The sequence below is a fragment of the Chthoniobacter flavus Ellin428 genome, assembly GCF_000173075.1.
GTDB lineage: Bacteria > Verrucomicrobiota > Verrucomicrobiia > Chthoniobacterales > Chthoniobacteraceae > Chthoniobacter > Chthoniobacter flavus.
Window position 1 is genome coordinate 114,721 of sequence record NZ_ABVL01000002.1, and the last position, 228,340, is coordinate 343,060.

Sequence of the window (228,340 nt, forward strand, 5' to 3'; positions counted from 1 at the left end):
AGCTCACGTCGGTGCCGCTGGAGTTGAAGGCCAGCGTCTCGAATGTCGAGGGCGACAGCGAGCCGGGCAACAATACGATGAACCTGCGCGTGCGAGCGCTCACGCAGAAGCGGCGCATCTTGATTCTCGATGGACGTCCGCGCTGGGAGACACGTTACCTGCGCAATATGTTCGACCGCGACGAGCAGTGGCAGGTGAATAGCGTGATCGCGGGCACCACTGCCGGCGATCCTGGCTTTCCTCGCGGGGAAAAGGACGGGCAATTTCCGAATGATCCCGCGGTCCTGCAGCCCTACGACCTGATCGTTTTTGGCGAAGTGCCGCGGGCGCTTTTCAAGGACGAGGAGCTGAAATGGATTCGCGATTTCGTCGCGAATCGCGGGGGCGCGCTGGTCTTCATCGATGGACCGCGCGGGCGGCTGAAAGAATACGCGGGCACCGCACTGGCGCCGCTGTTTCCCGTGGAGTGGAAGAATGCTCCAGCGCGCGAGCCGGGCATGAAGCTTTCGCTCAGCGAGCGGGCCGCGACGATGGCGCCATTCTCGCTGGCGCCGGAGAAATCGCAGAACGCTGAAGTATGGGCAAACCTGCATCCGCCGCACTGGCTGTCGAACGCCACGGCGCTGCCCGGCGCAGAGACGCTGGTCGAGGCGAGTGTCAGCGGCAAGAAAGTGCCGGCAGTAGTGATGCGATCTTTCGGCGCGGGCAAGGTGTTGTATCAGGCCTTCGATGACTCCTGGCGCTGGCGCTATGATGTCGCCGACGAGTATCACGTCCGCTATTGGAACCAGATTGCCAATTACATGGCAGAATTGCCGTTCGCGGTGCGCGACAAACTCATCTCGCTGGATGCCGGCGCGTTGGTCTATCGGCCCGGCGATTCGGCCGATCTGCGGGTGCGCTTGCGGGACGGGCAGGGGCGGCCGGTGACAAATGCCGCCGTGGATGCCGTGCTCTACCGCGATGGCCGGCGTGTGGCGACGATTCGGCTTTCGCCCGAGGACAATGCCGGCGGCCTCTTGCGCGGACGCACCGCGGCGCTGGAGCCGGGCAGTTACGAGGTGGCGGTGGAGTCTCCGGCCATCGCCGAGCGCGATTCCAAAGCGCGGACGAGCTTCAAGGTCGAGCCGTTGGAGACCGGTGAATTGACCCAGCTGAACCTCAACGAAGAGCTGCTGCGGCAGATGTCGGCGTTGACCGGTGGCGAGTATTTGCGCGAGGAAAACATCGACCGGCTCGTGGACCTGCTGGCCCCGATGAGCCAGGGGCGGGTCGTCGAGAGCGACACCGTGCTCTGGCAGAGCTACTGGTGGTTCGTGCCCATCGTCCTACTGCTCACCGTGGAATGGATCATCCGCAAACGCGTGGGGATGCTGTGATGGCGCAGGCTCCTGAAATCGACAAATCCGTCGAACTGGGTAGGCTTCGGCTTCCCATGGATTTGGCCGACAAATTAACAGGGCTAATAGTGGAGAACATTCGCTCCGCGCTTGCGACGTGCCCAGCCAACTTCGGCCCGACAAAGAATTCCGTTGGAGAAGAGTTAAACCATTGGGAACATCTACCGTTCCTCTTGCGCCATGCCTGAACTACTGACCCCCGCCAGTACCAAGATTGACCCGCTCATTCTGCGGAAGCTGCAGGCCTTTGCCGACCGGCGCCGCAAACTCATCGTGCGCCGCGGCATCTATGCCGCCGTCGCCACGCTGCTCGTAGCCATGATGGTGGTGGCGGCGATCGATTACATTTTCGTCCTGCCGGATGCCTTGCGCTGGACGTTCAGCGGCGCCGCGTACCTGGCCATCATCATCGTCGAATGGCGCTCCTGCTGGCGGCTGCTTTTGAAAGCACCGGGGTCGCGGCAACTGGCCCGTCTTGTCGAGCACGCGGAACCGAAACTGCGCGAAGATCTGCTCTCCGCGGTGGAGCTCGGCGACGAGGGGCCGAACCAGGTTTTTGATTCCGAACAATTCCGCGCGCTGGTCCAGAGCGATGTGGCGGCCCGCGTGGAGAAGCTGGACATGGAGGAATTGCTCCCGGCCAAACTCCTGCGGCGCTATTCGATGATCGCCGCCGGCATCGGTGTGGCCTGTCTCGTGGCGTTTACCCTCACCGGCTTCCAGTTCGGCACGTTGATGATGCGCGCGTTGCTGCCCATGGCTAATTTCGCCCGGGTCTCGAAGGTGAAGGTCAAGATCGTCGAGCCCTTCCCGGCGGAGATGCGCGTCGCTCAGGGCGATACCTTGCCGCTGATCATCGAGCTTTCCGGCCAATCGATGAACAAGGCGACGCTGGAGACTTTTACCCCGAGCGGCGGCCGCGAAGTCGTGCCGATGACGCCGCTGGCCCGCGATCGCTTTTCCGCCACGATCCAGGTCGGCCGCGAAAATGTCTATTACCGCGTGCGGGCCGGCGATGCGCTGACTAAAAAGTATCTGCTCGAAGCGGTGGCCCGCCCGGCCGTGGTCGATTTCCAAAAGGCCTACACCTATCCCTCATACTCGAAGCTCGAGCCGAAGACGGTGACCGAGGAGAACGGCGACCTGTCTGCATTGGAGGGCTCGCAAGTCCTGCTCCGCCTGCACACCAACCAAAAGGTGAAGGACGCGGAATTGCGGATCGAACAGGGGAAGAAGAACACCGTCGTGCCGCTGGTCACGCAGGGCGATGCGCTGGTGGCGAAATTGCCGATCGATGCCTCGGGCATTTATCGCGTGCACCTCGTGGGCGCGGACAGTGGGTTCGAAAACAAATTCAGCCCCGAATACGAATTGCGCGCCGAGCCGGATCTCGTGCCGCAGGTCACGCTGGACCTGCCGAAGCAGGACCTCATCCTGCCCTCGAACGAAATCGTGGACGTGCAGGGTTCGGCCTCGGACGACTTCGCTCTGGCGAAGGTGTCGCAGATGGTCAAGATCAACGACGGCAACTGGAAGGAAACGGTGCTTTCCAAGGAACCGGGTGCGAAGACCCAGGTGGAGCGCCGCTGGGATTTATTCGACCAGGGCGTGAAACCCGGCGACCTGGTGACGACGAAGCTGGTCGCTGTCGACTTGAAGGGCAACCGCGCCGAATCGCGTCCGCTGCAGGTCACGATCACCGCCGCCGGTTTTGAAACCAAGCGGTTGCAGGCGCTGAACGCCTACAAGCAATTGCTCGAGGTGATCAAGGCTGCGGAAACAGCGTCGGCCGCGCTGGTCAAGCAGACCAATGATGCCCGGCAGCAGTTCGACCGCCTGGGCGAGGGTGATCCGCAGCGCAAGCAAGTGCTCATGCCGGTCTCGGCAAGCATCACCGATCTCCTGCAAAAAAATTCGGACGTGATGAAGCAACTGGCGACGGTCTTGCGCGACGCGACGCCGGGTCATGAAAGCGGCGACCTGGCCTTCATCGGGCGCGCTCTCTCGCGGGAGCAGACTTATGGCGTCGAAAAGGCGCGAGGCCTGGTGGAGGTGCTTTCGGCCAACCCTGCGTTGCCCACGGCGCACGATCTTCTTGGCGAAGCGCTGAACAGTATTGGCCGAACGGAGCAGATCCTGCGTCAGGCGACGGATAGTTGCCGGACGACGCTCAACGCGGAGGAGATCGATGTGCTCAACGAAAACCTTCAGGTGGTGGACGTCGAGCAGCAGCGTCTGCTGACGCTCGCGCACCAGAGCGGCACCAGCGCCGAAAAATGGGCGCCGGTGGCCAATCGATTGCGCGTGGTGCTGGCGGAATTACGCGGACTCGAGGAACTGTCGGGCGGCGCCGCGGATCATGGCATTCGGGCGGTGGCTGATCGGATGCGCAATATCCAGAAGCTGATCAATAAGCGGCGCACCGCGCTGGAGACGGCGCTCGGCGGCCCGCTGGGCGCGGAATTGCTGGGGCCAACGATGGAGCTCTCGCAGGCCGTCACGGACGTGAGCCATCAGGCGCTGGACATGGCGCGCGACATGCGCGGGCAGACGATGGCGATGCTGCGCGTGATGACCCGCGAAGTGGAGGCGACGCACAGCAGCTTCGAGCAACTGCGTGCGGAGAACGAACGATTGGTGCGCAACGATAAGCTGCCGGTAGAGGTCGCCAACGTGCTGCTCGATGGACGTTGGGCGGCGCATCTCGATGCCTGGAAGCTGCGTGGCGACATCGAGGAATGGCGGCCGGATGCGGACAGCTATTTTGTCAATGACATGCGGCTCACGACGCGGGTGCTCCAGGCGTTGCGCGATCGCGTGGCCGGGGAACGTTCGGAAAAGTGGGCGAAGGATTTGCACGATATCGAACTGAATTTCCGCGTGTTGGAATGCGGGCACTTGCTCACCGAACTCGTCGGGCAAGTGGAGCATCTGTCGACCGAGGAGCGCTGGGAGATTTACAATGCGAAGTCGCGGACAACGAGCCCGCATGATTGGGCGTGGCTCAGCGAGCGTCTGCGGACGACGCCGGAGGAAGTTGGCCGGGCGCTGGATTTTCCCGAACGCCGCCCCCTCGGGCAGGCGGTGCAGAAGATCCTGTGGGATGCCCAGAACCAGGAGTTCACGCATCAGCTCCAGCGGGAGATGGACGATCGCTTCAACATCAGCCGCATGCCGGTGACGGCGAAAGACCAGGCGGATCAATTGGCGGACTATTTGCGCCAGGCGCTCGATCTTCTCCGCGAGCCGATGGAGCAGTCGCGCGAGAGCCTCTCGAAGCTCACGCCGTCGCTGGCCCAGACGATGAAGCAACTCGCGAAGAAGACGGAAGAACTGCGGGACAAAACGTCGAACCAGGCGCAACAGGTGAGCGAGAAGCTGACGGATGAAGCGAAGGCCGATGCCCGCCAGGCGCTGGCCGATCAGCAGCGGTTGAATCAGCAGGTGGAGTCCCTCAAGGATGCGTTGCGCGCAGATGCGAACCAGCAGGACATTTTGAGCAAGGAAGGCCGCGAGCGGGCGCGCGATGCGGACGACGCCGTGGCCATGCTGCGCGAACCGCCACAGCGGGCGCAGGAAGATCTCGAACTGGCCGCGAAGAGCGACAAATCGCAGACGCAGGAACAGGCACTCAATCAAGCGGTCGAGCAGCAGCAGAAGTTGACGCAGGCGCTGCAGCAGATGTCGGAGCATTACGCCGCGCTGGACGCGGGCAAGCCGGAGGACACCCGGCAGGCCATGCGCGCCACCGAGCAGGCCAATGGTGTCAAGGATCAGCTCGACCAGGATTACGCCAAGGCCGAGCAGATGGCGAAGCTGGCGCAATCCACGCCGGAGGAAATGCTCAAGCAACTCGAGAAGGCCTTGCCACAGAATCCGCAGATGCAGAAGGAACTGAGCGGGATTTCGCAGAATGCGTTGAAGGGTGCGGCCGAGCAGCTCAAGCAGGCCAGCGCGCAGGAAAATAACGTCGCGCAGAGCGTGCAGAAGATGGCCAAGGACGAACAGGCCCAGGCGGAAGCCGCGGCGCTGGTGGCGAAGCAGAATGCGGCGCAAGCACAAGCGCAGGCTCAGGCCAATCCTGCGAACGCGCAGAGCAATCCGCCAAACAACGCGAACCCGGCGAATGCCCAGCAACCGAACGGGCAGCAGCAACAGGCCAACGCGCAATCGCCGCAGAATGGACAGCAGGGGAATCCGCAGCAACAGGCGCAGCAGCCGGGGCAAGCCAATCCACAGAATCAGCAGCCGAATCAAAATAATGCCGCGCTGGCGCAGGACGCGAAGGAGCAGACGCCGATTGGCAAAACGGCGGAGCAGGCGGCGGACGATGTGATGCGTGCTGGGCGCCACGAGATGCGACTGGAGAACAAAGTGGCCGGTGAGCAATTGGATCGGCTCGGAAAACAGATCGAAGCCAACGCCCAGCAGCAGGTGCCGAATGCCCAGCAGTCGTTGCAGAAGGCGCAGCAGGCCATGCAGGCTCAACCGGCGGTGAACGACGCCAATACCGGATTGCAGAAGTCGCTGCAGAAACTCAACGCGATGGCTAATCCCGCGCAGGCGGAAGCGGACGCCGCGGCCGAGGGCCAGCCCAATAAACCGGCTGCCGCACAGCAGGCCGATGCCGCTGGACAGCAAGCGCAGGCCGCTCAGATGCCGAATCAGGCGGCGCAGGCCGCGCCGCAAAGTGGCCAGCAGCAGGCGAATGCCCAGCAGGGGAATACCCCACAGGCCACGGGAAAACAGGCCCACATGGACCAGGCCAGCGGACAGGAGGCCATGCAGTCACAAACGGCGCAGACGGGGGCAAAGGGGCAACCGAAGGGTCCACAGGGGTCGGCCGCCGAAGCGCAGAATAGTCAGGCCGCTCAGAATGGCCAGACCCAGCAAGCTCCGCAGGAAGCCGAGCCCAACGCCATGACCGCGGCAACTCCGGCTTCACCGCAGGAACAAGTCTGGATGGCCCGCACCCTCGACGCGCTCGATGCCGCGCTGCATGCGCATGCCGGTGACGAGGAGCAGGAGGGCAAAAACGGTGGCCAGCAGCAGCAGGCCGGGCAAAACAATCAGGGCGCACAACAGGCGGCGAATCAGCAAGCACAGCAGCAACGTTCGCAAAACGCACAGCAAGCTTCCGCCGCCGGCGGGAAGCCTTCGCAGCAATCGAGCGCCGCGGCAAAAGCTCAGGCCGCGATGGCCCAGGCGGCCGCGAGTGCCGCGAAATCGGCGCGTTCGGAAACTGGATCGCCAAATCAATCCGGCGAGCCGCAGCAGGGTAGTTTGCAGGCCATGTCCAAAGGGGGGGCGCAAGCACAAGGCGCCAATGGCCCACACGGGACTTTGGGTGATGCGAAGCTCAAGGCGGGTGACTGGGGCAAGCTGCCGAAGCAGATGGCCGAGCAATTGACCCAGGGACAGCAGGAAGGCATCGCCGGTGAATATCGCAACCAGGTCGAAACCTACTATCGTGTGATCGCGGAGAAATCGAAGAAGCCTTAATGGAACTGCGAAATCACTTAGGAAGGATGAACTGGAAGACCATCGCCAGTCGGGTCGTAGCCACCGTGTTGGTTGGCCTTGTGCTGGTCCTATCGGTGACATCGGCGCAGGCCGAAGACAAAGTCGATGAGGCGATGGCCAGGGCGACGCAGTATCTCATGTCCGTGCAGGACCCCACGACGGGCGGCATTCACAACAAGATGCGACACGAGACAGCGATGACCTCGCTGGCCATCCTGGCCATGGCGGCCTGTGGGCATCAACCGGCCGATCCCACGCCGGAGGGACAAGCGATGCGCAAGGCGCTGGCCTTTGTGTTGCGGCCGGAAGCGCAGGAGCAGGACGGCTATTTCGGCCAGAACGACGGCTCGCGCATGTATGGGCACGGCATCACGACGCTGATGCTTTCGGAGATGCTCGGCATGGGCGGAGATGCGGCGCAGGACGAGGTGATCCGCAATAAATGCCGCCTGGCGATCGATCTCATTTTGCGGTCACAGAAGGTCTCGAAGAACGACAGCAACCGCGGTGGCTGGCGCTACTCGCCGGATTCGGGCGATTCGGATATGTCGGTGACGGTGTGGCAGACGATGGCGCTTCGTGCGGCGAAGAACGCCGGACTCGATGTACCGAGGGAGGCGATCGACAATGCGGTGAGTTACATCCGCCGGTTGTATCAGCCGGACAGCGAGGCTCGCGGTGTTTCCAAAATGGGCGGCTTCGGTTACCAGACCAAGGGCCGGGAAATTTCGACGACGGCCGAGGGTCTGCTGGCCATGCAGGTCTGCGGACAATACGATTCCGACGAAGTGAAAGGCGCCTCGGATCGGTTGCTCAAGGACGGTATCCGGCAGGGCGAACGCTGGTTTTTCTACACGACCTATTACTACGCGCAGGGGATGTATCAGCGCGGTGGCAAGCACGCGGATGAAGCCAAGCGGACGGTCGCGGACTTGCTGTTGCCGCTGCAGTCGCGCGAGGGTTGGTGGGAAGGCATCAACGGTGAAGAACGGCAGGGCGGAAAGGTCTATGCCACCGCAATGGCCGTACTGAGCCTCTCGGTGAAGAACCACTTCCTCCCGATCTATCAGCGGTAGGCGGCGTCGATTCCTGGAGTGCGTTTCCAAATTGGGGACTGAAGGGAAGCGCTCCGTCGCTCTTTGGTTGGAACGTCTTCCCCGGCACCGCCGGAGCGGCGCCCTCCGGTTCCGCTGCGAAAACGAGATCCTGGCTCAGCGCTTCTTTTGCAGCGGACGTCCTTCGTCGGCGTCGATGTAATCGAAGAAGGTCTGGACATCGTCGCGCTTCTCCAGACCGCTTTCGCGTTTGCGCATGAGCAGGCGTTCGGAAGACTCGTCGTTCCAACCGCGCTTGCGCATGAAGTCGTTCCAGATGTCAATTTCCTCCGCGCTCGGTTGATGGCCCTGCACAAATGCCCACTCGAGGATATCCTCATCCGTGCCGCCCTGCTTCACGCGTTCGACGAGAGCGGGATACTCGATCCAGAGAAAGCTCACGGTGCGGCCGTCGAAGCCGCCACCGAGGTTGGCGTGATAGTCCTGGGGCAATTTGCCGGCGGCATGCAGACGGATTTTGTCGAGCATGCGGGGGATGTAATAGATACCGCCGGTTTGAACATAAGGGCTGCGCAGATCGGGCACGTTCATGAGCGGGAAAGTAAAGGGTGGCTTTTCACCGGACAAGTCAGATGCCGCCCTGATTAAAAAGGAGACTCGACGAAACCCCGTATTTTCCCTTTCTCTAGCTTGCATATCCGCCACGAGGCGGGCATCCCTATCTCCACAACGCTGTAATCCTCCGGCATTCCCAGATGAAGACGATCCTTCTGATCGATGATGATGAGATTTGCCGCAAGCCGGCAGCGGAAGCACTGCGGCGATCGGACTGGCAGGTGATCGAAGCGGCGGACGGCGACGAGGGCGTGGAGCTCGCGGTCAAGCATCGGCCGGATGTGATCCTGTGCGATTTGCTGATGCCGAAGAGTAACGGTTACCACGTATGTCGCACGGTGCGGGAGAATCCCGAGCTCAAGGACACGCGCATCATCGTGATCAGTGGACGCGATTTTGCGTCGGATCGGCAGAGCGCGGCGGAAGCGGGAGCGGACGATTTTCTGGTCAAGCCGATCGAACTTGGGCAGTTGCACGAGGCATTGCAGCGGACGACTTCGATTCGCGGCGAAACCAAGGCGGCGCCGACGCCATCGACGGTGCCCAGCGCGAAGCCAACGTCCGATCAAAAGACCGTAGTGAAATTCTGGGGCGTGCGCGGCTCGATCCCGACGCCGGGACAGACGACGGTTTTCTTTGGTGGCAATACCTCCTGCGTGGAGGTTCGCGCGGATGGGGAGATCATCATTCTCGACGCGGGGTCAGGCATTCGGCCGCTGGGCGAGGCGTTGGCTGCCGAGTTCAATGGCAAGCCGATCGAGATCACGCTGCTCATCACGCACACCCACTGGGATCACATCCAGGGCTTCCCGTTTTTCCTGCCGGCCTACGACGCGCGCAACCGCGTGCACATCCTCGGTTACGAGGGGGCCCGCGATGGCCTGGCGGCGACGCTCGCCGGGCAGATGGAGAGCCCGTATTTCCCGATCGCGCTCAAACAGATGCCGGGGAATATCGTGATCGAGGACTGCGGGAGATGACGTTCACATCGGCAAGGTACGCGTGGAAGCGTGCTTCTCGAATCACCCGGGGGTGTGCGTCGGTTACAAGCTCTACACTTCCAGCGGAACGATCGTCTATCTGCCGGACAACGAGTCCTTCAACGAGAACACGAAGAAGGTGCACGGCGGAGCGTTGCCGCGGAATATCGAGGAGAACATCGCCGGGTTCATCCGCGAGGTGGACATGCTGATCCTCGATTCCCAATACAGCGTCGACGAATACAAGACGCACGTCGGCTGGGGGCATGGCTGCGTCGACGACGTTGTTCCGGCTCGCGCTCGACAACGGCGTGAAGCGGCTCTTTCTCTTCCACCACGACCCGGCGCACGACGATCGTTCCATCTCGAACATGCTCATGCATGCGCGCGAGGTCGCGCAGAAAGATGGCTCCAATCTGCGAGTGGATGCCGCCCGCGAAGGCGAGCAATTAGTGCTCGGTCCGCGGGCGATTAACGGGATGTGACCGATGGACGGAGAGACGCGCGCCTGCGCGCTTCCCAAAATTACCCTCCGCCCGGCCAAAGATGGGGAACATGCAGGAGCGTGTCCCTCCGTCGTCGCCGCCGCGCTCCGTCTAGTTCTTCTTCTTCTTGCTCGTCGTCACGTGGCACTGCGCGTCACCGGCGGAACACGTTGAGGCACTGCTCTTGGAAGCGCTGCAGCAGTCGGCTTTCTTCGGCGAATGAGCGCAGGCGGGGACGAGCATGGCTACGGCGGCGATGGCGAGAAGGCGGGGGAGAATTTGCATGGCAGGGAGAAAAGATGGAGCGATGGAATCGGTCGAGTGAAATCGATTCCGCCTATGACGCTGGGATCTGGTTCAGTGTGTAATAGGCGTCGGGATGCAGGATCGATTCGCCGCCGGCGGATTTCACGCCGGGCAGGTGAATCTCGTGCACGTGGCCTTCCATGAGGCCATCGATGACGAGCCGGGCGCTCATGCCGTCGGGCGACACGGTCACGCTTTTGATCGTTGGTGTAGTCTCGTCGACCTTCGGGCTGCCGTAGCTGGACTGGAAGATCGTGGTGTAAGTCTTGATCGTGTACGACGCGGGGTTGCCGGCGGTTTGCGGGTCGAGCGGCTTGGTGAAGGTGAATTCGAAGCCATCGGGCTTGGCGCGCATCTCGTGAATTTCGAAAGGCACCTTGCCGGTCCACACGAGCCGCTGGAGGGCGTAGGGATGTCCACCGCGGGCGCCCCAGCCACGATCGGTGCCGTAGACGAAGAGCGAGCCGTCGTCGCCCCATTCGACGCTGAGATTGCCGGAATCGAATCCCTGGCGGAAGGGGAAGCAGGCCCCCTGATAGCGATCGTTCACCTTCTCGAGAAAAACGCGCATGACCGTGCTGTGCGACTGGTCGCAGACGAAGAGTTGCTTTTGAAACGGCCCGAATTTTCCGCCGGTGGTGTCGGGGATGAAGCCGCTCGCCGATTGCCCCATCTCGGGATAGGGGAACATAATCGCTGGCGGCATGTATTCGGGAATCCGTTTCGCTTCCTTGTAAATGCGGCTGCCGCTCTCGGGTTCCTGCGGCTTCCTGAGGCCCGCCTTGGCGATGGCGTCCTTGGTCGCCGGATCGTCGAACCATTTCAGCCCCGCCGGATGCCCCATGAAGTAGCCGGGCCGCAATTCCTTGAGCCCGTCGGCGCCATTCCACGGCCCTTGGTTATCGGTGAAAAACATCACGCCATCCGCATTCGTGCCGATGCCGCCCGGCGAGCGAATACCGCTGCACGTGGGCACCCAGGAACCGTCCGGCTTGAGGCGGAAACACCAGCCGCGATACGGGCTGTTACTGTTGAAGGAACCGGTCAGGCAGAGCACGATCCACAGATCGCCGTTCTTGTCGAACTTCGAGCCGAAGGCGTACTCGTGATAGTCGCCGTTGATGCCCCAGGGATCGCCGACAGTCTCGAAGAGATCGGCGCGGCCGTCGCCGTCGAGATCCTTCATCCGCGTCTCTTCGGCGCGCTGGGTGGCGTAGATCCAACTGTCCTTTGTGGTGAGACCGAGCACCTCGTGCAATCCGCTGGCAAACTGCGTGAACTTCAAGTGCGTGGGCGGATCCTCGAGGGCGTTGTCGATGAAGTAGATGTCGCCCTGCCGCGTGGAGGCAGCGAGGCGGCCATTGCCCATCCACTGCAGCGCGCCGGCCTCGAGGGCAACGCCCTCGGGAATCGGCAGGGTGACGATGCGATAGTACTGCTTCTCCGCTTCCTTGAGCTCGGGGCTGGCCGTGTCATCGGCAAAAACAGCGGCGCTCCAAAAGAGGGCGGCGAGAGAGAGAATAGTGGTGAATTTCATGGTGTGAAGAAGGGCGAAATTACCAGGTCATTTCCTCGACGAATTTCGCTTCGCCACCTTGGAACGTGAGCGGCACGAGCAACTCGCTCTCGTTGTCGCTGTCGCGAATGATCGGCTTCGAGCCCGGGAATTTCAGCTTCAACGTTTCATCCACGGCAAATGTGCCGTCGGTTTCCTTGATCTTTTTACCAACCGCAGCGCGGAAGAAGAGGTGCTCGACCGGTTTCTCCGCATGCACCGTCACGGTGCGGTGGAAGCCGGCGTCGGGATCACCCGATACGGCGACCGGATAGTCTTCGATGCTCAGATCATTCCACGAATAGCGGAAGGTGGGCCGACGTTTGGCATCCAGCAAATAGCCGCGGAACTGCCAGCCTGCGGCCTGGCCGGTATCCTTCGGCCAGACGGCGCTCTCGCTATTCAGGATCGCGAAGGGTGGTCCGGGCGGTTCGTGAACGACGTTGGTGCCCAGCGGTTTTTCGAAGCCTTGTCCGCGACCGGTGCGATGGCGTGCCGCGTCAATGAACGCTCCCTGCCAGATCATCGCGAGGCGCATGTCATTTGCATCGAAAGCGAGATTGGCCTTTTCCGGATAGCCGACGCCGATTGCCCGCGAGCCACCGCCTTCGATGAAGTTGCGATAGATGATCGCTTCCTTGTCGGCGACGAGTTCCATCTTGCCCTGCACCAGCCCCGTCGGCAGGTCGGTGAAATTCTTGCGCGCGAGGTAAGCCCAGATGGCAGAGATCTGTTTCTCCGAGTCGCCGCCGAGGACGTCCTTGTTGGTCGCCACGCCATTGGGCCAAAAGGCCGGCATACGCGTGCCGGGGCGGAGTGATTGCGGATCGAGCAGGTAGCGGCGGAACCAATCGAACTTCAAGCGCTGTCCCGCCGTGGCGAGATCGAGCGCGGGCACGCCGAGCGATTTGTGGCCGTCGAACATATGGCACGCGATGCAGGTGAGCCCGCCGACGCCGATGAGTTTGCGGCCATATTTGTTCGCTTCATTGGCCACACCAGAGGCGGCCACATCCGGGTCCGGCGTCGCATCGGCCCGCGAGTCAGCCTTGCTGAAAAGGTCCGGGAGTTGGCCAACATTGGCGGCGCCAAATTGCGGCATGCGCGTGGCCATGTACGGACGCACCGCGCCACCTTCGGTGAGCACGGCCTTGATCCATTCCGGACGCAACTTGGCCCCGACGCCGTTCAGTTGTGGCGGCATTTTACCTTCGTCGCCCAGATCGACTTCGCCGACGTTGGCGAAATACTCGCGGTGCAAACCTTCCGGCCCGCCGCGGTGGTCGCGATTGTGGCAGGCGAAGCAATTCATCACGGTCATCGTCCGAATGATTTGTTGCTCGGGCGTGAGCTCCGCGGTGAGCGCGGCTTGCGCACCGAGTTGGCCGAGAATGACGACACGCTGGCGGTCGCTGATTTCGAAGCGCGGCAGGCCCGGCTTCACTTTCGGGCTCAGGCATCCCGCTGGCTGGCGGCCGTTGAGTCGGGCCAGCGGCCGGGCCACGGGTGCGGTCGCTGTGATCGGCCATTTGCTCGGGAGATCACCGTGGCAGCGGGCGCATTGCAGGGAGATGTAGTAGTTCGCGCCGGCGGCGGCCTTGGTGTCATCGACGGTAAATTCGAGGTTGCCGACCGGAAGCATGGCCTTGCCCTCATGCGAAAGGACTTTGCTCGGGATTTCGGTTTTGTTAATGCCCGGACCTTTCCACGAAACCTTCAGCGCCGTCTGCCCGCCGCCATCGAAATAAATGACGCGAACGGAGTGGCTGCCCGCGGTGAGCTTGATCTTTCCATTGCGCTCCTGGTCCGGATGAATGCCGCCGTTCTCAACAACTTGCTTGTCGTCGATGAAGAGACGCGAGCCGTCGTCGGACTTCGTATAGAATTGATATTCTCCGTCGGTCGGGATGGCGATGACGCCACGGAAACGAATCGCGAAGTCGTTCTTCCGCTGGGCGACCGCCAGGGTGAACGTGTCGACGTTCCCCGTGGTTTTGGGAGTCAGGCGATCAAACTCGGGCAGCTCGGGTAATTGCTCCTCGTAATACTCGTAACTCAGGCCGGACAAATGCGCTTCCTCGCCCTCGGGAGCTTGCGAGCGCAGAAGATACATGGCCACAGCGCGCGCCTCCGTGGGGTTGAGCTTTAACGAAGGCATGCGGCCACCGGGCCGGGACTTCAGCGGATCGCGGAGAAAGTCGGCCAGCTCGGCGACGGTGAATTTCTTCGCGAGGTCACCGAGCGGAATCGAGGTCCTGGCCATCCCGGGAAATTCGTTCTTGGGATCGGCTTTGCTCGGAGGAAGTTCCTGCGGGGCGTGGCACTGCACACAACCAACCGTGTGGTAGAGCGTGCGTCCCACGTTGATGGCCGCCGCGCTCTGGCCGATCGGCGTCGCTTTTTGTGCACCGCGCAGCGATACGAGGTAGTGAGTGAGCGCCTCGGCCATTTCGGCGCGTTTCGGTTCTTCCATCGCGGCCAGCATGTCCGGCATCAGCGTGCCGGGCGTCTCCGCCTGTGGGTTGAGCAGGAAAGCATGCAGCCACTGCGGCGTCACCTTTACGCCATGCGCAGCATCCAACCGCGGCGAGGGGCGCGAGGCCAGGCGTTGCTTGACCGGCCCGGCATCGTGACAGGCCGCGCAGTTCATCTCGCTGATCAGATATTCACCCGGATCGACGCCGGCGCGGGAGACGCCAGCCAGGCCGAGGAAAAGAGCGACGGAAGCCCCGGACAGCAAATGAGCGACAGGGCGGCGACGGAAGAAGAGATTGGGAAACATCAGGGAAGGAGCAGCGCCGTGAATAACCTCCTCAACACCGTGTTGCTAGAGGATTTTGCCCAGCGAGAACTGCTTGCTCTCGATACCCCCGGCTTCGATTCCCGTCATCTAGCGAGAATTCACTACACCGTCTCGCGTACGTGCGGGAAATGGACTTTCCGGCAATCCGGACAAATGCCGTGGCTGAATTTCGCCTCGCTACGGCTCTGGATGAATTCCTCGAGTTGATGCCAGTCGCCGCCTTCGTCGCGAATGTCTTTGCAATAGGCGCAGGTCGGAAGAATCCCGCGCAGGGTCTTCACCTCGTTCAGCGCCTTCTGGAGTTGTTCGATGAGGCTTTCCTTTTCGCGCTCCACTTTCTTGCGGCGCTCGATTTCCTGCTGGGCGAGGCTCAGCTCCAGGCGCACTTCGCCCACTTCCTTGAGAATCGCGAGCACGGGACGATGCTCGATAACCATGCCGAATTTTTTGTTCTGACGGTCGAGGTAGAGATAGAGGAATGGGTAGGCGAAAACCGAGATGATCAACCGGCTGACCAACGTGCCGGTCAAAATGTGCAGATAGTCGGGAGTGCCGAAGAAAGCGCCGGTGGAAAAGAGCAGCACGTCCAGCCACATGACCCCCAACAACGTGAAGAAGGAACGCAGCCACAAGGGCAGATTGATCCGCGGCTTGCCGAGGAATTCCCACGCGATGGCGAGGAAGATCAGATCCGCGATCGTGGTAATGACCGAAGCGCTGTTGATGCGCAGGCTGGGAATGGGGACGTGGCCCATCGGCGGAGAATCCGACAGCTTGATCTGCATATGCAGGATCAAGGCAATGATCGGCACGATGATGGAGACGCCGGCGATCGTGGAAATGGCGATGCGGGTAGCCCGGGGACCGTCGAAGACGTAGACCACAAAGACCCCCAAGAGCAACGCGGTGTAAAAGACCGTGGAGCCGACCATCAGTTCCACATGAGGAAGAAATACCTTCACGCCGGCATCGGTCACCCAGGACATGACTGCGGTGAGGCTGCCGATTAGCGCATAGAAATGGGCCAACCCGCACCGACTCCGCAGGGAGTGAGCCCAGAGCACGAGGAAATAGACCCCGATCGCTTCGCCGATGAGGATGAAAAGTTCGCCTTTCATCGAGCGTTAAGCAGGGACCGCAGGCGATTCGTGTGATGGGGTTGGAGATGGAAGAGGCTGGAAAACAAAGGAGGGATGGGCAGAGGTGAAGGGCAGGGGAAAGCCGATTATTTTAGCTTGGTTAAGCAGCAAGCCCGCCCGGCAAAAGGATTTTCGTCGAAATACGCAAAAAACTTGCGTAAAATCATGCGGATGTGTAATGCGTGTTAATACGAATAGTCGCCAGACGTGATTGTGAAGCGGATGCGGTGCAATGATGCTCAAAATGGAGCTGATCTACGCAAAATTGAGAAAATGGGATCATTTTGGGAAAATCGGCGATCTTTGGCTGGACCGCGGAGAGTATGGCACCGTTGAAAGAAGCAGGTAGTGGTTTCAATGAGGTAGGGGAACTATGTATTTTTCGCCTGAAAATTAGGAATGAGTTTCCTTCGGCGAAACCGGAGCTAAGTGTTTGAAAAGACCACGGTCTTTGAAGTAAATTTCTCTCTGTCCAATTCGCACCCATGGAAACTACGAAAGTATTGATCGCCGATGACCATCAAGTGATGCGCAGGGGCGTTCGTGCGGTAGTGGAGTTGCTCGAAGGATGGGAAGTCTGCGGTGAAGCGTCGACCGGGCGGGAAGCAGTGGAGATGGTCGAAAAGTTGCAGCCTCAGATCGTGGTCATGGACGTGACCATGCCCGAGCTGAACGGCCTCGAAGCGACGCGGCAGATTAAGAAGATCGCCCCAGCCACGGAAATTCTCATGTTCACCGGGTTGGAGACGGAAGAGCTCATCCGCCAGGTCTTCGAAGCCGGTGCGCGCAGTTACATTCTCAAGACCGACGGGCGCGAGCAACTGGAAGCCGCTCTCACCGCACTGGCCGCGCATAAACCGTATTTCACCACCCAGGTTGGGGAGATTCTTTTTGCCAAATTCCTGCATGGGAAACCCAAGGACGAAGAGCAGACCGTTGATGGAAGGCTGACCGACCGGGAACGCGAAATCGTGCAATTGCTCGCCGAGGGCGCGAGCAACAAGGAGGTGGCGGACTCACTGGGAATCAGTGTGAAGACGGTGGAAACGCACCGCGCGGCGATCATGAAGAAGTTGAAATTCAAGTCCTTCAGCGATCTCGTACGCTACGCGATCCGCAATCACATCATTTCCGCCTAAAAGACTTTCGCACGTCGCGAAAGCCTCGTCGGGGAATTCACGTAGAGCTGATACGTAGTTTCCCTTTTAAAGGGTGCACGCTGCCTGCTTGTGAATAACGGCATGGCTACAAGCAAAATCCTCGTTGTTGATGATGATCCGAAACTCTCGCGCCTGGTCGCGACGATCCTGAACCGAGTGGGGGGGTATGACGTCCTGGAAGAGAACCGCCCTTTTGCCGCGCTGGCGACCGCCCGCCAATTCCGCCCCGACCTGATCCTGCTGGACGTCGATATGCCCGGCAAGGATGGCGGCGCGATTTCGCGAGAACTGGGCGATGACGCCCTCCTGTCGCGAGTTCCCGTCATTTTCGTGACCTCGCTCATTTCCAAGAGCGAAGCCGGCGTGCACCACGGTGTGCGCTATCTGGCCAAGCCCGTCGATCCGCACCTTCTCCTGGATACGGTGCGCAGCCTCTGCCCGCGCTTTAAACCGGAACCGCAACTCGCCTAAGAGATTGTGGCTATAACCGAGGAATCTCTTCGCCAGGGGCGCATTCTTCTCGTGGACGATGAGGTTCGCAGCCTCTGTCTGCTGGAAAGCGTGCTGGATCGCCTGCGATTCAAGCATCTGCGCAAGTTGACGGACCCGACACGGATTCTCGAGGAGTTCGAGGCGTTCCAGCCCGACCTGATCATTACCGACATTGAGATGCCGGAGATGGACGGCATTCAGCTCGTCGAGCAGATCCGCAACTATCTGCCACGGGAAGCCTGCCTGCCCATCCTCGTGCTCACGGGAGCGCAGGATCCGCAGATCAAACGCCGCGCGCTCATCGCCGGGGCGACCGATATCCTCTTCAAGCCTTTCGATAGTTCCGAGATGCAGATGCGCGTGCGCAGCTTGTTGCAAACGCGCATGCAGTATCTCGAGATCGAAGCGCAGAATCGCGTGCTCGAGCAGAAAGTGACCGAGCGCACCGTCGAGTTGCAAAAGGCGCTCACGGAGTTGCAGACCAACCAGCGCCAGATGGTCCAGCAGGAACGCTTTCGCGCCTTCGGTGAAATGGCCGGCGGCGTCTGCCACGACTTCAACAACGCCCTCATGGCGATCATCGGTTACACCGAACTCCTGCTCCAGAATGCGGAACTGATCGATGATCGCGAACTACTTCGGGAATATCTCAAGACGATGAACATCGCCGGCCGCGACGCCTCTCACGTGGTTTCCCGGTTGCGCGATTTCTATCGTCCGCGTGAGGAAAACGATGTCTTCACCGCCGTGGACGTGAACGATCTCATCGAGGAGATCGTCCCGTTGACCAAACCGAAATGGCACGGTCAAGCGCTCGAGAGCGGTCGGACCATTCGCGTGGATTTGGAACTGCAAAAACTGCCGCCCGTCCTGGGCAACAGCTCGGAATTGCGCGAGACCTTGATGAATCTCGTGTTCAACGCCGTGGACGCGATGCCCAAGGGTGGAACCATCACGCTGCGCACTGTTCCGCTGGAAGACGCGATCCGCATCGAAGTGGCGGATACCGGCACCGGCATGACTGAGGAAGTGCGCCAGCGCTGTCTCGAGCCGTTCTTTTCCACAAAGGGCGACGATGGCACCGGGTTGGGCCTGGCCATGTCCTTCGGTATCGTCCGCCGTCACGAAGGCACCATGGATATTGAGACTGTGCTCGGGGAGGGGACGACATTTGTCATTACCCTGCCGTGCAATCATGCGCCGATCGTGGAGGAAGAAGAAGCCTGCCATGCCCTCGATCGCACGCTCCGCGTGCTCGTCGTGGACGATGAACCAAACACGCGCGAAGTGGTCTCGGGTTATCTCCGCGGAGATGGCCACCGGGTCATGACCGCCTCCAATGGCAACGACGCGGTGCGGCATTTCATGAGCGAAGATTTCGATATCGTCATCACAGATCACGGCATGCCTGGCATGAATGGACTGCAACTCGCCGAGATCGTGCACCGCATCAATCCCGCCAAGTCAGTAATCCTGTTGACTGGCTTTGCCTTCGGTCCTGAACAGCAACCCACGACCATCGATTGCGTGCTCAAGAAACCGTTGATCCGCGAGGAACTCCGTGCCGCTTTACGCAACGTCATGGAAGACCGGCACACTTCCGACCTCACGCTCCTTCCCGTCGCGTAACGGGACTCGAGAGCATTTTGAGAAAAAACGTCGCCTAAACTCTAATTTCCCGGTCGCAGAAGATCGCGTAATGCAACCAGCAGCGAGGATGCGGTGTAAGGCTTGGGCAGGAAGAGTTTCACGCCGGCGCCGGCTGCTTCCGCTTCGGCGCCCTTGGTCGCGAGGCCGCTGGCGGCGATGATCTTGATATTCGGATCCAGCCGCGAAAGGGCGCGGATGGTCGCGACGCCGTCCATCACGGGCATCATCATGTCGGTGATGACCGCGGCGATCTCGTTCATGTGCTGGGCGTACTTGGCTACGCCCTCCGCACCATCCACCGCGATGACCACCCGGTAGCCAAAGGCTTCCAACGTCTGGCTGGTGATGGAGCGGACCGAGGCCTCGTCGTCGATGACGAGAATGCACTCGCCCTGGCCGCGGGGAAAAACGTCACCACCTTCGCTGTGATTCGCTTCCACGTCGTCGAGTTCCGCGGGGAGATGCACGCGGAATTTGGTGCCCTTCCCGGGGTGGCTCTCCACCGTCACAAATCCATTGTGGCTGCGCACGATGGCAAGGGTGGTGGAAAGACCCAGCCCGGTGCCTTTACCGACTTCCTTGGTGGTGAAAAACGGCTCGAAGATTTTCTCGATCACGTCGGGCGTCATGCCAGTGCCGCTGTCGGCGACTTCCAGCACCACATGCGGACCTGGCCGCGCTTCGGGATGCATCGCGGCGAAGTGGTCATCGATGCGTTGATTGCAAGCATTCAGCGTGAGGCGGCCGCCTTGTGGCATGGCGTCGCGCGCATTGACGCAAAGATTGAGCAGGACCTGGTGGAGTTGCGTGGGATCGCCAAGCAAACTCCAGGTGTCCTCCGCGGTGGTGATATCGACCGAGATGAATTTCGGGAAGGTATCGCGGGCAATGCGCTGGACCTCCTTGAGCAGTTGCACCGGGCGAACCAGCGTGCGCTGCCCTTCGAGACCGCGGGCAAACGACAGCACCTGCTTCACCATATCCGCGCCGCGCCGCGCACTCACCGACACGGTTTCCAGCAACTCCAGGTCCTGCGGATCGGTCATCTTCAATCGGAAGAGATCCACGGCCATGATGATCGGCCCAAGGACGTTGTTGAGGTCGTGGGCGATGCCGCCGGCAAGGGTGCCGATGCTTTCCATGCGCTGCGCCCGGAGGAACTGCGACTCGAGCTTCTTCTTCGCCGTGATGTCGGTGTTGATCGAGAGGACGGATTTCGGATCGCCGAACTCGTCACGCACCAAGGTCCACCGCCCCTCGATCAGCACTTCCTTGTCGTCCCGGTTTTGCTGTTTGAGGTCTCCAGTCCAGGAACCAGTGCGCAACAGTTCGACCATGGCTTCGTCGAACGGCTCCGGCGTCGAATAGAGAATGTCCTGCACCCGGCGCCCGGTCACCTCGGCAGGAGTCCAGCCGAAGACGCGGCGGGCGCTCTTGTTCCAGTATTTGATCCGGCCCGCGAGGTCGTGGACGATGATCGCGTCCTGGGCGTGATCGAGCAGGGCGGCTTGCTCCTCGATCTTGCCTTGGGCGCGCTTCTGCTCGCGGAGGTCGGTGCAGACGATACTCGTGGTGATGATTCTGCCCGCACCGTCGAGAGCCGCGTTCACCCGCACGAAAAGCTGGATCGGCTTGTTGGACTTGCTCGCGAGATAGGCGTCGCCGGCCCAGGATCCCGATTGGGCGACGCTGGAAAAGATTTCATCGACGACTTGCTGATGCACGAAGAGCGCTCGCGGGCCACCCTCCACGGCATTCAATTCCTCCGGGGTGTAGCCGAGCAATTCCTCGAAGGCGCGGTTGTGATAAACCGAGATGCTGGCGTCATCCAGGATGGCGATTGCATCGGTGGAAAAATCGACCGCCATCTTGATTCGGGTGAGTTCCTTCTCGGCAACCTTTCGTTCCGTGATGTCGAGGGCCTGGGCGATGCGCGCCTTGGTCGTGCCGTATTTGATCGGCTGGGTGACGACTTCGACGAAGAAAATGGTCCCGTCCTTTTTGCGATGCCGCCACGTTCCGCGGGTGAGGGGATCATCGTTCCGATGATTGCTTCGGCTCTCCCCCAGAAGGATCGCATCCTCCCCGGGGCGCAGGTCGAGGACGGAAAGGGCCATGAACTCTTCCCGCGAATAGCCGTAGTGGGCAATGGCGGCTTCGTTGACCTGGAGAAAGCGCCAGGTCGTGCAATCGTAGACCCACATGGGGACAGGATTGCGCTCGAAGAGCACCCGGTAGCGCTCCTCCGACGCCCGCAGGGCTTCCTCCGCGAAATGCTTTTTCGCCTCGCTCAATTGCTGCCCCCGGCGTGCTTCGGACTCCCGCAATTCCCGCTCCACGGCGGGAACGAGCCGCCGAAGGTTGTTCTTCGGCAGGTAATCGTTGGCTCCTTGCCGCAGGGATTCGACAGCCACGTCCTCACCGACCGCACCGGAAACAATGATGATGGGTGCATCGCAACCGCATTCCCGCAGGACACGGATCGCACTGGGAGCGTTAAAGTTGGGCAGGTTGTAATCGCAGAAAACGATCTCCCATTCCCGGGAGCGCAGTGCGGCTCGCATGCCCTCTTCATCCACCACGCGCTTCCAATCAGGAGCAAACCCACCCCGGCTCAGGGCCTCGACCAAAAGCAAAGCGTCATCTTCCGAATCCTCCACCAGCAAGGCATACAAAGGCTGCGCTCTCCGGTTCATGCCTGCTTACCGGGATGATCGAACAGCGCACCGACACGTTGCGAAGCCGAGGTTCTCATGGGAAATGCCGCGGCGACATGCTGAGCGGATTTCTCTACTTTGGCAACCGTAACAGTGTGATTTTTACGTAATTTTTCCCGACTGTTTAGCGTAGAGAACGGTGTCGTATGGCGAGGCGTTAAAGGATTTGGTGGGGCTGAAAGCTGTCGTCTTTCGGCTACGCAGAAATCAGTAAATTCCCCTTCGTAATATCCGTATTTTCCATAATAATCATATGTATCGCTTCCTGCTTTTCTCCTCTGTATGCAATTTCCTTCTGTAGAAGACCCTGCAGTGCCTACCAATCGCAATCCCGCTAAAATTGCCCTCGCACTCGGACTGCGAATCTTGCCGGAGTCCTCCCGGGGCTGCGTTCTCTTTGTCGACGACGACACCATGCTTCGCGAAGTCGGTCTCTCGGTTCTACAGGAAGCGGGCTTCGAGGCCTTCGGCGTCGCTTCAGGTGAGGAGTGTCTCGCCGCGCTCCACCTCCGGTTGCCCGATCTGATCCTGCTCGATATCAACCTGCCCGACATCGACGGACGCGACCTCTGCCGGCAGTTGAAGGAAGATTCGCGGCTCGCGGGTATTCCCATCGTCCATCTCACGGGCGGTCGCATCTCCAGTGAGGAGCAGGCTGCCGGACTGGAAGCGGGTGCGGATGGCTATATCGTGCGCCCGCTCTCGAACCACGAACTCGTGGCTCGCGTGGACGCGATCCTGCGCGTGAAGCGCACCGAGGCGGAATTGCGGCGCGTGACCGCGGAGTTGCGCGCCTCCACCCGCCGGTTGGAGCAGAGCGAGCAGCGTTACCGTTCTCTCTTCGAGCATAATCCCGACGCCGTCTATTCGCTGGATCGCGAGGGGCGTTTCCTTTCGTTCAACGCGGCGGGCGAAGCTTTGACGGGATATCCCACCGACGAACTTCTTCTGCTGCCGTATCACCGCGTGCTGGCCCCGGAGGACCATGCGCGGGCGGCGCGCGATTTTGCCCGGGTGCTCAATGGCGAGACGACTTGCTCGGAGCTGAGCCTCGCTCGGGGTGATGACAAGCGCTGCCGGGCGAAAATCACCAGCCTGCCCATCATCGTCGATGGGAAGATCGTGGGCGCCTTTTGCATTGCCCAGGACGTGACGCAGAAGCGCGAAAGCGAAGAGCGATTCCAGCAGTTGGCGGAGAACGTGGACGATGCTTTCTGGATTCTCGATGTGGCCACGCAGCGTATGCTCTACACGAACCCGGCATTTCAGCGGCTTCAGGGCCGCGATGACGAACCGCTGAATCCCGACCCACATACCTACCTGGAATCGATCCACCCGCAGGATCGCGCCCGGGTGATCCGCACTTTCCAGCAAATGCCTTATGCGGTGAATGCGGAATATCGCATCGTGCAGCCGGACGGCACGGTCCGCTGGAACTGGGCGCGCACGTTCCCCATTCGCGATGGCCGCGGCGAAGTCTACCGCATCGCTGGCATTGCCCGCGATATTACCGAGCGGAAGGAAGCCGAGGACTTGATCGGCGAGCAGGCAGCGCTCCTCGATAATGCGCAGGAGGCCATCTACGTGCAGGGACTCGATGGCGTCATTAAATTTTGGAACCGGAGCGCCGAGCGGACCTACGGACGGCATGCGGCGGAGGTGATTGGCAGCCGTTTGCTCCCGCATGCCGCGCACGATTCCGACCGCCACAATACGGCCCGGCGGCAGGTGTTGGAGCAGGGGAAATGGATCGGCGAACTGGTCGAACAAATCGGGATCGGTCGCGAGATCACCGTGGAAGGCCACTGGACGCTGGTGCGCGACGCCGAGGGTGAACCGAAATCGATTCTCTGCATCAATACCGACATCACCGAGCGTCGGAAACTCGAGGCGCAATTTCTCCGCGCGCAGCGCATGGAAAGCATCGGCACGCTGGCCGGCGGCATCGCCCATGACCTCAATAACGTGCTCTCGCCGATCGTCATGTCTGTCGATCTGCTGAAGATGAAGACGGACGATCCCGCCTGTCTCGAAGTGCTCGAGACGGTCGAGACGAGTGCGCGGCGCGGTGCGGACATGGTGCAGCAAGTCCTTTCCTTCGCCCGCGGGGTGGAAGGACAGCGCATCATCGTGCAGCCCAAGCATCTCCTCAAGGAAGTGCAGAAGATCGTGGCCGATGCCTTTCCGAAGAATATCGAGCTCAAGCTCTCGCAGAAACCGGACCTCTGGAACGTGCTCGGCGATCCCACGCAGTTGCACCAGGTGCTGCTGAACCTGTGCGTGAATGCGCGCGATGCGATGCCCGAAGGCGGCCGCATCACCATCGCCGCAGAAAACATGACCGTCGACGAGCCGTATGCCTCGATGCATCACGACGCCAAGGCCGGCCCGCACGTCATCATTCAAGTGCAGGACAACGGCACGGGCATGCCGTCGGCGTTGATCGAGAAAATCTTCGATCCCTTCTTCACGACGAAAGAACTGGGGAAGGGGACCGGCCTCGGGCTCTCCACCTCACTGGCCATCGTCAAGAGCCACGGTGGCTTCATCCTCGTCAGTTCGGAGGTGGGCCGCGGTTCGACCTTCAAGATTCATTTGCCGGCTTATCAGGAGGAGTCGGAAGACCCGGTCGGCGTCAACCAGCCGGACCTGCCGCGCGGCAATGGCGAATTGATCATGGTCGTCGACGACGAATCCTCGATTCGCACCGTGACGCAGCAGACGCTGGAGGCGTTTGGCTACCGCGTGGTGCTGGCCTCGGACGGTGTGGATGCCGTGGCCGTCTACGCCCAGCGCCAGACGGAAATCGCCGCAGTCATTACCGACATGATGATGCCCATCATGGACGGACCGGCGACGATCCAGGTGCTCGTGAAGATCAATCCTCTGGTGAAGATCATCGCTGCGAGCGGCCTCAGCGGCCAGGCCCAGGTCGCCAAGGGCGGCTGCCTCGGCGTGCGCGAATTCCTGCCCAAGCCCTACACGACCGAAGCCATGCTGCACACGCTGGCCACCGTGCTGGCGACGCCATAACCGGTACACGGTCAACTCTTGTCGGAGGCGCACGCGTGATTTGCGCCTAAGCAAATTACGCGTGACCGCCTAGAGAGTGTTTGAAAGCTCTCCAGCCTCCTCCATGACCGCCCCTACTGTTTCCCGTCGTCGTTTCCTCAAGCAAACCGCTGGCCTCGCGGCCGCTACCGCCTTCGGCCCCAATCTGCTCCTGCGCGGTGCCGATTCAGCCAGCAAGCGGTTGAACATTGCCGTAATCGGCGCCAACGGAAAAGGCCAGGTTGACACCGGCATGGTGTGCCTGGACCACAACATCGTGGCGCTGGTGGATATCGATTCCGAACGCCTCGAAGGTGCGACCAAGGCTTGGGCGAAGAAGTTTACCACCGCGGGATTGCCCGTGCCGCAAGCGCCCAAGGGTTATGCGGACTTCCGGAAGATGTTCGACGAGATGGCGAAGAACATCGATGCGGTGATCGTTTCGACGCCGGATCACACGCACTACCCGGCCGCGATGTGGGCGCTGAAGCATGGCAAGCCAGTCTGCGTGCAAAAACCGCTTTGCAATACGATCTGGGAAATTCGCGATCTGCATCGCGCGGCCAAGGAAGCCGGCGTGTTGACGCAGATGGGCAACCAGGGGCGCACCATGGATGGCCAGCGCCTGGCCAAGGAATGGATCGACCAGGGCGCGATCGGCACGCTGAAGGAAATCCGCCTGTGGACGGATCGCCCGCTCTGGCCGCAAGGTCCGCTAACCAAGACGCACCCGGCCTGCCCACCCAATGTGAATTGGGACCTGTGGCTCTCCACGGAAGCCGACGAGCCCTATTTCGAATACGCGGTTCCGGAAAACGCCGCTGCCCAGACCAAGCTGGCCGCGGAGGAAGGCAAAAAGCGGAAGCGCAGCAGTGGGCCGCACCCGTGGAATTGGCGCGGCTGGTGGCAATACGGCTCGGGAGCGCTCGGCGACATGGGCTGCCACATCATGGATGCGAGCTTCAGCATTCTCGGTCAGCAGATTCCCGTGAAGATCGAGGTGGAAAGCTCGCCGGTCACCTTGCTGAATGCGCCGGTCTGGACCCGGCTGAAATATCATTTCGCGCCGACGGATAAGCATCCGGCGCTCATCGTGAGCTGGCACGACGGCACGCTCGACGACGGTACGCCGAACAAACCGGAGCGCGATCCGCGCCTGCCCAAGGAGGTCTTCGACAAGGCGCACAGCGGCATGATGTTCATCGGCACTGAGGGCATCGTTTTCGAGCCGGATGCCTACTGCAAGAATCCGGTGATCTATTCCGAAGAGCGCTTCGCCGATGTAAAAAAGGAGATGGAGAGCGGGAAGATCAAGAAGACGGAGACGCGCAGTGCATTCCCGGAAAATCCGCAGGGTGAGTGGGCGCATTGCATCACCAGCGGCGGCACGCCGAGTTCGAACTTCGACTACGCCGCGCCGCTGGCGGAATTCGTTTCGCTGGGCAACCTCGCGATCCGTTCCGGCCAGGCCATCGAGTGGGACGCCAAGGCGGCGAAGGTGACGAACGTCGAAGCGGCCAACCGTTTCGTGAAGCGCGCGGCGTATCGCAAAGGCTGGGTGTGAAAACGTAGTGAGTGCTTAGTGCTTAGTGCTTAGTGCTTAATAGCTACACGCCTCACCCACCAACGATTACTAAGAACTAAGCACTTCTCCCCATGAATCGCCGTCAGTTTCTCGCGACCAGCATCGCCGCTGGCGTCGCCGTGACCACGCGTGCGGCGGAAGCCGATCGCAAACCGCGCGTCGCCGTGATCGGGCACACCGGCAACGGTGACTACGGTCACGGTCTCGACGTGGTGTGGTTGCACATGCCGGAAGTGGAGCTCGTCGCCGTGGCCGATGCCCACGCGGACGGACTCGAGAAAGCCAGACAGAAGCTCAAGCTCGGACGCGGATTTGCCGATTACCGGCAGATGCTTGCCGAGGTGAAGCCGGACATTGTCGCGGTCGCGCCCCGACATGTGGACGAGCATCGTGATATGACGATGGCGGCCCATCGAGGCGGGTGCGCGGGGCATTTACATCGAGAAGCCGTTTTGCCGCACACCGGCAGAGGCGGATGAAATCATCGCCTCGGCGGACAAGGGCAAAGTCAAAATCGCCGTCGCGCATCGCAATCGCTACCAGCCGTCGTTGCCGGCCATTGAGCGGATGCTCAAGGAAAACGCCATCGGCCAGGTGCTGGAGATTCGCATGCGCGGCAAGGAAGACGCGCGCGGCGGTGCGCAGGATTTGTGGGTGCTCGGCGCGCATCTACTCAACCTCGCGACGTTCTTCGGCGGCGCACCGAAGGCCTGCACGGCCACGCTTTTTCAAGACGAACGCCCCGTCACCAAGGCCGATGTAAAAGAGGGTGCCGAAGGCATCGGCCCGATCGCCGGCAATGCCGTGCACGCGCGTTTCGAAATGGAGCGGGGGACGCCGGTGTTTTTCGATTCCATCGTGAATGCGGGCGCGAAAGGTTCGGGCTTCGGGCTGCAACTCATCGGCACCAAAGGAATCATCGATTTGCGTTTCGACACCGAGCCGCTGGCGCAACTGCTTCCCGGCAATCCTTTCCAGCCGGGGAAGGAACCGCGAGCGTGGATCCCAATCAGCTCCGCCGGTCCCGGACAGCCCGAGCCGATGGCGGACATCAAAGTGGCGGTCTCTTCGCATTTGCTGGCCGCCCGCGATCTCCTGGCCGCGATCCACGAAGACCGCGCTCCGCTTTGCAGCGCGGCGGATGGGCGGACGGTGATCGAAATGATCATGGCCGTTTTTGAATCGCATCGCCTTAACGGACAGCGCGTCGCCTGGCCGCTCACGAATCGTCAGAACCCGCTCGCCCAATGGACATGAGGAATGTGCTTTGTTTTGGCGCGGCGTTGCTGGCCGGCCTATCGGTGCATGCGGAGGACATCCAGCGCATCTGGCTCACTCATCGGACGAATGATCCTTCGAAGATCGTGGTGAATTGGCAGACATCGGAGGCGGCGAATTCCGTCGTGGAATTTGGCGATACGGAAGCGCTCGGGGAAACTGCGCGCCAGGAAGACGCGGTCACCTTGCATCATGTCGAGATTCCACTCGCGCATCGCGGCGGTGAATACCATTACCGCGTGCGTTCTGGCGCAAGTAACTCCACCATCTACGCTTTCCGAGGCTACCCGGCGGATGAACTGCGGGTCGCCGTCGTGGCCGACACTGGCTACGGCAAAGCGCCTTGGGGCGAAGCGGTGCTCCGGGAAAAGCCCCATCTGCTCCTCAGCGCCGGTGATCATGTGCCGGCATTACACAAAGGGCAACTCGTCGCCATCACGGATACCACGGCATTCAGCGAAATCGTCGACCGCAACCGGGAACTCTTTCATTCCACGCCGTGGATGCCATTGCTCGGCAATCACGATCGCGAGATCCGCCCACGCGGTCCGAAGCCGCCGACGGAGCCAGTCTACGATGTCGACGCGACTGCCTTTCGGCAATTTTTCGCGCTACCCGGAGAGGGCTGGAAATGGCATTTCGACATTCCGGATTTCGGCGTGCGCTTCGTGGCCCTCGATTTCAGCCACCTCAGTGACCAAGGCACCACGTGGCAGACCTGCCATTCGCCCAAGCGCGATGGCCCACAATTCGGCTGGTATCGCGACCTCATGGCCGCCAGCAAGCAGCCATTCCTCATCACGCTCAACAACGAACGCAACGCCACCGTGCGCGGCCAGGAGGGCGGGGAGTGGGGGAGGATGATGGCCCAAAACTCACTCAACATCACGGGCTTCGGCTACTTCGCCGAGCGTGCCGAGGTCGATGGCATCACCTATTACAACACCAGCGTGGGCGGCACCGGCACGCCGTATCCCGATCCCAAATCCGCAGTCCTCAAGAGCGAGGACAATTTCATCCTGCTAACCTTCCACCGCGAGCCGCGGGAATTGCGCTTGGATTTGAAAAACATGCGCGGCGAAGTGCTCGACAGCAAAACCTTCGCGCCCCGCGCACAGTCCACGACGCAATAATTCAACCGCCTACGCCACGTGCGACGCGTTGCGCCGCCGGGTGCACGCGAGTCCGGCCAAACCCACGGCCAGCATGGTAGCTGTCGCCGGTTCGGGGACCAAGGCCGGGGTCATGGCCAGCCCGCCCGCTTCCAGATTGTTAACCGGCACCAAATTCATATTCCCGGAAAGACTGAAGGACACCAGAGACGTGCCGGTCACGTTGCTGGAACTGGCCACGGCTGGGCTGGCGGTCGTGACCGAGAGCGGGGTATTGCTCGTCCGCAAACCCAGAACGTCGTAAACTTGGTGGGAAGAATTCGAACCGATCGGCGCGAGGTTCGTCAAAGTCAGCGTGCCGGAATAGACGGGCAACCCAGTATTCGCGGGAATCACCGAAATGCCGCCGGACGAAGCGCCAACGGCGTCATCGGAACCCCGACTGTCATTGACGGAGGCATGGCTGCCCTCTCCCGAGGGATTCCACCACCGGCCATAGCTGCCACCACCGGACGTTTGACCACTCGCGGAACCAACGACTTCTGCGTCTTGCGTCTTGAGCTTGCCACTGAAGAAATGGTTTACCACCGAGCCCATGGCATAAGTTCCCGCGAGCGCGACCCCCGTCCACACGGCGAAACGCTGTACGTGTGACAGCAATTTCGGCCAGCGGACGGACGCGCCAGATTTCGCTGGCTCGAGCGTGGCATCGGCAGTCGTGGGGGCGGCAGGAGTTTGGGAAATTCTGTCAGGCATGTGAAATAACGGAAACGGGGTCGAGAGCGGACCGTATTTCAACGTCTCCAACTTGACTGCAAATTTGAATGTAACATTCAGGTTACAGACCGGTGCAGCCCCCATCGCCTTGAAAAAGATGCTTGTTCGCCGGGGAGAGTTTTCGGCAGACAGTCCCACGCTTCACCCCCGATCATTCGCGACGGGACTGTATGCTGCCGCGCGGGGGCAGGCCCAACACCTCTGTATTCCCCATGAGTCACTCTCTCCCGAAACTGCACAACGCCATGTGGCCCGGTCTCGTCGGCAAGGGCGACGGTCCCGGCCAGGAACCGCCCATCAGCCTCGAGCACATGCTCGACCTTACCGCCGCCGCCAACGTGAACGGCCAGAAATTCGAGGGCATCGATTATTTCCTCTTCCTCCCGCACACGAATCCCGAGGCGAGCGACGACGAGCTCAAGAAGATCGCCGATCTCATCGCCAGCAAGGGCTTCGCCGTCGGTTCGCTGGTCGCCCCAGTGTGGCCCGGCACGGTGGGTGATTCCTCGATGGGCGACGACGCCCAGCAGGAGAAATTCCTCAGCGCGGTGAAGATGGCCTGCCGGATCGCCGGCATCTTCAACAAGCACGGCGTGCGCAAATACGGCGTCATCCGCATCGACTCCGCGGAATTCGGCGTGAACAAGTGGCGCGAGAATGCGCCGGCCAACACCGCGCGGATCGTCGACACCTTCAAGAAGGCCGCCAGGATTGCCAAGGATCACGGCGAACGTCTCGCCGCCGAAGGCGAAATCTGCTGGGCCGGCATGCACTCGTGGAAGGACATGCTCGACGTCCTCGAAGGCGTCGGCATGCCCGAAGCCCTCGGCTTCCAGGCCGACCTCGCCCACACCTATCTCTACACCCTCGGCTACAACGCCCCCGAGCATGCCCTGCTCCAGCCCGGCTACAGCGACGCCGAGTTCTGGGCCGCTTACGAGAAGATGACCGACAAGCTGCGCCCGTGGACCATCGACTTCCACGTTGCCCAAAACGACGGCGAAGTGCACGGCGCCGGCTCCCACGACAAGACCGGCAAACACTGCCCGGCCGATGATCCGAACGGCAAGCTCGATATCGTGAAGTGCTCCGGCTACTGGCTGAAGGACGCCGCCAAGCGTGGCGTCCAGCACATCTGCTGGGACGGCTGCATGTTCCCGAACGCCAAGCTCGAACAGCCGCAAACCTGGAACGCCATCCTCCAAAAGATGGTCGAAGTCCGCGACGCCCACGGCTGGTAACAAGCCACAGGCAGCAACGCCACATCTCTACACCCGCCCGGCGAAAGCTTGGCGGGTGTTTTTCTTTTGTGGAGCAGGAAAGGGAGTCTACAATCGCCGAGAGCATCGCATGCGGGAAAAACTTGAAATACCAATTGCCTACGATCCTGAAGGTCTGGAGATCGGAACGTTGACTATTGCTGAATGCGTTTGCTTGCGTCCGCGCCTGTATATTTCCGACGGTTCGTTGGCTGAAGTCCTCGCTCTTTTTGCCGGCTACGACATGGCTGGTAAAACGGGTGTAATTTTGAGAGACCAATCACCTTTGCGAGCGTTGCGCTGGCTCGCCGAAGTTTGCTCCCACGATGAATGCGAGTTGCCTGCCCTGCAGTGTGAAAGAATCATCCGGCACTTTGGAACTGAAACTAATGCGTTGAGTGCCATCGCGGGTTTCTTGAAGGCACAGCGCACCGGCATGGACCGGATCCATCATACAACGACCGAATGAAAATTACGGATTTCCTCATCATGAATGGAGATGGAGATGAGATTCCCGCTGACCCAATTGGTGATAGCGCCGCGTTTCTATGCGGAACGTGTGGGCATCCGGTTCTTGCTACTACATTGGACAATCAGCCAGGAAGCGACGAAGAGCACCCAAGCAAATGCCGAGGATGTGGACACCTTTACTTTTTGGATGTACGCCCACACATGGAGAAGCTCTACATCCACGAGTTAATCTAAGCCGCCCATCATGGATTTCGCGATCTTGCACGAGGGGAAAAGAATAGTTAATCTCACGTCATGATTCCGACACAGATCACCGAAAGTGTTCTGGCACTTCCCGAAGCTGACCGCCTCGAATTGGCTCGTCGGATCGTCGAAAGTGTCGCGGCTGAGCAGCAGGTAAACAGGTCGGTGGAAACGGGTGTACAGCGGATAGAGGAAGTTCTGAGTGGGCGAATCCAAGGGCTTTCGGAAGAAGAGTACATTCGCGCGGTCAAGTGAGGGTCCTTTATCACCCGGAGTTCGCTGAAGATGTTCGGCGATTTGCTGGGCATTACGGCGAAATCTCACTCAAGCTGAAGCAGCGCTTTCAGAATGAGATTGACATGGTTCTGGCTCAGATCAAGGAACGCCCGACCAGCGCTGGGCATATTTTGAACACCGGATCCGCGATCGCCGCGGACATCCGCAGAAAAAATCTCGATTCATTTCCCTATTTCGTCCTCTACGGTTTGCATGGTGATCTATTGGTCTTTGGTTCGATCATACCGACTGCCTCCGATCCGCTGATGTGGCTCAAGCGTTTCGGAAAAGATGCCTGATCCATTGCCCCTGGCTGAGCACAGTTGCCATCGCGCCGCTTCTTTGCTCGAATGCGCGCCCTTCTCAGAATCTCTCAACTCTCAACCCTCAACTCTCAGCACCTCCCAAATGGCAAAGAAACCCCTCAATATCGGCATCGTCGGCTATGGCTTCATGGGCCGCACGCATGCGAACGGTTACCACAACGCGGCGAAGTTTTTCGACACGCCGTACGTCCCTGTCCTCAAGGCCGCTTGCGGCCGTGATGCCGCGAGGCTCAAGGCTTACGCGGATAACTGGGGCTTTGAATCCATCGAGACCGACTGGAAAAAGCTGATCGAGCGCAAGGACATCGACGCGAAATCGACAATTCGTCACTCCGAATGATTCCCATGCCGAGATCGCCATCGCCGCCGCCCGCGCCGGCAAGATGGTCCTCTGCGAAAAGCCGCTCTCCCTCGACGGTCCGCAGGGCGAGGAGATGGTGAAGGAAATCGAGAAGGCCGGCGTGCCGAACACCGTGTGGTACCAACTACCGCCGCGTGCCCGCCGTGACGCTCGCCAAGCAGATCATCGACTCGGGCAAGCTCGGCCAGATCTTCCCACTACCGCGCGAACTTTCCTCCAGGATTGGACGATCAGCGCCGATCTCCCGCAGGGCGGCGCCGGCCTCTGGCGTCTCGATGCCAAGGCCGCCGGCAGCGGTGTGACGGGCGACCTGCTCGCGCACTGCATCGACACCGCGCTCTGGCTGAATGGCTCGATCACCGACGTCAGCGCCTTGACCGAGACCTTCATCAAGCAGCGCACACACACCCTCACCGGCAAGGTCGAGGAAGTGAAGATCGATGACGCCTGCACCTTCCACGGCCACTTCGCGAACGGTTCGCTGGCCCTCTTCGAATCCACGCGCTATGCCCGCGGCCACAAGGCGCTCTACACCTTCGAAATCAACGGCGCCAACGCCTCGATCAAGTGGGATCTGCATGACCTGCATCGCCTGCAATTCTTCGATTACAGTGACGAAGGCATCGTCCGCGGCTGGCGCTCGGTCCACGTCACCGATGGCGACCAACCCTACATGAAGAACTGGTGGGTGCCCGGCCTGCAGATCGGCTACGCCGAAAGCTTCACGCACCAGGTCGCCGACTTCCTCACCGCCGTGGGCGAAGGCAAACCCTGCCCGCCGACCTTCCGCGACGCGCTCGAGACCCAATACGTCTGCGACGCCGTCCTCGCTTCCGCCCGCGAGAAGCAGTGGAAGACGGTGAAGAAAGTGAGCTAAGCCCGTTTCGGCAATGACTGTACAAGGCCGCTCCGAACCGCATCGGAGCGGCCTTTTTCTTGGGCACACGCAGCCGATTCCTGCAACGTTAACCGCGATATACCTTTCGCATATTAGCTGCGAACGCTCGGCCGCATAGCGAGCTCTCTCAACTATGTTCGAGTTCCGACAATTCGTTGATTTCAATATTTTCGGCAGGCACCGCTTGGAGCAGGTGAGGATGCCTCCCCTTGGCTCCACGATCGATCAGGTAATCCGACTCTACGGCGAGCCAATCAAGACTGCGCCCTTTGAAGAAGCACCGGACATCACGGAATACGTCTTCTCGGCGAGCCCATATCACGAAGCGGTGATCTACGAATGGGAAGACAAAGTGCAGTCGATCACTTACTGGTCGGCGAAAGGCGAACCGACGCGGGATCTGAACTGCATGCTCGATCGCTATCGGGAGGACAGCGAATGGCAGGTTTTGCAGCCAGGATACCTTTACCAGCGTGCGGACGGGAAGTTTCGACTCTGGTGCAGCGCCATCTCCGCTATCGGGATCGCATACGTCGACTATCTGTCGGCTCAAGCCGACATGAAAACCGCTCATGAGTTAAAACAGCTAGATCATCTGTCCGACGTCACTTGGGTATCCAACAAGGTTGTCCACGAGTTGCAACGGCAGTTCGTCGAGGAGCGAAGCACACGATTGAAAGATCTCGCCAGCCGCTCAGATCGCATCGCGATTTCACCAGATGGAAAGGACGTCTTTATTGTAAGGCATCATCACGCCTACGAGGTGGAAGAGGGGTTAAGAGAATTGAATTCTCCGCCCAAGGCAGGGGAGGGATCTACACAGGTGATCAATTGTTTTTCTTGGAGCGAAGACGGTTCTTCGTGGGGAAAAGCTCCTCTCCCAAGGAATGCTCATGTGGAGTATCTCCGTTTTGAAGAAGGTCTATGGCACCTGCAAATTCGTCGCACCACGGACGACCGGATATTCCGTTTCAAAGGCCCGACGAAATTCATCCGCAGCCTCGGCCCGTTAAATCCATTTCGGGAAGCAGAGGTTTGGCGGGAGTTGGAGAAGGACGCCGAATCTTCCGCTCCGTCAACTGAGTGAGCGATCTTTCCTTCCAGGAGTACACTGTCGCCGCCAAACCGACTTTGTTTTGCCGGAGGCTCAATTTCGAGCATCGCCGTCACTTTTGCTCGGCGAGAGCCCACTTTCTCAGTCATCATTTTGTATGCCTCGGATTTGTGTTTATGCCGGTTCCAGTTTTGGTGCGGCGCCTGTTTACTCTGAGGCTGCTGGGGCTTTTGGAACGGCGTGCGCCAAGCGCGGGATGGGGATTGTGTATGGCGGCGGGAGCGTGGGGCTCATGGGCGTCCTGGCGGACGCGGCGCTGGCGGCGGGTGGGGAGGTAATCGGTGTGATCCCGCGCAAGATGGTCGCCGAGGAGCGCGGGCATCATGGCGTCACCGAACTCATTCCGGTCGATACCATGCACGAACGCAAAATGCGCATGGCGCAAATGGCGGATATGTTCGTTGCACTGCCGGGAGGAATAGGCACGCTGGAGGAAATCTTCGAAGCCTTCACTTGGTTGCAACTCGGCTTGCATCTCAAGCCGGTCGGATTGCTGAATGTCGATGGCTTCTACGACACGCTTTTGCAATTCCTTGATCAGACACGCGATCGCGGTTTCCTAACATCGACACATCGCGACATGCTGTCCGTCGAATCGGATCCCGATCGTCTCCTCGAACGGCTTGCCAATACCAGCCACGGTCACGTTCCCAAGCCCATCCATCGAACGCCTGGGGCGTAGAGAGTGCGGCTGCGGGGCGGCGATTTTCGCCGTCACGGGTAAAGGTATGGCGTCGCGTGTGGATCGGCAACAGCCAGGATGGCCGCCCTACAATCGCGACTTCTGCCAGCGACGCCGACGGACGATTCCGAATCCGTGCAATGTTTAGCGCGTCACTTCTCCGGCGGCATCTGGTGCGCACGTCGATAAGTTATCGGAGCCGTATTCATCACCTGACGAAAGGAATGCGCCAAATGCGCGTGGTCGTAAAAGCCGCACTCCAGCGCGATCGTCGTGACGGTATCGTTGCTTTCGGCCAGGCGACGGCAGGCGGCTTCGACCCGCGCCCGCAGCAGGTATTGCCGCGCGGAGGTGCCGAAGGTCGCGCGAAAACAGCGATCGAAGTGGCTGCCGGACAAGCCCACCATCCGCGCGAGTTGGGCCGTGCTGTGCTCGGCCTCGGGATGCTTGTGCATGGCCTCGACGACTTTGGCCAGACGCACCGCATTGGCGGAACGCTCGCGAAGCTGCTCCAGTGCGCGGCCAAATCCGACGACGCCGATGATTTTGCCTTTGGCGTCGCGCAACGGCAGTTTGGTCACGGAGACGAGATGCGGTGAGCCTTCGTGCTCTGGTGCGTTTTCCACGCGGTTGATGATCGCCCGGCCCGTGCGCATCACGGTGGCGTCGTCCTTCCGATATTTATCCGCGCGGGATTTGGGAAAAAATTCGCGGTCCGTCCGGCCGATCACTTCGTGCTCATACTGCGCCCCGCAGTACTCGCAGAACCGGCGATTCACGGCCATAAAGCGCCCATCGCGGTCCTTGATGAAAAAAGAGACTTCCGGCAGGAAGTCAAAAAGCAGAGCCAATTGCCGGGCATCGGTCTGTTGGAGAAAAGCCGCTTTCGTGAGCGAATGAGGCATGAGCGGATTTTACACAACTTCGTCATGGCCATACAAGCCGCGTTGTCGGAGCACGAGCTAACTTGCTCTCATGCGATGCTCCTCCCAGCTCCGCGAATTCCGGATCGTTCTTCCTAACGTCATTTAGAGCGAATCGTTTGATTACAACCAAAGCCCCCCTATGAAACAGATCGCTGCGCCGTCTTCATTCCGCTCTCGTGCTTATGTGTTATTTTTCCTCGTGATGATGGTGGGCACGTCGTGGTTACACGCACAGGTCACGGGAATGCAGGATGTTTTTACTTACACCACGGCAGATATCACCAACCACGCTCCGACGACCGGGAGCGGAAAATGGACGACGCTGTATCAGAGCGGATCCAATGGCAGCAGTGTTATCTCGGCGAACGGTTCGGCGGCCGTGCTCTCAGCCAATGCCGGCACCGTGGGTAGCGGAACTGCGACGGCCAACTATTCGTTTACCCCCGCGCCGAATACCATTTACACGCTGCAGACGACCTGGAGTTTTGTGAACCTGAATTCTTCCGGCGCCGATTGCTGGGTAGGCTCCGGCTTTTCGAACAGCAACGGTGGTGGCAATAAGTCCACGAACAACGGGCCATGGGTATTGGTCAGGCCTCAGGTTACTTCCGCCTCCAACGGCACGGCCGCGGGCGAAAAGGGATCGACCAATATAGGTTCGAGCACCATGGCCGCTTCCGCCTACTCTGCGCCCATTGTAGTCGTGGAAACGTGGAATACCGCTACGGGCGAACTGCAATATTCCGTCAATGGTGTCCTACAGTCCGCCTGGACGACGACGACCACACCACCCAGCGGGACCTATTACGCCTTCCTGCAGGCCTTCAAGACCGGCAACTTGGTAAACTGCCTGAATATGACGCTCTATGCGCAGGAGATCGCCGCCGTGCAGATGCAGGACAATTTCACCTACAATACCGGCGCCAGCAGCATTACCGGGCATGCTCCCACCACGACTCCGGGAGGATGGGGCACATGGGCGACCAATCTCAGTTCCGGCGGGAGTATCATTGCCAATGGAACCGAGGCGCTCTTGAATACCGGTTCTGTCGGCAGCGGTTCGGTCATCGCCAGTTATAACTTCGCTCCATTCGTCGACACTGTTTACACCGCGACCGCGACCTTCAATTTTACCGCCGTGGCGAATACCGATTGCTGGGCAGGGGTGGGCTTTTCCTCCTCGGGGACAAACCACGCGCCGTGGATGCTCATCCGGCCTCAAGCCAGCGCCGGGGCCAATGGAGTGGTCTCTGCTCAGAGCAACGGCGCCCCCTGGACGGGCAGCTCTGCGACCGTCCCCGCCGCGGATTATTCCGGGCCGATTACCGCGACGGTGGTTTGGAACACCAGCACGGGCATTGCCCAATTTTACGTCGATAATCTTTTAGTGCTGACCACCCCCGCCGGCTCAGCCTATGTGCCGACCGGTAACTGCAACATTTTCTTCCAAGGCTTTAAACTGGGAAGCATCGTCAACCTCCCGAACATCACACTCGTGAGCCAGGATGTGTCGGCTTCATCGAACTGGCTCTCCACGAAGACCAGTTTCAACGATTTTCCGAGTTTGTTCGTCTCGCCGAATACCCAGTGGCGGACGGCGCAGGGGCACATCCAAGTCATCCAGCTGGGGAACCTCGCGGATTATCAAATGTCGGCCGCGAACTTCAAGGGATCGCCAATTGAGCTGGCCTTGCGCAATGCGTTCACCTTCTGCCACAACAACAACATCAAAATAGCGATGTGTGCCTACGGGTTGCAAAAGAATGTAGGCATCAGCGGCTGCGGTGGAGGTGAGGGATACGATACCCTGGCCACTCAAGCGTTGGACCTGCAGAACATCACGACGGCGATTGCCGACAATGGCGGCATCGGTGGCGTGGACTACATTTTCTTCGACGGCCCTCTCTTCTTCGGGGTCGATGAACAACCTCTCGGGCAGGGATCTGGATACGGGTGCGGACTCACGATCGATCAGGCGGCTTCTGAAACCGCCTCCGTGATCGAATTGGTCCAGCAATATTTCCCTAACGCACAATTCATTGAGGACGACGGCGTGGGCACAGTGGCTCTCGATCTCGATTCGGAAAACACCTTCCAGCAGGCGGTGGCCAGCGATGTGAATACCTTCCATGGAACCAATGGCTTTTCCTTTGCCGGTTTCCAGACGGATATGGATTGGAGGACGGATCCCTTTACCGCTCTGGCTCCTCTGTTGCCGGTGCTGGCCCAGAATCACATCCCTTCCTTTGGGATCCTTTTCAATAGTGGAGGAGGATGGAATGCTCCGTTGCGGCCGCAGAACAATGCGCAAAACATGCTGGCGCTGGAGGAGAACATTCAGGAGTACAATGCCTCCGGTTTGCCCAACCCTCTGGGCACGGCCAATTTCGCTTCGTGGGATGTCGTGGCCGATGGAGGCATCGGTGAATACGATACCTCAGGAGGGACGATCAACGCCGCGCTGATTTCCGGCCTCACCGGCCCAACTGGCCTTGCGGTATCGGGGACGAATTTGTTCGTCATCGACGCGGTCAAAAATCAGATCGGGGAATACACCACTTCCGGCGCCACGGTGAGCACTGCCCTGATTTCCGGCGAGGGCTATTGGTCGACGGGCCTGGCGGTGTCGGGGACGAATCTATTCGTGGCGAATGGCCGACAGAACTCCGTCGGCGAATACACGACCTCAGGGACGACGATAAACGCTTCGCTGATCACGGGGCTGCACAATGCCACGGGTATTGTCGTCTCGGGATCAAACCTCTTTGTCCTCAACGGAGATACTGGCACCGTGGGCGAATACACCACCACCGGGGCGGTAGTGAATGCTTCGCTGATCACCGGTTTGAGTAATCCGGCGGGCATCGCCATCTCGGGATCGAATCTGTTCATTGCCAATACCGGCAGCGGCACGATCGGTGAATACACCACCGCGGGAGCGACGGTGAACGCCTCGCTGATTTCGGGATTCAGCTTCCTCCCGAATGTGCCGGTGGGCCTCACGGTATCCGGTTCGAATCTCTTTGCCTCCTGCGGCAGCAGCATCACCGGCGGCGGAGTGGTCGGCGAATACACCACTTCGGGGGCGACGGTGAATGCGACGCTGATTTCGGGATTGAACCAACCGGTCGGCCTGGTGGTATCGGGCTCGAATCTCTTTGTGGTCGGCAACAACAGCCGGGGTGATTTGCCAAGCAATCTGCTGCCGGAAACGACCTTTGGCACCTACACGAACGCGATCAATTTCTTCTTCGGTTCGCCGATGGCTTTTCAGCCGCCACCGAAGATCATCGACTGGATGTATAACCCGGTCACCAAGGCTAATTACTTCTCGACCAGCTACTCCGAAATAACCACTTTAGTGACCAACGGCTGGATCGATGAGGCGGCGGCCAACTGGAGCGGTGGCGTGGGGGGAATTGAACCGGCGCCCAGTTGCGCGCCCAATCTGGTGCCGCTTTACGAGTATACAAACCTCTCGAAGGGATTTACGCAGTACGCTTATTCGACCAGCACGGCGAGCGGCGCCGAAGGCGGCCAACTTGCCGCCCAAGGCTACGCGAATCCGGTGCTGAAGGGTTATGTTTTTGCGAACAACGATTCCGCAGATGGAGGAGTCGCGCTCTACGAATTCTATAACGCGACGCTCAATACTTACTATTACTCGACCGCGAGCACCTCGCCTCCGTCCGGCTATAGTTTGGTGACGACGTATCAGGCGCAGGGGATTAGTTGCTATGTGATGCCACGGTGGGTGCCTGCCCCTGGGTACATCTTTGAGTTGCCCGCAGGATGGCCCAACCCGAGCCCGGGTTTTGGAACGTATACCGGCGCGCAGACGGTAACGCTCACCAGCAGCACGCCGGGGGCGACGATTTACTACACGACCAACGGCTACATGCCGACCACCAGCTCCGCGTCAGTGCCGTCGGGCGGCACAGTGACGGTGGGCGCGAGTGAAACACTCAATGCCATCTCCGTGGCGCCCGGCTATAACAATAGCCAGATGCGGAGTGGAGCTTATACCATCCATTAGGACGGTCTAAATCGAGGCCAGCGTCTGCTCGAGGAACTCGCGGTTCTTGCGGGCGTTGGTGTTGGTCTCCTCGGGGGTCGCGCCGACGGCGATGCCCTCGACCATGATCGGGCCATTGAACCCGGCGGCTTTCAGCTTCTTGAAGACGCCGGCGAAATCGACCCGGCCCTGGCCAAACTGGATCATCACTTCCTGTTTCTCTCCCGCGCAGTCCTTGGCACAGAAGCCGGTGACGTGCTGGGCAATGGGCTCGAGTTCCGCGACCGGGTCCTTGCCGGTGTAGTAGACGATATTACCGGCGTCGTACCAGATTTTGAAATTCGGGTGATTGACCTTCTTCAACGCCGCCAGGATTTCCTCGGAGGAACCGCTGCTGCCACCGTGCGGTTTCATGACGAGTTTCACGCCGCGCTCCTGGGCATACGCCGCGGCGTCACTCATGGATTGGAAGAAGTTCTCGTATTCCGAGGGGTTGGCGACGCCGAAGGTGAGAGCAAACTCGAGGGAGAGCGTTTTGGCGTGGTCGATCTGCGCTCGGACATCCTTGATGACGTCGGCAACCGGCCCGCTGAACCGGTTGCGCAGGGCGCACATATTGACGCCCAAGCCACGGGTCGCGATCCGTTTGTGCAAGGCATCGAGGTATTCCGGCGTGGCTTCGGCTCCGGCGAATGCCTCCGTCTGGCCGGGTGTGGGGGTAGTGCTGCCCACGGGGTAGATCGGATGGCGACTGAGGAGACCGGTGAGCTTGTAACCGGCGGCCTTGATACCATCGAGCGCGACGTCGTAGGACCATTTCGTCCAAGCGCGATTGAAGCAACCGATCGGCCAGGAGACGCCTTTTGCGGCGCTCTCCGCGGCGGCAGATTGGAACAGGGGAGAAATCGCCGAGGCCGTGACGGCAGCGGCGGTGGTCTGGAGAAAAGTGCGACGGTTCATAGAGGAGGGAAGTTTCCGGTAGGTCATCCAAGTTCCGTCAGGGAGTCAATGTCATCCACAACCGATTGCCGCAGCAGGAATAAACCCGATTGGACCGTTACGCCAAAGGCAGGCCGCTCGTGGCCTTGGTCCGGGTGTCGTGTTCGTTGATCAACGAAGACATCGCCAGCGAAGGCGTCGCATTTCCGACGGTGGTAACGAACTGGCAGGTAGCGTGTTTCTCGCTGGCTTGCTGATAGCCGGCCAGCCACTGCTGCATCACAGATTCCTGCCGGGGATCGACATACGGGAAACGCACCGGCGGATTGTCGCAGCCGCAGCGCCATGGCTTCGGAGTGAGGCGGGCGCGGAAGCTTTTCTGGACCTTGCAGAGTTGCTGGTAGCGGGTATCGCAGCCGAGGGACCTGAGGACTTGGTGGGTGGGATCGGCGACGGGATCGTGCCAATCGGAGATGACCAGGCATCGCAGGCCGCTGTGAGTGCGGTACACACGGAAAGCCCAGCCGAGGTTATTGGTCTGCCATTGCCGGAGGCCAGCGAGCCGGGCATCAGATGGGCTCGCCGCCGGCTCCTTCGAGCCGCCCCCGAAGAGACGTGCGATCAGGGCGAGCAACCCGCCGCCCATTGTCGGCTTCGGCAGGTCGATATCGACGAACATGAGCCGGTCAGTGTTGAGCACTTCGCTGCCGTAGGCGGTGCGAGTGACCACGGCGGCGCACTCGCCATCGGCCTGACCGAGCGTGCGCAGCACCGGTTCACGCAGTGGACGGTCGGCGTAGAGATAACGGTCCGGTTGCCCGGACCGGGAACGGGCAGCGGATTCACCGAGACGCCGGGCCTTGGCGTCGGCGCGGTTCTGAGCGTCCGCCTGACTTTCGTCCGAGCAATCCCAAGCCAGTTGTCGCCAGTTTTCACCCGAAGACCGGGTGCCGGTCCATTCGCCGCGCGCCCAGTATTTCGGGAAGTGCATGGAGGAGGGGGTTAGTTGCCGGTCTTGACCTCCACGATGTCGTGGGGCGCGCTTTCGCGCTGACCGGCGGGACTGACCTGTATGTAACGGGCCTTTTCGCGCAAGGCGACGAGATTCGGCGCACCGAGATAGCCCATGCCGCTTTGGATGCCGCCGGCCAGTTGGGTAAGGACGACGTCGAGTGGGGGATTGACTTCCTTGAGGGCCTCGACCCCTTCGGCTGCGACCTTGCGGACGGAATCCTTGCTGGAGTGTCCGTAGCGAGCGGCACTGCCGGCTTGCATGGCAGCGAGACTGCCCATGCCGCGATACTGCTTGTAGACCTTGCCGTTGATTTCCAGGAGCTGGCCGGGGGCCTCGGGGCAACCGGCGAGCAACCCGCCGCAGATGACACCGTGAGCCAGGGTGAGGGCCTTGACGATGTCGCCGCTCTTGGTGATGCCGCCATCGGCCAAAATCCGGACGCCTTCCTGCTCGGCGGCCTTGGCGCAGACGTAGAGGGCGGTGAGTTGCGGGATGCCGACGCCGGCCACCACCCGGGTGGTGCAGATCGAGCCGGGGCCCTGGCCCACTTTAATTATGTTTGCACCGCACTTACTGAGGTAACTCACTCCTTCTCCGCTCGTTACGTTTCCAGCAATAATTGGGAGATCAGGGAAATGCTCGCGGATGAGTTTCACCGTATCGCCCACTCCTTTGGAAAAACCGTGTGCGGTGGAGACGGCGACCACATCCACGCCGCGCTCCACCAAATCGCCGATATGAGTCAGGATCCGATCGCGGTCCAGTTCACCGGTCGAGTTGCGAGTCGCGGTCACAGCAGCACCGCAGAGCAGGCGGAATTGATCATCTCGCGCCGGCTTCAGTTGACTGTGACGCTCCTGCATGATCCGCTCGATATCGCTAATCGTGAACAGGCCGCGCAATCGGTCGTCGTCATCGACCACCAGAAGCTTGTGGATGCCGATGTGCTCGTTGAAGAATTGATCTGCCTTGGCGATCGGGTTCTTGCCGAGCTCCTTCTCGGTAATGGTCTGGACTTGAGCCCGCGGAGTCATCGCCGCCGCCACCTTCGTCGAGGCGTAGCGGGGGCGCACCGTGTGACCGGGTAGCAATCCCAACAGGGTGTCATTTTCATCCACCACCGGAAAGGTGCGAAAGGCAAAACCACGTTCCTCAACTAACGTAAGAACATCGCCAATTGTCTGATCCGCAGAGACTTTGATTGGTTCCTGAATCAGGCCGTGGATGTTGTTTTTGACCCGGCTGACCTGGCTGAGTTGCTCTCGTTCCGGCAGGTTGCAATGGATCAGACCGAGCCCACCGTTGAGAGCCATGGCGATGGCCATCGGCGCTTCGGTGACCGTGTCCATGTCGGCGGAAATAACCGGGATGCGCAGCCGCAGCCGTTCGTGGAGTTCGGTCTCGAGATTGGTCTCGCGCGGAAGGATCTCGGAGTAGAGCGTCGCGAGGGTGACGTCGTCATAGGTCAGGGCCAGACCTGCGTGCTCGCGGAAGAAGTCGTCGGCGGCCTTATAGAAAGCGCTGTCGATCGAAGAGGGCGAAGAGTTTGCTGCCATGTCGTGGCATACACGAAGTGCTGGCAGCTTGTGAAGAGGGAAAATGGGGAAAGAGGAAAAACGCGGCCGCCGCCCCTCGATCAAAGTCGCGATGGGCGATAGCGTTCGTTCAGGCTTCCGCAGCGCGGGCAACGGGGCAGCAGGGTGCTGGTCTTGTCTTCGAATTCGAAGCCGCAAAGGGTGCAGCGCAGGACGTAGCGGAAGGCGGCCCGCTCCCGGCGTTGCCGACGCCATTCGTAAAAGAACCAGGCGATCAGGATTGGCCCCAGCATGATGCAGAGGTAGATGAGGACGAGATAGTTGAGGCTGACGGGGATCACGGGGCTTTCGATGCCGGGACATAGGCATCGCCTCCCCAGGAAAAGGTCGCGAACCCCCAGGCGACCGGCGCGGAGGCCGCTTCGAAGGTCACGTTCCGCAAGTGCTCGATGGCGAGTTCATCCAGCGCCGGGTCCCCGGAGGGGTGCTGAATCAGGGTATAGGTCACCTTGCCCTCGTTGCTCACTCCGATGAGCAGGGTTGTGGCCTCAACCGGCGCACTCGCGTGATAGGCAAAGATAATTCCAGGATTGCTGACCAAGGCGCGTCCGGCCAATCCATCGGCAAAGATGATGGAGGTGTTCTTCGCGGGAACGGTCGCGTTCGCCGCGGGAGCCGCTTTCGTGGAGTCGATCGGCGCGAGGCGATCTTCCGCTGGCGGAAAGCGAACGCCTTGCGTCTTCTCCACCGGCGGCCCCAAGGGGGCAGTGCGGGGAGAGGCGTAGGATGGCTCGTAGTGTGCGCTGACCAACCCGGGCGGGGCTGTCGGCTTGTCATTGGCCACGAGCGCGGGGTCCTCGGCCTCGATCCGGCGCAGGAGCGCGATGTTTTCCGGCGAGGACGGGGTCAACAGACTGACATGCGGCGCCGGCTGCGGGATGGTCACACGCTGGGGATAGACCACCTGGAAGAGGAAAAATGTGGCCGCGTGCGCTACGAGAGAGCCAAAGACGCAGAAGAAGAGGATATAGGGAAACCCCGAATCCTCCGGCGTCGCGAAGGTCAGATCCGACTGAGGCACTGACGTCTTCATTTCCGCTCCGAATCCGTCGCCAGAATCACCGAAAACCCGAGCTTCAAGGCTTCGTCGGTGATCTTCACGACCAAATCGTAAGGCGTGTTCTTGTCCGCCTTGATGATCAGCGATCGTTCCCGGACCTTCGTGTCGGCGAGGCGCTGCCGGAGTTCATCGAGGCTCACCCGTTGGTCGCGATGATAGATGACCGGGACCGGCGCAGCCGTGATGCTCACGATCTGGGCATCGACCCGCGGGCCGAGAGTGAAGGAGGACGCCGGAAGCGTCACGGCCAGACCCGGCTGCAGCACGAAACGCGAGCTCAACACGAAGAAGAGCACCACGAGAAAGATGACATTGATCAGCGGGATGACGCCGAACAACGCCGGATTGAACTTCAGCGAACGCGTGAGTTTCATCCGGGAAGACTGCTGCCGGTCAAAGCGCGACTACTCCGCACTCTGTCGCCGGGCCGGCTGGGGACCGAATTCGATGATGTCCGGAGCCGAATGGCGGTTCTCGGAAATCAGGTTCACAATCTCGATGCCGGCACGCTCCATGTCATGCATCAGGGCATTGACCCGCGAAGACAGGTAGCTGTAACCGACCGCGCAGGGGATCGCTACGACCAACCCGCCCGCCGTGGTGAGCAGGCTCTGGTAAATGCCGCTCGAGATATCCGTGGCACTGGCGAAACCGCTCTGCGATGTCACGTTGACGAAAGATTCGATGAGCCCGACGACCGTGCCCAGCAGCCCGATGAGGGGCGTGATGAAGGCCAGGGTCGCCAGGAGCCCGAGGCGGCGCTCCAGCCGGGGCATTTCGAGTTGGCCGGCTTCCTGGACGATATCCTTGAGTTCGCTCCGGTCCGATTGATGGCGGATGATTGCCGCATGGATCACCCGGGTAATCGGGCTGGGGGTGCTCGCGCACTCCATCTGGGCTTCGGCGAAACGCCGATCCTGGATGAGGTTGGTCAATCCACGCATGAATTCACCGACCCGGATCGAAATCCGGTGGAAATAGGTAACGCGCTCCAAAAACACCGCACCGGCCAGTACGCTGCAGAACAAAATTAGCCACATCAGCGGACCGCCTTTTTGCATGTAGTCGATCATGGGGAGAGTTTATATGGCCGGAACGCCACCGGTGGCAAGGCCCATGGTAGGCGGGGGCGATTTTACTCAGGAAAACGGCGCGAAACATGCTGTAAACGTCGCGTCCCTCCCATGATTTTCCTTTGACCGACTCCAATCGCTTCCGTTAAAAATAATACGCAGGTTATGAGGGACTCTTTGATAGCTGACAGCGACGATATTCAGTTCGCATGCACGCAGTGCGGACAGCGGATGGTAGTCGAAAAGTCGGCCGCTGGGCTGAGTACAGATTGCCCGACCTGCAGCACCCCGATGACCGTCCCGCCGGTCAGCCCGGTGGCGGAACCTGACAAAGTGGAGGCTTCGCCTGTGGAGCCGGCGGCCCCCACGACGGCGGAAGCGCAGGCCGAAACTCCCAACCCGATACCGGCATCGCCGCAGCAACTCGAGGCCGAACTGGCGGAAGCGCGGAGCGAAGTCGTCCGCCATCACACCCTTTTCAAAAAGGCGGTCGAGGAATGCGAGCGCCTGAATGCCAATGCCACTCACATCCAGGCCGAGCTGAAGACTTTCCAGGCGGATCGCCAGCAGCTCAAGACCGACCTCGCCCATTCCCGCCATGCGGTGGCGACGGCCGAAGCGCGCGTCTCGGAACTGGTCGATGCCTTTTCCGCCCTCCAGCAGGAACACGGCGCCTTTTAAGTATCAAGCCGAAGATCGATGTAAACGCCTTTGCACGAACGGGCTCACCGGGGCCGAAGCCCAGCTCGCCGCTCGTGAAGAGGAAATTCAGCGAGCTCCAGGCGACGCACACCGACGCGTTGCGTTCGCTGGCCCGGACCCGGGCCGAGTTCACGAAGGTAAACACCGAGGCCAGGGGTTTGCGCAGCGAGGTGGAGACACTGCGGAACGATTTCGAAGCCGCCACCCAGGAACTGGCGTCCACCAGCCAGCAGCTCCACGAAGCGCAAGCCACTCTCGAAACCCTCACCGAGGAACACCAGCAGGCCACCACGGAGCGCGACGATTGGCGGAAGCAGGCCGAAGGATACCACCACGATCTGGCGGCGCTCGATACCGGCCGCGATTTGCTCGACATTCGTGTCCAGCACGCGGAGTTGCAAAAGAAACACCAGAGCCTGGAGATCACTCTTGCCGAGCAGAGCGAGAACTCGAGGAAAGAACACGACGTGCTACGCGGGATCGTGGAGCGGCAGAACGCCACGCTCGACTCCCATCACCACGAGTTGCGCCGTTTGCGCCGGGGCCGGTTTGCCATGCGCCTCGTCTACGGGCTCTTTTCGCTGGGCATGCTGGCGTTGGGCTACCTGGCGTTTTACGTCGTCGCGCCGCAACAGGTCATGAAGGTGGTCAACCACGCGATGAATCAGGTGCTCGGGCACTGAGGGCGATTGGCGAAGCGGGCTTCGCACGACAAAATCGACAGCCGATGCGGAAGCGCCTAGCGTGGTGCGGATTTCATGCGCGTCCTTTCCATCGACCCCTCTCTTCGCGGCACCGGCTTTGCCATTCTGGATGGGGAGGGGAATAAGATTCGGGCGGTGACTTATGGCGTGGTCAAGAATGCGCCGGCATTGCTGCCCTCCGGATGCCTCGTGGCGATTCACGAGCGGATCACCGACCTCATCCGCGAACACCGGCCGGAATGCGCGGCTTTCGAGGGAATCATCTATGTGCAGAGTCATCGGGTGGCGATCACGCTGGGTGCGGCGCGAGGGGCGGCGTTGCTGGCGGCGGCGAGTCTCGGGTTGCCGATCTATGAGTATGCACCGAGGCGGGTGAAGCAGTCGGTGGTGGGACGGGGTGGGGCGGATAAGGGGCAGGTGGGATTTATGGTGCGAGCACTGCTCGGGTTGACCGAGACTCCCTCGCCGGATGCGGCGGATGCGCTGGCCATTGGCTTGACCCATCTCCAGACCGCGGCCTCTGCTGCTCGGGGTGCGGTGATGCTGGAGCGGATCTAAGGAAAGGATGAAGGATGAAGGATGAAGAAATGCGCCGCCAGGTTACGAGGTTTCAACTTCTCAAAACCGCGTAGCGCACTTCACTTCATCCTTCATCCCTCCGCCTTCATCCTTTTCCGGCCTTTGCCCTACGCAAACAGCGCCGTCAACTGCGCCACCTGCAATTCATCCAACCGGTGCACGACCACGTCCGCCATCGCCAATTCCTCCGGCGGATGCGTGGTGGCCACGCCGACGACTTTCATGCCGCCGGCCCGGGCGGCTTGAATGCCGACCAGCGCATCTTCGAAGACCACGCAACGCGTCGGCTCGGCGCCGAGCTTCGCCGCCGCAGTGAGGAACACATCGGGGTGCGGCTTCCCATGCTTCACGTCTTCGGACGTGACCATGGCGCTGAAATATTCGCCCAGGCCGATCATCCCCAGCGAGAGTTGGATATTGGCGAGATGGGTGGATGACCCGATGGCGCAGGGAATACCCGCCTCGCGCAACCGATCGAGCCAGGTACGCACGCCGGGCAACGGCTCGACGCCACGCTCGGCCACGACCTCGCGATACAGCGCTTCCTTGCGCAGCGAGAGCTCGCGGATCCTCGTCTCCTCCTTCGTCCAATCGAGAATCTCCGGAATGATGAACTCATTCTTCCGGCCGAAACTCATTTTGAAATGCCCCTCCGGAAGCGGCTTGGCAATCTCCCTGGCCAGGCGCTCCCAGCTCTCCTCGTGATGGGTGGACGAATCGATGATGACGCCGTCCCAATCGAACAGGGCGCCCCATTTGGCTGATGATGGATTACTCAACGCTTCAGTTCCTCGGTATCAATTCAGGTGCTGCAACTCCGGCAGACGATACTTCTTCTGGAAGCTCGCCGCCTCCGCTTCGACCTGCGCGGCGTCGAGGAAAATGATCTTCGGCTCGCCGTCGAACTCGATTTTGTGCAGCCCATTGATCGGGTGGGCGAGCGCCTTGGGCACATCGTCCAGCGATTGAATGGCCATGTCGTTGATCTTCGTGAGCACGAGCTGGCTCAATTCCTCGTAGCCCACCGTCATCTCCGACGGCAGCACGCGATTGAGGAAGACGATCTTCTTCGGCCCATTCTTGAAGAGCTCGTTCTGCTGGTGATCGAAGTAGACGAAATTCTCCGGCGCTTTCTTCTGCCAGTCATTGCCGTACTCCTTGAGATACTGCCGGGAAAGCTCCTGCAGCACGAGACCGCCGAGCACGTAAAACTTCGGCGCGCGGTCGATGATATACGGCTCGACCACATAGCTCTCCACCGGCCGGTGCTTGAGCGTCACGTTAAGCTCCTTCTTCTCGCCCTTGCGGAAGACGATGCACTTCACCTTGTCGCCGTCGAAATGCTTGGTCGAGAAAAGGTAAGCGAGGCCGACCTTGCCGTATTCCTGATCCCGGTAATTGCCATCCTGATCCACTGCCTGGCCGTCGATCTGCAGCAGGACATCGCCCTGCTCCATGCCACCTTGGGCGGCCGGGCCATCCTGCTGGACATCCGCGATATAAACCCCGCCGGAGGTGCTCGCATCGAGGCCGAGATACTTGCGGAACTGTGGATCGCGCGTTGGCGACGACGTAATGCCGATACGGGCGAAGCCCTCGTAGGGCGCCTTCTTCGCATCGAGCAGGAAGTGCTCGATGACCGGCGCCGGGAGGATTTCGGCATTGTTGGTCGTGTTGTCATAGCGCATCACGAGTCCGGCCAGCTTGCCGTCCTTGATCACGGGCAGCGTGAAGCTGCTGTCGCGGAATTGCAGTGGCGTGGTCATGCGATAGACGAGCAGCGCCGCGTCATCGATCGGGTAGCGGGTCACTTCCGCCGTCGTCATCGGGCCCTTCGTGACCAGCAGCGTGCCGGTATTCTCGAGCTGCCACACAGAGAGGGTATCGCCGATGTGGGCATGCGTGAGTTCCAGCGGTTTGAACGGCTTGAGAAACGCCACGTCGTCGGTCTTGAGGAGCGCGAGGTTCGCCTCGTAATCCACGACCTCCACCCGGGCCGGCACTTTCTGTCCACCCTCGGCTGTTTCCAGCTCCACGTAATTGGCATTCGCCACCAGTTCGGCGGTCACGAGCACCTGATTATCCGGCAGGATCGTGCCGATGGCCCGCCGCGAGTACGGCGGACGCTTGCCCCACGGGCGGCCGAAATCCCACGGTTGATTGGTCACATTCACGCGCACCACGGACTGGGGCGCTTCGGACTGCACTTCATCCGCCTGCACCGGGCAGGCGAGGGGGAGCAGGACAGAGGCAAAGAGAAAAGCGATGCGGCGCATTATCGGGAGGCGGAAGTGGCTTCGGTTTCGGAGAGGTTCTGCTCGGCGAGCACGTTGTAACGTTTACGGATCCGTTCGCGCGCGGCCTCGACCGCACTGCGCTCCAGCACCAGCGGCCGGGCGTAGCCAATGAATTTGATGACGTAAAACTCCGGCTTTTCCGCAAAGGCGTCGGCCGCATCCTTCAGCGTGCGGATCTTGTGATCGTTGATCTCATCCACGATCCCGTCGTGGAATTCGCTGAGGTAGGTATTGATCGGATCGGGCAGGATCTCGCTGAGCACGATGACCTCTGGGTGCTCCTTGTAGATCTCCTTGGTTACGAAGTTGTCGTAGAAGTAACTGATCCGGTCGTTTTGGAAACGATACGCCCCGAGCAAATTGCGCGAGAGCGGCTGGAAAAGCAGCCCGCCGAAGAGGATGTAAGTCGGCTGCGTATCGTAGGCATTGGCCTGCATGAGGTAAGGCCAGGCGTGGTCGAATTTGATCGTCACATCCAGCGGCTTCTTGTTCCGCAGGACGCCGAGCTTCACCGAGTCGCCGAGGAATTTGCGCTCGGCCACTTCGCTCATCAGCACGCGCTCGCCTTCGAGCTCCACCATGCCATCGCTGGCGATGTCGTGGCCATCGATCGAGAGAAGCACATCGCCCACCTCGAGCTTGCCCCCACAGACGCCGGCGCTCTGCACGCTGCTCACCATCACGCCGCGGTCATCGTCGCCGAGGCCCAGGCCCTTGCGCATCGCCGGGTTCTGCGTGTTGGCAATGCCGATGGAAAGATCCATGTAACGGTCGTAGTGCCCATCCTCGATGTCCTTGAGGAAGTGCCGGATCACCGGGGTGGGGATCATGTAGCCGACATTCTGCGCCACATCGCCGGAGAATCCCTGGAAAGCCACGCCCACGACATTGCCTTCCTGCAAGACGGGGCCGCCGCTGTTTCCGGGGTTGATCGCCGCATCGATCTGGATGGTGAGATGCGAGTCGAGCACCGAGTGGGTGTAAGTGCGGAAATCGATCCGCGAGACCACGCCCTGCGTCACGCTCAGGCGCTCACCGCCGATCGGGTAGCCGAAGACGGAGACCGTCGACTCGAGCTCCGGAATGCCGCCAAGAGCCAGGGGCTTGGTATTCTTGAAGAAAGCGGGGTCCTGCACCTTGAGAATCGCTAGGTCGCAGTCGTGGGCGATGTGTTCGACCGTGGCGATGTATTTCTTCGGGTCGTCTTCCTTTTCGACGGTGAGGAAGCGGGCATTGCTGACCACGTGGGCGTTGGTCAGGATGCGGTCGGCGCTGACCACCCAACCGGTGCCGCTGCCCCCGCCGAGTTGACCGGGCAACCATGGCACCCGGTAGTTGCCTTCCTGCATGGTGTTGTTGATGCGCGCCACGCTTTTGCGGATCTCATTGGGCTGCGCACGGAGAGGGGAAACGATAAGGCCCAGGGCGAGAACGACGGGCCAGAGGCGGAGGATCATGAGGTTCGGAAGATGGCCATGCCCTCGCGGCTTGTAAATAGGATTGTCGGGACGAGTTTTTCACTGGGAGGGGCGACTTTCCAGTCGCCCTGCGTCGCTTCACGACGCCCCGCAAGCCTGCGGTGATCGGAGCCAGTGCCCGCCACCAGATCCCTCGGTCGAAGTGGGGCGGATATGGTCGGATATGGTCGGATATGGTCGGTGTTCCAGAGTAAACCGCGCCAAGCGAGGAAGGGGATCCAGTGCGATCACCGAAAACCATTCCCGTGTCGCCGACAGTTCCGATTCGAAAGCACATACCGGAAGGAGTTTTGTCACGGATTGGGAAGAAGCCGTCACTCCTCTGTTTCATTGCTCGCGCTGCTGTGTCCAAATGAGAGCGTAATAGAATCCGAGTCCGATTCTTTTTTGAATCATAAATACATCATAGTCACGGCTACCGATAGTTCCTGTCGAAAGCTGTCGAAGGGAGGCAGCGGCTCCCTCGAATTGACCGATAGTCGCTTGTGGCACGCTGTGCTCGTTTGACGGATGCTGGAGTAACCCAATCGCCGCGTCCATTAAATCGGCGCACTTTACAAGTTTCGCCCGAAGGTCCGGAGAAATCGGGAATGACTGTCCGTCACGCAATCCGCTCGCGTTGCGCACCTCCGCATACTGAGGGAGGACGACTTGAAGGTCTTGCCAAGCCTTCGCGAGCGCATTGATGCCGGGCTGATACCGCGGTTCGAGCCCAGCGTCACGAAAGGCGGTTGGTAAGGACGGAGTCTTTAAAGTTGCGCCTGCCCGAAGCCGTTCCGGGACGGCAATGCCATTCAATTGTCCTACAAACCGGCTGAATTCCTGATGTCCATACGCCTCTGCCGCAACCGTGCGCAGATTTGAGCCGTGTTGGACAATGATCTCCGTTGAGGCAGGTGCTCGAATTTCGGTAATCTCGATTTTCGGCAAAGGAGGAGCGGCGAAAGACGCTGCTTGGAAACCGACAGAGATGACTAGCGGTAAGGCAGCGATCGTCAGGCGCATCCCGTCCATTGAAAAGCGACAACGATGCCAGTCAACAGCAAACTCCATCTCAAGAGTTGACCCCGCTCGCCCATTCTCGGTATGACACTTTTCGTCAGGTAAGCGCTGTTGTTTTGCTCGTGATTGTGTTCGGTCGAATTGCCTTTGTCTCGCCCTGCGCGATGCCTGTCTTTCGTCTCTGAAGACCTTACCGGGTTACCAACGTCATCCCATTCACGATCCTATGTCCTCTGTGATAACATCCCCGTCTCAATCGATGTTTTCCCGGCAGCGCTGCCTGAACTGGCTGAGCGCGTTCGTGCTCTCTGCATCGCTCTTCCTGGTCAGCGACGGCCAGAAATGCGCCGCTCAGGATAATGGCGCCCCCGTCGTCGACCGGCCGGAGGAAGAGATCAAGAGCTTCCGCCTCAAGGTGGTGAATCTTTTCAAAGCGAGCGATTTTCGCGGTCTCGAAGACATGGTGGCCGAAGTCCGCTCCGGTCCTCCGCTCTTCGCCACCGGGAACACGCGGCTGTATCGATTCTACACTGTGATGGAACCCGGCTCCAAAGAGGGAGAGGACGTCTGGCAACGAGACGAAGCTGCTTATCAGGCGTGGGAAAAGGCGTTCCCGAAGTCGATTACGGCCCGGATTGCGCACGCGAATTTCCTGACTTCTTACGCGTGGAAGGCGCGCGGCAGCGATTGGGGCAGTAACGTGACCGACGAGGGCTGGAAGGTCTTTGGCCAGCGCCTGGATGCTGCGGAGAAAATCCTCGCCGAGGCTCGCGAGATGCAGCCGCGGTGCCCCATGTGGTGGTACGTGGAAATGACTGTGGCCCTGGGTCAGGGCTGGAGTCGCTCGCAAGAAGCTCGACTGTTCGCGGAGGCCAAGAAGTTCTTCCCGCAATTCTATGGCTACGACATGGCGCACGCCCATTACTTGCTGCCCCGATGGTATGGCGAGGAAGGCGATTGGGAGAAATCCGCGGAGGAGGAAGCGCAGAAACCGGAAGGCCTGGGCGCCGAAGGCTATGCGCGCGTGGTCGGCTCTCTCACCGGTTACTACGGCAATATCTTCCGTGAATCGCACGCTTCCTGGCCCAAGACGCGGGAAGGCTACGAGCAAATCTGCAAGAAGTATCCGGATTCGTTGTCCAGCCGGGCCGTGTTCTTCCGCATGGCCTGCCTGGCGGGGGATCGCGGGCTCGCTCAGCAAACTCCTCAAGGAACTGAACGGCTATGTGGCGCCGGTCATGTCGCCCGACTTATACGAGTATTTCAAGAATTGGGCGCTCACCGGCGAACCAGCCGACGGCGTATCACTTTCCAGGCATCGATAAGTGGCACCGCTGTAACATCGAGGTCTGCCAGGAGCGATAACGCCCGAAGAGGCGTAACCTATTCCGAGAGGTTTGTAGGGCGGCGATCTTCGCCGCCGCGGGCTGACGAATAGCCTCGCTGTGGACGGACGGCGGCCAGGATGGCCGCCCTACAATTTTACAACGCGCGAACGTTACCCGGGGAAATGGCGTCACGCGCGTTGGATACGACGACGGGAAAGTCGCCGCTCCCCAGAGCACTTCGCGTTTTGCCATGCCTGGCATCTTCACTTGTAAACACGGCCTGTATCGGTCTTCGCAGGGAATTCATCTTCATTCCCGCGCGAAATTGCGGGCAAATAAACGGCGTGTGGCCGTCGAGTTGTTTAGTCTTTACAAAGTCTTTACAATTTTCTGCTTCCATAAACACAATTTCTTAACACAAATCGGTTTAAGTAAACACAATGTAATGCAGAAGTCCTTACGAGTCAGGTTCCCAGATTCCCCAACGGATATGAATCGAATCCTCACGCTGCTCATCCCGCTGGTCGCCCGGGTGTTGACCAGCCACGCGGTCTGGTCGGGCTAATCAGTCGCCCGACCGATACCAGCATCGTCCCCAGCCTCCCTCGAGGCCCAAAACCAACCAAAAAATACGACGGCGCTGCATCCTTGCAGAGCCAGGCGCTGGAAGCGTTTCCGCTCAACGGCGAGCGCTCCGTGCTGCCCCAAAACCAAAACCTCAACCCCATCTTGCGTCGCGGGATGCAAGGCCACTCCATCATGACAAAAATCAATCGTAAACTCATCGCGTTTCTCACCCTCTGCCTGGCCGGCCCCTTGGACCTGCAGGCCCAAGTTACAGACCTTACCAGCTTCAACGGCGCCAACGGACGAAATTCCTATTCCGGAGTGATATTAAGTCAGGACGGCACTACCTTCTACGGTACCACTTACTATGGAGGCGCCGCTGGTTACGGCGAAGTCTTCTCGGTCCCAGTGGGAGGCGGTACGCCTACGGTTCTGACCAGCTTCAACAACTCCAATGGAGCAAATCCCCAAGCCGGTTTGCTGCAGATCGGCAACACCCTCTATGGCACCACCTCGATCGGTGGCGCAAATGGAGACGGGGTCGTCTTCTCCCTGCCCGTGGGCGGCGGAGCAACCACGGTGCTTGCCAACTTCAACGGCACCAATGGTCAGGCGCCGATGGCTGGGCTGGTGGTGAGCGGCAATACTCTTTATGGCACGACCTTTGGCGGTGGCGCCAATGGACATGGGGAGGTCTTCTCTCTGCCGATCGGTGGTGGCACGCCGACCGTGCTCGCCAGCTTCAATGGCTCCAATGGGCAGGCTCCATCGGATGGCAGATTGCTGCTGAGCGGCAATACTCTCTACGGCACGACTTTGGGGGGAGGGGCCAGCGGGTCGGGCGCAGTCTACTCAGTGCCAATCGGCGGTGGCGGAGCGACGCTGCTCGGCAGCTTCAACGGTGCCAATGGAGAGGAGCCGACGACCGGCTTGGTCCTGAGTGGCAATACACTCTACGGAGCGACGATGAATGGCGGGGCCGGTAATGACGGGGTGGTCTTCTCGTTGCCAGTCAATGGCGGCACGCCCACCGTTCTCGCCAGCTTCAATGGCACCAACGGGCGGATACTCGCGGCTGGCTTGGTGCTGAGCGGGGACGGCAGCACCCTCTATGGCGGGTCTGATTACGGCGGCGACAATGACATCGGCGTGATCTATTCGGTGCCGGTCCAGGGCGGCACGCCGACGGTTCTCGCAAGCTTCACCGGCGCCAATGGCAGTGAACCTGTTGGAGAGTTCGTGCTGGATGGTAACATTCTCTACGGCACAACTGTTGCGGCCGGCGCCAGCCAAGTGGGTGGAGACACCTTTAGCGGCGACGGCGTCGTCTTCTCCGTACCGGTTCCTGCGCCTGAACCTGGCTGCGCAGGTTTGTTGCTCGCTGGCTCGCTAGCCATGCTGGTGCGCCGCCGTCGTGACCAGTCTATCTCGTAGTTTCGGCGAGAAACCGGCGGACATACGAGGTGGGTTTCGACTTTCTTACCCGTGGGTTCTCGATATCATGCAGTTCGTGAAACACGCGGCGCTTGTTCTGTTGCTCGTTCTGATAGCGATCGGCACCGTCGCAGGGGAAGTTAGGTTGGAAGACCTTGCTGCCGCGTCCGTCAACGGCGAGGTGATTGGCATCTCGCAATTGCTGGATGAGACGAAAGCTGAAAACGAGACGTTGCGCGAGACGCTCAAGGGTCAAGCCTTGGTCGATGCCATCGTGAAGCTTCGGAAAGCGCATTTGGAAATCATGATCGACCGGGTTTTGCTCCTGCAGGAGTTGAAGCACCGGGACTTTGTCCCTCCGCCTCACGCCACCGACGAGCAAATCGACCAAATCATCCAGGACCGCTTTCACGGCGATCGCCAGCAATGGCTGAAGCGCCTGCGGCGGAGCGCGTCCATCCGGATTTTCTGATTCCATCCCCGCGAATAGTTGCGCACCTCAGTTTCCAAACCGCGCGATCCGTTCCGGTCGAGGCTAATATTCCGACGAGATTTCCAGCGTATCGGCCCTCCGCCCAGAAGGCCGGAGCACCTCAACCTGAAACGTGTAAGATTCCAGAGACGCCAGTTTTGCCTCGCCGGGTAGCTTCAGCCAGAGTTTTGAATACTTCGATCCGACTTCGGCGCCACCTTTCCAATCGGTGGCCAAATTGATCTTTTGGTCGTATAGTTTCCGACCGTCAGGTCCGACCAAAGAAACGCGGAGTAAAGTGCTCCGCCACGGTTGGTCGTGGCTCGATTGAGTTAGATCCAGTTCGGCCTTTGGAATCCGCATTCGCAGACTCTTCGGAAAGAAGATCGTGGCGTCGCCTTTACACTTGGTAACATGGAATGAGAACGCCTTTCGCTCGCCCAAAGGGATTTTCGGGAATTCCAGATAATCCTCCATCATGAACAAAATCGACGCGGGGTGAACCCGGCGAGCATCCCCGCACCGAACAGAAGTCGTGCAGGCCGAAGCAACCAGGCCGATGGACACCACCGCCGCTGCTTTGGCGTACCTTAGATTGACGAACGGCATGAAATGAAAACGCGATGGCGAGCAAAACGACTATGGCTTCACGACGCCCGCGGAGATTTGGAAATGGTTCCGCCCCGAAATTGCGTGCCGGAAAACGAACTGCGATCATCGTCGAAATTGATCGTGGCGTTCAGGGTACCGGTCTTGAAGTGCATCGTGAAGGTGACCTGGTTCGGGCCAGTTACTTTCCAGTCCGTAGGCAACTTCCAGTAGTCGAGATGCAGTCTCCCGCCGCCTTGGAACTCCAAAATGTGCTGCTTGCTGCCTTCCCAGAACCATTTCGTGCCGGGCAGAAATTCCGCCAGCGGCGTGAATTTTTCGACCGGGGCGCGTGGCGATCTGGCAATGATTCCGCCTCGAAACTGGGTGCCGGAGAACGAACTGCGATCCTCGGTAAAGGTGGCGGTCGCGTTCAAATCTCCGGTGGGAAGGTGCATCGTGAAAATCACCTCGTTGTGCCCGCTCACTTTCCAGTCCGTGGGGTATTTCCAATAATCCAGATCCACCTTTCCATCCTTTTCAAACTCCAGGATGTGGCTCTTGCTACCCTCCCAATACCATCTCGTCCCAGCTAAAAACTCTCCCAGCGGTTCCGCCTCGTTCCCCGGGAAGCCGGAAGGTGGTCTGTCTTCTGCACGAGCAATCGTGCTCACTGCTATCAACACTAATACGAGTACCGACAATACCGACCAATGCGTTTTCATGAGCTTGGGGGAGACCCACGAAGACTAGCAATTTCGGGACGCGGAGCAATAGCGATGTCCCGCCAACGGCGACGTAACCACTCAGACGTCGAGCGCGTCACGGAGGGGAGGGAGCATCGAGATATTTTGAATATAACCGTGAATATAATCAGGGAACGACATCGAAGAGGGCGCCGGTTAGCGCAGGAACCCGCTTTTCGCGAGGTTCCACGCGTAAATAATGACGGCCACGGAGACGCCCCAGCCGACGACCACCCCAGGGAGTGCAATGGCGCCCACCGTTTGCATGTAGTGTCTGGCGACAATCTGATAAATGAGGAAGGCGAGACCAGCGAGAAGGCCGAAAGCGAAAAGATAGACGGCCGCGCGTCGCCGGAAAAACAGGGTCGTTGCAGCGACTAATTTGATCACCAGAATGAGAAACGTGCAGACGTAGTCCGATCCGGTTAGTGAGTTGAAGTAAGGTCGCTGCCCCGGAAGCAAAGGAATGAGACCGGAATACACGAGCCACAGCGAGACGACTGCAAAAATGGAACTGAACAGGTAATAGCCCGAGATGACCCAGACGAAAACGGGTCGGGCCGGTGGGGGCAGGGGAGGAGGCAGTGTCATGGCCTGAATCTGAAAAGCGACAACGCGACCGAATCTTTGAAAGTTTGATCCCTGCCGTTCCGTTTAATGCCGATGCGCCCTCCGATTCCGACATTCCGCTGAAACTGCGCCTGCATCCATGAAATCCGTTTCCGCCTACATTCTCCAGATGAGTGCCATCGGCTCTCTCTTAATTGCGCTCTCGTGCGCTGTTTGCCATGCGGTGGACCTCGATCCCGAATTAGCCAAATACACGACGGAATTCGATCCGGAGTTGGCCAATCACCCGGCATTAGCGCCGGAAGAGTGCGCAAAGCAATCGCCCGGGCAAATGTATCAACGACTGGTGGAGGCGAACGAGCGGCTTGGAGATCCGTTCCGGGTCAACGGAATTTCCTCGTTGGCCGGAGAAGATCAATTCTATCTCGCTTACCCACATGAGCTTCGGATCAAGACGGATCACGATTACCCACAGATCAAAGCGTTCCGCAAACCGTTGCTTAAATCCTTTCAATTCTGCATGCAGTATGTCGCCGAACTCTATCACTACACCTCGGTCAGACACGAGCACGCCCGAGTCCCTGGGCGCGTGGAATGGATCCTGTTTCAAGGCGGGCGCACCGATTTCCAATCCGTGGAAGAATCGGAATGGCAGCCATTCACGAACTACGAGCCGGCGCTGATCGAGCGAATCGGGGTAGCGATGGGGCGCGCCATGTTGAATCCAGAGGATCCAGATTACCCGTTTGATACCAAGACGCGCCCTTTCCTGACGAAGTGTCTGGCCAGCCTGGCGGAGGCAGAGTGCCAAATGACCGGTATCAGCTTGGTGGAGTTTTCCACCTTCGCCAAGCCCGGTTACACGTTGAACCGGAACTCCATCACGTCGCCGTCTTTCACGACGTATTCCTTGCCTTCGATGCGGAGCTTGCCGGCCTCGCGCGCCTTGGCGTGAGAGCCGAGGGAGATGAGGTCGTCGAAATGGACCGTCTCCGCCGCGATGAAGCCGCGCTCGAAATCGGTGTGGATAACGCCGGCCGCCGCGGGCGCCTTGTCGCCGGCGCGGATGGTCCACGCGCGCGTCTCCTGCTCACCGGTGGTGAGATAAGTGCGCAGGCCAAGCAGATGATACACCGCACGGATCAGCGCATCGACACCGCTGCTCGCCACACCGATACCGGCGAGATATTCCGCCGCTTCCTCCGCGGCGAGCGTCGCCAGTTCGCTCTCGATCTGCGCGCTGATGACCACCGCCTCGGTCCCGAAATGCGACCGCGCATAATCCTGGACCGCCTGTACGTAACGTGCCGTCGGCGTCAGCTCCACATTTTCACTCGGCTTCACGCCTTCGTTGTCCTTCGCCGCTTCGACGATCGCCACGACATTCGCCAGATCGGCCTCGGCCACGTTGCAGGCAAAGATCGTCGGCTTGCCCGAGAGCAGGAAAAATTCGCGCATGATCTTCGCTTCCTCATCGCTCAAGGGCAGGGTCGTCGCTGGCTTGCCGGCATCGAGATGCGGGATCAGTTTTTCGCACACCGCGATTTCCGCCTTTGCCGCCTTGTCACCGCTGCGCGCCGCCTTGGTCTGCCGGTCAGCGCGCTTCTGCACCGCCGCCAGGTCGGCGAGGATGAGCTCGGTATTGATGACCTCGATATCGCGCACCGGGTCCACGCTGCCCGCCACGTGATGAATGTCCGCGTCCTCAAAGCAGCGCACCACCTGTACGATGGCGTTCACTTCGCGGATGTGGCTGAGGAATTGGTTGCCCAGCCCTTCACCGGCGCTCGCGCCTTTCACTAGGCCTGCGATGTCCACGAACTCGATGGCCGCCGGCACGATCTTCTTCGAGTGCGAGAGATTGCTCAGCGCCTGCAGACGCGGGTCCGGCACGGTCACCACGCCCACGTTCGGGTCGATGGTGCAGAAGGGATAATTGGCCGCCTGCGCCTTCTGCGTCTTGGTGACGGCGTTGAAGAGCGTGGATTTGCCAACATTGGGAAGACCGACGATGCCTGCGGATAACATAAAAAGAGCGGTGAAAAAGTAGGGGTGTCGTAAGTACAGCGCACCCGGCCCGCCCGCACGAAAATTCGGGTGCCCGATGTGGAATAAATGCAGAAACGGGCAGGGGGAGGCCACGCGAGTCCCCGGCGTTTTTTACAGTCGAGTCCGCGATCCGGCGAAAGAAGACAATCAGGCCTGGAGACAATGGGACCACTCGCTCGAAGCGCCATCCCCGCTGGCCAATTGTCTCCCTGTCTCAGTGTCTTTCGCGGTCGGAGTCCCCGCGTTTTACAACCCTGTCGCCGCGCTCCCGTCAGGCCGTGGCCGCAGTGTGCGGCTTCAACCCACGGTCTTCGAGCCAGTAGACCTGCATCATGATGCCGACCCAATAGAGCGGCATCAGCAGCAGGCCCCAACCCGCGCTCGCGGCGCCGGCCAGAAAGCAGAAGGCAAACGCGAACAGGCTGCCGATGAAATAGAGCACCCCAGTCGTTTTATGGCCTTTATAGAAATGACCCAGGCCCGGCACGATGCTCAGGCAGACGGCGATCCGATCACGGATGCTGCCCGACTGATGGTGGTCCGGATGATTCGGCGACACCCAATCACATTTCGTGCAGGCGTCCGGATGTTCGGGATTCAGCGGCGCATCGCAGAGTGGGCAGTGAGCGACCGCAGTGTGTTGTGGAGGATTGGCTTCGATCGTTGGCATGTTAATTTCGGGTGAATTACTACTTAGCCCTACCTTTAGCCCTGTGGGAAAATTAGCCACAAACAGGCTATTTACACAATAGAAAAAGTTTCACTTATGCCACAACTTGCCGCCATCGTTGCTCATCTCGACCGCCATTTGCGCCACGCGGAGGTCAAGGATTTCTCCGGCGCCTGGAACGGTCTGCAGATCGAAAACTCGGGCGACATCCGGAAAATCGGTGCGGCCGTCGACGCGAGCAGCGCCACGATCCAGGCCGCTGTGGACAAGGGGATCCAACTGCTGCTCGTTCACCACGGCCTTTTCTGGTCCGGCGTGCAACCGGTCGTCGGCCCGACCCGGCGCCGGATCAAAGCCGCCCTCGATGGCGACCTCGCCGTCTACAGCTCGCACCTGCCGCTCGATCTGCACCCAACCCTCGGCAACAACGCGCTCCTGTGCCGCGCCCTCGGCTTCAAAAAGCTCGAGCCGTTTTTCCATGAAAAAGGCCAGTTCCTCGGATTCAAAACCAGGCTCGCCCTGACTCGCGAAGAACTCTCACGTCGCCTCGAAAAAGCGCTCGGCAAAAAGCCGCACCTCAGCCCCGGCGGCCCCGCGAAAACCGCGCGCATTGGCGTGGTCACCGGCGGCGCCGGCGCCGAAGTCGGCCTGGCGGCCGCGGAAGGCGTTGATACCTTCATTACCGGCGAAGGCCCGCAACATTCATACATCGCGGCCGAAGAACTCGGCGTGAATCTTTTCTACGGGGGCCATTACGCCACCGAAACATTCGGCGTCAAAGCCCTGGCCGCCTATGTCTCCAAACGCTTCCGCATCCCTTGGGAATTCATCGATCATCCGACCGGTCTGTAAGAATGGGAATGGCCGCAAAGAGGCACAAGAGACGCAAAAGAGCAGCGATCGACCGGTTAAAAATTCCATAAAATGAGCAGGGGACCAAAGGCTGGAATGCCCCACCCACCGCAAACCGAGCGCGCCCCAATCCCAATCGCCGCCTCGCAAAAGCTGCGGGCTCTTATCTGCCATTTGCCATTGGCGATCCGCAATCGGTCATAGAAATTCCGCGTTCCGCATTCCAAATTCCGCATTCTCCCTTGCTCCCACGAACCTTCTTCCAGCGCGATCCCATCACATGCGCCCGCGAACTCGTCGGCTGCGAACTCGTCTGGGACTCCTGCGCCGGTCTCATTGTCGAAACCGAGGCCTACACCGCCACCGGCGATGAAGCCGCGCACACCTTCGTGCGCCCATCCGCCCGCGCTTTCGTCGCCAAACACGAAGCCGGCACCGCCTACGTCTATTTCAATTACGGGATGTATTGGCTCTTCAACGTCCTGATCAAAGGCGGTCGCGAAGACGGCTTTGTCCTCATCCGTGCCTTGCAGCCGACCCGCGGCATTCCCGCCATGCGCCGCCGACGTTTTCCCGTAAAAAAGGCCGCTCCAAACGCCCGACCCAAGCCGCCCGAAGCCCTGTGCTCAGGTCCTGGCAAACTGACCATTGCGTTGGGCATCGGCGGCGAGCATCACGGCACCGATCTGTGCACGCGGCCGTCCAACGCGTTTCATGGACCGGCCGACCCGGCCATCCGGCGGCTGAGCGATCTGCGCATCGGCATCACCAAATCCGCGGATTATCCATGGCGTTTTCTGGCGGCGGAAAATCCGTTCGTCAGCGTCAAAGCATCGTCCAGCGCGGTCGCTTGCTGACGGGTTTACGGACCCCGCGGGTTTGCGTTTGCGAATCCCTTTGATCGATTTTCGCCGCCACGCATCCAGGCGCTTTAAGCCAACTCGGCAGGGCGGTTCCAACTTCAATCGGCGCCTCCGATCCGCATTCCATCGGTCGCGATTTCCAACCTGAAAACCCCTCCAAAACCGCCGTTTCTAAAAACCGCCCGGTGAATAACTCGGTCGGTTTCAACGGGTTCCGATAGGGCAGGAAACTTTCCCACAAGTTATTCACAGCTCCGCAAATTGTTCACCGCCATGCCCATATCAATAACATTATACAATATATGTCATATAAAATCGCTATAGGAGCCGCATGTCAGACAAGCTTTCACAGACAGTCCTCTGCCATCTGGCGGATTCGGATATCCAAGCGATCGACGAATATGCGGAAGAATTGACGCGTGCCAGTGGCGGCGCGGTCCTCGGCCTGAGCAAAGCGGCTCGGGTGCGTGCGTTGTTTCGTTTGGGTGTCGAGTGCTGGGTGCGGCGCGCTAACCAAACCAAAACACAAACAACGTAAAACATATGGCAGGTATCAATGCCTCGTGCCGAACATCGACGACAAATCCGGCAACAAAAACGGCAACCGGTGGCGCATCGTCACGCTGATGCTGATCGAAAAAGCAAAGGAGCGGCCCAAATGCAAAACCCCGCTCTACATGCGACTCGGTGAGGACGAAGACCCTGCCCAGCCGCCCGCGAGGAAGAGGCCCCAACCTGAAAAGAAGGGCTAGGGCAAATGCTTGGGCGGTCGCCGGCTGACGACGACGCCTTTCGATTTCGTTGAGAAGTCATTGAGATCATTGAAATCGAGAGCGTTCAATGGAAGGTCGAGCCGGGCAGGCCGTGAAGATATAAGTTATAATGCGTATGATTCGGCTCCCTCCGTGACCCCGCGGCACTCTGAAGGAATTATAAATTGCCCAAGGGACGAGGCTTTTCGAGGCGGCGGGCACGCTACTTTCTTCACCTATGTGAAACATGACCGCGACCGATAGCTATCCCGACCTGGTCGACTCGCAGGAGGGCGTTGCCTCTCACGAGGGGCAGCGTGTTTTTGAACGGTACGTGCTGGAAGAGATGGTCGGGCGTGGAAGCATGGGGATTGTGTGGAAGGCGCACGACCAGACGCTGGATCGAATCGTGGCCCTGGAGTTTTTACCCGACCGCATCTATCGGGATGCCGTGGCGCGGGACGACTTGAAACGGGAGACGCGGCGGTGTCTCGAACTCACGCATCCGAACATCTTGCGCATTCACGATTTCCTCGAGGATGGGGACAGGGCGGCGATCGCCCTGGAATATTTGGATGGGCTGAATCTTTCGGAGTTGCTGATGGAACGCCCGAGCCGGTGTTTCCAACCGGAAGAGTTGAGTGTGTGGGTGACCGATTTGTGCGCGGCGATCGACTATGCCCACGAGGCGGGGCGTTGCATGCACCGCGAACTCCGGCCGACCAGTCTCGTGGTAAATTCCCACGGAGCGGTGAAAATTACCGGCTTTGGCTTCGCTCTCAGCACCGGGTCGAGTTCTGGCGGCACCATTGGTTACATGAGCCCGCAGCGGGTCGTGGGAGAGCTACCCTCGCCGAGCGACGACATCTATTCGGTGGGGGCCACGCTTTACGAGTTGCTCACCGGCAAGCCGCCCTTTGAGGGCAGCGACTTGAGCGCGCAGATCCAGGACGTGATCCCGGAGAGTATGGCCGAACGCCGCCGGAGTTTTGGCCTGCCCGAGTCGGCCATTCCTCCTGCTTGGGAGGAGACGATCGCCGCGTGCCTGGCCAAAGACCCGGATCAACGGCCAGCCTCCGGCCGTGAAATCGCGCGCCGTCTGGGACTCGCGATGCAGCCGCTCGAGGAGTCCGCGAACGCTTCCGTGAAAATGGCGGCGCTGGATCTTTGGAGCCGCGCGAAGCCCGCCCTCGTGGCGACGGTATCGCGCGTGCATCAGCAACTTTGCTCCTGGATGGGGCCGATCCAGCAACACCGCTGGCAGATCATGACCGGCGTGGCGACTCTCTGCGCGATTCTGCCCTGGTTCATGAGATCGCTCCCTCAGCCGCCGCCCGCTCCGCGCGTGGCTCCTGCGGTGGCCTCGGCGCCGGTTTCGCCTGCTGCGGCAGTTGCGCCAGTTGCTCCAGCCGCGCCGGCGGTTACGCCTCCCGCATCTCCCATATCGGAATCACCAGCGATTCCCAGTGGACCGCCGCTTACGGCGGATCAGCGGGTGCTGGCGGAGCCGATGGCCGCGCCCGAGGCCGCTGTGCCGGTGCGGATCGAGACCATTCCTGCGAGCATCCCCTTTCAAGTCCTGCCTGACAAGGTGGAGGGTTCCAATGCCGAGTTCCAGGGCTCCGGTGTGTCGCCGGCAACGCTCAATCTGCCCCAGGGCGCGTATCGTATCGTCTATTCACCGCCGGGCAAGGCACTGCGTGTGACCAGCGTCCAGGTGCCGGCCGCGGGCACCGCTCTCTTCCAGCAGGAGTTCCCGCATGGCGTGGTGAAAGTACACTGTCAACCCGGGCGCGCCGAGGTGATTTGCGATGGTCGATCCGTCGGCGCTGCCCCAGTCGATTTGTTGCTGTCGCCGGGCCGCCACGAAATCGGCGCACGCTGGGATGGCCGTGCAGCACGGACGAAAACGATCCAGTTGGCGGATGCCAGTGAGCAGTCGCTCGCTTTTGAATTTCACGCCAGGTCGTCGTCGACGCGGTCTCATCACGCGAGGAAAAAGGAGAACAATTCCGTCTTCGCGAAGATCGGACGGACATTCAAGAACCTCTTCGAAAACTGATCGGCCGGGCCGGCCGCATTCGTCGCTACCGGCGGTCGTCAGGCATTTTCTGGCCGGGGCGAGTCGAAGTAGTGGATCTGGCCAGCGCGGCCGTGAGTTGGCGAAGCGCTTGGAAATACGACGTTCGGCTCGAAACTTCGTTTTCATCCCCGGAATTCTGCTAGCAAGGACTAATGGCTGACTCCAGTTCTCCACCGCCTCTGCCTCCTCCGGCGCCAACGATCCTGCCGCCACCGCCACCTTCCGTCGCGACACTACCCAAGCAGACCTCCGGATTGGCTATAGCCAGCATGGTCATGGGCATCGCCGGTTTGCTCTTTCAATTACTCGCCATTCCCGCGGTCGTCTGCGGTCACCTGGCGCTTTCCGCCATCAAGCGCTCCCAAGCGCGGCTCACAGGGTCGGGATTTGCGGTCGCGGGGTTGGTGCTTGGTTACCTCGAGGTCGTCCTGGTCGTGGCGGCGGTTGTCTTCTTCGTCTCCCATTTCGACACGAAGCCCAGGCCGGCAAACACGGTGGATACATCCACGTCCAACTTCGACCTCTCACGCGTCGCATTGCCGAACTTTCCCGAATTGCCGGATTCGGTGTTTCAGACGCTGTCAAAGTCCGGGGTGCGCGTGGCCCAAGTCGACTTCCGGACGGCCAACCCCGGGACCGATGTGCTGCCGGGAAGCAGGATGAAAATCCGCATCTATCTGCCGCCAGGCGAGCACGCGCCGCACTCTCTGACTTGTGTACTCGTAGCACCGGCGGGGACGAACATGCTCGTGGGTAATAATCTCGACGATTTGGACGGCGACGCTTACCACGCCGAGGCGTTGCCCTACGCGCAGGCAGGAATGGTGGCGATCTGGGTACTCTCTCGACGGCGCTCACGGCGAAGAGCCCAAAGGGATAACCAAAGGTTGGTCTCTCGCCTATGAGAGCTTCCGCGCCGCTGGCGCGGGAACGGTCAATGGGCGCAATGCGCTGGAATTTGCGCTGCGGCGACTACCGGCGGTCGATCCCGCACGGATTTTTTCCGCGGGGCACAGTTCGGCAGGCACAGCGTCCCTCTTGCTCGGCGCCTACGAACCACGGTTGCGAGGTAGCATCGCCTACGCTCCAGGGACGGATTTGGAAAAGTTCCACGAGAAGATTCTCGCAACTTCGATGAGCGACATGCTTTTTCCTGGACTCCGCGACTTTGAGCGCAAGGCGTCGCCGAAGAATCAAGTGGCCCGCATGCACCAGCCTCTCTTTCTCTTCCAGGCTAAAGACGACTCGAAAGTTCCCCTGGCAACTACGGAGCGATTTGTCGAATTGCTCCGGGAGACGAATCCGAGGGTGACCTTTCAGACGGTCGAAACCGGCGATCATTACGATGCGATGATCGAACAGGGAATTCCGGCGGGAATTCGTTGGATCAAAGAGACGATGGATTCGAATTGAAGGTCGGGACGGTTACCGAGAAATGTAACCCGGCAAACTGCTCATTACACCGCCGGGGCTGGTTATCTCTAACCCGGTCTGCTTCCGTGACTCTTGGCGTATCCAGTCAGAATGCTCTTGGGCGGGAAGGAAGATTCCGTCATCATTCACGCTGTGAGTTCCCCCGATCGGTTCCCCTCTCCGGCTGGCTTGCCACATCGTCTTCGCGCTTCCGGTGGTACAAGGGAGAAGCCGCTCCCTTGTGAAGAGATACGGATTATTCGACGCGTGTAGCGACAACCCTCTGCCCCCGGTTGTTTTTTCCTTCAAACCTTTTCCCTTCCGCTGCAAGCACGAAAGTGTCGACCGCGGCGTTCGCTACCCAATCTATCTCATACTTCCGTTCGACCGCGGCGCTAGGCACCGTTTTCCATTTTCCCGCTCCCCACGGCGAAGCAACGCTGCCATCCGCGTGAACCTCCACGCGGTGTTTATTGTTCCATCGCCAATTCCCGATCAAGGGATCGGCGTCCCCTGCGTATCCGCAAACGGCGATGAAAAGAACAAGCACAGAAATCGCGTTTTTCGCGTTCTTGAATTCCAGCCCTCACTCGATACCGTGGCCGCGCTGCCGCAAGTGAAGGACCCTTGCGGTCATCTCCCGTGCCTCCACATCCCGTCGCAAACGCCACCTATGAACAAACACCTTGCTCTAATTCCGCTTCTCCTTCTGCCCTTCGCCCCATGCTCCGCTGACACTCCAGGCGAGCCAACCGAATACATCACCCAAGTCGCTCAACAGGGCACCGTTCAACCTGACGGAAGCGTCGTGATCGATGCCAACAAGACAATCAGCACCCCAAAAACATTCAAACCACCTGTTGAGATCATGATCGAAGCAAAGACAGATTTGAACAGTCTCCGGCTCGGCTACGCGGCCGACCAGATCATTTTCAATTGGGAAAACAACAAAAGTGAGTTTCGGATCGACGGCGGCCCCGCAGGCGGGAAACACAAGCCGGGGATGGGTGCGATTCCCCCGAAAAAATTTGTCAAAATCCGGTGGGTCGTCACTCCGAGACGGCAGTCAATCTACGTGGACGGTCAACTTCGCTTTTCCGATGACAGCGACTACTCCGATATCAACAACCCGGTGAAGGTGATGTCGGTGAACGCGAAAATCACGGTAAAATCGATCAAAGTAAGAGAATTGCCATCCGCCGCACACTAGGTGTGTGTCGACTTTAGATAACATATAAAATAGCGAGGTAATGGGTCAGACGGACTTGCCCACTACCAATCGCCTGGTATTGGTGCCGTTTCGGTATGGAGATTCTAAACTCCCTGCTGAGCGGAGGTCGCGATGATCGCTGAATTTCACTCTCTCCTTGGCGCAATTGGGTAGCCTTCAATCGTATATTTCGGCGTTGCCTTTGGCGTCTCTGGTTTTCGAAGTTCCTCAAGGCTGCGTTTCTTCGCCTGCACACGCTGGAACACGGGCAGTCCCACGACGGCGAGACTGAGGAAGATCACGCAGACGACAATCAGTTCCAGCGGATTTTGCGTCATCGCGAAAGAGCTCAGCAGGAGCGACACGGCGACAATCAGAGCCATGCCACCAAGCGACCAGAGTGGATCAACGCGCGATATAGAGGCTATATCGATGCTCATGAGTTTGCCCTATTCAGGAGCGTTGGCGCTGTCGCCGACGTGCCGCAAACGGTCTGCGGTTTCGGAATTTGCTTCCAACTTTCTGGTGCCAATGAATGGCGAACGGCCATGATCATTTAGTTGAGGTAATTCCTAAACAGCCCATGCTCCCACAACGAATTCCCGTCCCCCCGGATTGACACCAACTTCCCATGAAAATTCAATTCTGCGTCGTCGTTCTCGCCATTGCGTTGATTTTCGGAATAAGGACATCGGCGGCGGACGCGCCGAAAGTCCTATTCGAGGATAAATTCTCCGACCATCTCGATGCCGGCTGGCGATGGATCCGCGAGCGGTCCGACGCCTGGCGCTTCGTGAACGGAGCCCTCGTCATCGACACCCTTCCCGGCTCGTACTGGGAGAAACAGAATAACTCGCAGAACACCCTCGTCCGTCCGGCTCCGGTGTCGCTGAAAGACGGATTCATCGTCGAAGTCCTCCTCGAGAATGCGCCCAAGGGACAATATGAACACGCTGGCCTTATTTGTTATTTCGATGGCCTGAACACGATCTGTTACAACAAGGAATTCGTCGACGGCAAACCGTACGTCTGCATGGCTGCCGAACAGGATGGCAAGCCCGTCTACAACGGCCCTTATAAGGAATCCCCGGAGGGCGAAGTCTGGCTGAGGTTGATTATCCGCGGAAGCAAGGTTACCGGCCAGTTCCGGTCCTCCGAAAGCGTCCCGTGGCAAACCGTCGGCGAACGCACTCTCCCGACGTCCACCAAGGAACTCCTCGTCGGTATTCACTCCGGCTACGGGTTGGAAAAGCCTCAACGCCAGGCCCGATTCCGAAACTTCCGCATCCTGTCGGCGAGTGAGTGAGCCGGGCGGGCGGAACGGCATCGACGGTGATGCGTCTCCCCTAACCCACCCCTGCCCGGCGCGGAAAGAACCGCCGCCAGCTCAAGGCAAAGCCCGTGTAGACGAGCACCAAACCCACGAGGCACGCCATGAACGCCAGCCATTGCCCCCACAGGCCGACAATCTCGCCGGTGTGACCCAGGCGGGCGATGGCGCGGGCACGGTTGCCGCCGATATCATTCTCCCACGCACTGGTCTTGACGATGGTGTTGGCGGCTACGTCGACAGTTACGGTGTGCACCAGGGCCCGCTGGCCGAACGAGCCGGTGCCTACCATAATATTGATGTGACCGCCCCGCAGTGAGTTGCTGGTCATCATCCAGCGCCAACCAGGATACTGTTGCTGCACCAAGGCCATCACGCCATTCCAACCGGACGATGCGCCGTTCGCGGCCGGAGCCGGAGCCGGCGGTTTGACTTCGGCAAGTAGATGCTTTCCGCCAAAGTCGCGCCACCACAAGTCCACCGGCTTGAATGAAAGGACGAGGCCGGACGCGGCAATGATCAAAAGCGGGAGAAGAAACCAGAAGCCGAGGGCATTGTGCCAGTTCCAGTCACGGGCTTTGCCACCAGCGTCGAAACGGATGGCAAGGGAACTGCGCAGCGCCTTCCATCGCCACTGGCGGGGCCACCAGATCCATAGGCCGGAGAGGGTCAGAAAAACGAAAGCGGCATTCGCCGCATCGACCACCCATTTGCCGGTGCGCGACATCGTGAGATTGACGTGTACTTCCGTGCTGCCGCGAAAAAACGCGCGCAGTGATACGGCGCCGCGCCCCAGCGCCTCACCGGTCCAGCTATTGAAAAGCGCCACTGACCGATCCTCGAAATAAACGCGCACCGGCATCTTCGGGTCCGCGAACCACTCCAGGTTGGTCACCCTGCTTGCGCTCAGCTTCGCGGCGCCGGCCACGAGCGTGGCGGGAGACACACGTTCCGCGCCGCTCGATGGCGGCAAGGCACGGGCATCGCGTTCGGCCCAATTCAGGATTTGTCTGTCGAAGGTGATGAGAGCACCGGTGAGGCAGAGGGTAAACACCACGAACCCGGTCACGAGACCGGCCGCGAGGTGAGTCCAGAAAACGAGTTTGCGAATCATGGGGGCGGGGAGCGGGCGACGATCCTGACCGGCTCGGCGTCTTTTCACAAGTCCGCGAATGCCGCACGACCGACGCCATCTCTTCAACCCTGGCATTCTCTTCAGCCCGGATGAAGCACGCGGTCCGGGGGCCACAAACAACGCAGGCATTGCGTAAACAACCCGTTTCTTAGTACAGGAAACGGATGACCGCCAAAGCCGACGGAATCGTATGACCATCTTCGGAAACATCTGCGTCGGGCTGCTGGGCCTGGGCGCTTTCGTAATGTTGCGCTTTGTGTCCAACTCCGTCTCCCAGTACGACTACATCGCGGCCATCCTCTTTTCGCTCTTCTTGCTGATCCCACTCTTTGCCGTCTTCGCCACCATCACCGCGAACGGCAAGATGGATTTCCTCGGCTGGCCACGACTGCTGCAATACGGCGGCGTGGCGATCGCCTCCCTCAGTCTCACCGTGCTGATGGGTGTTTCGGCTGCCGTGCACGGATCAGGAGGCCGGGAGTTTCCCTGGTCGATTCGCCCCTTCTGCCCTTGGGCCGCTTATATGGTGCCGCTCGGCATGGCGCTCATCGCATTCTTCTGGCTGAACTCGAGCCGGTTCGCCTTGCCTGAATACTTGCTGCGCACCGCTTTTGGCGTCGTGACCGCCATCGCTCTCCTCTCCAATATCACGCTGGGCGTGGAAATCCGGCGTAATCTCCAGCAGCGGGCCGAGGAACAAGCCCGCGAGGATCTGTTGGTTGTCCAGCAGGCCGACGCGGAAAAGGACTTCAGCCGCCTGCTCCACTACACCAACCGGTTCGAACGCCCAGCGACGCGGCAATTGGCGCTCCAAAAGGTTCTTGCCACTGGCCCCCGATTCAATGCTCTCATGACCGAATGCCTGAGGAACCCCGTCTTCCAGGAGGGCCTAACTTACTTTCGCGACAATGACCCTCCTGGCGACGCCGCTCCCCTCGCCGAGCCCGCTCGGGATGCCCTCTTTCTATCAGCCAAACGCCTTCGCGAGGAGTTCGCCACCGGCAGAACCATGGCGGCCGGTGACATCGAATCCGGCGTCGACACCGTCCTCACCGTCGCCGACAAATTCTCGAAATACGGCGTCGACCTGCTCCCCGCCGTGCGCGACTACCGGGCCGCTCTTGACGCTCCGAAGTATGGGAAGGTGCCGCTGGCGGGCACGAAGAGAATGGATGCCTGGCTCTCGGCCAAAGGCAAGTAATCAGCGGACGGGCGGAACTGAAAGAGACCAGGCGCCCCCCATTTTAAGTGGGCGCCACGCAGGCTGACCGGCCTTCCATTCGCTAAACAATTATGAATTTCAAAATCCGAACATGCTGGCCGTTGGTGACCTCCCTGTTCATCTATTGGGCGGCGGTGGCTATCCTGGTGTTTCTCGCGACCGGAATGAATGGCGGCCATTTTGTTTATCCGCTGGATGATACTTATATCCACATGTCCATCGCCAAAAGCACGGCGACCTCGGGCATTTGGGGGGTGACTCCTTACGCATTCACCTCTTCCACGTCGTCGCCCTTCTGGACGTTTTTATTGGCGGTGACTTACCTCGTATTCGGAATCCATGACAGCGCGGCGCTCATTCTCGCCCTGATCTGCGGCTCTCTCCTGATCGGTGCGATCTATGTTACCCTGGCAAGGTACCTCAAAAGTCCGGGGAGAATCTTCCTCTCCCTTTTGATCCTGATCTTTGTCACTCCGCTGCCGTCTTTGACTTTTACCGGCATGGAGCACGTTCTTCATATTCTGCTCTTCACTGTCTTTCTCTTTCTGGCAATCCCCCTGCTGTTGGCCAGGAACAAGCCAACTTTCAAAGAGGCCCAGTCGACACTCATCGTGGCGCCGTTCCTGGTGGTCACGCGTTACGAGAGTCTGTTCCTGGCGTTCGTGATTTGCGCCATTCTCTTTTTCCAGCGGAAAATCCTCCTGTCCGTGATCCTCGGCGCGGTATCACTGTTTCCCGCGGTCATCTACGGCGCGTGGTCGGCGGCGAACGGTTGGTACTGGCTGCCCAATTCCGTCCTGCTCAAAGGACATCGACCGCACCTAAGCCTGAGTGTCAGCAGCATCCTGAACCAATTCGGAGGCGGTGCCTTGGATGTCATTGAGGCGAACCCGCACATCTTGTTGCTGGTGATTTTTTCTTTGCTGGTGATCTTACGCTATCCTCCGCGGGAGAACCGCGGACAAAACGACATCCGGTGGGCGCACATCGTCTTTCTCGGGTGCGTGTTACTTCACATGCAATTCGCCGGAATGGGATGGTTTTTCCGCTACGATGCCTATCTTGTTTTCATGGGACTGGCGCTGGTGGCGATCTCCGTAAACGAGCTTCTGCCGGAAAGTTGGATTGGTATCTTGAAAGAAAAAGGGTTGCTCGCGGCGGGTGTGTTGACTCTCTTTGTCGTGGTGGTGGGTATCCCCTTTTACAACCGGGCGTCCGTGGCGCTCGAAATCACGCCGTGGGCGTCGAAGAATATCTACGAGCAGCAGTATCAAATGGCGAGTTTTCTTCGACGCTATTACCCCGACGGCCGGGTTGCGGCCAATGACATCGGCGCGATTACTTACTTTACTAATATCCGGTTGGTGGACTTGGTGGGCTTGGGAACCATGGAGACCGCTAAGTGGCGGCTGAATCAGTCGCTAACGACGCAACGTGTCGACCTCCTCACGCAGCGGCGTGGTGTTTCCCTGGCGCTGGTCTACGATAGCTGGTTCACGGCGCCTAACGGACGGAGCTCTCTGCCTCCCTCGTGGGTCAAGGTGGCCGAATGGAAAATCACGCATAACGTGGTGTGTGGAGGAGACACCGTGTCGATTTTCGCGACCTCGGCACAGGGTGTGGAAGCGTTGAAAGGTAATCTGCGGAAATTCGCGTCAGAAATGCCGTCGGACGTCCAGCAAGCCGGCCCCTATCTCCAGGCGCCAAATCAATAGCTATGGAGATTATAGACGCGCACTTTCGCTTTGCCGCGCGAATGGCGTCTTGTGAATCGCATCTCCAACATGCCCGTGGAAAAGCTGAGAGAACGCGCTCGTATCCTGATGGAGGAATCCGAACGGATCATTGCGCGCGCCAGCCAGATCGAGGCCGAAACGCGTGCGCTAGTGAATCCCGACACGGTGCGCATCCGCCCCGATGCCTCCGCCGCAGAATCGCACCTAATCCCAGTGCGCTGACGTTACCCCGACGATACCTCCGATTGAGGTTGATTCGTCGGCGTGCCGTGGATCAACGCATAGGCACCTTCCGTAAACCGACGTAGATCCCCTGCTCTTTGGCAGATGGATCGTCACGGGAGGCGATACCGCGCTGGCGAAAAGAGAGCGACACCATCGGCCATCCGGTCAGTTTATCCTTGCGTATTAAGATCACGATCCTAAAAACGCGCCCATGAGTGTGTCGTCATGTTTGCGTGGGCTGTTCACGGCCTTGGGTGGAAGCGACGGACCGGTAAATTGAAACAATCAACCCCCATGAAAATTCTCGCCCTCTGTTCCTTTCTCTTCCTTAGTTCGCTCTCTGGTGCATGGTCGCAGACATCGTCTTTGCCAAACCGGACGACGGCGCCGGCAGCGGCCTTAACTTCGAAAGATATTCATGTTTATCCATTCGCCGAGGAGCACAAAGACATGCTCTTCAAGGCAACAGATCGGAGCATTCCCAACGAGCTGATTGTGACCACCACGGATCACATTCACATGTACGGCAAAAAGAAGAGCCATGTCGTCCAGGTGCTGGGTGTTCCGACGGGGCATGTCGGCAAGCTGGTCATGCTTCCGCCCGGCGATCGCAGCGGCACTTTGACGATCAAGAAAAGCTTTGGAACGACGTTGTTCTTCAATTGCTTCGAGCTGACCGGAGGCAAACTCGACTCGCAGGAAATGAAATTGAGCGAGGGCGTCGCCTATAATTGGTCGGTTAAAAACGACGGCACCAATACCACGTTCCGCATGACCTCTCCGGAAAACAAAGAGCTCGCCCATCATACCATCGAGAGTGCCAATGTGCAGGGCATCGGGTTCGCTGGAACGGTACGCAACGAGGGTAACGAAATCGATCTTACGATCACCTTCGACCACTAATATTTCGTCACCGCGAAAAGTGACGGTTCGGTGATTATTGCTCGCTTATTGGGGTGCGACGACCCCGCCTACGCCGAAGGCGTTGAATCATTCAGCCCAGTTTTCTCGAGTTGACACTGCGTTTTCGGAGGTGCAACATTCTCTCATGCCCGAACTAACGTCACCGCTGGCGTTCGAACTTTGCGAGCATGGCAGATGCGCGGATGTGAGCGTCAATGAAGAAGCCAAAGGCACCGACAAATTCAAGGTAGGCTCCTGCAAACAGGACCAGGATAAATGCGGCGGCAAAGGCTGCTACTGCCAGCTCTTTCGCCGAAAGAAAGGAAGCAAGGATGGCGTCACTTGGGATGTCGTCCGACTGAACGAAGAGCACAAGGATACCGATTACGACGGCGACAAATACGAATACCAGTGCTTCTGCGTCACCCCCATTTTGGAGACCGCCGCCACCATCGATGGCTTCTCTTACACGGTGCGGTTCATCCCCTGCGATAAGTCCGGCTTGTGCGCCCTGAACAAAGACGTAGTACCGGGACTCACCGGCCAGACCGTGCTGCTCAAGTGCGAGGGCAAATGCGATGGTGACTGCAAATGCACGCTGTTCCGTCTGAAGGTCAAAAAGACGGCAAAGGAAAAGGCCGACAAAGTGAAGTGGAGCGAAAAGGACGCGAAATGGGAATACGTTGCGCCGACCGGCAAGGAAATCGCACTCGGTGACGACGTTTATTACTACCGCTGCTTCTGCGTGAAGCCAGGTTGACAGCCTGCAGGCGTATTACTTCTGCGCCACCCTGTTTCCGGTGCTCTTCCAAACCGCGTTCCCAAGGTCCAGGTCCTGTTTCGAATTGTAGTATTCGATGTGCAATTGGTCGGTCGCCGGAAGATAGACGATCTTCTCCATCGCGGTCCCCTTCACAATCATCCGATAGGAACCATCGTCCGCAGGTTGCATGTGGCTATCTTTCTCTTTCCGCGTACCGCCGAGGATTCTCACCGTGTGCCCGGGAGAGATCTCGTAAACGCGATTGAATCCGGGACCGGATACCTGCCAATTGCCGACGACTTTTGCATCGTCCTCGGGCGCCGGTTTCGCCGCAAATGCGGGAAGCGTGAACAGTACGAAAGCAACCAAAGTTTGGAAAACCCGGACAAACGGAGAGAGCGCTCGGACCGGGACGGCATCAGCAAGTGGAGGGACCATGGTGCGGACTATGTGCAACAAAATGAGGCGCTGCACGAGAACAAAAACTTTCATTTTTTCTCACATTTGCCGGCGCAGCCGCGGTGTTTGGCATTTGGTTAAATTAGCGGGCCGCTCATGCGAATTCGTTAGTCATGTTGTTTGGATAGTTGGCATTCGCGCTTGCAAATTAACCGTGCAGAAAGAGACTCACCGACCGAGATGCGACTAGTTTTCAAGAGTGTCGGCGGCAGGGACCCTTCGTGGCGGAATCGCGTCTTTCGCTTTGGCATAAGGATGCTAGCTGACACGCGCTGGTTTCAAAATCCTCCCCAAAATCATCATGAACTTACGTCTCCTCACATTCTGTGCCCTGACTCTCACTGCAGCTTCCGTCTCCACCGTGGCCGCAGCAGATGAAGTCGCTCCCGCGACCGGGTTTGCGGGCTTTTCGAAAGGAGGGAGCGAGAGGAACTTACTCGCCAATGCAAATTTCGAAAAGGGAACAGCCGGCTGGGAACTCCTGAACTGGGGTAGAAGCTCGAAGATGGAACTGGATCCGAACGAGCGCCACGAAGGCAAAGCAGCGCTGCGAGTCGACAATCTGGATGGCTGTCATTCGTTTGTGCGGCAGTTGCTCACTGTAAAGCCTCATACCCGCTACCGGCTCTCCGGTTACATCAAGACGAGGGACGTCGAACCAGCCAAAAAGGGACAGAGATCGGGAGCCATCCTCATGGTCGGCCGGATGAGTGTCTACACGCCCTTGCTCACGGGGACGACCCCGTGGACGAAGGTGACGGTGGATTTTACCACGAAGGATGACGCCCAGATTCACGTCGGCCCGAGCGTGGGAACCGACGCGACCTTTGCCAGGGGCTCGGCTTGGTACTCCGAATTGCGCCTCACGGAGCTCAGTGGCGACGAACGGAAATGAAATCGCCGGCATCTCAGATGGGTGCCATTTCGTTAGTCGCTGCGAGCCTCCAGCGGATTACCATATCGTAGCGGAAAGTCTGATATTTAAGGCATCCGGTAGCGTGTGGAACACGAATCATCGGGAAATGACCGAGGAACTGGAGCCGCCGCTTTTTGATCCGGAAACGTTGCGTACGAATGCGATCGAATTGATTCGGCGAGCCGAGCATTTGCGGGATCGTGCAGACGAGATGATGCGGCGCGCAGATGAACTGCTCCGCCAGGCGGAGGAGTATCAACCAAAGCCAGAGTAACAACCTGCGTATTTCTCCCGGGTGGAGGCGGGTATTCTCCCGTAGAGGGCTATCGGCAATAAGGCATCGGGATTTCCTGCCCACTGGCTTATCGGGTAAAAACTTTGCACATCCGCCGGCGCCAGCGGCCACGATAACGCGCCTGTTATCACGCCGCCGTGTTCCAGAAACCAAACCCGCCATCCGCACGCGCTTCTGCCGCTCATCGCCTTCTGATCCTGAAGGCGGAAATGGAGCGCATCGCGGACGCGATTCGAGAACTCTCTGAGCGGATTGCCCATACGCAGAGCCGCGTTCGCAATCTTGACCCGAACCGCTCTTCCTCCGCTGAATCGCCGCCACCGCGTTTGCCGACAGACCAGCCCGACCCTCAAAACTAGAGGCCGTCATTAGAAGTTCACTTCGGGCCTGTTCGATGTTATTCGTCGGCAGGATATGGATACAAATCTGGCCATCATTTGCGGGCTGACGTTTGTCATTCACCTCATTGGCACCCTGGCGTATGCGGCGCGCATCGCGGGCGTTCGGACCGGGCACATCGCGACCGCTCTCACGCTGTTTAACTTGCTCATCCTCGTCTCGCGCACCTCGAATTCTTTCCAGGCGCCCTTTCTCGCCAAGCGAATCGAAACGAACCTCTCTGCCGCGCACACCCCACTTCTTGCCGATTTCCAATGGATCCTGGGTTCGGCGGCGGCGGCCACTGCCTGTGGCGCGCTGCTCGTGCCCACTGCGCAACGCGCTCTATCACGTGCGGTGGTCCTTCTCCAGACCCATCGCTCGCTCTTCCGTCTTTTGCTGCACGGCGTCCACCCGCAGCGATTGCTCTTGATGCGCCGGTATGTGGCCATCCCGGCGCCGACCAATCTCCGCAGCCTGACGACGCGCGGCGGGCTTTCGTGGGGTTTTCTCGGGCTGAATACTTTTGCGGTCGCGCTATGGACCGTGGGGGTCTTTGCCTCGCTCTACGCCGGGGCACTCGAGCCCTCCTTGCGCGTCACGTGCAGCAATCTTTCCTCCATCATCAATGGCGCGGCGACCATTGTCATGTTCCTCCTCCTCGACCCGCAGCTTTCGCTTCTCACGGACGACGTCGTGCATCACCGCACGAGTCAGAATACGTTTCGTTCCGCGGTGGCCTCGCTGGTCGGAGCCCGGCTCGTCGGCGTCGTGCTGGCGCAATTTCTTCTGTTCCCCTCCGCGCTCCTCATCGCCTCCGTCGCGCGGCATATCTAGGAAGGATCGCAACTAAGGCGCGGTCTGAATGCGCGTAATCCCGGCGACGCGTTCATTCGTCACCGATAACTCGTAACATATCGCTTCACGATCGTTCCGAACCAGGAGATAGCGTCCCGCGAGCGTGGGATGGTTCCACGTCTTGCTGCTCAGCGCATCAATGCGGCCCAACTCTTCATAACCTGCCGGCTTGGCCACCGCGAGATAGACGGGGCCGGATTCGCTTTGCACGATCACGAGATCATCCACGAGTAACGACTGGCCGGAGCCGAAGCTGCCCTCTTTCCAAAGGCGCTCGCCGGTTTCCATGTTGAGGCATTCCAGGTGGCCGTCATCGAGTCCGTAAGCATGACCTTCGCGGATCGCCGGCGTGTTGAATTGCGTTTTCATCCGCAAGTTATGCCAGAGTTCCGCGGCGCTGAGCTTGCCATCGGCGTCTGCCGTGATCTGAAAAAGATGCGAACCGTAGCCGTAGCCGGCCGAGACAAATACCCGGTCTTTTCCGACGACCACCGGTTGCGAGGCCTTCGGCCACTTGTCCCCTCCCCACGCGCAATCCAGGAGCATCGCGCCGGTGGCCGGATCACTGGCGCTGAAACCGTGTGCGTTGTTGCTCAAAATCACGCGCCTGCCCGCGAGGGTCGTCGCGATTGGCGAGGCGTAGCTGGCCCGGTCGTCGCCCGATTTCCACAGCGGCGCGCCGGTGTCGTGCTGATAGGCAAAAAGCGTCGGCCCCTGCGCGTTGCCACCGGTCACGATGACCTTGCCGTCCACGAGCAGCGGTGAGGCGCTAATCCCCCACTCGTTGTTGGCCAGATTGTTTTCGACCAGCACCGAGTGCTGCCAGATCGACTGCCCCGTTGCTGCGTCCAGGCAATTCAGTATGCCTGTCCCGCCGTAGCTGTAAACCCGGCCATCCGCAACCGTCGGCGTCGCGTGAGGCCCGATGCCGCTCTGCCACTGGGTGAAACAGGTCTTGTCGGCGTGGGCCCAGATCAGCTTGCCGGTGAAAAGATCATAACAAGTGACCATTTCCTCGTCCCCGCGCTGCTCCTGGGTGTAAGCCCGGCCATCCACCACGGCAAAGGCCGACCAACCGGCGCCGATGGGTTGCCGCCAGAGTTCCTTTGGCGGCGCCGTCTTCCAATCCCGGGCGAGATTCGCTCCAATGATGACCCCATCGCGATTGGGTCCGAAAAACTGCGGCACGTTCGCCGCCTGGGCGAGTTGTTTCCTGTCCACCACGCTGGCCGCGTTCGTTGCCAGGACCGGTTGACCAGCCAGCGCCGGCAAAGAAGACGCCGACCATTTCCATACCAACCGCGGCAGACCCGTGCCATTCACGGTGCCGTCGACCCGCAGCGCCTGCTTGATCCCAAACACGACGAGCAGCACGACTCCCAGGCCGATGAGTCGCGTTTTCCAGGCAAAGCGCGGCGTGAAGAAGAACCACAGTAAATTGAGCAACACCGCCAGCAAAACCGCGGGCATCGAATAGAACATCTTCATGTTCTGCTCCGTCTCCGCTCGCGACTGGACGAGGATGACCGCCACTACGGCCAGGGCGATGACGACGATGGGAAACCACGGCAGGCGGCGCCGCTTTGCGAGGGAAACGGGGAGAGAGTCGGAATTCACGCTGATTCCAACGCATAGTGGAAAATGGCGCGATTGCAACGGTCCGCGCGCCTCGCGGGAACCGGATCCATCGGAAGTCTCCGCCGGCCCAGCCCATCCTGCTTCCCGGCGGAGCCCTGACCCGAGGCTTCCCCTCGGCAACTTCAATTGGTCGCCGCGACGCAGTTCCAATTTCCTACGATGCAAGGACCGTCATTCAGCGCCGCGAGAGGATCCTCGCCGCTGCTCATCGTGCATACCGGTTCAGGCAACACCACGCGGTTTTGATAACCAAATGGAAAACGGAACCCGGCGTCCTCGACGACCCAGAGATGATATTGATGCGCTGTATCCACCAGTCGGCTCTCTGCCGGAAAGAGTTCCACGCCCTCGCACTCCGGTCCGACCAGCTCATTCTTGATCTGCTGTAGATCACGCCAGCAGGTGATCGGCTGCCCATCGTGCCGCGACAGATCGAGATGCACGAGCGGCGGACACTTGCGCATCTTGACCCGATAGATGTCGTTGACGAAAACGCGCGGCGCCATGGTCGCCTGGATGGTCTTCTCCACCAGATGCATCTTCTCGATCGGGTTCGGAACAAAGCCGTAGTATTTTTCGAAGAACTCCGCGGGTTGGGCCAACAAGGTCTTGCGATAAATCTGGTTTTCCCGGACATCGCGCTTCATTTCGACGAAGGGACTCATTTGCGCGCTACCTCCTTTTCGTGGGCTGGCTGGTTCTGCAGATTTGGTCGATTTGGGGGCAACTGACGTATTTGCATATCGCTAGTGATTCAAACGCGATGACGCCGATCCCACAAAACTCTTGAGGCGTAGCCATAAACACCCACGTGCGTGGACATATCCGCTACAGGATGAGGCGAACACCGTTTCACCGCGTCGTCCTCCCAGCTCACGGAGAAGGTCGGGGCGCAACCTGATGTTCAACTAACACCGCTGAATACGTATTCCACGGAGTGTGTCGCCGTCGTCTTCGCCCAAAATCGGGAACTCACCCCCAGCGATCCACGCTTCGAAAGATACATCCATTCGACGCGCACTCAATGCGAACCGCAGCTTCGCTTTTCATCATCTTCCGAGCAGATTACTCGTAGACGTAACCCAAATAAAAAGTGATCCGCCCATCCGGCAGGCGGCGGATATTGGTGATGTAGATTGGTTTGCCGCCGCCGAGTTGGGAGCGGCTCGAGGGCACGGTGTAGGGAGTAAAGGAATCGTTTGCGTCGCTGGGATACGGCACGTTTTTGAGGAAGACCAACGGACCCGCCGGGCCGCCGACGCCGTGCGATTCCTCGACCATCGGGTGGTGGCCCACCACGTGCCAGATCATGAGTCCCTGGCCAGGCAGGCGCACGTCGAAACCCTGACGATGACGATTCTCCAGGAGCAGATACTCGCTGCCGTCGGCGCGCATGGGGATCTTGAAGCATTGATTATTCGTTCCCTCCACGGGCGAGAGAATGAGTTTCTGCTTCACCGAGGGATCAAGCACCGCCGGTTTCAACCAACCGAGCTGTTCCTTGCACCACGCGCACATGTGCTGCGGTTGGCCACCACCGGTCTGCTGCGACATCAACGACCACGCGCCCACACCTTCCGAGCCCGGATTTTCCGGCCGCGCGTAGAGATCGGGCAGGCCGAGCAGATGACCGAATTCGTGGCAGAACACGCTGATATTAGCCATGACCTTCCCGCCCTCCGGGCAGATGAGATAAGGCCACGATTTGCCCTTATAGGTGAAGGAAGAACGATGCGGCCAGAAGACGCTTCCGCGATTCGTGGTGCGGAAGCGATCCCCGGCATAGATGAAGATGAGGCCATCGACTCCCGCGAGGCAGTTGTCCCCTTCCCGTTTGAGCAGAAGGTCCAGCGCCTCGGTGAAGAGCGCCTTTTTCGGGTTGGTCGGCAATTGCGGATACTCCGGCCGATTTTTGCCCACGGGCAGCCAGTCGAAGACTTTCCCGGAAACGTCGAGCGCGCCCATCGATACTTCCTGATAGTAGTCGTGCAGACTGCCATAGACGGGCTGGCCGGTGATGTTCTTCTTGTTCGTGTAGGTGCCGTTGCTGAACAGCATCTCCTGCCATGCATCCGTGGGAATCGCCTCGTTGTGCTTCACGTCGGGAAACTCCAGCGGGATGACGGCGAGCCGGTAGGCATTCTTCTTCCACAACGGAAGCGGCGGCGGCGCATTGCTGCGGGTGTCTTCGGCGGCACTCGCCGCGAGTTTGATCTGGACCTGCGACTCCACTCCATCGCGGCGGTAGGTGAGATTGACGGTGTCGCCTGGTTCTTTGTCCGCCAGGGCATCGCTGACCGCCAGCGCGATACCGAGGCTGGCATCGTTGACTCTGACGAGGACATCGCCGGCTCGCAGACCTGCCGTCGCCGCAGGTGAATTCGGCTGAACGGAACGGATGGCGATACCTTCTTCGCTTTCCGTCGGCGACATGCTTAGTCCCAGAATTGCGCGGTGCTCGGCGAGCTTCTTCGGCCGGCTCGGTGCGGAAAGGGTGGCCTCGATTTTGACCGGGGCGCCGTCGCGCTCGACTTCGATGGCGACGGTTTCCCCAGGAACATGAGCCAGCAACGCGGTGCGAAAATCGTCCGCTGTCGCGACGGACTTTCCATCGACTGAACGCAAGCGGTCGCCTCGCTTGAGGCCAGCCGTTTGCGCCGGCGAGCTTTCCGCAACCTCAGCGACGGAAAGCATCCCAGCCGGGTTCGATTCCACCTCCACTCCCAGGTAGCCGCTCAAGCCCACCGCGCCCTCTACTTCGGGCTTCAAAGTCATCGTCTGCGCGGTCTCCACGGTCTTGAATTCCGCGAGATCCGCCGGCGGGTCGTCCGCGAAAATGGTGCCTTGAGTTCCCAACACGAGGAGCGCGGCCAGACCGGCGATCCACCTACGGAGAATACGTTTGCGAGGTTCGGGAGAGGAACTTGGCATGGGAATGAAGAAAACGCTCAAACCCCGATCGTGAAACGAGGTTGCGGACACAATCTCGCGGCGCGCCGAAAATCCACTTGCCACTAATGGGCGCTCGCTGAGGATGTCGACCACCCATGATACCGCTTGTGCGTCCTGGCCCCCCACTCCGCACGGTCTTTCGTCGACACGTCCTCTGGCTGGCCGTCGCCCTGCTCTGCGCTCCCTTGCTCCACGCCGCGACGCTCGAAGAGGCGCAGGCGCTTTTGCTGCATGGGGACTATGCCGGGGCCATCACCGCGGCGGCCACCGGTGCGCACGATCAACCCGAGGAAGACGCCTGGCCGCTGCTCCAGGCAAAAGCATTGAATGCCGTCGGGCGCTATCAGGAGGCTCGCGCCATCCTCGATCCCGCGATCGAGCACTCGCCGAATTCCCTGCAGTTGCGACTCCTCTCCTACGAAACCCTCCGTCGACTCGGCGCGACCGAGGAAGCCGCGAAGCAACTGGCTGAACTCGACCGTCTCGGCGGCTCTCGCGAATGGGCCTATCGTTCGCCGGGAGACCGCGTGGCGCTCGCCCGCTCCGCGCTGCTCATTGGCACGGATCCGAAGAAGGTGCTCGATGTCATCCTCGACCCGTTGCGCAAGTCGCAGCCGGATTTCCGCGACACCTACCTGGTGAGCGGCGAACTCGCGCTCAGCAAAAGCGATTTCGCGCTGGCTGGCCGGATTTTTGGCACTGCAGTGAAGAAGTTTGGCGAAGATCCGGACATCTGGTTCGGACTCGCCCGCGCCTATGTCTCCAGCGATACCGAGGCTGCGGAGAATGCGCTCGAGCAGACGTTGAAGTTTAACCCGAATCACCTGCCGGCCCGATTGCTCATGGCCGATCAATTCATCGACGGTGAAAACTACGACGTAGCGGCCCGGGAGATAGCGAAGGTACTGGCGATCAATCCTCACCTCGCCGAAGCGCACGCCTACCGGGCGGTGCTGGCCAATTTGCAGGCCGATCCAAAAACTGAAGAAGCCGCCCGTGCCGAGGCGCTCCAACTCTGGCCGACGAACCCGGAAATTCCGCACCTCATCGGCAAAAAGCTTTCGCAGAAGTATCGGTTTGCCGAGGGTGCGGCTCTGCAACGCGAGGCCCTGAAATGGGATCCCAGCTATCTTCCGGCCAAGGCGCAACTCGCCAACGATCTGCTCCGCCTGGGCGGCCACGACGACGAAGCCTGGCAACTGGCCGAAGAGGTGCAGAAGGCCGATCCTTACGACGTGGTGGCCTACAATCTCACCGAGCTGCACGATGCCATCGCCCATTTCGAGACGCTGAGCAGCGCGCACTTCAGCGTGAAGATGGACCCGCACGAGGCGCAGATCTATGGACCGAGTGTGCTGGCGTTGCTGGAGCGGGCGCACGACACCCTCACGAAGAAATACGGCCTGCAGCTCCACGATAAGACGATCGTCGAGATTTTTCCCGACCAGAAAGATTTTGCGATCCGCACCTTCGGTTTGCCGGGCGGCGCGGGTTATCTGGGTGTGTGTTTCGGTCGTGTCATCACCGCCAACAGCCCGGCCTCGCGCCCCAATTCGCCGAATTCATGGGAGGCGGTGCTGTGGCACGAGTTCTGTCACGTAGTGACGCTGACCCTGACCAAAAACAAGATGCCGCGCTGGCTCAGCGAAGGCATCAGCGTCTACGAGGAACGCCAGGCGCGGGGCAACTGGGGCGAGCAAATGAAGCCGCGCTATCGGGCGATGATTCTCGGTGAAGACCTCACGCCGGTGAGCCAGCTGAGCGCGGCCTTTCTCAAGCCGAAGTCGCCGGCGCATCTCGGCTTCGCCTATTACGAATCCTCGTTGGTTGTCGAATGGCTCGTCGAGCATTGGGGTCTCGAGAAGGTGCAAGCGCTGCTCGCCGATCTGGCTCAAGGCGTGGAGATCAATACGGCCCTCGCCAATCGCTTCGCCCCGATCGAGAAACTCGATGCGGATTTCGCCGCGCACGCCATCGAACTGGCGAAGAACACCGGGCCGAAGCTCGACTGGACACCACCGGGAAGCGGCGATTTCGCCAATGGCAAACAACTGAGTGATTTCATCACAAAGAATCCCGACAACTTCACCGCGCTCACCGAACAGGCGAAGCAATTGATCGAAGAAAAGAAATGGGCGGAGGCGAAGGCCCCGCTGCAAAAGCTGATCGAGCTTTACCCTAATCAACACGATGCCGACAGCGCCTACGCGATGCTCGCGCAAGTGCATCGGATACTGCAGGAGCGCGACCAGGAAATCGCCATGCTCAACAAGCTCATCGAACTGAACAGCGATGCCGTCGACGCCTTCGAACGGCTCATGCAGATCGACGCCGAGCACAAAGATTGGCACGGCGTGCTGGCCAACGCCGCGCGCTACAGTGCGGTCAATCCGTTGAGCCCGATTCCGCATCAGTTCGCCGCCGATGCGCACGAGGAACTCGGGGAAAAGCTGGGAGCCATTGCCGAATATCGCACCCTGCTGCAGATCGGTCCCGGCGATCCGGCAGAGGTTCATTACCGGCTGGCTCGTTTGCTCCATTCCGTCGGCGATTCCGCGGCCAGGCGCGAGGTGCTTCTCGCCCTGGAAGACGCGCCACGTTTCCGTGCCGCGCTGCAGCTTCTACTCGAGATCGATGAACCCGGCGGCAAACCGGCGCACCCGGGATCCGCCGAAGGTCTTAAATAGCCATGCCCCGCCGTCGCCTCCTCATTTTGCTCCTCCTGCTCGTGGTGCTTTCCGCGAGCATCGGCTACGCGCAGCGGCGCCGCCGCAATATGGACGGCCCGATTTTTTACACCGAAGGCGGTGACGCCGTGGACGTGCGCACCGTCACGACCGCTCGCGAGATCGCTTCCCACAGCACCGGCACGCCCGAGTGGAAAAATCCGCCGGAATTCTCGCACGACGTCTTTACCTTCGTCCGCATCATCCGCGATCGCGATCCCTACGGCTCTCCGAGCGCGGGCAGTTGGATCACCGATTTTCCCGACAGCGACCTGAACCTCTCGTTCCGGCTCCAGCAGATGACGTCGATCAAGGTCGATCCGAATGGACGCATCCTGCGACTGACCGACCCCGAGCTGTTTCGCTATCCGTTCATCTACATGGTCGAACCGGGCGCGTTGATGTTGCGTGATGAGGAGGTGCCGATCCTGCGGCGCTATTTGCTGAACGGCGGCTTCCTCATGGTCGACGATTTCTGGGGTGAATGGCAGTGGGAAGGCATGGCGGAACAGATCAAGCGTGTCTTCCCGGACCGCGACTTCGTCGAACTGCCGATGAGCCACGAGATTTTCCACTGCGTCTTCGATCTCGGCACGGAGAAGAACAAGCTGCAGACCCCGAATGAACGTCTCGGTGCGCAAAGCAAATACACCGGCGTGACTTGGGAGACGCACGTCCAAAAAGATGGCACCCGCGAGGCATGCACCGAAATGCACGTACGCGCCCTGTTCGATGACAAAGGTCGCATCATGATCCTCGCCACGCATAACTGCGACAACGGCGACGCCTGGGAACGCGAGGGCGAGGACGATTATTTCTTCCACGAGTTTTCGGAGAAGCGCGGCTTCCCGTTGGGCATCAACATCATCTTCTACGTGATGACCCACTAAGCTCTTCACCTTTCACTTTTCCACCCATGACCCAGCAACCCCCTCCCGTTCCGGTTTCCGATCCTGACGCCAAGACCTTCGAGCAACTGCAGAGCGCGCGGCCGCGCATTCTCGCGGAGCTCGGTAAAGCGATCGTCGGTCAGCAGGACGTCATCGAACAAATCCTCATCGCGCTGCTCGCGGGCGGTCATTGCCTCATCACGGGCGCGCCCGGTCTGGCGAAGACGTTGCTCGTCAAAAGCATCGCGCAAATCTTCCATCTCGAGTTCCGCCGTATCCAGTTCACGCCCGATCTCATGCCCACCGACATCACCGGCGTGGAGATCCTGCAGGACACCGCGGAGGGCCGGCAACTGTCGTTCGTTAAAGGCCCCATCTTCGGCAGCATGATCCTCGCGGATGAAATCAACCGCACGCCACCCAAGACTCAGGCCGCGCTCCTCGAAGCGATGCAGGAGCATCAGGTCACGGCGAGCGGGCGCCGCTATGCTCTGCCGGAGCCGTTCTTCGTCCTCGCCACGCAGAACCCGATCGAAATGGAAGGCACCTATCCTCTTCCCGAAGCCCAGCTCGATCGCTTCATGTTCAATGTAGTCATCGACTACCTCCCCGAGAACGACGAAGTCGCGGTCGTTCAACGGACCACCTCTGCCAGCGAGGAAAAGATCGAGACCCTTTTCACCGGCGAAGACGTCCTCGCTTTCCACGCACTGGTCCGCAAGGTGCCGATTGCCGAGGATCTCGTCCGCTTCGCGGTGCGACTGGCCGCAGCGACTCGTCCGCGCCAGGCGGAGGCACCGCCCTTCGTGAATGACTGGGTCAGTTGGGGCGCCGGGACACGGGCCGCGCAATTCCTCACCCTCGGCGCGAAAGCCCGGGCGCTCTTGCATGGCCGGGCTCATGTCACACGCGAAGACCTCGTCGCCCTGGCGGGGCCGGTATTGCGTCACCGCGTGCTCGTCAATTATCGCGCCGAGGCCGAGGGCATCAGCGTCGCCCGGATTATTGAGCGCGTGTTGGAGAGCGTGAAGTAACCGCTTATGTCCGAGTCGACGCCCCGCGCATCTTCAAGCCTGCTTGACCCGGCGGCGCTAATGTCGATCCGTAACCTCGAGTTGCGGGCTCGCACGGTGGTGGAGGGATTTTGGCACGGGTTGCATCGCTCGCCGTATCACGGCTTTTCGGTCGAGTTCACTGAATACCGTCCTTACACGCCGGGAGATGATCCGCGCTATCTCGACTGGAAACTGGCGGGTCGGACGGATCGCTATTTCATCAAGAAATTCGAAGACGAAACGAATCTCCGTTGTCACCTCCTGGTCGATCTCAGCCGCTCGATGACCTTCGGTTCGACCGGCTATTCGAAGGCGGATTATTCGCGCACTCTGGCCGCCACGCTCGCCTGGTTTCTCGCTCAACAGGGCGATGCCACGGGCTTGCTGACCTTCGATGGCGCCATGCGCGAATATCTGCCGGCACGCCATCGACCGGGTCACTTGCGACAGCTCATGCTCGCGCTGGAAAAACCGGCCGAGGGTCGCAGCACCGACCTCACGGCGCCGTTGCGGCGGATCGTAGAACTCGTCCGCAAACGTGGGATGATCGTGCTGATCAGCGATCTCCTCGCACCGATCGATCGCCTGGCGAGTGCACTGGGATTGCTCACCGCCAGCGGCCACGAAGTCATCATTTTCCAGGTGCTCGATCCCGCGGAATTGAACTTCGATTTTCAAACCGCCGCACGGTTCGAAGATCTCGAAACCGGCCGCGATGTCTTTCTCGAACCGGCACAGGCTCGGGCCAATTATGTGCGCCGCTTCTCCGCTCATCTGGAGGCATTGCGTGAGACTTGCCAGGGGCTCGGCATCTTGCATGTGCAGGTTTCCAGTACGCATCCGCTGGAAACCGTCCTCTTCGACTTTCTCAAAGCACGCGCCGACCGCGGCAAGGTGATCCGCCGCCGGGCGGCCATGACGTAAAAACGATTTCCTCCCATGAACTCCCGTTTCATTCTCCTTGCGGCCTTCCTCGCGCCGCTGGTCGGTTTCGCGGAAGATTTGCCGGTCATCACCGGCGTGGAACCGCAGCCGCTGACCGCGCAGGTTCACCGACTGACGGATGCACTCGCCCTCCTCGGTTCTCCGTTGACCAAGGACGAAATGGACGCGCTCACCGTAGCAGCTGCCGTCGCCGATCCCGAAAGCGCGAATGCGAAGATTCAAGCGGTGCTCGATCCTCATTGCCTGTTCGGCGTAGACATCAATCCGGAAATGCGGGTGAAAGTCGTTCCCGGTCGTGCTCAGCCGATCCTGGTGGAGCGAGGCTGGGCGACATTTCTCGTCAAAGTCGCCAATGAATCCGGCGCGACTTCGGCGCTGAACGTCTATAGTCCTCAAGCCGAATCGGTCTACAGTGGCGGCTTCGTGCGCAACGCCTCCGACCTGAAATTGCGCCCACGCAATGGCAACGCAGAGCCGATCAAGGCAGCGGATCTTTGGCTGGATCTCCAGACGTTCGACAAGCCGCCGCTCAAGGCCACGCTGAGTGGCCTGCGTTTGGAATATCGGCTCGTCTCGCTGTATTCGCGCGATGCAGGCCAACGCGAGGCCACCCTCTCGGTCGACGTCGGCCAAGGGACGCAGGACCTGGGCTTCCGCAGCGAGATGCCGGTGCTCTTTACCGCGAAGCCAGCTCGGGAAATCGAGCTGCGCGTGCACGATGAGCACGGCGTACCAACGACCGGCAGCTTCCTCATCCACGACCAGGCGCAGCGGGTTTATCCTTCGACGGCCAAGCGTCTCGCACCGGACTTCGGCTTTCAGCCGCAAATCTATCGCGCCGACGGCGACAAGATTCGCCTTCCGGACGGGAACTACACGATCGAGTTTTCCCGTGGACCGGAATCGATACCCGAAACGCGTCCCGTCCATGTCGATGCGGGGACTTCCGAACTCGCTTTCCAGGTCCGCCGCTGGATCGACCTGGCGCAACTGGGTTGGTGGTCCGGCGATCATCATATTCACGCCGCCGGTTGTGCACATTACACCAATCCCACCGAGGGCGTCCTGGCGCAGGACATGATGCGGCACTGTCTCGGTGAAGACTTGAAAGTCGGGTGCAATCTGACCTGGGGTCCGTGCTTCGATTATCAAAAGCAATTCTTCACCGGGCACGAGGACAAGGTTTCGCAGTTTCCCTACCTGCTTCGCTACGACATCGAGGTCAGCGGCTTTGGATCACATCGCTCCGGGCATCTCTGCCTGCTGCGGCTGCGCGATCAGATTTACCCCGGCGGCGATTCCAAGAACCACTGGCCCACACTCGGCCTGAATACGCTGCGCTGGGCAAAAGCCCAAGGGGCGCTGGTCGGGCCGGCGCACTCCGGCTGGGGCCTGCAACCCATTCCCGAGGACGACCCGCAGCGCCTCAGTCCGAAAAATCCAACGCGAACCACGACGGAGCTTCCAAATTATATCATCCCACCGTTCTCGGGCATCGGGGCCAACGAGTACATCGTGGACGTCACCCATAAACTGCCGGGCCCGGATGGAAAGCCGACGCCCGCAGTCGATTTCATGTCGATGGTCGATACGCCTTACCCGTGGGAACTGAATATCTGGTATCACACGCTCAACGTCGGCTTCCGTACTCGCATCAGCGGTGAGACGGACTTCCCGTGCATCTATGGCGAACGCGTGGGACTGGGCCGCTCCTATGTGAAGCTGCCGCCAAAGTGGAGCTATGAGGACTGGTGCGAAGGCATTCGGGCCGGGCGCAATTACGTGAGCGACGGATTCAGTCACTTGCTCGATTTTCGCGTGAACGGAGCCCAGATGGGCGAAGAGGGCAGCGAGCTGCGACTGCCCGCTCCGGCGCAGGTACACGTCACCGCCCGTGTCGCCGGCCACCTGAATCCCGCTCCGAACGAAGAGATTCGCCAGGCGCCGGTGGGACAAAAGCCTTACTGGAACATCGAACGTGCGCGCATCGCGGATAGCCAGACTGTGCCGGTCGAAGTCATCGTGAATGGGCAGTCCTTAGGCACGCAACGCATCGCCGCCAACGGGACGTTGCAGGATGTGGTCTTTGACGTCCCGATCGAGGGCAGCAGCTGGGTCGCTCTCCGCATCCTGCCTTCCTCACACACGAATCCGATCTTCGTGCTGGTGGATGGCCAGCCCATCCGCGCCTCGAAACGGAGCGCGGAATGGTGCCGCAAATGTGTCGATCAATGCTGGTCACAGAAGGAACGCACTTACGCCGCCGCCGAATTGCCCGATGCCCGCGCGGCCTACGATCACGCCCGCGAAGTGTACGATCGCCTGATCACCGAATGCACCGCCAACTGAGCCCCGCATGAGTTTTCTAGCCCCACTCTTTGCCCTCGGGGCGCTCGCGGTCGTCGGGCCGATTCTCTTTCATCTCATCCGTCGCACGACGCGGGAAAAGACGCCGTTCAGCACGCTCATGTTTCTCGAGCCGTCGCCGCCCCGTGTGACCAAGCGTAGCCGACTCGAGAACGTGGGCCTGCTCCTGCTGCGTTGCCTCGTCCTCGCGCTGCTCGCGCTGGCCTTTGCCCGGCCATTTCTCGAGCGCGTCCTGCCCGGGCCACCGCCGGGTACCGGCCAGCGCATCGTGATCCTCGCGGATACCAGCGCGAGCATGCGGCGGGAAACCCTGTGGGCCGATGCCCGGGCGAAAATAGAGGCACGGTTGGGCGCGGCGAATCCCCAGGACGAAATCGCGCTGCTGGCCTTCGACCGCGAAGTCCGCACGGTGATGAGTTTCGAGGAATGGAAGAAGACGCCACCGAACGAACGCGCTTCGGCCGCCGTGCAACGACTGGCGTCAGTCACCCCGAGCTGGAATGCGACTCGTCTCGACGCCGCACTCTTGCAGAGTATCGAGGCTCTCGACCAGGCCGACGAATCGCTGCAGGACAAGCGCGAGATCGTGCTCGTGAGCGACATGCAGGAAGGAGCGCAGCTTGACGGGCTGCAGGGCTATCAGTGGCCCCGGGGCATCAGCGTGAGCGTCGATCCAGTATCCGCCAAGGCGCGCGAAAACGCCGCCATGCAATGGCTTTCGGAAAGCGAAGAAAACGACAAACCGGGCGAGGAAGTCCCGCTGCGCGTGCGGGTCACGAATGCGGCTGAATCCAAGCGCGAACAATTCCAGCTTCGCTGGCAGGGCGCTCCCGCAGGCACGCCGGCGATCGAAGCTTACGTGCCGGCCGGCCAGGCGCGCATCGTTCGCATCACCAAGCCACCAACGGGTGCCACGGCCCTGACCTTGAGTGGCGACGACACTCCATTCGACAACACGCTTTACATCCTGCCTCCCCAACCCGCTCAACTCCCCGTGCTTTTCATCGGCGCGGATGCGGATGAAGACACCCACGCCTCGCTTTACTATCTGCGCCGCGCGTTTCCCAAGACGGCACATCAGAATGTCGAAATGCTGGTTCACCGTGGCGAAGGCGCCGTTCCTGCGTATCAGCTCCAGCAGGCGCAGCTCGTGGTTTTAGGCGATGGATCCGCGGATGCCCCGGTGGCCTCCGCCCGCCAGTTTGCCCGCGACGGGAAGATCGTCGTCGTGCCTTTGACCTCCGCCGCCAGTGGCAATGTCCTCGGCAAACTCCTGGAACTTCCTTCGCTCGCCACTCCCGAAGCCACGGTCAAGGATTACGCTTTGCTTGCGCAGATCGATTTTCGCCATCCGTTGTTTGCTCCATTTGCCGATCCGCGCTTCAGCGACTTTGCCAAGATACATTGGTGGAAATATCGCCGCCTTGACACCGCGGCACTCGCGGGCTCGCAGACGCTCGCGCAATTCGACAGCGGCGATCCCGCAGTCGTCCAGGTGCCGTTGGGCAAAGGCAGCGTGATCGTTTTCACCAGCAGTTGGCGGCCAGTCGATAGTCAACTGGCGCTCTCGTCGAAATTCGTTCCACTGCTGCAAGCGCTGCTCGAACAGAGCAGCAATCTGCCGCCTCAAAAGGCGCAATATTTTGTCGGCGACGAAGTTCCCCTGCCCCGCAGTTCCCAGCCGCTGGCAGTGACAAAACCCGATCATCGGGAAGTTCCCATCGCAACGGATGCGAAGTTTTCCGACGCCGATCAACCGGGCATCTATACGGTGTCGCCCGGCACCCAACGCTTCGTCGTCAATCTCTCGCCGGAGGAAAGCCGTCTGGCGCCATTCTCCGCCGAGCGCTTGCTCGCGCTCGCTGTTCCTCTCCGCACGACACACGAAACACCCGTGGAAACCGCCCGCCGCGAGGGCCGGGCGCAAGCCGTGGAGATCGAAAACCAACAGAAGCTCTGGCGATGGCTCATCGTGGCCGCGCTCGCTGTATTGTTGCTAGAAACCCTTTTTGCCGGGAAACTCTCCCGCACAGTCAGCGGTTCAACCACAGCATCCACATGATCACGCCGTTGCTCCAAACTGCCCTCGAGCCGGTCATTACCCGGCATCGCCAACTCCGCGCTCTGCGCTGGCTGGTGCTCGGGCTCGCGTTGCTGACCCTCGGGGTTGCGGTAGTAATCACCCGCGGCACGGCAATTCCGGCAAAGGCTCTGCTGGCCACACTGTGCGGCGCCGTCATCTTTTTGATCGCCCGCGTGCTCGGTCGCCTGTGGCAGCCGGATTTCCGCAACATCGCGCGGCGCATCGAGGAGCAGCATCCGGAACTGCATGCGTTGCTGATCACCCGCAGTCGAGCAGAAGCCCGATCCCAAAACCGGCAGGTTCAATTTCCTCCAGCAGCAAGTCGTGCAGCAGGTCGCTGCGGAAAGCCGCAAATCGAACTGGCTGGATGCGGTGCCGGGCTGGCGTCTGTGGAGTCTTCGCCTGACCGCCTGCCGCTCTGCCCATCGCCGCGCTCGGGTTGAGTTTTTCGCACAGCGACGCCGGCCAGGGCGCACAGTGCGAAGGCTTCGACAGACGGCGGCCGTGACGATCAATCCCGGCGACACGACGATAGAGCGCGGCTCCGGATTGGTAGTGCTGGCGGATTTTCACAGCCGTCCGCCAGGAGAAGCGACGTTGGTCATTCAGCCTCTCAATCAGCCGGCCCAACGCATCCCATTGGTGAAAAATCTGGATGACCCGGTCTTCGGCGGCGGATTGCCGGAGGTCGATACCGATCTCACTTATCATGTCGAATACTCGGGTCAATCGACTCGGGATTACGCGGTGAAAATCTTCGAGCATCCCCGTCTCGATCGCGCGGATGCGACGCTCCGCTATCCCGATTACACAAAACTGCCGGACAAGAAAGTGCCGGATACCCACCGCGTGAGCGCAGTGGAGGGCACGAAACTCGACGTCGCCTTTCAACTCAACAAGCCGGTGAAATCGGCGACGCTCGTCGCCAAGGACGGCTCCAAGGTGGAACTTGCGGTCAGTGCAGACAAACCGGTCGCCGAGTTACGGGACTTTCCATTCAAAACGAGCCAGACCTATGAAGTGAAACTCGTGGATGTGAACGGACGGGCGAACAAGTTACCGGCGCAATTCATTGTCGAAGCGCTGCCCAATCGCCGGCCGGGAGTTGAAACTCATTACTCCGAAAGGCGATCCGCGCCTCTCCCCCACTCGAGGAAGTCGCCTTTCAAGCCCAGGTCTGGGACGATTTCGGCCTCTCCCACTACGGGCTCACCGTCAACGTCGCCCGCCCAGGGAGAAAAGGTGATCGAACTGGGGCACGATACCCCGTGCCGACGAGAAGAAAGAGGCGACCTATCTTTTGAAGTTGGAAGAACTGGGCGTGAAGCCGGATGAGCTGATTTCCTGGTTCCTGTGGGCGGATGATGTCGGACCGAATGGCGAGACGCGCCGCACCGCCACCGACATGTATTTCGCGGAGGTGCGACCGTTCGAAGAAATCTTCCGTCCTGATAACAGCGGTGGTGACGATCAACAAGGCGGCGGTGGCGGCGGGGACAACGAGGCGACCAAGCTGGCGGAGATGCAAAAGCAGATCGTCAGCGCGACGTGGAATTTGAAACGCGCCGAAGACGATCCCGAAAAGCCGAGCGCCAAATATCTCAAGGACGAACCGGTCGTCCGCGATTCGCAGGACGAAGCGTTGAAGAAAGCCAACGAGTTGGTCTCCAAAAGCGAAGATCCGAAAGTCCATGCGTTCGCGGAAAATGCCGCGCAGCAGATGAAAACGGCGCTCGATCGCCTGACCAAGGCCGCGACGACCACCGCGCCGTTGCCCGACGCCTTGACCGCTCAGCAATCCGCCTATGATGCGCTGCTCAAGCTGGCGGCACATGAGTTCCGCGTGCGCCGGAGCAAGAGTCAGCAAGGCAAAGGCATGGCCCAGCAACGCCAGCGGCGGCAGCTTGATCAATTGGAGATGAAGGATGAGAAGAAGCGCTACGAGACCAACAAGGAGGCAAAACCGCAGGAAAACGAGCAGCAGCGCGAACAACTGGCCATTCTCAATCGGCTCAAGGAACTCGCGCAACGCCAGCAGGACATCAATGAACGGCTGAAGGAATTGCAGACGGCATTGCAGGCCGCGAAGACCGAGGAGCAAAAGGAAGAGATTCGCCGGCAACTCAAGCGACTGCAGGAAGAGGAAAAGCAGATGCTCTCGGACATCGATGAAGCGAAGCAGAAGATGGAGCAGGCCCAGCAACAGGCGCAATTGGCCGACGAACGCCAGCAACTCGACAAGATCCGCGGTGAGGCGCAACAGGCCGCCGAATCGATGGAAAAAGGCGCGACTTCCCAAGCGCTCGCCAATGGCACCCGCGCCCAGCGGGATCTCCAGCAGATGCACGATGAATTTCGCAAGAAAACCAGTGGCCAATTCAACGAGGAGATGCGGCAAATGCGGAGCGACGCGCGGGAACTGGCGCAGAACCAGGAAGAGCTCGCGGAGAAGCTGCAACCTCAGCCCGCCAAACAGGAACGGCCAACGCTCGACGGCAATAGTGAACGCGAGCAATTGACCGAGAAATTTGCGAAGCAGGAAGGCGACCTGAAGAAGCTGACCGAGAAGATGAAAGACATCAGCGAACAGGCGGAAACCGCGGAGCCCTTGCTCGCCAAGGAGCTTTACGATTCGTTGCGCAAGACAACCCAGGCGGGAACGGATCAGACCCTGGAGAAGACCCAGGAACTCGCCCAGCGCGGCTACGCCAACGAGGCACGACAGTTCGAGCAAAAGGCCCACCAGGAAATAGACGACCTCAAGTCCGGCGTAGAACGGGCGGCCGAAAGCGTGCTCGGCAATGAGGCCGATGCTTTGCGGGCGGCGCGAGCGGAAGTCGATCAACTGAAGAAGGATTTGGATCGCGAGATCGCCCGCGCTCGTCCCGATCTTGCCCAGAATTCTGAAAAGCAGCCGGGAAACCAACCGGGTGAGCCGAATTCGAAAGAAGGCCAGCAGCCGACCGGCAAAGATGGGCAGCAAGGGAAGGCAGGCCAGCAAGGATCGCCGCAATCCGCAGACCGCGAGCAGAAGACTGCCGATAGCCAAAAGGCCGGGGGCCAGCAAAAAGGCGAGGGTCAACAGAAAGGCGAAGGCGAAGGGAAAGAGGAAGGGCAGCAAAAGGGCGAGGGCTCGTCTGAAAATCAGACCGCCGACGCGAAAGGGCAGGGCAAAGGCCAGGGAAAGGGCGGGCAGAATGGCCAGGCCTCCGGCGAGCAAGCCGGTGGTGCGCCTCCACAGGAAGCCTCCGCGCCGGAGCAATTCGCTGGACGCGAAAATCCCAGCGCCCAGCAGGCCGGCAATGGAGGCAAAAGTGGTTCCCCGTCTGCCCGCAACGCCAATGGCGGCGGTCCGCGAACGGCGAGTCGGTTGCTGCAGTTGGCCAGCCAGGCGGGCGAGAATTCCTCGAATAACAATGGAGGTGGCAATGGCGGCGGTGGCGCCGATACAACCTTTGATGGTCCTCTCACCGGCGATCGTTTCGTCGATTGGTCCGATCGTCTGCGCAACGTCGAGGAAATGGGTCGACGATCCCAATCTCCGCGCCGAAATCGCGCGCATCCGTGAAACCGCCAAAGGCGTGCGTATCGACTACAAGCGCAACGGTGCGGAACCGAAGTGGGACATGGTGAAAACGAAGATCGGCAACCCGCTGGCGGAATTGCACGATCGACTCACGGAGGAACTCGCCCGGCGCGAGTCGAAGGAAAGCCTGGTGCCGCTGGACCGCGATCCAGTGCCACCCAAATACGTGGAGCGCGTGCGGCGTTATTACGAGGAACTCGGACATTGATGCTGCAGGTCGCCGCGCTTTATCTGGCTGGTCGGGAATGGCTCTGGCCGGCAGTGGCCGTGGGCGCCGTGGCGCTCTGCTGTGTCGTGTGGTCTTATCTGCGTACGCCGGCATCCCATTTGTTGCGCATCGCTTGCGCCGCGCTGAAGCTCGTCGGCACAGCTATTTTGCTCGTCTGTCTGCTCGATCCCATGTGGTCCTCGGAACGGGCCAAACCGGGCGCCAATGTCATCGCGGTGGTCGCCGATAACTCGCTCAGCATGACATTGCACGATCGCAATGCCGCCGAGTCGCGTGGCGATGCGCTGCGCCGTGTCCTGACCGGTGATCGCAATCTCTGGCTCACCCGCCTTGGCGAAGACTTCGAAGTGCGCGACTACCTGGCGGACACGCGCCTGCTGCCATCGCAGAACTTCCGCGAACTCTCCTTCGATGGCCGCGGGACGGCGCTCGGACATACCCTGGAACAACTGATCGAGCATCATCACGGGCAGCCCCTGGCAGGCGTCATCCTTCTCACCGACGGCATTGCTGCCGACCCAGCCAACATGGAAAAGCTGCGGCAACTTCCCCCGCTCTATCCGGTTATTTTTTCCCGCAGTGCTCCATCGCGAGACCTCGCCATTACCAACTCCACCGTCACGCAGACTTCGTTTGAGGACGCGCCCGTCACGATTCAGGCCGACATCGCAGCCATCGGATTTAGCGGTGAAGAAATCGTCGGCCAATTGATCCCCATCGAAGCTGGCAAAAAGGAAGCTGACGAGAAGCCCATCGCAACGGAAACCGCCATCGTTCCCGCCAATAGCGAGAAGATCGCCCTGCACTTCCAGATTCGTCCGGCGAAACCGGGTGTCCTGTTTTATCGGCTCAAGATTGCGCCCAAGCGGCCGGCGGCGCCGGAGATCACGCTGGCCAATAACGAAAGCGTGATCACCGTGGATCGCGGTTCCGGACCGTACCGCGTGCTCTACGCCAGCGGTCGGCCGAATTGGGAATATAAGTTCCTGCACCGTGCCGTGGAGAGTGATGACCAGACGCAACTCGTCGGCCTGATCCGCATCGCCAATCGCGAGCCAAAATTCACCTTCCGGGGCCGTGAAGGCGAGTCCAGCAACCCACTCTTCCGTGGCTTCGGAAATCAGTCGAAGGAAGATATCGAACGCTACGATCAACCGGTATTCACGCGGCTCAATACGGTCGATGAATTCGAATTGCGCGGCGGATTCCCCAAGACGCCGGAGGAGTTGTTCAGGTATCGGGCGATCATTCTCGATGACCTGGAAGCGGAGTTCTTTACCCAGGACCAGATGAGTCTACTGCAACGGTTCGTCAGCGAGCGCGGCGGCGGGTTGCTAATGCTCGGCGGCATGGAGGCCTTCCGCGACGGAAAATACAGTCGCACGGCCATCGGCGATATGTTGCCCGTCTATCTCGATACCAAGCCCGAAAACATTCCCGAGGGGCGAGTGCACCTCTCGCTTACTCGTGAGGGGTGGCTGCAACCCTGGGCGCGGTTGCGCGCCAACGAAGCCGACGAGCGTCAGCGTCTTGCTGCGCTGCCTGAGTTTGCCGTTCTCAATCGCGTCGGCACGGCCAAGCCGGCCGCCACCGTCGTGGCCACGGTGAGCGACGGCCATCACGACCATCCGGCCCTCGTCACGCAACGCTTCGGCCGTGGCCCGCACCGCCGCCATGCTCATCGGTGATTTCTGGGTGTCCGGCCCTCGGCGATGAAAAGCGGCAGACCGACCTGCTGAAGGGGGTGGCGGCAAATCGTGCGCTGGCTGGTGGCGGACATTTCCGGATCCGATTGAAGTGCGGGCCGAGCCGCAGCCGGATGGCTCCAGCGTCCAACTTCTGGTACGGGCGCGCGATGCCAAATTCCAGCCTCTGGATAACGCCTCGGTAACGCTCAAGGTCTCGCGCCCGGAGGCTCCTGCGGGCGAAGCTCCGCTGATCCTGCACGCCGAACCCTCGGCGAGTGAACCCGGCCTTTACGAGGCCAGCTTCATTCCTCGTGAAAGTGGTGGCTACCGCGTCGACGCAACGGTGGCCATCGAAACGGGCGCGGCAGCGGGGCAAAGCGCCACCGGATGGACCAGCGATCTGGCGGCAGCGGAGTTCCGCGATCTCAAACCGAATCGACCGCTCATGGAAAGGCTCGCGAAGCAAACCGGCGGACGCGTTCTATCGCCCGAAGATCTCACTTCGTTCGCCCGCGAACTACCCTCGCAGCACGCGCCCGTCACCGAAACGTGGACGCGTCCCATCTGGCACACGCCGCTGGTCTTTCTCCTCGCGCTGGCTTGCTTGGTTGGCGAGTGGGGACTTCGTCGGTGGAAAGGACTCGCATGAGAAAATTGCTTTGGCCCCTTGCCGTTCTCGCCTTTGCCGCGCCGTGGCTCATCGCGGATGAATCGACACCTTCAGCCTCGCTGGTCATCGTCGTCGGCACGGGCGGCGAGCTCCCCTATACCGATGCCTTTTCGCAATGGGCGGCCAATTGGCGCAAGGCGGGCAAAGCGGCCGGCGCCCACGTTAGTGCGATCGACAAGAATCAGACCGATTCGCTGGTCCAACTGGAGAAGGCGCTGGAATCGGAAGCGAAAGATGGGCCTGCCGAGCTTTGGCTCGTGTTGCTCGGTCACGGCACCTTCGACGGCCACGAGGCGAAGTTCAATCTTACCGGAAATGACCTCTCTGCATCGGGGTTGGCTACTCTGCTGAAGCCATTCCATCGTCCGGTCATCGTCGTTTGCGGCTTCTCGGCGAGCGGCGCGTTCCTCAAACCGCTTTCCGCTCCTGGCCGTGTCGTCATCACCGCGACGAAGAGCGGCTCGGAAAACAACTTTGCCCGCTTTGGCGGGTATCTTTCGCAAACCATCGCCGATCCCTCGGCGGATCTCGATAAGGATGGGCAAACCTCCCTGCTCGAAGCCTGGCTGGCCGCGGCGCAACGGACGGCGGCTTATTACAAGGACGAAGGCCGACTCGCGACCGAGCACTCGCTGCTCGACGACAATGGCGACGGTCTGGGCACGCCGCCGGACTGGTTCAAAGGTGTGCGCGCCGTGAAGAAAGCTCTCGGCCACCAGGCACCGGATGGATTGCGCGCCCACCAAATCCATCTCGTCCCGAACGCGGCGGAGCGAGCCCTATCCCCTGCCCTGCGCGCCGAGCGCGATGCCATCGAGAAGGAATTGGCCCAACTTCGCGATGGAAAGAACTCCATGCCGGAAGACGCCTATTTCACCCAACTTGAAGCTCTGCTACTCAAGCTCGCTCACCTTTACCAAAATCCGGCAACCCCATCTCCAACGGCTCCTCAATGACAATCCCGCGGAAAGGTCTCTGGCTCGAATGGCTGCTGGTGGTCGTCATCTTCCTCGCTTCGAATCTCAACTCCGGCCTGCGGCAGAAGCAGAACACGCTGAATGGCGGCACGGCTTGGGAGACACCCTATTACAAGCTCGCCCAGCAGTTCGTCCTTCATCAGCCCCGTGAAGGAGAAGCACCCTACGCTTTTCGCCTCGGCACTCCGTGGCTCGTATCGCTTATTTCCAGGCACGATTCGATGCGCGCGATGCGGGCCGCTCACCTCGCCGGATTCGCGGCCACTACGCCGATGGCAGGACCTTACCTTTATTCAGTCGGCGGCCCGTGGCTGACGTCTTTCGTCGCGCCACCCGATCTCTTCCGTGGCTTTCGGATCGTCAACATCACCGGTGGCGCCATCGCCACACTCCTGCTGATCCTTTGGTTACGCGGCTACGTGGGTGATTGGCGGGTCCGGGTGCTGCTGGTCACGCTCTTCCTCATCCAGTGGGATGCGCCACCGCGGCTCGTCTATCACTCACCGGTTCACGTGGATGCCTGGCTCTTCGTCTTCATCCTCGCGGGATTGCTCGTCCTCCGGCGCTATGTCGCTCATCCTTCGGCTGGCACTCTCGCCGCGCTCAGCGTGTTGGCCGTCGGTGGCGCCTATTTCCGTGACGCCACTTTGTTCGTTCCGCTTTCCGCCATCGCGGCTCATCGCCCCTGGGTGAAAGAGAACGGTCGCTGGAAATGGTGTCGCCCTCCGTGGTCGGTCTGCGTTCCGTTCTTCCTCGGCTTCCTCGCCTTCTTATCCACGCGCCATTTTGCCCATCAGACGGACGCCTATTCCTTTTGGCAAACGATCTACCGCTTTCTCTACGACAAGCCGGTGCTCACCTATGTGCATGCCTGGTTCCTCGCCTTTGGACCGGTCCTCTTCATCCTCCTCTTCGACTGGAAGAACGCCCGCGATTTCCTGCTGCGGGAGCAATGGCTGGCTCTTTTTCTTATCGCCGGGATGGGCTTCGGCTTCGTCGGTGGCACCGACACCGAACGCCTCCAGTATTGGTCGATGTCCTGCGTCTACGTCCTCTTGGGCCGCGCCATCGAACGGCTCCGCCCCGTGCTCGCCAGTTGGGCACTCATCGGCTTCCTCGCCATCGGCCAAATCCTCAGCTCACGCATCCTGTGGACCACACCGGACTACCCGACGAACTTCCCGCACACCTTCCCCCTGCTCCAGCAGTTCGGTAGCAACGTCCAGCTCCTCGACCTCTTCTCCTTCCACGGCTATCGGCCCAAGGAATCCCTCTCCCTCGTCGAATACCTGATCTTTGGCGCCATCGTCCTCTACTGGATGTCCCGGCGGGCCAAGCGTCTCGATCCCCTTTCCACGACCACTTTGTAAGGTTGCCGCTCTTTTTTGAAGACAAGCGCGGTCGATTTCGCCCATATTGCCCCTCCCTCGCGTCGGCCTGCCGTGTCCCCGCACCAGTGTGCCGATTCGACCCACGTTAAACCATCAGCTCTTACCATCTACCATCGAAATGAAGTACGGTTTGAATATCCGTGAAAATGGTGCGCTGGACTTCCTGTCCCTCGGCGCGCTCGTCCACCGCCTCGATCCCGGCCCCATCCCTTTCCGCAAAGCCACGCACTGCGACATCCACGTCAGCGGCGGCGAATTCAACTGCGCGGCGAACCTCGCCGACTGCTTCAATCTCAACACCGGCGTTGCCACCGCGATGGTCGACTATCCGGTCGGTCACCTGATCGCTGAACGCGTGAAGGCCATGGGCGTGAAGCCGTTCTACAAGCACTTCAAGCATGACGGCGTCCGCGGCCCGAACATGGCCACCGTCTACAGCGACCGCGGCCACGGCGTGCGCGCCCCCGTCGTCTTCTACAACCGCTGCAACGAAGCGGCCGGCCAGCTCAAGCCCGGCGACTTCGACTGGAACGCCATCTTCGGTCAGGGCGTCCGCTGGTTTCATAGCGGTGGCATCTTTGCCGCGCTCTCCGAAACCACCGGCGAACTCATCGTCGAAGCCATGAAGGCCGCCAAGGCCGCCGGCGCGGTGACCTCGTTCGACCTCAACTACCGCCAGAAGCTGTGGGACATCTGGGGCGGCCACGCCAAGGCCGTCGAAGTGCTGGCCCGCATCGTCGAAAACGTCGACGTGATCGTCGGTAACGAAGAAGACCTGCAGAAGGGTCTCGGCATCGAAGGCCAGGACGTGGAATCCAAGTCGAAGCTCGATCCGAGCGCTTTCTTCGCCATCATCGAGAAGGCCGTGAAGAAGTTCCCGAAGGTGAAGGTCGTCGCGACCACCCTGCGGGAAGTGCACTCGACCAACCGCCACACTTGGGGCGCGGTCGCGTGGATCGACGGCAAGACCTACCAGTCGCCGATGTGCGAGCTCGACGTCATCGACCGCGTGGGCGGTGGCGACGGCTATGCTGCCGGCTTCATCTACGGCCTGCTCAGCGGCGCGTCGGAAGAAGAAGCGGTCAAGCTCGGCTGGGCTCACGGTGCGTTGCTCACCACCTTCCCCGGCGACACCACGATGGCCACGGTCGATCAGGTCAAGGCCTTCGCCAAGGGCGGCTCGGCGCGCATCCAGCGCTAAGCAGCGACCAAAGTCAGTCTCATTTCAAAAGGGCGCGGAGCAATCCGCGCCCTTTTTTTGTTGTCTGTTCCGTCCGCGACGGTAGCGGGCGGTGCCTTGCGCGTTGCTTCCAAGTATTTGAAGAAACGCACCATTCAAAAAATGAGCGTAATTCAAAGGGCAGGTGTCGAGTTTAGAGATCGCGGAGCGATCCAACGCCTGTAGCCGGGGCTTTCAAGCCCCGCTACCGCCGCGAATGCGGCCGTCGCGGAGCGACGTTTGCCATTAGTCCCATAAGTATCGCTCGTCGTAATCGATCCCATGCCGATTTAAAAGCGCAACAAACTCCTCTTTAAACGTCTTTTTCCGATGATGTTTACGTTGATTGGCGATGTAAGTCGTGAGCGCAGGAAGATTGGATTTGCTCACAGAAAACGCGCCATAACCGTCTTGCCACGCGAACCCTTTCATTTCTGGGAATGCCTCTCTCATCCATTTTGAGGAGCCACCCTTGATTTGCTGAATCGCCTTACTGATGGCCATGGTCGGATGTCCACCAACTGCCATGTGGATATGATCAGGCATGCCGCCGACGAGAATTGGGGCCATCCCAACCTCGCGGGCAAAACCACCAAGAAACCTCCAGACACGATCCTCGATTTCGTGATGGATCCATGGTTTGCGCAATTTCGTGCTGAAAACGAAATGGTACTGCAACGATGCGTAGGTGTTGCCCATGTCTCGTTGATAACGAACCGCGCCACCAATGGCAAACGTCGCTCCGCGACGACCGCGTTCGGTGCGGTCACCGGGGCTTGAAAGCCCCGGCTACAGGCGTTGGGTCGCTCCGCGACCTCTCTATTTCATTCCCGATCTCTTGAAACGAGCACCAATCCCATCAAGACCGCGCTCTCAGAGGTATCCCAAACAATTTCCGGCCAACAAAAAGGGCGCGGATTGCTCCGCGCCCTTTTGTTGAATTCTGCGATTTGAAACTTCGCGCCTTTTACACCGTATAGGTGCTCGATGCCGTGGTGCCGCCGCGGCCGGTCCAGTTCGTGTGGAAGAACTCGCCGCGAGCCTTGTCGGTGCGCTCGTAGGTGTGCGCGCCGAAGTAGTCGCGCTGGGCCTGGAGCAGGTTCGCCGGGAGGCGCTCGCTGCGGAAGCCGTCGAAGAACGCCAGCGCCGTGCTGAAGGCCGGCACCGGAATGCCCTTCTTCACCGCCGTGCTGACCACCTTGCGCCAGCTACGCTGCGCGCTCTTGATCGCCTTCTTGAAGAACGGCGCGAGGAGCAGATTCGAGAGCTTCTTGTTCTTGTCGAACGCGTCCTTGATATCGCCGAGGAACGCGCTGCGGATGATGCAACCGCCGCGCCACATGAGGGCGATGCCGCCGTAGTTCAGGTTCCAGCCGTTTTGCTCGGCCGCCGCACGCATGAGCATATAGCCCTGCGCATAGCTCACGATCTTCGAAGCATACAGCGCCTGGGCGAGATCCTTGGTCCACTGCTTGCGGTCGCCGGTAATCTTCGGGTTGCCCGGCTTGAAGGCCTTCGAAGCCTCCACGCGCAGATCCTTCATCGAGGAAACGCAGCGGCTGTAGACCGCCTCCGCCATGAGCGTGATCGGAATGCCGAGGTCGGCGGACGAAATGACCGTCCACTTGCCCGTGCCCTTCTGGCCGGCGGTGTCGAGGATCTTGTCCACGAGCGGCGAACCGTCTTCGTCCTTCTTGGCGAGAATGTCGCGGGTGATCTCGATGAGATACGAGTCGAGCTCAGCCTTGTTCCATTCGGCGAATTCTTCGCTCATTTCGTCGGGCGTCATGCCCAGGCCGTCCTTCATGAACTGGTAAGCCTCGCAAATGAGCTGCATGTCACCGTATTCGATGCCGTTGTGGACCATCTTCACGTAGTGACCGGCGCCGCCTTCGCCCACCCAGTCGCAGCACGGCGAACCGTCGGCGACCTTGGCGGCGATCGATTGGAAAATGTCCTTCACGTGCGGCCACGCGGCCGGCGAACCGCCAGGCATGATCGACGGGCCCTTGCGCGCGCCTTCTTCACCACCGGAAACGCCGGTGCCGATGTAAAGCAGGCCCTTGCTCTCCACGTATTTCACGCGGCGGGCGGTGTCCTCGTAGAGCGAGTTGCCACCATCGATGATGATGTCGCCCGCTTCGAGGTACGGCAGGATGTGATCGATGAATTCGTCCACCGGCTTACCAGCCTTGACCATGAGCATCACGCGGCGCGGACGCTTCAGGTTCTTCACCATTTCTTCCACGGAGTGCACGCCGATCACCTTGCTACCCTTGGCTTCGTTGGCCAAAAACTCGTCCACCTTGGCAGTGGTGCGGTTGTAGGCGACCACGGTAAAACCATGGTCGTTCATGTTCATAATCAGGTTCTGGCCCATGACGGCCAGACCAATGACGGCAATATCAGCAGTAGGTTCCATATTGAGAAAGGGCGTGGAGTTTACTAGCCGCACGGAGGCGTGCGAGAAGTTTTTCGGCTTCTTTCGACAATCAACTGCAACTCTTCAGGCAAACAACTGTTCCAACGCCACACTAACGCCAGGAACGCTGCGGCAAGGGAGTTCCCTTCCGGACAGAATCGTCGCCTTTTCTTGATATACTCCATTCACCGGACGGCGATAAACCTCCACCGCGCAGTCGTTGCCGAGCACGATCCAGTATTCCTCCACGCCCGCTTCGGCATAGACAAGAGCCAACTCACGATCGAGCTCAACACTGGTAACGGCCACTTCCACGACCAACGCGGCCGTGGTCGGATGCGACCTGGCAAAGTCTGCGTCCGATCCTTTCACGATGGCAATGTCGGGCTCAGGTTCCGAGTCGCGCAATGTCAGAGGTTCTTCTTTCCGAGCAGTATAACCCTCGGGCACGAGCGGGAGGAGCAGCTTGAAAAGTCGCGACGCAATCGTAGCGTGAAGGGGCGATTTGCTCATTTTTTCGATGACGATGCCGCGGATGAGCTCCGTACGTTTGCCGTTCTCATTGAATTCACCCAGCCGATGGTAATCCTCAACCGTGAGAGGCGATACTCTCTGGCGCACTTCAGGCAGATCGAGAATCGCAATCATGTCGATAGAGTAGCGTTAAAGCCCTGCCCCGTCGAGGCTACATCTCCCGCGCCCATTCGGGGCGGTTTTTCAGATGGTAGAGCATTTCGCCGGCTTTCGGGACGAGGAGCACGCCTTCGTCTTCGCGGTTGGCGTAGTCGTCGGGATTGATCGAGGCCGGGTCGCGGTAGCCGAGATTGATCTCCTTGCAGACAGACTCCGGAATCGACGTAGCCAGCGTGACCTGCACACGGCATTGCTCCACACCGTTCTCGTATTTGCCGATGCCGCGGACGTGGGTGCTGTGCGCGATCGTGCCCCAAGGTAGGTGCTTGAACTTGTCCCACTGCTTGAGGAAGTAGTCGCGGCAGTGGTAGCCGATCTGCTTGATGAGATGGCCGTGCGTGAGGCTGATCTCGTGGACGTGCGGCGCGTAGATGATGAGCTCCCCGCCATCCGCCACCACCGGTTCGAGCTTGTACATGCATTTCCCGGCCACCCAGATCTCGTCATACATCTTCGGCGCGCAACTGAGCACCGTGTGAAACGGCCGGTCCTTGTAGGTGATATGCAGCTTCTTCGAGAGCTCCGACGCCTCGTCCCAAGCCCCTTCCGGCGACCCGATGAAAAGCCCGGCAAGCTGCGCCTTCTCCACCACCATGCACAGGCAGAGCTTCGGCACGTTGACCATGCCGCCCACGCGATCCACCACCTTGCGAACGGGCGTCCACTTGTTGCCGATCGTCATGGGGTTCGTCACCACTGCGCCCAGCCAGTGGAAGAAATTCAGCACTTCAGGCCCGCTGACGCCGGGGAAAAGATACTTGTTGCCGCCGCTGAAGCCCACGACCTCATGCGGGAATACCGGGCCGCAGATGATGATCTGGTCGTAGTCGTAAAGCTTCGCATTGATCTTTACCGGCACTTCCATTTCGAAGAGTCCGTCGGTCAGTGCCCGGGTGTCTTCCAGTGTCAGGTCACCAATTTTGCGCAAGGCCGCTTCGTTGTCCCATTCGTGATTGAAGAACCGCACCGGCGCGTATTTCGCGCGACGCTCCTCCAGCGAAATCTCCAGCCGCTCGCAGATCGCCTCTTCGCTCATCGGCTGATGCGTTCCGAGGGCGATCATCACGTCGAAATGCTTCGTCGCCCCGCCGATCTGGTCAAATAGCCCCGCGAAAAGAATCCCCAGAGGGCAGGTCCGCGTCGCATCCGGCACGATGAGCAGCACCTTCTTGTCCTTGTAATCCTTGGGCCGGGGCAGGCTTGGGCAATGAGTTCGCGGGCCTGCTCGGCGGAAAGATACGAACCGGGGGAAGCGATTTGGGAAAGAGTCGGCATAAAGAGTATTTAAAACATACCTTAAATCGTCTGGCTCAGGAAGCCCGCCATCGACGCGGATGTCCGTGCCGGTGATAAAGCTGCTGGCACCCGGCGCGGCGAGGAAGACGGCGGCGCCGATCAATTCCTGCGATTCGCCGAAGCGGTTCATGGGCGTGTGGCCCCAGATGGATTTCGTGCGCGCGGTGGGCGTGCCATCTTCGTTGAAGAGCAGCTTGCGGTTTTGTTCCGCCGGGAAGAAGCCAGGGGTTGATGGTATTGACCCGCACGCCTTTGGTCGCCCATTCCCGGGCGAGGAATTGCGAGAGGCTGATGACCGCGGCCTTGCTCGAGGAGTAAGCGACCACGCGCGAGAGCGGCAGGTGCGCGGAGACGCTGGCGATATTGATAATGCTCCCCTTCCCGCGCTGAGCCATGGCCGGGCCGAATTCCTGGCACGGCAGCAGGACGCCACCGACGAGGTTCATCTCGAAATTCGTCCGCCAATCGTCGAGGTTGATGCTCTCGAAGGGGCGCTCGGGAGTGACGGTGACCTTCGGGTCGTTGCCGCCAGCGGCATTGACGAGCACGGTGGGCGCGCCGAGCTCGCGGGTGATGACTTCGTGGGCCTTGGCCAGCGAAGCGCGGTCGAGCGCGTCCGCGGCGAAATACTGTCCGATCCCGCCCGCTTTGCGGATGGCTTGGGCACGGGCCTCGCCGCGTTCGGCATTGCGGCCGAGCACGGCCACCTTGGCGCCGGCGGCGGCGAGTCCATCGGCGAGAGCTCCACCGAGCACACCAGTGGCTCCGATGATGACGGCGACTTCTTGGGAGAGATCAAACAGGTTCGACATAAAAATTGCGGGCTAAAAGAAACGAGTGAGCCCGCCAGAACAAAGCAAAGCTGTCCACTTGGCAAGAGTGCGTGCGGGAGTATATTCGGCCATGATCTCCCGGATCCATGTCTGGCTGTGGGAAGCAATCGCCATCTCCGGCATCCTGCTGCTCTTCCTCGCCCAAGCGGAGTGAGGGCGGTGTTTGAGCACTTGGAACCGGTGATTTTCCAATCGCCGGTGAGATGCTGCCGTGGTGTTTGGGAATTTTAAAACGCAGAGACGCAAAGACGCAGAGGAAAAGGCATTCCCGGGACAAGCGTTTAATTGAAGGAGCAAATTTTCGCGATCAAACGTCGCTTCACTTAGACGCTTGTTTCCTAGTGGCCCCTCTCTGCGTCTCTGCGTCTCTGCGTTTTAAAATTCTTCCCCCTCAATGCCAGAGCGCGGCGATGAAAAACCAACCGATCATCACCAGGCCGATGAAGACATTGGCGATGATGCCGGCGGTGGTGCCGACCACCGTGCCCCAAGTGGATTTCCCGGCGCGGACGAGTTCCTGGCCGGCAATCAATTCTCCCGCCAGCACGCCAATGACCGGCCCGAGCAATAATCCCAACGGAAAAAAGAACATGCCCACGATGGTGCCAATAAGCCCACCGAGCGCGCCCCAGCGGGTGGCGCCAAATTTCTTCGCCCCCAGCGAGCTGCTGGTGAAATCGAGCACGTGGGAGATGATGGTGAGCACGAGCAAGCCGCCCAAAGTCCACCAGCCGACGCTATGCTCCTCGCCCAGAGCCACGCGGTGAATCACCGCAGCGGCGAAGATGATGGTCGTCCCCGGCAGCAATGGAATGACGATGCCGATCATGCCAATGATGAACAGGAAGATTGTGAGCGACCACCAGAGGACAGGCATGAGGAAGTGAGTGGATCCGACTTGAAGTCAGTCTGGAATCGGACGCAACACACTTTCGGTGAAAATACCCACGAGGTCGATTCCACATTCCGTGACGTGGCCCAGATCGTAGAAGATTCATGCATGGAGCCGATTGAATGGGTGGCCAAGCACCGCGCCCGAATCCAGGTCCGCGGCAGCGAGTCAGCGACAAAACGAACCGCGGATTGACTTGCAGCGGCGTTACTGGGTTCATTGGCGTTTCGCGCCGCGGGCTCGCCATCACTGAAGAGTGCGCGCCCTGCGTTCGCTGAAATCCAACACCCAAATCCCAAACCCTCACATCCCATGGCTCTCTCCGTCGGTACCAAAGCTCCCGATTTCACCCTCAAGTCCAAAGGCCCGGATGGCCTGCGCGACGTCGCCCTCAGCGCCAACCTCGGCAAGAAGAACACCGTGGTTCTTTTCTTTCCCCTCGCTTTCACCGGCGTCTGCACGCAGGAGATGTGCGACGTGACCGCGGGGCTGAAGGGTTATTCCGACCTGAATGCGGACGTCATCGCCATCAGCGTCGACAGTCCCTTCGCCCAGGAAGCGTGGGCGCAGAAGAATAGCATCAGTATCACCATCGCCAGCGATCTGAACAAGACGACGGCGAAGAATTACGAGGTTTTGCTCGATGATCTCATCGGTCTCGGCAGCGTGTCCGCGCGTGCCGCCTTCGTCATCGATAAAGCCGGTGTCATCCAATATGCCGAGCAGACGCCGACGCCGAAGGAATTACCCAACTTCGAGGCCATCAAGGCCAAGCTCACCAGTTTGAACTAACTAACAAAACGCGCCTTCGTGTTGAGCGAAGGCTCGTGGCTGCAGCGGTCCCGTTTCGGCGGGATCGCTGCAGCCGGTTAAAACCTAGGCGATTGGTCCGCGGCGTCCACCAATCAAGGAGATGATGAACAGGACGAGGAAGATGACGAAGAGGATCTTGGCAATATAAGCCGCCGTGCCCGCCACGCCGACGAATCCGAGGAGGCCGGCCACGAGCGCGATGATTAGGAAAACAATAGCGTAGTGAAGCATAGGAGTGATCTTTCTATCTATTGCATCGCTGACCCCGGGGGCGGCGCGCGTATGGGGGCCGTAGGAAGGCCTTCGGCCTAAACATCCAACGGCGAAAGGCAGAACACCCAACACCCAACGTCCAATGGCGCAAGCGACGTGCGGCTGTGCCTCTCCCATTGGACGTTCGATGTTGGATGTTCTGCATTTAAACTTTCCGTTAACACAAATTTCCTGAAAGAAGCCGTGCGTTTCGCCGTATTCCTCAAAAGCCGATGTCATCACCATCCGCCCATCCAATCGTCGAACGCCCACGCGAAGCGCTGCCCTCGCGCGGCGCGGCGCTGTTATTTCGCCTGAAAGCGACCTGCTTTCAGGCCTGGCGCGGCTGGAGTGATCTCACGGGTGATGGGCCGCGGCGACATCCGAAGGGCGAGCAACTCGCGCGGACGCCGATCGTCGGCACGCAATCCGGCGACATTTGGTTTGAGACCACTGTGGCGTCGGAGAAGCGCCTGCAGTTTGGCAAAGTGCAGAATCTACGTGTTTCGGCGGCAACCTTTCACGGAACGGAAGTGCCGGCCAATCGCGTGTGGAGTTTCTGGCGGCAACTCGGCCGCACCACAGCGCGCAAGGGTTTCGCCGTCGGCCGCGAGTTGCGCGAAGGCTGTCTCATTCCCACGCTGGGCGGCGGCCTGTGCCAGCTCTCCGGCGCGATTTACAATGCGGCGCTGGAGGCCGGTCTCGAGATCGTGGAGCGTCATGCGCACAGTCATCCGGGCGTGGGCAATCTCGCCGCGGTCGGACGCGATGCGACGGTTTTCTGGAACTATGTGGACTTGCGCTTGCGCGCGCCCTTTCCGTGGCGTCTGGAGGTGGAACTCAGCAGCACGCGGCTCACGGTGCGCATTCGCAGCACGAAGAAGGAAGTGCCCGACCGCCTCGCGCCGACCCGCGGCGGACGCGCCTCGCTGACGACGGCGGCGCAGCCGGGCAGTTGTGCCAGTTGCGGAGTAGCGGCGTGCTTTCGCCATCTCAAGCCGGACACGGACGACAATCCCGGTCGGACCGCGTGGGTGGTCGATGAATGGTGGCCCGAATGGGCCTCGCACCTGGCGCAGCTCGAGTCCCCCGCCGATCTCTTGCTGCGCCCGCTCGATGGCTATCGCTGGCGCAAGCCGAACTACGCGTGGGACGTCGCGGCGTTCAGATCCGCCCAGAGCGCGACGCTGCTCACGTTGCGACGCGCCTGGTCCACGCGGCGGCTGCGTGAGCAGGGCGCCGAGCGGCAACGGGCGTTGCTGGCCTGGGATGAACGTTTGGCTCGGCATTATGCGCGGCAATTGCAGCCTGAGCATACGCACCTCGTCGTGGCGCAGAATCTCCTGCCCTTCCTCTGGCATGAAGGTGTGCTCGGCGGGCGCACGTTTGATGTCCTCATGGTGCGCATGCCGATTCAAGAATTGCAGGCGCAACTCGATCTCGCGGCGCGGTTGCACCCGGATTCGACCACTTGCGCTGACTTTCGCGCGCCGAAGTGGCTGGGCGACGCGGAAGCGCAAGCGCTGGCCGCGGCCGAGCATTGGATCACGCCGCATCGGGCGATTGCCGATCTTTCGAGTCAGCGTGCCATTGCGCTTCCATGGAAGATGCCGGCGGCTTCGAAAGCGGAAAGTGGGAATGCAAAACGCGTCGTCTTCCCCGCCTCCACGCTCGGTCGCAAAGGGGCTTACGAATTGCGCGAGGCTGCGCGTGCCCTCGACCTCGAACTCGTCTGCCTCGGCGGAATCATCGAGCGCCCCGATTTTTGGAGTGGCATCAAACTGGGTGTCGCATCCTCCGCATCATGGTTCGACGGTGCAGCGGCGGTGGTGCTGCCCGCGTTCGTCGAGCATCGCCCGAGGCGATTGCTCACCGCGATCAGTGCTGGCGTGCCGGTCATCGCGACACCGCAATGTGGCCTCGGCTCCATGCCCGGCGTAACCGAAGTCCCCGCGGGAGATGCCGCCGCGCTCGCGGAAGCATTGAGAAACATCCTGAGCAGGAGCCAGCACGAAGCAGCGGCGCGATAATCGGAGGGATGCGCTCCTGCGCGTTCCCCATTTAGGTTGGATTCGCGAACTACCTTTGGCGAGGCACGGCGCGGCAGCGTTTTGGAGTGAACGCAAGCGTCAATGGCTCACTTTTCCGAATTCGGAAACTCAACCTTAAAATGGGGAACGCGCAGGAGCGCATCCCTCCGATGGTCGCTCTCGCGCGTTTACCTATTTCCCGTCGCTCTTGCTCGCTTCGTCCGGCGATTCCTGCGGCGTAGCGGCCTCTGGCTTGCGGTCAAACATCGCGGAAATGATGAACAGCCCAGTAGCGATGCAAATGCAGCTATCGGCAACATTGAACGCCGGCCACGGATCCGCATAACGCACGTGCAGATTGAAGAGCAAAAAATCGACGACGTGGCCGTGGACGATCCGGTCAGTGAGATTTCCGAGGATGCCGGCGCAGAGCAAGGCTGAAGCCCAGCGTGACGGCCGATCCTTGAAGGCACCCTTTTTGTAGAACACCAGCAGCGCGACCAATGCGACGATGGAAATCAGGATGAAGAAGGTGTTTTTCCCGGTGAGCGCGCTGAAAGCCGCGCCGGTGTTCGAGTAGTAGACGAGATCGAAGAAATTCGAGATCACCGTCCGCTGTTCGTGCAGCTCGAAGTGATTCACGATCCACAGCTTGGTGGCCTGATCGAGCGCGTAGAGCGGCAGAGCGATGGAAGCGAGGAATTTCACGAGACCACCGTCTTTTTGGCGACGTCTTCCACCACGTCCGCGCAGCGTTCGCACAACTCGGGATGCGCCGGCCTGGCACCGACGTCTTTCCGATGCCGCCAGCAACGCGCACACTTCTGTCGCGTGGTGCGGATGACTCGGGCGCTATTTTCGCCGCCCACGGCGATGGTGAGGTCACTGAGGATGAAGAGTTCTTCGAGTTCGGCTTCACGGCCGTTGAGTTGATCGTAGAGCGACTGGTCGGCGATCTGCAGGGTGACGGCGCCTTCGAGGGCGTTGCCGATCAATTTCTCCGCGCGAGCGCCTTCCACCGCCTGGCCGATCTTGCCGCGCAGGCCGAGCAACTGCTCCATCTGCGCTTCGAGCGCGGTGTCGCGCAGCACCGCATCCGGCTCGGGGAATTGCTCCAGATGCACGGAGGTTTTCCGGCCCGCAAATTGCCAGGCCTCATCCGCGGTGAAGACGAGGATCGGCGCGAGGAGGCGCGCAAGGCTATCGAGCACACGAGCCATCACCGTCTGCGTGACGCGGCGGCGTGGGCTGTTCGCGGCGTCGCAGTAAAGGCGGTCCTTGGTGATGTCGACATAGAGCGCGCTGATGTCGACAGTCACGAATTGATTCAACGTCTGGAAAACCTTGCGGAAATCGTATTCCGCATACGCCTTGCGGCAGGTCTCGGTGACTTCCTGCAAGCGTGAGAGCACCCAACGGTCGATGATCGTGCCGCGGATGGCTTCGCCGGAAGGGCCGCGCGTCCATGCCGCCACACCGCCGGTCTCGCCGAGTGGACGAAACTCCACGGCATGCTGCGCGGAGTCGAAGTCGAAGAGATTCGCCAGAAGGATGCGTAGGATGTTGCGGAAGCTGCGATAGGCATCGGTGAGTCCCTTGAAACTCTCTTCGGAGAACGGCACCTCGTTCTGGTAGTCGACGCTCGATGCCCAGAGGCGGACAATGTCGGCGCCGTATTTACCGACGAAATGCTCGGCATTCATCGGCTTCGCATAGGTGCCCTGCTCGGACTTCGAGACCTTCTTGCGCGAGTCCTTGTCGACCACGAAGCCGTGCGTGATCACAGACTTGTACGGCGCCTGGCCGTAAAGCGCGATGCTCGTCATGAGCGACGACTGGAACCAGCCGCGATGCTGGTCGGTCGCTTCGATGTAGACGTCCGCGATCGGCGAACCGCCGAGTTCAGGACGCTTCGCCGTGACGGCGGTATGCGAGACGCCGGAATCGATCCACACGTCGAGCGTGTCGCTGCGGCGCGTGGTGCCGGCCGGCAGACCGAGCATCTGCGCCCATTCGGCGTCGTTCTTCTCAAACCAAAGGTTTGTCCCGTGTTGATCAACGAGGTCAGCCACCTTGCGGGCGAGCGCGGCGTCGAGGATCGGCTGGCCGCTGGCGTCGTAAAAGACCGGAAGCGGCACACCCCAAGTGCGCTGGCGCGAGATGCACCAGTCCGGGCGCGACTCGACGGTGCCGTAGATGCGGTTGCGGCCCCAATGCGGAAGCCACGTCACGCCATCGATGGCCTTGAGCGCATCGGCGCGCAGCGCGTCGATCTTGATGAAGAATTGTTCCACCGCACGGAAGACGACGGGCGTCTTCGAGCGCCAGCAATGGGGATAGCTGTGCAGGTATTTCTGTTCGCCGAGCAGTGCCTTGATCGAGCGCAGGTGCGCGACGACGTCAGCATTCGCGTCGAAGACGTATTTGCCGGTCCATGCGGGCATGCCGGCTTCTTCGGTCAGCTTGCCCGCATCGTCCACGGGCGAAAGGATCGGCAGGCCGTGCTGCTTGCCCGCGATGTAGTCGTCCGCGCCGTGACCGGGCGCCACGTGCACCTGGCCAGTGCCGCTATCCATGGTCACGAAATCGGCGGTGATGATGCGCGACTTGCGATCGAGGAAAGGATGCTGCGCTTCGAGCCCGGCGAGTTGCTCGCCGGTGACGGTGGCGACTTCGCCGTAAACTTGCAGTTCCGCCTCTCTGGTGAAGCTTTCGAGCAACGGACGCGCCACGAAGAAGTCCTCCGCCCAGCCATCGCGGCCGAGCGTCACGAGCACGTATTCCTGCTTCGCGGAGACGGCAATGGCGACATTGGCCGGGAGCGTCCAGGGCGTCGTCGTCCAGATCACCATGTTCGCTTTGCCGGCGAGGTCGCCGGTGACGAGCGGGAACTTGACGTAGATCGCCGGGTCCGTGCGGTCGGCGTATTCCACCTCCGCTTCGGCGAGCGCGGTCTGCGCACCGGTGCTCCAGTAGACGGGTTTCTTCGATTGATAGACGAGGCCCTTCTCCACGAACTTCGCAAAGGCGCGGATGATCTCGGCCTCATAGCCGTGCGCGAGCGTGAGATACGGGTCGGCCCAGGTGCCGAAGACGCCGAGACGCTTGAATTGGCCGCGCTGGATGTCGATGAATTTACGGGCGTATTCCTCGCTCTTGCGGCGCACTTCTACGGGTGAAAGACCGCGCGATTCCTTCACCACCTTGAATTCGATCGGCAAGCCGTGGCAGTCCCAGCCCGGCACAAACGGTGCACGGAAGCCGGCCATGGTCTTCGATTTTACGATGAGGTCCTTGAGCACTTTGTTCAACGCCGTGCCCATGTGGACATCGCCGTTGGCAAAGGGCGGACCGTCGTGCAAGACGAACAGCGGTGCGTCTTTACGTGTGTCCTGAATCTGCCCGTAGAGCCCCTGCTCTTCCCAAATTTTCAGCCGCTCCGGCTCGCGGGTGACGAGGTCTGCCTTCATCGGGAAATCCGTCTTCGGCAGGTGGAGGGTATCTTTGTAATTCATTGGCGGCGGTAGAAAAGGGCGGCGAGCCTACGCGTGCGCGGCGTGGCGGTCAATGGGCGTGGTGGCACACTGGCGTAGAACCCGAAAATTCCCCCCGGAACGCCACTGAATCATCCTATTGTGGCTGAATTCGCCGCAATTCCGGTTGTTTTGGAGCCAATATTGGATTTGATTGTGTGGAACAATTTTTTGTCTGCATGGAACAAAAACTACCGACACCAGGCCCCTTTATTTCCATCGATTCCACGGTCGAGATTGAAGCTCCGATCGGGGAAGTCTTTGAGCGGTGGTGTCGCGTAGAGGAATTTCCCTCTTTCATGGAAGGCGTGCGGGAGATTCGTTGGCTGGACGAGAAGAAATTCAGCCTGAAATCCGAAAACGACGGAGAATTTTACCACTCGCTGTGCGAGCTGACGTTGCGCATTCCGGAGCGCCGCATGGCTTGGCGGACCATTGATGGTCCGGACTGTTCAGGCGTGGCGTGTTTCCAATTGGCTGCTGCCGGGCGGACAGAAGTGACTCTGAAAATGCGCTACAACCCAGAAACGGGCTGGCACAACCAGAAGCAGGTCCGGGAGCGGCTGCAGCGGAATATGGAGCGCTTCAAGGCGCTGGTGGAAGCAGGCAAGACGATCAAGGCCAACTAACCACGGTGCCACGGGCGGCGCTTACCACACCCCTTCTTTGGAGTAGGGCCGAGTCCAAAGGGCGACAGTGAGCAGGACCGCCTTGGTCCACGCGCGGTGCATTTTCTCGATTTGCGCGCCGGAATGGCCGCGCTTGCCGAGGAAATCCCGGGTCGTAGTTACGACCGGCGCCACGAATCCCACGAGATAACGCAGCGGAACCACGGGCGGTGTTTCCGCATGATCGGTCTGGTTTTTTTTTCTCGGGCAGATGCCGCAGGGCGATCTCTTCCTGGTAATCCAGCCACGCCTGATCGAAGGGCCGCGTGCAGAGGTCAACGACCCACTGCACGAAACGTCGCTTCACCGCTGCCTTGTAGCGATCATCGGGCTTTCCATCGGGACCGAAAAATACTCGGGCGAGATATTCCTGTGCCCCGATTCGCTCGCGCCAGACGTTGACCATCGCCTCCGCCTGATCGGACAGCACTTCACCAGCCATCTTCAGGTAGCGCTCATCCTCCTCGGTGAAATCCGCCGTCGCTTTTAACTGAGCGAATTCCTCCATGCTTACGGGCGAAACGGCCACACGGTGGGTGCCATAGTCGTATCCCGGGATGTCTGCTGCGGTGCGCTGTTTCATGATCTACCGGCTTCGTTCTTCTCTGCGCCTCCGGTTGCATGATTGTACCGTTGCGTTTGCGTCGCGACGAGTGGTGAGGCAGAGTCGCCGCCCGCATGAGCGCCATCGAGACCAAGGAACTGACGAAAGTTTATCGCACCTACAAGAAGGCGCCGGGGCTATGGGGCGCCGTAAAGGGGCTCGGCAAGCGTGACTACCAGGAAGTGCGCGCGGCGGATGGGGTGACGTTTTCCATCGAGGAAGGAGAATTTGTCGGCTTTCTCGGCCCGAATGGCGCGGGCAAGACCACCGTGCTGAAGATGCTCTCCGGGCTGCTCAATCCCACCTCGGGCACGGCCCAGGTGCTGGGTTTCACCCCTTGGGAGCGCAAGGACGCGATGAAGCGCCAATTCTCCCTGCTCATGGGCCAGAAGAATGCGCTCTGGTGGGATCTACCGGCGCGGGAATCGCTGGAGCTGAACCGCGCCATCTACGGCATCGAACGGGGGAGCTTTACGAAGATCGTCGGCGAACTTACGGAGTTGCTCGATTGCGCCGACAAGCTCGACGTGATGGTCCGCGAACTTTCGCTCGGCGAGCGCATGAAGATGGAGCTCATCGCTGCGCTGCTGCACTCGCCGCGTGTCCTTTTCCTCGATGAGCCGACCATCGGCCTCGACGTAACTTCGCAGAAAAAGGTTCGCGAATTCCTCCGCCACTACAATGGAGATCGAAAGATCGTGACGATGCTCACGAGCCACTACATGCAGGACATCGAGGAACTGTGCGCCCGCGTCATCATCATCGACAACGGCCGCATTTTCTTCGATGGCCCGCTGAGCGCTATCATCGACCGTTTCGCCACGCACAAGATCGTCGGCCTCTCCTTCGCCAACGGCGTGGACTGCGACTTCGCCGGCCTCGGCGAAATCGTCGAGCGCACTCCGGGCAGCATCCGGCTCAAGGTCCCGCGCGGCAAGGTCGCGGAGACCTGCCGCGAGGTGCTTGGCGCGTGCAAGGTGACCGACCTCAATGTTGAGGAACCGCCGGTCGAAGAAGTGATCCGGCAACTCTTCCACGAACAGGAAGGCGTTACTGCGGGAAAAATATCCCAGGGGAAAACATCCAACACTCAACATCCAACACCCAACATCCAATGAGCAGACCTGCCGCCGCCGCTCGCTGGCATCATGGGATGTTCGATGTTGGGCGTTGGATGTTGGATGTTCTGCCATTTTCCTAGCTTGCCCACCCCCGCCCGCATCCCTTTTCCTCTTGCCCCTTATGCTCCGCATCAAAGCTTTCCAAGGCCTCCGTCCTACTCCGCCCCTCGTCGCCGAAGTCGCCTGCGTCCCGTACGACGTCGTCGACCGGGAGGAATCCGCTGCGCTGGCCGCTGGCCATCCGCAGAGCCTGCTGCACGTGGATCGCGCGGAGATCGATCTGCCGCCGGAGACCGATCCGTATTCCGCCGCAGTCTATGAAAAGGCGCGGCAAAATTTCCTCGGACTGCAGGACGAAGGCGCGCTGATCCGCGAGACGGAGCCGTGCATCTATCTTTACCAGCAGCGCATGGGCAAGCATGTGCAAGTCGGCGTGGCCACCGTGTGCCATATCGAGGATTACGAGAACGACATCATCAAGAAGCACGAAAAAACGCGTCGCGATAAGGAAGACGATCGCACGCGGCTCATCGGCACCCTGAGTGCGGATACCGGTCCGGTGTTCCTCACCTATCGCGATTCCGCGGCGATCGATCAGCTCGTGGCCGCCGTGCAAAAGGACGCGCCGCTTTATGATTTCACCGCACCGGATGGCATCCAGCACACCGTATGGCGCGTGCCGGGGGCGAAGGCTTTCGTCGATGCCTTCGCGCAGGTGCCGGTGTCCTATGTCGCGGATGGCCATCACCGCACGGCCAGCGCCGTCCGGGTGGGCCGCGAACGGCGGGAGGCGAATCCCGCGCACACGGGCAATGAGGAATACAACTGGTTCCTCGCCGTGCTCTTCCCCGCGAGCCAGCTCCAGATTCTGCCCTACAACCGGGCGGTGAAGGACCTGAACGGCCATTCCAAGGAAGCGTTCCTCGAAGCCGTCGGCCCGCACCTTCAAGCTCGTGCCGAATGGCTCCCCCACTCCGTTGCGTCCCGGCGAAGTCCGCATGTATCTCGACCAGCAGTGGTACGATCTCGCCTGGCAGCCGGCGGCTGATGCCGATCCCATTTCGCAACTCGACGTCACCGGCCTGCAGGATCGCCTGCTCGCGCCGCTGCTCGGCATCGATGACCCGCGCACGAGCAAGCGCATCGACTTCATCGGTGGTATCCGCGGCACGGATGAACTCGTGAAGCTGGTTGATTCAGGCAAAGCCGCCGTGGCCTTCTCCATGTATCCGACAACCGTCGAGCAACTCATGGCCATCGCCGACGCGAATCAAATCATGCCACCCAAGAGCACGTGGTTTGAGCCCAAGCTTCGCTCGGGGCTATTCATCCACACGTTTTAGGCAAGCTGACTTTCTACCGCGAAATAATCGGCATTGGCGGCGCTCCTGGCGCAATAAATACCGTCTCCCGCGTCTGTGGGTTGAAGAGCAGACGTCCATCCGGAAAATCAGTCACATATTTTCCATCGTGGTTGCGATTGAAGCCGTGCAGCGGGACCGTTTGTGCGTCAAGAATCGCGTCCACTCTGGTCAAGTATTCGGGAATTTTCGCGACCGCTGCCACGTAGAGCCGGCCTTTGCCCACACGGTAAGCCCGCACCGCGGGTAGCGCGTCTTTCATCGTTTCTTCCTGCGCAACCCAGCCGCTCACCGCACTCGCCTGCCCAGCGGGTGTCTGCCACTTCGGTTCACCGCGGGTAATGAGAATTCCACCGGCTTCCAGCCATTTCGAAATCGCCGCGAGCGTCGACTCTGGGAGCACCTTTCCACTCGTGTGGACGAGCACCTTGTAGTTTTTGAGCAACCCCCACTCGACCATGTTCTCGTCGACCAGATCGTAATCGAAAAACTCCCGCCCCTCGGCGCAGAATTGCCACTGCCCCTCCGGTGCGGGGCTCATGTCGAGGATCATCTGCGTCGTCGGATACAGCACACCGATATCCACCAGCGATCGTTCCTGCGGCCGTAGGATTCGTTTGTAATCACCGACGACATTGGGACGGCGGTGATAGTTCTGGAAGTAGTGGAAGATGAAATTCGCGCCCGCGCTGGCGTCTTCGAAATACTGGCGCAACAATTCCTCCGTGGTGAGATTTCCGCCTGGCGGCTCCGTGCCGAAACCAATGCCGTAATCGTGGCAGACAGGCGCCATCCGCTTGTAGAACCAATAAGCCCGCGGAATGCGCTCGCGATTGACGCTGCCGTGGGTCGATCGAACATTGATCGGCTTGAACTCGGCCGCGGCCCGGCAGATCGCCGTGCGATCGCAGGCATCACTCGGCAGGTCGCTGCCGAACCCAAGAGGAATATCGAGCAAGGTCTCCGGGAAATGCTTCCGAATGACCCGCAACAGCTTCACCATGTTGCGCGTCTGGCTCTCGCGCAGCCACGTGATGAAATCCAACCATCGGATGGTCGAGTCGGCGCGATGATCCGGATCGGGAAACTCAATGGCATCCGTCGAAGCAAATTGCGTTTTCCAGGCCGCGTTCAGTTTCTCCAGGCTCCCGCCATACTTGCTCAACATCCGCTCCCGGAAATCCGCCCGCGCCGCCGGATCACCACACCAATACCCGCGCTTCCAGTTCTCCGGATCCTGCGGAATACGCTCGGCAAAATTCCCGCCGGGCAGAAATGCCTTGCTGCCCACCGTCAGGCCGACTTCCCCAAAATCCGAGCCCGGATAGCCGAGCTTGATGATGCCGATCTGGCTTTTGTAGCGCTTCGCCAGTTCAGCATAAAAGTGGTCGAAGGCGACCAGTGTTCCGGGCGCCCACGGTGACAGCATGTCGACGGAATGCCCGGTCTTCATTTCCACCAAGGGTTGGAAATCCGCGGTTTTCTTGAACCACTCCGGCGCATACATCACCCACGGCAGAACCAGCATCTTCAGATCCCGCGACTGGCAGAGCGCCAGCATCTCCTCGAGTTCGCGGCCATTCCACTGGTTCTTTTCCGGCTCGAGATAGCGCCAGTAGAGATACGCCTCCATATGCGTGATCCCAGGAACCGTTTGCTGGGTGATCGTGCCCCGGTTGTTCGTATTCGTGAACGACGGGATATTCAACCCGCCGTTGATGAACGGAACTTCGTCAATCATCCGCGCGATCCACGTCGTCACCCACGACTTTTCCGGCTCCGCGGCCCATCCCGTTGCCGCGGTCAGCAATGCGAGCGTGGTCAGCCAACGGAAGCGCGCGATCCTTGTCATCTTTATTCGGAAACTCGGTTCAATCCCGATCCGAACTCACTTGATCTGGTCGCACTTCTCCATGCGGACGACGTCGTCAAACCCATCGCAACGGCCGCGGACATCCACGGTCTGCCCCTTCTGGAGCCGCGCGATGGTATCCCCTTCCCGGTTCAGCATCACGAGCGTGAGCGCGCCAAACGCGCCCTTTTCCTCGCGAAAATGAAACTCCGGCGCGGAGAACGCACACACCACCCAACCATTGCCAGTGCTGCCCGAGAGATAGACCTGGTAGGTCTTCGCATCCGCCGGATCCGGGCGATAGCCGCCCACCACGCCATGCACGATGAACTTCTGGCCCTTGTAGATCTTGTCGGCCCGCGCCCGGTCACCGCCGTAGGCGAGGAGCAGCGTCTCGACCGGCACCGCCGTGCTGGCGTCGGCCTTGGTCGTCGGCAGATGTGAATTTTGCAGGCGTTCGATGGCCGTGCGGACGTTCACCGCTTCATCGAGTTTGCCCGCCATGGTCAGTTGCTTCTTGAACTCGACGAGCCGCGGCATGGTCTCCTGAATGAGTTGCGAGACGAGATCGTGCACCCGCGTGATCGTCTGCGATTGCAGAGCGCGCAGCGCCTTCGGTTCGGAGACGAGGCTGGCTTCGCTGAGATCCTGCTCCGCGGCCAGGCGCTGGCGCTCGGCCCGCACCGCCAGCGCGCCCTCGAGGTCGGCGGCCTTTTCCATGTTGATCAGAAGCTCGCCCAACTGATCGTCGTATTTGCCGAAGATATCGCGGCGCACACTGGCGATCCGATCCTCGCACTTCTGCGCTTCGGCCTCCGCGGGAGTCAAGGTGACCTGGGCCATGAGGCAGACCTGGCTCAAGAAGAGGATGGAAAGAATGGCGAGGAGACGGGAGGGAAACATGAGAGGGATTGAACTTGTGCCTGATTATTTTTTGCCAGTCACGACATTGCGCACGCCGTCGGCATAGCCTTCGGCGAAGCCGCGCTCCCAGCGGTCTGACTGGCCGGCCGCTTGCTGGCGGGCGACGTCGGCGCTCTGCTCGTCGGTCGGGAGGGGATCATGCTTCCTGGCATGCTCCCTGCCGTAATCGTAGCCGGCTTTGTAGCCGTCTTCGAAGGGGTGCGTTTCGACCGGGGGAGCATGAACGACGGGGTGGCCGTTTTTCATTTCCCCGGCGGGTGTCTCCGCGCCAGAGTCGGCCGGCTTCTCGCATCCGGCGAGGGTAAAACCGAGGACGATCAGGGAAAGAGTCAAAGGCAGTGCTCGCTTCATGGCGCGGTCTCCTGGGGGGGGCCGCCGTTCCATTCACGGCCCTTCGCGTCGTACTGCATGTAAACGACCCACGTCACCGTGCGCACCTGACCGGTATGCTCCACGACTTCTCCCTGCAATCGCACGGCGGCCATCTGCGGCAACTGCAAGTCGACATGGGAGTCTCCGAAATCGCTGAAGTCCACCACGGCGGCCGGCGGCAGCGCTTCATTGCGCACGATGCCGCGTGCCCGCCAGTAAGCCGCTTGAGCGGTGTATTCATGCTGGCTGGCCTCCCGCCAGCCCATCATGGCAACGGAGCCGAAGAACTGAATCAGGAAACCGAGCACCAGCAGGAAGCCGAGGATGATGACCCGCTTGAGCCACGGGTTGGCGCGCCGGCGCAGTTTTACGAGGCTCGTCACGGGCTGCCACTGCTCGAGCCCTTCACGCCAATAGAGAGTCTCCTCGGCGATCAGGCCGGAATTCAGCAAATGGTCGATCTGCGGAATCGTGTAAGGACCGCGCTGTTCGCCATGGATGTGCAAATAGAAAATCTCGGGTGAGATCATCAAACAAAAAGACCGTTCACTATGAGGGAGAATTTCCGACCGGGCTACCGGAAATCGCGTAAGTCGGCAACCCTCTCGTGATTTCGGGCGAAATTTTTACCGCTTTCCGTTGCCCAGCCAGATCCAGCGGACGCCACCGACGGCCCCGTAGCCTCTTCAGGCCCTCGGCGCCTTTGATGGTGGCCGGCGCATTCGTGGCCTGGCGTTCCGAGGGGCGGAAGCCGGGGTCGATTTAGCCTAGTGCTTGCTGAAGAGCACCGCGGTGAGCCCGATCACGATCAGCAGGAGGATGAAGCCAAGCAATATCCACACGATGATCGAAGTGCGGTAGCGGACGTGCGGCGTCTTCGCAATGGCGGCGTGGTATTCGGGCGTGAAGAGCATCGCGCCCTTCTTCGAAAAGACGAGATAGAGGATGTAGGCGTTGATGAGCGTGCCAACGGGAAAGCCGAGGAGGCCGAGGCCCGAGACGATCCCAACGACAACACGCGACCAAGGACGCAACCGGCGAATGCCTGTGCCGCCGATGAACTCCAAGACCGACATGATGATGAACACCACGCCGAGAACCAGCCCCGTTGGCTGGCCCTTGCCGCTCAGGACAGTCAATATCTGGGTCAATCCCAGGAGGGCGAGAGCCACGCCGCCGATATAGTAGAGCAGGCCGATGGATTTCACCGAGGCCTCGTGCTTGATGTGCGCCTTGCGCAATTCCTCGGCATCGCCGGCGGGAAGGGCCTGGCCTTCGATGACGCGCTGCATGACCTGCGGCTTGCAGCCTGCACAATACGTCAGTCCGCTGAGCGTGAAGCTTTCGGCATCGGACACCGTGCGGCCGCAGGCGGCGCAGACGACGCTGCCCGCCGCCGTGGGAATGGTGGCCACGGCAACGTCGCGGTGCGGTTGCCAACCAGCCATGCCATCGCGCCACACGAGGGTGTCGCCCCGAACGACATTCTGTTGCGAGAGACGCTGAAGCTCCGCGTCATCCACGGGTCCCAGGCGATCTTTTCCGTTCACGTAATACCAGTTCATACTTTGGCTCCAGAACGCGGGAGAGTTTCGTTCCGCCCGCCGAATAGCAAGCGCTGTTTCGCGCGAGCGGCAAAAGAGTCGGGCTTTACTTCGTGAGTTGCGCACTCGGTCCCGGCGGCAGCGGGACCTGGGTCGGGCTGCGCAGATAGGACACGAGGTCACGGATGTCGTGATCGCTCCATGGTGTGAGCAGTCCCTCGGGCATCATCGAAGTCTCCAGGGTGTTGATACTCTTGATCTCATCGCGCGGGATGGTGAGCGATTCGTTGGGCATCACGATGCTGACGACTTTCGGATCCTGCTGATTGGCGATGCCGACGAGCGTGCGGCCGTCTTTCAACTCCATGACCGTGGTGCGATAAGCGTTCGGGATTTCCGCGTTCGGATCGATGATGTTGTGCAGCAGGTAATCGAGATCGGCGCGGTTCGAGCCGGTGAGATCGGGGCCGATCTTCCCGCCGCTGCCGAAGAGCGTGTGGCACACGCCGCAAGTCTGGGTGAAGATCGTGCGGCCGTGACCGGGATCGGGTGCGGGCAGGTTTTTGTTTTCGATCAGCGCCTTGTATTTGGCCTGCGCGGCGAGTTTGTCCGCAGGAGTCTCGCGCGAGGTGCCCCAGACCTTTTCCAGTTCCTGCGTGAGGTCTGGCTGATTCAGGCCGCGGATCTGCCGGGCAATATCCGCGGAGATATCCCTGGCTGAGAGGCGATTGTCGGCGATGGCCGTGAGGAGCGCTTTGGCAAAGGTCGCCCGCGAGACCAGCGTGAGCAGGATGTCCCGCTTCTCGGCGACCGGAAGATTCGGATAGATCCCGAGGAGCGCTTCGGGTGTCTTGGGATCGGCATAGGCGGCGAGCCCACGGATGGCCGGTGCCCGCAGCGCTTCGTCCTTCAAGAGCTCGAACAACACGGGCGGCAGTTCCTTGTCCTTGACGCCCAATAGCGCGTCGAGCGCGCGGTGGCGGTCGCTTTCGCTGGCGCTCGGATTGACCACAATCTTGCGTGTGGCGTCCAAGGCTCGCGTGCTGCCGAACGTGAGTGACAAGGCATCGGTAAGCCCGCGCACCTCGGTATTTTTGCTCTGGCTAAATTTCGCCTCGACCGCTGGCCAACCGGCGGGCAGAGGGACGGTGCGCTGGCCCTTCAGCGCGGCGGTGATGCCATTGAGCACCGCGAGCTGGCGCGATTCCTCATCGAGCTTCGGCAGCAATTCCGCCAGGGCGCCAAGCGCTTCCGGCGTGCCGATCGTGGCGATACGGCGGGCGGTAAATTCCAGCGTGCGCGGGAGTTTGGATTCCACACCGATCTCCAAGGCGCGATGCAAATCGGCCGTGGCCATGGGTTCGAGCGCGTACCACGCCATGAGCGGCAGATTGTGGTCCCCGGCGTCTTCGCCGTGCTGATGGATCGCGGCCACGATATCCCAGCGCTGCGCGGGCGCGATGCGCTGCGCGGCGCCGTCGAGAGAGAGACGGACGATCGGCGAGGGATCCTTGTGCGCGAGATCGCCAAAGGCCTGCACGATCTTGTCCGAAGGCTGGCCCTTCTCGCAGGCGAGCTGAATCGCCCACGAGCGAACGTATTGATCCTCGCTCTTGAGCAGCTTGAGCGTGTCCTCGTCCTTCAATCCATCGACGACGTGCAACGCCCAAAGCAACCGGAGTTGTCCCTCGGTGCTGGAGACGCCGTGATACCCGCCCTTCAGCTTCATGACCAGCATCTTGCCGTCGAGTCCGAGCAGATCGCGCAGTTTTTGGCGGGCCGCCGGGGTGAGCTTTCCAGCTGCGGCGCGCTCCTCGAGAATGCGCCGCGCGTGACGGCTCATCCATTCGTGGTCGTCGAGCAATGCCATCACCAGCTCGTCGTCGGTCTTCTTCTTCATGTCCACCTTGGTCGTTTTCGTATCGCCATAGGTGATCTTGAAGATGCGGCCGTTGCTGCGGTCGTGGACGTCGGGGTTGGCGTTATGGCACTGCTGTTTGTCGTACCAGTCGATCATGAAGCAGGAGCCGTCCTGGTCGTACTGCAGGTTCACGATCTGCGACCACGAGTCATTGAAGAGGATGAAGTCCGGCGCGTGATGGCCGATGTAGCCGCTGCCGCTTTTCTCCAGCGTATCCTCGTTGATGCGCGCACCGTGAATGTTGTTCATGAACGTCTGGCCGTAGTATTTTTCCGGCCAGCTTCCGCCCTGGTAGACCATCATCCCGGCGTGAGCGTGTCCGCCACCCGCGGCGTCACTTTTGCCGTTGCCGGCGTGCGGCGTCTTGCTCGCGTAATGCACGTGATCGGCGATGGTCTTGATATCGTCGTAGAGGTTCGGGTTGAAGTGCTGGCCGGCCTGTCGCATGAAGTGGCCGCCCGGGAAAAGATTCCACAAATGCGGGATGACGCAGGCCTCGGTGATGCAATGGCCGTACTGGTTGAAATCGATGCCCCACGGATTGCTCGTCCCCTCAGCGAAGACCTCGAACTGATGCCGCACCGGATGATAACGCCACACGCCTGCGTTGATGCGCGTGCGGTCATTCTCTTCGGTGCCCGGCTTGCCCACCACGCTCTGCGTGAAGACGCCGTGGCAGCCATACAACCAGCCATCAGGGCCCCAGTTGAAGGTATTGAGCGTCTCGTGGGTGTCGCCGTAGCCCCAGCCGTCGAGCAGGATTTGCGGGGGACCAGCCGCCTTCGGCGTGTCGCCATCCTGCAGCGGGATATACATGAAATACGGCGAGGCACCGACCCAGACGCCGCCAAAGCCAACTTCGAGCCCGCTGACCAGGTTGAGCCCCTCGGCGAAGACCGTGCGTTTGTCGAACTTGCCGTCCCCGTTTGTGTCCTCGAAGCACAGGATGCGGTCGTGGCCGCCGAAAATGTCTTTGAGCTGCGTCTCGGTCGGCTTGGTGCGATCGGTGCCCGGTGCGTGATCATCCTTCGGCGGCGTGCCGATACGGCGCGGATAGGTGTAGCCTTCCGCAACCCAGATGCGGCCGCGGTCATCGATGGCAAAGGCGATCGGTTGCATCACATCGGGTTCGCCGGCGAAAAGGGTCGCCTTGAAGCCCGGCGGCAGCGTCATCTCCTTCGGGGCCTGCTCCGGTGGGAGGCCGGCGAATTTGTAGATATCCTTCGGAAGGCCCGGCGCTTCGGTCGTCGCATTGACGAGCGCCGCGTAATTTCCGAAATCCGGCTTCTCCTTGTAGAAACGGAAATCGTCGAAATTCACGTGGCCCCAGCCGCCGCTTTCCTCATCGACGATGCGAATGAAGATCTCCTTGTCCTTCAGCGACTGAAGGTCGACGACCACCGGGAGCATCGTCTCGGAATCCTGTCCGCGCGCGGTGAAGAAGACTTCGTTGGTCTCCGCTTTCACCAATTCCACACGCGTGCCCGGCAGATTGCCGCCACCAAGGCGGAACGCCGCCCACGAATGCGTGACCTTGAATGGCACGGAGGTCAGCGTGCCGTGCGGTTTGTCGAGCAACTTCTCGTAACCGCCGATCCAATAGTCGCCCTGCGGGCTGGCGTGTTTGCCGTTGCCATTGATCCGGTGTTGGTCGATTTCGCCTTTGATCGGTTGGTAATTGAAGGCTTCGCCGGTGGCGGTCCAATCCTTCAGCGTGCCGGTCTCGAAATCGGTATTCAACGGCTTGCCGTCCTTGCCCAGCGGCAGTTCACCCTGCGGCATCGCGGCGTTGGAGGAGGCAGTCACCTTCGCGGGAGCCGGCGCCGGCGCTCGCGCAACACTCACATTCTCCACGAAGGCCGGGTTGGCCTTCGGCTGCGCCTTTTCATATTCCTCGGCGCTGACGGATTTCTTCTCCTGGAGGTGGACGAAGGTGCCCTTCTTGTTGCCGACGACGATGTCCGGCAAGCCGTCGCCATTGACATCGCCGACCACAACCTGCGTGCCGACCCCGGAGTCGTCATCGATCAGATGTGGGACGAAATCGACATCCTTGCCGTGGCGGACGAGTTGGAACCAATACAGCACCGCGGGCGCATTCGGCTCGGGATCGCCGTGGTTGCCGTGCGCCCAAAAGCGTTTGCCGACGACGATGTCCTTGAGACCGTCGCCATCGATGTCCGCCACCTCCAGCGCGTGCAGCTGGGAGAAATGCACGCCATAGCGATTCTCTTCCGGCTTCTCCCCCATGATGAGATGTTTTCGGAAGCTGATCTCGCCATTGTTCCGCACCTGCTCCCACCAGGCGAGGCCGTAGCCGTGCGCCGCTGTGCTGCCGACGATATCCGGGAGGCCGTCGCCGTTCACATCGTAGACGTAGAACTGAGCTCCGGGGCCGAAATTCACCGCGTGATGCTTCCACACCGGATCGCCCGCCAGCGACGCTGGCTGCTCCCACCAACCGCCGGCTTCGATGATGTCCATCTTGCCATCGCCATTCACGTCGCCCACGCCGAGTCCGTGGGTGAAGCGGCCCCAATTGCCCTTCGGCGAAATGGGATGGAACGTCCACGGCTTGGTCGGATCGCTCCAGTCCGCCTTGGCGTAGCCGAAGTAACCGCCGCTGTTGCAAATGATCTCCGGTTTCCCGTCGCCATCGATGTCCGCGAAGGTCGGCGACTCGTTGTCCACCGTTTCGAAGATCGTGTGCTTTTTCCACGGGCCTTCCTTGCCCTGTGGATTCTCATACCACGAGGCGTCCTTGCCGGGGAAACCGTAGATGAGAATGTCCGGCCAGCCGTCGCCGTTGAAGTCGTAGACGAAAGCGAAGAAGTTATCTGAGTAGACATTCTTCGTGCCGAGCCCGCCTTCGAAGCCCGGGATGGTCTCCTCCTTGCCGTCGGCGTCGGTGCGCTTGAAGGTCTGCGCCGCCGGATAGAACTCGTGGCGCACTTTGAAGTCGGGGCCTTCGTACCAGTAGGGGCCGGAGACGATGTCCATCTTGCCGTCGCGATTGAAGTCGCCGAAGGCAGCGCCTTCGCACCAGAAATGGTTATCGAGCTGGTGCTTTTTGAACGTGTGCAGGACAGGATCGGCGGCCACGGCCACGGACGCGAAGAGGCCAAGAATGGCAAGAGCGCAGGGGAACGCTTTCATAGGGATAGGAGAGTGAAACGACTGGGAACAATTTCCTGACTGGGGAAAATTTCCGAATAGAGATGAAACTCCGATGGTGCCCAACTCGCTAGATTCTTTCCGACAAAATTCAGTGCAAATGCGACACGGGGGGAGAAAGACAGAACATCCAACATCGAACACCCAACGCCCAACATCCAATGGCGCAAGCGCGCGGCGAAGGCGCCTTCTTCATTGGATGTTGGATGTTCGAGGTTGGGTGTTGGATGTTCTGCCTTTGCTAATTTCCTCTCCCCTCGCCGCTTGAATTCAGCAACTCTCCCGACCGCATGAACTCCCCCACCCACGCCGTCTCCCGTCGTCAGGCCCTCAAGCAAACCTTCTTTTTCAGCGCCGCCCTCGCCTTGGGCGCACGGACCACGTTTGTTCGCGCGGAGAATATTGCCGCCGGCGGTCACCAGTTTCTCATGGTCGGTGACTTCGGGACGGGCGGGAAAGACCAGATCGCGGTCGCGAAGGCGATGCAGGGCTACGCCGCCGGGCTCCATCTCAAGCCGGATGGCCTGTTCCTCATGGGCGACAATTTTTACGGCTCTTTCCCCGAGGGCCTCGATTCGCCGCGCTGGAAGACGCAATTTGAGGACATGTATCCCGCCTCGGCATTTCCTGGGCCGTGCTGGGCGATCCTCGGCAATCATGACTACGACAACGAACCCGTCATCAAAGTCGCGGCCGAACTGGCCTACCAAAAGGCACGGCCCGGCACGCGGTGGACCATGCCGGCGAAATGGTATCGCGTCGAATGGCCGGCGGAAAATCCGGTGATGACCTGCCTGATGCTCGATAGCAATTACAAGAACGCCATCTCGCAATTGACGCCCGAGGAAATCGCCCGGCAACGCGTGTGGCTCAAAACCGAACTCGCCAGGCCACGCACCACGCGGTGGCTGGTCGTGATGGGCCACCACCCGCTTTACAACAACGGCCACCACGGCAATACCGAGGCGCTCATCAAAGACTGGGGCGGCCTTTTCCAGAAGCACGGTGTCGACTTCTATTTCTGCGGCCATGATCACGACCTGCAACACATGGAGTTCGAGGGAATGCGCACCTCGTTCGTTCTCTCCGGCGGCGGCGGCCAGAGCCTGCACGATGTGAAGCCCGCGGATCACGCCTTCGGCATGAAGGTGCACGGCTTCACGCATCTCCAGGTCACGAAGGAGAAATTCACCGTGCGGCACCTCGACGCGGATCGGAAGCAAGTCCATGCCTTCAGCAAGACGCCGGACGGGAAGATTGAGTTCCTGAGCTAGACCATCTCCGCTCATGTCTCCTCTCCCACGTCGCGATTTCGTTCGCCTCTCCACGCTCACCAGCCTCGGCATCGTCACCTCGACCCGGGCGCAAAATGCGCAACCGGCCAGGATTCGCATCGGCCAGATCGGCACCGGCCATGCGCATGCCTCGGGCAAGATGGGCACCATCCGCAAATCGGAAGATTTCGAAGTGGTCGGCATCGTCGAACCTCACGCAGAGCTGCGCGCCAAGGCCGAGAAGAGCGCGACCTATCAAGGCGTGCCGTGGATGACCGAGGAGCAACTGCTCAACACGCCGGGCCTGCAGGCCGTGGCGGTCGAGACGCAGGTCAAAGACCTCGTGCCCACCGCCACGCGTTGCATCGCCGCGGGCAAACACATCCATCTCGACAAACCGGGTGGCGAATCGCTGCCCGCGTTCAAGGCAATGCGGGATGACGCCACACGCCGAAAGCTCACCGTGCAGATGGGCTATATGTTCCGCTACAATCCCGCCTTCGTGCTCTGCTTCCGGTTGCTCCACGAAGGCGCGCTCGGCGAGGTGTTTTCCATCGACGCCCAGATGAGCAAGCTCATCGGCGCCAACGAGCGCAAAGGACTGCTGCCGTATCGCGGCGGAAGCATGTTCGAGCTCGGCTGCCACGTCATCGATGCCGTGATTACGGTGCTCGGCCGTCCCGACAAGGTCACACCGCACAACCGCAGCGTCTCCGCACTTGGCGATGGCTGGAGCGACAACGATCTCGCGGTATTCGATTATCCGCGCGCCACCGCCACCGTGCGTAGCGCAATGGTCGAGGTGGAGGGTGGCAGCCGCCGCAATTTCATCGTCTGCGGCACCAAGGGCACCTTCCAGATTCAACCGCTCGAACCACCCGCCGCCCGTCTTGCCCTCGACGCCTCGCACGGCGAATTCAAGAAGGGGTATCAGGACGTCCAATTTCCGAAAGCGGGTGGCCGCTACGACGCTGACTTCGCCGACTTCGCCAAAGTCATCCGCGGGGAAAAGGCTCTGGAGTTCACGCCCGAGCACGATCTCGCTGTGCAGGAGACCTTGCTCCTGGCCTGCGGCCTGCCTCTGACGTAACGTCGATCGATTTCGGCTTGCCTTTTCCTGGGGGCAGGTCGCCGCGAGTCAACCGCGGGTGCCGTATTTTTACGGAAAATAGCACTTGCCAGCAAAATGTCTGGGGGGTTTAAATTTCCGTTGCTGGAGGTCCCTATGACCGGAAAATCTCTTTCCACGGATCGCGTGGACCCTACGATACCCACATGTGACGGTGGAAATGTAGACGATAGGCAGCGCGCTCAAACTTCCGCTCTCCAAAAGGCCAGCATCGGTTGGCTCTACTGCCGAGCGTTCACCGCGTCTGCCTCAACAGGGCAGCGGATCACCAAGGCATGTAGCTTCGCGACTGCAGTAATCGCCGTGATGACCTTGTTCGGTTGGATCACCGGGTTGGAGTCGCTGGCCAGCTTGCGAGCGTATTACATCCCCATGGCGCCGAGCACGGCCGTCGCCTTCACCGTATTGAGTTTTGCCGTCGTCGTTTACGCGCGGACTAATGGGCTGGGCAAAGTCGCGGCCATCTGCGCCGGCTTCGTTGGCTTGGTGGCGGTGTCGAAGCTCCTGGAATCCGCGACCGGCCACAGCTTCGGCATCGATGAATTTTTCGTCTCGCACCCCGGTCAGTTCGGCATGGTCAGCAAGGGTCACATGGCGCCGCTCACTGCGCTGAACTTCCTCCTCGCAGCCTCCGCGCTGTTTTGTTTGTTGCACCCGAAGTTGCGCCCGGCGGCGGGTGCGGTGGCGGCCAGCGTCACGGCAATCAGCGTCGTGGTCTTGCTCGGCTATCTGCACGGCACGCCTTTTCTGTATGGTGGCACCATCATCCCGGTCGCGCTTTCCACCGCTGTGGCATTCTTCTTCCTTGGATGCTCGCTCATTGCGGCGGCCGGACCGGAATGCTGGCCGCTGCGCTCCATGAACGGCCCCTCGGCAGGCTCGCTACTCCTGCGCTGGTTCCTTCCTTTCGTCATCGCGGGAACCCTCCTGCACGATTACCTGGAGACCAAGGTGCTGCAGGGCTTGCAATTCAACCCCGCGCTCGTCTCCGCCATCGCCACGCTGGCCTTCGCATTGGTTATCACCGCGATCATCAGCCAGCTCGCCCACATCGTCGGTGGGCGCATCGATCGCGCGGAGGCGGAACGGAACGCCGCCCAGGCAGCCACGAAGGTCTTGAACGCCGATCTCGAGCGGCGTATCGCCGAACGGACCATCGAACTCAGCACTCGAAACGAGGAAATGCACGGGCTGCTCGCCGATCTCACACGCTCGCACGAAGAATTGAAGCGGGCCCAATTGCAACTCATCCAGGCGGAGAAGATGCAATCCGTGGGCAATCTGGCCGCGGGCATCGCGCATGAGGTGAAGAATCCGCTGGCCATCATCGAAATGGGTCTGGGGTGTCTGGAGAGGCAGCCCAGCTTCGATGCGGAGACATTGCAAGAGGTGCATCGCGAAATGAAAGAAGCCGTGAACCGGGCGAATACGGTCATCAGTGGACTGCTCGACTATTCCTCCTCGAAGGAACTGGACATTCGCCCGTGCTGCATGGCCACGGTGCTGGAGCACGCGCTGCATCTCATGCGGCACGAATTCATCAATCGGAAGATCGTTGTCATCCGTCGGCTGGCTCCTTATCTGCCGCTTTGTCAGGTCGATTCCCAGAAGATCGAACAGGTCTTCATCAACCTTTTCACCAACGCCTGCCACGCCACGCCAAAAGGCGGCACGATCACCGTGACGACTTCCTTGAAATCGCTCTCGGCCGATGATGTGCATTGGGCGGCTGGAGATCGCTCGGGACACCGCTTCCGCCGCGAAGAAACGGTCGCCATGGTGCAAGTGCACGATACCGGATCGGGCATCGGCGAGGATCAATTGGACAAAGTTTTCGATCCTTTCTTCACCACGAAACCTACCGGCCAGGGCACCGGTCTTGGGCTCACCGTTTCGCGCAAGATCGTCGACCTGCACGGCGGCAGACTTGAACTCACCAATGCGCCGGAAGGCGGTGCGGTCGCCACGGTTCTCTTTCCCCTCAGATAAACTCCCAACAACCATGAAAAAGATACGTATCCTGGTAGTAGACGACGAGCCGGGTTTTACCCGGCTGCTCAAGCTGGTGCTTCACCGCTATGAAATTCGGGAGGAAAACGATTCCACCCGTGCTTACGAAACGGCGCTCTCCTTCCGCCCAGACCTGATCCTGATGGATGTCATCATGCCAGGAATGGATGGAGGAAATCTGGCCGCCACCTGTCGGGCCGATGGGTTGCTGCGAAACGTCCCCATCGTCTTCCTGACCGCGGTAGTCTCCCCGCGCGAAGCGTCCGCGGGAACCAAACAAATCGGCGGTTTCCCGTTTCTGGCCAAGCCAATCAGCCCCGAGATGCTGGAGCGATGCATCGAAGAACATCTCGCTGCGTAGGACGCAAACATACGACGTGATTCCGGTTGGATATTCACACCGGCGTTGCGGAGCGGTCCAACTGGCTTCGCCCGCATTGTTTACCGGACCTTCATCAGAAGCGAAGTGATATCTGCGCCGCCTCCCGAGGATAACTCGCTGGATCGAGTCGCCAGAACAGGATCTCGGAACTCTGCTCCGTAAGCTCTCCAGGCCGATGCCGGTGGACGGAGAGAAACGTGTGCGGATCGATCGGCTGGAAAAACGAAAGGTCGGAACCGAGGCTGCTATCCGAGAGAACTGACATCCATCGTATTTCCCATCTGACGTCGACAAAACCTCGCCCGTTTGGCCGTCGAGCAAGAGCAACGCCTGATCCGTCGCCACGGCCACGCACTCTCGCGCGGGATCGATCGACACCTCATTTACCGATGGCGTCTTAAGCGGCCGACGCTCCTTGGTATCCTGCGAAATCAACTCACCCACGCCGGATCGATTAAGCGCGACGATCTCTTTTCCACCCGCCGCAGCCGCGACAAACGTGGGGTAATACGAAAGCGAAATGGCAGTAAGCGGCGTGACCGATATCACGCCCTCCGTCTGCAACAACCGGCCCTGGTTGGCCAGCTATTTCCCGACCCGTCTAAAACTTCGGCTCGCCGAGGTGCTTCTTGAAAAAGGCGGAGGCGATGTCGACCACTTCGTCGCACCACGGCTGGCTCATCCAGAACGGATGCGGCGCGTCTTTCAAGGTGTGCAATTCGGTCTCGATGCCGAGGGCACCGAGCTTCTCCTGCATCTCGGCGCGGCCGATCTTCAAAGTGTCCCGCTCACCCTCGATGAAAATGGTCGGCGGCGCGCCGGCACGGACATGCTGCAGCGGCGAAGCTTGCTCATAGATTTCCGGCTTTTCCTGGTAGGTCGCGCCAAAAAACGCCACGGCGCCCGGGTTGCTCTTGTCCTTGTTGGCGGCCACGAGATCCTGCGACCCCGCCATCACGATCGCCGCTTTCACCGCGCTGGATTGTTCGCGATTCGGACCATCTCCTTCGTATTCCGGCAGGCCGTTAGTCATCGCCATGAGACCGGTCAAATGTCCACCGGCGGAACCACCCATAATGCCGATGCGCTCCGGGTCGATCTTCAATTCCTCGGCATGGGCGCGCAGGTAGCGCACGGCGGCTTTGCAGTCATTGATCGCCGCCGGGTATTTGGCCTCTCCGGAAAGCCGATACGCGACGATGCCGGTCACGAATCCGTGCGTAGCGAGACGCTCCATCATTGGTTTGTCCTGCTCCACCTGTCGGTCCTTCCAGCCTCCACCATGGATATCCATCACGGCCGGATACTTGCCTGCCTTCTCCGGCACATAGAGGGTGAGCGTCACCGTGTGCTCGGGATAAACGGCCACATCCTTGGTCACCAGCGTGAAGCCCGCGGGCGTCGAGGGCATGATGCGCTTCCACGGCACTTTCGGCTTTGCCGGGGTGGCGGCAGGCGTGGCCGGCGCTTGCGCCGAGAGCGGAGCCGTGAAGGCGCAGACCAAAGTCGCGGTGGCAAGTGAAGTGAACAGGAGGGATTTCATACAATTCCATCAAGCGCTCCGACGCAGAGGCCTTAGGAACATCGCTCGAAAACAAGAGGCCCCGCGACTCACGGGAAAGACACAAATGGAATTGGGGTCCATCTGTGCCCAACCGGCGTGCTTCGCGAGGCCGAAGTTGCCAGCCCAAAGGCTGCTGGGGAGTTTTCTTAGTTGAACTTGTTCTTCCGATACGCGCCCATCGCCGGGGCGTCCGGATTCACTTCGGGGCCGAAGTAGCGCAGGATCACGAGCGGCTCGGTCTCGCTGGTGTTCTCGAAAGTCACACCGGCCTTCGCGCCGTCTTCGGTGACGAAATATTCGTCCTCGGTCAGTTCGTGGAAGCGGATGAGCTTCGGCGAATTCAGCGCCTCGCCGTTGATCTTGCCGAGGCCCTGCACGCAGATGAGACCGTAGGCGCCCTTGTCGGTGAGCGTGGCCTTGGCGCCCGGATCGACCGTCAGTTCCTTCGCGGTGAAGAGCTGTTCGCCGTCGACCTTGCCGTAAACGATCCAGCGATCGACAAAGCCTTCCTTGCGGGTATCCGCCACCGGGACCGGCTCGAGGTAGTGGTGATCCTTGAACTTCGGATCCACGTTCTTGTCCCAGTCGAGCTGCTCGACGATGAAATCGAGATCCTTGTGATGCTTCTTCGGCATGTCCTTCACGAGGAGCGACCACGGCACTTCGCGGCCTTCGACCAGGCTCTGATACATACCAAACACGTCGCTGCCCCACTGCGGCTCGTAAGTGCAGAGCGAACCCGGCGCGTGGAGGATGCACGGATCGATGAGCCAGCCGGTGCCGACCTTCAGGCGGTACGCCTTCGAGAGGTCGAGGATGCCGTTGTCACCCTTGTTCCAATTCTCCAGGCACTTGCGGACCTGCGCCTTGGTCGTGCCAGGCTCGAAGCCCATGAAGGTATAGGGGAAATTGTTCCCGACGTTGTTGTGCTGCGGCGGGAAGTAGTAGGACTCCGGCTTGCCTTCCTGGCCCACGAGCGCGGCCTGCCTGGCCGACTGGTGCATATGGTGCGGGATCGGTCCCATGTTATCGAAGAACTTCGAATACACCGGCCACTTCTTGTATTTGCCCCAGATCTTCGAGCCGATGAGCGTCGCGCCGCATTCCGCCACCGCCTGCTGGAGGGTGAAGCGCTGCTTGCCGACTACGACGTAGCTGAGGCCTTCGTCCGGCACGCGGCCTTCATTCGCCGCCGGCGTCGTGCTGGCGAACCAGCGCTCATCGATGCCGCCGCGATTCAAGCCGTAGGCGTAGAGGTCGTCCGGGTGCAGCTTGAGGCGCTTGCCCGGCTGCAGGAAGCTGCGGGGCACCCAGCACGGGGCGAGACGCAGCAGACCACCGGTGCGCTGCAGCTCGGCTTCCACGGTTTTGGCGACTTTGTTTTTGACGGTTTTAAGGTTGAGAACGGAGTTCATGCGATGGGGTTGAAAACGGCGATGGGGAAAATGCGGGTTGCTCTTTTTTCAAACCCTCGGCATCGGGTCAAGGCCCAAGGCCTCAAGAGGCGTAGAGGAATGCGCCACGTGCAGAATTATTTGCGCTGGCCGTCAAGCACCGCTACGTATCCCGCCCCTTCGCGTCCGCGCGTCGGCTTCGACATGCCTTTTGCCATTTTTCGTTCACCTCGCCTTCCCGTTTTCGCCAGCGCTCTCTTGTTTGCGACCATTGGCTCTGCTCACGCCGGCACCGTCCTAAGCATCGATCTGGGAACGGCTGCCCAAAGCCCTTTCACACTCTGGAACGTCGGCGGAGATGGGACCGGCATGCGCAGCACGACTTTCTCGATCAGCGACCTGGTCTCCGTTCCCGGCGGCACCCTTACCGCCGAGATTGGCGGCGGCAGCGATGCGACGAATATCGCCAACGACACCGGCGCCATCAATACACGCCCGCGGGCCAACGCGCCGGCGAATAACGGTAGCTTCACGCAGTCGAACTTGCTCACTGACCGCGTCGTCACGACGGCCGGCGCCGGGACCGGCTTGTTTCTGCAGCTTTCCGGGTTCGCACCGGACACGACATTTTCCATCCAGGTGTGGGGCTACGATACCCAGACCGCGCCGTCGTTTGGCGCAAAACCTGGCAACTTCAGCCTCTACGATCGCACCAACGGCGCCGATACCCTGCTCGGCAGCTTCACCAGCGTTGCTGGCTCCCTGCCTACGGACAACAATTCGTTCAGTGTGACGGGCAACGTCACCTCCGACGCCAACGGCGTGATCATGGTCGAATCGCTCAGCAACATCGATGGCAGCGGCATCATGAATGGCTTTGTCGTTTCTACCGTGCCGGAGCCAATGAGCGCTTTCCTGCTCCTCGGCGGACTGGGCATCGTAACTCTTCGTCGCCGCCGTACGGCCCTCTAGGCTGCCACTCGGGCACGTCGGTTCGGCCGCGGCATGTTGCCCGGCGGTCTTGCGAATTGCTTGTGCCCGACCGGGGAGCATGGCTCTAATCCGCGCGGCATGCCCTCGCTCCACAAGCCGCACTTCCGGCTAGCCAAAAAATTCCTGTTGCTGGCGAAGGCTTTCTTCACCGGCGGGAGCAAGCGACCGGCGCGGCTGTGGTTTGCGCTCATTCTCGCGCTCTGCATCGCCGTTGGCGGGGTGCAGTATTTCATCAGCTTTGCCATGCGCGACTTCGTGACCGCACTCTCGCAACGCGATCAGACAGCGTGGATTCATGGCCTCTGGAAGTTCGTCGGCCTGTGCTTCATCTCCGTTCCGGTCGGCGTTTTCTACCGTTACTCACAGGAGCGCCTCTCGCTCGTCTGGCGGCGCTGGATGACGCAACACCTCATCAAGCGCTACTTTTACAACCGGGCCTACTACCGCATCCGCGCCTCGGAAAGCGTGGACAACCCCGACCAGCGTATTTCCGAAGACGTGCGGACGTTCACCACCGGGGTGCTCAATTTCTTCCTGGTGATCGTGAACTCGATCGTGACGCTCATCACCTTTGTCGGCGTACTTTGGTCGATCTCCGGGCAACTCGTCGCCGTACTGGTGCTCTATGCCACGGTCGGCACGATCGTTTCCATGCTCTTCGGCAAGCGGCTCGTCGGCCTGTATTTCAATCAATACCAGCGCGAGGCGAATTTCCGTTACGGCCTCGTGCGCGTCCGCGAGAATGCCGAATCCATTGCCTTTTACCGCGGCGAAAAGCGCGAGCACCGCGACCTGATCGAACGGTTCAACGATGTGCTGGAGAATACGCTCTGGATCATCGGTTGGACGCGGAATCTTGGGTTCTTCTCCAATAGCTACAACTATCTCGCGCTCATCGTTCCAAGCCTCATCGTCGGGCCGATGTACATCCATGGCCGGGTGGAATTCGGCGTGGTGACGCAGGCGGAAAGCGCCTTCGCGCAGGTCCTCGCTGCGGTCTCGATCATCATCGCGCAAATCGAAAACCTGAGTTCTTTCTCCGCCGGCGTCCGCCGTCTGGGCGATCTCTGGGACAATCTCGATACCTTCGACGAGGAAGACGCCCGCGAGGCCGAGGAAGCGCAGATCGAAATTAACGAAGAAGCGCTGCATCTCAAGCTGGACGACGTGACGGTGCAAACGCCGGGCGGCGAAAAAGTGCTGGCCCGGGATCTTAGCTTTCAACTCCCACGCCGTGGCAGCTTGCTCATCATGGGCGAAAGCGGTTCGGGTAAAAGCTCGCTGCTGCGGACGATCGCCGGCCTCTGGCAATCCGGCACGGGCGCCATTGACCGACCGGCGCACAAGCGGCTCATGTTCCTTCCGCAGAAGCCGTACATGGTGCCGGGCAATCTGCGGGCGCAGCTCATGTATCCGCTCAGCGAAGAGGACGCCGACGACGAAGCCATCACCAAGGCGATCGAGAAGGTGAATCTCGATGACATCTACGCGCGCGTCGACGGCGACCTGAACAAGGTCGTGGATTGGACCAATGTCCTTTCTCTCGGAGAGCAACAACGCGTCGCCTTCGCCCGGTTGTTTTTGAAAAAGCCTTCGATCGCGTTCCTCGACGAGGCGACCAGCGCGCTCGACGAAGACAACGAACGCCTGCTTTACGAGCGCTTGGGCGGTTCCGGGATCGCGTATGTCAGCGTCGGCCACCGCTCCACGCTCAAGGAGTTTCACGACACGTTGCTGGTGTTGTCCAAAGACGGCAGCAGCGAGATGAGCAGCTTGAAGAACGGGAAGAAGAAAGAGAAAGAGGCGCGAAAGAGTTAAGGCACCGCACGGAGCGCCGGAGGGCGCTGCTCTGTCCTAAGCATTACCCACATCTTTGCTCGGTGTTTGGACGTCGAAGGAGAAGGCGTCACTGGGAGCGGCGACTTCCTAGTCGCTGACCGAAAAACCGATGCGCGCAGCGCCTCTCTTTGAGGGCGACTAGGAAGTCGCCCCTCCCAGTGAGCTACGGCCGAATTACCCCTGGTCTAAATCCGAGAAAAGATGTGGGTAATGCTCAGGCTCTATCAGCGCCCAAATATTCTCCGCGTGGAGCGCCGTCTGCCCACGCTCACGTCACCTTTTTAGAAAGTGGGCGGCGACGGAGCGCCGGCCCTCCAGTTACGCGTTCATCGCATTCGCGATGCTGTCGTACCACGCGGTGCGCAGTTCGGCGATGGACCAGCCGACATGCGCGCCGTTGGCGGTGACCTTGAACATGTCGCCACCGACCGTGCCGATGCGGTGCGCCGGGATGCCACGCATCTCGAGCAACAGCAGGATCGGACCAACGTCTGTCGGCTTTGCGGTAATCACGATCCGCCCCTGCGTTTCGTTGAAAAGGAGCTGATCGACGCGCAGGCCGGGTGCGTTGATTTCGATGGTCGCGCCGAGCGGCTGCGGCGGCGGGTTCGGATGCGCGAGAGTCGATTCCGCGAGTGCGACCGCCAGGCCGCCTTCGCTGAGATCGTGGGCGCTCTTGACGAAGCGCGACTTGATGAGGGCGCGCAGGGCGTCGTGCGTGGCGCGCTCCCTGGCGAAGTCGAGCTTCGGCACTGGACCGATCTTTTGCCCATGCACGACCTTGAGGTAGTGCGAGGCGCCGAGTTCGTCACCGAAACCGCCGATGAGGATGATCGCATCGCCCGCCGCCTTGAAATAGGACGACGTCACGTGTCGCTCTTCCTCGATGATGCCGACCATGCCGACCGTCGGCGTGGGATCGATTGCCCCGGCCGGGCTCTCGTTATACAGGCTCACATTGCCACCCGTCACCGGCACGTCGAACGCACGGCAGCCTTCGGCGAGGCCTTCCACGCTCTCACGAAGCTGCCAGAAATTCTCCGGCTTGTGCGGGTTACCGAAATTGAGGTTGTCCGTGACGGCGAGCGGCATTGCGCCGGCGCAAGCGAGATTGCGCGCGCCTTCGGCGATGGCAATGCGGGCGCCCTGGCGCGGATCGAGCGCGCAGTAGAGACCGTTGCAATCGCTGGTCGCGGCGAGGAGTTTGTTGGCCTCGCGGACAAGGAAGACGGCGGAATCGGAACCAGGTACCACGACGGTGCCGGCGCGAACGGTATGATCGTATTGACGATACACCCAATTCTTCGAGGCGATGCTCGGATGCGCGAGGAGCGAGAGCAGCGCGGCGTGATTGTCACCCTCGGCCAGCTTTGCCAGGTCGAGTTGCGGAGGCGTGGCCCCGGCCTTCGCTTCGCGATCGTAAAGCGGCGCTTCGTCGGCGAGCTGGCGGGCGGGAATCTCCGCGACCACCTGACCGTGATTGAGCACGCGCATCATGCCGTCATCTTTCACCACGCCGACTTCGGCGTAAGGCAGATCCCACTTGGCGAAGATATCGCACACCGTCTTCTCGTGGCCCTTCTTGACGATGATGAGCATACGCTCCTGCGACTCGCTGAGCATCGTCTCGTAAGGCGTCATACCCGTCTCGCGCTGCGGAACCTTGGCGAGATCGATCTCCACACCGGTGCCGCCGCGGCTGGCCGTTTCGCACGTCGAGCACGTGAGGCCCGCCGCGCCCATGTCCTGGATGCCGGCCACCGCATCGGTGGCGAGCAGTTCGAGGCAGGCTTCCAGCAGCAGCTTCTCGCGGAAAGGATCACCGACCTGCACGGCCGGGCGATCTTCCTTCGATTCCTCGGTGAGATCACGCGAGGCGAACGCGGCGCCAGCGAGGCCATCACGGCCTGTCTCGGCGCCGACATAAAAGACCGGGTTGCCGACACCCTTGGCCGCGCCACGCGCGATCTGCTCATGCTTGAGGATGCCAAGGTTGAAGACGTTGACCAGCGGGTTGCCATCGTAGCTCTCGTCGAAATAGACCTCGCCGCCAATGGTCGGGATGCCGATGCAATTGCCGTAATGCGAGATGCCGGACACCACGCCCGCAAAGAGGCGGCGGTTGGTCTTCACATTTGGGCTATCGCCGGTGATCGGCCCGAAGCGCAGCGAATTCAGCGAAAACACCGGGCGCGCGCCCATGGTGAAGATATCGCGAATGATGCCGCCCACCCCTGTCGCCGCGCCTTGGAAAGGCTCCACGGCGCTCGGGTGATTGTGGCTCTCCATCTTGAAGGCGATGGCCCAGCCGTCGCCGATATCGATGACGCCCGCATTTTCCTCACCAGCCTTCACCAGCACGCGATCGCCCGTCGTGGGGAACTTGCGCAGTTCCTTGCGCGAGTTCTTGTACGAGCAGTGCTCGCTCCACATCACGGAGAAGATGCCGAGTTCGGTAAAATTCGGCTCCCGCTTCAGGATCGATTTGATGCGCTCGTATTCGTCCGGCGTGAGGCCGTGTTTGGCGACGAGTTCGGGTGTGATCTTGGGTTCAACGGTCATTGAAAGGGATTTCGGAAAAAAGTTTTGGGTAAAGAGGCCAGCGAGATTTAGGTAAGCGACCGGGACGTCGTGGGTGCCGCCGCGTCTTCGTCCAGGCTGATCGCACCGAGCGAGGCGAGGATCGATTCGAAAATGATGCGGCCATCGTCACTGCCGAGCCGTCGGTCGCAGGCGCGTTCCGGATGGGGCATGAGGCCGAAGACATTGCGCCCTTCATTGATGATCCCTGCGATGCTCTCCACGGAGCCGTTCGGGTTCGCCAGGTCAATCGCCGCGCCGTTGTTATTCACATAGCGCAGCAGGATGCGATTTTGCCGCTCCAGTTGAAGGAGCGTCGCGGCATCCGCCGAGTAGCTCCCCTCCCCGTGGGCGATCGGGATGCGCAGGCGGGCCCCAGTGCGGCAAAGATGCAGGAAGGGATTCGAGATATCCTCCACACGCACATTCTGGTGCTGGCAGACGAAGTGCAGCGAGCGATTACGAATCAGCGCCCCGGGAAGCAGGCCCGCTTCGCAGAGAATCTGGAAGCCGTTGCAAATGCCGAGCAACAGATTACCCGCCGCAGCGTACTCCTTCACCGCTTTCATGATCGGCGAAAAGCGCGCAATGGCCCCGCAGCGCAGGTAATCGCCATAGGAGAATCCCCCGGGGAGGACGACGAGATCGTAGCCGGCCACGGAGGTGTCCTTGTGCCAGACGTAGTCGGTTTTGACGCCGAGTTCAGAGAGGGCGAGGACACAGTCCTGGTCGCAGTTGGAGCCGGGGAAGCGGATGACGGCAGCTTTCAAAATGAAGAAGTGGAGAGTTGAGGGTTGAGAGTGGAGAGCCGTGGCGGATTTGCGAGGAGCCTTGGCCGAAGAAGATGTAGCTTACTGTCGAAGATCGTGGGCGATTTTGCGGATGCGCTGTTCGTTCTTGTAGTCGCTCACCACGAAGAACGCGTGGATCATTCCGCCAATCCAAAAACCGAAAATGGTGAGCAGGATACTGAGGAAAAAGCTGCCGATGCGCCCAGTGAGCAGCACCGCCAGGGGCGGAAGCAGGACACAGAGGAAAAAGAGCATGGCGGCCCAGTGCGGGTTAGCCTTCGACCACCAGCTTGTAATCCTCAATCACCGGATTGCTGAGCAGATCGCGGCAGACTTCGTGGAGTTGCGCTTCGGTCTGCGAGCCATCGAGCTCGAGTTCAATGAACTTGCCGACCCGCGCCGCTTTGACCGCCGGCAGGCCGTGATGATGGATGGCATCGCGTACCGCCACACCTTGGGGATCGAGAACACTTTGCTTGGGCAACACGATGACTTTGGCTTTCATAAATAGGAGGGGCACACTACGGGAGGCCACACGTCCCTGCCAACGGGAAATTTTTCGGATGTATTCCAGAAAATTGCCGGGTGACAATCACTGCGCGCTTTGCTTATCGTGCCTTATGTTTTGGAAACTTCGCCCGCTCGCGGGCAGTCTCGCATTCGTCTGTTTATGCGTCTCCGCAGTTGCCGTCGATGCGACTCCGCTCACCCCCGAAGAAATGGCTGGCGCCGCGCGCACCGATGGGCTCTCGATGCCCATGCCCGGCGAATTCATGGCCTCGCTGAACAAGCTGGGCAAGATCGACTGGTCCTCCAAGTTTCGCATTCCCATCGGCACGAATTACACCAGCCGCCCGCAGATGGCGCTGAATCTCGGCGGGTTGATTGCTGATGGCTACATCGCCATCGAGGCTCAGGATCAGCAGCAGGTGAAGAATATCGGGCGTGACATCCTGACCCTCGCCAAGTCGCTCGGCGTGAGCAAGGACGTGCTCGAACGCAGCGGCAGCATCACGGCTTTTGCGGAAAAGAACCAGTGGGACCAGCTCAAGGAAGAGCTCGAGGCCACGCAAAATGAAGTGAAACAATCCATGGCCGAAGCCAAGGATCAGGACTTGGTCACCCTCGTTACTGTCGGCGGCTGGCTGCGTGGGATGGAGGTAGTCAGCGGCCAGATCGCGGCCCATTATACCCCGACTGGGGGCAAGCTCATCCGCCAACCAGGAGTCGTCACCTTTCTCAACGAGCGCCTCGACAAGCTGCCGGATAAGATCAAGGACGACTCCAGCGTGAAGTCCGTCCGCAAAAAGATGGGCGATCTGCAACATCTCATCGCCTTCCCGCTCGACAAGGCACCCACGGCCGAGGAGGTGCAGCAGGTGAACAAGCTCGCCGCGGATACTTTGAAGGATATTTCCAAGAGACAAAAATGAAACGCCTGTTCCTGACTCTCCTCTGCGCCTCGCTGACCGCGACCACGGCCTTGTGCGCAGCCACCGACGGCGAAGTCGCGGCACGCCGCACCGCCCTCGATATCGCCGGCGCGTTTACCAACGACGGCTTCAAGCTTCGCGATGGCTATTGGGCCGGCAGCTTCGAACCCGGCAAGGCGAAGCTTCTCCAGGTAAATCTTTACGCGGGAAACCAGTATTACTTCACCCTCGGCGCGACTCCCGCCGCCAAAAAGGTGCGGGTGACTGTCTACGACGAAACGGGCAAGCCCGTCGCCACGGAAGACTATCAGGACACCTCGGTGGCCTCCGTCGGGTTCTCCCCCGATAACAGCGGCGTCTTTTTCGTGAAAGTAGAAGTGGTCGACGGTGCTGCGTCGGACTACTGTCTCGTCTACAGTTACAAGTAGTAGATGATGTCATCCGGATCCCAACCTACGGCGGAGGGCCTCAGCGGCCCCCGCGTCACGCAGTTTTCCATCTTCCTCTCCAACCGCGTCGGCGCCCTGCTCGACGTGGTGAAGGTGCTCAACGAACGCAATATCCACGTCCTCGCCATCAGCGTGCAGGACTCGGCGGATACGGCGATCGTGCGCATCGTGGTCAGCGACCCCGAGAGCGTGCAGCAGATTTTCCTGGAGCACGCCATCCCCTTCTCCATCTGCGACCTCGTCGTGGTGGAGCTCAAGGAAGGCGCCACGGAACTCGGCCGCCTGCTCGCCGCGCTGCTCGCCGCGGAGTGCAATATCTTCGGCAGCTACGCCCTCATCACACGTCCGCGTGGCCGTCCGGCGCTGGCGCTGCACGTCGAGGACAATGAGTGCGCCGTTTCGGTGCTCCGCTCGCAGCAGTTCACCATTCTGAGCCAGTCGGATATTTCGCGTTAGGCGGCGTATGGCGCATGAAGCGGTGGTACGTCGTTCTCTGCTTCGGGCTACTCTTCCCGGTTCTCCTCTTTTTAAGCCGCAGAATATTTTTCGAAGGTAGCATTCGCGACTTCGCTGCGTCGCATTACGTCCACCATCTCCAAGACGTGGACGAAATCGAAATTTGCGCCTTGGGCCGAGAAGCCCCTCCGAACAGCGCCGATCTATTCGAATACGCCGACGCTTACGGTGTGGCAGGCCGCCAGACCGTCCGCGGAACCACCGCCGCTGAGATTGCATCTCTTTGGCGCAGCCTTCCGACGGGTGAGCATCGGTCCATGTGCCTCGACCCTGCCTATGGCTTACGCTTTCGGAGCAGAGGCCGCGAGATTCTGAAAACTTCCGTATGCTGGGAATGTGAGGGATTGGTCGTCCCAGCATTCGGAGGTGGTTCGGTCATTTGTGGTTTCGACGCTTATTCCGCACCTGCTCAAAAGCTGCTCGAATCATTGCAAAAACAGGTTCCATTGTCCCCTTCTCACCGACCCCACCCCTAATCGCTTCCGGTCGAGGAGCGCGACGAGAGATGAAAGGCGGCCGCGAACTCCAGCCCGAAGAGCCGGCCAATCAATCTTTGAATAGATCGCTAACCAGGAGCACCAAGCCTGGAAAAATCGGCGATGTCAGAGAGCTGCCGAAACCAATTACGGCTACAGGTTCATTGGGATTTTCCGGGAATCGGTAAATCTCCACGGCACTCGTTTTGGGAGAAACAACCCACATTTCTTTCACGCCGGATTCCGCATAGACCTCCCGCTTGCGGCCTAAATCCAACTTCGCCGTGCTCGGTAAGAGAACTTCTACCACAAGGTCGGGGGCGCCTTCAGCCCCCTGATCTGTCAATATCCCCATCCGTTCTCGGCTGACGTAATAGATGTCTGGATTGAGAATCGTATCCTCGGTGAAAATCACATCACTGGGGGCCACATAGATTTCACCGAGAAGGGTGCGGTCGAGGTAGGTCTGCAACAGGACAGCAAGACGAAGAATGAGTTTCTGATGGTAGCGACGCGGACTCGGGGACACATAAAGGTCGCCGTCGAGTAACTGGAAATAAGGCGGCCCTTCCGGCAGCAAAAAAAATTCCGCTGCCGTCATTTTGCAAGCGGTGGCGCTGCTCGATTGCACAACGACATCCTATGATCGAAAGGAGGCCCTGGCAAGAACCTCAGAGCGCACCGAATGAGATGACACCTACGTCATCCCCTTCCCTTCTCATGGTCAAATGTCTCGGACATCCAAGCCAGCGAGTTGCTGGAGCAGTGCCTCGTGCCGGTCGTAGTGGTAATGGTGCGCATTGAAGCCGAGCGAACGCGCGGTTTCGATATTCGGCAGTAGGTCGTCGATGAAGAATGTGCTCGCCGGTTCAATGCCGAGTTGGCGTTGGGCGATCTCGTAAATCTCCCGTCCAGGCTTCGACGCCTTCGCCTCATAGCTATACGTGCCCGCCGTGAATCGGTGGAAAAACGGATAACGCCGGAAGACGTATTCGCGGTGGATGTCGCTCGTGTTGCTGAGCAAAAACAATGGGAAACGCCCGTGCAGCTTTTCCACCAGCGCGACCATGGGTTCATTGGCCGTGAAGATATCTTCCCACGCCGCGACAAATTCTTCCTCCGTGCCGCGATAGCGGAGAACATCGAACGCCCCCCGCAGGAACGCCGCGCGATCCACCTGCCCGTCCTCATAGCCCAGCTTGATCTGGTCGATCCGGGCCATCACTTCCACCGGGTCATGCACCTCCCCCTGCTGCGCGAGCTTCCGCAGGGCAATGGAAAAGTCGAACTTGAGCAACACGTTACCGATATCGAAAAGAAAAGCGCGGATCATGGCGGGGGCGTTGTGTCGGGTGTCCGGCTGAGAGTGTCAAGTCGCGAGGCGCAGAACGTAAGGCCACTGTTCGATTGAGACGCCGCTGAACTCTCAGGCCGTCGTTAGTCGGCGACACTCAAGCATTAACAAGAATTCACATCTTCACCGACCACGCGCGCCTCGACAACAGGGTAAAAGGGCGCTAGACGACGCCCATGACTCCCTCCACGAACTCCCCCGAGCCGTCTCCCGTTGTCCATCGCGGCTGGTCGGTTACTTTCGCCGGCCTCGGCATCAATCTCGCGCTCGGCGTGCTCTACACGTGGAGCATGTTCAAGGAGGCCATCAAGAGCGAGTTCGTCAACGGCCAATCCGGCTGGAAAGCCGATCAACTCAACGATCCCTACGCGCTGTGCTGCCTCGTCTTTGCCTTCGCGATGATCATCGCGGGACGCTGCCAGGACAAGCTCGGGCCCCGTCTCACCGCTTTGATCGGTGGCTTGCTCGTCGGCGCGGGTATGGTCTGCATTTCGTTCACCAGCAGCTACACCGTATGGTTGCTTGGCTTCGGCCTGCTCGTCGGACTCGGGCTGGGCTTCGGCTATTCATCAGCCACACCGCCGGCCCTCAAGTGGTTCCCGCCCTCGAAGACAGGAATGATCGCCGGCCTCGTAGTATCCGGATTTGGTCTCGCGCCGGTGTATCTGGCTCCCCTTTCGAAATACCTGCTCACCCATTACAAACTGCAGGGCTCGATGCTCATCTTCGGTATCGCCTTCACCGTGATTGTCTGCGGACTGGCGCAATTCCTCGTCAATCCGCCCGCGGGATACTCGGCGGCTCCGGCGAGTGGTGCGGCATCGGCCAACAAGCCGGCCGCTGCCAATGCCTCACCGATGGATCTGTTCCGCAGCCCGCTATTCTACTTGCTGTGGTTCATCTACTTCATCGGATCGGGTGCCGGTTTGATGGTCATCAGTAGCATCAGCGGCATGGCCAAGAAGAGCATGGGCGAAATGGCCTTCCTGGCCGTCGCCATCATGGCCGTGGGCAATGCGGGTGGCCGCATCACCGCCGGGACACTCTCCGACAAGATCGGCCGACGCTGGACGCTCTTCATCGTCCTCGCGTTTCAGGCGGCGCTCATGTTCGCCGCGATCCCCATCACCGCGTCGAAGAGCTCTCCCGCCGCGGTCATCGTGATTCTGGCCGCGCTCGTCGGCGCCAACTACGGCGCCAACCTTTCCCTCTTTCCGTCGATGACGAAGGATCTCTGGGGCCTGAAGAGCTTCGGCATCAATTACGGCATTCTCTTCACCGCTTGGGGCGTGGGTGGGTTTATCCTGAGCCGAGTGCAACAGATGCTCACCGCATCGAGCGCTGGCAGCTATCAGTCGTCATTCATCACCGCCGGTGTGCTGCTGCTGATCGGCGGCGGATTGACGTTCCTGATCGGGCCGACGCACCGCACGCACCATGTCACCGCGGCCAGCGAGGTGCCAGTCGCCGTCGATCCTGCGATGGACTAATCGCGCGCCACGAAGCTGTGTCAGCCGGCTTGTCGCCAAATAACGGCGTCCAGGGTTTCCCTTCGCGCCTTCATGGTTATATTGCCGCGCTGTGTCCGCCATCCGGCATCTTTACTTCCATATCCCGTTTTGTCCGAAGCTGTGTCCGTACTGCTGCTTCTACGTTGAGACGGGTACGGAAAACAAAACCACCCGTTTCCTCGATGCTCTGCTCCGTGAAGTAGAAGCAGTCGGCATAAATATGAACTCCGTCCCGAGACGATCTATTTCGGCGGTGGCACACCCAGTGCGCTAACCCGTGAGCAACTCGAGTATCTGCTCGGTGGCCTGCGTGCCCGATTGGACCTTCGAGAGTTGCGCGAATGGACCTTTGAAGTGAACCCGGCCACGGTTCGAGCGGACAAAGGCGCGTGTTTTGCGGGAAGCGGGAGTTTCACGGATCAGCCTCGGCGTGCAATCCTGGGACGATGGTCTCTTGAAAACGCTGGGTCGCGTTCACGATGCCGCGCAGGCGGAGAAGACGTTTGGCCTCCTGCGCGAGGCGGGGTTTTCCAACATCAACATCGACCTGATGTTTGCCGTGCCCGGCCAGACGCTCGCGCAATGGCAGGCCACCCTCGATCGCACCGTCGCGTTGCGACCGGAACACGTTTCTTCCTATTGCCTCACCTACGAGGAAGACACCGAATATTTTCGCCAGCTCCAGCTGGGCACCTTCCGGCAGGATGACGAGCGCGACGCCGCCCTGTTCGAGACCACGATCGATACCCTCACCGGCGCCGGTTTCGATCACTACGAGATTTCCAATTACGCGAAGCCCGGCTTCGAGTCGGCTCACAATTTCGCCTACTGGCGCGGCGCCGATTATCTCGGGTTTGGGCCGAGCGCATTTTCCACCGTCGGCCTGCAGCGCTGGCAGAATGTGCCGGATTCCGCGGCCTACATGCAGCGTGTGTTCGCGGGAGAAAGTACGACCGGTTTTTCGGAAGAGCTCACCCCGGCGATGCGCACTGGGGAGATCGCTGCATTTGCCGTGCGCACGCGCGAAGGCATTGCCACCGATGCGCTTCACCGCTGGAGCAAGGAAATGCGGGAGTTCCGCGAACTCGGTTTTCTCGAGCAGCGCGGAGATCGCACCGTACTGACGCGCCGCGGCAAGCTCATGGCGGATTCCGTGGCCGAGGCTTTCGTCTAAATCGCGGCACATGGAATACGACGTCGCCATCATCGGCGCCGGCCCGGCGGGCTCCACTTGCGCGGCACATTGCGCACAAGCCGGTTGGCGCACGCTGGTCATCGAGAAGGCGCGCTTTCCGCGCGACAAGGTTTGCGGCGATTGCGTGAATCCAGCGTGCTGGCCGATCCTGGATCGACTCGGCGTCACGGACCGGCTGCATGCCCAACCTCATTCCCGACTCAAGGAAGTCGCCTTTGTCAGTCCGCAAGGGCGGACCCTGCGTCTACCCTTGCCGGATTCCGACCGTGGAGAAATCGCGATTCCCCGACGACTGTTCGATGCGGTCCTGCTCGACCGCGCTCGTGAACTGGGCGCGGAAGTGCATGAAGACGCGCCGCTTACTGCTCTCGAGAGCGGCTGGAAATTGCAAACCACCCGCGGCTCATTTTCCGCCCGTTACTTGATTGCCGCGGATGGCCGAAACTCCACGGTCGCCCGCTTGCTCGGACTTCTACCGGCAGCCGCAAAGGATCGGATCGGGCTGCAGGCGCACCTCCCAATCCCGTCCGGCATGCATGAGCGGGTGGCCATGCATTTTCTGCCATTCGGATATTGCGGGATGAACGATATTGGCAACGAACAATTCAACCTCTGCCTGGTCGCTCGACCCGAGCGTTTGGCGGATTTGAAAGCCTGGGCCGCGGCTCGATTCGACATTGCGCCCGAGACCGCCTGGCGAACGATCACACCGCTCAGCCGCGCTCCGATTGGGACCGTCCACGAACGTCTTCTAGCCATCGGCGACGCCGCGCGGATCGTCGAACCCTTCACTGGCGAAGGCATCTACTACGCTCTCGCTTCCGGTGAACTGGCGGCCCGCCATTTGCTGGCGAATGACCTCCCTGGCTTCGCCGCCGCGCACGCCCGGTTGTATCGCGGCCGGCTTTGGGTCAACGAACTCGCCCGTGCCGCCGTGCTCCGTCCCTGGCTCGCGACGGGCATCCTGGAATTCGCCCACCTCTTTCCCCGAGCGTTGCAGTTTTTGACGAGCAAGGTCGTGGCGCCCGCCACCTCCGGTGAAGCGTCAGCCTCGACCGCTTAGCGCTGCACCAGCGCCAAAAGGTGCGGCCCAAAAACGAGCAGGCCGATCACCGCTGCCGTGAGCGCCGAGAGTAACACTGCCCCCGCTGCTACATCCTTGGCCTTTTCGGCAAGCGGATGCAGCTCCGGCGAGGCCAGGTCCACCACGAATTCAATCGCGGTATTGAGTCCCTCCACGGAGAAGACGAGGCCAATCGCCGCAACGACCGCACACCATTCGCCCCGGGTAATGCCCAGGACAAATCCGGCGACGATCGCGCATCCGGCAGCGACCGCATGAATGCGGGCATTCGCCTGCGTGCGCAAGAGAACGACGACACCCCGCCGGGCCCATCCAAAACTCCGGCACAAGCGCCGCCACGCGGATCCGTTCGCAGGCGGGGGCGTATTCATAGCCGGGATCGGCTACTTGTTTTCCGGGAAAAACTTCGGAGCTTCACCCGGCTTCGGCAGAGGAGTCGCCGCTGCCGCTTCCGGCTTGGCCGCTGCCGCCGGCTCAGCTGCGGGTTTGGCTTCCGCTTTTTCCTCACCGCCCTTTTCGTATTTACCAAATTCCTTGGCTTCTTCCCCGGGCGAATCGCTCGTCGGGTGCATTTCGCAGGCATTGAAAACAAACGCGAGGGCAAGGACGGAAATAATGGAAAGCCATTTCATAATTAGCAGGGGCCGGAGGCTACCTGCACTTTACGATGATACCAGCGAAAAAGATTCTCCGTGCGCTGTCCGCGGCACTACGCCGCAGGTGATTCGCGAATAACGCCACTCCCGCGAAAAATCCTGTTCATCTGCCGAATCTTGTTAATCCTGTCCCTCCCTTTTCAAGCCATGCCCAATCGAATTGACCAGAAATTTGCCGATCTTCGCGCCACGGGAAAGAAAGCGCTCATCGCTTACATCTCCGCGGGCGACCCCAATCTCGACGCGACGCGCGAACTTGCCTGGGCGTTTGAAAAGGCCGGCGTCGATCTTCTCGAACTGGGCGTCCCCTTCTCCGATCCGCTGGCCGACGGCGTCGTCAATCAGCTCGCCGCCAGCCGCGCTCTCGAAGCCGGCACCACCGTCCCCGGTGTGCTCAAGACGGTGCGGGAGATTCGCGAGCGTTCGCAGCTTCCCATCGTGCTCTATACCTACATGAACCCGATCTATCGCTACGGGTTCGAGGCCTTTCACCGCGACGCCGAGGCAGCCGGCGTGGACGGACTGCTCATCCTCGATCTGCCGCCCGATGAAGACGCGCAGAACGCCGAGCTTTCCCAGCAGACCAGCCTCAAGCGGATTCGCCTTATCGCCCCAACCACCCCGGAGAAGCGCATCGCCCAGCTCACCAACGGCGCCAGCGGCTTCATCTACTACGTCTCGCGGGAAGGCGTGACCGGCGAACGCACCGAGATCGCCAGCTCCCTGCCCGAACGCGTAGCGGCCATTCGGGCCACCACCTCGCTGCCCATCGCCGTCGGCTTCGGCATCTCCAATCCCGATCACGTCCGCCAGGTCGCGCAGCACGCCGACGCGGTGGTCGTCGGTAGCGCCATCGTCAAGCAGATCGGCGAGTTCGGCAAAGACCCGACGCTGGTCCCGAAGCTCGCTGCTTTCGTCCAGCCTCTGGCCGAAGCGGCTCACGCTTGAGCGTGGCACCGCGTCACGCGGAGCCGTTAACCTCGATGTAGACCCGGAGCTACTTCCGCGCCCAGACGGTGACCGTCCGGCCGTCTTTGAGCTTCCAGTCCATCCGCACCACCGTGGTCTCGCCTTCCTTGGGCAGAAAGAAAAGCTGCCCCTCGATGGTCTTGAACAAATAGTAATTCCCCGTGCCCGCGCCGTGGAATTGCGCGTCCAGCAGCTTTCTGTCCGCTTCGTTCCAAGCCGGTCCATCCACGGACAGGCGCGGCCGCAGATAGTGCAGCCCGGTAATGGGTTCACCGACCTCAATCCCACCCTGAGCGATCATGGTCGCTTCCGAGCCGTCGAAATGCTCTTCCCTGGTGCCACTTTGGAAGATGAAAAACTCGGGCTGCTTCAGATCAGTGACCATGATTCCCTCATGCTTGACCACGGAAACAGCGCCCTCCGGTTGCGCCTGCATCAGAGGCGCCGGAAGCAGCAAAGCGCCGAGGAGAAAAGCGAAGCGACTCATTCTTGGGGACGACATTCCTCTCCCATAGCACAGTCCACCGAAATTCCCAGCTATCACGGCAGAAAATCGCCGACGCGAAGCGTCAGATCGGGAAATGAAAGCGGCGCGACTTTTTCGTCAGCACTTAAAACCAGGCTCTCGCGATAGCCATCCACGCCAGGCGAACGGAAAACTTCGAGTGCGTTATCGGCCAGATTGAGCAGCCAGTATTCGCCCACGTGATTGCGAGCGTAAGCCGGTCCTTTGTCCTTGCGGTCGTAGGCCACCGTGCTGTCGGAAACCTCGATCACGAGGAAGATTTGCTCCGGGCCCGCATGATGACCTTGAGTGTCGATCGCCGTATCTGCCAGACACAGATCCGGCTGCGGTTCCGAGCATTCATCGAGAATGAAGGGGTTTCCCGGCGTAACGATGAATCGCTCGTTTGCTCGCTGGACGAAAAACTTCGTCAACCGATTCATCGCCGTCGCATGCCGATAACCGAGGGGCGCCTTAACGACGATCTTTCCGTTCAGCAACTCGACACGAACACGCTCGTTGAGAATACCGGCGCGCCCGACTTCCTCGTATTTTCCCACTGTCAAGCGATAGGTAGGCGCATGGAGCACGCTCATGCGACCGAGATTGCCATAAGCTTACCCCATCGGCAAGCGGCGACGGCGGTCGAGGCTCACGACCGCCGGTTCGCGAGCAAGCTGGCGTATAGATCGCGCACCTGCTGGGCGATGGCTTTCCAACCAAAGAGCGCTTCGGCGCGGGCGCGGCCGGCTTTGCCAAACTTTTCGCGCATCTCCGGGTTGGCCATGAGCTCATTGATACGCTCAGCGAGATCGCGGGAGAAAGTCTCTGGATGCAGCGCTTCGAACGGCGTCTCGCTCATCTGCGCCAGCGGTACGAGCCAGCCGGTTTCGCCGGGCAGGACGACTTCCTTGATGCCGCCCACGGCGCTGGCGACCACGGGCGTTTCGCAGGCCATGGCTTCGAGATTGATGATGCCAAAGGGCTCATAGATCGACGGGCAGCAGAAGACCGCCGCATGGCTGTAGAGCTCGACTTTTTCGGGGACGCTGACCATCTGCTCAATCCAGATCACGCCCGGCCGTTTCGCCTGCGCTTCGGCGACCGCCGCTTTCATTTCCGCGGCGATCTCCGGAGTATCCGGGGCGCCCGCGCAAAGGACGACCTGGAAGCCGGGCGCGAAATGCTGGATGGCTCGCACGAGGTGGATGATGCCTTTCTGCCGCGTGATACGGCCGACGAAAAGCACATAGGGCTGATGGGGATCCACACCATATTTCTCCAGCGCCGCGGTGGTCTCGACCTTGTGATATTCATCGAGGTCGATGCCGTTGTAGATGGTGTGAATGCGATCCTCGCGAACGTTAAAGAAACGCAGGATGTCCGCCTTGGTCTCCGCGGAAACGGCAATGACCGCATCCGCCATTTCCAGCGCTGTCTTTTCCACCCAGCAGGAGAAATCGTAACCGCCGCCGAGCTGCTCGCGCTTCCACGGGCGCAGCGGCTCGAGCGAATGCACCGTGAGCACCATCGGGATACCGTAGTTCAGCTTCGCCATGATGCCTGCCATGTGGGTGTACCACGTGTGCAGGTGCACGATGTCGGCATCGATGTTCATCGTGTTCCAATCGAGCCCGCGCTGGACGGCGCCGAAGACCGAATGGAGCTGTTTCGGCGCGGTGTAATGCGAGGCATCGAGACCGAAGCCGGTGGCCTTCAGCGAAGGTGTGTCGATGCGCGCCTCGCGGTGCTCTTTGCCATAACAGCGCACCTCCACCTCCATGAGCCTGGCCAGCTCGCGGGAGAGATATTCGACATGCACCCCCGCGCCTCCGTAGATGGTGGGCGGATATTCGTTGGTCAGGAAAAGCGTCTTCATGGAGCAGGAATGCGCCACGGGTGCGGCGCTTTAAAAAAGGATCGGGATAATGAGGATCGCGACGATATTGACAACCTTGATCATCGGATTAATCGCCGGACCGCTCGTATCCTTGTAGGGATCACCCACAGTATCGCCGGTCACGCTGGCTTTGTGAGCCTCACTGCCTTTACCGCCGTGGTGGCCTTCCTCGATGTATTTCTTCGCGTTGTCCCAGGCTCCGCCGGAGCTGGTCATGGAAATACCCATGAACAAACCCGTGACGATGGAACCGACAAGCACCCCGCCGAGCACCACCATGCCGAGCGCGGGAATCGCCGCGACCAGCACCACCACAAGCACTGGCAAGAGCGCGGGAATGATCATCTCGCGCAACGCTGCCTTGGTCACGATATCCACGCAGGCTCCGTATTCCGGTGTGTCTTCGCCTTTCAAAATGCCTGGACGCGCGGCCAACTGACGGCGCACCTCGGTGACGACTGCACCCGCGGCGCGGCCCACGGCATTCATCGAAAACGCCGAGAAAAGATACGGCAGCAAACCGCCGATGAAGAGCCCGATAATGACCTTCGGATCCTTGAGCGAAAACTCGAGCATGGTATTCAAGTCGGTCTCCGCGATATGCCGCACCTCGATGAGGTGATGCTTGAGATCCACGAAGTAGGAGCCGAACAGCACGATCGCCGCCAGACCGGCGCTGGCGATGGCATAGCCCTTGGTCACAGCCTTCATCGTGTTGCCGACGGCGTCGAGTTCATCGGTGATCGCGCGCACTTCCTTCGGCAAGCCGCTCATCACGGCAATGCCACCGGCGTTGTCGGTAATCGGCCCGAAAGCATCGAGCGAGATGATGATCCCCGCCATGGCCAACATGGCCATGACCGCGACCGCGATCCCGTAGAGACCCGCAAAGTGGTAGCTCAGCCAGATCGAAGCACCGATGCAGAGCACCGGCAACGCCGTGGCCTGCTGGCCCACCGCGAGGCCGGCGATGATATTCGTCGCGTGACCGGTGATGCTGGCTTCCGCGATCTTCCGCACGGGCTGGTATTCGGTGGACGTGTAGTAGTTGGTGATCAACACCGCCGCACCGGTCATCACCAGGCCGACGATGGCCGCGAGATAAATGCCGAGCGCCGAATAGCTCATCTCCAGGCCGCTCATGACATCGCGCACGTGCAAGCCCTCGCCGAACATCGACTGCGTCACCGGCCAGAACGCCACCGCCGAAACCACCGCGCTCAGGAGCACGCCACGCATCAGCGCCGCTGCCGGTTTGGCGGTGGTCATGTTCACGTAAACGATCCCGATAATCGAAGCGATGATCGCCAGACCGCCGAGGACAAACGGATAAATCACCGGCGCTCCCATGCCCACGGTCAGCGCCCCCACGAGCACCGCGCCAATGAGCGACACGGCATAGGTCTCGAACACGTCCGCAGCCATGCCCGCGCAGTCACCGACGTTATCGCCCACGTTGTCCGCGATTGTCGCCGGGTTGCGCGGATCGTCTTCGTCGAGATTCGATTCCACCTTGCCCACGAGGTCCGCACCGACATCCGCCGCCTTGGTGTAAATGCCGCCGCCGAGCCGCGCGAAGACCGAGATCAGCGAAGCACCGAGCGCCACGCCGACCAGCGAGGACAATGCCTTGCCCGGGTTGATCTTGTTCATCACCAGCCAGAAAATTCCCACTGAGAGCAGCGCCAGGCCGACTACGAGAAGCCCGGTCACCGCACCGCCGTTGAAGGCCGCCTGCAGCGCCTTTTTGCGGCTCTCCGTTGCGCCTTGCGCGGTGCGCACATTGGCCATCACCGCGATACGCATGCCGATGAAGCCCGCAGTCAGCGAACAGACCGCGCCGAGCAGGAACCCCACGGCGGTCGGCAGATCTTTGAAGATCGCCAGCAGGATGACCAACACCACGGCGATCATCGCGATCGAGCGTACCTGACGGCCGAGATAAGCCTTCGCGCCCTCCTCGATCGCAGCGGCGATCTGCTTCATCCGGTCATTGCCGGCGGAAGACGACAGGATCGTCCTGATTAGGAAAAACGCGAAGCCGAGCCCAAGGACCGCACACACCAAGGACAAGGTCAGACCGGAATCAACGAAAAAGCTGGCGACAACGGCAGACATAAAACTCTCTGTAAGGGGGAAAAGAGCGCGGAGTGTATGGCCTTTCTCCTATCTGGCAACGCCTAATTGTGGCAATCCCGTATCGTTGTCGGTACACCGTTTTTCTTGTGCCCGGGGCGGCTTTCCGGCTCATTCCGCGACATGAGCAAGAAGTCCACGCAATCCTGGATGGTGAAATCCGAGCCGACCGCCTACGGTTGGTCCACTTTCGTGGACGATGGCCGCACGGCCTGGACCGGCGTGCGCAACTTCACCGCCCGGCTCAACCTGCGCGCCATGCGCAAGGGCGACCGCGTGCTCTTTTACCACAGCGTCGAGGGCAAGGAGATCGTGGGCCTGGCCGAGGTCGCGGCGGAAGCGTATCCCGACCCGACGGCCAAGGAAGGCGACTGGTCCTGTGTGGATCTGGTGCCGGTGAAGCCGCTCCCCCGCCCCGTGACTTTGGCGGAGATCAAGGAGAACCCGAAGCTGCAGGAGATGAAGCTGTTGCGCCAATCCCGCCTGTCGGTCATGCCGATCACGCCAGCCGAGTTCGCTGAGATCGAGCGGATGAGCAAAACGAAGTCGAAATAGCAGCGCGCCAGGCTTCGCCTCGGACTTCCACTGGCAAAATCTCTTTTTGCCAAAATTCGAAAGACAAAAAGACGGCCCGCCGGCGTTAAGAAACATTTAGCCCCGGCTGAATATCCTTGACCATCACCGCCCTAATTTGGGCAAATACGGCAACTATGAGAGAAATGGTGGCGTTGCTTCTTGGGGTCGTGCTGATCGCGACCGGCTGGGAAAAGTCCTATAGGGACCACTGCATTTTTATCGCCGCGACGATTTCGCGAGGAGGCGGTTTCTTTACTTCTCAACCAGCAGCGAATGGTCCGGCCGTGCCGGCCACCGTTCATAGCGATCCATCCTGGATGCAGCAAAAGAGCGTCTTGGACAGCACCAAGCAATCGGGCGTGGATCGCTCTGGCGTCCACACCAACGAACCCCTGCTCCATCAAACCCGCTAACGAATATGGGTAAGCTCATCGGCTGGATGCTCTATTTTGGATTCCTGGCAGCGATCGTCATGATCGGCTGGCAACAACCGCTCAAAGTTCAATTTGGACTGAAGCCCACTCCGTCCACGTCGGCGCCGACGTTCTCCAGTGCGCAACCCCAGGGGACGCCGCCTTCGTGGATGAGCGACCAACGCCGCTGGGACACGACCAATCACGCCACTTCGGCCCCCGCCACCCCGCCCGCGGATTCGCAGTCAGTGCCGTAAAAGGACGCGTCGGACGCGCAGGCCAATCCCGCTGCGCTTTCCGCGCGACAAGGCTTGCCTCCGAATACTCGGAGCCGATTTGCTAGCGGGATGTTCGCCCCGTTGACCCCGCAAATCTTTACCCGTGCCCGCTGGATTTTTGCCCGGGCCTTGGGGGCGATTTTCTTTTGTGCCTTTGCTTCGCTCGGGGTGCAGATTCGCGGCCTGGCGGGCGAGAACGGCATCTCCCCCGCGCAAAAATTCCTCGACGCCGTGTGGAATCAACTCGGTGCTCAGGCGCTGGTCGAAGTGCTGACCCTCTGCTGGATCAATGCCGGCGACACCATGCTGGTCACGCTCTGCGTCGTGGGCGCGCTGCTCTCCATCGTCATGATCTGCGGGCGCTGCCCCGGCCTGTGCTCGCTGCTCCTGTGGGCGCTGTACCTTTCGCTGTGCTGGATCGCCACTCCATTCACGAATTTCCAATGGGACGCGCTCCTCCTCGAAACCGCCCTCCCCGCCGCGTTGCTGCTGCCTTGGAAATGGCGCGCGGACTGGCTTCGCTGGCGGCCTTCGCAACAGGCCGGGCTGTGGCTGCTCTGGTGGTTGCTCTTCCGTCTCATGTTCGAATCCGGCGCGGTCAAGCTCAGCGCCGGCGATTCCAATTGGTGGTCCCTCGCGGCCCTGGATTACCACTTCGAGACGCAACCGCTCCCGCTCTGGACCGCCTGGTACGCCAACCAGATCCCCGATGGCATCCTGTCCATGGTGACGCTCATCATGTTCATCATCGAACTGGGTGCCCCGTTTCTCATCCTCGCGCCGGGACGCTGGCGGCACGGCGGAGCCTGGGCGCTCATCGCCTTGCAGGTGGGCATTCTCGCCACCGGCAACTACACGTTCTTCAATTGGCTTACCATCGCACTGTGTCTGCTGCTTTTCGATGACACCGCATGGCCCCTGCGCCTCACGCGGATGAAGGCGTCCGGGCCCCAGCCCGAACCGTGGTCGATCCTCGCGCGACTCGGTCTCTGGTCGCTGATCGCCGTGGACGTTTCGGTCACGATCGGGCCGCTCCTCTCCTCGCCGGTGCCCATGCGGATCTGGAATCCGCGTCCGTGGCTTCTCTCCCGGGTGCTTGCCCCCACCATGAGCTTCAACGGCTACGGCCTCTTTCGCGTGATGACCACCTCGCGCCACGAGATCAGCGTGGAAGGCAGCGACGACGGCGAGCACTGGCGCGCCTACGAATTCCGCTGGAAGCCCGGCGACGTCAACGCCCGCCCGGGTCTCGTCGCACCCCACCAGCCACGACTCGACTGGCAGATGTGGTTCGCTGCGTTGAGCAATCTGCAGGACAACCCATGGTTCGTGAATTTCCTCGTCCGCCTGCTCCAGGGCTCCCCCGAGGTGCTCGGCCTCCTGAAAGACAATCCCTTCCCCGATCACCCACCCCGCTACCTCCGCGCGGTGGTCTACGACTACCATTTCACGCGCTACGGCGACGGGCATCCCGGCTGGTGGAAGCGGGAGCCGCTCGGCCTCTATTGCCCACCCATCACGCTCAAGGACGGCCGGCCTACGCTGGTTGAACCCGCGGGAAAATGAATGGCCTCTTGCCAGCCAGCGTAAATGCGGCAGATTTCCTTTGAAGACAACGGCCCGGTCTTCCGTCTCATGTCCAGAACCTCTATTCCATGAACAATCTCGCTCGCATCTCCAGTCTGGTCGCCGCCCTTTGCCTGGCCATTCCGGCGACGGGATTCAGCCATGACCACGGAGACCACGGAGACCACGGAGACCACGGAGGCCATGGAGGGAGCAACGGCAACTGGCACGGCGGTGGCGGAAGCTGGCACGGAGGTGGTCACGGCTATTACTCCCACGGCCACTCCTACGGCTACGGTTCTCACGTGCATTTCTACGGCTACGGTGGCTATTCCCCCTTCTACTCCTACTATCCGTACTACTCCGCGCCCTACTATGATGGTGGCTACGCTGCGGACGCGTATTACGACGGCGATGCTCCCGACGCTCCCGCCCCGACCTACCGGGGCGCACGCGTGGAAGACCATGGCGACAACCTGGCCGTGGACGTGCAGCGCGCGCTCCGCCACGATGGCTATTATCACGGCGGCATCGATGGCGACATCGGCGCCGGCACCCGCGCGGCCATCCGCCAGTATCAGTACGATCACAGCCTGGAAGTGACCGGCCGGATCGACAGGGCGCTGCTCCGCTCGATGGGCCTCGACTAACCAGTGCGCTTCGCTAGCGGCGGCGCATTGACACAACGGACAGTGGCCGCATATTCGCGGGCTGTGTCCCTTCCCTTTCAGCTCGCGGCCCTCGCCGTTCTCTGCTCCCTGCCGCTTTTCGCGGCGGATCCCGCGAGCCCTCCTGCTGCACCACCTCCACTGCCTCCTACCTCCACGATCTACGTCTCACAGGACGCCACCTCGCTGACGCAACTGGAGGAGAATACCGCGGTCAGCCGTCGCATGGTGGACCGCGTGGTGCGCGCGGCCACGGGTCAGAACGACACCGCCAGGGCCTGGCGTTCGCTGGTGGCGCCGACCGATCACGTCGGCATCAAGATCTCCGCGGTCGGCGGCCGTTACTTCGCTTCTCATCACGGCATCGTGGAGGCGATCCTGGAGGGTCTCGAACAAGCGGGCATCCCGCGCAATCGCGTGATCGTGTGGGACCGCGAAGCCGAGGAACTCCAATCGGCCGGTTATACCCCCGCCAAGGGCGGCTACCAGCTCTTGAGCATTCCGCCCGCCCGCGGCTTCGACCGCTCGGCCCAGTTCTCCGCGCCCATCCTCGGCAAGCTCATCTGGGGAGATCTCCTTTTCGCGGAAAAGCAGGGCAAGCTCGGCAAAAATCCCGAGCCCGCCGATCAGCTCAGCTCCTCGAGCTACCTCGCCACCGTGCTCAGCAAGCAGGTCAACAAAGTCATCAACGTACCCGTGCTCTCCGATGAAGCCGGCTGCGGCGTGGCCGGCGCGATCTACAACATGACCGTGCCGAATCTCGATAACTGGCGACGCTTCGTCCAGACCGACAGCGATGCCGCCTCGAGCTTGCTGGACGTTTACGCCGACGAACGAGTCGGCGGCAAAGTCGTCCTCACCATCATGGACGGGCTCCTCGCCCAATACGCCAGCGGTCCGCATTTCAATCCGAACTACGCCTTTCCGAATCACACCATCTACGCCAGCAAGGACGCCCTCGCGCTCGACGCCAACGCCTTCCGGCTCATCGAAACGTGGCGCAAGCAATCCAAGCTCCCCTCCATCGCCTCGCGGGCAGAGTGGCTGCAAATGGGCGAGCAAATGGGCCTCGGCCATTTCGCCGAGAACAAGATCATCCTGCAGAACGTCGATCCGCAGTAGGGATTGCTACTCTCTTCCGCGCTTCTCGAAGAACACCACTTGGCCATCCGTGAAAATGAAGTTCTTCGAAGTCAGCAAAATGATCGTGTACTTCGTCATATCGGCCCCGGCGCCGTCGAAGTATTGGTTCCCTGCGATCTTCCATTTTCCGTGCGTCGCGCCGGGCTCGACCGGTGTCATCGACCACGTTCCGTCCTTGCGATAGACATAACCGTGGCGCGGTGAGGTCCACTCACCGACGCGCAATTTCGTGTAAGCCGCGGAGTTCGCATTCTTCGGCGCCGGATGCTTGCGCAATTCCGCATCCACCGCCTGCCAATTACCATTGCGCTTCGCCAGCGTGGCGCGCAGGTCGGCAAGCATCCGCACGTAATTGACACGCGCCGCTTCATCGGGATGCGCGTTCTGCGCGTATTCCTTTTTCAGCGTGGCCAGGCCCTTCGGCTCCGCCGCCCCCAGACTGGTTGCCAAAGCCGCGATGCAAAACGCCGCCAAATGGATCGTCTTCATAGGATAGGTCCATGGCTTAACAAGCCGCGCAACAATCGCAAGCGAGGAATATCCGGTGGTTCAGGCAATCCGGACACTAAGAACTCTCGCCCATGGACGCTCCTTCTCCGTGGTCCCCAGCCTCGTTTCACCCCCATGAACCGTTTCCTCTCCCATCTTTTCTGTGTGCTCATCGCCGGCACGGCACTCACCGTCCAAGCCCAGAATTTCAAGGTCGGCGTCAGCCGCGCGGACATCACTCCCATGGAGCCCGTCCGCCTCGGTGGCTATGCCTCGCGCCTCAAGCCCACGGCAAATGTGGACACGCATATCTTCGCCAAGGCCCTGGCCATTCAGGACTCCACCGGCGCGACCATGCTCATCATCACCGCCGACACCATCGGCACGCCACGCGCGTTCAACGACGAACTCGCCACGCGCCTTGAGCAGGAGCTGAAGATCGATCGCGCCCATTTCCTCTTCTGCTGTTCGCATAGCCACTCGACACCGGTCATCGATGGCGGCCTCACGGACATGTATGGCCTCAGCGATGATGAGGCCAAGGCGACCAAGCGCTACACGCGCTATTTCCTCGATCAAGCCGTCGTCGCCGCCAAGGCCGCGGTGAAAGACCTCGAACCGGCGGCGTTGTCGTTCGGCCGTAGCGAAGCTTTCTTTGCCGGCAATCGCCGCCAATTTGGCCCCAAGGGCGTCGGCTTCGGCGTCAATCCCAATGGCCTCGTCGATCGCGACGTGCCGGTGCTGCGCGCCGTGCGCGAAGATCGTTCCACCAAGGCCATCCTCTTCGGTTATGCGTGCCATTGCACCACGCCTGGGCCGAATGATGAAGTGAGCCCCGACTGGGCAGGTTACGCGGAGGAGGAACTCGAGCATACTTACACCGGCGCCACCGCGCTTTTCATCACCGGCTGCGGCGCCGATGCGAATCCCAACCCTCGGGGCAGCCTCGCGCTCGCCCACGCGCATGGCCTGCAGATGGCCGGCGCGGTGGCGCGCGCCTTGAGCGAACCGATGCTCGCCGTGGATGGCCCGATCGCCACAGCCTTCGATCGCGTGGACCTGCCGATCGGCCAAACGCCCGACAAGGCTTACTACGAGGCCAAGCTCCAGGAAAAAGCGCTCGCGACGCAACGTTACGCCCAGCGTTTCCTCGATCGTATCGCCCGCGGCGAACCTCTTGCCACGAGTTATCCTGCGCCGGTGCAGGTCCTGCGCTTCGGCAATTCCCTCACCCTCATCGCCCTGAGTGGCGAAGTGGTCGTCGACTATGACTATCGCCTCAAGCGCGAGTTACCGAATGAACGCCTCTGGAACGCGGCCTATTGCAACGATGTCTTCGCCTATGTGCCCTCCATGCGCATTCTCACCGAAGGCGGTTACGAAGCCGACGCCAGTATCATCTACTACGGCCTCCCAACCCGCTTTGCTCCCGCAGTCGAAGATACGCTGATCAACAAAGTCCTGGAACTCGTGAAGCGCACCGGCGGCACCGTGCCTCCACCGCCGGCCAAAAAGTAGACCGACCGCAGTGCACTGGAGGGCACCGCGCGGTCGGTGCTTTGCACGCCGACATGGAAGCATGGCGCGCTTCCCTTCAGCTTCGATTCGGAAACGAATTCCGAGAAACGCCCTAATGCCGCGCGAGCAGGCTCAGGATCGCTTTCTGCGCGTGGAGACGGTTTTCCGCCTGAGTGAAGATCGTATTGGCGTGGGCCTCGAGCACTTCGTCGGTGATCTCCTTGCCGCGATAGGCGGGCAGACAGTGCATGACCAACGCACCGGGCTTGGCCCGGGAAACGAGTTCGGAATTGATCTGGTAATTGCCGAGTTGGGCCATGCGGTAGGCCGCTTCCTCTTCCTTGCCCATACTCACCCACACATCGGTGTAAAGTACGTCGGCGCCTTCCGCCGCGGCACTGAGGTCCTCGGTGACGGTGACGTTCCGCGTGTTCAACTTCGCCAGCAGCGCAGCATCCGGCTGGTACGGCTTCGGCGCGGCGATGCGCAATTGGAAATCGAGTTTCGCGGCGGCCCACATCCAGGACACCGGCACATTGCACGCGCCATCGCCGATGAAGGTCACGACCTTGCCATCGATCTTGCCGAGCTTTTCGCGGATCGTCTGGAGGTCGGCGAGGATCTGGCAGGGATGCTCCTCGTCGGTCAGCGCATTGATCGTCGGCAGGCCGGAGTAATTGGCGAAGTCCACTACGTCCTGCTGGGCGTAGGTACGGATGACCGCGCCATGGATCATGCGCCCGAGCACGCGCGCCGTGTCCTTGATCGGTTCGCCACGGCCGAGCTGGATGTCGTTCGCGTTGAGGAAAAGCACGTCGCCCCCGAGTTCGCGGATGCCGACCTCGAAGCTCACGCGGGTGCGCGTCGAGCTCTTGGTAAAAATCAGCGCCCAGCAACGATGCTTCAGCGGGTGCGCATCGAGACACCCCCGCATGGTCTTCATCTTCGCGGCGAGTTCGAGGATGGCCTCAATGTTGTCGCGCGTCAGCGATTCGATGGAGAGGAGGTGTTTCATGTCAGGCGGAAAAAACGTCGGTTGTCCACCCGAGACGCCGGGAAATCAAGTCTTCTTCCGCTCGTTTTGCGCAAAGATTCCATGACGGATTTTCGGCGTAGATCGTGGACACGGCCCCGACACCGGCCAGCCCGGTTCTTAAAACTTCGCGAGGACCTGGCGCAGGATGTCCGCGGCCTCGTCGATCTCCGCGCGGGAGACATTGAGCGGCGGGAGCCAGCGCACGGCGTGCGTGCCGCTGGGGACATTGAGCAAGCCGGCTTCGTGCAAGGCGTCGACGACCAGCAGGCTCGGCGCGCGTTTGGCCGCGGCGGGCACACGCTCGACGAAATCCGGCACGAGTTCGAAAGCGAGCATGAGACCGACGCCGCGCACTTCCTTGATCAACGGAGACTGGATTGCCTGGATGGCCGCCACAGCGTGTGCGCCCATGGTGCGGGCGTTTTCAAGCATGCCTTCTTCTTCGATCACGCTGAGCACTTCATTCGCGCCCGAGCTGACCAACGGCGTGCCACCGAAGGTCGTGCCATGCGTGCCCGGCCCGAGCAGGTCACAGAGCGGGTTTGGTCTCGCCCGTCTTGAGCGTGACCATCCGGTCGCTGACCCAGATGGCACCGAGCGGGAATCCGCCGGCGATGCCCTTGGCCCAGCTAATCGCGTCGGGCATGAGGTCCGGCCCGGCGAGCGTCTTCCATCCGCACCAGTCACCGGTGCGCCCGAGGCCGCACTGCACTTCATCGAACATGAGCAGCAGGCCGTGACGGTCGCACAGGTCCCGCGCCATTTGGAGAAAAATCGGCTGTGGCCGGGTTCACTCCGATCTCGCCCTGAATCGGCTCGAGCAACACGGCGACGGTACCGGGCTCCTGCACAGCGGCGAGCAACGCGGGGCCATCATTGAAGGGCACGTGGGAGAAACCTTGCACCGGCGGCTCAAAGCCTTTCTTTACCTTCTCCTGGCCCGTGGCCGCGATGCCCGCGAGGGTCCGGCCGTGGAAGGAGCCGATCATGGTGACGATCTCGTGCCGGTAGGAATTCACCCCGACAGTCTCGCCGACATTGTGCTTCGGTGCGGGAGGCGCGCCGTCGTTGCCAAATTTCCGGGCCAGTTTGTAAAGCGCTTCGTTCGCTTCCGCGCCGCTGTTGCAGAAAAAGACTTTGCCGCGCGGCGGCGCCGGCGTGCAGGTCAGGCGCACAAGCCGCTCCGCGAGCAGGGCTTGCGGGCGCGTGTAGTAAAGATTCGAGGTATGGACCAGCGTGGCGATCTGCTGCTGCATGGCAGCGATGACCCGCGGATGCGCGTGGCCGATGGAGGTGACGGCGATGCCCGCGCCGAAGTCCAGATAGCGTTTGCCGTCTTCATCCCAGACTTCGGTCCCCCGCCCTCGCGCCAAGCGCAAATCAAAACGCGCATACGTCGGGATGACGTATTGGTCGTAGAGTTCGCGAGTCGTAGGAGTAGGCATGGGCATGGATGGAAAAGGGGGCGAGATTACTCCTCTGCATCCGCTTTGCACCGGAAAAATGCATCGGATTGAGGTTAAAGTTCAGCGGAAGTTTGCAGGCCGCTACTGGGTTGAGGCAATATAGCCCCCGACGCGTTTTTCCTGACACCACTTCATGCGAGAGTTCCTCAACCACTACGGACTCTGGGCAGCCTTTCTCCTCGCCTTGCTGGAGAACGACGTGTCGTTCATTGCCATCGGGGTCGTGGCCCGGCTGGGAGATGGCGATCCTGGGACATCGGATGACTTCAATGTTTTCACGGCCCTGGGGGCCGCCATCGTCGGTGCGCTCATTCACGATACGTTCTGGTTCGTCATCGGGCACCACCACTCGGAGTGGTTCAAGTCGAGCCGGGTTTATCAACGCATCGGCCCGACGATCGAGCGGCTGGCCAATCGCTTCGGCCCGTGGGAAATTTTCTTCGCGCGGTTTGTTTACGGCACGCGCAATCCGACTTCGGTTTTCTGGGGCATCCATCATTTGCGCTACGCAACTTTTGCGGGGATCGAACTCCTGGCGCTGACGCTCTGGGGCGGCATGCTCGTCACGGTGGGGTTTAACTTCACCAGCCTCGCCTTGAAGATCATCGGCCGGGTTGAGCGGCACCATCACGCGCACCTCTTGTTCATCTCGCTCGCCATCGCCTTGGTCGGCATCTACCTGCTGCGTTGGTTCAATCGCCGACGGATTTATAAACGCCAACTCGCCCGGGCAGCTCTAGCGGAGAAGGCCGAGGAGGACGCCCCTGAAGATGCGGCGCAGCGGTAGCGGCGTTGCGGGGAAGCGCAAATCCTCGGAGGGACGCGCTCCTGAGCGTTCCCCATTTTCGGGCAAGCGGCGGGAAGAGCGGGAACGCGCAGGAGCGCATCCCTCCGGCTTTCGCCTCCGCTCACCCCAGACGAATGATCGATGCCTCGGCCTCGGCGGGCAGCCAGTCGAGGTGCGTCGTGGTGATGATCTTCTGCGCGCTGGCGGGCAGCGCGGCAAGCAGAGCGGCCCGACGGTCGAGGTCGAGTTCGCCGAAGATATCGTCGAGCAAGAGCACCGGGGCGCTTTCAAAGCGCTGCTCCAGCAGTCGCGCGGCGCCGAGCTTCAAGGCCAGCACCAGGGTGCGTTGCTGGCCTTCGCTGGCAAAGCTGGACGATTGGCCGTTCAGCATGAAGCGCACGTCGTCGCGATGCGGGCCGGCGCTGGTCTGGCGCAACCGCGCGTCTTCATTGTGTGCAGCGGCCAGCGTCGCGGGAAAATCTTCGCCGCCACCGGGCACGTATTCGAGTTGCAATTGCTCCCGGGCGCCGCTGATCCCGCGATGCGCTTTCTCCGCCTCGGGCTGCAATTCTTCGATCAATTTCGCCCGCGCGGCGGCGACACGTTGTCCGGCGCTCAACAATGGCTCGTCAAATGCCGCGATCTCCCGCCAGCGCGGCGATGACGACTTGAGCAGCAGATTCCGCGACCGCAGCGCACGCTCGTAGTCGCGCAAGGCCTGGCGATAAGTCCCATCACGCTGGGTGGCCACGAAATCGAGGAAACGACGACGCCCATCCCCGGAGCCACGGACGAGCTCGATGTCGCTATTGGCAAAATAGACGACGCGTCCGATTTCCAGGTATTCGCGGGCGCTCTTCTGCTCGACTTCGTCCAGGGCCAGCTTCTTGCGTTCACGGCTGAAGTAGAATTGCAGATGCCGCACGCCGAAATAGCCGTCCACGACAAACCCCCGGCGCTCGTGTTGGATCACGTGGGCCAGCCGGGTAATGCGCGGCGATTGCAGCCGCAGAAGAATGCACGCAGCCTCCAGCAACGACGTCTTCCCGTGCGCATTCGGCCCGACGATGAAGTTCAACCCCGGGGCAAACTCCACCTCCCGCGCATCGAAGCAGCGGAAATGGCGGACTTTCAGCCCGCGCAGAAGTTGAGAGTTGAGAGTTGAGGGTTGAAAGTCCACCGCGCGGGTGAGGAAAAGTTGATGGTTGAGAGTTGATAGTTGATAGTCCTCCTCTTTGCCACTTTCATGCGGCGCTCCGCGCCAAAAGGGATTTTGCCTCGTCGCGGACCGACGTTGCCGCAGAAAGGCCGCCGACTCTCAACTCTCATCACTCCACTCTCAACTTTCCCAAATCCAGTGCAAACCCTGCCCGGCTTCCGTGACTTTTATCCCGACGACTGCGCGCGGAGGAATTACATCCTCACCAAATGGCGCGAAGTCGCGCGGCGCTATGGCTTTGTCGAGTACGATGGGCCGGTCGTCGAATCCATGGCTCTCTACGAGAAGAAGAGCGGTGGCGAACTCGTCGGGCAGATGTTCACGGTCGGCGCTACGGCGGATCCCGGCTCGCTGAAAGGGGTGTTGCGCCCGGAAATGACGCCGACCCTGGCTCGCATGGTCACAGCTCGTGAGCGCGATTTCAAAAAGCCGATGAAGTGGTTCTGCGTGCCGAATTTCTTTCGGCACGAGCGTCAGGGCCGCGGCCGGCTTCGAGAGTTCTACCAACTCAACTGTGACATCGTCGGCGAGCCTACTCCTGCCGCAGATGCCGAACTGATCGCCATCTTGATCGACATGCTTCGCGCCTTTGGACTGACAGAAGCGGATTTTGCCGTTCGCCTGAGCAGTCGTACAGCGTGGCAACAATTCTTCATCCAGTCCGGTGGCAAGCCGGAGGACGAATACGAATTTTTCCAGATCGTCGACAAGGCCGAGCGCAACCCGCCGGAGAAAACCGATGAGTTGCTGCGCAAATTCAATCTCACTGCCCAAGCCGTGCTCGACTTCATGCGCCAAGCAAGACGCCGACCGCGGAACTGGTGCCCGTGGTCGAAGGCCTGAACGCCCGCGGCCTCGGCGGCTTCATTGACATCGACTACGCGATCGTCCGCGGTCTGGCCTATTACACCGGCGTGGTCTTCGAAGTCTTCGACCGCAGCAAGAATGAACGCGCGCTGGCCGGAGGCGGCCGCTACGACAAGCTGCTCAGCCTGATGAGCGACGGCAAGGTCGACCTGCCGGCGCTCGGCTTCGGCATGGGCGATGTCGTGCTGGCCAATCTCATCGACGATGTTCCGGCGGCCGCGGCGCAACGCGATGCGTGGCTCAAGCAGGAGCGCGCTTGCGATATCTACGTCGTCGTGGCGAAGGAAGAGCGCCGGTCTGATGCGCTGGCTCTCGTGCAGCAGTTGCGCGATGCCGGACAGCGGGTGGACTTTCCTCTCACTGCGGCCAAGGTCGGGAAGCAATTCCAGACCGCCGAGCTACTCGGGGCTACGCGGGCCGTGCTCGTGGGCGACGAGTGGCCACAGGTGAAGGTGAAGACGCTGGCGACCCGCGAGGAAATCCTCGTGCCGATCGGCGAGATCAAGACTGCGCTGGGGCAATAGCCCTGGCGGCTTTTAAAGGCTGAAAAAGAGGCGCTTCGCGCACAGGGTTTGGGTCGACGACCTGGAGATCGCCGCTCCCAGGGCGCTTATTGCGCCATGGCGCGGGCGACGAGGTCGGTATCCTCAACGGTCAACCACGCGCCGCCACCCTGATATTCGACGGCAATCTTGCCGTCCTTGATGCCCTTTACGTTCGCCTCGGCGCCGACCGGGGCGATGAGTGAGCCGACGACCTTGCCACTGACCACCGCCGGGAACGTTGTCGCTTTCTTCAACGCCACTTTCCGCGGCCAATGCGCCGGATCGTGCGCCAGCTCCTGAAGATTGAAAACCTTGGGCGTGGCCACCGGCTTCGTGCCCGGACCAGAGTTCGGCTGGTTGGCCAGCGAGGCATACGGATCCTCCGGCTTTTCCGGGGCAGGCACCTTTTCCACGATGACCGTATCGTGAACGAATCGACCGAAAAGCTGATGTCCAAGCGACGTGTGATCGTCGATCAGCTTCCGCGCCGACGGGATCTTGATGTAATAGGCACCCGCGAGGATCACCAAGGACGCCGGGAAGGCAAACAACCAAAACTTGCTCGTTTTATGACTCATGAAATTCTTTAGGTTTGGACGCTTGTTCCGGGGAGGAAACGCGGCAAACGCACTGCTTCTTTCTCAAAAATCCACCGGCGATCGATGATGCTTCACTGGTTCCTGGAAAAGACGGTTTAGTAACCCAAAACTTAGACGCGGCAAGTGGAATATCAGTGCGGACGCAACAGTAAATCCACGGCATCCCCCGCGCGACCGTTCCGCGCCAGGATCCAGGCGGCCTTGTTGACGAACCACGGCGGCGGGTTTTCGCTGCTGGCTACCGTGACGATGATATCGTCGCTGGCCGACTTCTCTCCCGCCTGCAGGAGGACCTGGGCCAGTTGCTGGGCATTGACGACATTTTCGGGCCGCGTGCGCCACGTGTTTTCGAGCACCGCGCGCGGTGTCGTAGGTTCTCCCGGTGGGAACGCGGGCTCGCTCTGCTTGATGGAGAGGAGCTGCCAGGCATGATCGTCATCGCCCCAGACGTGATACAGCCCCGCCCATTGCTGGTAATCGCGCGCGCCGATCGCCGCATGGCGCTTGGCCCAGGCGTCGAAGTCATCCCGATTTCCCCAGCGCGCCACGAGGGCGTAGAAGCTCTTCAATTCATCCGCCGTGAGATCATCAGCATCGGCGCGCAGCTTCCACCAACGTCCATAGTAATACGCGCCGAATGTCTCTGGCACGACCTGCGCGTAGGCGAGGAGTAGTTGCGGATGCGCCTCCACGTAACTCCCCCAGGCCGATTGCGCCATCGGCGATTTCGCCGTCTCCTGCACCGCCATGCCGAGAATTTCATCGCGATGGATGCCACCGCGGTCGATCGCCTGCTCCCAGTAGCCAAAGGCCAGCCCGGGCACCACCCGTTCGCAGGCCCGCGCCTGGGCGATGGGCATTTCCCAGTTGCTCGGCTGCAACCGCGACGCCACGCCGAAATGCCGCTGCCAGGAAGTCGTGATCGGCACCGCCATCGGACTGGGAGACGTCTTCGGAACTGATACCGTCCTGGCCGCGCCCGCCGGAGCCGCGTCCCCGGCCTTCGTCGCGCTAATCGCGTGAATGGCCAGCGGCTGAGCCACCGCAGGCTTTTTGCTTTCGATCACCGCCGGCAACACCGACTTGGGCAGCGCATTCTCGGGACCCGCCATCCGCAATTCGCGCAGACCGACCGCTTGATGCAGGTCCGCATTGAGCGGGAAATAGTGCAGCGTGTTTTGCAATACCGCGAGCGGCATGAGACTGGGCGCGTGCGCGTTAAGCTCAATGAGCCGGTTCAAACAAAGCGGCGACCAGGCGGGCACGTTCCAGTAAATGGGCAAAAGCCAGAATGCGCCCACCGCCAGCGGAACGAGCGCGGCCTTGCGCGGTTCCTGCGTGCGGCGACTCTCCGCGCGCATGGGACAGGCCAGGGCCAGCGCAGCCAGCGCAAATCCCGCTGTGCCCCAGCGATGCGCCGGCACGTCGAAGATCGCGTGAATTAGCAACACTCCGAACGCCGCGAATCCTCCTGCGTGCAGGAAAAAGCTGCGCTGCCGATCGAAGATTTCGCCGATATGCCGCCCCAAAAACAATACGACCGCCGCCGCGGCGATGAGCACCGGAATGAGTCCCAGTTCGGTCAGCCATTGCAGCCAACTGCTCTCCGGGTGGATTACGATCTGATTCTCCAACTGAATCTTTTGGTAAAACGGGAAAATGCCGGCGAAGGAATCCAATCCGTGGCCGAGCAACGGCGCGTCGTGCCACATGCCGATGGCGTCATGCCACACGCCGATGCGCGTGAGATTCGAAACCTCACCCGCTTCGTGGGAATGAAAGCGCGCGACCACCTGGTTTCCGAAGACAAAGAGGATCGCGGCAAAGAACAGCCCCGCCCCCAGCGCGGCGCCGATCGCCCGACGCGTGCGCACTTTGCACAGACAGAGCAAGAGATAGATGGCGAGCCCGGCGCCCAGCGCGATCAAGCCGCCCCGCGACGCCGTGGTGAGCAAGGCGATGACGACGAGCGCAAGCAGCGCGAGGCCGCCGCAGAAGGTCAACCAGTTCTTGCGCGAGGCCGACCACGTGACGCAACCGCAGCCGAGCACCGCCGCCATCGCGAAATAATCCGCGGAGTGGTTGCGATTCGGAAATGGGCCAAAGCCGCTCCAGCCGGGCGTCCAGCGGGCCAGCGGTGTACCGTCATAGATGGCACTGGAGCCGGGATGCGTGGTGGCAAACGACACGATGGCGACGACCGCCGCCGCGGCAAAGAGCGTCCACGCGAGGAAAGCGCGATGACTGCGCTCTCCGGCCAGCCTGCGCACCCAGAGAAACCACACCACGCCGACGGCTCCCGCGAGCAGCGCATCCAGGGCACGCGCCGGTTCCGGATGATGGGTAAAGAGCAGCGGCAGCGAATAGTCGCGGGTCAGCGTCGTGCGCCAGACGGTATCGCCAAACCAATTCGCGGGCGCGAATTCCTTGAAGAGCAGCAACGCGACAAAAGCCAGCGCCAGGCGATTTCCCCAGCGGCTGAGCGGGATGATCGCCGGCGGCTGCAGAAGGATACCCACACCGAGCAAGGCGAGCAGCCCGATCTGCGGCAAACGATCCACCGCACCGAAGAGCAGCGGTCCAGCCAGGACAATAACCGCGAAGATCCCCAACGCAGCCATCTCCTTCGTAAAAGGTACGGACTCCTTGCGCCGCTCCGGTTGCGCCCGCTTCTCGCTCCGCCGACTGCTCATGCCCGCCACTTCGATTTCGCCTTGGCGTAGACGGGCCGGAAGCACTCCGCGAGGCGCTGCCATTCCGGCTCCGTTCCCTTGTGTTGCGGAGCGTGCAGCGTCCAGGGAGTGCTGCCGTTGTATTTAATATGGATTGCGTATTCGGCGTCGGACTCACCCTTATCCACAAAGCCTACGCGCCGCATGGTCGTTTCGAAAATGGCCCAAAATTCCTGCGCCGACTTGCATCGATCCGCCTCCAACTCGAGCACCTGGGCCTGCAGCAGCGCGTATTGCACCACCCGGCGGCGGCGCACCACGCGGTTGAGCTTGCGCCGCACGTCATCCCACGATTTCAGGAAGTGGAAATAGCGCGCCGCGAGCAGGGCGAGGAGACAGAGCACGCCAATGCCGATCGGCAGTGTGCCTCCCTGGCTCCACAGAATACTGAGCCCGAACAGGCTGAGCACGAGACAGATGCCGTAGAGGCCAAAAAGGGATGCGCGTCTTCGAGAAGCCAAGACTTTTGCAGGCGATGGTGGAAGTGCTCGTCGTCCGCGTGGAAAAGCGGATAGCCACGCAATCCGCGCCGCAGCATGGCAAAGGTCGTATCGAGAATCGGGACGCCGAGCGCGATCATCGTCACGAAAAGCACCTTCGCCACCGAGCCTTTGTTCGAACTGGTGAGCGACAGCGCCGCGATGGTGAAGCCGATGAGATAGGCGCCGCCATCCCCGAGATAGATCTTGGCCGGCGGAAAATTGAAGACGAGGAAACCGAGCAGCGCGCCCGCGAGGGTGAAGGCGTAACAGGCCACTGGCACCTGGTCGTTGTGCAATCCCACAATGCCCAATGTGACCGACATGCACAGCCCGAGACCGCCGGCGAGGCCATCGAAACCATCGATCAGGTTCACGATATTCGGCACGGCGATGAGCCAGAAGACCGTCACCGGCATGCTCCACTCGCCGAGATCGATGCTGCCCGTGGAGCCCGGATAGGAGAATTTCTCGATGTTCAGCCCGAGATTGTAGACGAGCAGCGCGGTGATGATCTGTCCGGCGAGCTTCTTCTTCGCCCCGAGCGGCTGCAAATCGTCCCACAGGCCGAGGCCATACATCATGAGACTGCCGAGCAGCACGGGAAACCAGTTGGTCGCATTTTGCGGACGCAACGCGAAGATGATCAACAGCCCGACCGAAACGGCCAGCATGAGCGGCATGCCACCAAGCCGCGGGACCGGCACTTCCTGCTTTTTGCGCGACTCGTGGGCAAAATCGAGACCGATACCGCGCTGCGAAAGCCGAATGACCCACGGCGTCGTAAACACCGAGATGACAAACCCGAGCACGAAAAACAAAAGGGTGTAGATCACGGCGTGCAGCCTCCTTCCCGTTCACGGTAGGAGTCGCTCGGCCTGTGGCTCGATATGTTCAACCGTGGTTCCTCGTAAATCATCGCGTGCGTGTGAGCACCTAAAATGCCACCAATTTCACGGGCGGCAAGAACAGCGCAAACGCCATTTCGGTGCTTGAACGTATTCAATCGTGAATCCTCGTAAATTATTGGGTGCCTTGGCGCACTCAATGGTGGAATTTCACCTGACCTCCATATCAGACTGCGGGAGCGAAATACACCTTAAAACGGCGACCTTCACTCACTCCTCAACGGACTGGTACGTGTGTGTACGGAAAATTCCGCCGGAGTGTTGGTGCGGGCACTACGTAGAAAATTTGGGCGTCTTATTCATTCCGTGATTGTCCGTAAACGAGTTGGTTCGTGTTGGTGCGCAGCGTTCGGTCGCGAAAAGCGCACGTCACAGGCATTTCTCCAACAAGCGTTCCCACGCCCTAAGCATGGCTTCGCGATGCTCGCGCGGATCGATGCCCGGCTGCGCGGTTTCTCCCGGCGTATTCTTCAGCGCAAACAGCCAATCGGCCACTTGCTCCGCTTGCCCGGGCGCAAAGACACCGGCGTGCGGGAGCGAGCCGAGCTTCCGCGCGATCGCGCCATCGATCGGCCCGACCCATAGAATCGGCCGCGGCAGACTGAGGATCAGCCCCAGTTTGCTCGGCCAGAGCATGCCTTGCGCGGCGGGCAATTGCGTGACCGCCAGCACCTGGCCGCGACGCAACGCATCAGGCAACTCCGCCTCATCCACGTAGCCTTTCCATTCGCACTGCTGCAGGCCGATTTCCGCGGCACGCGCTTCCGCCGCTGGTCGCGATGGTCCTCCGCCTTGAAACAACAGCCGAATACCCGCCCCGCGCTTTTCGAGGATCTCCTGTGCGGCGAGCAGGGTCTCCCACTCGTGCGCCCGACCCAGATTGCCGGAATAAATCCACGTCCACGGCTCCATGGGTTCCGCCGTCGCGCGTTGCGCCTGGGCGATGACCGGCGCGAAAACCCAAACGCCGATGACCTCCGGGCTCACGCCATACCGGCGCACGCGGTCGGCCATGTCTTCATCCAATACGACCACGGCCCGGGCCCGGCGATACGCCCAGCCCATCGCCTTGCCGATCATCTTCGCCAGCAATCCTTCGCGAATCTCACCCAGCGACACCGCGATCTCCGGATACAGATCCATGATCCAGTGCACCGATTTCGCCCGATGCCAGAACGCCACCAATGTAGCCACCAGCAGCAGGCACGGCGGTGAACTGGCCGAAATGACGACATCCGGGCGCGGCCGGCGAATCCCATCGAGTAACATGCGTCCGAGCGCCTTCGCCTCGCGCAACATCCGCCCGCCTTTGCGTTGCCCGGCCCGGTAATCCTGCCGCGCCGCGACGAAGTCGACGGCATGCCCGGCGGCCTGCAGGCGGTCCGCCAATTCGCGGAGCAGAACTCCGGTCGGGGCCGGGTCGGGTGGAAAGTATTGATTCAGGAATAGAATGCGCACGAGTGATCTCCGCGAAAATTCCTTACCGGGTGGATGCTTGTGCCTCAAACCGTTTCGCCATCACCACCGGATTTCCCCACTCCAAAGCTCCGGCAGCAGGATGGAGAGAGAGATGTCCGTTACCACAAAGTTTTTTCCCACTCGCTCAAAACTTTGCGTGGCCCGGCCACACAAAACACAAGGTTTGCCCTATATACATGGGCAAAACCTTGTGTTTTTGTGGCACAAGGTCTTGGGGCTAACACAAGGGTTTTAGCACAAGGTTTCAAACGTTGTGATGAATCTATTTTCATCTTTTCGTTTCTGTTCTTCCCCGTCGCCACGGGAAAGTGATCTTCCCATTCGACCGAATGAACCAGCCGGTCTCCCATTTTGGCTCCAGAAATCCGCAATAATGCGATACGTAGGGCCCACAGCCATGGAACCGGGTTGAGGAAAGACAATCATTTTACGCCCTCCACAGGGCTTCAAACCACCGAGGACGTCCCCTCTGAAAGCTTCCGGTGTTATAATTGCGCGATTGCATGATTTACGTAGCCCTCTTCTGAGGGCGGTGGCATATCTGGTGCTATCTCAAAGTCAAAAAAATCGGCGGAGCGATAGCTTTTTGATTTGAAACATTGAATTTACTGATCCGTTTTTCAGATCGCAGCAGTCGAGTGATCGGCGGCGGCGTTCACCTAACCCACTCTCTCTCAATCTCATGCGCCTGACCGCGGAACAAATCGCTTCTTTTCACGAGGACGGGTTCCTCGTCCTGCAGGATTGGTTCACTCCGGACGAAGTCGACCTGCTTCGGACCGAGACTTATCACGAGTTCGGCAACGACCAACCCGGTCGCATCCTGGAAAAAAATGGCGCCGTCCGGACCGTCTTCGCCGCGCACAAGAGCAACGACGTCTTTTCCCGGCTCACCCGCCTGCAAAAAATGGCCGAGCCTGCCGCCCAATTGCTCGGCGACGAGGTCTACGTGCACCAGTTCAAGATCAACGCCAAGCTTGGCCTCGACGGCGACCAGTGGGAGTGGCATCAGGACTATCTCTATTGGCTGAAAGAAGACGCCATGCCGACGCCGAATGTGCTCAGCGCCGTGGTCTTCCTCAATACCGTCGACGATTTCAACGGACCGCTGTTGCTCATTCCCGGCTCGCAGAAGATGGGCACCATCGATCTCGACGTGGAAAAGAAATACCAGCAACTCGACGTCGCGGAATCATGGAAGCCCACCCTCACCGCCGATCTGAAATACAAGATCAGCAAACGCACGCTCATCCGCGCGCTGGAAAATAGCCGCATCGTCGCCGCCAAGGGCACGCCCGGCTTTGTCGTCTTTTTCCACGGCAATACGCTCCACGCCTCCGCCGGCAATCTCTCGCCGGTCGATCGCCTGAGCGTCTTCATTTCCTACAACACCGTGGCCAACGCTCTCCAGCCCATCGCCAATCCGCGCCCGACTTTCATCTCCGAGCGCGATTTTACCCCGATCGCCGCCCTGCCCGACGACGCCCTGCTGGCGCCGCGGAATGGTCACTCTTCGCCGCAACGCGAACAACTCGCATCACTCGCCGGCTGACGCCCTGCCGCCCATGATTTCCACGACGAGTGTTCGCGCCGATGGCCCTCTCTCGCTCGCGCAGCAACGCCTTTGGTTTCTCGAGCGATTCGAGCGCGACGCCCAGGTGCACCAGAGCACCTGGCAGATCCATCTCGGCCATTTGGATGTCGACCGCTTTCGCGCCGCGCTGGAGACGGTCGTCGCCCGGCACGAAATTCTGCGCACGACTTTTCCCGAGGTAGACGGCCAACCGGTCGCCCGCATCCATCCGCCGCGTGCGGTGGAATGCCCGGTGATCGAAGCCGGGAGCCACAACCCGGCGGAGCGTCCGCATTTCAATCTCAGCACCGGCCCGCTTTTCATGGCGCGCCTGCTCGCGTCCGGGGAGAACGACTACACGCTGCTCTGGGATGCGCATCACATCATCTTCGATCGCGAATCGATCCTCGTCCTCATTCACCATCTCGACGGCGCCTATCGCGAGGAATTCCCGGAGGTGACTTTTCGCTTCGCGGATTTCGTGCAGCACGAGCAGGAGCTTTTGCAGAGCCCTGAAGCCGAAACACGGCTCGCCTTTTGGAAAGACAAGCTGGCCGCCCCGCAAGCCACGCTCCAGTTGCCGCTGGAGCGTCCGCGCCCGGCGGTGCAGACCTTCGTGAGTGGCGAGCGCCAGCTCGAGATGCGCCACGCCGTGGAGCCGGTGGAAGCTTTTGCCCGCGAACGCGGAGTCAGCCCCGTGGTCGTGCTGCTGACGGCGTATCTCGTTTTGCTGCATCGGCACACCCACCAGACGGACCTCACGATCGGCCTGCCGAATGCCAACCGCTACGACCGTGAGACGATGAACCTCATCGGCCCGATCGATATCGCGGAAGCCTTTCGCGCCGATCTCAGCGGAGAAATCACCGCCGCGCAGTTGCTCGATCGCGTGGTCGCCGGACTCGGCGCCGTGCAGGAGCAGAGCGGGTTGCCCTTCGAGCGCATTCTCGAGGCCGTCCAACCGGAGCGCAATCTCAGCTATCACCCGCTCTTCCAGACGAGCTTCGAAGTCTATCAGCGCTCCGACTGGTGGATCGATTTTCAGGACGCGCGCAACTGTCTATTCACGCCGAAGCACGGCACGGTCGCGCAGGATCTTTCCCTGCTCATCCAGGTCGAGCCCGAGCGTTTCGAGTGCACGCTCCATTATAATAGCGACCTCTTCACCCCGGCGGTGATCGAGCGCATGCTGGAGCACTATCAGCAGTTGCTGGCCGGCATGGTGAATAGCCCGGACTCGTCGATCGCCACGCTGCCGATGCTCAACGTGCTGGAGCGCGAGCAACTACTTACCGAATGGAACGCGACCGATTTCAAACACGACACCAGCACCTTCCTGCATCGGCGTTTCGAGCTCTGGGCCCAGGGGGCGCCGGACGAAACGGCGGTGATTTTCGGCGAGGAATCGCTGACCTACGACGCGCTGAACCGCCGCGCCAATCAGCTCGCGCATCATCTGCGCGCCGCGGGCGTCGGTCCGGAAATGCGCGTGGGGATCAGCATGCATCGCTCATTCGAGATGCTCGTCGCCGTGCTCGGTGTCCTGAAGACCGGCGCCGGTTACGTGCCGCTCGATCCCGCGGTGCCTGCCGAACGGCTGCATTACATGATCGAGGATGCGCAGCTGGCCTCGATCTTGACGCAGGAACGCTTTGTCGAGACGCTCACTCCGCACGGCATCCTCCTGCTCGCGGTGGATACTGATTGGGGAAAAATCGCCACGCAACCGGAGACCAATCTCGATGCGCCGGACTTCAAGGATTCGCCGGTCTACATCACCTACACCTCCGGTTCCACGGGCAAGCCCAAGGGCATCCTCATGACGCAGCGTCCGCTGCTCAATCTGCTCGGCTGGATGCTGCGCACCACGAAGCTGCCGCCCCTGGCGCGCACGCTGCAGTTTGCCTCGTTGTCCTTCGACGTTTCCTTTCAGGATATCTTCTCCACCTGGCTGAGCGGCGGCACGCTCGTGCTCATCACTGAAGCCCAGCGGCAGGACCTCGCCGGGCTCGCGGGACTGCTCGATCGTTACGGGGTGCATCGGCTTTTCCTTCCCGCGGTCGCGTTGCAACAGCTCGCCGAGGGTTTCTGCAACAGCAATCTCGCCTGCGCGAATCTCCGCAAGGTCATCTCGGGCTCGGAGCAATTGCTCATCACCGATTCCGTGCGGCAGATGTTTACCCGGCTCAAGGAGTGCCGCTTGCACAATGAGTATGGTCCCTCGGAAGCGCACGTCGTCACCGAGTTGAAGATGCCGGATGATCCCGCGACGTGGGTGGTGCGGCCGGCGGTCGGCAAGCCGATCGACAACACGCAAATGTACATCCTCGATCGCACCGGCCAACCCGTGCCGATCGGGGTGATCGGCGAGTTGCACATTGGCGGCGTCTGCCTCGCCCGCGGCTATCTCGGACGCGAGGAACTGACCGCGGAAAAGTTCATCCACAATCCCTTCAGCATGCAGTGCAACATGCGCATGTATCGCACCGGGGATCAGGCCCGCTGGCTGGCCAATGGCGACATCGAATTCGTCGGGCGCGTGGATCACCAAATCAAGATTCGCGGCTACCGCGTGGAGCCGAATGACGTCGAAGCCGCGCTGGAAAAGCACGAGCAGGTGCGCGAGGCCTTCGTCATGGCCCGCGAATTCGGCCCCGGCGACAAGCGGCTCGTCGCCTATCTCGGCACCGATCCGGCGAATGCACCGGGCGTGAGCGAACTGCGCGCCTTCCTTGCCACCAAGCTGCCGGAATACATGATCCCGAGCGCCTTCGTGTTGCTCGAGAAGCTGCCCCTCAATGCCAACGGCAAGGTCGACCGCAAGGCCCTGCCCGCGCCGGACAGCGCGCGGCCCGAGCTGGCCACGGCTTTCATCGCGCCGCAGGGGGCACTGGAAGAATTCATCGGCACGCAGTGGCGGGATTTGCTGCGCCTGAATCGTGTCGGTTCGCGTGACAATTTTTTTGATCTCGGCGGCAACTCCGTGATGATCGTGCAAATTCATCATCGCCTGAAACAGCATCTTCACCGAGACATTCCTCTCATCGCCCTTTTCCAATATCCCACCATCGACACGCTCGCGCAGTTCCTCGGCGCGCAGGACACGCGCGCGACCGCGCAGCAGCAGGGCGTCCTCGATCGTGCCGCCCGGCAACGCGCCGCATTCGCGCAACGCCGCGCCCCCGCCACTCACCGATGAGCGACGCTGACGCCCCCCCCAACCTGGAAGGAATTGCCCTGATCGGCCTGGCCGGCCGTTTCCCGGGCGCCCGCAATGCGCGGGAACTATGGAAGAATCTTGCCGGAGGCCTGGAATCCGTCGCGCACTTTTCCGAAAAGGAATTGCGCGCTTCCGGCATTCCCGAAGACCTCACCCGCAATGCGGACTATGTGCCCACGCGGGCCACGCTGGATGACGCGGATAAATTCGACGCCTCATTCTTCGGCTTCACTCCGCGCGATGCGGAGCTGACCGATCCGCAGCATCGCGTCTTCCTCGAGTGCTCGTGGCACGCGCTGGAGGATGCGGCCATCGATCCCGAGCGTTACAAGGGCAGCATCGGCGTCTTCGCCGGCGCGAGCCTCAATACCTACTTGCTCGACAACATCGCCTCGCATCGCGAGCAGCTCGCCGATTTCGTCGCGCAGTTTCAGGCCGATGGCTACCCGCTGCTCATCGGCAGCGACAAGGATTACCTCACCACGCGGGTGAGCTATAAGCTCGACCTGCGCGGCCCGAGCGTGACGGTCCAGACCGCGTGCAGCACTTCGCTCGTCGCGGTGGTGCAGGCAGTGAATGCGCTGCTCAGCTATCAATGCGACGCCGCGCTGGCCGGCGGCGTATCGATCACCTTCCCGCAAGCGCGCGGCCATCTTTTCCAGGATGGCGCGATCCTCAGCAAGGACGGGCATTGCCGCGCCTTCGACGCGGATGCGACGGGCACCGTTTTCGGTCACGGCTGCGGCGTGGTCGTCTTGAAGCGGCTCGCCGATGCTGTTGCCGATCACGATCACATTTACGCGGTCATCAAAGGCGCGGCGCTGAACAACGACGGCGCGGGCAAGGTCAGCTACATGGCGCCGAGCGTGGATGGGCAGGCCGAGGTCATCTCGCTGGCCCACGCGCTGGCGGGCGTCAGCGCGGAGACCATCGATTACGTCGAAGCTCACGGCACCGCCACGCCGCTCGGCGATCCGATCGAAGTCGCCGCGCTCACCCAAGCTTTCCGCGCGACGACCGACAAACGCGGCTTCTGCCATCTCGGCACGGTGAAGAGTAACTTCGGCCATCTCGAAGCGGCTGCCGGTGTCACGGGTCTCATCAAGACAGCATTGGCCATCGAGAACGCGCAGATTCCGGCCAGCCTCCATTTCCAGCATCCGAATCCGCAGATCGATTTCGTCAACAGCCCCTTCGAGGTCGTCACCCGGCTGACAACATGGGAGCGCAAGGAGCATCCGCGCCGCGCGGGGGTGAGTTCGTTCGGCGTCGGCGGCACGAATGCGCACGTCGTCGTCGAAGAAGCGCCTTCCGCACCCTCGGATGAAATCGTCTCCGATGGGCCGCAACTCCTCGTTCTCTCCGCGAAGACGCGTTACGCGTTGGAGGAAGCCACCACCCAGCTCGGCCAGTATCTAAAAGCGCATCCGCAGGTCGCGCTCGCGGATGTCGCCTTCACCTTGCAGATGGGCCGTCGCGCTTTCGAGCATCGGCGCTTTGTCATCGCGAATAAAACCGCCGAGGCCTCGAAGCTCCTGCTGCGCCGCGATCGGCAGGCTCTCTACACCAGCCCGCTGCCCGGCAAACCCGCCGACCTTGCGCCGGCGGAAGTCTCCACCAACAAGCTCGCCGCCATCGGCTGGAAATGGCTCCACGGTGAGCCCGTCGATTTCGCCGCCTTGCATGAAGGCACTTCCACGCGCCGCATTTCGCTGCCCGGCTACGTCTTCGAAAAGAAACGTTTTTGGATCGAGCCAGATCGCTCGACACCGGCAGCACCCGTCGCCGCTCCCGTCGCGACGGCGCAACCGGCAGCGGCTGCCGCCGCCGTGGAGGAACCGGTCGCTCCCGTCATCCTGTCTCCGCTGGACGACCTGAAGGCCTTCCTCAAGGACCAATCGGGCATCGATCTCGCCGCCGCCACACCGACGACCAGCCTGCTCGAACTGGGTTTCGATTCCCTTTTCCTCACGCAGATCGCCATCGCGCTCCAGCGCCGCTATGGCCTGCGCATCACGCTGCGCCAATTGCTCGGCGAACTCGCCGATCTCGGTCCCCTCGCCGCTTACCTCGAAGCCAATCGCAGCAAGACACCAACCGCCACCCCGGAAGCTCCTGCCGCGGCCGCCGCGCTCACTTCGGGAATGCCCAGTGCACCCGCGCAGCACGGCCCTTTCCGGCCGCTGCAAAAAGGATCTCGGGCGGGGGTGCTTTCCAAAACTCAGCAGACCTGGCTGGAACGATTTCATCCGCCGCTACAACGCGCGCACCGGCTTCTCCAAAAAGCACACGCAGGAGCATCGTGCCCACTTCGCCGACCCGCGCGCAGTCGCCGGCTTCAAGCAGGTCTGGAAGGAGATGGTCTATCCCATTGTCGTCAATCGCTCCCAAGGCGCGCACCTCTGGGACGTCGACGGCAACGATTACGTCGACACCACGCAAGGCTTCGGTCTCGCCCTCTTCGGCCACCAACCGGCGTTTGCCACGCAGGCCATCGCCGAGCAGATGAAGCACGGCATGGAAATCGGCCCGAGCCACCCGCTCGCTGGCGAGGTCGCCGCGCTGCTCTGCGAAATCACCGGACACGAACGGGCGACCTTCTGCAACACGGGTTCGGAAGCGGTGCTCGGCGCGATTCGTATCGCCCGCACGGTCACCGGCCGTAATAAGATCGCCCTCTTCGCCGGTGCTTATCACGGCATCAACGATGAAGCGCTCGTTCGTCCACTGGTCGTAAACGGCGAATGGCGCACCGCACCGATTGCTCCCGGCATCATCCAGGATGCCGTCGAAAACGTTCTCGTCCTCGACTATGGCAATCCGGAGTCGCTCGACATCCTCCGCCGCCACGCGGACGACCTCGCCGCCGTGCTCGTGGAGCCCGTGCAGAGCCGCCGTCCCGACCTGCAACCGCGCGAGTTCCTCCATCAACTGCGTGCGCTGACCACGGAGTGCGGCATCGCCATGATCATGGACGAAGTCATCACCGGCTTCCGCTGCCATCCCGGCGGCGCGCAGGCGCTCTTCGGGGTGAAAGGCGACATCGCCACTTACGGCAAGATCATCGGTGGCGGTCTGCCCATCGGCGCGATCACCGGTCGCGCGGAGTATATGGACGCCTTCGACGGCGGTAGCTGGCAGTTCGGCGACGATTCCTATCCCACCGCGGGTGTCACCTTCTTCGCCGGCACTTTCGTGCGCCATCCGCTGACCCTCGCCGCGGCCAAGGCGGTGCTGTTGCATCTCAAGGAGCACGGGGTCGCCCTGCAAAACGAACTCGCCGAGCGCACCGCGGGCATGATCCGCGAGATCGCGCCATCACTCGAGGGCACGCCTTTTGAGCTGCCGAATTTCGCGTCGGTCTTTTTCGTCCGCGCCCACGACTTCAAGTATTCCGGTCTCCTCTACGCGCTGCTCCGCTATCGCGGCATCCACATCTGGGAAGGCCGCCCGTGCTTCCTCGGCACCGCCCATACCGACGAGGACGTAGCGAAGATCGTCACCGCGTTCAAGGAAAGCCTCGCCGAGCTGAAATCCGCCGGCTTCTTCGGCGCGACGGCTGCGGCCGCGGCCGACGAAATGCTGCCGATCACCGATGCGCAGCGGGAAATCTGGATCGCCTCGCAGCTCAGCCCGGAAGCCAGCGCTTCGTTCAACGAAACCTGCGCGCTGCATCTCCACGGCAAACTCGATTTCGCCGCCATGCGCCGCGCGATCGATGAAGTCATTCGCCGGCACGACGCGCTGCGCTCCAGCTTCCGTCTCTCCGATGGCGCGCAGAAATTCGCCGCTTCGCTGCAGCTTTCCGTCCCGCTGATCGATCTCTCTTCGCTTCCTGAAGATCAGCGCCGCGCCAAAGTCGAAGCCCTGCGCTTCGCCGAGGGCGCCCGCCAGTTCGATCTCGTGCACGGCCCGCTGGTCGCCTGGCAGATCATCAAGCTCGCCCCCGAGGAGTCGCTCCTCATCTTCACCGCGCATCACATCGCCTGCGACGGCTGGTCCTACGACATCATCCTTCGCGAGCTCTCCCATATCTATACGAACTCGGCGCACACCCTGCCGCCCGCGCGACAGTTTGCCGATTACGTGCGCACCGAGGCCATTGCCGCGCCGGGCGCCGACCGCCTCGCTGCCGAGGCCTACTGGCGCAAACTCTACAGCACTGTCCCACCGGTGCTCGATCTTCCCGTCACCTATACACGTGTCGCACGCCGCACGTGGTCGGGAGCCCGGCATGAAATCACGCTCCCGCCGGAGACAAAGCGTGAGCTGTCGAAATTCGGCGCGCAGCATGGCGCCACGCTTTTTGCCGTCCTGCTCGCGGCTTTCAATGCGCTGCTCTATCGCCTGAGCGGCGCCACGGACCTCGTCGTGGGCATTCCCGCTGCGGGACAAAACAACGTCGAGGGCGGCACCGATCTCGTCGGCCACTGCGCGAATCTCCTGCCGTTGCGCACGCGGGTCGACGGCTCGAAACCGTTCGCCGAATTGCTCGGCGACGTGCGCCTCAGCGTCCTCGATGCGTTCGAGCACCAGCAATTCACCTTCGGCCGTCTCCTCGCCGAACTCCCCATCCCGCGCGACCCGAGCCGTGTCCCGCTCGTGCCGGTCATCTTCAATCTCGATCCGCAGCTCAGCGACATCCATTTCACCGGCCTGACGCACGACATCGAGCTCAACCCGCGCCGCCACTACCAGTTCGACCTCGGCTTCAACCTCGTCGACGAACCCGCCGGCATCCGCGTGGAGTGCGATTACAATTCCGACCTCTTCGACGACGCCACCATCCTCCGGTGGCTGAACGAATACGCCGTGCTGTTGCGTTCGCTGCCGCAGGAAACGAGCACGCCGCTTTCCAACATCGAGCTCCTCAACAAGGACGCTCGCACGCAGGTGCTCGCCTGGGGGCGCGGTGCGCAGACGCCCTACCCGGCGCACCTCACCGTCCACGTTCTCTTCGAACGCCGCGCGGCGGAAACGCCCAAGGCGATTGCCCTGGTCGATGGCGATCACCAAATCACCTACGGCGAACTCGAGGCCTGCGCGAACCAGTATGCCAACTACCTGCGCAAACAAGGTCTTGGCGAAGGCGCGTATGTTGGGCTCTTTGCCAATCGCTACTGGCAGTTCGTCGCCGCCACGCTCGGCATCCTGAAAATCGGTGCGGCCTTCGTGCCGCTCGACCCTCGCGATCCGCCTGCCCGCACCGCTGCGTTGCGCAAGCATCTCGACGGTATGATCGAGGACAAACTCGACGTCTCCGCCGAATCGAAGGAGCGCGGCTCCGAAGCCGGCAAGCCGACTGGCCCGGCGTATGTCATGTTCACCTCGGGTTCAACCGGCGAACCCAAGGGCGTGGTCATTCCGCACCAGGGCGTCACGCGCCTGGTCTGCGCGACTGATCACGCGACCTTCGACAACAAAACGGTGATGATGCAGGGCTCTAACCTCTGCTTCGATGCCTCGACCTTCGAGCTGTGGGGCTCGTTGCTCCATGGCGGCAAGCTCGTCTTCACCCGCACCGACACGCTGCTCGATCACGACGATCTCGCCGCGCACATCGCCCGAAACGGGATCAACACGCTCTTCCTCACCACCTCGCTCTTCAATCAGCACGCACGGCAGGCGCCCGGCATGTTCGCCGGCCTGCGTTGCGTGGTCTTCGGTGGCGAGGCCGCGGATCCCTCGATGATCAATCGCGTGCTCGAGCACGGCCGCCCGCTGCAACTGGTCAATGGCTACGGCCCGACGGAGACAACCACCTTCGCCGTCTGCCATCAGATCAAGAATCCCGCGCCGAGCGTGCCGATCGGCCGTCCGATCTCGAATACCGACGTCTTCATCCTCGACGAGCAGCGCCAGCCCGTGCCGCCCGGGGTGACCGGGGAGATCTACATCGGCGGTCCCGGCGTTGCCATCGGCTATCTGCATCGCCCGGAATTCACGGCCGAGCGTTTCATCGAAACGGAGTTCGGACGGCTCTATCGCACGGGTGATTACGGTCGCTGGCTGAGCAACGGGACCATCGATTACCAAGGCCGCATCGATCAGCAGTTCAAGCTGCGCGGCTTCCGCATCGAGCCCGCGGAAATCGAAGCGCAATTGCGCCTGCATCCCGCCGTCGCGCAGTGCGCCGTGGTGCCGAAACCCAGCCCATCTGGGGAAAAGGTGCCCGTCGCTTATCTCGTCCGCCGCCCGGAAAGCGCGGCGATTCCCGATGCCGATTTCCGCCAGTATCTCGTCCAGAATCTACCGCCGCCATTCGTCCCGTATCAATGGTTCTGGATGGATTCCCTGCCGCTGACTTCCAACGGCAAGCTCGACCAACGCGCGCTCCCCGAGCCCACGGTCGAGGCCAAGCCGATGCGCCAGTACGTGCCGCCGCAAAACAGCGTGCACGCCCATCTCATCGAGATCTGGGAGGAAGTGCTCAACCGCAAGCCCATCGGCATCCGCGATGATTTCTTCGATCTCGGCGGGCACTCGCTGCTCGCGGCAAAGATCATTGCGCTCATCCAGGAGCGCCTTGGCCATCGCCTGAGCTTCGGCGAATTCTTCAGCAACCCGACCATCGAGAAGCACGCGCTCGGCCTTATCGGCACGCAGAGTCCGGCGCGGCAGACCCACTCCGTGGTCATCAATCCCGAGGGAAAGAAGACGCCGGTCTTTTTCTTCCACGGCGATTTTGTCGGCGGTGGCTTCTTCTGCAAGACGCTGGCCAGCGTCATCGGCGCGGACCGTCCCTTCTACGCGCTGCACCCACATGGTCTGCAAGGCGATGAAGTGCCTCTGACTATCGAGGCCATGGCCGCGGATCGTGTAAAACTGATCCGCGAAATTCAGCCACACGGCCCCTACATTCTCGGCGGCTATTGCAATGGCTCACTCACCGCTTATCACGCCGCCCGCCTGCTCCGCGCCGCCGGCGAACCGGTCTCCGTGTTGCTCATGCTGAACTCGGATGGCAGCAACGTCCGCTTCCGCTGGCTGAAACGCCTCACCGGCGTCACCAGTGCCCTTCGCGGCGAAGACGAGGCCACGACGCTGCAGCGCTTCCTCCATACGCGTCGCCGTCTGCGCGACCGCGAGGACATGGGGCGTTTCTACCTCCATGCCGCAGCGGATCTGATCAAGCATCCGTCCCGGGAAAAGGCCGCGCCCTTCGTCCGCCGTGCGGGGCGTCTCATCGGCATCAAATCTGAAAAGTTACCGCTCGGAAACAATGGCCACTCCACCCCCGACATCGGTGCGGCCATTCCGCGTGGACCATTGAGCAAGCCCTACGCGGACGCTTGCCGCACCTTCATCCCCGCGGAATACGATTCCCCGGTCGTCCTGCTCTGGCCGAAGGACGAAAAGCCACGCACCGACCGTGGCCCCGTCGCCGGCTGGGAGAAAATTTGCACCAAAGTGCAGGTCGTCGAGGTTCCCGGCCACCACCACAGCTGCATTTCGCAGAACTCGAATGTCGTGATGGTGGGTGAGGCCATGAAAAAAGCCATTCAACAGTCCGAAAGTCTGCTTAAGTGAAATTGCTGTCATGATTTTAACGACAAATGCTGATTGGAAAGCCGCTCACGCGCACCCTTCTCTCCGCCCGGGGGAAGTGCACGTGTGGCGCGCGCAGCTTTCCGAAAGTCGTCCCGAAGACTTGCGGCGCCTGCTCTCGCCCGCCGAGAGCATCCGCGCCGAACGCTTTCATTTCGAACGCGACCGTGCCCGCTTCATTTGCGGGCGTGGCCTTTTGCGCACCATTCTCGGGCGTTATCTCGCCACCGACCCTCGCGAACTCCGTTTCGCCGAGGGCCCGCACGGCAAACCGGAGCTGACCGGTTCGGCCAGTTCGCTGCGCTTCAATCTTAGCCACTCGGATGACCTGATGCTGCTCGCGGTAACGCACACCCGCGCCGTGGGCATCGACCTGGAAATGATTCGCGACAATGTCCCGGTGGAAACGCTCGCCGATTACTATTTCGAACCGGAGGATGCCTGGCATCTCCGCCTGCTTCCGCCCCCGCAACGAGTGTGGAAGTTTTACGAACTGTGGACGCGGACCGAAGCCCAGCTCAAAGCCGACGGCACCGGTATCGCCCACGGACTCAAAGTATTGGAACCGGATCGCTGGTCGCTGCTCAAGCTGCAGCCGGCGGAAGGTTATGCCGCGGCCCTGGCCGTGGAAGGTAATGATTTTCAAGTAGAGTGCTGGTCATGGCAGAAATAGCCGCCAAGCCGCCGCAGAATTTCGAGATCCTCATCCAGCCCTCCCGTGGCTGGCTGAATATTCCCTGGGCGGAAATCTGGGAATATCGCGACCTGTTGCTCGTGCTCGTGCAGCGCGATTTCATCTCACGTTACAAGCAGACCATCCTCGGCCCGCTCTGGCATTTGCTTCAACCGGTCATCACCGCGGCCGTCTTCGTCGTCGTCTTCGGCGGCATCGCCGGCATTCCCACGGATGGCATTCCGAAGTTGCTCTTCTATCTCTGCGGCCTGCTGGGCTGGAGTTACTTCTCGCAGAATATCACCAATGGCGGTGCGACGTTCATCAACAACGCCCACCTCTTCGGCAAGGTCTACTTCCCGCGCCTCATCGTGCCGATCTCGGTGATCGTCTCGAACCTCATCGCCTTTGCGCTGCAGTTGATCCCCTTCGTCATCTGCCTGATCTTCTACAAGTTCTTCACCCATCAGGGCGGCAGCATTGCCTTCACCTGGCGCCTGCTGCTCGCGCCGCTGCCCTTGCTGCACGTCGCCGTGCTGAGCTTCGGCGTGAGCCTGTGGATGTCCGCCTCCACCGCGAAGTATCGCGACCTCATTCACCTCAACCAATACATCATCCAGATCTGGATGTTTGCCACACCCATCTTCTATCCCCTTTCCCAAGTCTCGAAAAAGCTGACCTGGGCCATCTGGGCCAACCCGCTCTCCGTGCCGATCGAATCCTTCCGCATCTGCCTGCTCGGGCACGGCACGCTCGGCGCCTCGGAAATCGTCATTTCCGTGGCCACCAGCATTCTTCTCACTGCTACCGGCCTGATCGCGTTTCAGCGGGTCGAACGCACAGTCGTCGACTCCGTATGAAGCCCGTCGTCGAAGTCGAAAATCTTTCCAAACTCTACCGGCTCGGCGCGATTGGCGCTTCGAGTTTGCGGGAAACCGTCGAGCGCGTTTTCGGCAAGAAGAAGCAAGTGGCCCCGGCGCAGTTCACCAAGGACAAGCCGATCGCCGATGACCGCCGCGGCCCCGAGCCCAACTCCTTCTGGGCGCTGAAGGATGTTTCCTTCTCCATCCAGCCGGGAGAAGTCGTCGGCATCCTCGGCCGGAACGGCGCGGGCAAATCCACGCTGCTCAAGATCCTCTCGCGCATCACGGAGCCGACCAGCGGGCGCGCCACCTTGCGCGGGCGCGTGGTCTCCCTGCTCGAAGTCGGCACCGGCTTCCACCCCGAACTCACCGGCCGGGAGAATATCTTCCTCAACGGCGCGATCATGGGCATGAAGCGCACGGAGATTGCCGCGAAGTTCGATGAAATCGTCGAGTTTGCCGAGGTCGGCAAATTTCTCGATACCCCGGTGAAGCGCTACTCCAGCGGCATGTATGTGCGCCTCGCTTTCGCCGTGGCCGCGCACCTCGAGCCGGAAATCCTGCTCATCGACGAAGTGCTCGCCGTGGGCGACGCCGGCTTTCAGAAAAAGTGTCTCGGTAAAATGGACGAGGTCGCCACGAAGCACGGCCGCACGGTCTTCTTCGTTAGCCACAACATGGGTGCCGTCCGCTCGCTCTGCGAGCACGCCATCCTCTTCGAGGGCGGCCGCCTCGTCATGACGGGCAATCCGGGCGACGTCATTAGCCGCTATCTCTCCGCCACCAGCCCGCAGGACAGCGATGTCGAAGGCCAGATTATTTGGAACGGCAAGGATGCGCCCACCTCGCATGACCTGAAGTTGCGCAGCATCCGCCTGCTCAATGGCCTCGGTGTGCCGCAGACAACGTTCGAGTCGGACAAGCCGATCACCGTCGAGGTGGAATACGAAGTCCTCGAGCGGATCCGCGGGGCGCGCTTTTGTCTGCTGCTGCTCACGCAGGAAGGCGAAGTCGCCTTCAGCGCGACCGACCACATGTTCCAGCAGGAGACGCAAAATCCCGGCGTCTACAAGACCGCGTGCCTCCTGCCCGGTGGCCTCCTGAATCGCCGGCAATACATCGTGCACCTGCAGTGCGATATCCCCGGCGAACGTTACGTGTTGCCCGCGGCGGAGTATCTCAGCTTCACCGTCTCCGGCATCGGCAACCAATCCTCGACCTTTCCCGAGCCCTGGCCCGGCGTCGTCTGTCCGCGAGTCTCGTGGAAGGTGGAAGAGCTCAAGTCGTGAGTGCCGCCAATCTCGGGCCGCTGGTCCTCGCTGTGCCGGTTTTCAATGGCGAACGTTTCCTGGCCGAGACTCTCGCTTCACTCAACGAGCAGGGCGACGACGTCCGCTGGTGGATGCAGGATGGTGCCTCGAAGGATGGCACCGTCGAGATTGCCCGCCGCTTCGTGCGCCCGTGCGACAAGATCGTCAGCGAACCGGACAGCGGCCAACCCGACGCCCTCAATCGCGCTTTCCAGCAAATGGGCGGCGAGATCATCGGCTTCCTCAATGCCGACGACACACTGCTCCCTGGCACCGCCCGCAAAGTGCTCGACTACTTCGCCGCCCATCCGGATGTGGATCTCGTCTGCGGCGAAATCGAGTGGATAGACGAGCACAGCAATGTCACCGGCCGGCATGCAGGGCGGATCCATTCGCTGGCCGAAGTACTCGATATCTACGGAGTGTGGTGGGCAAATCGCCAATGGGTCCAGCCTGAGGTCTTCTTCCGCCGCTCACTTTGGGAAAAGGCCGGCCTGTTCGACCCGAAGTGGAATCTCGTCTTCGACTACGAATTCTGGATACGCTGCTTCCGCGCCGGTGCCCGCGTCGCCCATCTGTCCGAGCCCCTCACGCGCTTTCGCATCCACGGGGCGCAGAAATCCGCCGCGGCGACCAACGCCGCCGACGAAATCCGCGCCGTGGTGCGCAAGCATCTCGATGACGGCGCTCCCCTGCCCGCCGTGCGCCGCTGGAAACTGGAAGCGGAGCTCAGCTACGACCTCTACCAAGGCGGCAAGAACGGCACGGCCCGCGGCTCCTTTCCCGCCGAAGTCCTGCGCCACCCGCAGTGGCTGCTCTCCTCGCCGGCGCGGGCGCGTTTGTGGGCGGCTTGCACGCGGCGCCTGAAACAGGGATAAGCACCGCGTGACTTCGCCCGGAAGACTTTGGTGGCTCCTGCGCCGTGATCTCAAGCGCGGTTGGGAAGCCTCCCACCATGAATACAAAGTGCTGCCCCGCATCGCGGATTGGTCGTGGCCGTTTTGGAACGACCCACCGCAAAGCGTGCCCATCCACCTGCTCACCGGCAAAAACGACTGGCGCCTCTCCGCCTGGATGCTGGCGAGCTGGCACCACTTCAGCGAACGCACCTGGCCCATCTTCATTCACGACGACGGTACGCTGCCCGAGGAAGCACGGGAATTGCTCAAAAAACTCTTCCCAAAAGCCCGCATCATCGAGCGGAGCGAGGCCGACGCCGCCATGGAGCCGGTCCTGCGCCCGTTCCCCTTCTGTGCGGACTATCGCAAGATGCACCCCCTCGCGCTCAAGCTCTTCGATGTGCCCCACTTCACCAGTGGCGAGCGCTTCATGCTCTTCGACAGCGACCTCCTTTTCTTCAACTACCCGCGCGAAATCCTCGACTGGGTCGATAGCGACGCGAGCGATTGCTGGTTCAACGAAGACGTGAAGGAAGGCGCGCTCATCACCGCCGCGGAAGCCCGCGCCGAGCTGAACATCAAGATCTGGTCCCGGGTAAACAGCGGTCTCTGCCTGCTGCCGAAAGCCGCCATCGACTTCGACCTGTGCGACCGCGCGCTCGCCCAGACCTCCATTCTCAGCGGCCACGTCTGGCGCGTCGAGCAGACCCTGCTCATGCTCTGCGCCACGCGGCACAACCGCGGTGGCCTGCTGCCGCACACCTACGAAGTCTCGCTCGGCAAGCGCTCCGCCGAGAATGCCATCTCGCGCCATTACGTCGGGGCCGTGCGCGACCGCTTTTATGCCGAGGGATTGAAGCGGCTCAACGCCATCTTCTTCCCGGTGGAACAGAAGGAATCATGAACGTCCTTTTCGCACCCGATTGGCGCAGCGGCGTGCCCTATCAACGGCTGCTCGCCGAGGCCCTCGAGGCGCATGGTGTCCGGGTCAGTTTTCTCCAGCACTACAAGCGGCTCATGCCGCTCACCCGGCTGCTGAGGATCAACCCCACGGAGCTCTTCCATTTGCATTGGCCCGAGGCCTATTACCCGCGCCTGCGCGATCGCTGGGACAAAATCCGCCGCGCCCGTTTCTCGGTCGATCTCATTCTCGCCACACGCAACAAGCCTTTCGTCCTCACCGCGCATAATCTCTGCGAGCACAACTTGCAGCATCTCCCCTTCGCGCAGGTGAATTACGCCACCGCTTACCGCCGCGCGAATCTCATCTTCGCGCACTCCGCCGCGGCCAAGGTGAAGCTCGCCCGCACTTACGGCGTGGATGAACGAAAAGTCCGCGTCGTGCCGCACGGCGATCTCTCAGTGGTGATGCCGCCGCCCATCCCGCGCGATGAAGCGCGCGCCAAGCTTGGCCTGCCGGAGGGGCCGCTCTGCCTCATGTTCGGCGCGGTCGAACCATATAAAGGCCAGGAGGAAGTGCTCGCCTATTGGAAGGAAGCACGCCCCGCGGCGCACCTGGTCATCGTCGGCAAACCCGACTCGCCCGAGTATGGCCAGACGATCCGCCAATTCGCCGCGGACATCCCCAATGTCACCCTGCATTTTCAGTGGCTCTCGGATGCGGAACTCGCGGATTTCCTCTGCGCGGCGGACTGTGCGCTCTTCAACTACCGCACCATCTTCACCTCCGGCGCGGCCTCGCTCGCGCGTTCTTGGGGGCTGCCCATTCTGATGCCGTCACGGCTCGAGACCGTCGATCTCGGCGAACCCGATCCGCGAGTGTTTCGTTTCGAAGCGTTCGACGCGCAATTCCCGCAGAAGCTCGCCGCCGCGCTCGCGATCGCGCCCGATTATCAAGCCGCTGCCGGATGGCGCGACCAGATATCCTGGCCACGGGTCGCGGAGCTCACGGTCGCCGGCTATCGCGAAGTGCTCGCGAAATAAGTTGCCGGCCGGCGCCATTCGCGCGTCCGTCAGCACCACGTTTTCCCATGTATATCCCGCCTGCGTTTCGTATTGAGGACAAAGCCCGACTGGCGTCGTTTCTGCGCGAATACAGCTTCGCCACGTTCATCACCAATGACGATGCCACGCCATTCGCCAGCCACCTGCCCATGCTCTTCCGTCCCGATCTCGGCGAGCATGGCACCCTCATCGCCCACCTGGCCCGGGCCAATCCGCAGTGGCGGCATTTCGCCGAAGGTCGCGAAGCCCTCGCCATCTTTCACGGCCCGCATGCGTACATCTCACCCACATGGTATGAAACCGCGCCGGCCGTTCCGACTTGGAACTATGCCGTGGTCCACGCCTACGGCATTCCGAAGATCTTCGAGAACCGCGATCGCATCGCGGCGCTCTTGCAGGAGACGATCTCCGTCTACGAGTCTTCCTTCGCGCAGCCATGGTCCGGGCAACTTCCCGTCGAGTATCTCGACAAAATGATCCATGGCGTCGTCGCCTTCGAAATTCCGATCACGCGACTCGAGGGGAAATTCAAGCTGGGCCAGAATCGTTCGCCTGAGGATGTGCAAGGCGTCTTCCGCGCGCTGTCGCAATCCGCGAGCAGCAACGACCGCGCCCTCGCCCAATTCATGGCCGCCGAGGGTCACGTCAAGGCAGCCAGTTAGGCTAGTAAACTCGGACGAGCGCGAAATCGACATCTGCGTTCCTGGATTTCGGTGAAGCAGCAGGTTATCCCGAAGGGATAAAGGACCGTAGCCGGGGGTAAGCGAGCTTGCGAGCGCCACCCCCGGATACTTGTCCTCTATGGATCCCATCCCGGAGGGATGGCGGAATGTAGGTAATGCTGAGGGGGCTCCGTCGTCTTCGAGAGTTGGCCCAAAAGCGTCAGAGGACTCTAGGCATTACCCACATCTTTTTTGAAGGTCCCGCGGAGAGAAGAAGTGCCTGCGAATCACGCAAATCACACGAATAAAATCCTCCTCATTCGCGTTATCTGCGTGATTCGCGGGCCCTATCCGCAGTCTTTTTGAGATGTGGGTATGCTTAGAGAGGACTGGCGCACTCCCAAAACGCTGTCGCGACGAATCACACCAACTACGGAAACACCGCGAACTTTCCATTCCCCAGCACCACCGCCGCGGCACCGCTCCCGCGACTCGGCACTGAACCCGGCTTCCCCAGCGGCGCTCCAGCCACATCGTAAAGTTGCCACCCGAGCACATCCTGACTCTTCCACACCACCAGCGAGACACCATCCGGCGCGCTGAGCGCGACCACCCCGGTCCGCATCCCACTTCTTCCCGGGGTCGGAATCTCGCCCGGCGGCAATACCGTTCCATCCTTATCGAGCCGCGCGAAGTAGATCTGTCCCTTGGTCGGCCACGCCGTGACAAAGCCTGTCGGCGTCCCGCGAATCGTGAAATAAGTCATCGGACAGGCCTGCAGTTGCCATGATGTGGCACTGATGCGCGTGCGCTTCTGTTGCCCGTTGCGATCAGCCAGGACCAGATAGATATCCCGCTCATTATTCGTCTCCTCGCGATAGATCAACGCGAGCCGTCCATCCGGTCCATAGGTCGTGCTCGTCGTGCAGCACTTGCAGGGATCGATCAACGGATTCACCTCCGCATAGGGCGAAAAATTCTCCCCGCCATCACGCGAAGCCATCGTGTAGACTTTGCCGGAAAGAAAACTCGCCGTCACCGCACCGCTCCCACTCGCGGCGAGCGAATACCCTTCGCTCGGTTTGTGATTCAAATTCCGCACGGGAGTGAACGTCTTCGCTCCCGCTGCGAGCGTCGCGTACTGCATGCCCCACTGCTCCTGCGGCAGCTTGAGCTTCCAGGCGTTCGTCCCCATCACCACATGCACCCGTCCATCCTGGCCGATCGCCATGTCCCAGGTCGCGTACTCGAGCCCCGGCTTTCGCGCCGCCTCATCCACCACCGAAAGCGGCGCGCTGAAGGTCGCCCCGCCATCGGTCGACCTCACATAATTCGGCCCACCATTCGCGTCGAAGAGCAGATGAATCGTCCCGTCGGTCCCACGCTCCGCCTTCATCACATTCGCCGCACCCGGGACATGAACCACTTTCACTCGATCGGCCGTCTCCGCAGCACGTGCGCCGGCTAAAGAGAAGAACAATGCCCCGAGAAGGCACAGGCCTCGTGTCCGAGGGAGAAAAGCAATGAAGGTGTTCATGGGGAAAGTGCTACGGATCATCAACAAAAGAGGCGTCTTTGAAAAGAAGTGAACGGCTGGGAACCCGAAGGAGCCATCCCTTCGCGGTCATGTTTACCCCGACACGGCTCATCTCTCTCCACTCTCTCGATTGCAGCCTTGCCCAAGTGGTGCTAAATGGCACGTCCCTATGTTGACTTTTACCAAGATGAATGGTGCCGGGAATGACTTCGTGATGCTCGATAATCGCGACGGGAAGCTGACGCTCGACAAGGCGCAGATTGCCCGTTTGTGCGACCGGCATCGCGGTGTCGGCGCGGACGGTGTGCTCGTGGTTGAACCGGCGCAGAGTGGCGCGAACTTTCGCATGCGCTACTACAATGCCGATGGCGGCGAGGCCGAGATGTGCGGCAATGGCGCCCGCTGCTTCGGGCGTTTTGCCCAGCGCGTGAGCGGCCAGGCGGGTGATATCTCCTTTGAAACCATGGCTGGAAAGATCACGGCGCAGTTCATCGACAACAATGTGCGCATCCAGATGAGCGAGCCCCATTCGCTGCGCCTGAATGAGTCGCTCGACTCCGGCGGCGAAGTGCTGACCGTGCACTCGGTGAATACCGGTGTACCGCACGCCGTGGTCTTCGTCGACGATCTCGAGCAGGTGGACGTCCGGCGCTTCGGCGCGGGTCTGCGCTATCACTCCCACTTCGCGCCGAAGGGCACGAATGCCAATTTCGTCCAGCAGCTCGGGCCGCAGACCATCGCCATCCGCACCTACGAGCGCGGCGTCGAAGACGAGACGCTGGCTTGCGGCACCGGCATGGTCGCCTGCGCGCTCATTTTCCACGAACTGACCGGCGCCGCCTCGCCCGTGGCCGTGAAGGTGCGCGGCGGTGAAACGCTGGAGATCGCCTTCCGCCAGGACGGCAAGGTCTACCGCGACGTCACGCTCACTGGTCCGGCGGATTTCGTCTTCGACGGTCAGGCCGCTTTGTGATATAAGCAGATGCGTGTCAATCTTCCATGAATCCTGCCCCTGCCCAGTTCGGCGCTCACTCCCATTGATTTCCCTATGAAGAAGAATGGAAAAAAGACCGCCGGCAAGCGTGGTCGCCGCCCGGTACACACCAAGCGGGACCTGGAGATCGTTCGCATGCACATCCAGGGAGTCGTGCATCCGCAGATCGCCGAGCAGTACGGCATCACCCGGGAGCGGGTCCGCCAGATCGTGGCCAACCACGACCAGGAGCCACGCCGTATTTTCCAGCGGCGCCGACGGGCGGAGAACGACGCGCAGCAGGCCGTGGAGTCGCGCCAGCGCAAGCAGAAGCGAGAGGCTCGGCTGCAAGCCCTCTCGGCCGCGTGGAAGCGCGGCGCCTCGATTTCGGAGATTGCGGAGGAATTTGGCATCAGCACGCCCAATGCGGCCAATGCCCTGATCTCCTATCGTCGTAAACGCCACCCGTCCCTTTTCCCTCTGCGGAAACCGTGGGTGAGCGCCCATCGCACGCCCAAGTCCAGGACGAAATCCAAAACAGGCAAAGCCATCTGAGATTCGCGGGTGGCAAATTTTCTTAATCGTAATCTTAATCTCATTCGAGCGCAGAGGCGGAAAGAGAAGAGTAAGATTAAGATTAAGAACCCTTCGCTCGTCCTGGCCCCGTTGCATCGCGCCGCGGGTTTTGCTATCCAACCCCTTCTTTCTCGCTTAGAACCGCACGCTCTATGTTTGCAGGCACCTACACGGCGCTCGTCACGCCATTTCAAAATGACCGGGTCGATGAAGCGGCTTTTGCCCGCCTCATCGAAGGCCAGATCGCCGGCGGCATCACTGGTATCGTCCCCGTGGGGACGACCGGCGAATCCGCCACCCTCGACCACGCGGAACACAACCGCGTCATCGAACTCGGCGTCAAAGCCGCCGCGGGTCGCTGCAAAGTCATCGGCGGCACCGGTTCGAACTCCACCGCGGAAGCGATTTCGCTGACCGTGGAAGCGGAGAAACTGGGCTGCGACGGTGCGCTCCTCGTGGCGCCATATTACAACAAGCCTTCGCAGGAAGGTCTCTACCGCCACTTCGCGAAGATCGCGGAGGCGACGAAGCTGCCGATCATTCTCTACTCGATCCCCGCCCGTTGCGGCATCGAGATCAGCGTGGAAGTGACCGTGCGTCTCGCCAAGGCGTTCCCGAACATCGTGGCGATCAAGGAAGCGGGTGGTTCTGTGGAGCGCGTGAGCGCCCTGCGTGCCGTCCTGCCGCCGGAGTTTACGATCCTTTCCGGGGACGACTCGCTGACCCTGCCTTTCGTTGCCGCCGGCGCGCAGGGCGTGATCAGCGTCGCTTCCAACATCATCCCGGCCGATGTCGTCGCGCTCGTCAACGCGGCGGTCTCCGGCGACATGAAGAAGGCGCGCGAGATTCACTTCCGTCTCTATCCTCTCTTCAAGGATCTCTTCATCGAACCCAATCCCGTGCCCGCCAAACAAGCGCTCGCCCTCCGCGGCGAGATGCAGCCCGACGTGCGGTTGCCGTTGTGCGAAATGGGCGAATCCACGCGCGCGAAGCTCGAAGCCACGCTGCGCCAACTCCATATCATCCCTTGAGCAAGCCACTCGAAATTATCATTAATGGCGCCCGCGGCCGCATGGGCCAGATGCTGGTCACCTGCGCCACTGGCGACCCGGATCTGCATGTCTTTGCCGCGGTCGATACCGGCGACGACTTCGCCTCGACCGTGCCCGGCGCGGACGCGATCATCGACTTCAGCCACCACTCGGCCATCGAGCCAGTGCTGGCCCGCTGCATGGAACACCAGAAAACGCTGGTCATCGGCACGACCGGTCACACCGACGCGCAGATCGCGGCGATCAAGCACGCTTCGGGGCAGATTCCGATCGTCTTCGCGCCGAACTACAGCATCGGCGTGAACACGCTCTTCTGGCTGACCCGCAAGGCTGCGGAAATCCTCGGGCCCGGCTTCGACCTCGAAGTCGTGGAGATGCATCATCGTTTCAAGAAGGATGCACCGAGCGGAACGGCCAAGCGTCTCGTCGAGATCCTCGCCGAGGTGCGCGAGCTTTCCTACAACAAGGACGCGCGCCACGGTCGTCAGGGCATCGTCGGCGAACGCACGAATGCGGAGATCGGCGTGCATGCCATCCGCGGCGGCGACGTCGTGGGAGATCACACCGTCATCTATGCCGCGCAAGGCGAACGCGTGGAACTCACCCACAAGGCCTCGAGCCGCGAAACCTTTGCCCGCGGAGCTTTGCGGGCCGCGCTCTGGGCGCACGACAAACCTGCGGGTCTCTATGACATGCAGGACGTTCTCGGCCTGAAGTAAACCCATGCGTGCCGGGATCGCTCTCGGTTCCAATCTCGGTGATCGCCTGGCGAACTTGCGCCGTGCCCGCGCGCTCGTCCTCGCCATGCCGGGCGTTTCCGCGCCAGTCATCGATTCGCGCGTCTACGAAACCGAGCCCGTGCAAAGCGGGCCGGATGCCGGCGCGTATCTGAACACGGTGATCGAGGTGGAATACGAAGGCCAGCCGATCACGCTGCTCGATGGCTTGCAGCATATCGAAGCCGAGTTGGGCCGTCCATCGAAGCGCCCGCGCAATGCGCCGCGGACGATCGATCTCGATATCCTTTACGCGGGCAATCTGGTACTCTCCAATGAGGAAGTCGTGATCCCACACCCACGTCTGCACCAGCGCCGTTTCGTCCTGACACCGCTCGCGGATATTCGTCCCGATTTAATTCTACCCGGCCAGCAATTGCCGGTCTCCACCCTGCTATCCGCCCTGATTGATCCATCCGGGGTGGAGCTATATTCCGAAAACTGGATATGAGCCACGAACCGACCACCTCCGATTCATCGCCCATGACTCCCGACCGCCTGAAGGAAATGAAGGTCCAGGGAGAAAAAATCGCCGTCCTCACCGCCTACGACTACCCCACCGCGCGTCTCTTCGACGAAAGCGGGATTGATGTGATCCTCGTTGGCGATTCGCTCGGTATGGTCGTGCTCGGCTATCCCGACACAACGCACGTGACGATCGACGAAATGGTGCACCACGTCGGCGCCGCGGCGCGCGGCGTGAAGCGCGCGCTGGTGGTCGGGGATCTACCGTTCGCTTCTTACACCATGCCGAAGCAGGCGGTCGTCAATGCCCGTCGCCTGATGGATGCCGGTGCCCATGCGGTGAAACTGGAAGGCGGCCGCGACCAGTGCGACCAGATCGAGGAGATCATCGCCGACGGCATTCCCGTGATGGCGCACCTCGGCATGCTGCCGCAGAGCGTGAAGATGGAGGGCGGCTACAAGATCAAAGGCAAGACGCCGCCGGAAGTGGAGAAGCTGCTCGACGATGCCAGGGCTGTGCAGGAAGCCGGCGCCTTCGCCGTCGTGCTCGAATTGGTGAAGAGCGAAGCCTCCGCCCAGATCAGCACCGCACTTTCCATCCCGACGATCGGCATTGGCTCAGGCCTGAACTGCGACGGACAGGTGCTCGTCTCCCACGATCTCATCGGGCTCTTCCCGTGGTTCACCCCGAAGTTCGTCAAGCCCCACGGCCACGTCGCCGAACAAATTCGCGCCTCCGCGGCCGCGTTCATCGCGGATACCAAGCAGGCGGGCAGGTAGGCGCATAGGCTGTCCGACAACTTTGGATAGGTGCGATAGGAATCATAGGAGGAATAGGATCTCCTATCACTCCCATTCCTCCTCTACTTCCTATTTCTCCTATTCGGCAGCTCAGATATCTCCTGCAAACTCGCCCACCCGCCGGAACTTCGCGTAGCGCTGCGCGAGCAGATCATCCGTCGGAATCTTGCTCAACTCGTCGAGCTGCCCCAACACCGCCTTCTTCAGATTCGCAATCGCCGCCGCGTGATCCTGATGCGCCCCACCGAGCGGCTCCGGAATAATCCCGTCGATCAGCTTGAGATCGAGCAGATCACGCGCCGTCAGCTTCAGCGCCGCCGCCGCCTCCGGTGCATGCTTGCGATGCTTCCACAAAATCGCCGCGCACCCCTCCGGTGAAATCACCGAATAGTAGGCGTTCTCGAGCATCATTACGCGATCCGCGACCCCAATCCCCAGTGCTCCACCGCTGCCACCTTCGCCAATAACCACGGCCACGGTCGGCGTCCGCAACACCATCATCTCGCGCAGATTCACCGCGATGGCCTCGGAAATATGTCGCTCTTCCGCGCCCACGCCGGGATACGCCCCGGGGGTGTCGATCAACGACACGAAGGGCCGCCCAAACTTTTGCGCCATCTGCATCAAGCGCAGCGCCTTGCGATAGCCCTCGGGATTCGCGCAGCCGAAATTGCGCCGGATGTTCTCCTTCAACTCGCGGCCTTTCTGATGGCCGATCACCGCGCACTTGTGGCTCCCGATCGTCGCGAAACCACCAGGCATCGAGCGATCCTCGGCGTACAGCCGATCACCATGCAATTCGATGAAGTTCGAAAACGAAAGCTGAAGGTAATCGAGCGAATAGGGGCGGGCCGTGTGCCGCGCAATCTGCACGCGCTGCCAGGCCGTGAGGTTCTCGTAAATGGCACGTTTCGTCTCTTCGATCTTGCCCTCCATGCGGCGCACTTCGTGATCGAAATTGATGTCATTCGCACGCGAATGCTTCTTCAGATCCGCGAGCTTTTCCTCGAGCTCGGCGATAGGCTTTTCAAAATCAAGAGGCGGGAGTTTCATGAGAGTCATTGTTCGAGAGTTACGGCGTCACCTTTGGAGAGCATGGCGTCGAGTTCGTCGAGCGCATCGGGCGTCAGACGAATGCCGCCGCCGGTTGGCTTTTGGCCACCTTCCTCGGCGACGGAATGCAACGTGCATTCCTTGATGTTGATTTGAATCCAGTGCGTGGAGCTCAGGTAGCCTTTGTCATTGAAAGTCACGCGCTGGCCATTCAGCCAGGAAATCTTATCGGTCACCTTGCCCATCTTTTTCTCCATCGGGAGGACCTTGCCCCCGGGCCCTTCCTTCCGGGCTGTCTTGGCGTACAAGGGCGGCCATTCCAGGACCGCGTATTGCTTGAAGAATTTCCCCTTGTTCAGGACGGTGACCTTGTCGCGCTTGCGGCTGATGACGAGCGAGAAATCGACCTGCGTCGCCGATATCTTCTGGTTGATGTAGAGCATCGACCTCGGCAGGTTGTTCGCCCGCATGATGAGCTCGGGCGTGGTCTTCATGCGGTTGGCCACGCGGCTGATGACGTCGCCCTTTTGCACCGTGTAGCTTTCCTTTTCGGGCGCCGCGATGGTCGAGAGAAGGATGTCGGTATTGATCTCGCCGAGCAGGTTCTTCGCGTCCTCGATCTTCGTCGATTCCGGATAGCGCTCGATAAAACCGTAAAAGGCATCGCGCGCTTCGATCACCTTGCCCCCCTTGCGAATGGCCACGCACTTGTTGAATTCCGGCAATGTCGGATCCGGCGGGGGTGGCGGTGGCGGCTGCGCTTGTTCCTTCTTCAGCGCGATCTGCGGCTGCAGGAATACTTTGTAGCCGACGAGCGCCGCCCCGCCAAAAATCACGACGGTAAGGAAGATAATGATAAGTGCTTTCACGAATGGCGGTACATCGGTCGCCTACTGACTTAACGAATTACACGACGAATGGGAAGCGTAACACCCAACGTCCATTACAGCAGGCCGCGCTTGCGAAAATCACCCAGGTTTCCACCCGATGACTCCTGGATCATGTCGGCCGCGAATTTCAGCAGGCAGATTTCCCATCCTTCATCGACTCCGTGAATGACCGCGCTCAGCGGATCGTTGGAAGCTGCCACCTGATCACGCAACCGGCCGACCACCTCTTCCATGCGATCGTGCACAATTTCATTCGAGATATCCGTCTTACGGAACTGGAAGCCGTACTTGAGGACGGCCAGTTGCGGCGCATTCTCGCGCAGCCAATCGGCAAAATCCTCGGCGTTCTCACCGAAGCCCTCGACCAACATGCGCTGAATGTGGCCGGGGGTGATGATCTGCGGACGCTCGGCATGCAAGCGGCCATCGCGGACCCGCACCTGGTTCACGTTATCCATCAATTCCGTGATCAGATAAAAACGAAAGCTGGTATCGCCAAACGTCGCGATCCGGCGCTGCGGCGCCACAATGACCTGCGTATTTTCGATCGCGTACTGGATCGTGTCCTCGTTAAGCATAAAAGATCAAAAACTTACGGCGAGTGGAATGCTGTGCAACGGTTTCTTTTGCCCCGCTCAGCCCCTCACCTTTACAACTTCGCTCACTACCGCATAAATTCAACGTCCTTGGATACTCCGAAAACACTCGCGATCATCGCCGGAAACGGCGTTTACCCGCAGGCCATGGCGCGAGCCGCTCGAGCCGCCGGGGTGTCCCGCCTCGCAGTGGCCGCTTTTCAAAATGAGACCGACCCGGCGCTGACCGCCCTCGTGGACCAAGTGGAATGGATGCGCGTTGGCCAACTTGGGAAGATGCTCAATTTTCTGCAGAAATCGGGCGCCAGCCACGCCGTGATGTCCGGTCAGATCCACCCGAAGAATCTTTTCGACCTGCGCCCGGATATCAAGGCGCTCATCGTCCTGGCCAGGCTCAAGAGGCGCAACGCAGAATCGATCTTCGGCGCGATTGCCGATGAAATGAAGAGCGTGGGCGTAGAACTGCTCCCTGCGACGACTTACATGGAGGAGCACCTGGCGCCCGCCGGGCTGATCGCCGGCCCGAAATTGAAAACGCGCGACGAAGAAGATCTGCACTATGGGTTTCACATCGCCAAGGAATCCAGTCGGCTGGATATCGGCCAGACCGTGGTGGTGAAAAACGGCACCGTCCTCGCCGTGGAGGCCTTTGAGGGCACGAACGCGGCCATCAAGCGCGGCGGCGAACTCGGTCGCAAAGACGCCATGATGGTGAAGGTCTCCAAGCCCAACCAGGATTTCCGCTTCGACGTTCCGGTGATCGGCCCCCTCACCCTCGAAGCGGCACGCGAAGCCCGCCTGCGGGCCATCGGCGTGGAAGCCGGCTACACCTTGCTCCTCGAAAAAGAAAAGCTCGCCGCGCTTGCCCAGGAACATCGCATCTCCATCTTCGGGTTGAAGGAATGACCACGGATTTCACGGATTTCGCGGATTAAGGATGAAACACGAGAATCTCACTCACTCGATCATCGGTGCCGCCATGAAGGTCCATTCGAAGCTGAAACCTGGCCTCGATGAATCATTCTACGAGAAAGCTCTCGTGATCGAGCTGGCTCGCATGGGCCTGAAGATCGAAAACCAGCGAGAGTTCCCTATTTTTTACGAGGGTCACTTCCTTGGAAATTTGATCCCCGATTTGATTGTCGAAAACGCAGTAATCGCAGATCCGAAGGTCACGACCGCCTTCAACGAAGCTCATGTCGCTCAAATGTTGGGCTACCTTAACGCCACGGGCCTTGAAGTCGCTTTGCTCCTGAATTTCAAACACGCCAGCCTCGAATGGAAGCGTGTGGTTGTCGGAAACGGCCCGGCACACCAGGCCGATTTGTCTGCTTAATCCGTGAAATCCGCGAAATCCGTGGTCAAAATCCCTCATCAAAAACTACATCTCAGCCCTCGTCGATGAACGACACTCCTTCTCAAAAATCGCAATCCACCCTTCGCGTTGGCGTTGTCGGCGCGGGCAGCATGGGCAAGAATCACGCCCGCATTTTCGGTGAATTGCCGGACTGCCAGTTTTCCGCCGTGCTCGATGAACGGGCGGATGTCGCACGGGATATCGCGGGCAAATACCATGCGCGGGCGGTCGCGGATCTCGATGAGTTTACGAACTCGGTGGACGCCGCGACCATCGCCACGCCGACGGTTACGCACTTTGCCATCGCCAAACACCTCCTCGAACACGGCAAGCACGTGCTCGTCGAGAAACCCTTCGTCGAGACGCCGAATCAGGCGCACGAGCTGTGCGATCTGGCGCAGAAGAAAGGCCTCGTGCTTCAAGTCGGCCACATCGAACGGTTCAACCCGGTGCTGTCCGCTCTCGAGGAGCGCCTCACTCATCCGCGGTTTATCGAGGCGACGCGCCTGTCCCCCTACCCTGGCCGCAGCCTGGATGTCGGCGTCGTGCTGGATGTGATGATCCATGACCTCGAAATCATCCTTCATCTCGTCGGCTCGCCGTGGGTCCAGGTGGATGCCGTGGGCGTGCCGATCCTCAGCAAGCGCGAGGACATCGCCAATGTCCGCATCCGCTTTGAAAACGGGTGCGTGGCCAATATCACCGCCAGCCGCATCAGCCAGGACAAGCTCCGCAAGATCCGCGTCTTCCAGCAGGACGCCTATCTCTCGCTCGATTACCAAAACCAGAGTGGTTACCTGCTCCGCCTCGCTCGCGAAGATGAAAGGGAAAGCTCCCTGCTCGGCAAAATCCTCGGCGTCGCCGCGGATGCGACGATCGTTACGGAATTCGCCGGCAAACGGATCGTCCGCGAGCCCGTGGAGGTGGAAAAAATGGAGCCGCTGAAACGCGAGCTCGCCGATTTCGTCGCCTGCGCCCGGGCCGGCGCACAGCCCAAGGTCAGCGGACACGAAGCGACGGCAGCTCTCGAGCTCGCCCTCGAAATCACCCGCCAGATCGAACAAAACAAAGCCACCGCTGTTCCGTGAAACTCTACCTCGTCGCCGGCGAAGCCAGCGGAGATGCCCGGGGCGCTGAGTTGATTCGCGCGCTGCGCGAACGGGATGCGTCGATCGAGTTCTTCGGCGCGGGCGGCCGCGAAATGCGCGCGCTCGTCGGCGAGCATTTCGTCGATTGGGCGGACGAAGCGGTCGTCGGCCTGTGGGACGTGCTGAAGAAATACGGCTACTTCAAAGACCAGTTCGATCGCATGCTCAAGGAGCTGGCGACGATTCAGCCCGATGCCCTCGTGCTCATCGACTATCCCGGTTTCAATCTCCGTCTCGCTCGCGAAGCGCACCAGCGTTTCCGCAAGCTCAAGATCATCGATTACATCAGCCCGCAGGTCTGGGCGTGGAATCGCGGCCGCATTCCGAAGATGGCGCGCTATCTCGATCTTATGCTCTGCATTTTCCCGTTCGAAAAGCCGCTCTATGAGGAGAGCGGTTTGCACACGGTTTTCGTCGGGCACCCGATACTGGACTCCCTCGCGGCCAAAAAGACGGGTGTCGCGCGCGATCCACATCTCGTCGGCCTCTTCCCCGGCAGCCGGGAGAAGGAAGTACGCCGTATCTTTCCCGTGATGGCGCAAGCCGCCATTCGCATGAAGAGCACGCATCCTGAACTGCGCTTCGAAGCCTCCGCCGCCTCGCATCAGCTGGCCGATCGCATGATGAGCACGCTGGAGCAACTGGGCCAGGGCGAGGACTTTTGCGCGGTCACGGTCCGCGCCTCGCACGACCTCATGCAGCGCGCCATCGCCGGCATGGTCTGCTCCGGCACCGCGACGCTCGAAGCCGCCTTCTTCGGTCTGCCGCTTTGCGTCGTCTACAAGGTCGCATGGCTCACCTGGATCGTCGGCAAGCAACTCGTCCGTGTGCCTTTCCTCGGGATGCCCAACGTGCTCGCCGGCCGCGAGATCGCCCGCGAATTGCTGCAAGGCGATGCTACGGCCGACGCCCTCGCGCATGAGACTCTGCGCTTGGTCACCAATGCCGAGCATCGCGAGGCGCTACAGGCCGATCTTCGCGCGGTCATCGTGGGTCTCGGAGAAAGCGGAGCGGCCACCCGGGCGGCCGATGCGATTCTGGAAGAGTTGCATACCCCGGCCCGCTCCTGATCGACTCTCCTCTCATGGACCCGAACGAACTTTCCGCCCTGTGGTCACCCTGGCGCGTGGAATACTTCAAGGCCGGCGCCACTCCCGATTTTCTTCTCGAAGCGGCCCGCGCCACCGACGATGCCGCGCATCTCGTCGTCGCCCGCCGCGCGCATACCTTCCTCATCATGAACCGCTACCCCTATGCGGTCGGGCATTTGATGGCGGTCCCGAATCGCAAGGTCAGCGAGATCGCCGCCCTGACGAACGAGGAAAAACTGGAGCTCTGGGAACTCGCCGAACACGCCCAGACGCTGCTGCGCGAAGCCATCCGGGCCCAGGGTTTCAACGTCGGCTTGAATCTCGGCAAATGCGCCGGCGCCGGCGTAGTGGATCACCTGCATCTGCACATCGTGCCGCGCTGGGAAGGCGACAATAATTTCATGCCGGTCCTCGCCGATACGCGTGTCCTGCCCGAGGCGCTCGATTCCCTATATCGAAAGCTCATCGCCACGCGTGACAAGCTGGCCAAGTAATGGACGAGCAAGCGTTACATGACCGCATCGAGAGCCTGCGCACCGGAAGCGGCTGCGCGGCGATCGGCGTGCAGGTTTTCGACTACGAGACCGACCGCACCTTTTCCCATGAGGGAGACCGCTGGTTTCACGCCGCCAGCACGATGAAGGTCGCCGTGCTGCTTGCGCTTTTCCATGCGGTGGATACTGGGCGCGTGCGATTGGAAGATCGCCTGCACGTGCGCAATCGCTTCCGGAGCATCGTCGACCGCTCCATCTTTCGCGTGCAGCGCGACCGCGACGCCGACTCCGCCGTGCATCGCCGCGTCGGCCGTTCGATGAAATTGATCGAACTCGCCGAACCGATGATCACGCGAAGTAGCAATCTTGCAACGAACCTGCTGCTCGAATTCCTGACACCGGATTATATTCAATCCACTTTGACGGCAGCGAAAGTCGATGGTGTGCGGGTCCTGCGAGGGGTGGAAGATTCCGTAGCTTTCGATCGCGGGCTGAACAATACCGTCACGCCGAGCGGGCTCGTTGCCCTCTTTCGCCTGTTGCGCGAAAACCGTCTCCTTCCAGAATCCGCCCGCAATCGTATGCTCGCCATCCTGCTGGCCCAGGAATTCAACAGCATGATTCCCGCACTGTTGCCCGATTCCGCGCAGGTCGCGCACAAGACGGGCGAGATCTCGACCTGCACCCACGATGCCGGCCTCGTGCTACTGCCCGGTCGCCGTCCGTACGCCGTGGCCATTCTCACCGAACATCCGCCCGGCCTCGACGATACCCAGAAGCTCGTGGCGAAGGTCTCGCGGTTGGTTTACGAGTTCCTCACCTCATGAAAGTCGTCGACGGCCTCACTCTTCCTGCCGAACACCGGGCTCTGTTGCGGCCAGGTGAAGTGCTGGAGTGTGATGGCCATGAAGCGCATCGCTTGCCGCGCTTCTTTTACGAAATCGATTCGTGGGCTCATGCCAAGGAGACGCAACTCACGCCGCACTTCACGCTCTCGGAACTGATCACCGTCGATTGTCGCGAGGCCGATCTGCTGCTGCACAGCTTTCCGCACTACGTGCCATGCGCCGTCATCGTCCTGGCGCGGTATCTCGAGGATTTCCGTCAGCGCGTGGACGCGCCGGTCTGCATCGCCGTGAATGGCGGTTACCGCTCGCCCGCGCATCGTCTCGCCGGACGGCCCAATCCACACATCTGGGCTGCGGCGGCGAATATCTATCGTGTCGGCGACACCTGGCTCGATTCGCAGAAATCAATCGAGCGTTACGCGCGGATCGCCGAATCGCTCGGCCCCGAAGTTTTTGTCCGCCCCTTCGGCTTCAATCCGGGCGAGACCGACGACCATCTCCACGTCGACCTTGGCTATTTGCTTTCCACGCCGCGCGGTTACAGTGAACTCCAGTGATTGCTGCCCATGGGTGCCCCGCGCAAACTTCCCAGCATCTCCCGCCGCCAGGTTCTGCGGCGCACCGGCCCGGGACCGGTGCCGGTCATCGGACTCGAGGCGGAATTCACGCTCTACGTCGATGACGTAAAGCGGCGGCCCGAGGAAGTCTTCGGCAACGCCCAAAAATTCGTGCGGCAGAAGATGCTCCCACGCAAGGGACGTTCGTTTCAATTGCCGGTCGGTGGCGCGGTCTATTTCGACACCGGGGTGATCGAAGTCGCCACTCCGATCATCGAGATCGAATCCGGTTGCGCCGTGCGCGCTGGCCGGACGCTTTGGGAGCAACTCGAGTTCGTGCGGGGCGAACTGGATGCCTGGGAGACAGATCACGGCCAGAAGCTGCGACTCGAAGGTTTTAGCACCCATTACAACGTCTCGGTGCCGGTCGGGCGTTCGCTCTCCTCTGTCCGCTTGCAGCAAGCGGCGCGTATGCTGACCTATCTGCTGCACCCGCCGGTGATGTTGCTGGCGGCGAATAAACTCAGCACCGGTATCGGGGTACGTCCGCGCGGCGATCGCCTGGAAGTCACCGCCGACTTCACGCCCGACCCGGACTTGATGATCGCCACGACCTCACTGGTCACTGGCATCATTCTCGCCGTGCTCGAATGGCCAGTGCACACCCTCGCCGAAATGAAGCGGCGCGGACTGCCGATCATCGCTGGTTTCTCGCCGTGCAAACACACTTCGCGAAAGGGATTTCTCGCCCGGCATTTCTGTTTTCCACGCAATCCTTTCGCGGCCGATGTCAATGAACCGGACTGGCGGTTGGTTGATGGCCGGCATCGCAGCCTGCGACAGATCGCCCTCGAAATTGCGCTGCCGTTTCGGGAGGCGATCGGTGCTGTCACCGATACCGACGCGCTCACTCACGTCTTCGAAGTGCTCTCCGGCCGCGCCCGTTCGCTGCTCGACTTCCCGACCCGTCCGACGCGCTACGAAGACGCCGGCCGCCGCATCGAGTGGAACCGCCGCAACCATCGCACGCTCCCTCGCTCGCGTTACGAGCAGATCATCCATCGCGTCCTCACCCATCGTCCCATTCGTATCGGCTCCGCGCTCTACGATCCGGAGCGGATGATCGGCTGGCATGCCATCGCCTTCCGCAACCGCCGCAACGGCCGCCGCCGCACCTTCACGCTCGACGAACTCGCAGCGCAAGGGTTGACCAATACCTAAAAACCGACTACGGACGCTCGTTCTGGATCGCGGCGATGCGTTCCATCACACGCTCGCTGAGACGCTGGTAGAGCTCACGCCCTTCGCCGACCATGTCGTCCTTGGTGAAGTACATCGGCTCGCCGACTACGATTGTCACGGGAGTGAAAGGCTTCGGCTTGCCATCCATGGGAAAGGCCTCGAATGCACCGAAGATGCGCATCGGCACCACGGGGGCGAGCGTCTTGGCGATGACCAATCCCAGTCCCGGCTGCGCGGGTTGCAGTTTACCATCGGGCGTCCGACCGCCCTCGGGGAAAATGACCGTGGCGTTTCCCGCGCGGACTCGTTTGATGACCGTCTTCAGGGCGCTCATGTCCGCACGATCCTGATCCACTGGGATCACGTTCATGTGCGGCAGAATGGGGCCAAGGATGGGCCACTTCAGCAATGTCTTGCGCGCGAGATAAAAGAGCTCGCGATGACAGGCGATGCCGGCCAGCGGCGGATCGAGGTAACTCTCGTGATTCATCGCGAGGATGCAGCCACCCTCCTCGATGATGCGCTCACGATGCACCACCTTGAACGAGAAGAGCAGCTTCCCGAGAATCTGTGAGGTGATATAACCGAAACGGTACCAGCCACCCATCGCTACAGTTCGCCGAGCGGCAACCCTTTCTGTTTCAAGCGCCCGAAAATCTCGCCGACCACACCTTCCACCGTAAGATTCGAGCTATCGATGACATGCGCGTCCTCGGCAATGACCAGGGGCGAAGTGCGGCGCGAAGAATCCACCTTGTCGCGCGCGGCAATCGAATCCTGCAACCCCTGCCTGGCTCGACGCAACGCACGTATTTCCGGCGAAGCATCGACGTAGAATTTGTAAGGCGTTTCGGGAAACACCGCCGAGCCGATGTCGCGACCTTCCATGACCACGTCATAGTCGTAAGCAAACGCACGCTGCTTCTCGGTCAACAACCGGCGCACGTCGGGCAAGGTCGCAATGGCGGAAACATTGGCATTCACCGCCTCATCGACGAGATGCGGCGTCGGGTCGACGTCATCGAGCAAAATCGTCGACTGCCCATCCTCCACACCGCATTCCACCTTGGTGAAATGCAGCAACTGCTGCACGCGCCCTGCATCCACCACCGGTACGCCTTTATCCACGGCCAGCCAGGTCACGGCGCGATACATCGCGCCGGTATTCACATAGACGTAGCGCAGCTTGCGCGCCAGGGCGCGAGCCACGCTGCTCTTTCCGGACGCGGCCGGGCCATCGATGGCAATGACGATATGAGGATGGTCCTTGGCCGCGGGGTCAGGCATTGGGGAGCGAGGTGATGACCGGGGTTTGCTGGCCCGGCGGTTCGTGCAGAATGCGTTCCAATGTCTGGTAGAAGCCCGGGTAGGAAGTGTTCACGCAGTCCGTATTGGTGATGATCGTCTCGCCCTCGGCAAACATGCCGGCGATAGCGAAAGCCATGGCAATGCGATGATCGCCGTAGCTGTCGAGTCGCGCCCCGTGCAGCGGAATGCCGCCAGTGATGACCATACCATCCTCGGTCTCCTGCACCTGCGCGCCCATGGCCCGCAAGTTCGTCGCGACCGCGGCCAGGCGATCGGTTTCCTTCACCCGCAGTTCGCCGGCGTCCTTGATGACGGTGGTGCCATTGGCCAGCGCCGCAGCCACAGCGAGGATCGGCAATTCATCGATGACATTCGGAATTTCTTTGCCACCGATCTCGGTGCCCTTGAGGCGCGCGCCGCGCACTTCGATCACACCGAGCGGTTCGGCCTCTTCGTTCTCGACGATCTCGCGCACATGCGCACCCATTCGCACGAGCACGGCGAGGACGCCGGTGCGGGTCTCGTTGAGGCCAACATTCTTGATGAGCAGATGCGAGCGCGGTTGCGCGGCCGCGGCCACGAGCCAGAAGGCCGCGCTGGAGATATCGCCCGGCACCTGGAAGTCACGCGACTCCGGCGTGAGCCCGCCGTGCAGCGAAACGGTGAGGTCATTCTTCTGCGGGCGAATGAGAAAATACTCGAGCATGCGCTCGGTGTGATTGCGGCTCTGCGTAGGCTCCGTCACGCTCGTGCGGCCCTTGGCAAACATGCCGGCGAGCAGCACCGCGCTCTTCACCTGCGCGCTGGCCACCGGGCTCACATAGTCGATCGGCTGAAGATTGCCGCCTTCGATGACGAGCGGCGGACGGCCATCCTTGCCCTCGGCGGTAATCTTCGCGCCCATCTGCGTCAGCGGTTCCATCACCCGGCGCATCGGACGCTTGGAGAGCGACGGATCGCCGATCAAGCGGCTGCGGAAAGGCTGACCAGCCAGAAGGCCCGACATGAGGCGCATGGTGGTGCCGGAGTTGCCGCAATCGATATCATGCGTGGGTGCGGCGAAGACGCGGCGCTTGCCCTGCACGATGAGCGTCGTCTCATCCGCGCTCTCGATCGGGACGCCCAGCGCCCGTATGGCGGCCACGGTGCAAAGGCAATCTTCACTCGGCAAAAATCCGCGAATGACACATGTGCCATTGCTCATGGACGCGAGCATCACCGCACGGTGCGAAATGCTCTTATCACCGGGGACTTCGAGTTCGGTTTGGATCGTGTTGGCGCGGCGAATTTTCCAGTCAGGCATGCGAATGTTTCGGGAAGCGCAGCTGGTCGCGCTGCGTTTTGGCTTGGGTGAGAAGGGCGGTCATGGAGGCGTCGTGGTCGAGCAGTGTTGCGATTTCACGCAGCTTTTCAATCATGGCTTCCACGGATGCGCGAACAGCGGTGTGATTGCTGCGTAGAATCTCGGTCCACATTTCCGGCGGACCGCTCGCCACGCGGGTGGTGTCGCGGAAGCCGGGCCCCGCGAATTCCAGGGCCGTGGCGTTTTTTTCGGCGACGAGATTGACGAGCGCCGCAGCGAGCAAATGCGGAAAGTGGCTGACCATGGCCACGATCTCATCGTGCTCCGCCGGGGAAAGTTCCAGCACACGCCCGCCCAGCGTCTGCCAGAAATTGTGAATGGTGGTCACCGCTTCCGCATCGGTCCGGGAGTCGGGTGTGACGATGCAGGCCGCGCCATCGAAAAGGCCAGCGCGGGCCGCTTCCAGGCCGGTCCGCTCGGAGCCAGCCATCGGATGGCTGCCCACAAAGCGGCCGCGCTGGGCAAAGATGGGGCTCAATTCCTCGACGACCGGTCCCTTGCAACTGCCGACATCGGTGATGATGGCCCGCGACGGGACGAGCGATGCGATCTGCCGGGCCAGCGAGCCCATGATGCCGATCGGCACCGCAAGCACCACGATATCCGCATCGTGCACCACCTCCGCGAGATCCGTCGAAGCCACTTCCGCCAGCGCCCGCTTTTGCAACTCAGCGACCGCTTCCGCACGACGCGCCCACACCGCCACATGAAAACCAGCGGCCCGCCGCGCTGCGAGCGCGATGGAACCGCCGAGCAATCCGGGTCCGATGATGGCGAGTCGTGTCATGAAAAATGGGAAAAAAAGCCCGGCCTGCGGCGCGGAGCCGGCGGGCCGGGCTGAAGACTTTGGAAAGTCGCGCGCTAGGGAACGAGGAAACTCTTGCCGGAATAGGGATCCTTCACCTCCGTGCCGGGCGGGAAGCCACGTACGTCGATGTAGCCCTTGTATTGATCGTACGGACTGAAGACGAAGCCCGGTTTGCCGGGCACCGGCTTGGCGTAAGGAATTTCGCCAGTGGAGGGCGACTTGGCCTCCGGCACCGGTGATGGCGGCTTGCCACTGGTCGTGGCGTCCGGAGCTGGCTTGGTATTGTCCGTCGTGGGAGGCGCGGTGTTCGTCGGGCTCTGCGAGTCATCAGGCGGAGCCGTGGTCGTCATCGTATCGGTCGCCGTGTGACCGGGTTTGTTGTGCTTTCTAGGAGCATCATCCTGGCAAGCGCTGAAGAGGGCAACGGTCAACGCGAGAGCAGCCGGAACAGTGAATCGCTTCATAAAGGTAGTGTGGCTATTAACTGAAGCTACGCGGGGGTGACAATGGAAATTTCCCATGTGTGCCATTCGGGGCAAGGTTGTTTCACGATGCTTTCAGAACCCGGAGATCGGCTCGCAGTTGCTCGTCCAGTGCCGCGACGACGGCTTCCGGGGCTTCCAGGGCGGCCATAATACCCCCGTGGGCAATCATCGTGAGCGGGCAGGCCGGCACGAGTCGCTGCACCTGCAGGGCACTCCCTTCCGGCTCCGGAGAGCGAATCTCGCTCCAGAGCAGCGCCATGGGCCGCAGGAGCATGCGCAGGCGCGCGTCGAGATCGAAGCTCAAGCTACCGCTGAGCCAGGCCAGCGTCGCGTGTTCAGCGGCCGGCTGCTGTGCGCAGGTGGAAATGACATCGATCATCTCCTCGGTCACCGCGGAGGGATCGGTAAAGACTGCCTTGCGCAGCCAGTTCGCCACGGAGGATTTGGTGGAAAGATGATTACGGTAGAGAAAGCGGGCGAGGAGCGGGATGCGGTAGAGCCATCGCGAAAAGAACGACAGCGTATGGCCGCCGATTTCGCCGGTGCCATTTGGCATGTGCAGAACGAGCCGCGAGACGAGTTCGGGATGCTGCGTAGCCAGGTAAACGCAGAGCCCGGCCGACCAACCACTCGCCACGAGCACCGGCGGCTGTTCCCATTCAAAGCTACGCAGGAAATCGGCCAGCGTCCGGACGCAATCCGCCGCGGTAAGCCGCAGCGCCGGTCGCTCGGATTCGCCGAACCCGAGCAAATCGAGCGCGATGACCCGATGCCGGGAAGCAAATTCCGGATAGACCTTCGACCACTCGTAGGAGGAGGCGCCGAAGCCCACATTGTGCACGAAGACGAGCGGACGCCCGCTGCCGGACTCGTGATAGACCACCTGCCCGAGACTCGTGTGCCGCACCTTGGTGGAGAATACCGGCGCCGAAATCGCATCAGGCACACGCCGCCTGGTCGGTGGCCGCAAGGCATACTTCAGTGCGACGAGGATGGCAGTGACGATCCCCGCGCTGATGCCCACGCGCCAGGCGTGTTTGGGTTTGAGCTGGAGCTTCTTCGAATCCAAGGAGTGGTCTTCTATAATAATGATAATTCAGCAGCGCCGCTTGTCTTGGAAATCAGCTGGCGGACACATGTGTTCATAAGCACACAACACTCCCCACGCGTCAACACGAGAATGAAGGTGAATTCCTTTTCTTCGCCATCTCGGTCCTCCGTCCTCCGCCCCCCCTATTTGAGATTGCGCATGCGCAGGAGGAACCCCTCCCGCTCGTAGCGCACGAAGGTATCCAGAATGACCCCGCAAGTCAGGCTCAACGCGGCGAGCACCGCCAACCCGGTGGCCAGAATCGCCAGCGGCACCCGGTAAACGTATTGATAGCGAATATAGTCCAGGATCGGAAACGTCCCCGCCACCAGGCATCCGAAGAAAAAGATCCCCGCCACCGAAGAGAAGAACAGGAGCGGTTTGAAGTCCTTGCACACCTTCACCATGGTGAAGAAAACGCGCAGGCCGTCCTTCACAGTGCTCAGCTTGGAAAACGACCCCTCCGGGCGCGAGCGGAAGGCAACCGCCACCTCGTGTTGCACGAATCCCTTGTCGATCGTCTGCACGGCAATCTCCGTCTCGATTTCAAAGCCCGTCGCGAGCAGCGGCACGTTGCGATAAAAGTGGCGGCTAAAGAGGCGATAACCAGAGAAGAGATCACCCACGGGGGTGCGGAAGATAGTTCCGAGGAGCCTGGCCAGCGCGTTGTTTGCCCAGGTGTGCGTGGTCTTGAACGCGTTCTGGTCGTCGCTGACCCGGCGCCCGACCACGGTGTCGCCTCCCCGCTCCTCGATCGCCGCGAGGAGTTTCTTCCCCTCCTCCGCCGGGTAGGTGTCGTCGCCATCCACCATCAGCAGGTAGTCGCTATCCGCCACGCGAAAGAGCGTCTGCACCGCATATCCTTTGCCCGGGCGCGGCTCGTAAATGACCTCGGCGCCGTGGGCGCGGGCGATTTTCGCCGTATCATCGGTGCTGCGGTTATCGATGACTAGAATCCGGGCGGAAGGAAATTCACGGCGAAAATCGTCGGCGACCTTGCCCACGGTCAGGGCCTCATTGAGGCAGGGAATGCCGATGGTCAGGGTGTAGTTCATAGTTCCCGGGTGCGTCGGGAGCCCTTGATCTACACGGGAGGGTGAAGCCTGTCCATGAACCGTCCTTTCGCCATATTCCGCCGGACGCGCCGCCGCCGGCATCGGCGCGGATACACTGTTGATATCAGATGTTACTTTGTTGTCGGTCGGCATGGTCCGTTCTTCCATGCCATTCTGAATAGAGACTGAATAACACCAGACTACTCCGGATCGCTGCTATTCACGGACATATGAACCCAAACCCACCGGCCGACTGGGGCAGCCATCAATGCTGCACCTGCAGCACGATGATGATCTGCCCTTTCCCGTAGAGCGGGCCGCGGATGAAGAGCGGGCTGTTCGGGGCGAGCTTCACCTCGGAGGTACACACCTGCCGATTCTGCTGGAAGATCTTGAGATTCAACAGATATCCCCCGCGCGCTTCCTTGGAAGTGGCCCGCCGGGCGGTCACGCTCAGGGGGAAGATCGGGCTGGGCAGAAGCCAGTTTTCGGTAAGCTCATCGATCTCCTCCGTGGCGCTGCCGGCGAGTTCGAATTGCGTGTAGCCAAACATCCGCTTGAGCCGCGGCGCGAACTCGCGGAGTTCGACCGGCGGCTCTTTGGGAGCATCAGGATTGGTTGCCAGGATCACCGCACTCCAGATGCGGTCGTTCTTGGGCATCGCCGTCGCCGTTCGGCTGACATCCTTCGGAATTGAAAGCGTCATGGCTCCGTCCTTGTCCACGCCAAACGCCAGGCCCGCGAGGCCCAGCAGCAGCAAAATGGCAGGCCAGATTCGCATCTATTTGTTCAGCGCGTAGGTCGCCGGAATGTAATCAAGGCCATCCAGCCACACGACGGTCATTTGATCCTTCGGGTCGTAGACTGTCGAAGCGGTGACATTGGGGTCCGTGGACCAATTCTCGACGACCTGGGCGAAATAAGTCGACGTCTCGAGGTGCTTCGGCCCGCCGGGAATCATGGTCGCGAACAACGCTCCCGCAACGATCAGGCAGGACGCCCCTGCCCAAGCCAGGCCCGGGATGGACCAGAAAGACCATTGCTTCTTCTCCACGACCCGCGGTTTCGGCGTCTCCGCCTCGATCCGCTGCAGGAGTTGATGATTGAAGAAATCCGGGTTCGGCATCTCCAACACCGGCGGGTGCGCCCGCAGGAGACGGCCCAGCTTCAGGGCATCGTCCCGGTCCGCCGCCGCATCCGGATGTTCCGCCAGTTGCTTTTCGAACTCCGCCAGTTCGGCGTCGGTCAGCTTGCCGTCCACCCATGCGGTAAATTGCTCTTCAAATGGTTTCATAGACATCTTTCAGCAGGGCTTGGAGTTTCTTGCGGGCGTAAAAAAGGCGGGACATGACGGTGCCGAGCGAACAGCCCATCTGCTCGGCGATTTCCGTGTATTCGAGTCCATCGATTTCGCGCATGACGATGGCCGTGCGATGTTCGGGCGAAAGCTTGGCGATGGCCTCATCGATGCGCTGGCGGATCTCTTTGTCGGAAATACGCTCCGCCGGCTCCATCTCGCTCTTCGGCGCCGTCGCGGCGCCCGGGGCGATATTATGAAGGCCGATCTGGTCATCAAACTCCTGGCCGCCTTCGATCTGCTTCTTGCGCAGCGAATCAATGGCGACGTTCATGAGGATCCGATAGAGCCACGTGTAAAAAGAGGATTGTCCGCGAAACCGGTTGATCGATTTCCACGCCTTCAGGAAGCCGTCCTGGGCGAGATCCCAAGCGTCCTGTTCGTTGCGGACCATATTGTAAATCATGGCGTAGGCTCGATTGCGGTAGCGGATGACGAGTTCATTGAAGGCCGAGGTGTCGCCGGCTTGCGACCGGGCGACCAGTTCGAGGTCGTCCGGTCCGGCGGCGGCATCCGGGGTCTCCGTGGGCACGGTGTTGGACGGGTCCGGCCTCAATTCATTCACCCCTTTCTCCAGAATTTATTGGAATTCGCTTCCAAGTCTATTCTGCTTCAAAACGTCGGCGCCACTCTGTGCGGTATTCGCCCATCAACTGAATGACGCCGTCGCGAATCTGGAAGAGCCGTTGGTTGAGCGTGCCGAAACGGTCGGAATCGATGGCGCCATCCTTGCGCAGCTGCATAGCCCCGTCGATGGCGGTCATGATCGCCTTTAGGGCCCGTTTTAAGTAGGCAATCGTCATCCCGATCTCATCCACGTCGTCGTCACTGAGCGCCGCGGCCAGCTTGGCGCTGGCAATCGCCACATGGGTGGAGAGCTTTACGGCCGCCGGCTGGTTTTGGAGATCCTTCACCTCTTCGAAAAGCTGGTCAATCCACACCGTCAGGGCAAAGGAAGCCTGATACAGAGGGTGCACCTCGAATCCATCCTCGGATTCGTCTTCGCCTTCGTCACCCTCGGCGTCGGTGATGAGTTCCTCGTCAAAGAGCGAGTCGACGGTCTTTTCCCAGTCGCGACCTTCTTTGTCCAAAAGGTGGTTCCAGCCCATTTCGCGGGCGATGATCTGGTCGCGGTTCGGGTCGTCGATGTAGCGCTCCAGCAGTTCCATGTACTTCTCAGTCTTGCGGTCCTGCTGTTGGAGAAAGCGTTCCCAGTCGTATTCGTCCCAAATTCGATCTGGCTCGTCGGATTCGGCCATATGCCGTTGATTGATTATCGTGCCGCGCGGCGCTCTGCAAAGGGATTTTTGCCAGAATATGAAGGCGCCACGCGGACACAGACCTCCGCCATGTCCCCGGCGGTGACCACCGCGCTCGTGACGCGAAAGGCCCGGCAGGAAAGAATCCGCGAAACGGCTCGGTGCCAGAACCGGATCGAGACAATCGCCAGGACCGATGCCAGGATGGCCAGGGGCACGGTGGGCAGGCCAGTCTGCTCGAGAAGGAGAGTGATGCCAAAATAGACGGCGGAGTTCAGCAGGAAGCGAAGCTGCAACCGCAGGCCACAACGGATGCGGAGGCCGAAGACGCCGATGGGGAGCGACACTACCCCGCATAGAAACCAAAAGAGCGGCTGGGCAATGACCGCCGGAAGAGTCTCCTGATCAAGCCCCCGATCGATCCATAATCGTACCGGTAAAAGCAGCAGGAGCAAGCTGAAGTAGAGGATATCCAGGCGCAGAGTGTACACGCTGCTTTTGCGGCGATTCATAAGTCCGGATGGCTGGGTTGGGGTTCGTGGGGGACCGCCACCGGGATGTCGACGGTCTGCAGTCAGACGCAGCGACCATCGAATGAATTCACATCTTTCTATAAAAATCTTTGGGCGCCAAAGAAGCGAAGCTGGAAGCCCACGCCAGCGATTATACAAATCGCGTAATCACAATCTTAACCACCTAATTAATATCTACTTACGATTTTATATATCTCACTACTTTTCCGCCGACGCCGGCATCGTCTGCCGACGCAACTGACCACACGCCGCCGCGATGTCGTGCCCCTTTTCCCGGCGAATCGTCGCCGGAATTCGACCCGCTTCCAATACCGCCATAAAGGCATCCTGTCGGGCCTCGCTCGGACGGGTCCAATCGAGCCCCTCGACCTTGTTATAAGGAATGCAATTCACCTTGGCCTTCACCTGCCGCGCCACCTTCACCAAGGCCGCCGCATCCTCCGGCCGATCATTCACCTCTTCGATCAAAATGTATTCAAAAGTCAGCCACTGCTTCTTGCGTTGGGTGTAGTAGGCGCAGGCCTCGAGCAGGACCTCGAGGGGGTATTTCCGGTTCACCGGCATGATCTGCTCCCGCACCTCATTCGTCGCGCCATGCAGTGAAATAGCCAACCGCACCTGCAGCGGTTGATCGGCCAGCAGTTTGATCTGCGGCGCCAGCCCGCTGGTCGAAATGGTGATATGCCGCGCCCCCAGCCCGATCCCCCACGGCGCATTGATGATCGTGATCGCCTTCATCAGGTTCGTGAAGTTCGCCATCGGCTCCCCCATCCCCATGAAGACGATGTTATTGATCTTCTCCCCGCTCAGCTCCTCCACCCGCAAAACCTGGTCCACGATCTCCCCCGGCTGCAGATTCCGGCTCCAGCCATCCAATCCGCTCGCGCAGAACTTGCACCCATAAGCACACCCCACTTGGGTCGAAATGCAGATCGTCCGCCGATCGCTGGCCTCTCCATAAAGCGCCGGCGATGCCGGGATGAGCACCGACTCGATCAGCGCCCCATCATCCAGCCGGAACAGATACTTCAGCGTCGTGTCCTTCGACCCTAGAGTCCGCACCGGCTCCAACCCCGAAAAAGACAACTCCGCCGCCAACTGCTGCCGCAGCCCCGCCGGCAGATCGCTCATCTCGGCAAAGGACTTCACCCGCTTCCCATAAATCCATTGGACAACCTGCTTGGCCCGATACCCCGGCTGGCCAAGCGTACGCAACCGCTCGCTCACTTCATCAAGGGTGAGCGATTTGATCAGCGGTTGGACGGTTGCGGTGGACATGGAAGGTCAACATCGCCCAGCAAACGGCTCCCGCCAAGCAGGGAACATCATTGGATGTTTCTTCTGAAGAAAAGGCAGAACACCCAACGTCCAACACCCAACATCCAATCGGCCTGCCGCAAAGTCCCAACTCCCCCCTTGCATCCCCCTGCCGTCCCCCTACTCTCTGCCACCCCGATTTTATGCCGAAGCCTTACGAAATTTTCGCCGCCCTGCCGCCCGCCGTCTCCGACCAGCTCTTCGCCTTCCTCTTTGAGCGCGAGAAGCCGCTCTACAAGGCGACTATCGATACCCTGGCCAAGCAGCGGAAACTCCGTCCCGTCTTCGTCGAGCGGAAGCCGCGCGCCGAGCGTCACACCTGGATGAAGGAAGCCCTCGGCCGCAAGGTGAACGAAGCCGTCGCCGCCCACCTGCTGCAAATCTGGCTCGTTGGCGCCCACACCAAATTGCTCTGCGATTTCCTCGACGGCCTCGGCATCGAGCACGATGAAAACGGCACCATCGAAGCGCTGCCCCCGGCCCCGGCCAAGGAAGCGCTGGTGAAGGCCATCGATCCCCTTTTCGAAAAGCACGACCCGGCGGTCGTCGCCGTCTACCTGCACGCCTTCCAGGCCCTCGACGACACCGGCTGGCCGACGCTCGGCGAGTTGCTCACCGAAGATCCGCGCCTCCAGTTGGCGACGCCTGCGGCAACGTAGGAGGTCGCTGGAAGCGTACCGGCTTCAATCCAGAGAGGCGCGACCAGGTTCGGCTTTCTGGACGCTCGCGCATTCGTCCCCCTAGAAAAATTGAAACCCGCGCTTTCCGCCTCACTCCTCTTCTGCGTACTCCTGCCCAGCGTTGCGCCCGCGGCTGACGCCCCACCCAACGACGAACGTCTCGTCTTCCAGACACTCGCTCCGTGGATGCCTCGCACGCATCTCGAAGCGGATGCCGCCATCGCCTATGGCATTGACGAAACGCTGCCCTCCCGTCTCGCCTCGTGGCAGGCGCGCGGCTTTATCCCGCACGTGATGACGGGTGTCTCCTGGGGCGCGTATCTCGACTACCTCCAAGGCCGCTATGACGGCCAAAAGCATGACGATGAGGCACAGATGGATCGGGATGGGAAAGTCGTCATTCACCATGGCGACATCCCCTACATGTCCCCAAGCGAAACGTATGGCCGCTTCCTCACCCGCGGCGTGCAACGGGCGCTGGATGCCGGCGCCGTGGCCATCCATCTCGAGGAACCGGAATTCTGGGTGCGAAGCGGCTACGAACCGAATTTTTGCCGCCAGTGGCAGACCTACTTTGGTGAACCCTGGCAACCGCCACACTCTTCGCCCGATGCACAGTACCGCGCCTCGAAGCTGAAATACGCGCTCTATCGCCGGGCGCTCTCGCAGGTTTTTTCCTTCGTTCGCGATTATTCCAAAAAAGCGGGTCGCGAGATTCGCTGCTACGTGCCGACTCATTCGCTGATCAATTACGCTCACTGGCGGATCGTGAGCCCGGAGTCCTCGTTGCTCGAGGTCGGCTGCGACGGCTACATCGCGCAGGTTTGGACCGGCACGGCGCGCACCCCAAATGTCTACGAGGGGGTGGAAAAATCGCGCACGTTCGAGACGGCCTTTCTCGAATACGGCGCGATGCAAAACCTCGTGCGCGCGTCCGGACGCCGGGTGTGGTACTTGAACGATCCGATCGAGGACAATCTCACGCGATCGTGGGATGATTACCGCGCCAACTGGGAAAGCACGCTCACCGCCTCGCTGCTCCAACCGGAAGTGTGGCGTTACGAAATCATGCCGTGGCCGGAGCGCGTCTTCCTCGGAAAGGACTTCATGACTGGCGTAGAGGTCCGTGACAAAGGACGACGGACACCGATTCCGGCGGCCTACGAAACGGAATTGCAGGCCGTGATCCACGCGCTCGGCGAAATGAAGCAACCCGACGCGCATTGGGAACAGTGTGGCACCCGAGGTGTCGGCGTCCTGGTGTCGGACACGATGATGTTCCAGCGCGGCGAACCGAGCTCTTCGGATGCGCATCTCGGCTCGTTCTACGGACTCGCGTTGCCCCTGCTCAAACACGGCGTCCCTGTCGAGCCGGTGCAGATCGAAAGCGCGACACAGCCGAAGTTCCTCGATGCCTATCGAGTGCTCCTGCTCACCTACGAAGGGCAAAAGCCACCCACGCCGGCATTTCACGAAGCGCTGGCCGCCTGGGTCAAACGCGGCGGCGTGCTCGTGGTCGTCGATGACGATACCGATCCTTTTAATGGGGTGCGCGAGTGGTGGAACACCGCGCCAAACGCTTTTCACACACCGCGCGAACATCTTTTCCAAGCACTCGGCGTCGACGCGGATGCGCACGGGTTGCAACGCGTCGGCGATGGCCTGCTGGTGCGGGAAGCCGTTTCCCCAGCCGGTTTGACCTATCAAAAAGACGGTGCCACTCAGTTGCGCGCCCTGGTGCGGCAAGCGGCGGAGACCGCGAAAATTGCCTGGAGCGAAACCAATGTCCTCGTGCTGCGCCGCGGGCCATTTCTGATTGGGGCCGGCCTCGATGAATCGCTGCCCGGACCCGCGCCCGTTCTGTCCGGACACTTCGTCGATTTGTTCGAGGCGCAGCTTCCGATCGTGCTCGAAGTGAAGCTCACCCCAGGGCGGCGCGCTCTGCTGCTTGATCTCGATGCGGTGAAAAAGTCTGTTCCCGGTCCCCGCGTGATCGCGGCCGCCGGACGGATTCGCGAGGAAGGCGCGACCCCGACTGCTTTTCGCTTTCATGTCGAGGGTGTCGCGGAGACCGGCGGTGTCGCCCTGCTCCTCTGCAAGCGTGCGCCCAAGTCCGTGCGACTGAATGGCACGGCCGCTACGGAAAGCGCGTTCGAATTCAATGACGACATACTGCGGATTCGCTTTCCGAATTCCCCGGAGGGCACGCAGGTCGAAGTGAATTTCCAAGATTGAGTCATTGCTCGACGGAGCTCCCCAGCCAAGTCATACAACCATCGCACCGTTCCCGATTCATGGCTTCCTCCAAGGCAAAGAAACTCCAACACAAAAGCACCGTGATCCAGGGCGAGATGCTCGAGGAACTCAGTGGATTGGTCAAAGGCATCGAGCGCGCGGAGACGCTGCTCGCGGAACTCAAGAACGAGACCGAGGAAATGAACGCCACGCACCAGCAGCGCCGGACCACGCGCGAGGACATCGCCTACCTCGAAGATCTCCTGAAGTGCGCGAAGAAAAAACTCGCGTGGGAAAAGCAGATGGAAACCGTCGCGAAGCGCACACCCGAAGTGCTGGCCAAGGTCTCCACCGCGATGAACGACACGACGAATCCTCCCGAACCGGAACTCCGGATCAAAGTGCTCGACCTGCTGCAGACCGTCCAGGCCGCCATGTCCCGCCTCGACGCGGCTAAGTCGGCGGATTGATCGCAGGTCGATGGGGATTACCTGAAGCGTCTTCGCGCCGCGTGTTGCATCGAGAAAGTCTGATTTAGGTTTACCCCTTCGCGTGGAGCCGGCGTGGCGACTTCGGGAAAAGGATGATTTTGCGCGGTGACTTTCTCGCGCGCCCGCGCCGCCGCCATGTGGCGAAAACTCGCTACATGCCAGGAATCCGAAGTTGCGACAGGCTTGGCTTTTTGCCTGCTCCCGCCCAGCGTAAGTTTTTCAATACCGCGCCCTTCGCTCCCGCTTCACACTAATTGCCCCCGGCGTTGCCTGCTTAAGACTATGAAATTGCGTCTTTTTATCGTCCTCAATTTGCTACTGGTCTCAATTTCTCTCAGCCGGGCAGCCGATCACCCAAATATTCTGTGGCTGGTGTGTGAGGATGCGACTTCGACTTGGATCGGCTGTTACGGCAATTCCGAGACGAAGACACCCAACATCGACGCCTTTGCCCGACAGGGGTTTCGCTACACACATGCGTTCGCCAGTGCACCGGTTTGCGCGCCTTCCCGCAGTGGCTGGATCACGGGCATCAATGCACTTTCGCTCGGGACGTTGCCGATGCGCAGTCGATATTCGATACCGCACAACCTGATCAAATACTACCCGGATTACCTGCGGCAGGCGGGCTACTACACATCCAATCATACCAAAACCGATTACAATATCGGCGGCCGGCCGGATGAGGAGTGCTGGGACGACAAGGTCGCCGATGGTTGGAGAAAACGGAAGCCGGGCCAGCCATTCTTTCAAGTGATCAACTTCAATGAATCCCACGAGTCCAGGGCGTTTGGGGATTGCCTCAACACTCGCCACTCACCCGGCGAGGTGACCTTGTTTAAATATCACCCGGACGAAATGGGCATTCGCATGAATTACGCGAAATACTACGATGCGGTGGAAAACATGGATACCCAAGTGGGGAAGGCGTTGGAGGCCCTCGACAAGGCTGGCTTGGCGGAGGACACGATCGTGATTTTTAATTCCGACCACGGCGGCGTGATGCCGGGCAGCAAGCGTTTTCTCTTCGACGCTGGCATACACGCGCCGCTGATCGTCCGAATTCCGGAGAAATTCAAGCATCTCTGGCCGGCCGCGTCTCCAGGCTCCACGGTGGATCGTCTCGTGAGCTTTGTCGACATGCCGAAGACCTGGTTGAGCCTGGCCGGAGCCGAGATTCCCGCGGTTATGCAAGGCCACATCTTCCTCGGGCCTAACACGGAACCGGAACCGCCCTACGCCTTCAGCTTCCGGGAGCGGATGGACGAGCGTTTCGACAACGAACGTTCCGTCCGGGATAAGCACTACGCCTACATCAAGAATTACATGCCGTATATCATCTGGGGGCAACATCTGGATTACTTGTGGAAACTTCTCGCCATGCGGACATGGGAGGACGCCTATAAGAACCACCGAACCGACGCGGTAACCGGGCGCTTCTTCACGACGAAACCGGTTGAAGAACTCTATGATATGGACGCGGACCCGGATAATGTCGTGAACCTCGCCGACAAGCCCGAATGCCGAAAGACGCTCGAAACGATGCGCGCCAAGCTCCGCGAGTGGCAGTTGAGCATCCATGACTCCGCAATGCTGCCCGAGGCGGAACGCCTGCGTCGCGCGGAGGAAAACAAATTGACGGTCTATGAGATGGTGCGCGATCCGAAGCTCTATGATTTGCCCTCCTATCTTGATGCCGCGGATCTCGCACTCGCCAAAGACCCCGCTAACAAACCGCGCTTGCTTCAGTGCTTGCAGAGCCCGGATTCGGGACTCCGCTATTGGGGCACCGTGGGGCTGTTGATGCTGGGACAAGCCGATGCAAAAGTACAGGCTGCGGTGAAGCCTCTGCTCGATGATCCCTGCGGCGAGGTCGCCGCGATGTCTGCGTGGATATTGATCCAGTCCGGCGACACGGCCGAGGCCACGAAGGCGCTGGCGGATCGATTGCAAAAGCATCCATTGTCGACCCTGTTCATCCTGAATGTCCTCGACTGGTCGCACACCGATCTTGGCCCCTACGTCAGCGCGCTTGACTCGCTTCCTTCTGTCGGCAGCAACGATGATATGTTTAACGACGAGAAGATCATGAATGCCTATTTGCGTGAGTCCAATGGACTCCCTGTTCCTCCGGGCCTGAAAGAAGTCAGTGAAAAGCAGAAAGAGCAGAATGCGGTGAAGGACAAGTGACCGGAAAACCTGGAGGAAAACCTTCCGACTCGGAGCCTGGCATCGCGGTTTCGAATAAGCCTGCTGTAGGACGGACTTGTGAACCGCCCCGAACCATGACGAGACGGGCAACACCTCACGGATATTCTCTGTCAGATTTGTTGACTGCCCTCTATTGCCCCGGCTTCCGCCAAGGGAGCGCTGGTAAGAGCTACCTCGAAGATCTCCTGAAATGCACGAAAAAAACGCCCTCCAGTTGCCACCAAATTCCGGCTCGAGAAAAGATGGCCGCGAAAGTAAGTTGGCGTTTGGAGAGAAGGATTGCATCTTCCGGCTCCCGCGTAGCGCTCCCTATTCATGACCGAAGTCCACCCCGTTATCCTCTTCTACAAGTACGTCACCATTGCGGATCCGGAGGATTTCCGGGTGGAGCAGCGAGCGCTCTGTGAAACGCTGGGTTTGAAGGGGCGGGTGCTGATTGGCTCCGAAGGGATCAACGGGACGCTCGCCGGGCCGGCGGCGGCGGTGGAGGAGTATGTGACGGCGTTGCGAGGAGATGAACGCTTTGCCGACATTGAGATCAAAACCAGCGAAGGAGATGCGCAGACCTTTCCGAAGTTGATGGTCAAGGTGCGTCCCGAGATCGTCACCCTGGGCGCGGGGCCATTGGCACCGGACCTGGATAATCACCTCAGCCCGGCGGAATGGAAGCGCACGCTGGAGGAAGATCCCGAGGTGGTGGTCGTCGATGTGCGCAATCGCTACGAATCGGCAGCGGGGAAGTTTGCCGGAGCCATCGCCTGCGACATCGCGCATTTCCGTGAACTGCCGCCCTACGTGGAGCAACTCGCGGAGTTCAAGGACCGTAAGGTCCTGATGTATTGCACCGGCGGGATTCGCTGTGAGAAGGCTTCCGCGTTGTTTCGCAGCAAAGGGTTCAAGAATGTCTTCCAACTGCACGGAGGGATCGTGACTTACCAGGAGCAATTTGGAAACGAGCACTGGCTGGGCGAATGTTTCGTTTTCGACCGGCGCATGACCGTGCGGGTGGACGAAGCGCTGGTGCCGCTGGGACGCTGCGCACATACCGATCGCCCCACCAGTCGTTTTGTGAACTGCCTGCACGATCCATGTCATGTCCTCTTCCTCCTCGCGGAGGAGACGGAGCGGGAAAACACCGACACGCGACTCTGCCCGGAATGCCTGGCCAGCGGCTTGACTTCGGCGACGGCGGACTACAAGGGAAGCCCGGCGCGGGGCGGCGGGCGGACGGAAGGGTGAATGCCAACGCACCTGTTCGCATTCCTTCTGTCACTATGTGTTGACTACTCGGTATCCCTTGCTTTCCGATCTCAGCCTTAAGCCCCCAGGTGAAGTGGCGATCAATCGATTCAACAAGGCGAGAGCTTCTTCATTACCGCGCTCGAGAAAATCAAGTCGATACCTCGAACAAAGCCCACCTCGCAACTTTTGCGAGTGTTATGGCGGACGCAAGCACTGCTATCCCGTCTTCGGCGTCACCGCACAGGCGTCACCATTGCATCCCCTCACCTCCCGGTCGACGTAGCGGCGAAATGCCGGGATCTTCAGCAGCGGCCGGAGCAGCATGAAGAGCGGGATGTTTCGATAGATCAATTCGACACCTTCCACGCCGCGATGAATTTTCCCGGTGGCATAGTCTTCGATCACGATTTCGCCCATACGCAATGAATGACCGTCAGGCGGAATGGCGGTGGATTCATCGACCCGGCCGAGCCAGTCGAGGAAATGATTGGCCCTGGCAAACTTTGCGCATCGCGCGCAGTCTGGATTTCGGTAAACACGAATCTTTTTCATACGATACCTTTCTGGCCGGCGTCCGCCGGCGGAGCGTTTCG

General features: G+C 60.7%; 205 protein-coding genes and 4 pseudogenes (1 of these 209 cut by a window edge). 120 read left to right on the plus strand and 89 right to left on the minus strand.

All coding sequences use genetic code 11. The features are described 5' to 3' along the window. From CFE428DRAFT_RS03340 to CFE428DRAFT_RS03355, 3 genes are all read left to right on the plus strand, one after another. Window positions 1–1,379, plus strand: partial view of a VWA domain-containing protein gene (locus CFE428DRAFT_RS03340; protein WP_006978022.1) — the end only. 1,387 nt of this gene lie to the left of the window's left edge; the window shows 1,379 of its 2,766 coding nt (coding positions 1,388–2,766); its start codon lies off the left edge, out of view; it ends in the stop codon at window positions 1,377–1,379. 201 nt (window positions 1,380–1,580) lie between these two features. After that, entirely contained in the window at window positions 1,581–6,902 is a 5,322-nt protein-coding gene (locus tag CFE428DRAFT_RS03350) for a DUF4175 family protein (RefSeq protein WP_006978023.1), read from the plus strand. Window positions 6,903–6,928: 26 nt separating this feature from the next. After that, the gene (locus tag CFE428DRAFT_RS03355; protein ID WP_006978024.1) at window positions 6,929–7,999 is read left to right on the plus strand and encodes a prenyltransferase/squalene oxidase repeat-containing protein; all 1,071 of its coding nucleotides are present in this window, start codon (window positions 6,929–6,931) and stop codon (window positions 7,997–7,999) included. Window positions 8,000–8,134: 135 nt separating this feature from the next. On the opposite strand, the gene CFE428DRAFT_RS03360 is transcribed toward CFE428DRAFT_RS03355, so the two are convergent. After that, entirely contained in the window at window positions 8,135–8,569 is a 435-nt protein-coding gene (locus tag CFE428DRAFT_RS03360) for a DUF5069 domain-containing protein (RefSeq protein WP_006978025.1), read from the minus strand. Window positions 8,570–8,733: 164 nt separating this feature from the next. On the opposite strand from CFE428DRAFT_RS03360, the gene CFE428DRAFT_RS32880 reads away from it, so the two are divergent. Then, window positions 8,734–9,573 carry a response regulator gene (locus CFE428DRAFT_RS32880; protein ID WP_006978026.1) on the plus strand — a complete coding sequence of 280 codons (840 nt, stop codon included), beginning with the start codon at window positions 8,734–8,736 and terminating at the stop codon, window positions 9,571–9,573. 266 nt (window positions 9,574–9,839) lie between these two features. Further along, window positions 9,840–10,058: a hypothetical protein gene (locus CFE428DRAFT_RS32885; RefSeq protein WP_006978027.1), complete on the plus strand. Its 219-nt coding sequence runs from the start codon at window positions 9,840–9,842 to the stop codon at window positions 10,056–10,058. Window positions 10,059–10,169: 111 nt separating this feature from the next. Here CFE428DRAFT_RS32885 and CFE428DRAFT_RS36920 read toward each other — a convergent pair whose 3' ends face one another. The 4 genes from CFE428DRAFT_RS36920 to CFE428DRAFT_RS03380 form a co-directional block, all read right to left on the minus strand. Continuing rightward, a complete protein-coding gene (locus CFE428DRAFT_RS36920; protein ID WP_006978028.1) occupies window positions 10,170–10,343 on the minus strand; it encodes a hypothetical protein in 174 nt (57 codons plus the stop codon). 52 nt (window positions 10,344–10,395) lie between these two features. Beyond that, entirely contained in the window at window positions 10,396–11,901 is a 1,506-nt protein-coding gene (locus tag CFE428DRAFT_RS03370; RefSeq protein ID WP_006978029.1) for a PQQ-dependent sugar dehydrogenase family protein, read from the minus strand. 19 nt (window positions 11,902–11,920) lie between these two features. Then, window positions 11,921–14,701, minus strand: coding sequence for a PA14 domain-containing protein (locus CFE428DRAFT_RS03375; RefSeq protein ID WP_006978030.1), 2,781 nt, complete (start codon window positions 14,699–14,701; stop codon window positions 11,921–11,923). A gap of 122 nt (window positions 14,702–14,823) precedes the next feature. Then, the gene (locus tag CFE428DRAFT_RS03380; protein WP_006978031.1) at window positions 14,824–15,840 is read right to left on the minus strand and encodes a hypothetical protein; all 1,017 of its coding nucleotides are present in this window, start codon (window positions 15,838–15,840) and stop codon (window positions 14,824–14,826) included. Between the two features lie 506 nt (window positions 15,841–16,346). Between CFE428DRAFT_RS03380 and CFE428DRAFT_RS03385 the strand changes: the two genes are divergently transcribed. The 3 genes from CFE428DRAFT_RS03385 to CFE428DRAFT_RS03395 all read left to right on the plus strand — a co-directional run bounded on the left by CFE428DRAFT_RS03385 (window position 16,347) and on the right by CFE428DRAFT_RS03395 (window position 19,142). Beyond that, entirely contained in the window at window positions 16,347–17,000 is a 654-nt protein-coding gene (locus CFE428DRAFT_RS03385; RefSeq protein ID WP_006978032.1) for a response regulator transcription factor, read from the plus strand. A 102-nt stretch (window positions 17,001–17,102) separates the two neighbouring features. After that, the gene (locus CFE428DRAFT_RS03390) at window positions 17,103–17,492 is read left to right on the plus strand and encodes a response regulator (RefSeq protein WP_006978033.1); all 390 of its coding nucleotides are present in this window, start codon (window positions 17,103–17,105) and stop codon (window positions 17,490–17,492) included. Between the two features lie 51 nt (window positions 17,493–17,543). Then, window positions 17,544–19,142 carry a response regulator gene (locus CFE428DRAFT_RS03395; RefSeq protein WP_049975526.1) on the plus strand — a complete coding sequence of 533 codons (1,599 nt, stop codon included), beginning with the start codon at window positions 17,544–17,546 and terminating at the stop codon, window positions 19,140–19,142. Between the two features lie 41 nt (window positions 19,143–19,183). On the opposite strand, the gene CFE428DRAFT_RS03400 is transcribed toward CFE428DRAFT_RS03395, so the two are convergent. Continuing rightward, entirely contained in the window at window positions 19,184–21,859 is a 2,676-nt protein-coding gene (locus CFE428DRAFT_RS03400) for a hybrid sensor histidine kinase/response regulator (protein WP_006978035.1), read from the minus strand. Window positions 21,860–22,192: 333 nt separating this feature from the next. Between CFE428DRAFT_RS03400 and CFE428DRAFT_RS32890 the strand changes: the two genes are divergently transcribed. The 5 genes from CFE428DRAFT_RS32890 to CFE428DRAFT_RS03420 all read left to right on the plus strand — a co-directional run bounded on the left by CFE428DRAFT_RS32890 (window position 22,193) and on the right by CFE428DRAFT_RS03420 (window position 28,927). After that, window positions 22,193–24,913, plus strand: a complete 2,721-nt coding sequence (locus tag CFE428DRAFT_RS32890; protein WP_049975528.1) for a PAS domain S-box protein — start codon at window positions 22,193–22,195, stop codon at window positions 24,911–24,913. 103 nt (window positions 24,914–25,016) lie between these two features. After that, complete coding sequence (locus tag CFE428DRAFT_RS03410) at window positions 25,017–26,495, plus strand: Gfo/Idh/MocA family oxidoreductase (RefSeq protein ID WP_006978037.1); 1,479 nt, start codon at window positions 25,017–25,019, stop codon at window positions 26,493–26,495. Between the two features lie 92 nt (window positions 26,496–26,587). Next, window positions 26,588–26,995, plus strand: a complete 408-nt coding sequence (locus tag CFE428DRAFT_RS38680) for a Gfo/Idh/MocA family oxidoreductase (protein WP_006978038.1) — start codon at window positions 26,588–26,590, stop codon at window positions 26,993–26,995. Window positions 26,996–27,065: 70 nt separating this feature from the next. Beyond that, the gene (locus CFE428DRAFT_RS38685; RefSeq protein WP_202797345.1) at window positions 27,066–27,773 is read left to right on the plus strand and encodes a Gfo/Idh/MocA family oxidoreductase; all 708 of its coding nucleotides are present in this window, start codon (window positions 27,066–27,068) and stop codon (window positions 27,771–27,773) included. Further along, window positions 27,764–28,927, plus strand: a complete 1,164-nt coding sequence (locus CFE428DRAFT_RS03420; protein WP_131989060.1) for a purple acid phosphatase family protein — start codon at window positions 27,764–27,766, stop codon at window positions 28,925–28,927. Before CFE428DRAFT_RS38685 ends, CFE428DRAFT_RS03420 begins: the two co-directional genes overlap by 10 nt. A gap of 9 nt (window positions 28,928–28,936) precedes the next feature. On the opposite strand, the gene CFE428DRAFT_RS03425 is transcribed toward CFE428DRAFT_RS03420, so the two are convergent. Continuing rightward, the gene (locus tag CFE428DRAFT_RS03425; protein ID WP_157447413.1) at window positions 28,937–29,662 is read right to left on the minus strand and encodes a PEP-CTERM sorting domain-containing protein; all 726 of its coding nucleotides are present in this window, start codon (window positions 29,660–29,662) and stop codon (window positions 28,937–28,939) included. A 233-nt stretch (window positions 29,663–29,895) separates the two neighbouring features. Here CFE428DRAFT_RS03425 and CFE428DRAFT_RS03430 point away from each other — a divergent pair, with 233 nt between their 5' ends. From CFE428DRAFT_RS03430 to CFE428DRAFT_RS03460, 7 genes and pseudogenes are all read left to right on the plus strand, one after another. Continuing rightward, the gene (locus CFE428DRAFT_RS03430) at window positions 29,896–30,924 is read left to right on the plus strand and encodes a sugar phosphate isomerase/epimerase family protein (RefSeq protein WP_042724342.1); all 1,029 of its coding nucleotides are present in this window, start codon (window positions 29,896–29,898) and stop codon (window positions 30,922–30,924) included. Window positions 30,925–31,033: 109 nt separating this feature from the next. Continuing rightward, the gene (locus CFE428DRAFT_RS35305; RefSeq protein WP_083804946.1) at window positions 31,034–31,411 is read left to right on the plus strand and encodes a hypothetical protein; all 378 of its coding nucleotides are present in this window, start codon (window positions 31,034–31,036) and stop codon (window positions 31,409–31,411) included. 296 nt (window positions 31,412–31,707) lie between these two features. Then, window positions 31,708–31,911, plus strand: a complete 204-nt coding sequence (locus CFE428DRAFT_RS03440) for a hypothetical protein (protein WP_042724343.1) — start codon at window positions 31,708–31,710, stop codon at window positions 31,909–31,911. After that, window positions 31,908–32,231, plus strand: a complete 324-nt coding sequence (locus CFE428DRAFT_RS03445; protein ID WP_042724344.1) for a hypothetical protein — start codon at window positions 31,908–31,910, stop codon at window positions 32,229–32,231. The genes CFE428DRAFT_RS03440 and CFE428DRAFT_RS03445 overlap by 4 nt, the downstream gene beginning before the upstream one ends. A gap of 109 nt (window positions 32,232–32,340) precedes the next feature. Next, window positions 32,341–33,496: pseudogene (locus CFE428DRAFT_RS03450) on the plus strand (Gfo/Idh/MocA family protein). A gap of 154 nt (window positions 33,497–33,650) precedes the next feature. Further along, complete coding sequence (locus CFE428DRAFT_RS03455) at window positions 33,651–34,604, plus strand: hypothetical protein (RefSeq protein ID WP_006978048.1); 954 nt, start codon at window positions 33,651–33,653, stop codon at window positions 34,602–34,604. Window positions 34,605–34,728: 124 nt separating this feature from the next. Then, window positions 34,729–35,313, plus strand: a complete 585-nt coding sequence (locus CFE428DRAFT_RS03460; RefSeq protein WP_042724345.1) for an LOG family protein — start codon at window positions 34,729–34,731, stop codon at window positions 35,311–35,313. Between the two features lie 152 nt (window positions 35,314–35,465). On the opposite strand, the gene CFE428DRAFT_RS03465 is transcribed toward CFE428DRAFT_RS03460, so the two are convergent. Further along, on the minus strand, window positions 35,466–36,218 hold the full coding sequence (locus CFE428DRAFT_RS03465) for an AraC family transcriptional regulator (RefSeq protein ID WP_006978050.1): 753 nt from the start codon (window positions 36,216–36,218) through the stop codon (window positions 35,466–35,468). Between the two features lie 160 nt (window positions 36,219–36,378). On the opposite strand from CFE428DRAFT_RS03465, the gene CFE428DRAFT_RS36925 reads away from it, so the two are divergent. After that, the gene (locus CFE428DRAFT_RS36925; protein WP_006978051.1) at window positions 36,379–40,275 is read left to right on the plus strand and encodes a chitobiase/beta-hexosaminidase C-terminal domain-containing protein; all 3,897 of its coding nucleotides are present in this window, start codon (window positions 36,379–36,381) and stop codon (window positions 40,273–40,275) included. A 6-nt stretch (window positions 40,276–40,281) separates the two neighbouring features. Here the strand turns inward: CFE428DRAFT_RS36925 and CFE428DRAFT_RS03475 are convergent, their stop codons facing one another. The 7 genes from CFE428DRAFT_RS03475 to CFE428DRAFT_RS03505 all read right to left on the minus strand — a co-directional run bounded on the left by CFE428DRAFT_RS03475 (window position 40,282) and on the right by CFE428DRAFT_RS03505 (window position 45,936). After that, on the minus strand, window positions 40,282–41,214 hold the full coding sequence (locus tag CFE428DRAFT_RS03475) for a sugar phosphate isomerase/epimerase family protein (protein ID WP_131989063.1): 933 nt from the start codon (window positions 41,212–41,214) through the stop codon (window positions 40,282–40,284). A gap of 97 nt (window positions 41,215–41,311) precedes the next feature. After that, the gene (locus CFE428DRAFT_RS03480; RefSeq protein ID WP_006978053.1) at window positions 41,312–42,184 is read right to left on the minus strand and encodes a hypothetical protein; all 873 of its coding nucleotides are present in this window, start codon (window positions 42,182–42,184) and stop codon (window positions 41,312–41,314) included. Between the two features lie 11 nt (window positions 42,185–42,195). After that, window positions 42,196–43,764, minus strand: coding sequence for an IMP dehydrogenase (gene guaB / locus CFE428DRAFT_RS03485; protein ID WP_006978054.1), 1,569 nt, complete (start codon window positions 43,762–43,764; stop codon window positions 42,196–42,198). 80 nt (window positions 43,765–43,844) lie between these two features. Continuing rightward, window positions 43,845–44,084 carry an SIR2 family protein gene (locus CFE428DRAFT_RS03490; protein WP_006978055.1) on the minus strand — a complete coding sequence of 80 codons (240 nt, stop codon included), beginning with the start codon at window positions 44,082–44,084 and terminating at the stop codon, window positions 43,845–43,847. Next, complete coding sequence (locus CFE428DRAFT_RS03495) at window positions 44,081–44,836, minus strand: hypothetical protein (RefSeq protein WP_006978056.1); 756 nt, start codon at window positions 44,834–44,836, stop codon at window positions 44,081–44,083. The genes CFE428DRAFT_RS03490 and CFE428DRAFT_RS03495 overlap by 4 nt, the downstream gene beginning before the upstream one ends. Next, window positions 44,833–45,237 carry an ExbD/TolR family protein gene (locus CFE428DRAFT_RS03500; RefSeq protein ID WP_006978057.1) on the minus strand — a complete coding sequence of 135 codons (405 nt, stop codon included), beginning with the start codon at window positions 45,235–45,237 and terminating at the stop codon, window positions 44,833–44,835. The genes CFE428DRAFT_RS03495 and CFE428DRAFT_RS03500 overlap by 4 nt, the downstream gene beginning before the upstream one ends. Window positions 45,238–45,267: 30 nt before the next feature. Next, window positions 45,268–45,936 carry a MotA/TolQ/ExbB proton channel family protein gene (locus CFE428DRAFT_RS03505; RefSeq protein WP_006978058.1) on the minus strand — a complete coding sequence of 223 codons (669 nt, stop codon included), beginning with the start codon at window positions 45,934–45,936 and terminating at the stop codon, window positions 45,268–45,270. Window positions 45,937–46,227: 291 nt separating this feature from the next. Between CFE428DRAFT_RS03505 and CFE428DRAFT_RS03510 the strand changes: the two genes are divergently transcribed. The 3 genes from CFE428DRAFT_RS03510 (at window position 46,228) to ruvC (ending at window position 47,900) form a co-directional block, all read left to right on the plus strand. Continuing rightward, a complete protein-coding gene (locus CFE428DRAFT_RS03510) occupies window positions 46,228–46,617 on the plus strand; it encodes a hypothetical protein (protein ID WP_006978059.1) in 390 nt (129 codons plus the stop codon). 74 nt (window positions 46,618–46,691) lie between these two features. Next, on the plus strand, window positions 46,692–47,321 hold the full coding sequence (locus CFE428DRAFT_RS03515) for a hypothetical protein (RefSeq protein ID WP_006978060.1): 630 nt from the start codon (window positions 46,692–46,694) through the stop codon (window positions 47,319–47,321). A 75-nt stretch (window positions 47,322–47,396) separates the two neighbouring features. Then, a complete protein-coding gene (ruvC, locus tag CFE428DRAFT_RS03520) occupies window positions 47,397–47,900 on the plus strand; it encodes a crossover junction endodeoxyribonuclease RuvC (RefSeq protein WP_006978061.1) in 504 nt (167 codons plus the stop codon). Window positions 47,901–48,028: 128 nt separating this feature from the next. Here ruvC and CFE428DRAFT_RS03525 read toward each other — a convergent pair whose 3' ends face one another. The 4 genes from CFE428DRAFT_RS03525 to CFE428DRAFT_RS03540 all read right to left on the minus strand — a co-directional run bounded on the left by CFE428DRAFT_RS03525 (window position 48,029) and on the right by CFE428DRAFT_RS03540 (window position 52,701). Further along, a complete protein-coding gene (locus tag CFE428DRAFT_RS03525) occupies window positions 48,029–48,700 on the minus strand; it encodes an HAD family hydrolase (RefSeq protein ID WP_006978062.1) in 672 nt (223 codons plus the stop codon). An 18-nt stretch (window positions 48,701–48,718) separates the two neighbouring features. Then, on the minus strand, window positions 48,719–50,197 hold the full coding sequence (locus tag CFE428DRAFT_RS03530) for a S1C family serine protease (protein WP_006978063.1): 1,479 nt from the start codon (window positions 50,195–50,197) through the stop codon (window positions 48,719–48,721). Continuing rightward, window positions 50,197–51,675: a S1C family serine protease gene (locus tag CFE428DRAFT_RS03535; RefSeq protein WP_006978064.1), complete on the minus strand. Its 1,479-nt coding sequence runs from the start codon at window positions 51,673–51,675 to the stop codon at window positions 50,197–50,199. Before CFE428DRAFT_RS03535 ends, CFE428DRAFT_RS03530 begins: the two co-directional genes overlap by 1 nt. Before the next feature lie 348 nt (window positions 51,676–52,023). Further along, window positions 52,024–52,701 (minus strand): hypothetical protein, encoded by a 678-nt coding sequence (locus CFE428DRAFT_RS03540; RefSeq protein ID WP_131989065.1) that lies wholly within the window; start codon window positions 52,699–52,701, stop codon window positions 52,024–52,026. A gap of 256 nt (window positions 52,702–52,957) precedes the next feature. Here CFE428DRAFT_RS03540 and CFE428DRAFT_RS03545 point away from each other — a divergent pair, with 256 nt between their 5' ends. The 3 genes from CFE428DRAFT_RS03545 (at window position 52,958) to CFE428DRAFT_RS40890 (ending at window position 56,499) form a co-directional block, all read left to right on the plus strand. Continuing rightward, window positions 52,958–54,136, plus strand: a complete 1,179-nt coding sequence (locus CFE428DRAFT_RS03545) for a DUF4034 domain-containing protein (RefSeq protein WP_006978066.1) — start codon at window positions 52,958–52,960, stop codon at window positions 54,134–54,136. A gap of 538 nt (window positions 54,137–54,674) precedes the next feature. Next, window positions 54,675–56,027 (plus strand): choice-of-anchor tandem repeat GloVer-containing protein, encoded by a 1,353-nt coding sequence (locus tag CFE428DRAFT_RS03555; protein WP_006978068.1) that lies wholly within the window; start codon window positions 54,675–54,677, stop codon window positions 56,025–56,027. Window positions 56,028–56,094: 67 nt separating this feature from the next. Further along, window positions 56,095–56,499 (plus strand): SurA N-terminal domain-containing protein, encoded by a 405-nt coding sequence (locus tag CFE428DRAFT_RS40890; RefSeq protein WP_042724349.1) that lies wholly within the window; start codon window positions 56,095–56,097, stop codon window positions 56,497–56,499. A 63-nt stretch (window positions 56,500–56,562) separates the two neighbouring features. Here CFE428DRAFT_RS40890 and CFE428DRAFT_RS03565 read toward each other — a convergent pair whose 3' ends face one another. The 3 genes from CFE428DRAFT_RS03565 to CFE428DRAFT_RS03575 form a co-directional block, all read right to left on the minus strand. After that, complete coding sequence (locus tag CFE428DRAFT_RS03565; RefSeq protein ID WP_006978070.1) at window positions 56,563–57,108, minus strand: hypothetical protein; 546 nt, start codon at window positions 57,106–57,108, stop codon at window positions 56,563–56,565. A gap of 38 nt (window positions 57,109–57,146) precedes the next feature. Beyond that, complete coding sequence (locus CFE428DRAFT_RS03570) at window positions 57,147–57,761, minus strand: hypothetical protein (RefSeq protein WP_131989066.1); 615 nt, start codon at window positions 57,759–57,761, stop codon at window positions 57,147–57,149. A gap of 228 nt (window positions 57,762–57,989) precedes the next feature. Further along, window positions 57,990–58,424, minus strand: a complete 435-nt coding sequence (locus tag CFE428DRAFT_RS03575; protein WP_006978072.1) for a hypothetical protein — start codon at window positions 58,422–58,424, stop codon at window positions 57,990–57,992. A 118-nt stretch (window positions 58,425–58,542) separates the two neighbouring features. On the opposite strand from CFE428DRAFT_RS03575, the gene CFE428DRAFT_RS03580 reads away from it, so the two are divergent. Continuing rightward, window positions 58,543–59,358: a hypothetical protein gene (locus tag CFE428DRAFT_RS03580; protein WP_006978073.1), complete on the plus strand. Its 816-nt coding sequence runs from the start codon at window positions 58,543–58,545 to the stop codon at window positions 59,356–59,358. Here CFE428DRAFT_RS03580 and ychF read toward each other — a convergent pair. Both ychF and CFE428DRAFT_RS03590 read right to left on the minus strand, forming a co-directional pair. Continuing rightward, window positions 59,262–60,431, minus strand: a complete 1,170-nt coding sequence (gene ychF / locus CFE428DRAFT_RS03585) for a redox-regulated ATPase YchF (RefSeq protein WP_006978074.1) — start codon at window positions 60,429–60,431, stop codon at window positions 59,262–59,264. The two genes, CFE428DRAFT_RS03580 and ychF, sit on opposite strands and share 97 nt — an antisense overlap. A 292-nt stretch (window positions 60,432–60,723) precedes the next feature. Continuing rightward, window positions 60,724–61,122 (minus strand): hypothetical protein, encoded by a 399-nt coding sequence (locus tag CFE428DRAFT_RS03590; protein WP_006978075.1) that lies wholly within the window; start codon window positions 61,120–61,122, stop codon window positions 60,724–60,726. Window positions 61,123–61,218: 96 nt separating this feature from the next. Between CFE428DRAFT_RS03590 and CFE428DRAFT_RS03595 the strand changes: the two genes are divergently transcribed. From CFE428DRAFT_RS03595 to CFE428DRAFT_RS36930, 8 genes are all read left to right on the plus strand, one after another. Next, window positions 61,219–61,974 (plus strand): Nif3-like dinuclear metal center hexameric protein, encoded by a 756-nt coding sequence (locus CFE428DRAFT_RS03595; protein ID WP_006978076.1) that lies wholly within the window; start codon window positions 61,219–61,221, stop codon window positions 61,972–61,974. Window positions 61,975–62,216: 242 nt separating this feature from the next. Then, window positions 62,217–62,831, plus strand: a complete 615-nt coding sequence (locus tag CFE428DRAFT_RS03600; protein ID WP_006978077.1) for a DNA-3-methyladenine glycosylase — start codon at window positions 62,217–62,219, stop codon at window positions 62,829–62,831. Window positions 62,832–63,168: 337 nt separating this feature from the next. Continuing rightward, window positions 63,169–63,375, plus strand: a complete 207-nt coding sequence (locus CFE428DRAFT_RS03605; RefSeq protein WP_006978078.1) for a hypothetical protein — start codon at window positions 63,169–63,171, stop codon at window positions 63,373–63,375. A 25-nt stretch (window positions 63,376–63,400) separates the two neighbouring features. Further along, a complete protein-coding gene (locus tag CFE428DRAFT_RS03610) occupies window positions 63,401–63,589 on the plus strand; it encodes a hypothetical protein (RefSeq protein WP_006978079.1) in 189 nt (62 codons plus the stop codon). A gap of 247 nt (window positions 63,590–63,836) precedes the next feature. After that, complete coding sequence (locus tag CFE428DRAFT_RS03615) at window positions 63,837–65,651, plus strand: serine/threonine-protein kinase (protein ID WP_006978080.1); 1,815 nt, start codon at window positions 63,837–63,839, stop codon at window positions 65,649–65,651. 173 nt (window positions 65,652–65,824) lie between these two features. Further along, the gene (locus CFE428DRAFT_RS32895) at window positions 65,825–66,577 is read left to right on the plus strand and encodes a DUF4190 domain-containing protein (protein ID WP_083804950.1); all 753 of its coding nucleotides are present in this window, start codon (window positions 65,825–65,827) and stop codon (window positions 66,575–66,577) included. Window positions 66,578–66,635: 58 nt separating this feature from the next. Next, window positions 66,636–67,085 (plus strand): alpha/beta hydrolase family protein, encoded by a 450-nt coding sequence (locus tag CFE428DRAFT_RS38380; RefSeq protein WP_272941095.1) that lies wholly within the window; start codon window positions 66,636–66,638, stop codon window positions 67,083–67,085. 451 nt (window positions 67,086–67,536) lie between these two features. Then, window positions 67,537–68,295, plus strand: coding sequence for a hypothetical protein (locus CFE428DRAFT_RS36930; protein WP_131989068.1), 759 nt, complete (start codon window positions 67,537–67,539; stop codon window positions 68,293–68,295). A gap of 146 nt (window positions 68,296–68,441) precedes the next feature. Here CFE428DRAFT_RS36930 and CFE428DRAFT_RS03640 read toward each other — a convergent pair whose 3' ends face one another. Next, window positions 68,442–68,735 (minus strand): hypothetical protein, encoded by a 294-nt coding sequence (locus CFE428DRAFT_RS03640; RefSeq protein ID WP_131989069.1) that lies wholly within the window; start codon window positions 68,733–68,735, stop codon window positions 68,442–68,444. A 191-nt stretch (window positions 68,736–68,926) separates the two neighbouring features. On the opposite strand from CFE428DRAFT_RS03640, the gene CFE428DRAFT_RS03645 reads away from it, so the two are divergent. Beyond that, window positions 68,927–69,601 carry a beta-xylosidase family glycoside hydrolase gene (locus CFE428DRAFT_RS03645; protein ID WP_006978085.1) on the plus strand — a complete coding sequence of 225 codons (675 nt, stop codon included), beginning with the start codon at window positions 68,927–68,929 and terminating at the stop codon, window positions 69,599–69,601. Window positions 69,602–69,641: 40 nt separating this feature from the next. Here the strand turns inward: CFE428DRAFT_RS03645 and CFE428DRAFT_RS03650 are convergent, their stop codons facing one another. After that, window positions 69,642–70,739 carry a PepSY-associated TM helix domain-containing protein gene (locus CFE428DRAFT_RS03650; protein ID WP_006978086.1) on the minus strand — a complete coding sequence of 366 codons (1,098 nt, stop codon included), beginning with the start codon at window positions 70,737–70,739 and terminating at the stop codon, window positions 69,642–69,644. Between the two features lie 211 nt (window positions 70,740–70,950). Between CFE428DRAFT_RS03650 and CFE428DRAFT_RS03655 the strand changes: the two genes are divergently transcribed. The 5 genes from CFE428DRAFT_RS03655 (at window position 70,951) to CFE428DRAFT_RS03675 (ending at window position 75,606) form a co-directional block, all read left to right on the plus strand. Beyond that, window positions 70,951–71,961, plus strand: coding sequence for a hypothetical protein (locus CFE428DRAFT_RS03655; protein WP_006978087.1), 1,011 nt, complete (start codon window positions 70,951–70,953; stop codon window positions 71,959–71,961). Between the two features lie 92 nt (window positions 71,962–72,053). Beyond that, complete coding sequence (locus tag CFE428DRAFT_RS03660) at window positions 72,054–73,697, plus strand: hypothetical protein (RefSeq protein ID WP_006978088.1); 1,644 nt, start codon at window positions 72,054–72,056, stop codon at window positions 73,695–73,697. 51 nt (window positions 73,698–73,748) lie between these two features. Continuing rightward, window positions 73,749–73,940, plus strand: a complete 192-nt coding sequence (locus CFE428DRAFT_RS03665) for a hypothetical protein (protein WP_131989070.1) — start codon at window positions 73,749–73,751, stop codon at window positions 73,938–73,940. Between the two features lie 297 nt (window positions 73,941–74,237). Then, window positions 74,238–74,846, plus strand: a complete 609-nt coding sequence (locus CFE428DRAFT_RS03670) for a hypothetical protein (RefSeq protein WP_131989071.1) — start codon at window positions 74,238–74,240, stop codon at window positions 74,844–74,846. 145 nt (window positions 74,847–74,991) lie between these two features. Continuing rightward, window positions 74,992–75,606 carry a hypothetical protein gene (locus CFE428DRAFT_RS03675; protein WP_006978091.1) on the plus strand — a complete coding sequence of 205 codons (615 nt, stop codon included), beginning with the start codon at window positions 74,992–74,994 and terminating at the stop codon, window positions 75,604–75,606. 15 nt (window positions 75,607–75,621) lie between these two features. Here CFE428DRAFT_RS03675 and CFE428DRAFT_RS03680 read toward each other — a convergent pair whose 3' ends face one another. Beyond that, window positions 75,622–75,978, minus strand: a complete 357-nt coding sequence (locus tag CFE428DRAFT_RS03680; RefSeq protein ID WP_042724355.1) for a hypothetical protein — start codon at window positions 75,976–75,978, stop codon at window positions 75,622–75,624. Between the two features lie 391 nt (window positions 75,979–76,369). Between CFE428DRAFT_RS03680 and CFE428DRAFT_RS03685 the strand changes: the two genes are divergently transcribed. The 3 genes from CFE428DRAFT_RS03685 (at window position 76,370) to CFE428DRAFT_RS03690 (ending at window position 78,494) form a co-directional block, all read left to right on the plus strand. Further along, window positions 76,370–76,963, plus strand: coding sequence for a carbohydrate binding domain-containing protein (locus CFE428DRAFT_RS03685; protein WP_006978093.1), 594 nt, complete (start codon window positions 76,370–76,372; stop codon window positions 76,961–76,963). Between the two features lie 127 nt (window positions 76,964–77,090). Next, window positions 77,091–77,258, plus strand: a complete 168-nt coding sequence (locus CFE428DRAFT_RS36935; RefSeq protein WP_006978094.1) for a hypothetical protein — start codon at window positions 77,091–77,093, stop codon at window positions 77,256–77,258. Window positions 77,259–77,693: 435 nt separating this feature from the next. Next, a complete protein-coding gene (locus CFE428DRAFT_RS03690) occupies window positions 77,694–78,494 on the plus strand; it encodes a lipid II flippase family protein (protein WP_006978095.1) in 801 nt (266 codons plus the stop codon). A gap of 12 nt (window positions 78,495–78,506) precedes the next feature. On the opposite strand, the gene CFE428DRAFT_RS03695 is transcribed toward CFE428DRAFT_RS03690, so the two are convergent. The 3 genes from CFE428DRAFT_RS03695 to CFE428DRAFT_RS03705 form a co-directional block, all read right to left on the minus strand. Beyond that, window positions 78,507–80,132 carry an outer membrane protein assembly factor BamB family protein gene (locus tag CFE428DRAFT_RS03695; RefSeq protein ID WP_006978096.1) on the minus strand — a complete coding sequence of 542 codons (1,626 nt, stop codon included), beginning with the start codon at window positions 80,130–80,132 and terminating at the stop codon, window positions 78,507–78,509. Window positions 80,133–80,275: 143 nt separating this feature from the next. Beyond that, complete coding sequence (locus tag CFE428DRAFT_RS32900; protein WP_006978097.1) at window positions 80,276–80,818, minus strand: DUF7694 domain-containing protein; 543 nt, start codon at window positions 80,816–80,818, stop codon at window positions 80,276–80,278. Window positions 80,819–81,218: 400 nt separating this feature from the next. Further along, entirely contained in the window at window positions 81,219–83,084 is a 1,866-nt protein-coding gene (locus CFE428DRAFT_RS03705) for a M6 family metalloprotease domain-containing protein (RefSeq protein WP_006978098.1), read from the minus strand. 128 nt (window positions 83,085–83,212) lie between these two features. Here CFE428DRAFT_RS03705 and CFE428DRAFT_RS03710 point away from each other — a divergent pair, with 128 nt between their 5' ends. The 15 genes from CFE428DRAFT_RS03710 to CFE428DRAFT_RS03775 all read left to right on the plus strand — a co-directional run bounded on the left by CFE428DRAFT_RS03710 (window position 83,213) and on the right by CFE428DRAFT_RS03775 (window position 102,913). After that, window positions 83,213–85,792, plus strand: a complete 2,580-nt coding sequence (locus CFE428DRAFT_RS03710; RefSeq protein WP_162145225.1) for a tetratricopeptide repeat protein — start codon at window positions 83,213–83,215, stop codon at window positions 85,790–85,792. A 2-nt stretch (window positions 85,793–85,794) separates the two neighbouring features. Then, window positions 85,795–86,721, plus strand: a complete 927-nt coding sequence (locus tag CFE428DRAFT_RS03715) for a DUF4159 domain-containing protein (protein ID WP_006978100.1) — start codon at window positions 85,795–85,797, stop codon at window positions 86,719–86,721. Between the two features lie 26 nt (window positions 86,722–86,747). Next, window positions 86,748–87,755 (plus strand): AAA family ATPase, encoded by a 1,008-nt coding sequence (locus CFE428DRAFT_RS03720; protein WP_006978101.1) that lies wholly within the window; start codon window positions 86,748–86,750, stop codon window positions 87,753–87,755. Window positions 87,756–87,815: 60 nt separating this feature from the next. Beyond that, a complete protein-coding gene (locus tag CFE428DRAFT_RS03725; protein ID WP_006978102.1) occupies window positions 87,816–88,700 on the plus strand; it encodes a DUF58 domain-containing protein in 885 nt (294 codons plus the stop codon). Between the two features lie 15 nt (window positions 88,701–88,715). Next, window positions 88,716–91,070, plus strand: a complete 2,355-nt coding sequence (locus CFE428DRAFT_RS03730) for a CehA/McbA family metallohydrolase (protein WP_006978103.1) — start codon at window positions 88,716–88,718, stop codon at window positions 91,068–91,070. 7 nt (window positions 91,071–91,077) lie between these two features. Continuing rightward, window positions 91,078–93,150, plus strand: coding sequence for a BatA domain-containing protein (locus CFE428DRAFT_RS32905; protein ID WP_006978104.1), 2,073 nt, complete (start codon window positions 91,078–91,080; stop codon window positions 93,148–93,150). After that, window positions 93,147–93,614 (plus strand): hypothetical protein, encoded by a 468-nt coding sequence (locus CFE428DRAFT_RS03740; protein WP_006978105.1) that lies wholly within the window; start codon window positions 93,147–93,149, stop codon window positions 93,612–93,614. Before CFE428DRAFT_RS32905 ends, CFE428DRAFT_RS03740 begins: the two co-directional genes overlap by 4 nt. Before the next feature lie 61 nt (window positions 93,615–93,675). After that, window positions 93,676–94,506, plus strand: a complete 831-nt coding sequence (locus CFE428DRAFT_RS03745; protein WP_006978106.1) for a hypothetical protein — start codon at window positions 93,676–93,678, stop codon at window positions 94,504–94,506. Beyond that, entirely contained in the window at window positions 94,472–96,739 is a 2,268-nt protein-coding gene (locus tag CFE428DRAFT_RS03750; RefSeq protein ID WP_006978107.1) for a hypothetical protein, read from the plus strand. The genes CFE428DRAFT_RS03745 and CFE428DRAFT_RS03750 overlap by 35 nt, the downstream gene beginning before the upstream one ends. A 13-nt stretch (window positions 96,740–96,752) precedes the next feature. After that, the gene (locus CFE428DRAFT_RS03755; RefSeq protein ID WP_006978108.1) at window positions 96,753–96,965 is read left to right on the plus strand and encodes a hypothetical protein; all 213 of its coding nucleotides are present in this window, start codon (window positions 96,753–96,755) and stop codon (window positions 96,963–96,965) included. Next, a complete protein-coding gene (locus CFE428DRAFT_RS03760) occupies window positions 96,965–98,674 on the plus strand; it encodes a glutamine amidotransferase (protein WP_006978109.1) in 1,710 nt (569 codons plus the stop codon). The genes CFE428DRAFT_RS03755 and CFE428DRAFT_RS03760 overlap by 1 nt, the downstream gene beginning before the upstream one ends. Window positions 98,675–98,783: 109 nt before the next feature. After that, window positions 98,784–99,323, plus strand: a complete 540-nt coding sequence (locus CFE428DRAFT_RS35315) for a hypothetical protein (RefSeq protein WP_006978110.1) — start codon at window positions 98,784–98,786, stop codon at window positions 99,321–99,323. Then, a complete protein-coding gene (locus tag CFE428DRAFT_RS03765; RefSeq protein WP_006978111.1) occupies window positions 99,320–100,300 on the plus strand; it encodes a hypothetical protein in 981 nt (326 codons plus the stop codon). The genes CFE428DRAFT_RS35315 and CFE428DRAFT_RS03765 overlap by 4 nt, the downstream gene beginning before the upstream one ends. Then, window positions 100,297–101,691, plus strand: a complete 1,395-nt coding sequence (locus tag CFE428DRAFT_RS03770) for a hypothetical protein (protein ID WP_006978112.1) — start codon at window positions 100,297–100,299, stop codon at window positions 101,689–101,691. The genes CFE428DRAFT_RS03765 and CFE428DRAFT_RS03770 overlap by 4 nt, the downstream gene beginning before the upstream one ends. A 139-nt stretch (window positions 101,692–101,830) precedes the next feature. Continuing rightward, entirely contained in the window at window positions 101,831–102,913 is a 1,083-nt protein-coding gene (locus CFE428DRAFT_RS03775) for a sugar kinase (protein WP_006978113.1), read from the plus strand. A 264-nt stretch (window positions 102,914–103,177) separates the two neighbouring features. On the opposite strand, the gene tnpA is transcribed toward CFE428DRAFT_RS03775, so the two are convergent. The 6 genes from tnpA to CFE428DRAFT_RS03805 all read right to left on the minus strand — a co-directional run bounded on the left by tnpA (window position 103,178) and on the right by CFE428DRAFT_RS03805 (window position 109,052). After that, on the minus strand, window positions 103,178–103,630 hold the full coding sequence (tnpA, locus tag CFE428DRAFT_RS03780; protein ID WP_006978114.1) for an IS200/IS605 family transposase: 453 nt from the start codon (window positions 103,628–103,630) through the stop codon (window positions 103,178–103,180). A gap of 268 nt (window positions 103,631–103,898) precedes the next feature. Next, on the minus strand, window positions 103,899–105,353 hold the full coding sequence (gnd, locus tag CFE428DRAFT_RS03785) for a decarboxylating NADP(+)-dependent phosphogluconate dehydrogenase (protein ID WP_006978115.1): 1,455 nt from the start codon (window positions 105,351–105,353) through the stop codon (window positions 103,899–103,901). Window positions 105,354–105,437: 84 nt separating this feature from the next. Next, window positions 105,438–106,001: a Uma2 family endonuclease gene (locus CFE428DRAFT_RS03790; protein ID WP_006978116.1), complete on the minus strand. Its 564-nt coding sequence runs from the start codon at window positions 105,999–106,001 to the stop codon at window positions 105,438–105,440. A gap of 37 nt (window positions 106,002–106,038) precedes the next feature. Then, entirely contained in the window at window positions 106,039–107,472 is a 1,434-nt protein-coding gene (locus CFE428DRAFT_RS03795; RefSeq protein ID WP_202797347.1) for a lactate racemase domain-containing protein, read from the minus strand. After that, window positions 107,357–108,154 carry an SDR family NAD(P)-dependent oxidoreductase gene (locus tag CFE428DRAFT_RS03800; RefSeq protein WP_006978118.1) on the minus strand — a complete coding sequence of 266 codons (798 nt, stop codon included), beginning with the start codon at window positions 108,152–108,154 and terminating at the stop codon, window positions 107,357–107,359. Before CFE428DRAFT_RS03800 ends, CFE428DRAFT_RS03795 begins: the two co-directional genes overlap by 116 nt. A gap of 412 nt (window positions 108,155–108,566) precedes the next feature. Beyond that, entirely contained in the window at window positions 108,567–109,052 is a 486-nt protein-coding gene (locus tag CFE428DRAFT_RS03805) for a DUF456 domain-containing protein (protein WP_006978119.1), read from the minus strand. A 327-nt stretch (window positions 109,053–109,379) separates the two neighbouring features. On the opposite strand from CFE428DRAFT_RS03805, the gene CFE428DRAFT_RS03810 reads away from it, so the two are divergent. Continuing rightward, window positions 109,380–109,859 (plus strand): redoxin domain-containing protein, encoded by a 480-nt coding sequence (locus CFE428DRAFT_RS03810; protein ID WP_006978120.1) that lies wholly within the window; start codon window positions 109,380–109,382, stop codon window positions 109,857–109,859. Between the two features lie 84 nt (window positions 109,860–109,943). Here the strand turns inward: CFE428DRAFT_RS03810 and CFE428DRAFT_RS35320 are convergent, their stop codons facing one another. Further along, window positions 109,944–110,111 (minus strand): DUF1328 domain-containing protein, encoded by a 168-nt coding sequence (locus tag CFE428DRAFT_RS35320; protein ID WP_006978121.1) that lies wholly within the window; start codon window positions 110,109–110,111, stop codon window positions 109,944–109,946. A 254-nt stretch (window positions 110,112–110,365) separates the two neighbouring features. Here CFE428DRAFT_RS35320 and CFE428DRAFT_RS03820 point away from each other — a divergent pair, with 254 nt between their 5' ends. Next, window positions 110,366–112,162, plus strand: coding sequence for a VanW family protein (locus tag CFE428DRAFT_RS03820; RefSeq protein ID WP_006978122.1), 1,797 nt, complete (start codon window positions 110,366–110,368; stop codon window positions 112,160–112,162). Window positions 112,163–112,354: 192 nt separating this feature from the next. Here CFE428DRAFT_RS03820 and lspA read toward each other — a convergent pair whose 3' ends face one another. Together lspA and ileS are read right to left on the minus strand one after the other, a co-directional pair. Further along, window positions 112,355–112,870, minus strand: coding sequence for a signal peptidase II (gene lspA / locus CFE428DRAFT_RS03825; protein WP_006978123.1), 516 nt, complete (start codon window positions 112,868–112,870; stop codon window positions 112,355–112,357). Continuing rightward, window positions 112,867–115,677 carry an isoleucine--tRNA ligase gene (gene ileS, locus CFE428DRAFT_RS03830; protein ID WP_006978124.1) on the minus strand — a complete coding sequence of 937 codons (2,811 nt, stop codon included), beginning with the start codon at window positions 115,675–115,677 and terminating at the stop codon, window positions 112,867–112,869. Before ileS ends, lspA begins: the two co-directional genes overlap by 4 nt. A 197-nt stretch (window positions 115,678–115,874) precedes the next feature. Between ileS and CFE428DRAFT_RS03835 the strand changes: the two genes are divergently transcribed. After that, the gene (locus tag CFE428DRAFT_RS03835) at window positions 115,875–116,324 is read left to right on the plus strand and encodes an SRPBCC family protein (RefSeq protein WP_006978125.1); all 450 of its coding nucleotides are present in this window, start codon (window positions 115,875–115,877) and stop codon (window positions 116,322–116,324) included. Here CFE428DRAFT_RS03835 and CFE428DRAFT_RS41505 read toward each other — a convergent pair. After that, the gene (locus CFE428DRAFT_RS41505) at window positions 116,311–116,946 is read right to left on the minus strand and encodes a protoglobin domain-containing protein (protein WP_202797348.1); all 636 of its coding nucleotides are present in this window, start codon (window positions 116,944–116,946) and stop codon (window positions 116,311–116,313) included. The genes CFE428DRAFT_RS03835 and CFE428DRAFT_RS41505 overlap by 14 nt on opposite strands. A 95-nt stretch (window positions 116,947–117,041) precedes the next feature. Between CFE428DRAFT_RS41505 and CFE428DRAFT_RS03845 the strand changes: the two genes are divergently transcribed. From CFE428DRAFT_RS03845 to CFE428DRAFT_RS38695, 3 genes are all read left to right on the plus strand, one after another. Next, the gene (locus CFE428DRAFT_RS03845) at window positions 117,042–118,085 is read left to right on the plus strand and encodes an ABC transporter ATP-binding protein (RefSeq protein WP_006978128.1); all 1,044 of its coding nucleotides are present in this window, start codon (window positions 117,042–117,044) and stop codon (window positions 118,083–118,085) included. A 124-nt stretch (window positions 118,086–118,209) separates the two neighbouring features. Then, window positions 118,210–119,136: a DUF1015 domain-containing protein gene (locus CFE428DRAFT_RS03850; protein WP_006978129.1), complete on the plus strand. Its 927-nt coding sequence runs from the start codon at window positions 118,210–118,212 to the stop codon at window positions 119,134–119,136. Continuing rightward, entirely contained in the window at window positions 119,087–119,431 is a 345-nt protein-coding gene (locus CFE428DRAFT_RS38695) for a DUF1015 domain-containing protein (protein WP_006978130.1), read from the plus strand. The genes CFE428DRAFT_RS03850 and CFE428DRAFT_RS38695 overlap by 50 nt, the downstream gene beginning before the upstream one ends. Before the next feature lie 13 nt (window positions 119,432–119,444). Here CFE428DRAFT_RS38695 and CFE428DRAFT_RS03855 read toward each other — a convergent pair whose 3' ends face one another. The 6 genes from CFE428DRAFT_RS03855 to CFE428DRAFT_RS03880 all read right to left on the minus strand — a co-directional run bounded on the left by CFE428DRAFT_RS03855 (window position 119,445) and on the right by CFE428DRAFT_RS03880 (window position 129,218). After that, window positions 119,445–121,301, minus strand: coding sequence for an alpha-amylase family protein (locus tag CFE428DRAFT_RS03855; protein WP_006978131.1), 1,857 nt, complete (start codon window positions 121,299–121,301; stop codon window positions 119,445–119,447). 36 nt (window positions 121,302–121,337) lie between these two features. Then, window positions 121,338–122,204 carry an OB-fold protein gene (locus tag CFE428DRAFT_RS03860; protein WP_006978132.1) on the minus strand — a complete coding sequence of 289 codons (867 nt, stop codon included), beginning with the start codon at window positions 122,202–122,204 and terminating at the stop codon, window positions 121,338–121,340. A gap of 24 nt (window positions 122,205–122,228) precedes the next feature. Next, the gene (locus CFE428DRAFT_RS03865; RefSeq protein WP_006978133.1) at window positions 122,229–122,576 is read right to left on the minus strand and encodes a hypothetical protein; all 348 of its coding nucleotides are present in this window, start codon (window positions 122,574–122,576) and stop codon (window positions 122,229–122,231) included. Beyond that, entirely contained in the window at window positions 122,573–123,127 is a 555-nt protein-coding gene (locus CFE428DRAFT_RS03870) for a DUF4339 domain-containing protein (RefSeq protein WP_006978134.1), read from the minus strand. Before CFE428DRAFT_RS03870 ends, CFE428DRAFT_RS03865 begins: the two co-directional genes overlap by 4 nt. A 237-nt stretch (window positions 123,128–123,364) precedes the next feature. Further along, window positions 123,365–124,162 carry a DUF4339 domain-containing protein gene (locus CFE428DRAFT_RS03875; RefSeq protein ID WP_006978135.1) on the minus strand — a complete coding sequence of 266 codons (798 nt, stop codon included), beginning with the start codon at window positions 124,160–124,162 and terminating at the stop codon, window positions 123,365–123,367. An 85-nt stretch (window positions 124,163–124,247) separates the two neighbouring features. Beyond that, window positions 124,248–129,218, minus strand: coding sequence for a PVC-type heme-binding CxxCH protein (locus tag CFE428DRAFT_RS03880; RefSeq protein WP_006978136.1), 4,971 nt, complete (start codon window positions 129,216–129,218; stop codon window positions 124,248–124,250). A gap of 308 nt (window positions 129,219–129,526) precedes the next feature. On the opposite strand from CFE428DRAFT_RS03880, the gene CFE428DRAFT_RS03885 reads away from it, so the two are divergent. The 4 genes from CFE428DRAFT_RS03885 (at window position 129,527) to CFE428DRAFT_RS03900 (ending at window position 134,010) form a co-directional block, all read left to right on the plus strand. Beyond that, the gene (locus CFE428DRAFT_RS03885) at window positions 129,527–130,510 is read left to right on the plus strand and encodes a metallophosphoesterase (protein WP_006978137.1); all 984 of its coding nucleotides are present in this window, start codon (window positions 129,527–129,529) and stop codon (window positions 130,508–130,510) included. A 13-nt stretch (window positions 130,511–130,523) separates the two neighbouring features. Further along, window positions 130,524–131,600 carry a Gfo/Idh/MocA family protein gene (locus CFE428DRAFT_RS03890; RefSeq protein ID WP_006978138.1) on the plus strand — a complete coding sequence of 359 codons (1,077 nt, stop codon included), beginning with the start codon at window positions 130,524–130,526 and terminating at the stop codon, window positions 131,598–131,600. A gap of 345 nt (window positions 131,601–131,945) precedes the next feature. After that, window positions 131,946–133,628, plus strand: a complete 1,683-nt coding sequence (locus tag CFE428DRAFT_RS03895; RefSeq protein WP_006978139.1) for an ATP-binding protein — start codon at window positions 131,946–131,948, stop codon at window positions 133,626–133,628. 13 nt (window positions 133,629–133,641) lie between these two features. Beyond that, window positions 133,642–134,010 (plus strand): response regulator, encoded by a 369-nt coding sequence (locus CFE428DRAFT_RS03900; RefSeq protein ID WP_006978140.1) that lies wholly within the window; start codon window positions 133,642–133,644, stop codon window positions 134,008–134,010. Between the two features lie 622 nt (window positions 134,011–134,632). On the opposite strand, the gene CFE428DRAFT_RS03905 is transcribed toward CFE428DRAFT_RS03900, so the two are convergent. Beyond that, entirely contained in the window at window positions 134,633–135,574 is a 942-nt protein-coding gene (locus CFE428DRAFT_RS03905; RefSeq protein ID WP_006978141.1) for an alpha/beta hydrolase, read from the minus strand. A gap of 167 nt (window positions 135,575–135,741) precedes the next feature. Next, window positions 135,742–137,010, minus strand: a complete 1,269-nt coding sequence (locus tag CFE428DRAFT_RS03910) for a cupin domain-containing protein (RefSeq protein ID WP_006978142.1) — start codon at window positions 137,008–137,010, stop codon at window positions 135,742–135,744. A 237-nt stretch (window positions 137,011–137,247) separates the two neighbouring features. On the opposite strand from CFE428DRAFT_RS03910, the gene CFE428DRAFT_RS03915 reads away from it, so the two are divergent. Both CFE428DRAFT_RS03915 and CFE428DRAFT_RS03920 read left to right on the plus strand, forming a co-directional pair. Beyond that, window positions 137,248–137,961 carry a PEP-CTERM sorting domain-containing protein gene (locus tag CFE428DRAFT_RS03915; RefSeq protein WP_131989079.1) on the plus strand — a complete coding sequence of 238 codons (714 nt, stop codon included), beginning with the start codon at window positions 137,248–137,250 and terminating at the stop codon, window positions 137,959–137,961. 99 nt (window positions 137,962–138,060) lie between these two features. Beyond that, a complete protein-coding gene (locus CFE428DRAFT_RS03920) occupies window positions 138,061–139,800 on the plus strand; it encodes an ABC transporter ATP-binding protein/permease (protein WP_042724360.1) in 1,740 nt (579 codons plus the stop codon). Window positions 139,801–140,139: 339 nt separating this feature from the next. On the opposite strand, the gene purL is transcribed toward CFE428DRAFT_RS03920, so the two are convergent. From purL to purS, 4 genes are all read right to left on the minus strand, one after another. Continuing rightward, the gene (purL, locus tag CFE428DRAFT_RS03925; protein WP_006978145.1) at window positions 140,140–142,383 is read right to left on the minus strand and encodes a phosphoribosylformylglycinamidine synthase subunit PurL; all 2,244 of its coding nucleotides are present in this window, start codon (window positions 142,381–142,383) and stop codon (window positions 140,140–140,142) included. A gap of 47 nt (window positions 142,384–142,430) precedes the next feature. Next, window positions 142,431–143,171, minus strand: coding sequence for a phosphoribosylformylglycinamidine synthase subunit PurQ (purQ, locus tag CFE428DRAFT_RS03930; protein ID WP_006978146.1), 741 nt, complete (start codon window positions 143,169–143,171; stop codon window positions 142,431–142,433). A gap of 81 nt (window positions 143,172–143,252) precedes the next feature. After that, the gene (locus CFE428DRAFT_RS03935; RefSeq protein WP_006978147.1) at window positions 143,253–143,447 is read right to left on the minus strand and encodes a YqaE/Pmp3 family membrane protein; all 195 of its coding nucleotides are present in this window, start codon (window positions 143,445–143,447) and stop codon (window positions 143,253–143,255) included. A gap of 16 nt (window positions 143,448–143,463) precedes the next feature. Next, window positions 143,464–143,697, minus strand: coding sequence for a phosphoribosylformylglycinamidine synthase subunit PurS (gene purS / locus CFE428DRAFT_RS03940; RefSeq protein WP_006978148.1), 234 nt, complete (start codon window positions 143,695–143,697; stop codon window positions 143,464–143,466). 115 nt (window positions 143,698–143,812) lie between these two features. Between purS and CFE428DRAFT_RS03945 the strand changes: the two genes are divergently transcribed. The 3 genes from CFE428DRAFT_RS03945 to CFE428DRAFT_RS03955 are packed head-to-tail and all read left to right on the plus strand — an operon-like array spanning window position 143,813 to window position 145,530. After that, complete coding sequence (locus CFE428DRAFT_RS03945; RefSeq protein WP_006978149.1) at window positions 143,813–144,625, plus strand: hypothetical protein; 813 nt, start codon at window positions 143,813–143,815, stop codon at window positions 144,623–144,625. Further along, window positions 144,622–145,053 carry a hypothetical protein gene (locus CFE428DRAFT_RS03950; RefSeq protein WP_006978150.1) on the plus strand — a complete coding sequence of 144 codons (432 nt, stop codon included), beginning with the start codon at window positions 144,622–144,624 and terminating at the stop codon, window positions 145,051–145,053. The genes CFE428DRAFT_RS03945 and CFE428DRAFT_RS03950 overlap by 4 nt, the downstream gene beginning before the upstream one ends. 6 nt (window positions 145,054–145,059) lie before the next feature. Next, window positions 145,060–145,530 carry a hypothetical protein gene (locus tag CFE428DRAFT_RS03955; RefSeq protein WP_006978151.1) on the plus strand — a complete coding sequence of 157 codons (471 nt, stop codon included), beginning with the start codon at window positions 145,060–145,062 and terminating at the stop codon, window positions 145,528–145,530. Between the two features lie 606 nt (window positions 145,531–146,136). Here CFE428DRAFT_RS03955 and CFE428DRAFT_RS03965 read toward each other — a convergent pair. After that, the gene (locus CFE428DRAFT_RS03965) at window positions 146,137–146,697 is read right to left on the minus strand and encodes a Uma2 family endonuclease (RefSeq protein WP_083804956.1); all 561 of its coding nucleotides are present in this window, start codon (window positions 146,695–146,697) and stop codon (window positions 146,137–146,139) included. 93 nt (window positions 146,698–146,790) lie between these two features. Beyond that, window positions 146,791–147,399 carry an HAD family hydrolase gene (locus tag CFE428DRAFT_RS03970; RefSeq protein WP_006978153.1) on the minus strand — a complete coding sequence of 203 codons (609 nt, stop codon included), beginning with the start codon at window positions 147,397–147,399 and terminating at the stop codon, window positions 146,791–146,793. A gap of 197 nt (window positions 147,400–147,596) precedes the next feature. On the opposite strand from CFE428DRAFT_RS03970, the gene CFE428DRAFT_RS03975 reads away from it, so the two are divergent. The 3 genes and pseudogenes from CFE428DRAFT_RS03975 to CFE428DRAFT_RS03985 all read left to right on the plus strand — a co-directional run bounded on the left by CFE428DRAFT_RS03975 (window position 147,597) and on the right by CFE428DRAFT_RS03985 (window position 151,189). Beyond that, window positions 147,597–148,910: an L-lactate MFS transporter gene (locus CFE428DRAFT_RS03975; protein WP_006978154.1), complete on the plus strand. Its 1,314-nt coding sequence runs from the start codon at window positions 147,597–147,599 to the stop codon at window positions 148,908–148,910. Between the two features lie 406 nt (window positions 148,911–149,316). Next, window positions 149,317–150,105, plus strand: a pseudogene (locus tag CFE428DRAFT_RS03980) (coproporphyrinogen-III oxidase family protein); the annotation flags it as partial. A 10-nt stretch (window positions 150,106–150,115) separates the two neighbouring features. Next, complete coding sequence (locus CFE428DRAFT_RS03985) at window positions 150,116–151,189, plus strand: NAD(P)/FAD-dependent oxidoreductase (RefSeq protein ID WP_006978156.1); 1,074 nt, start codon at window positions 150,116–150,118, stop codon at window positions 151,187–151,189. Here the strand turns inward: CFE428DRAFT_RS03985 and CFE428DRAFT_RS03990 are convergent. Together CFE428DRAFT_RS03990 and CFE428DRAFT_RS03995 are read right to left on the minus strand one after the other, a co-directional pair. Beyond that, window positions 151,186–151,581 (minus strand): diacylglycerol kinase family protein, encoded by a 396-nt coding sequence (locus tag CFE428DRAFT_RS03990; RefSeq protein WP_006978157.1) that lies wholly within the window; start codon window positions 151,579–151,581, stop codon window positions 151,186–151,188. The genes CFE428DRAFT_RS03985 and CFE428DRAFT_RS03990 overlap by 4 nt on opposite strands. A gap of 12 nt (window positions 151,582–151,593) precedes the next feature. After that, window positions 151,594–151,842 carry a hypothetical protein gene (locus CFE428DRAFT_RS03995; protein WP_006978158.1) on the minus strand — a complete coding sequence of 83 codons (249 nt, stop codon included), beginning with the start codon at window positions 151,840–151,842 and terminating at the stop codon, window positions 151,594–151,596. A gap of 171 nt (window positions 151,843–152,013) precedes the next feature. On the opposite strand from CFE428DRAFT_RS03995, the gene trpA reads away from it, so the two are divergent. Beyond that, entirely contained in the window at window positions 152,014–152,814 is an 801-nt protein-coding gene (trpA, locus tag CFE428DRAFT_RS04000; protein ID WP_006978159.1) for a tryptophan synthase subunit alpha, read from the plus strand. 49 nt (window positions 152,815–152,863) lie between these two features. On the opposite strand, the gene CFE428DRAFT_RS04005 is transcribed toward trpA, so the two are convergent. From CFE428DRAFT_RS04005 to CFE428DRAFT_RS04020, 4 genes are read right to left on the minus strand one after another with little or no spacing between them, the layout of a single operon-like run. After that, a complete protein-coding gene (locus tag CFE428DRAFT_RS04005) occupies window positions 152,864–153,322 on the minus strand; it encodes a hypothetical protein (RefSeq protein ID WP_042724362.1) in 459 nt (152 codons plus the stop codon). A 53-nt stretch (window positions 153,323–153,375) separates the two neighbouring features. Continuing rightward, window positions 153,376–153,936 carry a Uma2 family endonuclease gene (locus CFE428DRAFT_RS04010; RefSeq protein ID WP_006978161.1) on the minus strand — a complete coding sequence of 187 codons (561 nt, stop codon included), beginning with the start codon at window positions 153,934–153,936 and terminating at the stop codon, window positions 153,376–153,378. Between the two features lie 56 nt (window positions 153,937–153,992). Continuing rightward, window positions 153,993–155,219 (minus strand): glycogen synthase, encoded by a 1,227-nt coding sequence (gene glgA / locus CFE428DRAFT_RS04015; RefSeq protein WP_006978162.1) that lies wholly within the window; start codon window positions 155,217–155,219, stop codon window positions 153,993–153,995. Window positions 155,220–155,249: 30 nt separating this feature from the next. Further along, window positions 155,250–157,358: a sodium-translocating pyrophosphatase gene (locus CFE428DRAFT_RS04020; protein ID WP_006978163.1), complete on the minus strand. Its 2,109-nt coding sequence runs from the start codon at window positions 157,356–157,358 to the stop codon at window positions 155,250–155,252. Between the two features lie 141 nt (window positions 157,359–157,499). On the opposite strand from CFE428DRAFT_RS04020, the gene CFE428DRAFT_RS04025 reads away from it, so the two are divergent. The 6 genes from CFE428DRAFT_RS04025 to CFE428DRAFT_RS04050 all read left to right on the plus strand — a co-directional run bounded on the left by CFE428DRAFT_RS04025 (window position 157,500) and on the right by CFE428DRAFT_RS04050 (window position 161,999). After that, a complete protein-coding gene (locus tag CFE428DRAFT_RS04025; protein WP_006978164.1) occupies window positions 157,500–157,931 on the plus strand; it encodes an EVE domain-containing protein in 432 nt (143 codons plus the stop codon). 116 nt (window positions 157,932–158,047) lie between these two features. Beyond that, window positions 158,048–158,365, plus strand: a complete 318-nt coding sequence (locus CFE428DRAFT_RS04030) for a hypothetical protein (RefSeq protein ID WP_131989081.1) — start codon at window positions 158,048–158,050, stop codon at window positions 158,363–158,365. 5 nt (window positions 158,366–158,370) lie between these two features. Continuing rightward, entirely contained in the window at window positions 158,371–158,622 is a 252-nt protein-coding gene (locus tag CFE428DRAFT_RS04035; RefSeq protein ID WP_006978166.1) for a hypothetical protein, read from the plus strand. Window positions 158,623–158,712: 90 nt separating this feature from the next. Further along, complete coding sequence (locus tag CFE428DRAFT_RS04040) at window positions 158,713–160,209, plus strand: lipase maturation factor family protein (RefSeq protein ID WP_006978167.1); 1,497 nt, start codon at window positions 158,713–158,715, stop codon at window positions 160,207–160,209. A gap of 89 nt (window positions 160,210–160,298) precedes the next feature. Next, window positions 160,299–160,859: a peptidoglycan-binding domain-containing protein gene (locus CFE428DRAFT_RS36595; RefSeq protein WP_006978168.1), complete on the plus strand. Its 561-nt coding sequence runs from the start codon at window positions 160,299–160,301 to the stop codon at window positions 160,857–160,859. 63 nt (window positions 160,860–160,922) lie between these two features. Continuing rightward, on the plus strand, window positions 160,923–161,999 hold the full coding sequence (locus tag CFE428DRAFT_RS04050; protein WP_006978169.1) for a DUF362 domain-containing protein: 1,077 nt from the start codon (window positions 160,923–160,925) through the stop codon (window positions 161,997–161,999). Between the two features lie 6 nt (window positions 162,000–162,005). On the opposite strand, the gene CFE428DRAFT_RS36940 is transcribed toward CFE428DRAFT_RS04050, so the two are convergent. Further along, window positions 162,006–162,509 (minus strand): hypothetical protein, encoded by a 504-nt coding sequence (locus tag CFE428DRAFT_RS36940; RefSeq protein ID WP_006978170.1) that lies wholly within the window; start codon window positions 162,507–162,509, stop codon window positions 162,006–162,008. Window positions 162,510–162,644: 135 nt separating this feature from the next. On the opposite strand from CFE428DRAFT_RS36940, the gene CFE428DRAFT_RS04060 reads away from it, so the two are divergent. Continuing rightward, window positions 162,645–164,027 (plus strand): neutral/alkaline non-lysosomal ceramidase N-terminal domain-containing protein, encoded by a 1,383-nt coding sequence (locus CFE428DRAFT_RS04060; RefSeq protein WP_006978171.1) that lies wholly within the window; start codon window positions 162,645–162,647, stop codon window positions 164,025–164,027. A gap of 112 nt (window positions 164,028–164,139) precedes the next feature. Here the strand turns inward: CFE428DRAFT_RS04060 and argF are convergent, their stop codons facing one another. From argF to CFE428DRAFT_RS38710, 4 genes are all read right to left on the minus strand, one after another. Continuing rightward, window positions 164,140–165,042, minus strand: a complete 903-nt coding sequence (gene argF, locus CFE428DRAFT_RS04065; RefSeq protein ID WP_006978172.1) for an ornithine carbamoyltransferase — start codon at window positions 165,040–165,042, stop codon at window positions 164,140–164,142. 138 nt (window positions 165,043–165,180) lie between these two features. Next, on the minus strand, window positions 165,181–165,546 hold the full coding sequence (locus CFE428DRAFT_RS38700; RefSeq protein ID WP_006978173.1) for an aminotransferase class III-fold pyridoxal phosphate-dependent enzyme: 366 nt from the start codon (window positions 165,544–165,546) through the stop codon (window positions 165,181–165,183). 46 nt (window positions 165,547–165,592) lie between these two features. Next, on the minus strand, window positions 165,593–165,826 hold the full coding sequence (locus tag CFE428DRAFT_RS38705; RefSeq protein ID WP_049975532.1) for an aminotransferase class III-fold pyridoxal phosphate-dependent enzyme: 234 nt from the start codon (window positions 165,824–165,826) through the stop codon (window positions 165,593–165,595). Then, entirely contained in the window at window positions 165,777–166,508 is a 732-nt protein-coding gene (locus CFE428DRAFT_RS38710) for an aminotransferase class III-fold pyridoxal phosphate-dependent enzyme (RefSeq protein ID WP_202797350.1), read from the minus strand. Before CFE428DRAFT_RS38710 ends, CFE428DRAFT_RS38705 begins: the two co-directional genes overlap by 50 nt. A 154-nt stretch (window positions 166,509–166,662) precedes the next feature. Between CFE428DRAFT_RS38710 and CFE428DRAFT_RS04075 the strand changes: the two genes are divergently transcribed. After that, window positions 166,663–167,316: a DedA family protein gene (locus CFE428DRAFT_RS04075; RefSeq protein ID WP_006978176.1), complete on the plus strand. Its 654-nt coding sequence runs from the start codon at window positions 166,663–166,665 to the stop codon at window positions 167,314–167,316. Window positions 167,317–167,437: 121 nt separating this feature from the next. On the opposite strand, the gene recF is transcribed toward CFE428DRAFT_RS04075, so the two are convergent. Next, entirely contained in the window at window positions 167,438–168,496 is a 1,059-nt protein-coding gene (recF, locus tag CFE428DRAFT_RS04080; protein ID WP_006978177.1) for a DNA replication/repair protein RecF, read from the minus strand. A 177-nt stretch (window positions 168,497–168,673) separates the two neighbouring features. Between recF and CFE428DRAFT_RS36600 the strand changes: the two genes are divergently transcribed. Further along, window positions 168,674–169,378 carry an ATP phosphoribosyltransferase regulatory subunit gene (locus CFE428DRAFT_RS36600; protein WP_006978178.1) on the plus strand — a complete coding sequence of 235 codons (705 nt, stop codon included), beginning with the start codon at window positions 168,674–168,676 and terminating at the stop codon, window positions 169,376–169,378. Continuing rightward, window positions 169,363–169,926 (plus strand): His/Gly/Thr/Pro-type tRNA ligase C-terminal domain-containing protein, encoded by a 564-nt coding sequence (locus CFE428DRAFT_RS36605; RefSeq protein ID WP_006978179.1) that lies wholly within the window; start codon window positions 169,363–169,365, stop codon window positions 169,924–169,926. Before CFE428DRAFT_RS36600 ends, CFE428DRAFT_RS36605 begins: the two co-directional genes overlap by 16 nt. An 86-nt stretch (window positions 169,927–170,012) precedes the next feature. Here the strand turns inward: CFE428DRAFT_RS36605 and CFE428DRAFT_RS04095 are convergent, their stop codons facing one another. The 5 genes from CFE428DRAFT_RS04095 to CFE428DRAFT_RS04110 all read right to left on the minus strand — a co-directional run bounded on the left by CFE428DRAFT_RS04095 (window position 170,013) and on the right by CFE428DRAFT_RS04110 (window position 176,123). Next, entirely contained in the window at window positions 170,013–170,525 is a 513-nt protein-coding gene (locus CFE428DRAFT_RS04095) for a hypothetical protein (protein WP_006978180.1), read from the minus strand. Window positions 170,526–170,677: 152 nt separating this feature from the next. After that, entirely contained in the window at window positions 170,678–173,239 is a 2,562-nt protein-coding gene (locus CFE428DRAFT_RS04100) for an O-antigen ligase family protein (RefSeq protein WP_006978181.1), read from the minus strand. Then, a complete protein-coding gene (locus CFE428DRAFT_RS32935; protein WP_006978182.1) occupies window positions 173,236–173,622 on the minus strand; it encodes a hypothetical protein in 387 nt (128 codons plus the stop codon). The genes CFE428DRAFT_RS04100 and CFE428DRAFT_RS32935 overlap by 4 nt, the downstream gene beginning before the upstream one ends. Continuing rightward, window positions 173,574–174,593: an MraY family glycosyltransferase gene (locus tag CFE428DRAFT_RS04105; protein ID WP_006978183.1), complete on the minus strand. Its 1,020-nt coding sequence runs from the start codon at window positions 174,591–174,593 to the stop codon at window positions 173,574–173,576. Before CFE428DRAFT_RS04105 ends, CFE428DRAFT_RS32935 begins: the two co-directional genes overlap by 49 nt. A 441-nt stretch (window positions 174,594–175,034) precedes the next feature. Next, a complete protein-coding gene (locus CFE428DRAFT_RS04110; RefSeq protein ID WP_006978184.1) occupies window positions 175,035–176,123 on the minus strand; it encodes a glycosyltransferase family 4 protein in 1,089 nt (362 codons plus the stop codon). Window positions 176,124–176,826: 703 nt separating this feature from the next. On the opposite strand from CFE428DRAFT_RS04110, the gene CFE428DRAFT_RS04115 reads away from it, so the two are divergent. From CFE428DRAFT_RS04115 to CFE428DRAFT_RS04165, 12 genes and pseudogenes are all read left to right on the plus strand, one after another. Continuing rightward, on the plus strand, window positions 176,827–177,696 hold the full coding sequence (locus CFE428DRAFT_RS04115; protein ID WP_006978185.1) for a phytanoyl-CoA dioxygenase family protein: 870 nt from the start codon (window positions 176,827–176,829) through the stop codon (window positions 177,694–177,696). A 13-nt stretch (window positions 177,697–177,709) separates the two neighbouring features. Beyond that, the gene (locus tag CFE428DRAFT_RS04120) at window positions 177,710–180,916 is read left to right on the plus strand and encodes a non-ribosomal peptide synthetase (RefSeq protein WP_049975533.1); all 3,207 of its coding nucleotides are present in this window, start codon (window positions 177,710–177,712) and stop codon (window positions 180,914–180,916) included. Next, window positions 180,913–182,505, plus strand: a pseudogene (locus CFE428DRAFT_RS39510) (polyketide synthase); the annotation flags it as partial. The gene CFE428DRAFT_RS04120 and the pseudogene CFE428DRAFT_RS39510, both read left to right, overlap by 4 nt. Window positions 182,506–182,766: 261 nt before the next feature. Then, a pseudogene (locus CFE428DRAFT_RS40905) lies at window positions 182,767–182,997 on the plus strand (acyl carrier protein); the annotation flags it as partial. Window positions 182,998–183,295: 298 nt separating this feature from the next. Next, a complete protein-coding gene (locus CFE428DRAFT_RS04130) occupies window positions 183,296–188,467 on the plus strand; it encodes a non-ribosomal peptide synthetase (RefSeq protein WP_162145226.1) in 5,172 nt (1,723 codons plus the stop codon). 10 nt (window positions 188,468–188,477) lie between these two features. Continuing rightward, on the plus strand, window positions 188,478–189,158 hold the full coding sequence (locus CFE428DRAFT_RS04135; RefSeq protein WP_006978189.1) for a 4'-phosphopantetheinyl transferase family protein: 681 nt from the start codon (window positions 188,478–188,480) through the stop codon (window positions 189,156–189,158). Next, entirely contained in the window at window positions 189,146–190,018 is an 873-nt protein-coding gene (locus tag CFE428DRAFT_RS04140; protein WP_006978190.1) for an ABC transporter permease, read from the plus strand. The genes CFE428DRAFT_RS04135 and CFE428DRAFT_RS04140 overlap by 13 nt, the downstream gene beginning before the upstream one ends. Beyond that, window positions 190,015–191,310: an ABC transporter ATP-binding protein gene (locus tag CFE428DRAFT_RS04145; protein ID WP_006978191.1), complete on the plus strand. Its 1,296-nt coding sequence runs from the start codon at window positions 190,015–190,017 to the stop codon at window positions 191,308–191,310. The genes CFE428DRAFT_RS04140 and CFE428DRAFT_RS04145 overlap by 4 nt, the downstream gene beginning before the upstream one ends. After that, window positions 191,307–192,209, plus strand: a complete 903-nt coding sequence (locus CFE428DRAFT_RS04150; protein WP_006978192.1) for a glycosyltransferase family 2 protein — start codon at window positions 191,307–191,309, stop codon at window positions 192,207–192,209. The genes CFE428DRAFT_RS04145 and CFE428DRAFT_RS04150 overlap by 4 nt, the downstream gene beginning before the upstream one ends. Before the next feature lie 88 nt (window positions 192,210–192,297). Beyond that, on the plus strand, window positions 192,298–193,134 hold the full coding sequence (locus tag CFE428DRAFT_RS04155; RefSeq protein ID WP_131989088.1) for a hypothetical protein: 837 nt from the start codon (window positions 192,298–192,300) through the stop codon (window positions 193,132–193,134). After that, a complete protein-coding gene (locus tag CFE428DRAFT_RS04160; protein WP_006978194.1) occupies window positions 193,131–194,174 on the plus strand; it encodes a glycosyltransferase in 1,044 nt (347 codons plus the stop codon). Before CFE428DRAFT_RS04155 ends, CFE428DRAFT_RS04160 begins: the two co-directional genes overlap by 4 nt. 47 nt (window positions 194,175–194,221) lie before the next feature. Then, window positions 194,222–194,857 carry an FMN-binding negative transcriptional regulator gene (locus tag CFE428DRAFT_RS04165; protein WP_006978195.1) on the plus strand — a complete coding sequence of 212 codons (636 nt, stop codon included), beginning with the start codon at window positions 194,222–194,224 and terminating at the stop codon, window positions 194,855–194,857. Between the two features lie 430 nt (window positions 194,858–195,287). On the opposite strand, the gene CFE428DRAFT_RS04170 is transcribed toward CFE428DRAFT_RS04165, so the two are convergent. After that, entirely contained in the window at window positions 195,288–196,394 is a 1,107-nt protein-coding gene (locus CFE428DRAFT_RS04170) for a sialidase family protein (RefSeq protein ID WP_131989089.1), read from the minus strand. A gap of 169 nt (window positions 196,395–196,563) precedes the next feature. Here CFE428DRAFT_RS04170 and dapF point away from each other — a divergent pair, with 169 nt between their 5' ends. The 6 genes from dapF to panB all read left to right on the plus strand — a co-directional run bounded on the left by dapF (window position 196,564) and on the right by panB (window position 201,016). Further along, window positions 196,564–197,367, plus strand: a complete 804-nt coding sequence (dapF, locus tag CFE428DRAFT_RS04175) for a diaminopimelate epimerase (RefSeq protein ID WP_006978197.1) — start codon at window positions 196,564–196,566, stop codon at window positions 197,365–197,367. 75 nt (window positions 197,368–197,442) lie between these two features. After that, entirely contained in the window at window positions 197,443–197,922 is a 480-nt protein-coding gene (locus CFE428DRAFT_RS04180) for a hypothetical protein (RefSeq protein ID WP_006978198.1), read from the plus strand. Window positions 197,923–198,095: 173 nt separating this feature from the next. Continuing rightward, on the plus strand, window positions 198,096–198,974 hold the full coding sequence (dapA, locus tag CFE428DRAFT_RS04185) for a 4-hydroxy-tetrahydrodipicolinate synthase (RefSeq protein WP_006978199.1): 879 nt from the start codon (window positions 198,096–198,098) through the stop codon (window positions 198,972–198,974). Beyond that, complete coding sequence (dapB, locus tag CFE428DRAFT_RS04190) at window positions 198,971–199,714, plus strand: 4-hydroxy-tetrahydrodipicolinate reductase (protein ID WP_083804965.1); 744 nt, start codon at window positions 198,971–198,973, stop codon at window positions 199,712–199,714. The genes dapA and dapB overlap by 4 nt, the downstream gene beginning before the upstream one ends. 4 nt (window positions 199,715–199,718) lie before the next feature. Further along, on the plus strand, window positions 199,719–200,222 hold the full coding sequence (gene folK / locus CFE428DRAFT_RS04195; protein ID WP_006978201.1) for a 2-amino-4-hydroxy-6-hydroxymethyldihydropteridine diphosphokinase: 504 nt from the start codon (window positions 199,719–199,721) through the stop codon (window positions 200,220–200,222). A gap of 32 nt (window positions 200,223–200,254) precedes the next feature. Further along, entirely contained in the window at window positions 200,255–201,016 is a 762-nt protein-coding gene (panB, locus tag CFE428DRAFT_RS04200) for a 3-methyl-2-oxobutanoate hydroxymethyltransferase (protein WP_042724445.1), read from the plus strand. 111 nt (window positions 201,017–201,127) lie between these two features. Here the strand turns inward: panB and CFE428DRAFT_RS04205 are convergent, their stop codons facing one another. From CFE428DRAFT_RS04205 to CFE428DRAFT_RS04215, 3 genes are all read right to left on the minus strand, one after another. Further along, window positions 201,128–202,099: an acetyl-CoA carboxylase carboxyltransferase subunit alpha gene (locus CFE428DRAFT_RS04205; protein WP_006978203.1), complete on the minus strand. Its 972-nt coding sequence runs from the start codon at window positions 202,097–202,099 to the stop codon at window positions 201,128–201,130. Beyond that, window positions 202,096–202,959, minus strand: a complete 864-nt coding sequence (locus CFE428DRAFT_RS04210; protein ID WP_006978204.1) for a LysM peptidoglycan-binding domain-containing protein — start codon at window positions 202,957–202,959, stop codon at window positions 202,096–202,098. Before CFE428DRAFT_RS04210 ends, CFE428DRAFT_RS04205 begins: the two co-directional genes overlap by 4 nt. 74 nt (window positions 202,960–203,033) lie before the next feature. Further along, a complete protein-coding gene (locus tag CFE428DRAFT_RS04215; RefSeq protein ID WP_006978205.1) occupies window positions 203,034–203,558 on the minus strand; it encodes a hypothetical protein in 525 nt (174 codons plus the stop codon). A 108-nt stretch (window positions 203,559–203,666) separates the two neighbouring features. Here CFE428DRAFT_RS04215 and CFE428DRAFT_RS04220 point away from each other — a divergent pair, with 108 nt between their 5' ends. From CFE428DRAFT_RS04220 to CFE428DRAFT_RS04255, 8 genes are all read left to right on the plus strand, one after another. After that, window positions 203,667–204,482: an LpxI family protein gene (locus CFE428DRAFT_RS04220; RefSeq protein ID WP_006978206.1), complete on the plus strand. Its 816-nt coding sequence runs from the start codon at window positions 203,667–203,669 to the stop codon at window positions 204,480–204,482. A 31-nt stretch (window positions 204,483–204,513) separates the two neighbouring features. Next, complete coding sequence (locus CFE428DRAFT_RS04225) at window positions 204,514–204,912, plus strand: GxxExxY protein (RefSeq protein WP_006978207.1); 399 nt, start codon at window positions 204,514–204,516, stop codon at window positions 204,910–204,912. A 65-nt stretch (window positions 204,913–204,977) separates the two neighbouring features. After that, entirely contained in the window at window positions 204,978–206,021 is a 1,044-nt protein-coding gene (locus tag CFE428DRAFT_RS04230) for a Gfo/Idh/MocA family protein (protein WP_006978208.1), read from the plus strand. Beyond that, window positions 206,018–207,151, plus strand: a complete 1,134-nt coding sequence (lpxB, locus tag CFE428DRAFT_RS04235; protein WP_006978209.1) for a lipid-A-disaccharide synthase — start codon at window positions 206,018–206,020, stop codon at window positions 207,149–207,151. The genes CFE428DRAFT_RS04230 and lpxB overlap by 4 nt, the downstream gene beginning before the upstream one ends. A 14-nt stretch (window positions 207,152–207,165) precedes the next feature. Then, window positions 207,166–207,666, plus strand: a complete 501-nt coding sequence (locus tag CFE428DRAFT_RS04240; protein ID WP_006978210.1) for an HIT family protein — start codon at window positions 207,166–207,168, stop codon at window positions 207,664–207,666. Then, complete coding sequence (locus CFE428DRAFT_RS04245; protein ID WP_006978211.1) at window positions 207,666–208,493, plus strand: serine hydrolase; 828 nt, start codon at window positions 207,666–207,668, stop codon at window positions 208,491–208,493. The genes CFE428DRAFT_RS04240 and CFE428DRAFT_RS04245 overlap by 1 nt, the downstream gene beginning before the upstream one ends. Continuing rightward, the gene (locus tag CFE428DRAFT_RS04250; RefSeq protein WP_006978212.1) at window positions 208,490–209,071 is read left to right on the plus strand and encodes a hypothetical protein; all 582 of its coding nucleotides are present in this window, start codon (window positions 208,490–208,492) and stop codon (window positions 209,069–209,071) included. Before CFE428DRAFT_RS04245 ends, CFE428DRAFT_RS04250 begins: the two co-directional genes overlap by 4 nt. Before the next feature lie 9 nt (window positions 209,072–209,080). After that, on the plus strand, window positions 209,081–210,292 hold the full coding sequence (locus tag CFE428DRAFT_RS04255) for a hypothetical protein (protein WP_006978213.1): 1,212 nt from the start codon (window positions 209,081–209,083) through the stop codon (window positions 210,290–210,292). A 7-nt stretch (window positions 210,293–210,299) separates the two neighbouring features. Here CFE428DRAFT_RS04255 and CFE428DRAFT_RS04260 read toward each other — a convergent pair whose 3' ends face one another. The 13 genes from CFE428DRAFT_RS04260 to rlmN all read right to left on the minus strand — a co-directional run bounded on the left by CFE428DRAFT_RS04260 (window position 210,300) and on the right by rlmN (window position 220,849). Then, a complete protein-coding gene (locus CFE428DRAFT_RS04260) occupies window positions 210,300–210,920 on the minus strand; it encodes a lysophospholipid acyltransferase family protein (protein WP_006978214.1) in 621 nt (206 codons plus the stop codon). Window positions 210,921–210,922: 2 nt separating this feature from the next. After that, a complete protein-coding gene (gene cmk / locus CFE428DRAFT_RS04265; RefSeq protein ID WP_006978215.1) occupies window positions 210,923–211,600 on the minus strand; it encodes a (d)CMP kinase in 678 nt (225 codons plus the stop codon). Then, window positions 211,593–212,924: a 3-phosphoshikimate 1-carboxyvinyltransferase gene (aroA, locus tag CFE428DRAFT_RS04270; protein ID WP_006978216.1), complete on the minus strand. Its 1,332-nt coding sequence runs from the start codon at window positions 212,922–212,924 to the stop codon at window positions 211,593–211,595. The genes cmk and aroA overlap by 8 nt, the downstream gene beginning before the upstream one ends. Then, window positions 212,917–213,771: a prephenate dehydrogenase gene (locus CFE428DRAFT_RS04275; RefSeq protein WP_006978217.1), complete on the minus strand. Its 855-nt coding sequence runs from the start codon at window positions 213,769–213,771 to the stop codon at window positions 212,917–212,919. Before CFE428DRAFT_RS04275 ends, aroA begins: the two co-directional genes overlap by 8 nt. Before the next feature lie 74 nt (window positions 213,772–213,845). Further along, window positions 213,846–214,256: a hypothetical protein gene (locus tag CFE428DRAFT_RS04280; RefSeq protein ID WP_006978218.1), complete on the minus strand. Its 411-nt coding sequence runs from the start codon at window positions 214,254–214,256 to the stop codon at window positions 213,846–213,848. 82 nt (window positions 214,257–214,338) lie between these two features. After that, window positions 214,339–215,346 carry an alpha/beta fold hydrolase gene (locus tag CFE428DRAFT_RS04285; protein ID WP_006978219.1) on the minus strand — a complete coding sequence of 336 codons (1,008 nt, stop codon included), beginning with the start codon at window positions 215,344–215,346 and terminating at the stop codon, window positions 214,339–214,341. A gap of 164 nt (window positions 215,347–215,510) precedes the next feature. Continuing rightward, complete coding sequence (locus CFE428DRAFT_RS04290; RefSeq protein WP_042724367.1) at window positions 215,511–216,422, minus strand: glycosyltransferase family 2 protein; 912 nt, start codon at window positions 216,420–216,422, stop codon at window positions 215,511–215,513. Window positions 216,423–216,687: 265 nt separating this feature from the next. Then, entirely contained in the window at window positions 216,688–217,203 is a 516-nt protein-coding gene (locus tag CFE428DRAFT_RS04295; RefSeq protein ID WP_006978221.1) for a hypothetical protein, read from the minus strand. Further along, window positions 217,204–217,716 carry an anti-sigma factor gene (locus tag CFE428DRAFT_RS04300; RefSeq protein ID WP_006978222.1) on the minus strand — a complete coding sequence of 171 codons (513 nt, stop codon included), beginning with the start codon at window positions 217,714–217,716 and terminating at the stop codon, window positions 217,204–217,206. After that, entirely contained in the window at window positions 217,703–218,311 is a 609-nt protein-coding gene (locus CFE428DRAFT_RS04305; RefSeq protein ID WP_131989090.1) for a sigma-70 family RNA polymerase sigma factor, read from the minus strand. The genes CFE428DRAFT_RS04300 and CFE428DRAFT_RS04305 overlap by 14 nt, the downstream gene beginning before the upstream one ends. 70 nt (window positions 218,312–218,381) lie before the next feature. Continuing rightward, window positions 218,382–219,038, minus strand: coding sequence for a hypothetical protein (locus CFE428DRAFT_RS04310; RefSeq protein WP_006978224.1), 657 nt, complete (start codon window positions 219,036–219,038; stop codon window positions 218,382–218,384). Window positions 219,039–219,052: 14 nt separating this feature from the next. Next, the gene (locus tag CFE428DRAFT_RS04315) at window positions 219,053–219,550 is read right to left on the minus strand and encodes a hypothetical protein (RefSeq protein WP_006978225.1); all 498 of its coding nucleotides are present in this window, start codon (window positions 219,548–219,550) and stop codon (window positions 219,053–219,055) included. A gap of 219 nt (window positions 219,551–219,769) precedes the next feature. Next, window positions 219,770–220,849 carry a dual-specificity RNA methyltransferase RlmN gene (rlmN, locus tag CFE428DRAFT_RS04320; protein WP_006978226.1) on the minus strand — a complete coding sequence of 360 codons (1,080 nt, stop codon included), beginning with the start codon at window positions 220,847–220,849 and terminating at the stop codon, window positions 219,770–219,772. Between the two features lie 182 nt (window positions 220,850–221,031). Between rlmN and CFE428DRAFT_RS04325 the strand changes: the two genes are divergently transcribed. The 5 genes from CFE428DRAFT_RS04325 (at window position 221,032) to trhO (ending at window position 227,744) form a co-directional block, all read left to right on the plus strand. After that, window positions 221,032–221,547 (plus strand): hypothetical protein, encoded by a 516-nt coding sequence (locus CFE428DRAFT_RS04325; protein ID WP_006978227.1) that lies wholly within the window; start codon window positions 221,032–221,034, stop codon window positions 221,545–221,547. A gap of 90 nt (window positions 221,548–221,637) precedes the next feature. After that, complete coding sequence (locus CFE428DRAFT_RS04330; protein WP_006978228.1) at window positions 221,638–223,803, plus strand: hypothetical protein; 2,166 nt, start codon at window positions 221,638–221,640, stop codon at window positions 223,801–223,803. Window positions 223,804–223,862: 59 nt separating this feature from the next. Next, window positions 223,863–224,273 carry a hypothetical protein gene (locus CFE428DRAFT_RS04335; RefSeq protein WP_006978229.1) on the plus strand — a complete coding sequence of 137 codons (411 nt, stop codon included), beginning with the start codon at window positions 223,863–223,865 and terminating at the stop codon, window positions 224,271–224,273. Window positions 224,274–224,399: 126 nt separating this feature from the next. Continuing rightward, window positions 224,400–226,484, plus strand: coding sequence for a sulfatase family protein (locus CFE428DRAFT_RS04340; protein WP_131989091.1), 2,085 nt, complete (start codon window positions 224,400–224,402; stop codon window positions 226,482–226,484). Window positions 226,485–226,820: 336 nt separating this feature from the next. Next, window positions 226,821–227,744: an oxygen-dependent tRNA uridine(34) hydroxylase TrhO gene (gene trhO / locus CFE428DRAFT_RS04345; RefSeq protein ID WP_006978231.1), complete on the plus strand. Its 924-nt coding sequence runs from the start codon at window positions 226,821–226,823 to the stop codon at window positions 227,742–227,744. A gap of 219 nt (window positions 227,745–227,963) precedes the next feature. On the opposite strand, the gene CFE428DRAFT_RS38220 is transcribed toward trhO, so the two are convergent. Beyond that, entirely contained in the window at window positions 227,964–228,299 is a 336-nt protein-coding gene (locus CFE428DRAFT_RS38220; protein ID WP_162145229.1) for a hypothetical protein, read from the minus strand. Window positions 228,300–228,340: the final 41 nt, after the last annotated feature.

What these genes read in the sequence shown, in the direction of transcription:
- CFE428DRAFT_RS03350 (WP_006978023.1), top strand. Translation starts at nt 1,581, where the DNA reads ATGCCTGAACTACTGACCCCCGCCAGTACCAAGATTGACCCGCTCATT.
- CFE428DRAFT_RS03355 (WP_006978024.1), top strand. Translation starts at nt 6,929, where the DNA reads ATGAACTGGAAGACCATCGCCAGTCGGGTCGTAGCCACCGTGTTGGTT.
- CFE428DRAFT_RS03360 (WP_006978025.1), bottom strand. Translation starts at nt 8,569, where the DNA reads ATGAACGTGCCCGATCTGCGCAGCCCTTATGTTCAAACCGGCGGTATC.
- CFE428DRAFT_RS32880 (WP_006978026.1), top strand. Translation starts at nt 8,734, where the DNA reads ATGAAGACGATCCTTCTGATCGATGATGATGAGATTTGCCGCAAGCCG.
- CFE428DRAFT_RS32885 (WP_006978027.1), top strand. Translation starts at nt 9,840, where the DNA reads ATGGCTGCGTCGACGACGTTGTTCCGGCTCGCGCTCGACAACGGCGTG.
- CFE428DRAFT_RS36920 (WP_006978028.1), bottom strand. Translation starts at nt 10,343, where the DNA reads ATGCAAATTCTCCCCCGCCTTCTCGCCATCGCCGCCGTAGCCATGCTC.
- CFE428DRAFT_RS03370 (WP_006978029.1), bottom strand. Translation starts at nt 11,901, where the DNA reads ATGAAATTCACCACTATTCTCTCTCTCGCCGCCCTCTTTTGGAGCGCC.
- CFE428DRAFT_RS03375 (WP_006978030.1), bottom strand. Translation starts at nt 14,701, where the DNA reads ATGTTTCCCAATCTCTTCTTCCGTCGCCGCCCTGTCGCTCATTTGCTG.
- CFE428DRAFT_RS03380 (WP_006978031.1), bottom strand. Translation starts at nt 15,840, where the DNA reads ATGAAAGGCGAACTTTTCATCCTCATCGGCGAAGCGATCGGGGTCTAT.
- CFE428DRAFT_RS03385 (WP_006978032.1), top strand. Translation starts at nt 16,347, where the DNA reads ATGGAAACTACGAAAGTATTGATCGCCGATGACCATCAAGTGATGCGC.
- CFE428DRAFT_RS03390 (WP_006978033.1), top strand. Translation starts at nt 17,103, where the DNA reads ATGGCTACAAGCAAAATCCTCGTTGTTGATGATGATCCGAAACTCTCG.
- CFE428DRAFT_RS03400 (WP_006978035.1), bottom strand. Translation starts at nt 21,859, where the DNA reads ATGAACCGGAGAGCGCAGCCTTTGTATGCCTTGCTGGTGGAGGATTCG.
- CFE428DRAFT_RS03410 (WP_006978037.1), top strand. Translation starts at nt 25,017, where the DNA reads ATGACCGCCCCTACTGTTTCCCGTCGTCGTTTCCTCAAGCAAACCGCT.
- CFE428DRAFT_RS38680 (WP_006978038.1), top strand. Translation starts at nt 26,588, where the DNA reads ATGAATCGCCGTCAGTTTCTCGCGACCAGCATCGCCGCTGGCGTCGCC.
- CFE428DRAFT_RS03420 (WP_131989060.1), top strand. Translation starts at nt 27,764, where the DNA reads ATGGACATGAGGAATGTGCTTTGTTTTGGCGCGGCGTTGCTGGCCGGC.
- CFE428DRAFT_RS03425 (WP_157447413.1), bottom strand. Translation starts at nt 29,662, where the DNA reads ATGCCTGACAGAATTTCCCAAACTCCTGCCGCCCCCACGACTGCCGAT.
- CFE428DRAFT_RS03430 (WP_042724342.1), top strand. Translation starts at nt 29,896, where the DNA reads ATGAGTCACTCTCTCCCGAAACTGCACAACGCCATGTGGCCCGGTCTC.
- CFE428DRAFT_RS35305 (WP_083804946.1), top strand. Translation starts at nt 31,034, where the DNA reads ATGCGGGAAAAACTTGAAATACCAATTGCCTACGATCCTGAAGGTCTG.
- CFE428DRAFT_RS03440 (WP_042724343.1), top strand. Translation starts at nt 31,708, where the DNA reads ATGATTCCGACACAGATCACCGAAAGTGTTCTGGCACTTCCCGAAGCT.
- CFE428DRAFT_RS03455 (WP_006978048.1), top strand. Translation starts at nt 33,651, where the DNA reads ATGTTCGAGTTCCGACAATTCGTTGATTTCAATATTTTCGGCAGGCAC.
- CFE428DRAFT_RS03460 (WP_042724345.1), top strand. Translation starts at nt 34,729, where the DNA reads ATGCCTCGGATTTGTGTTTATGCCGGTTCCAGTTTTGGTGCGGCGCCT.
- CFE428DRAFT_RS03465 (WP_006978050.1), bottom strand. Translation starts at nt 36,218, where the DNA reads ATGCCTCATTCGCTCACGAAAGCGGCTTTTCTCCAACAGACCGATGCC.
- CFE428DRAFT_RS36925 (WP_006978051.1), top strand. Translation starts at nt 36,379, where the DNA reads ATGAAACAGATCGCTGCGCCGTCTTCATTCCGCTCTCGTGCTTATGTG.
- CFE428DRAFT_RS03475 (WP_131989063.1), bottom strand. Translation starts at nt 41,214, where the DNA reads ATGAACCGTCGCACTTTTCTCCAGACCACCGCCGCTGCCGTCACGGCC.
- CFE428DRAFT_RS03480 (WP_006978053.1), bottom strand. Translation starts at nt 42,184, where the DNA reads ATGCACTTCCCGAAATACTGGGCGCGCGGCGAATGGACCGGCACCCGG.
- guaB (WP_006978054.1), bottom strand. Translation starts at nt 43,764, where the DNA reads ATGGCAGCAAACTCTTCGCCCTCTTCGATCGACAGCGCTTTCTATAAG.
- CFE428DRAFT_RS03495 (WP_006978056.1), bottom strand. Translation starts at nt 44,836, where the DNA reads ATGAAGACGTCAGTGCCTCAGTCGGATCTGACCTTCGCGACGCCGGAG.
- CFE428DRAFT_RS03500 (WP_006978057.1), bottom strand. Translation starts at nt 45,237, where the DNA reads ATGAAACTCACGCGTTCGCTGAAGTTCAATCCGGCGTTGTTCGGCGTC.
- CFE428DRAFT_RS03505 (WP_006978058.1), bottom strand. Translation starts at nt 45,936, where the DNA reads ATGATCGACTACATGCAAAAAGGCGGTCCGCTGATGTGGCTAATTTTG.
- CFE428DRAFT_RS03510 (WP_006978059.1), top strand. Translation starts at nt 46,228, where the DNA reads ATGACCGTCCCGCCGGTCAGCCCGGTGGCGGAACCTGACAAAGTGGAG.
- ruvC (WP_006978061.1), top strand. Translation starts at nt 47,397, where the DNA reads ATGCGCGTCCTTTCCATCGACCCCTCTCTTCGCGGCACCGGCTTTGCC.
- CFE428DRAFT_RS03530 (WP_006978063.1), bottom strand. Translation starts at nt 50,197, where the DNA reads ATGCGCCGCATCGCTTTTCTCTTTGCCTCTGTCCTGCTCCCCCTCGCC.
- CFE428DRAFT_RS03535 (WP_006978064.1), bottom strand. Translation starts at nt 51,675, where the DNA reads ATGATCCTCCGCCTCTGGCCCGTCGTTCTCGCCCTGGGCCTTATCGTT.
- CFE428DRAFT_RS03540 (WP_131989065.1), bottom strand. Translation starts at nt 52,701, where the DNA reads ATGCGCCTGACGATCGCTGCCTTACCGCTAGTCATCTCTGTCGGTTTC.
- CFE428DRAFT_RS03545 (WP_006978066.1), top strand. Translation starts at nt 52,958, where the DNA reads ATGTTTTCCCGGCAGCGCTGCCTGAACTGGCTGAGCGCGTTCGTGCTC.
- CFE428DRAFT_RS40890 (WP_042724349.1), top strand. Translation starts at nt 56,095, where the DNA reads ATGCAGTTCGTGAAACACGCGGCGCTTGTTCTGTTGCTCGTTCTGATA.
- CFE428DRAFT_RS03565 (WP_006978070.1), bottom strand. Translation starts at nt 57,108, where the DNA reads ATGCCGTTCGTCAATCTAAGGTACGCCAAAGCAGCGGCGGTGGTGTCC.
- CFE428DRAFT_RS03575 (WP_006978072.1), bottom strand. Translation starts at nt 58,424, where the DNA reads ATGACACTGCCTCCTCCCCTGCCCCCACCGGCCCGACCCGTTTTCGTC.
- CFE428DRAFT_RS03580 (WP_006978073.1), top strand. Translation starts at nt 58,543, where the DNA reads ATGAAATCCGTTTCCGCCTACATTCTCCAGATGAGTGCCATCGGCTCT.
- ychF (WP_006978074.1), bottom strand. Translation starts at nt 60,431, where the DNA reads ATGTTATCCGCAGGCATCGTCGGTCTTCCCAATGTTGGCAAATCCACG.
- CFE428DRAFT_RS03590 (WP_006978075.1), bottom strand. Translation starts at nt 61,122, where the DNA reads ATGCCAACGATCGAAGCCAATCCTCCACAACACACTGCGGTCGCTCAC.
- CFE428DRAFT_RS03595 (WP_006978076.1), top strand. Translation starts at nt 61,219, where the DNA reads ATGCCACAACTTGCCGCCATCGTTGCTCATCTCGACCGCCATTTGCGC.
- CFE428DRAFT_RS03605 (WP_006978078.1), top strand. Translation starts at nt 63,169, where the DNA reads ATGTCAGACAAGCTTTCACAGACAGTCCTCTGCCATCTGGCGGATTCG.
- CFE428DRAFT_RS03615 (WP_006978080.1), top strand. Translation starts at nt 63,837, where the DNA reads ATGACCGCGACCGATAGCTATCCCGACCTGGTCGACTCGCAGGAGGGC.
- CFE428DRAFT_RS32895 (WP_083804950.1), top strand. Translation starts at nt 65,825, where the DNA reads ATGGCTGACTCCAGTTCTCCACCGCCTCTGCCTCCTCCGGCGCCAACG.
- CFE428DRAFT_RS03640 (WP_131989069.1), bottom strand. Translation starts at nt 68,735, where the DNA reads ATGAGCATCGATATAGCCTCTATATCGCGCGTTGATCCACTCTGGTCG.
- CFE428DRAFT_RS03645 (WP_006978085.1), top strand. Translation starts at nt 68,927, where the DNA reads ATGAAAATTCAATTCTGCGTCGTCGTTCTCGCCATTGCGTTGATTTTC.
- CFE428DRAFT_RS03650 (WP_006978086.1), bottom strand. Translation starts at nt 70,739, where the DNA reads ATGATTCGCAAACTCGTTTTCTGGACTCACCTCGCGGCCGGTCTCGTG.
- CFE428DRAFT_RS03655 (WP_006978087.1), top strand. Translation starts at nt 70,951, where the DNA reads ATGACCATCTTCGGAAACATCTGCGTCGGGCTGCTGGGCCTGGGCGCT.
- CFE428DRAFT_RS03660 (WP_006978088.1), top strand. Translation starts at nt 72,054, where the DNA reads ATGAATTTCAAAATCCGAACATGCTGGCCGTTGGTGACCTCCCTGTTC.
- CFE428DRAFT_RS03670 (WP_131989071.1), top strand. Translation starts at nt 74,238, where the DNA reads ATGAAAATTCTCGCCCTCTGTTCCTTTCTCTTCCTTAGTTCGCTCTCT.
- CFE428DRAFT_RS03675 (WP_006978091.1), top strand. Translation starts at nt 74,992, where the DNA reads ATGCCCGAACTAACGTCACCGCTGGCGTTCGAACTTTGCGAGCATGGC.
- CFE428DRAFT_RS03685 (WP_006978093.1), top strand. Translation starts at nt 76,370, where the DNA reads ATGAACTTACGTCTCCTCACATTCTGTGCCCTGACTCTCACTGCAGCT.
- CFE428DRAFT_RS36935 (WP_006978094.1), top strand. Translation starts at nt 77,091, where the DNA reads ATGACCGAGGAACTGGAGCCGCCGCTTTTTGATCCGGAAACGTTGCGT.
- CFE428DRAFT_RS03690 (WP_006978095.1), top strand. Translation starts at nt 77,694, where the DNA reads ATGGATACAAATCTGGCCATCATTTGCGGGCTGACGTTTGTCATTCAC.
- CFE428DRAFT_RS32900 (WP_006978097.1), bottom strand. Translation starts at nt 80,818, where the DNA reads ATGAGTCCCTTCGTCGAAATGAAGCGCGATGTCCGGGAAAACCAGATT.
- CFE428DRAFT_RS03705 (WP_006978098.1), bottom strand. Translation starts at nt 83,084, where the DNA reads ATGCCAAGTTCCTCTCCCGAACCTCGCAAACGTATTCTCCGTAGGTGG.
- CFE428DRAFT_RS03715 (WP_006978100.1), top strand. Translation starts at nt 85,795, where the DNA reads ATGCCCCGCCGTCGCCTCCTCATTTTGCTCCTCCTGCTCGTGGTGCTT.
- CFE428DRAFT_RS03720 (WP_006978101.1), top strand. Translation starts at nt 86,748, where the DNA reads ATGACCCAGCAACCCCCTCCCGTTCCGGTTTCCGATCCTGACGCCAAG.
- CFE428DRAFT_RS03725 (WP_006978102.1), top strand. Translation starts at nt 87,816, where the DNA reads ATGTCGATCCGTAACCTCGAGTTGCGGGCTCGCACGGTGGTGGAGGGA.
- CFE428DRAFT_RS03730 (WP_006978103.1), top strand. Translation starts at nt 88,716, where the DNA reads ATGAACTCCCGTTTCATTCTCCTTGCGGCCTTCCTCGCGCCGCTGGTC.
- CFE428DRAFT_RS32905 (WP_006978104.1), top strand. Translation starts at nt 91,078, where the DNA reads ATGAGTTTTCTAGCCCCACTCTTTGCCCTCGGGGCGCTCGCGGTCGTC.
- CFE428DRAFT_RS03740 (WP_006978105.1), top strand. Translation starts at nt 93,147, where the DNA reads ATGATCACGCCGTTGCTCCAAACTGCCCTCGAGCCGGTCATTACCCGG.
- CFE428DRAFT_RS03760 (WP_006978109.1), top strand. Translation starts at nt 96,965, where the DNA reads ATGCTGCAGGTCGCCGCGCTTTATCTGGCTGGTCGGGAATGGCTCTGG.
- CFE428DRAFT_RS03765 (WP_006978111.1), top strand. Translation starts at nt 99,320, where the DNA reads ATGAGAAAATTGCTTTGGCCCCTTGCCGTTCTCGCCTTTGCCGCGCCG.
- CFE428DRAFT_RS03770 (WP_006978112.1), top strand. Translation starts at nt 100,297, where the DNA reads ATGACAATCCCGCGGAAAGGTCTCTGGCTCGAATGGCTGCTGGTGGTC.
- CFE428DRAFT_RS03775 (WP_006978113.1), top strand. Translation starts at nt 101,831, where the DNA reads ATGAAGTACGGTTTGAATATCCGTGAAAATGGTGCGCTGGACTTCCTG.
- tnpA (WP_006978114.1), bottom strand. Translation starts at nt 103,630, where the DNA reads ATGGGCAACACCTACGCATCGTTGCAGTACCATTTCGTTTTCAGCACG.
- gnd (WP_006978115.1), bottom strand. Translation starts at nt 105,353, where the DNA reads ATGGAACCTACTGCTGATATTGCCGTCATTGGTCTGGCCGTCATGGGC.
- CFE428DRAFT_RS03790 (WP_006978116.1), bottom strand. Translation starts at nt 106,001, where the DNA reads ATGATTGCGATTCTCGATCTGCCTGAAGTGCGCCAGAGAGTATCGCCT.
- CFE428DRAFT_RS03795 (WP_202797347.1), bottom strand. Translation starts at nt 107,472, where the DNA reads ATGAACCGCTTCGGCGAATCGCAGGAATTGATCGGCGCCGCCGTCTTC.
- CFE428DRAFT_RS03800 (WP_006978118.1), bottom strand. Translation starts at nt 108,154, where the DNA reads ATGTCGAACCTGTTTGATCTCTCCCAAGAAGTCGCCGTCATCATCGGA.
- CFE428DRAFT_RS03805 (WP_006978119.1), bottom strand. Translation starts at nt 109,052, where the DNA reads ATGCCTGTCCTCTGGTGGTCGCTCACAATCTTCCTGTTCATCATTGGC.
- CFE428DRAFT_RS03810 (WP_006978120.1), top strand. Translation starts at nt 109,380, where the DNA reads ATGGCTCTCTCCGTCGGTACCAAAGCTCCCGATTTCACCCTCAAGTCC.
- CFE428DRAFT_RS35320 (WP_006978121.1), bottom strand. Translation starts at nt 110,111, where the DNA reads ATGCTTCACTACGCTATTGTTTTCCTAATCATCGCGCTCGTGGCCGGC.
- CFE428DRAFT_RS03820 (WP_006978122.1), top strand. Translation starts at nt 110,366, where the DNA reads ATGTCATCACCATCCGCCCATCCAATCGTCGAACGCCCACGCGAAGCG.
- ileS (WP_006978124.1), bottom strand. Translation starts at nt 115,677, where the DNA reads ATGAATTACAAAGATACCCTCCACCTGCCGAAGACGGATTTCCCGATG.
- CFE428DRAFT_RS03835 (WP_006978125.1), top strand. Translation starts at nt 115,875, where the DNA reads ATGGAACAAAAACTACCGACACCAGGCCCCTTTATTTCCATCGATTCC.
- CFE428DRAFT_RS41505 (WP_202797348.1), bottom strand. Translation starts at nt 116,946, where the DNA reads ATGAAACAGCGCACCGCAGCAGACATCCCGGGATACGACTATGGCACC.
- CFE428DRAFT_RS03845 (WP_006978128.1), top strand. Translation starts at nt 117,042, where the DNA reads ATGAGCGCCATCGAGACCAAGGAACTGACGAAAGTTTATCGCACCTAC.
- CFE428DRAFT_RS03850 (WP_006978129.1), top strand. Translation starts at nt 118,210, where the DNA reads ATGCTCCGCATCAAAGCTTTCCAAGGCCTCCGTCCTACTCCGCCCCTC.
- CFE428DRAFT_RS38695 (WP_006978130.1), top strand. Translation starts at nt 119,087, where the DNA reads ATGTATCTCGACCAGCAGTGGTACGATCTCGCCTGGCAGCCGGCGGCT.
- CFE428DRAFT_RS03855 (WP_006978131.1), bottom strand. Translation starts at nt 121,301, where the DNA reads ATGACAAGGATCGCGCGCTTCCGTTGGCTGACCACGCTCGCATTGCTG.
- CFE428DRAFT_RS03860 (WP_006978132.1), bottom strand. Translation starts at nt 122,204, where the DNA reads ATGTTTCCCTCCCGTCTCCTCGCCATTCTTTCCATCCTCTTCTTGAGC.
- CFE428DRAFT_RS03865 (WP_006978133.1), bottom strand. Translation starts at nt 122,576, where the DNA reads ATGAAGCGAGCACTGCCTTTGACTCTTTCCCTGATCGTCCTCGGTTTT.
- CFE428DRAFT_RS03870 (WP_006978134.1), bottom strand. Translation starts at nt 123,127, where the DNA reads ATGATCTCACCCGAGATTTTCTATTTGCACATCCATGGCGAACAGCGC.
- CFE428DRAFT_RS03875 (WP_006978135.1), bottom strand. Translation starts at nt 124,162, where the DNA reads ATGAACTGGTATTACGTGAACGGAAAAGATCGCCTGGGACCCGTGGAT.
- CFE428DRAFT_RS03880 (WP_006978136.1), bottom strand. Translation starts at nt 129,218, where the DNA reads ATGAAAGCGTTCCCCTGCGCTCTTGCCATTCTTGGCCTCTTCGCGTCC.
- CFE428DRAFT_RS03885 (WP_006978137.1), top strand. Translation starts at nt 129,527, where the DNA reads ATGAACTCCCCCACCCACGCCGTCTCCCGTCGTCAGGCCCTCAAGCAA.
- CFE428DRAFT_RS03890 (WP_006978138.1), top strand. Translation starts at nt 130,524, where the DNA reads ATGTCTCCTCTCCCACGTCGCGATTTCGTTCGCCTCTCCACGCTCACC.
- CFE428DRAFT_RS03895 (WP_006978139.1), top strand. Translation starts at nt 131,946, where the DNA reads ATGACCTTGTTCGGTTGGATCACCGGGTTGGAGTCGCTGGCCAGCTTG.
- CFE428DRAFT_RS03900 (WP_006978140.1), top strand. Translation starts at nt 133,642, where the DNA reads ATGAAAAAGATACGTATCCTGGTAGTAGACGACGAGCCGGGTTTTACC.
- CFE428DRAFT_RS03905 (WP_006978141.1), bottom strand. Translation starts at nt 135,574, where the DNA reads ATGAAATCCCTCCTGTTCACTTCACTTGCCACCGCGACTTTGGTCTGC.
- CFE428DRAFT_RS03910 (WP_006978142.1), bottom strand. Translation starts at nt 137,010, where the DNA reads ATGAACTCCGTTCTCAACCTTAAAACCGTCAAAAACAAAGTCGCCAAA.
- CFE428DRAFT_RS03920 (WP_042724360.1), top strand. Translation starts at nt 138,061, where the DNA reads ATGCCCTCGCTCCACAAGCCGCACTTCCGGCTAGCCAAAAAATTCCTG.
- purL (WP_006978145.1), bottom strand. Translation starts at nt 142,383, where the DNA reads ATGACCGTTGAACCCAAGATCACACCCGAACTCGTCGCCAAACACGGC.
- CFE428DRAFT_RS03935 (WP_006978147.1), bottom strand. Translation starts at nt 143,447, where the DNA reads ATGCTCTTTTTCCTCTGTGTCCTGCTTCCGCCCCTGGCGGTGCTGCTC.
- purS (WP_006978148.1), bottom strand. Translation starts at nt 143,697, where the DNA reads ATGAAAGCCAAAGTCATCGTGTTGCCCAAGCAAAGTGTTCTCGATCCC.
- CFE428DRAFT_RS03945 (WP_006978149.1), top strand. Translation starts at nt 143,813, where the DNA reads ATGTTTTGGAAACTTCGCCCGCTCGCGGGCAGTCTCGCATTCGTCTGT.
- CFE428DRAFT_RS03950 (WP_006978150.1), top strand. Translation starts at nt 144,622, where the DNA reads ATGAAACGCCTGTTCCTGACTCTCCTCTGCGCCTCGCTGACCGCGACC.
- CFE428DRAFT_RS03955 (WP_006978151.1), top strand. Translation starts at nt 145,060, where the DNA reads ATGTCATCCGGATCCCAACCTACGGCGGAGGGCCTCAGCGGCCCCCGC.
- CFE428DRAFT_RS03970 (WP_006978153.1), bottom strand. Translation starts at nt 147,399, where the DNA reads ATGATCCGCGCTTTTCTTTTCGATATCGGTAACGTGTTGCTCAAGTTC.
- CFE428DRAFT_RS03975 (WP_006978154.1), top strand. Translation starts at nt 147,597, where the DNA reads ATGACTCCCTCCACGAACTCCCCCGAGCCGTCTCCCGTTGTCCATCGC.
- CFE428DRAFT_RS03985 (WP_006978156.1), top strand. Translation starts at nt 150,116, where the DNA reads ATGGAATACGACGTCGCCATCATCGGCGCCGGCCCGGCGGGCTCCACT.
- CFE428DRAFT_RS03990 (WP_006978157.1), bottom strand. Translation starts at nt 151,581, where the DNA reads ATGAATACGCCCCCGCCTGCGAACGGATCCGCGTGGCGGCGCTTGTGC.
- CFE428DRAFT_RS03995 (WP_006978158.1), bottom strand. Translation starts at nt 151,842, where the DNA reads ATGAAATGGCTTTCCATTATTTCCGTCCTTGCCCTCGCGTTTGTTTTC.
- trpA (WP_006978159.1), top strand. Translation starts at nt 152,014, where the DNA reads ATGCCCAATCGAATTGACCAGAAATTTGCCGATCTTCGCGCCACGGGA.
- CFE428DRAFT_RS04005 (WP_042724362.1), bottom strand. Translation starts at nt 153,322, where the DNA reads ATGAGTCGCTTCGCTTTTCTCCTCGGCGCTTTGCTGCTTCCGGCGCCT.
- CFE428DRAFT_RS04010 (WP_006978161.1), bottom strand. Translation starts at nt 153,936, where the DNA reads ATGAGCGTGCTCCATGCGCCTACCTATCGCTTGACAGTGGGAAAATAC.
- glgA (WP_006978162.1), bottom strand. Translation starts at nt 155,219, where the DNA reads ATGAAGACGCTTTTCCTGACCAACGAATATCCGCCCACCATCTACGGA.
- CFE428DRAFT_RS04020 (WP_006978163.1), bottom strand. Translation starts at nt 157,358, where the DNA reads ATGTCTGCCGTTGTCGCCAGCTTTTTCGTTGATTCCGGTCTGACCTTG.
- CFE428DRAFT_RS04025 (WP_006978164.1), top strand. Translation starts at nt 157,500, where the DNA reads ATGAGCAAGAAGTCCACGCAATCCTGGATGGTGAAATCCGAGCCGACC.
- CFE428DRAFT_RS04035 (WP_006978166.1), top strand. Translation starts at nt 158,371, where the DNA reads ATGGGTAAGCTCATCGGCTGGATGCTCTATTTTGGATTCCTGGCAGCG.
- CFE428DRAFT_RS04040 (WP_006978167.1), top strand. Translation starts at nt 158,713, where the DNA reads ATGTTCGCCCCGTTGACCCCGCAAATCTTTACCCGTGCCCGCTGGATT.
- CFE428DRAFT_RS36595 (WP_006978168.1), top strand. Translation starts at nt 160,299, where the DNA reads ATGAACAATCTCGCTCGCATCTCCAGTCTGGTCGCCGCCCTTTGCCTG.
- CFE428DRAFT_RS36940 (WP_006978170.1), bottom strand. Translation starts at nt 162,509, where the DNA reads ATGAAGACGATCCATTTGGCGGCGTTTTGCATCGCGGCTTTGGCAACC.
- CFE428DRAFT_RS04060 (WP_006978171.1), top strand. Translation starts at nt 162,645, where the DNA reads ATGAACCGTTTCCTCTCCCATCTTTTCTGTGTGCTCATCGCCGGCACG.
- argF (WP_006978172.1), bottom strand. Translation starts at nt 165,042, where the DNA reads ATGAAACACCTCCTCTCCATCGAATCGCTGACGCGCGACAACATTGAG.
- CFE428DRAFT_RS38705 (WP_049975532.1), bottom strand. Translation starts at nt 165,826, where the DNA reads ATGGCGCGGGACCTGTGCGACCGTCACGGCCTGCTGCTCATGTTCGAT.
- CFE428DRAFT_RS38710 (WP_202797350.1), bottom strand. Translation starts at nt 166,508, where the DNA reads ATGCCTACTCCTACGACTCGCGAACTCTACGACCAATACGTCATCCCG.
- CFE428DRAFT_RS04075 (WP_006978176.1), top strand. Translation starts at nt 166,663, where the DNA reads ATGCGAGAGTTCCTCAACCACTACGGACTCTGGGCAGCCTTTCTCCTC.
- CFE428DRAFT_RS04095 (WP_006978180.1), bottom strand. Translation starts at nt 170,525, where the DNA reads ATGAGTCATAAAACGAGCAAGTTTTGGTTGTTTGCCTTCCCGGCGTCC.
- CFE428DRAFT_RS04100 (WP_006978181.1), bottom strand. Translation starts at nt 173,239, where the DNA reads ATGAGCAGTCGGCGGAGCGAGAAGCGGGCGCAACCGGAGCGGCGCAAG.
- CFE428DRAFT_RS04115 (WP_006978185.1), top strand. Translation starts at nt 176,827, where the DNA reads ATGCGCCTGACCGCGGAACAAATCGCTTCTTTTCACGAGGACGGGTTC.
- CFE428DRAFT_RS04120 (WP_049975533.1), top strand. Translation starts at nt 177,710, where the DNA reads ATGATTTCCACGACGAGTGTTCGCGCCGATGGCCCTCTCTCGCTCGCG.
- CFE428DRAFT_RS04130 (WP_162145226.1), top strand. Translation starts at nt 183,296, where the DNA reads ATGGTCTATCCCATTGTCGTCAATCGCTCCCAAGGCGCGCACCTCTGG.
- CFE428DRAFT_RS04135 (WP_006978189.1), top strand. Translation starts at nt 188,478, where the DNA reads ATGATTTTAACGACAAATGCTGATTGGAAAGCCGCTCACGCGCACCCT.
- CFE428DRAFT_RS04140 (WP_006978190.1), top strand. Translation starts at nt 189,146, where the DNA reads ATGGCAGAAATAGCCGCCAAGCCGCCGCAGAATTTCGAGATCCTCATC.
- CFE428DRAFT_RS04145 (WP_006978191.1), top strand. Translation starts at nt 190,015, where the DNA reads ATGAAGCCCGTCGTCGAAGTCGAAAATCTTTCCAAACTCTACCGGCTC.
- CFE428DRAFT_RS04160 (WP_006978194.1), top strand. Translation starts at nt 193,131, where the DNA reads ATGAACGTCCTTTTCGCACCCGATTGGCGCAGCGGCGTGCCCTATCAA.
- CFE428DRAFT_RS04165 (WP_006978195.1), top strand. Translation starts at nt 194,222, where the DNA reads ATGTATATCCCGCCTGCGTTTCGTATTGAGGACAAAGCCCGACTGGCG.
- CFE428DRAFT_RS04170 (WP_131989089.1), bottom strand. Translation starts at nt 196,394, where the DNA reads ATGAACACCTTCATTGCTTTTCTCCCTCGGACACGAGGCCTGTGCCTT.
- dapF (WP_006978197.1), top strand. Translation starts at nt 196,564, where the DNA reads ATGTTGACTTTTACCAAGATGAATGGTGCCGGGAATGACTTCGTGATG.
- CFE428DRAFT_RS04180 (WP_006978198.1), top strand. Translation starts at nt 197,443, where the DNA reads ATGAAGAAGAATGGAAAAAAGACCGCCGGCAAGCGTGGTCGCCGCCCG.
- dapA (WP_006978199.1), top strand. Translation starts at nt 198,096, where the DNA reads ATGTTTGCAGGCACCTACACGGCGCTCGTCACGCCATTTCAAAATGAC.
- folK (WP_006978201.1), top strand. Translation starts at nt 199,719, where the DNA reads ATGCGTGCCGGGATCGCTCTCGGTTCCAATCTCGGTGATCGCCTGGCG.
- panB (WP_042724445.1), top strand. Translation starts at nt 200,255, where the DNA reads ATGACTCCCGACCGCCTGAAGGAAATGAAGGTCCAGGGAGAAAAAATC.
- CFE428DRAFT_RS04205 (WP_006978203.1), bottom strand. Translation starts at nt 202,099, where the DNA reads ATGACTCTCATGAAACTCCCGCCTCTTGATTTTGAAAAGCCTATCGCC.
- CFE428DRAFT_RS04215 (WP_006978205.1), bottom strand. Translation starts at nt 203,558, where the DNA reads ATGCTTAACGAGGACACGATCCAGTACGCGATCGAAAATACGCAGGTC.
- CFE428DRAFT_RS04225 (WP_006978207.1), top strand. Translation starts at nt 204,514, where the DNA reads ATGAAACACGAGAATCTCACTCACTCGATCATCGGTGCCGCCATGAAG.
- CFE428DRAFT_RS04230 (WP_006978208.1), top strand. Translation starts at nt 204,978, where the DNA reads ATGAACGACACTCCTTCTCAAAAATCGCAATCCACCCTTCGCGTTGGC.
- CFE428DRAFT_RS04240 (WP_006978210.1), top strand. Translation starts at nt 207,166, where the DNA reads ATGGACCCGAACGAACTTTCCGCCCTGTGGTCACCCTGGCGCGTGGAA.
- CFE428DRAFT_RS04245 (WP_006978211.1), top strand. Translation starts at nt 207,666, where the DNA reads ATGGACGAGCAAGCGTTACATGACCGCATCGAGAGCCTGCGCACCGGA.
- CFE428DRAFT_RS04250 (WP_006978212.1), top strand. Translation starts at nt 208,490, where the DNA reads ATGAAAGTCGTCGACGGCCTCACTCTTCCTGCCGAACACCGGGCTCTG.
- CFE428DRAFT_RS04255 (WP_006978213.1), top strand. Translation starts at nt 209,081, where the DNA reads ATGGGTGCCCCGCGCAAACTTCCCAGCATCTCCCGCCGCCAGGTTCTG.
- CFE428DRAFT_RS04260 (WP_006978214.1), bottom strand. Translation starts at nt 210,920, where the DNA reads ATGGGTGGCTGGTACCGTTTCGGTTATATCACCTCACAGATTCTCGGG.
- cmk (WP_006978215.1), bottom strand. Translation starts at nt 211,600, where the DNA reads ATGCCTGACCCCGCGGCCAAGGACCATCCTCATATCGTCATTGCCATC.
- aroA (WP_006978216.1), bottom strand. Translation starts at nt 212,924, where the DNA reads ATGCCTGACTGGAAAATTCGCCGCGCCAACACGATCCAAACCGAACTC.
- CFE428DRAFT_RS04275 (WP_006978217.1), bottom strand. Translation starts at nt 213,771, where the DNA reads ATGACACGACTCGCCATCATCGGACCCGGATTGCTCGGCGGTTCCATC.
- CFE428DRAFT_RS04280 (WP_006978218.1), bottom strand. Translation starts at nt 214,256, where the DNA reads ATGAAGCGATTCACTGTTCCGGCTGCTCTCGCGTTGACCGTTGCCCTC.
- CFE428DRAFT_RS04290 (WP_042724367.1), bottom strand. Translation starts at nt 216,422, where the DNA reads ATGAACTACACCCTGACCATCGGCATTCCCTGCCTCAATGAGGCCCTG.
- CFE428DRAFT_RS04295 (WP_006978221.1), bottom strand. Translation starts at nt 217,203, where the DNA reads ATGCGAATCTGGCCTGCCATTTTGCTGCTGCTGGGCCTCGCGGGCCTG.
- CFE428DRAFT_RS04300 (WP_006978222.1), bottom strand. Translation starts at nt 217,716, where the DNA reads ATGAAACCATTTGAAGAGCAATTTACCGCATGGGTGGACGGCAAGCTG.
- CFE428DRAFT_RS04310 (WP_006978224.1), bottom strand. Translation starts at nt 219,038, where the DNA reads ATGGCCGAATCCGACGAGCCAGATCGAATTTGGGACGAATACGACTGG.
- CFE428DRAFT_RS04315 (WP_006978225.1), bottom strand. Translation starts at nt 219,550, where the DNA reads ATGAATCGCCGCAAAAGCAGCGTGTACACTCTGCGCCTGGATATCCTC.
- rlmN (WP_006978226.1), bottom strand. Translation starts at nt 220,849, where the DNA reads ATGTCCACCGCAACCGTCCAACCGCTGATCAAATCGCTCACCCTTGAT.
- CFE428DRAFT_RS04325 (WP_006978227.1), top strand. Translation starts at nt 221,032, where the DNA reads ATGCCGAAGCCTTACGAAATTTTCGCCGCCCTGCCGCCCGCCGTCTCC.
- CFE428DRAFT_RS04335 (WP_006978229.1), top strand. Translation starts at nt 223,863, where the DNA reads ATGGCTTCCTCCAAGGCAAAGAAACTCCAACACAAAAGCACCGTGATC.
- trhO (WP_006978231.1), top strand. Translation starts at nt 226,821, where the DNA reads ATGACCGAAGTCCACCCCGTTATCCTCTTCTACAAGTACGTCACCATT.
- CFE428DRAFT_RS38220 (WP_162145229.1), bottom strand. Translation starts at nt 228,299, where the DNA reads ATGAAAAAGATTCGTGTTTACCGAAATCCAGACTGCGCGCGATGCGCA.